General features: G+C 50.1%; 224 protein-coding genes, 1 tRNA gene, 1 other RNA gene and 2 pseudogenes (2 of these 228 cut by a window edge). 157 read left to right on the forward strand and 71 right to left on the reverse strand.

The annotated features are described in order from the left end of the window. Together QU597_RS10715 and QU597_RS10720 are read left to right on the forward strand one after the other, a co-directional pair. Positions 1 to 154, forward strand: the end of a protein-coding gene (locus tag QU597_RS10715; RefSeq protein ID WP_310832626.1) for a DL-endopeptidase inhibitor IseA family protein. Its footprint begins 308 nt before the window's first position; only the last 154 of its 462 coding nucleotides appear in the window; the start codon falls outside the window, past its left edge; its stop codon occupies positions 152 to 154. A gap of 34 nt (positions 155 to 188) precedes the next feature. Further along, positions 189 to 671: a DL-endopeptidase inhibitor IseA family protein gene (locus QU597_RS10720; protein WP_310832627.1), complete on the forward strand. Its 483-nt coding sequence runs from the start codon at positions 189 to 191 to the stop codon at positions 669 to 671. A gap of 69 nt (positions 672 to 740) precedes the next feature. Here QU597_RS10720 and QU597_RS10725 read toward each other — a convergent pair whose 3' ends face one another. The 6 genes from QU597_RS10725 to QU597_RS10750 all read right to left on the reverse strand — a co-directional run bounded on the left by QU597_RS10725 (position 741) and on the right by QU597_RS10750 (position 5,464). Beyond that, a complete protein-coding gene (locus QU597_RS10725; RefSeq protein ID WP_310832628.1) occupies positions 741 to 1,580 on the reverse strand; it encodes a hypothetical protein in 840 nt (279 codons plus the stop codon). Further along, positions 1,564 to 2,607, reverse strand: coding sequence for a M42 family metallopeptidase (locus QU597_RS10730; RefSeq protein WP_310832629.1), 1,044 nt, complete (start codon positions 2,605 to 2,607; stop codon positions 1,564 to 1,566). Before QU597_RS10730 ends, QU597_RS10725 begins: the two co-directional genes overlap by 17 nt. 44 nt (positions 2,608 to 2,651) lie before the next feature. Further along, the gene (locus QU597_RS10735) at positions 2,652 to 2,978 is read right to left on the reverse strand and encodes a LapA family protein (protein ID WP_310832630.1); all 327 of its coding nucleotides are present in this window, start codon (positions 2,976 to 2,978) and stop codon (positions 2,652 to 2,654) included. Between the two features lie 87 nt (positions 2,979 to 3,065). Continuing rightward, positions 3,066 to 4,856 (reverse strand): oligoendopeptidase F, encoded by a 1,791-nt coding sequence (gene pepF / locus QU597_RS10740; RefSeq protein ID WP_310832631.1) that lies wholly within the window; start codon positions 4,854 to 4,856, stop codon positions 3,066 to 3,068. 197 nt (positions 4,857 to 5,053) lie between these two features. Further along, entirely contained in the window at positions 5,054 to 5,224 is a 171-nt protein-coding gene (locus QU597_RS10745) for a hypothetical protein (RefSeq protein ID WP_206104253.1), read from the reverse strand. A gap of 6 nt (positions 5,225 to 5,230) precedes the next feature. After that, complete coding sequence (locus QU597_RS10750; protein WP_036702226.1) at positions 5,231 to 5,464, reverse strand: hypothetical protein; 234 nt, start codon at positions 5,462 to 5,464, stop codon at positions 5,231 to 5,233. Positions 5,465 to 5,636: 172 nt separating this feature from the next. On the opposite strand from QU597_RS10750, the gene QU597_RS10755 reads away from it, so the two are divergent. Continuing rightward, positions 5,637 to 5,834 (forward strand): cold shock domain-containing protein, encoded by a 198-nt coding sequence (locus QU597_RS10755; RefSeq protein ID WP_019911834.1) that lies wholly within the window; start codon positions 5,637 to 5,639, stop codon positions 5,832 to 5,834. Positions 5,835 to 6,017: 183 nt separating this feature from the next. Here the strand turns inward: QU597_RS10755 and QU597_RS10760 are convergent, their stop codons facing one another. Then, positions 6,018 to 7,283: an MFS transporter gene (locus tag QU597_RS10760; protein WP_310832633.1), complete on the reverse strand. Its 1,266-nt coding sequence runs from the start codon at positions 7,281 to 7,283 to the stop codon at positions 6,018 to 6,020. A 201-nt stretch (positions 7,284 to 7,484) separates the two neighbouring features. Between QU597_RS10760 and QU597_RS10765 the strand changes: the two genes are divergently transcribed. The 3 genes from QU597_RS10765 to QU597_RS10775 all read left to right on the forward strand — a co-directional run bounded on the left by QU597_RS10765 (position 7,485) and on the right by QU597_RS10775 (position 12,216). Beyond that, positions 7,485 to 8,567 (forward strand): tetraprenyl-beta-curcumene synthase family protein, encoded by a 1,083-nt coding sequence (locus tag QU597_RS10765; protein ID WP_054942022.1) that lies wholly within the window; start codon positions 7,485 to 7,487, stop codon positions 8,565 to 8,567. A 68-nt stretch (positions 8,568 to 8,635) separates the two neighbouring features. Continuing rightward, positions 8,636 to 9,607 (forward strand): 6-phosphofructokinase, encoded by a 972-nt coding sequence (gene pfkA / locus QU597_RS10770; protein WP_054940018.1) that lies wholly within the window; start codon positions 8,636 to 8,638, stop codon positions 9,605 to 9,607. A gap of 110 nt (positions 9,608 to 9,717) precedes the next feature. Further along, positions 9,718 to 12,216 carry a DsrE/DsrF/DrsH-like family protein gene (locus QU597_RS10775; protein ID WP_310832635.1) on the forward strand — a complete coding sequence of 833 codons (2,499 nt, stop codon included), beginning with the start codon at positions 9,718 to 9,720 and terminating at the stop codon, positions 12,214 to 12,216. Between the two features lie 96 nt (positions 12,217 to 12,312). Here QU597_RS10775 and QU597_RS10780 read toward each other — a convergent pair whose 3' ends face one another. From QU597_RS10780 to QU597_RS10795, 4 genes are all read right to left on the reverse strand, one after another. Beyond that, on the reverse strand, positions 12,313 to 13,683 hold the full coding sequence (locus QU597_RS10780) for an MATE family efflux transporter (protein WP_310832636.1): 1,371 nt from the start codon (positions 13,681 to 13,683) through the stop codon (positions 12,313 to 12,315). Between the two features lie 133 nt (positions 13,684 to 13,816). After that, positions 13,817 to 15,046 carry a putative glycoside hydrolase gene (locus tag QU597_RS10785; RefSeq protein WP_310832637.1) on the reverse strand — a complete coding sequence of 410 codons (1,230 nt, stop codon included), beginning with the start codon at positions 15,044 to 15,046 and terminating at the stop codon, positions 13,817 to 13,819. Positions 15,047 to 15,286: 240 nt separating this feature from the next. Continuing rightward, positions 15,287 to 15,475, reverse strand: a complete 189-nt coding sequence (locus QU597_RS10790; RefSeq protein ID WP_187388763.1) for a hypothetical protein — start codon at positions 15,473 to 15,475, stop codon at positions 15,287 to 15,289. 169 nt (positions 15,476 to 15,644) lie between these two features. Next, positions 15,645 to 16,478 carry a YitT family protein gene (locus tag QU597_RS10795; protein ID WP_369698842.1) on the reverse strand — a complete coding sequence of 278 codons (834 nt, stop codon included), beginning with the start codon at positions 16,476 to 16,478 and terminating at the stop codon, positions 15,645 to 15,647. A gap of 314 nt (positions 16,479 to 16,792) precedes the next feature. On the opposite strand from QU597_RS10795, the gene cshA reads away from it, so the two are divergent. Beyond that, on the forward strand, positions 16,793 to 18,442 hold the full coding sequence (gene cshA, locus QU597_RS10800; protein WP_310832638.1) for a degradosome RNA helicase CshA: 1,650 nt from the start codon (positions 16,793 to 16,795) through the stop codon (positions 18,440 to 18,442). A 102-nt stretch (positions 18,443 to 18,544) separates the two neighbouring features. Here cshA and QU597_RS10805 read toward each other — a convergent pair whose 3' ends face one another. Then, positions 18,545 to 18,643: a YjcZ family sporulation protein gene (locus tag QU597_RS10805; RefSeq protein ID WP_310832639.1), complete on the reverse strand. Its 99-nt coding sequence runs from the start codon at positions 18,641 to 18,643 to the stop codon at positions 18,545 to 18,547. Between the two features lie 178 nt (positions 18,644 to 18,821). On the opposite strand from QU597_RS10805, the gene QU597_RS10810 reads away from it, so the two are divergent. From QU597_RS10810 to QU597_RS10820, 3 genes are all read left to right on the forward strand, one after another. Further along, positions 18,822 to 19,673 carry a YesL family protein gene (locus tag QU597_RS10810; RefSeq protein ID WP_310832640.1) on the forward strand — a complete coding sequence of 284 codons (852 nt, stop codon included), beginning with the start codon at positions 18,822 to 18,824 and terminating at the stop codon, positions 19,671 to 19,673. A gap of 103 nt (positions 19,674 to 19,776) precedes the next feature. Beyond that, positions 19,777 to 19,969: non-coding RNA, 6S RNA (gene ssrS / locus QU597_RS10815), on the forward strand. Between the two features lie 206 nt (positions 19,970 to 20,175). Continuing rightward, on the forward strand, positions 20,176 to 20,565 hold the full coding sequence (locus QU597_RS10820) for a DUF1499 domain-containing protein (RefSeq protein ID WP_310832641.1): 390 nt from the start codon (positions 20,176 to 20,178) through the stop codon (positions 20,563 to 20,565). Positions 20,566 to 20,740: 175 nt separating this feature from the next. Here the strand turns inward: QU597_RS10820 and tpx are convergent, their stop codons facing one another. Then, the gene (tpx, locus tag QU597_RS10825) at positions 20,741 to 21,259 is read right to left on the reverse strand and encodes a thiol peroxidase (RefSeq protein WP_310832642.1); all 519 of its coding nucleotides are present in this window, start codon (positions 21,257 to 21,259) and stop codon (positions 20,741 to 20,743) included. 110 nt (positions 21,260 to 21,369) lie between these two features. Between tpx and QU597_RS10830 the strand changes: the two genes are divergently transcribed. Continuing rightward, a complete protein-coding gene (locus QU597_RS10830) occupies positions 21,370 to 21,996 on the forward strand; it encodes a rhomboid family intramembrane serine protease (protein ID WP_310832643.1) in 627 nt (208 codons plus the stop codon). A 14-nt stretch (positions 21,997 to 22,010) separates the two neighbouring features. Next, positions 22,011 to 22,925, forward strand: a complete 915-nt coding sequence (gene gltC, locus QU597_RS10835; RefSeq protein WP_310832644.1) for a glutamate biosynthesis transcriptional regulator GltC — start codon at positions 22,011 to 22,013, stop codon at positions 22,923 to 22,925. A 49-nt stretch (positions 22,926 to 22,974) separates the two neighbouring features. Here the strand turns inward: gltC and QU597_RS10840 are convergent, their stop codons facing one another. Next, entirely contained in the window at positions 22,975 to 23,649 is a 675-nt protein-coding gene (locus QU597_RS10840; RefSeq protein ID WP_310832645.1) for a zinc metallopeptidase, read from the reverse strand. Between the two features lie 34 nt (positions 23,650 to 23,683). Further along, positions 23,684 to 24,115: a MerR family transcriptional regulator gene (locus QU597_RS10845; protein ID WP_310832646.1), complete on the reverse strand. Its 432-nt coding sequence runs from the start codon at positions 24,113 to 24,115 to the stop codon at positions 23,684 to 23,686. Between the two features lie 668 nt (positions 24,116 to 24,783). On the opposite strand from QU597_RS10845, the gene QU597_RS10850 reads away from it, so the two are divergent. From QU597_RS10850 to QU597_RS10860, 3 genes are read left to right on the forward strand one after another with little or no spacing between them, the layout of a single operon-like run. Next, positions 24,784 to 26,178 (forward strand): ammonium transporter, encoded by a 1,395-nt coding sequence (locus tag QU597_RS10850; protein ID WP_310832647.1) that lies wholly within the window; start codon positions 24,784 to 24,786, stop codon positions 26,176 to 26,178. 40 nt (positions 26,179 to 26,218) lie between these two features. Continuing rightward, positions 26,219 to 27,292 carry a DUF294 nucleotidyltransferase-like domain-containing protein gene (locus tag QU597_RS10855; RefSeq protein ID WP_310833277.1) on the forward strand — a complete coding sequence of 358 codons (1,074 nt, stop codon included), beginning with the start codon at positions 26,219 to 26,221 and terminating at the stop codon, positions 27,290 to 27,292. Further along, on the forward strand, positions 27,289 to 28,038 hold the full coding sequence (locus tag QU597_RS10860) for an exonuclease domain-containing protein (RefSeq protein WP_206104271.1): 750 nt from the start codon (positions 27,289 to 27,291) through the stop codon (positions 28,036 to 28,038). Before QU597_RS10855 ends, QU597_RS10860 begins: the two co-directional genes overlap by 4 nt. Here QU597_RS10860 and QU597_RS10865 read toward each other — a convergent pair. Further along, complete coding sequence (locus QU597_RS10865) at positions 28,020 to 28,496, reverse strand: M67 family metallopeptidase (RefSeq protein ID WP_310832648.1); 477 nt, start codon at positions 28,494 to 28,496, stop codon at positions 28,020 to 28,022. The genes QU597_RS10860 and QU597_RS10865 overlap by 19 nt on opposite strands. 136 nt (positions 28,497 to 28,632) lie before the next feature. Between QU597_RS10865 and QU597_RS10870 the strand changes: the two genes are divergently transcribed. Next, positions 28,633 to 29,199 (forward strand): TlpA family protein disulfide reductase, encoded by a 567-nt coding sequence (locus QU597_RS10870; protein WP_310832649.1) that lies wholly within the window; start codon positions 28,633 to 28,635, stop codon positions 29,197 to 29,199. A gap of 94 nt (positions 29,200 to 29,293) precedes the next feature. Here QU597_RS10870 and cimA read toward each other — a convergent pair whose 3' ends face one another. After that, on the reverse strand, positions 29,294 to 30,913 hold the full coding sequence (gene cimA / locus QU597_RS10875) for a citramalate synthase (RefSeq protein WP_310832651.1): 1,620 nt from the start codon (positions 30,911 to 30,913) through the stop codon (positions 29,294 to 29,296). A gap of 225 nt (positions 30,914 to 31,138) precedes the next feature. On the opposite strand from cimA, the gene QU597_RS10880 reads away from it, so the two are divergent. From QU597_RS10880 to QU597_RS10890, 3 genes are all read left to right on the forward strand, one after another. Continuing rightward, on the forward strand, positions 31,139 to 32,431 hold the full coding sequence (locus QU597_RS10880; protein ID WP_310832652.1) for a DNA polymerase IV: 1,293 nt from the start codon (positions 31,139 to 31,141) through the stop codon (positions 32,429 to 32,431). A gap of 159 nt (positions 32,432 to 32,590) precedes the next feature. Next, complete coding sequence (locus QU597_RS10885; protein ID WP_054940037.1) at positions 32,591 to 32,833, forward strand: ferredoxin; 243 nt, start codon at positions 32,591 to 32,593, stop codon at positions 32,831 to 32,833. Between the two features lie 226 nt (positions 32,834 to 33,059). Next, entirely contained in the window at positions 33,060 to 34,502 is a 1,443-nt protein-coding gene (locus QU597_RS10890) for a L,D-transpeptidase (protein WP_310832653.1), read from the forward strand. Here the strand turns inward: QU597_RS10890 and QU597_RS10895 are convergent. Next, on the reverse strand, positions 34,499 to 34,636 hold the full coding sequence (locus tag QU597_RS10895) for a hypothetical protein (RefSeq protein ID WP_167347608.1): 138 nt from the start codon (positions 34,634 to 34,636) through the stop codon (positions 34,499 to 34,501). The two genes, QU597_RS10890 and QU597_RS10895, sit on opposite strands and share 4 nt — an antisense overlap. A gap of 211 nt (positions 34,637 to 34,847) precedes the next feature. Here QU597_RS10895 and QU597_RS10900 point away from each other — a divergent pair, with 211 nt between their 5' ends. From QU597_RS10900 to QU597_RS10925, 6 genes are all read left to right on the forward strand, one after another. After that, positions 34,848 to 35,942, forward strand: a complete 1,095-nt coding sequence (locus QU597_RS10900) for a quinone-dependent dihydroorotate dehydrogenase (RefSeq protein WP_310832654.1) — start codon at positions 34,848 to 34,850, stop codon at positions 35,940 to 35,942. Positions 35,943 to 35,970: 28 nt separating this feature from the next. Next, positions 35,971 to 36,783: a GTP diphosphokinase gene (gene yjbM, locus QU597_RS10905; RefSeq protein ID WP_310832655.1), complete on the forward strand. Its 813-nt coding sequence runs from the start codon at positions 35,971 to 35,973 to the stop codon at positions 36,781 to 36,783. Then, positions 36,749 to 37,225 carry a DUF309 domain-containing protein gene (locus QU597_RS10910; protein ID WP_310832656.1) on the forward strand — a complete coding sequence of 159 codons (477 nt, stop codon included), beginning with the start codon at positions 36,749 to 36,751 and terminating at the stop codon, positions 37,223 to 37,225. The genes yjbM and QU597_RS10910 overlap by 35 nt, the downstream gene beginning before the upstream one ends. Positions 37,226 to 37,324: 99 nt before the next feature. After that, positions 37,325 to 38,851, forward strand: a complete 1,527-nt coding sequence (locus QU597_RS10915; RefSeq protein ID WP_310832657.1) for an RsmB/NOP family class I SAM-dependent RNA methyltransferase — start codon at positions 37,325 to 37,327, stop codon at positions 38,849 to 38,851. 3 nt (positions 38,852 to 38,854) lie between these two features. Beyond that, entirely contained in the window at positions 38,855 to 39,634 is a 780-nt protein-coding gene (locus QU597_RS10920; protein WP_310832658.1) for a pseudouridine synthase, read from the forward strand. A gap of 131 nt (positions 39,635 to 39,765) precedes the next feature. Continuing rightward, positions 39,766 to 40,563 (forward strand): Cof-type HAD-IIB family hydrolase, encoded by a 798-nt coding sequence (locus QU597_RS10925; protein ID WP_310832659.1) that lies wholly within the window; start codon positions 39,766 to 39,768, stop codon positions 40,561 to 40,563. Between the two features lie 214 nt (positions 40,564 to 40,777). On the opposite strand, the gene QU597_RS10930 is transcribed toward QU597_RS10925, so the two are convergent. Both QU597_RS10930 and QU597_RS10935 read right to left on the reverse strand, forming a co-directional pair. Next, positions 40,778 to 40,867 (reverse strand): YjcZ family sporulation protein, encoded by a 90-nt coding sequence (locus QU597_RS10930; RefSeq protein ID WP_206104282.1) that lies wholly within the window; start codon positions 40,865 to 40,867, stop codon positions 40,778 to 40,780. Positions 40,868 to 40,991: 124 nt separating this feature from the next. Beyond that, complete coding sequence (locus tag QU597_RS10935; protein WP_310832660.1) at positions 40,992 to 42,371, reverse strand: RsmB/NOP family class I SAM-dependent RNA methyltransferase; 1,380 nt, start codon at positions 42,369 to 42,371, stop codon at positions 40,992 to 40,994. A gap of 184 nt (positions 42,372 to 42,555) precedes the next feature. Between QU597_RS10935 and QU597_RS10940 the strand changes: the two genes are divergently transcribed. The 3 genes from QU597_RS10940 to QU597_RS10950 are packed head-to-tail and all read left to right on the forward strand — an operon-like array spanning position 42,556 to position 48,597. Continuing rightward, positions 42,556 to 43,692: a glycosyltransferase family 4 protein gene (locus QU597_RS10940; protein WP_310832661.1), complete on the forward strand. Its 1,137-nt coding sequence runs from the start codon at positions 42,556 to 42,558 to the stop codon at positions 43,690 to 43,692. 4 nt (positions 43,693 to 43,696) lie between these two features. Continuing rightward, the gene (locus tag QU597_RS10945) at positions 43,697 to 45,175 is read left to right on the forward strand and encodes a metallophosphoesterase family protein (RefSeq protein ID WP_310832662.1); all 1,479 of its coding nucleotides are present in this window, start codon (positions 43,697 to 43,699) and stop codon (positions 45,173 to 45,175) included. After that, a complete protein-coding gene (locus QU597_RS10950; RefSeq protein WP_310832663.1) occupies positions 45,172 to 48,597 on the forward strand; it encodes an AAA family ATPase in 3,426 nt (1,141 codons plus the stop codon). Before QU597_RS10945 ends, QU597_RS10950 begins: the two co-directional genes overlap by 4 nt. Before the next feature lie 247 nt (positions 48,598 to 48,844). Here QU597_RS10950 and QU597_RS10955 read toward each other — a convergent pair whose 3' ends face one another. Continuing rightward, positions 48,845 to 49,213 (reverse strand): hypothetical protein, encoded by a 369-nt coding sequence (locus tag QU597_RS10955; RefSeq protein WP_310832664.1) that lies wholly within the window; start codon positions 49,211 to 49,213, stop codon positions 48,845 to 48,847. A 114-nt stretch (positions 49,214 to 49,327) separates the two neighbouring features. Next, positions 49,328 to 50,446: a YkvI family membrane protein gene (locus QU597_RS10960; protein WP_206104287.1), complete on the reverse strand. Its 1,119-nt coding sequence runs from the start codon at positions 50,444 to 50,446 to the stop codon at positions 49,328 to 49,330. A gap of 177 nt (positions 50,447 to 50,623) precedes the next feature. Between QU597_RS10960 and QU597_RS10965 the strand changes: the two genes are divergently transcribed. The 3 genes from QU597_RS10965 to QU597_RS10975 all read left to right on the forward strand — a co-directional run bounded on the left by QU597_RS10965 (position 50,624) and on the right by QU597_RS10975 (position 51,954). Then, on the forward strand, positions 50,624 to 51,196 hold the full coding sequence (locus QU597_RS10965; protein ID WP_054940048.1) for a xanthine phosphoribosyltransferase: 573 nt from the start codon (positions 50,624 to 50,626) through the stop codon (positions 51,194 to 51,196). A gap of 104 nt (positions 51,197 to 51,300) precedes the next feature. Further along, entirely contained in the window at positions 51,301 to 51,618 is a 318-nt protein-coding gene (locus QU597_RS10970; RefSeq protein ID WP_054940049.1) for a hypothetical protein, read from the forward strand. 117 nt (positions 51,619 to 51,735) lie between these two features. Beyond that, positions 51,736 to 51,954, forward strand: coding sequence for a hypothetical protein (locus QU597_RS10975; protein ID WP_310832666.1), 219 nt, complete (start codon positions 51,736 to 51,738; stop codon positions 51,952 to 51,954). Between the two features lie 81 nt (positions 51,955 to 52,035). On the opposite strand, the gene QU597_RS10980 is transcribed toward QU597_RS10975, so the two are convergent. Further along, positions 52,036 to 52,491 (reverse strand): YhjD family protein, encoded by a 456-nt coding sequence (locus QU597_RS10980; RefSeq protein WP_310832667.1) that lies wholly within the window; start codon positions 52,489 to 52,491, stop codon positions 52,036 to 52,038. A gap of 179 nt (positions 52,492 to 52,670) precedes the next feature. On the opposite strand from QU597_RS10980, the gene QU597_RS10985 reads away from it, so the two are divergent. After that, a tRNA-Leu gene (locus QU597_RS10985) sits at positions 52,671 to 52,754 on the forward strand. Positions 52,755 to 53,130: 376 nt separating this feature from the next. Here QU597_RS10985 and QU597_RS10990 read toward each other — a convergent pair. After that, the gene (locus QU597_RS10990; protein WP_310832668.1) at positions 53,131 to 54,015 is read right to left on the reverse strand and encodes an SDR family NAD(P)-dependent oxidoreductase; all 885 of its coding nucleotides are present in this window, start codon (positions 54,013 to 54,015) and stop codon (positions 53,131 to 53,133) included. Between the two features lie 143 nt (positions 54,016 to 54,158). Here QU597_RS10990 and QU597_RS10995 point away from each other — a divergent pair, with 143 nt between their 5' ends. From QU597_RS10995 to QU597_RS11030, 8 genes are all read left to right on the forward strand, one after another. Next, the gene (locus QU597_RS10995) at positions 54,159 to 54,617 is read left to right on the forward strand and encodes a MarR family winged helix-turn-helix transcriptional regulator (protein ID WP_310832669.1); all 459 of its coding nucleotides are present in this window, start codon (positions 54,159 to 54,161) and stop codon (positions 54,615 to 54,617) included. Between the two features lie 191 nt (positions 54,618 to 54,808). Then, positions 54,809 to 55,711 (forward strand): GNAT family N-acetyltransferase, encoded by a 903-nt coding sequence (locus QU597_RS11000; protein ID WP_310832670.1) that lies wholly within the window; start codon positions 54,809 to 54,811, stop codon positions 55,709 to 55,711. A 241-nt stretch (positions 55,712 to 55,952) separates the two neighbouring features. Next, a complete protein-coding gene (locus tag QU597_RS11005) occupies positions 55,953 to 57,563 on the forward strand; it encodes a response regulator (protein ID WP_310832671.1) in 1,611 nt (536 codons plus the stop codon). Positions 57,564 to 57,593: 30 nt separating this feature from the next. After that, positions 57,594 to 59,417: a sensor histidine kinase gene (locus tag QU597_RS11010; RefSeq protein WP_310832672.1), complete on the forward strand. Its 1,824-nt coding sequence runs from the start codon at positions 57,594 to 57,596 to the stop codon at positions 59,415 to 59,417. A 112-nt stretch (positions 59,418 to 59,529) separates the two neighbouring features. After that, a complete protein-coding gene (locus tag QU597_RS11015; RefSeq protein WP_370656241.1) occupies positions 59,530 to 60,495 on the forward strand; it encodes an ABC transporter permease in 966 nt (321 codons plus the stop codon). Positions 60,496 to 60,507: 12 nt separating this feature from the next. Continuing rightward, positions 60,508 to 61,389 (forward strand): carbohydrate ABC transporter permease, encoded by an 882-nt coding sequence (locus QU597_RS11020; protein WP_236328444.1) that lies wholly within the window; start codon positions 60,508 to 60,510, stop codon positions 61,387 to 61,389. Between the two features lie 33 nt (positions 61,390 to 61,422). Next, positions 61,423 to 62,982 (forward strand): extracellular solute-binding protein, encoded by a 1,560-nt coding sequence (locus QU597_RS11025; protein ID WP_310832673.1) that lies wholly within the window; start codon positions 61,423 to 61,425, stop codon positions 62,980 to 62,982. A gap of 273 nt (positions 62,983 to 63,255) precedes the next feature. Continuing rightward, positions 63,256 to 64,656: an FAD-dependent oxidoreductase gene (locus QU597_RS11030; RefSeq protein ID WP_310832674.1), complete on the forward strand. Its 1,401-nt coding sequence runs from the start codon at positions 63,256 to 63,258 to the stop codon at positions 64,654 to 64,656. On the opposite strand, the gene QU597_RS11035 is transcribed toward QU597_RS11030, so the two are convergent. Next, the gene (locus tag QU597_RS11035) at positions 64,650 to 65,504 is read right to left on the reverse strand and encodes a YihY/virulence factor BrkB family protein (protein ID WP_310832675.1); all 855 of its coding nucleotides are present in this window, start codon (positions 65,502 to 65,504) and stop codon (positions 64,650 to 64,652) included. The genes QU597_RS11030 and QU597_RS11035 overlap by 7 nt on opposite strands. 208 nt (positions 65,505 to 65,712) lie before the next feature. Between QU597_RS11035 and QU597_RS11040 the strand changes: the two genes are divergently transcribed. After that, positions 65,713 to 66,642, forward strand: coding sequence for a hypothetical protein (locus QU597_RS11040; protein WP_310832676.1), 930 nt, complete (start codon positions 65,713 to 65,715; stop codon positions 66,640 to 66,642). Between the two features lie 73 nt (positions 66,643 to 66,715). Here QU597_RS11040 and QU597_RS11045 read toward each other — a convergent pair whose 3' ends face one another. Then, complete coding sequence (locus QU597_RS11045; protein WP_206104299.1) at positions 66,716 to 67,570, reverse strand: SDR family NAD(P)-dependent oxidoreductase; 855 nt, start codon at positions 67,568 to 67,570, stop codon at positions 66,716 to 66,718. Positions 67,571 to 67,763: 193 nt separating this feature from the next. Between QU597_RS11045 and QU597_RS11050 the strand changes: the two genes are divergently transcribed. The 3 genes from QU597_RS11050 to QU597_RS11060 all read left to right on the forward strand — a co-directional run bounded on the left by QU597_RS11050 (position 67,764) and on the right by QU597_RS11060 (position 70,432). Further along, complete coding sequence (locus QU597_RS11050; RefSeq protein WP_232381093.1) at positions 67,764 to 68,210, forward strand: MerR family transcriptional regulator; 447 nt, start codon at positions 67,764 to 67,766, stop codon at positions 68,208 to 68,210. A gap of 109 nt (positions 68,211 to 68,319) precedes the next feature. Next, positions 68,320 to 69,414, forward strand: a complete 1,095-nt coding sequence (locus tag QU597_RS11055; RefSeq protein WP_310832677.1) for a glycerol dehydrogenase — start codon at positions 68,320 to 68,322, stop codon at positions 69,412 to 69,414. Between the two features lie 97 nt (positions 69,415 to 69,511). Further along, a complete protein-coding gene (locus tag QU597_RS11060) occupies positions 69,512 to 70,432 on the forward strand; it encodes a divergent polysaccharide deacetylase family protein (RefSeq protein ID WP_310832678.1) in 921 nt (306 codons plus the stop codon). Here QU597_RS11060 and QU597_RS11065 read toward each other — a convergent pair. Further along, the gene (locus tag QU597_RS11065; protein WP_232381095.1) at positions 70,419 to 71,177 is read right to left on the reverse strand and encodes an N-acetylmuramoyl-L-alanine amidase; all 759 of its coding nucleotides are present in this window, start codon (positions 71,175 to 71,177) and stop codon (positions 70,419 to 70,421) included. The genes QU597_RS11060 and QU597_RS11065 overlap by 14 nt on opposite strands. 161 nt (positions 71,178 to 71,338) lie before the next feature. On the opposite strand from QU597_RS11065, the gene QU597_RS11070 reads away from it, so the two are divergent. Continuing rightward, a complete protein-coding gene (locus tag QU597_RS11070) occupies positions 71,339 to 71,527 on the forward strand; it encodes a YqzE family protein (RefSeq protein WP_206104301.1) in 189 nt (62 codons plus the stop codon). Between the two features lie 119 nt (positions 71,528 to 71,646). On the opposite strand, the gene QU597_RS11075 is transcribed toward QU597_RS11070, so the two are convergent. The 3 genes from QU597_RS11075 to QU597_RS11085 all read right to left on the reverse strand — a co-directional run bounded on the left by QU597_RS11075 (position 71,647) and on the right by QU597_RS11085 (position 75,659). After that, on the reverse strand, positions 71,647 to 72,717 hold the full coding sequence (locus QU597_RS11075) for a hypothetical protein (RefSeq protein ID WP_310832680.1): 1,071 nt from the start codon (positions 72,715 to 72,717) through the stop codon (positions 71,647 to 71,649). A gap of 156 nt (positions 72,718 to 72,873) precedes the next feature. Beyond that, positions 72,874 to 73,923: a YqhG family protein gene (locus QU597_RS11080; RefSeq protein ID WP_310832681.1), complete on the reverse strand. Its 1,050-nt coding sequence runs from the start codon at positions 73,921 to 73,923 to the stop codon at positions 72,874 to 72,876. Then, positions 73,920 to 75,659 (reverse strand): DEAD/DEAH box helicase, encoded by a 1,740-nt coding sequence (locus QU597_RS11085; RefSeq protein ID WP_310832682.1) that lies wholly within the window; start codon positions 75,657 to 75,659, stop codon positions 73,920 to 73,922. Before QU597_RS11085 ends, QU597_RS11080 begins: the two co-directional genes overlap by 4 nt. 393 nt (positions 75,660 to 76,052) lie before the next feature. Between QU597_RS11085 and QU597_RS11090 the strand changes: the two genes are divergently transcribed. The 9 genes from QU597_RS11090 (at position 76,053) to QU597_RS11130 (ending at position 95,867) form a co-directional block, all read left to right on the forward strand. Further along, positions 76,053 to 78,689 carry an adenosylcobalamin-dependent ribonucleoside-diphosphate reductase gene (locus QU597_RS11090; RefSeq protein ID WP_310832683.1) on the forward strand — a complete coding sequence of 879 codons (2,637 nt, stop codon included), beginning with the start codon at positions 76,053 to 76,055 and terminating at the stop codon, positions 78,687 to 78,689. 241 nt (positions 78,690 to 78,930) lie between these two features. After that, complete coding sequence (locus tag QU597_RS11095; RefSeq protein ID WP_310832684.1) at positions 78,931 to 79,899, forward strand: LacI family DNA-binding transcriptional regulator; 969 nt, start codon at positions 78,931 to 78,933, stop codon at positions 79,897 to 79,899. 126 nt (positions 79,900 to 80,025) lie between these two features. Then, positions 80,026 to 80,994 (forward strand): ABC transporter permease, encoded by a 969-nt coding sequence (locus QU597_RS11100; protein ID WP_310832685.1) that lies wholly within the window; start codon positions 80,026 to 80,028, stop codon positions 80,992 to 80,994. A 13-nt stretch (positions 80,995 to 81,007) separates the two neighbouring features. Further along, positions 81,008 to 81,904: a carbohydrate ABC transporter permease gene (locus QU597_RS11105; protein ID WP_310832686.1), complete on the forward strand. Its 897-nt coding sequence runs from the start codon at positions 81,008 to 81,010 to the stop codon at positions 81,902 to 81,904. Positions 81,905 to 82,011: 107 nt separating this feature from the next. After that, complete coding sequence (locus tag QU597_RS11110) at positions 82,012 to 83,637, forward strand: ABC transporter substrate-binding protein (RefSeq protein WP_310832687.1); 1,626 nt, start codon at positions 82,012 to 82,014, stop codon at positions 83,635 to 83,637. A 28-nt stretch (positions 83,638 to 83,665) separates the two neighbouring features. Beyond that, positions 83,666 to 86,119, forward strand: coding sequence for a PfkB family carbohydrate kinase (locus tag QU597_RS11115; RefSeq protein ID WP_310832688.1), 2,454 nt, complete (start codon positions 83,666 to 83,668; stop codon positions 86,117 to 86,119). Then, entirely contained in the window at positions 86,116 to 88,395 is a 2,280-nt protein-coding gene (locus QU597_RS11120) for a GH32 C-terminal domain-containing protein (RefSeq protein WP_310832689.1), read from the forward strand. Before QU597_RS11115 ends, QU597_RS11120 begins: the two co-directional genes overlap by 4 nt. A 194-nt stretch (positions 88,396 to 88,589) precedes the next feature. Next, a complete protein-coding gene (locus QU597_RS11125) occupies positions 88,590 to 94,310 on the forward strand; it encodes an S-layer homology domain-containing protein (protein ID WP_310832690.1) in 5,721 nt (1,906 codons plus the stop codon). 135 nt (positions 94,311 to 94,445) lie between these two features. Then, on the forward strand, positions 94,446 to 95,867 hold the full coding sequence (locus QU597_RS11130; protein WP_310832691.1) for a GH32 C-terminal domain-containing protein: 1,422 nt from the start codon (positions 94,446 to 94,448) through the stop codon (positions 95,865 to 95,867). A gap of 51 nt (positions 95,868 to 95,918) precedes the next feature. Here QU597_RS11130 and QU597_RS11135 read toward each other — a convergent pair whose 3' ends face one another. Next, positions 95,919 to 96,287, reverse strand: a complete 369-nt coding sequence (locus QU597_RS11135) for a winged helix-turn-helix transcriptional regulator (RefSeq protein ID WP_310832692.1) — start codon at positions 96,285 to 96,287, stop codon at positions 95,919 to 95,921. Between the two features lie 479 nt (positions 96,288 to 96,766). Here QU597_RS11135 and QU597_RS11140 point away from each other — a divergent pair, with 479 nt between their 5' ends. The 16 genes from QU597_RS11140 to mnhG all read left to right on the forward strand — a co-directional run bounded on the left by QU597_RS11140 (position 96,767) and on the right by mnhG (position 112,700). After that, on the forward strand, positions 96,767 to 97,870 hold the full coding sequence (locus tag QU597_RS11140) for a Gfo/Idh/MocA family protein (RefSeq protein WP_310832693.1): 1,104 nt from the start codon (positions 96,767 to 96,769) through the stop codon (positions 97,868 to 97,870). A 237-nt stretch (positions 97,871 to 98,107) separates the two neighbouring features. Then, positions 98,108 to 99,616, forward strand: coding sequence for a spore germination protein (locus QU597_RS11145; RefSeq protein WP_310832694.1), 1,509 nt, complete (start codon positions 98,108 to 98,110; stop codon positions 99,614 to 99,616). Between the two features lie 24 nt (positions 99,617 to 99,640). Then, positions 99,641 to 100,900 carry a Ger(x)C family spore germination protein gene (locus QU597_RS11150; protein ID WP_310832695.1) on the forward strand — a complete coding sequence of 420 codons (1,260 nt, stop codon included), beginning with the start codon at positions 99,641 to 99,643 and terminating at the stop codon, positions 100,898 to 100,900. Further along, complete coding sequence (locus tag QU597_RS11155) at positions 100,901 to 101,995, forward strand: GerAB/ArcD/ProY family transporter (RefSeq protein ID WP_310832696.1); 1,095 nt, start codon at positions 100,901 to 100,903, stop codon at positions 101,993 to 101,995. A gap of 87 nt (positions 101,996 to 102,082) precedes the next feature. Continuing rightward, positions 102,083 to 103,354 carry an MFS transporter gene (locus tag QU597_RS11160; RefSeq protein WP_310832697.1) on the forward strand — a complete coding sequence of 424 codons (1,272 nt, stop codon included), beginning with the start codon at positions 102,083 to 102,085 and terminating at the stop codon, positions 103,352 to 103,354. A 71-nt stretch (positions 103,355 to 103,425) separates the two neighbouring features. Further along, complete coding sequence (locus tag QU597_RS11165) at positions 103,426 to 103,695, forward strand: metal-sensitive transcriptional regulator (protein ID WP_206104316.1); 270 nt, start codon at positions 103,426 to 103,428, stop codon at positions 103,693 to 103,695. A 234-nt stretch (positions 103,696 to 103,929) separates the two neighbouring features. Beyond that, entirely contained in the window at positions 103,930 to 104,247 is a 318-nt protein-coding gene (locus QU597_RS11170) for a rhodanese-like domain-containing protein (RefSeq protein WP_310832698.1), read from the forward strand. Between the two features lie 31 nt (positions 104,248 to 104,278). Continuing rightward, a complete protein-coding gene (locus tag QU597_RS11175; RefSeq protein WP_310832699.1) occupies positions 104,279 to 104,677 on the forward strand; it encodes a rhodanese-like domain-containing protein in 399 nt (132 codons plus the stop codon). A 275-nt stretch (positions 104,678 to 104,952) separates the two neighbouring features. Further along, entirely contained in the window at positions 104,953 to 106,044 is a 1,092-nt protein-coding gene (locus QU597_RS11180) for an LCP family protein (protein ID WP_310832700.1), read from the forward strand. Between the two features lie 202 nt (positions 106,045 to 106,246). Then, positions 106,247 to 106,879 (forward strand): universal stress protein, encoded by a 633-nt coding sequence (locus QU597_RS11185; RefSeq protein WP_310832701.1) that lies wholly within the window; start codon positions 106,247 to 106,249, stop codon positions 106,877 to 106,879. Positions 106,880 to 106,919: 40 nt separating this feature from the next. Next, the gene (locus tag QU597_RS11190) at positions 106,920 to 109,784 is read left to right on the forward strand and encodes a Na+/H+ antiporter subunit A (protein WP_310832702.1); all 2,865 of its coding nucleotides are present in this window, start codon (positions 106,920 to 106,922) and stop codon (positions 109,782 to 109,784) included. Continuing rightward, positions 109,772 to 110,104, forward strand: a complete 333-nt coding sequence (locus QU597_RS11195; protein ID WP_310832703.1) for a Na(+)/H(+) antiporter subunit C — start codon at positions 109,772 to 109,774, stop codon at positions 110,102 to 110,104. Before QU597_RS11190 ends, QU597_RS11195 begins: the two co-directional genes overlap by 13 nt. Beyond that, the gene (locus QU597_RS11200; RefSeq protein WP_310832704.1) at positions 110,101 to 111,576 is read left to right on the forward strand and encodes a Na+/H+ antiporter subunit D; all 1,476 of its coding nucleotides are present in this window, start codon (positions 110,101 to 110,103) and stop codon (positions 111,574 to 111,576) included. Before QU597_RS11195 ends, QU597_RS11200 begins: the two co-directional genes overlap by 4 nt. Before the next feature lie 5 nt (positions 111,577 to 111,581). After that, positions 111,582 to 112,058 carry a Na+/H+ antiporter subunit E gene (locus QU597_RS11205; RefSeq protein ID WP_310832705.1) on the forward strand — a complete coding sequence of 159 codons (477 nt, stop codon included), beginning with the start codon at positions 111,582 to 111,584 and terminating at the stop codon, positions 112,056 to 112,058. After that, positions 112,058 to 112,351: a Na(+)/H(+) antiporter subunit F1 gene (locus tag QU597_RS11210; protein WP_310832706.1), complete on the forward strand. Its 294-nt coding sequence runs from the start codon at positions 112,058 to 112,060 to the stop codon at positions 112,349 to 112,351. Before QU597_RS11205 ends, QU597_RS11210 begins: the two co-directional genes overlap by 1 nt. Beyond that, a complete protein-coding gene (gene mnhG / locus QU597_RS11215) occupies positions 112,341 to 112,700 on the forward strand; it encodes a monovalent cation/H(+) antiporter subunit G (protein ID WP_310832707.1) in 360 nt (119 codons plus the stop codon). The genes QU597_RS11210 and mnhG overlap by 11 nt, the downstream gene beginning before the upstream one ends. Positions 112,701 to 112,831: 131 nt before the next feature. Here mnhG and QU597_RS11220 read toward each other — a convergent pair whose 3' ends face one another. Together QU597_RS11220 and QU597_RS11225 are read right to left on the reverse strand one after the other, a co-directional pair. After that, positions 112,832 to 113,689 carry a sugar phosphate isomerase/epimerase family protein gene (locus QU597_RS11220; protein WP_310832708.1) on the reverse strand — a complete coding sequence of 286 codons (858 nt, stop codon included), beginning with the start codon at positions 113,687 to 113,689 and terminating at the stop codon, positions 112,832 to 112,834. A gap of 90 nt (positions 113,690 to 113,779) precedes the next feature. Further along, positions 113,780 to 114,337: a hypothetical protein gene (locus QU597_RS11225; protein WP_310832709.1), complete on the reverse strand. Its 558-nt coding sequence runs from the start codon at positions 114,335 to 114,337 to the stop codon at positions 113,780 to 113,782. A gap of 120 nt (positions 114,338 to 114,457) precedes the next feature. On the opposite strand from QU597_RS11225, the gene QU597_RS11230 reads away from it, so the two are divergent. Further along, positions 114,458 to 115,045, forward strand: coding sequence for a TetR/AcrR family transcriptional regulator (locus QU597_RS11230; RefSeq protein WP_310832710.1), 588 nt, complete (start codon positions 114,458 to 114,460; stop codon positions 115,043 to 115,045). A gap of 453 nt (positions 115,046 to 115,498) precedes the next feature. Here QU597_RS11230 and QU597_RS11235 read toward each other — a convergent pair whose 3' ends face one another. Continuing rightward, positions 115,499 to 117,235 carry an SGNH/GDSL hydrolase family protein gene (locus QU597_RS11235; protein WP_310832711.1) on the reverse strand — a complete coding sequence of 579 codons (1,737 nt, stop codon included), beginning with the start codon at positions 117,233 to 117,235 and terminating at the stop codon, positions 115,499 to 115,501. 282 nt (positions 117,236 to 117,517) lie between these two features. Here QU597_RS11235 and QU597_RS11240 point away from each other — a divergent pair, with 282 nt between their 5' ends. Continuing rightward, positions 117,518 to 120,358 carry a glycosyl hydrolase 115 family protein gene (locus QU597_RS11240; protein WP_310832712.1) on the forward strand — a complete coding sequence of 947 codons (2,841 nt, stop codon included), beginning with the start codon at positions 117,518 to 117,520 and terminating at the stop codon, positions 120,356 to 120,358. A gap of 58 nt (positions 120,359 to 120,416) precedes the next feature. Here QU597_RS11240 and QU597_RS11245 read toward each other — a convergent pair whose 3' ends face one another. The 3 genes from QU597_RS11245 to QU597_RS11255 all read right to left on the reverse strand — a co-directional run bounded on the left by QU597_RS11245 (position 120,417) and on the right by QU597_RS11255 (position 122,747). Next, entirely contained in the window at positions 120,417 to 121,196 is a 780-nt protein-coding gene (locus tag QU597_RS11245; RefSeq protein ID WP_310832713.1) for a helix-turn-helix transcriptional regulator, read from the reverse strand. Positions 121,197 to 121,312: 116 nt separating this feature from the next. Further along, on the reverse strand, positions 121,313 to 122,401 hold the full coding sequence (locus tag QU597_RS11250) for a low temperature requirement protein A (RefSeq protein ID WP_310833279.1): 1,089 nt from the start codon (positions 122,399 to 122,401) through the stop codon (positions 121,313 to 121,315). Positions 122,402 to 122,513: 112 nt separating this feature from the next. Continuing rightward, positions 122,514 to 122,747, reverse strand: a complete 234-nt coding sequence (locus tag QU597_RS11255) for a ferredoxin (RefSeq protein WP_310832714.1) — start codon at positions 122,745 to 122,747, stop codon at positions 122,514 to 122,516. A 215-nt stretch (positions 122,748 to 122,962) separates the two neighbouring features. Here QU597_RS11255 and QU597_RS11260 point away from each other — a divergent pair, with 215 nt between their 5' ends. Further along, positions 122,963 to 123,463: a GNAT family N-acetyltransferase gene (locus QU597_RS11260; protein ID WP_310832715.1), complete on the forward strand. Its 501-nt coding sequence runs from the start codon at positions 122,963 to 122,965 to the stop codon at positions 123,461 to 123,463. A 128-nt stretch (positions 123,464 to 123,591) separates the two neighbouring features. Continuing rightward, positions 123,592 to 124,500, forward strand: a complete 909-nt coding sequence (locus QU597_RS11265) for a hypothetical protein (protein WP_310832716.1) — start codon at positions 123,592 to 123,594, stop codon at positions 124,498 to 124,500. A gap of 105 nt (positions 124,501 to 124,605) precedes the next feature. Here QU597_RS11265 and thiD read toward each other — a convergent pair whose 3' ends face one another. After that, positions 124,606 to 125,418 (reverse strand): bifunctional hydroxymethylpyrimidine kinase/phosphomethylpyrimidine kinase, encoded by an 813-nt coding sequence (gene thiD / locus QU597_RS11270; protein ID WP_310832717.1) that lies wholly within the window; start codon positions 125,416 to 125,418, stop codon positions 124,606 to 124,608. Positions 125,419 to 125,665: 247 nt separating this feature from the next. Between thiD and QU597_RS11275 the strand changes: the two genes are divergently transcribed. Next, on the forward strand, positions 125,666 to 126,751 hold the full coding sequence (locus QU597_RS11275) for a glycosyltransferase (RefSeq protein WP_310833280.1): 1,086 nt from the start codon (positions 125,666 to 125,668) through the stop codon (positions 126,749 to 126,751). A 73-nt stretch (positions 126,752 to 126,824) separates the two neighbouring features. Here the strand turns inward: QU597_RS11275 and QU597_RS11280 are convergent, their stop codons facing one another. After that, entirely contained in the window at positions 126,825 to 127,595 is a 771-nt protein-coding gene (locus QU597_RS11280; protein WP_310832718.1) for an SGNH/GDSL hydrolase family protein, read from the reverse strand. A 173-nt stretch (positions 127,596 to 127,768) separates the two neighbouring features. Here QU597_RS11280 and QU597_RS11285 point away from each other — a divergent pair, with 173 nt between their 5' ends. The 4 genes from QU597_RS11285 to QU597_RS11300 all read left to right on the forward strand — a co-directional run bounded on the left by QU597_RS11285 (position 127,769) and on the right by QU597_RS11300 (position 130,322). Then, a complete protein-coding gene (locus QU597_RS11285) occupies positions 127,769 to 128,173 on the forward strand; it encodes a hypothetical protein (RefSeq protein ID WP_310832719.1) in 405 nt (134 codons plus the stop codon). A 4-nt stretch (positions 128,174 to 128,177) separates the two neighbouring features. Beyond that, a complete protein-coding gene (locus tag QU597_RS11290) occupies positions 128,178 to 128,579 on the forward strand; it encodes a hypothetical protein (protein ID WP_310832720.1) in 402 nt (133 codons plus the stop codon). A gap of 120 nt (positions 128,580 to 128,699) precedes the next feature. Continuing rightward, entirely contained in the window at positions 128,700 to 129,071 is a 372-nt protein-coding gene (locus tag QU597_RS11295; RefSeq protein WP_310832721.1) for a hypothetical protein, read from the forward strand. An 18-nt stretch (positions 129,072 to 129,089) separates the two neighbouring features. Continuing rightward, a complete protein-coding gene (locus QU597_RS11300) occupies positions 129,090 to 130,322 on the forward strand; it encodes a sialidase family protein (protein ID WP_310832722.1) in 1,233 nt (410 codons plus the stop codon). 93 nt (positions 130,323 to 130,415) lie between these two features. On the opposite strand, the gene QU597_RS11305 is transcribed toward QU597_RS11300, so the two are convergent. Then, the gene (locus QU597_RS11305) at positions 130,416 to 131,525 is read right to left on the reverse strand and encodes a glycosyltransferase family 4 protein (RefSeq protein WP_310832723.1); all 1,110 of its coding nucleotides are present in this window, start codon (positions 131,523 to 131,525) and stop codon (positions 130,416 to 130,418) included. 137 nt (positions 131,526 to 131,662) lie between these two features. On the opposite strand from QU597_RS11305, the gene QU597_RS11310 reads away from it, so the two are divergent. After that, on the forward strand, positions 131,663 to 132,169 hold the full coding sequence (locus QU597_RS11310; RefSeq protein ID WP_310832724.1) for a DinB family protein: 507 nt from the start codon (positions 131,663 to 131,665) through the stop codon (positions 132,167 to 132,169). A 15-nt stretch (positions 132,170 to 132,184) separates the two neighbouring features. Here QU597_RS11310 and QU597_RS11315 read toward each other — a convergent pair whose 3' ends face one another. Then, positions 132,185 to 133,024: a sugar phosphate isomerase/epimerase family protein gene (locus QU597_RS11315; RefSeq protein ID WP_310832725.1), complete on the reverse strand. Its 840-nt coding sequence runs from the start codon at positions 133,022 to 133,024 to the stop codon at positions 132,185 to 132,187. Positions 133,025 to 133,148: 124 nt separating this feature from the next. On the opposite strand from QU597_RS11315, the gene QU597_RS11320 reads away from it, so the two are divergent. Beyond that, the gene (locus QU597_RS11320; protein WP_310832726.1) at positions 133,149 to 133,526 is read left to right on the forward strand and encodes a YkvA family protein; all 378 of its coding nucleotides are present in this window, start codon (positions 133,149 to 133,151) and stop codon (positions 133,524 to 133,526) included. A gap of 26 nt (positions 133,527 to 133,552) precedes the next feature. Here QU597_RS11320 and QU597_RS11325 read toward each other — a convergent pair whose 3' ends face one another. After that, positions 133,553 to 133,945: a winged helix-turn-helix transcriptional regulator gene (locus tag QU597_RS11325; RefSeq protein ID WP_310832727.1), complete on the reverse strand. Its 393-nt coding sequence runs from the start codon at positions 133,943 to 133,945 to the stop codon at positions 133,553 to 133,555. A 147-nt stretch (positions 133,946 to 134,092) separates the two neighbouring features. On the opposite strand from QU597_RS11325, the gene QU597_RS11330 reads away from it, so the two are divergent. From QU597_RS11330 to QU597_RS11340, 3 genes are all read left to right on the forward strand, one after another. Next, a complete protein-coding gene (locus QU597_RS11330; protein ID WP_310832728.1) occupies positions 134,093 to 134,785 on the forward strand; it encodes an NAD(P)H-dependent oxidoreductase in 693 nt (230 codons plus the stop codon). Between the two features lie 215 nt (positions 134,786 to 135,000). Continuing rightward, positions 135,001 to 135,417 carry a CidA/LrgA family protein gene (locus QU597_RS11335; RefSeq protein WP_310832729.1) on the forward strand — a complete coding sequence of 139 codons (417 nt, stop codon included), beginning with the start codon at positions 135,001 to 135,003 and terminating at the stop codon, positions 135,415 to 135,417. After that, positions 135,414 to 136,103, forward strand: a complete 690-nt coding sequence (locus QU597_RS11340) for an LrgB family protein (protein ID WP_310832730.1) — start codon at positions 135,414 to 135,416, stop codon at positions 136,101 to 136,103. The genes QU597_RS11335 and QU597_RS11340 overlap by 4 nt, the downstream gene beginning before the upstream one ends. Positions 136,104 to 136,125: 22 nt before the next feature. Here the strand turns inward: QU597_RS11340 and arfA are convergent, their stop codons facing one another. After that, the gene (gene arfA, locus QU597_RS11345; RefSeq protein ID WP_370656261.1) at positions 136,126 to 137,634 is read right to left on the reverse strand and encodes an arabinosylfuranosidase ArfA; all 1,509 of its coding nucleotides are present in this window, start codon (positions 137,632 to 137,634) and stop codon (positions 136,126 to 136,128) included. Between the two features lie 150 nt (positions 137,635 to 137,784). On the opposite strand from arfA, the gene QU597_RS11350 reads away from it, so the two are divergent. From QU597_RS11350 to QU597_RS11385, 8 genes are all read left to right on the forward strand, one after another. Continuing rightward, positions 137,785 to 138,687, forward strand: a complete 903-nt coding sequence (locus tag QU597_RS11350) for an ArsR/SmtB family transcription factor (protein ID WP_310832731.1) — start codon at positions 137,785 to 137,787, stop codon at positions 138,685 to 138,687. A gap of 108 nt (positions 138,688 to 138,795) precedes the next feature. Then, on the forward strand, positions 138,796 to 138,969 hold the full coding sequence (locus QU597_RS11355) for a hypothetical protein (protein WP_167347609.1): 174 nt from the start codon (positions 138,796 to 138,798) through the stop codon (positions 138,967 to 138,969). Positions 138,970 to 139,155: 186 nt separating this feature from the next. After that, positions 139,156 to 139,341 (forward strand): hypothetical protein, encoded by a 186-nt coding sequence (locus QU597_RS11360; RefSeq protein WP_310832732.1) that lies wholly within the window; start codon positions 139,156 to 139,158, stop codon positions 139,339 to 139,341. A gap of 191 nt (positions 139,342 to 139,532) precedes the next feature. Then, a complete protein-coding gene (locus QU597_RS11365; RefSeq protein ID WP_310832733.1) occupies positions 139,533 to 140,090 on the forward strand; it encodes a putative ABC transporter permease in 558 nt (185 codons plus the stop codon). A gap of 167 nt (positions 140,091 to 140,257) precedes the next feature. Then, positions 140,258 to 140,698, forward strand: coding sequence for a DUF4362 domain-containing protein (locus tag QU597_RS11370; RefSeq protein WP_310832734.1), 441 nt, complete (start codon positions 140,258 to 140,260; stop codon positions 140,696 to 140,698). A gap of 52 nt (positions 140,699 to 140,750) precedes the next feature. Continuing rightward, positions 140,751 to 141,224 (forward strand): NUDIX domain-containing protein, encoded by a 474-nt coding sequence (locus tag QU597_RS11375; protein WP_310832735.1) that lies wholly within the window; start codon positions 140,751 to 140,753, stop codon positions 141,222 to 141,224. A 126-nt stretch (positions 141,225 to 141,350) separates the two neighbouring features. Next, positions 141,351 to 141,698, forward strand: a complete 348-nt coding sequence (locus QU597_RS11380) for a ribosomal maturation YjgA family protein (RefSeq protein WP_310832736.1) — start codon at positions 141,351 to 141,353, stop codon at positions 141,696 to 141,698. 76 nt (positions 141,699 to 141,774) lie between these two features. After that, positions 141,775 to 142,569, forward strand: a complete 795-nt coding sequence (locus QU597_RS11385) for a lipid II flippase Amj family protein (protein ID WP_310833282.1) — start codon at positions 141,775 to 141,777, stop codon at positions 142,567 to 142,569. 54 nt (positions 142,570 to 142,623) lie between these two features. On the opposite strand, the gene QU597_RS11390 is transcribed toward QU597_RS11385, so the two are convergent. Further along, complete coding sequence (locus QU597_RS11390; protein WP_310832737.1) at positions 142,624 to 143,406, reverse strand: hypothetical protein; 783 nt, start codon at positions 143,404 to 143,406, stop codon at positions 142,624 to 142,626. A gap of 325 nt (positions 143,407 to 143,731) precedes the next feature. Between QU597_RS11390 and QU597_RS11395 the strand changes: the two genes are divergently transcribed. The 3 genes from QU597_RS11395 to lepB all read left to right on the forward strand — a co-directional run bounded on the left by QU597_RS11395 (position 143,732) and on the right by lepB (position 145,635). After that, the gene (locus tag QU597_RS11395; protein WP_310832738.1) at positions 143,732 to 144,598 is read left to right on the forward strand and encodes an SDR family oxidoreductase; all 867 of its coding nucleotides are present in this window, start codon (positions 143,732 to 143,734) and stop codon (positions 144,596 to 144,598) included. 115 nt (positions 144,599 to 144,713) lie between these two features. Beyond that, complete coding sequence (locus tag QU597_RS11400) at positions 144,714 to 145,115, forward strand: DUF4265 domain-containing protein (RefSeq protein WP_310832739.1); 402 nt, start codon at positions 144,714 to 144,716, stop codon at positions 145,113 to 145,115. Between the two features lie 22 nt (positions 145,116 to 145,137). After that, on the forward strand, positions 145,138 to 145,635 hold the full coding sequence (lepB, locus tag QU597_RS11405) for a signal peptidase I (RefSeq protein WP_310832740.1): 498 nt from the start codon (positions 145,138 to 145,140) through the stop codon (positions 145,633 to 145,635). A 7-nt stretch (positions 145,636 to 145,642) separates the two neighbouring features. On the opposite strand, the gene QU597_RS11410 is transcribed toward lepB, so the two are convergent. Then, on the reverse strand, positions 145,643 to 145,948 hold the full coding sequence (locus QU597_RS11410) for a Dabb family protein (RefSeq protein WP_310832741.1): 306 nt from the start codon (positions 145,946 to 145,948) through the stop codon (positions 145,643 to 145,645). 296 nt (positions 145,949 to 146,244) lie between these two features. Here QU597_RS11410 and QU597_RS11415 point away from each other — a divergent pair, with 296 nt between their 5' ends. The 9 genes and pseudogenes from QU597_RS11415 to QU597_RS28760 all read left to right on the forward strand — a co-directional run. Beyond that, on the forward strand, positions 146,245 to 146,484 hold the full coding sequence (locus tag QU597_RS11415; RefSeq protein ID WP_310832742.1) for a hypothetical protein: 240 nt from the start codon (positions 146,245 to 146,247) through the stop codon (positions 146,482 to 146,484). A gap of 149 nt (positions 146,485 to 146,633) precedes the next feature. Beyond that, positions 146,634 to 147,662, forward strand: a complete 1,029-nt coding sequence (locus QU597_RS11420; RefSeq protein WP_310832743.1) for an HD-GYP domain-containing protein — start codon at positions 146,634 to 146,636, stop codon at positions 147,660 to 147,662. 176 nt (positions 147,663 to 147,838) lie between these two features. Beyond that, the gene (locus QU597_RS11425) at positions 147,839 to 148,576 is read left to right on the forward strand and encodes a GTP pyrophosphokinase (RefSeq protein ID WP_310832744.1); all 738 of its coding nucleotides are present in this window, start codon (positions 147,839 to 147,841) and stop codon (positions 148,574 to 148,576) included. A 61-nt stretch (positions 148,577 to 148,637) separates the two neighbouring features. Continuing rightward, positions 148,638 to 149,504: an HAD hydrolase family protein gene (locus QU597_RS11430; protein ID WP_310832745.1), complete on the forward strand. Its 867-nt coding sequence runs from the start codon at positions 148,638 to 148,640 to the stop codon at positions 149,502 to 149,504. Further along, positions 149,497 to 151,143, forward strand: a complete 1,647-nt coding sequence (locus tag QU597_RS11435) for a glycoside hydrolase family 9 protein (RefSeq protein WP_310832746.1) — start codon at positions 149,497 to 149,499, stop codon at positions 151,141 to 151,143. Before QU597_RS11430 ends, QU597_RS11435 begins: the two co-directional genes overlap by 8 nt. After that, positions 151,130 to 151,804, forward strand: a complete 675-nt coding sequence (locus tag QU597_RS11440; protein ID WP_310832747.1) for an HAD family hydrolase — start codon at positions 151,130 to 151,132, stop codon at positions 151,802 to 151,804. The genes QU597_RS11435 and QU597_RS11440 overlap by 14 nt, the downstream gene beginning before the upstream one ends. A 42-nt stretch (positions 151,805 to 151,846) precedes the next feature. Next, the gene (locus tag QU597_RS11445) at positions 151,847 to 152,395 is read left to right on the forward strand and encodes a YfiT family bacillithiol transferase (RefSeq protein WP_310832748.1); all 549 of its coding nucleotides are present in this window, start codon (positions 151,847 to 151,849) and stop codon (positions 152,393 to 152,395) included. 189 nt (positions 152,396 to 152,584) lie between these two features. Then, the gene (locus QU597_RS11450) at positions 152,585 to 154,177 is read left to right on the forward strand and encodes a sensor domain-containing diguanylate cyclase (protein WP_310832749.1); all 1,593 of its coding nucleotides are present in this window, start codon (positions 152,585 to 152,587) and stop codon (positions 154,175 to 154,177) included. A gap of 150 nt (positions 154,178 to 154,327) precedes the next feature. Next, positions 154,328 to 154,843: pseudogene (locus tag QU597_RS28760) on the forward strand (cupin domain-containing protein); the annotation flags it as partial. Between the two features lie 364 nt (positions 154,844 to 155,207). Here the strand turns inward: QU597_RS28760 and QU597_RS11460 are convergent. Next, complete coding sequence (locus QU597_RS11460) at positions 155,208 to 156,200, reverse strand: acrylyl-CoA reductase family protein (RefSeq protein ID WP_310832750.1); 993 nt, start codon at positions 156,198 to 156,200, stop codon at positions 155,208 to 155,210. Between the two features lie 155 nt (positions 156,201 to 156,355). Between QU597_RS11460 and QU597_RS11465 the strand changes: the two genes are divergently transcribed. The 6 genes from QU597_RS11465 to QU597_RS11490 all read left to right on the forward strand — a co-directional run bounded on the left by QU597_RS11465 (position 156,356) and on the right by QU597_RS11490 (position 160,628). Next, complete coding sequence (locus tag QU597_RS11465; RefSeq protein ID WP_310832751.1) at positions 156,356 to 156,952, forward strand: TetR/AcrR family transcriptional regulator; 597 nt, start codon at positions 156,356 to 156,358, stop codon at positions 156,950 to 156,952. 196 nt (positions 156,953 to 157,148) lie between these two features. Beyond that, complete coding sequence (locus QU597_RS11470) at positions 157,149 to 158,564, forward strand: NAD-dependent malic enzyme (RefSeq protein WP_310832752.1); 1,416 nt, start codon at positions 157,149 to 157,151, stop codon at positions 158,562 to 158,564. 39 nt (positions 158,565 to 158,603) lie between these two features. Further along, the gene (locus QU597_RS11475; RefSeq protein ID WP_310832753.1) at positions 158,604 to 159,149 is read left to right on the forward strand and encodes an ATP-binding protein; all 546 of its coding nucleotides are present in this window, start codon (positions 158,604 to 158,606) and stop codon (positions 159,147 to 159,149) included. Positions 159,150 to 159,153: 4 nt separating this feature from the next. Continuing rightward, positions 159,154 to 159,612, forward strand: a complete 459-nt coding sequence (locus tag QU597_RS11480; protein WP_310832754.1) for a hypothetical protein — start codon at positions 159,154 to 159,156, stop codon at positions 159,610 to 159,612. Further along, a complete protein-coding gene (locus QU597_RS11485) occupies positions 159,609 to 160,148 on the forward strand; it encodes a histidine phosphatase family protein (protein ID WP_310832755.1) in 540 nt (179 codons plus the stop codon). The genes QU597_RS11480 and QU597_RS11485 overlap by 4 nt, the downstream gene beginning before the upstream one ends. Positions 160,149 to 160,184: 36 nt before the next feature. Then, the gene (locus QU597_RS11490) at positions 160,185 to 160,628 is read left to right on the forward strand and encodes a GNAT family N-acetyltransferase (protein ID WP_310832756.1); all 444 of its coding nucleotides are present in this window, start codon (positions 160,185 to 160,187) and stop codon (positions 160,626 to 160,628) included. Between the two features lie 66 nt (positions 160,629 to 160,694). On the opposite strand, the gene QU597_RS11495 is transcribed toward QU597_RS11490, so the two are convergent. Genes QU597_RS11495 through QU597_RS11505 form a run of 3 tightly spaced genes read right to left on the reverse strand, consistent with a single transcriptional unit; the run spans position 160,695 to position 163,197 of the window. After that, positions 160,695 to 161,486 carry an ABC transporter permease gene (locus QU597_RS11495; RefSeq protein ID WP_310832757.1) on the reverse strand — a complete coding sequence of 264 codons (792 nt, stop codon included), beginning with the start codon at positions 161,484 to 161,486 and terminating at the stop codon, positions 160,695 to 160,697. A gap of 9 nt (positions 161,487 to 161,495) precedes the next feature. After that, a complete protein-coding gene (locus tag QU597_RS11500) occupies positions 161,496 to 162,326 on the reverse strand; it encodes an ABC transporter permease (protein ID WP_310832758.1) in 831 nt (276 codons plus the stop codon). 55 nt (positions 162,327 to 162,381) lie between these two features. Continuing rightward, the gene (locus QU597_RS11505) at positions 162,382 to 163,197 is read right to left on the reverse strand and encodes an ABC transporter ATP-binding protein (protein ID WP_310832759.1); all 816 of its coding nucleotides are present in this window, start codon (positions 163,195 to 163,197) and stop codon (positions 162,382 to 162,384) included. 361 nt (positions 163,198 to 163,558) lie between these two features. On the opposite strand from QU597_RS11505, the gene QU597_RS11510 reads away from it, so the two are divergent. After that, positions 163,559 to 164,035 (forward strand): GNAT family N-acetyltransferase, encoded by a 477-nt coding sequence (locus QU597_RS11510; protein WP_310832760.1) that lies wholly within the window; start codon positions 163,559 to 163,561, stop codon positions 164,033 to 164,035. 141 nt (positions 164,036 to 164,176) lie between these two features. Further along, on the forward strand, positions 164,177 to 164,668 hold the full coding sequence (locus QU597_RS11515) for a DinB family protein (protein WP_310833285.1): 492 nt from the start codon (positions 164,177 to 164,179) through the stop codon (positions 164,666 to 164,668). Between the two features lie 19 nt (positions 164,669 to 164,687). On the opposite strand, the gene QU597_RS11520 is transcribed toward QU597_RS11515, so the two are convergent. Beyond that, complete coding sequence (locus QU597_RS11520) at positions 164,688 to 166,364, reverse strand: ABC transporter substrate-binding protein (RefSeq protein ID WP_310832761.1); 1,677 nt, start codon at positions 166,362 to 166,364, stop codon at positions 164,688 to 164,690. Positions 166,365 to 166,477: 113 nt separating this feature from the next. On the opposite strand from QU597_RS11520, the gene QU597_RS11525 reads away from it, so the two are divergent. The 3 genes from QU597_RS11525 (at position 166,478) to QU597_RS11535 (ending at position 170,775) form a co-directional block, all read left to right on the forward strand. Then, the gene (locus QU597_RS11525; RefSeq protein ID WP_310832762.1) at positions 166,478 to 168,001 is read left to right on the forward strand and encodes a DUF4153 domain-containing protein; all 1,524 of its coding nucleotides are present in this window, start codon (positions 166,478 to 166,480) and stop codon (positions 167,999 to 168,001) included. 84 nt (positions 168,002 to 168,085) lie between these two features. Next, positions 168,086 to 168,784, forward strand: coding sequence for a Crp/Fnr family transcriptional regulator (locus QU597_RS11530; protein ID WP_310832763.1), 699 nt, complete (start codon positions 168,086 to 168,088; stop codon positions 168,782 to 168,784). Between the two features lie 293 nt (positions 168,785 to 169,077). Further along, positions 169,078 to 170,775: a methyl-accepting chemotaxis protein gene (locus QU597_RS11535; protein ID WP_310832764.1), complete on the forward strand. Its 1,698-nt coding sequence runs from the start codon at positions 169,078 to 169,080 to the stop codon at positions 170,773 to 170,775. A 43-nt stretch (positions 170,776 to 170,818) separates the two neighbouring features. Here QU597_RS11535 and QU597_RS11540 read toward each other — a convergent pair whose 3' ends face one another. After that, a complete protein-coding gene (locus tag QU597_RS11540) occupies positions 170,819 to 171,241 on the reverse strand; it encodes a hypothetical protein (RefSeq protein ID WP_310832765.1) in 423 nt (140 codons plus the stop codon). A 198-nt stretch (positions 171,242 to 171,439) separates the two neighbouring features. Between QU597_RS11540 and QU597_RS11545 the strand changes: the two genes are divergently transcribed. The 3 genes from QU597_RS11545 to cysK all read left to right on the forward strand — a co-directional run bounded on the left by QU597_RS11545 (position 171,440) and on the right by cysK (position 174,489). After that, the gene (locus QU597_RS11545; protein ID WP_310832766.1) at positions 171,440 to 172,360 is read left to right on the forward strand and encodes an AraC family transcriptional regulator; all 921 of its coding nucleotides are present in this window, start codon (positions 171,440 to 171,442) and stop codon (positions 172,358 to 172,360) included. Positions 172,361 to 172,531: 171 nt separating this feature from the next. After that, the gene (locus QU597_RS11550) at positions 172,532 to 173,404 is read left to right on the forward strand and encodes a DMT family transporter (RefSeq protein ID WP_310832767.1); all 873 of its coding nucleotides are present in this window, start codon (positions 172,532 to 172,534) and stop codon (positions 173,402 to 173,404) included. 164 nt (positions 173,405 to 173,568) lie between these two features. Further along, positions 173,569 to 174,489 (forward strand): cysteine synthase A, encoded by a 921-nt coding sequence (gene cysK / locus QU597_RS11555; protein WP_310832768.1) that lies wholly within the window; start codon positions 173,569 to 173,571, stop codon positions 174,487 to 174,489. Positions 174,490 to 174,535: 46 nt separating this feature from the next. On the opposite strand, the gene QU597_RS11560 is transcribed toward cysK, so the two are convergent. The 4 genes from QU597_RS11560 to QU597_RS11575 all read right to left on the reverse strand — a co-directional run bounded on the left by QU597_RS11560 (position 174,536) and on the right by QU597_RS11575 (position 177,807). Then, positions 174,536 to 175,030, reverse strand: coding sequence for a VanZ family protein (locus tag QU597_RS11560; RefSeq protein ID WP_310832769.1), 495 nt, complete (start codon positions 175,028 to 175,030; stop codon positions 174,536 to 174,538). A 23-nt stretch (positions 175,031 to 175,053) separates the two neighbouring features. Beyond that, positions 175,054 to 175,926 carry a M15 family metallopeptidase gene (locus QU597_RS11565; RefSeq protein ID WP_310832770.1) on the reverse strand — a complete coding sequence of 291 codons (873 nt, stop codon included), beginning with the start codon at positions 175,924 to 175,926 and terminating at the stop codon, positions 175,054 to 175,056. A gap of 98 nt (positions 175,927 to 176,024) precedes the next feature. Continuing rightward, positions 176,025 to 177,119 carry a HAMP domain-containing sensor histidine kinase gene (locus QU597_RS11570; RefSeq protein ID WP_310832771.1) on the reverse strand — a complete coding sequence of 365 codons (1,095 nt, stop codon included), beginning with the start codon at positions 177,117 to 177,119 and terminating at the stop codon, positions 176,025 to 176,027. Beyond that, positions 177,112 to 177,807, reverse strand: coding sequence for a response regulator transcription factor (locus QU597_RS11575; RefSeq protein WP_310832772.1), 696 nt, complete (start codon positions 177,805 to 177,807; stop codon positions 177,112 to 177,114). Before QU597_RS11575 ends, QU597_RS11570 begins: the two co-directional genes overlap by 8 nt. A 477-nt stretch (positions 177,808 to 178,284) precedes the next feature. Between QU597_RS11575 and QU597_RS11580 the strand changes: the two genes are divergently transcribed. The 10 genes from QU597_RS11580 (at position 178,285) to QU597_RS11625 (ending at position 184,486) form a co-directional block, all read left to right on the forward strand. Continuing rightward, positions 178,285 to 179,109 carry a sensor histidine kinase gene (locus QU597_RS11580; RefSeq protein ID WP_310832773.1) on the forward strand — a complete coding sequence of 275 codons (825 nt, stop codon included), beginning with the start codon at positions 178,285 to 178,287 and terminating at the stop codon, positions 179,107 to 179,109. Beyond that, positions 179,078 to 179,743: a response regulator gene (locus QU597_RS11585; protein ID WP_310832774.1), complete on the forward strand. Its 666-nt coding sequence runs from the start codon at positions 179,078 to 179,080 to the stop codon at positions 179,741 to 179,743. Before QU597_RS11580 ends, QU597_RS11585 begins: the two co-directional genes overlap by 32 nt. A 59-nt stretch (positions 179,744 to 179,802) precedes the next feature. Further along, complete coding sequence (locus tag QU597_RS11590; RefSeq protein WP_310832775.1) at positions 179,803 to 180,459, forward strand: YcnI family copper-binding membrane protein; 657 nt, start codon at positions 179,803 to 179,805, stop codon at positions 180,457 to 180,459. 265 nt (positions 180,460 to 180,724) lie between these two features. Beyond that, entirely contained in the window at positions 180,725 to 181,237 is a 513-nt protein-coding gene (locus tag QU597_RS11595) for a hypothetical protein (RefSeq protein WP_310832776.1), read from the forward strand. A 321-nt stretch (positions 181,238 to 181,558) separates the two neighbouring features. Further along, on the forward strand, positions 181,559 to 181,990 hold the full coding sequence (locus QU597_RS11600; RefSeq protein ID WP_310832777.1) for a hypothetical protein: 432 nt from the start codon (positions 181,559 to 181,561) through the stop codon (positions 181,988 to 181,990). Positions 181,991 to 182,148: 158 nt separating this feature from the next. Then, entirely contained in the window at positions 182,149 to 182,517 is a 369-nt protein-coding gene (locus QU597_RS11605; protein WP_310832778.1) for a hypothetical protein, read from the forward strand. Positions 182,518 to 182,733: 216 nt separating this feature from the next. Beyond that, on the forward strand, positions 182,734 to 183,162 hold the full coding sequence (locus QU597_RS11610) for a hypothetical protein (RefSeq protein WP_310832779.1): 429 nt from the start codon (positions 182,734 to 182,736) through the stop codon (positions 183,160 to 183,162). 36 nt (positions 183,163 to 183,198) lie between these two features. Further along, positions 183,199 to 183,570 carry a hypothetical protein gene (locus tag QU597_RS11615; protein ID WP_310832780.1) on the forward strand — a complete coding sequence of 124 codons (372 nt, stop codon included), beginning with the start codon at positions 183,199 to 183,201 and terminating at the stop codon, positions 183,568 to 183,570. A gap of 159 nt (positions 183,571 to 183,729) precedes the next feature. Continuing rightward, positions 183,730 to 184,077 carry a PIM8 family immunity protein gene (locus QU597_RS11620; protein WP_310832781.1) on the forward strand — a complete coding sequence of 116 codons (348 nt, stop codon included), beginning with the start codon at positions 183,730 to 183,732 and terminating at the stop codon, positions 184,075 to 184,077. Positions 184,078 to 184,183: 106 nt separating this feature from the next. Continuing rightward, positions 184,184 to 184,486 (forward strand): hypothetical protein, encoded by a 303-nt coding sequence (locus tag QU597_RS11625; RefSeq protein WP_310832782.1) that lies wholly within the window; start codon positions 184,184 to 184,186, stop codon positions 184,484 to 184,486. Positions 184,487 to 184,736: 250 nt separating this feature from the next. On the opposite strand, the gene QU597_RS11630 is transcribed toward QU597_RS11625, so the two are convergent. The 5 genes from QU597_RS11630 to QU597_RS11650 all read right to left on the reverse strand — a co-directional run bounded on the left by QU597_RS11630 (position 184,737) and on the right by QU597_RS11650 (position 189,757). Continuing rightward, the gene (locus tag QU597_RS11630) at positions 184,737 to 185,216 is read right to left on the reverse strand and encodes a VOC family protein (protein ID WP_310832783.1); all 480 of its coding nucleotides are present in this window, start codon (positions 185,214 to 185,216) and stop codon (positions 184,737 to 184,739) included. 56 nt (positions 185,217 to 185,272) lie between these two features. Beyond that, positions 185,273 to 185,626 (reverse strand): VOC family protein, encoded by a 354-nt coding sequence (locus QU597_RS11635; RefSeq protein ID WP_310832784.1) that lies wholly within the window; start codon positions 185,624 to 185,626, stop codon positions 185,273 to 185,275. Positions 185,627 to 186,568: 942 nt separating this feature from the next. Next, complete coding sequence (locus tag QU597_RS11640; RefSeq protein WP_310832785.1) at positions 186,569 to 188,284, reverse strand: CotH kinase family protein; 1,716 nt, start codon at positions 188,282 to 188,284, stop codon at positions 186,569 to 186,571. A gap of 17 nt (positions 188,285 to 188,301) precedes the next feature. Then, positions 188,302 to 189,042: a DUF4956 domain-containing protein gene (locus tag QU597_RS11645; protein ID WP_370656242.1), complete on the reverse strand. Its 741-nt coding sequence runs from the start codon at positions 189,040 to 189,042 to the stop codon at positions 188,302 to 188,304. Between the two features lies 1 nt (position 189,043). After that, on the reverse strand, positions 189,044 to 189,757 hold the full coding sequence (locus tag QU597_RS11650; protein ID WP_310832786.1) for a polyphosphate polymerase domain-containing protein: 714 nt from the start codon (positions 189,755 to 189,757) through the stop codon (positions 189,044 to 189,046). Positions 189,758 to 189,978: 221 nt separating this feature from the next. On the opposite strand from QU597_RS11650, the gene QU597_RS11655 reads away from it, so the two are divergent. Both QU597_RS11655 and QU597_RS11660 read left to right on the forward strand, forming a co-directional pair. Then, the gene (locus tag QU597_RS11655) at positions 189,979 to 191,229 is read left to right on the forward strand and encodes a purple acid phosphatase family protein (RefSeq protein ID WP_310832787.1); all 1,251 of its coding nucleotides are present in this window, start codon (positions 189,979 to 189,981) and stop codon (positions 191,227 to 191,229) included. 214 nt (positions 191,230 to 191,443) lie between these two features. Continuing rightward, a complete protein-coding gene (locus tag QU597_RS11660; RefSeq protein WP_441295346.1) occupies positions 191,444 to 194,800 on the forward strand; it encodes a X2-like carbohydrate binding domain-containing protein in 3,357 nt (1,118 codons plus the stop codon). A gap of 352 nt (positions 194,801 to 195,152) precedes the next feature. Here the strand turns inward: QU597_RS11660 and QU597_RS11665 are convergent, their stop codons facing one another. Continuing rightward, positions 195,153 to 195,893, reverse strand: coding sequence for an SDR family NAD(P)-dependent oxidoreductase (locus QU597_RS11665; RefSeq protein ID WP_310832788.1), 741 nt, complete (start codon positions 195,891 to 195,893; stop codon positions 195,153 to 195,155). Positions 195,894 to 196,022: 129 nt separating this feature from the next. On the opposite strand from QU597_RS11665, the gene QU597_RS11670 reads away from it, so the two are divergent. Next, positions 196,023 to 196,928: a LysR family transcriptional regulator gene (locus tag QU597_RS11670; RefSeq protein ID WP_310832789.1), complete on the forward strand. Its 906-nt coding sequence runs from the start codon at positions 196,023 to 196,025 to the stop codon at positions 196,926 to 196,928. 35 nt (positions 196,929 to 196,963) lie between these two features. Continuing rightward, entirely contained in the window at positions 196,964 to 197,656 is a 693-nt protein-coding gene (locus QU597_RS11675; protein ID WP_310832790.1) for a class I SAM-dependent methyltransferase, read from the forward strand. An 83-nt stretch (positions 197,657 to 197,739) separates the two neighbouring features. On the opposite strand, the gene QU597_RS11680 is transcribed toward QU597_RS11675, so the two are convergent. After that, the gene (locus QU597_RS11680) at positions 197,740 to 198,261 is read right to left on the reverse strand and encodes a hypothetical protein (protein ID WP_310832791.1); all 522 of its coding nucleotides are present in this window, start codon (positions 198,259 to 198,261) and stop codon (positions 197,740 to 197,742) included. A gap of 693 nt (positions 198,262 to 198,954) precedes the next feature. Between QU597_RS11680 and QU597_RS11685 the strand changes: the two genes are divergently transcribed. Further along, entirely contained in the window at positions 198,955 to 199,578 is a 624-nt protein-coding gene (locus tag QU597_RS11685) for a DUF8426 domain-containing protein (protein WP_310832792.1), read from the forward strand. Positions 199,579 to 199,755: 177 nt separating this feature from the next. Then, on the forward strand, positions 199,756 to 201,945 hold the full coding sequence (locus QU597_RS11690; protein ID WP_310832793.1) for an alpha-galactosidase: 2,190 nt from the start codon (positions 199,756 to 199,758) through the stop codon (positions 201,943 to 201,945). Positions 201,946 to 202,040: 95 nt separating this feature from the next. Here the strand turns inward: QU597_RS11690 and QU597_RS11695 are convergent, their stop codons facing one another. Continuing rightward, positions 202,041 to 202,658, reverse strand: coding sequence for a nitroreductase family protein (locus tag QU597_RS11695; RefSeq protein ID WP_310832794.1), 618 nt, complete (start codon positions 202,656 to 202,658; stop codon positions 202,041 to 202,043). A gap of 321 nt (positions 202,659 to 202,979) precedes the next feature. On the opposite strand from QU597_RS11695, the gene QU597_RS11700 reads away from it, so the two are divergent. The 16 genes from QU597_RS11700 (at position 202,980) to QU597_RS11775 (ending at position 216,846) form a co-directional block, all read left to right on the forward strand. Then, a complete protein-coding gene (locus QU597_RS11700) occupies positions 202,980 to 203,423 on the forward strand; it encodes a helical membrane plugin domain-containing protein (protein WP_310832795.1) in 444 nt (147 codons plus the stop codon). 44 nt (positions 203,424 to 203,467) lie between these two features. Next, positions 203,468 to 204,646, forward strand: a complete 1,179-nt coding sequence (locus QU597_RS11705) for an NAD(P)/FAD-dependent oxidoreductase (protein WP_310833288.1) — start codon at positions 203,468 to 203,470, stop codon at positions 204,644 to 204,646. A gap of 185 nt (positions 204,647 to 204,831) precedes the next feature. Further along, positions 204,832 to 205,584 (forward strand): alpha/beta fold hydrolase, encoded by a 753-nt coding sequence (locus tag QU597_RS11710; RefSeq protein ID WP_310832796.1) that lies wholly within the window; start codon positions 204,832 to 204,834, stop codon positions 205,582 to 205,584. 5 nt (positions 205,585 to 205,589) lie between these two features. Further along, positions 205,590 to 206,429: a DUF2785 domain-containing protein gene (locus tag QU597_RS11715; RefSeq protein ID WP_310832797.1), complete on the forward strand. Its 840-nt coding sequence runs from the start codon at positions 205,590 to 205,592 to the stop codon at positions 206,427 to 206,429. 110 nt (positions 206,430 to 206,539) lie between these two features. Beyond that, a complete protein-coding gene (locus QU597_RS11720) occupies positions 206,540 to 207,169 on the forward strand; it encodes an SGNH/GDSL hydrolase family protein (RefSeq protein WP_310832798.1) in 630 nt (209 codons plus the stop codon). A 240-nt stretch (positions 207,170 to 207,409) separates the two neighbouring features. Next, positions 207,410 to 208,162 carry a metallophosphoesterase family protein gene (locus QU597_RS11725; RefSeq protein WP_310832799.1) on the forward strand — a complete coding sequence of 251 codons (753 nt, stop codon included), beginning with the start codon at positions 207,410 to 207,412 and terminating at the stop codon, positions 208,160 to 208,162. Between the two features lie 91 nt (positions 208,163 to 208,253). After that, the gene (gene map / locus QU597_RS11730) at positions 208,254 to 209,000 is read left to right on the forward strand and encodes a type I methionyl aminopeptidase (RefSeq protein WP_310832800.1); all 747 of its coding nucleotides are present in this window, start codon (positions 208,254 to 208,256) and stop codon (positions 208,998 to 209,000) included. 229 nt (positions 209,001 to 209,229) lie between these two features. After that, on the forward strand, positions 209,230 to 209,550 hold the full coding sequence (locus QU597_RS11735) for a carboxymuconolactone decarboxylase family protein (protein WP_310832801.1): 321 nt from the start codon (positions 209,230 to 209,232) through the stop codon (positions 209,548 to 209,550). Between the two features lie 137 nt (positions 209,551 to 209,687). Further along, positions 209,688 to 210,476, forward strand: a complete 789-nt coding sequence (locus tag QU597_RS11740) for a hypothetical protein (RefSeq protein WP_310832802.1) — start codon at positions 209,688 to 209,690, stop codon at positions 210,474 to 210,476. Positions 210,477 to 210,540: 64 nt separating this feature from the next. Further along, complete coding sequence (locus QU597_RS11745) at positions 210,541 to 210,963, forward strand: Rrf2 family transcriptional regulator (RefSeq protein WP_054940158.1); 423 nt, start codon at positions 210,541 to 210,543, stop codon at positions 210,961 to 210,963. A 407-nt stretch (positions 210,964 to 211,370) separates the two neighbouring features. Then, positions 211,371 to 211,922, forward strand: coding sequence for a GNAT family N-acetyltransferase (locus tag QU597_RS11750; protein ID WP_370656243.1), 552 nt, complete (start codon positions 211,371 to 211,373; stop codon positions 211,920 to 211,922). A gap of 3 nt (positions 211,923 to 211,925) precedes the next feature. Continuing rightward, entirely contained in the window at positions 211,926 to 212,360 is a 435-nt protein-coding gene (locus QU597_RS11755) for a hypothetical protein (protein WP_310832804.1), read from the forward strand. A 202-nt stretch (positions 212,361 to 212,562) separates the two neighbouring features. Further along, on the forward strand, positions 212,563 to 213,435 hold the full coding sequence (locus QU597_RS11760) for a VOC family protein (protein ID WP_310832805.1): 873 nt from the start codon (positions 212,563 to 212,565) through the stop codon (positions 213,433 to 213,435). A 35-nt stretch (positions 213,436 to 213,470) separates the two neighbouring features. Continuing rightward, positions 213,471 to 214,106, forward strand: coding sequence for an NAD(P)-dependent oxidoreductase (locus QU597_RS11765; protein ID WP_310832806.1), 636 nt, complete (start codon positions 213,471 to 213,473; stop codon positions 214,104 to 214,106). Positions 214,107 to 214,288: 182 nt separating this feature from the next. Then, positions 214,289 to 216,316 carry a Na+/H+ antiporter gene (locus tag QU597_RS11770; RefSeq protein ID WP_310832807.1) on the forward strand — a complete coding sequence of 676 codons (2,028 nt, stop codon included), beginning with the start codon at positions 214,289 to 214,291 and terminating at the stop codon, positions 216,314 to 216,316. A 2-nt stretch (positions 216,317 to 216,318) separates the two neighbouring features. After that, the gene (locus QU597_RS11775) at positions 216,319 to 216,846 is read left to right on the forward strand and encodes a GNAT family N-acetyltransferase (protein WP_310832808.1); all 528 of its coding nucleotides are present in this window, start codon (positions 216,319 to 216,321) and stop codon (positions 216,844 to 216,846) included. Between the two features lie 135 nt (positions 216,847 to 216,981). Here the strand turns inward: QU597_RS11775 and QU597_RS11780 are convergent. From QU597_RS11780 to QU597_RS11795, 4 genes and pseudogenes are all read right to left on the reverse strand, one after another. After that, positions 216,982 to 217,403: pseudogene (locus QU597_RS11780) on the reverse strand (threonine/serine exporter family protein). A 30-nt stretch (positions 217,404 to 217,433) separates the two neighbouring features. Then, on the reverse strand, positions 217,434 to 218,201 hold the full coding sequence (locus QU597_RS11785) for a threonine/serine exporter family protein (protein ID WP_310832809.1): 768 nt from the start codon (positions 218,199 to 218,201) through the stop codon (positions 217,434 to 217,436). 211 nt (positions 218,202 to 218,412) lie between these two features. After that, positions 218,413 to 219,015 (reverse strand): YitT family protein, encoded by a 603-nt coding sequence (locus tag QU597_RS11790; RefSeq protein ID WP_310832810.1) that lies wholly within the window; start codon positions 219,013 to 219,015, stop codon positions 218,413 to 218,415. A gap of 117 nt (positions 219,016 to 219,132) precedes the next feature. Further along, on the reverse strand, positions 219,133 to 219,651 hold the full coding sequence (locus QU597_RS11795; protein WP_310832811.1) for a DUF3231 family protein: 519 nt from the start codon (positions 219,649 to 219,651) through the stop codon (positions 219,133 to 219,135). 182 nt (positions 219,652 to 219,833) lie between these two features. Here QU597_RS11795 and QU597_RS11800 point away from each other — a divergent pair, with 182 nt between their 5' ends. Continuing rightward, positions 219,834 to 220,055, forward strand: coding sequence for a hypothetical protein (locus QU597_RS11800; RefSeq protein ID WP_310832812.1), 222 nt, complete (start codon positions 219,834 to 219,836; stop codon positions 220,053 to 220,055). 105 nt (positions 220,056 to 220,160) lie between these two features. Here QU597_RS11800 and QU597_RS11805 read toward each other — a convergent pair whose 3' ends face one another. Then, positions 220,161 to 221,033 carry a helix-turn-helix transcriptional regulator gene (locus tag QU597_RS11805; protein ID WP_310832813.1) on the reverse strand — a complete coding sequence of 291 codons (873 nt, stop codon included), beginning with the start codon at positions 221,031 to 221,033 and terminating at the stop codon, positions 220,161 to 220,163. Positions 221,034 to 221,173: 140 nt separating this feature from the next. Between QU597_RS11805 and QU597_RS11810 the strand changes: the two genes are divergently transcribed. Then, a complete protein-coding gene (locus tag QU597_RS11810) occupies positions 221,174 to 223,126 on the forward strand; it encodes a glycoside hydrolase family 127 protein (RefSeq protein WP_310832814.1) in 1,953 nt (650 codons plus the stop codon). Between the two features lie 211 nt (positions 223,127 to 223,337). On the opposite strand, the gene QU597_RS11815 is transcribed toward QU597_RS11810, so the two are convergent. Together QU597_RS11815 and QU597_RS11820 are read right to left on the reverse strand one after the other, a co-directional pair. Continuing rightward, on the reverse strand, positions 223,338 to 225,773 hold the full coding sequence (locus tag QU597_RS11815) for a glycoside hydrolase family 94 protein (RefSeq protein WP_310832815.1): 2,436 nt from the start codon (positions 225,771 to 225,773) through the stop codon (positions 223,338 to 223,340). Between the two features lie 84 nt (positions 225,774 to 225,857). Then, positions 225,858 to 226,922 (reverse strand): LacI family DNA-binding transcriptional regulator, encoded by a 1,065-nt coding sequence (locus QU597_RS11820; RefSeq protein WP_310832816.1) that lies wholly within the window; start codon positions 226,920 to 226,922, stop codon positions 225,858 to 225,860. 472 nt (positions 226,923 to 227,394) lie between these two features. Here QU597_RS11820 and QU597_RS11825 point away from each other — a divergent pair, with 472 nt between their 5' ends. Both QU597_RS11825 and QU597_RS11830 read left to right on the forward strand, forming a co-directional pair. Then, positions 227,395 to 227,523, forward strand: a complete 129-nt coding sequence (locus tag QU597_RS11825) for a hypothetical protein (RefSeq protein ID WP_310832817.1) — start codon at positions 227,395 to 227,397, stop codon at positions 227,521 to 227,523. A 103-nt stretch (positions 227,524 to 227,626) separates the two neighbouring features. Further along, on the forward strand, positions 227,627 to 228,094 hold the full coding sequence (locus QU597_RS11830; protein WP_310832818.1) for a VOC family protein: 468 nt from the start codon (positions 227,627 to 227,629) through the stop codon (positions 228,092 to 228,094). On the opposite strand, the gene QU597_RS11835 is transcribed toward QU597_RS11830, so the two are convergent. Beyond that, a complete protein-coding gene (locus QU597_RS11835; RefSeq protein ID WP_310832819.1) occupies positions 228,084 to 228,497 on the reverse strand; it encodes an NUDIX hydrolase in 414 nt (137 codons plus the stop codon). The genes QU597_RS11830 and QU597_RS11835 overlap by 11 nt on opposite strands. A 168-nt stretch (positions 228,498 to 228,665) precedes the next feature. Between QU597_RS11835 and pxpB the strand changes: the two genes are divergently transcribed. The 3 genes in view from pxpB to QU597_RS11850 are tightly spaced (at most 51 nt apart) and all read left to right on the forward strand, a layout consistent with a single transcriptional unit that may run on beyond the window. Beyond that, positions 228,666 to 229,451 carry a 5-oxoprolinase subunit PxpB gene (pxpB, locus tag QU597_RS11840; protein WP_310832820.1) on the forward strand — a complete coding sequence of 262 codons (786 nt, stop codon included), beginning with the start codon at positions 228,666 to 228,668 and terminating at the stop codon, positions 229,449 to 229,451. Further along, the gene (locus QU597_RS11845) at positions 229,448 to 230,455 is read left to right on the forward strand and encodes a 5-oxoprolinase subunit C family protein (RefSeq protein WP_310832821.1); all 1,008 of its coding nucleotides are present in this window, start codon (positions 229,448 to 229,450) and stop codon (positions 230,453 to 230,455) included. The genes pxpB and QU597_RS11845 overlap by 4 nt, the downstream gene beginning before the upstream one ends. Before the next feature lie 51 nt (positions 230,456 to 230,506). Continuing rightward, positions 230,507 to 230,686: the 5' end (the start) of a LamB/YcsF family protein gene (locus QU597_RS11850; RefSeq protein ID WP_310832822.1), read on the forward strand. Its footprint extends 600 nt past the window's final position; the window shows 180 of its 780 coding nt (coding positions 1–180); it begins with the start codon at positions 230,507 to 230,509; the stop codon falls past the right edge of the window.

Raw genomic sequence — 230,686 nt, forward strand, 5'->3', positions numbered from 1 at the left:
TACAAGCAGAACAGACACGAGAATCAGAGTAACCGCCGCGTTGTCCATTGTTCCGGAGTCTGATGATGAGATTTTGATGGTCCGGTATGTTATCAGCAAGTCCGGTACGAGACTGATTATTCTAAATAGAAACCAGAAGGAAATGATGCCTTAATCCAGTTAATACATTATTCAGAGGGGGAGCGGCTATGGCACGAATAGCACAAACACCCGGCAAGCTAAAAGATTTGATAGATGCTGCGGAAGGTGTCTGGTTCGAGGTCTTTTATTCCGGGGACGGTAATAAAGCGATCACGGTCGGAGGAAACGAATATCATCTTTTGCCGCTTAGGTTCAGTACGAGGGTGAAGGTGATATCTTATTTCAGGCATTACTGGGGGATTGCCATGAGCAACAGGATGTTCTGCAATTTGCATACAATCAGGAGGAATAACAGGCTATACGTCATAGTAGGCGATCCTGGTATATTCACAACCATTCCCAGAAGAGTAAGGGTGACCAGCCGTACGGCAACCAGAATTAGAGTTACAGCTGTCCTATCCATGAGTGAGGATTACGATGAGGAAACTATGCTAGTTCAATACTTGATCGGCAAGTCCGGAACGGGGCTTCGCGTCCTGGACCGAAATAAGAAGGATGAGCGTTTTGCCAGATGCGGAATGTCAGGATAACATTCATATGAAAAAGAGAAGCAGAGTCAGCACGGGAATTCCGCTGATTCTGCTTCTTTTTGTAATCGTTCATTTGCCGCCCGCCACTGCAATCATCTGCTTGACCGGACGGGAGTCTCCGGTCAGGACTGCTTCGTCAGCATTCATCTGTGAGGAGCCGTCGCCGTCGAGGAAGATGCCCTCCCGTCCATTGCCTGGAACGGTTTGCAGCACAGCTGTACGGAACTCTTCAGCCGTACAGAGTGTTGGCGTGACGATCAGCCACAGCTTCCCGGTTTCGTCATAGACGAGTCCGGAGCGCATCCGCTGCTCGTCTGCGTAAGGTAGATGCTCGGCAGCGATGACAGCTGCCCACAGCCCGTCTTGCTGCAGGTTCATGCTGATGCCGCCCTGGGCCCAGTAATGGCTCCGGTCACTCACGGACAGCTCATCGCCTGAGGAAACGGTCTGCACCGTCAGCCTGCCGGTAGCACCGTCCCAGACCAGTGTGCCGCGTGCGTACTTGGCATTGAACCAGCCGGAGCCATAAGCGCCCTTGGCGCCATTCACCGGGGCATCATTCATGACCGCCACCGACAGGAGATCGGTTCCATAGAAGAAGCCGCCGTTAATGCCGTAAGCGGGAACCCTGCGCAAATCAGAACCTGCGGCCCTTAGATTGACGTTTTCCGGAGCGACTGCCATCATATGCAGCTGAACCTGACCGGGGCTTACCGCTTCGAGATACTCATAGTCATGCGGGAGGCCGCTGAAGGCCTCCCGCACTTGTTTCTCCGGCTTGTTCAGCAGAACTGCCGGTATCACGATCACCAGAACAAGCAGGACGAGCAGGGCGAAGCTAAGCGGCCATCGCTTGCGCGTACAAATCCGCCGCAATTTACCGCTTCCGGCTTCAGTTTGCACCGACATAGGCGGCGAGCAGCTTGGCCGTATTCAGTACGGCCTGCTTATGTGTGCGTTCCATGGAATGGGAGGCATGTACCCCCGGACCGATCAGTGCAGCACGGATGTTGTTGCCGCCGCGCAGCGCAGCGGAGGCATCTGAGCCGTACTGCGGATAGATGTCAACCGCAAAAGGAATCGCCAGGCTGTTCGCCAGATCGATCAAACGGCTGGTCATAGCATAGTCATAAGGGCCGGAGGAATCCTTGGCGCAGATGGAAACATCCGTTTCCTTGCAGCTCAGGTCATCCCCCATGGCGCCCATGTCTACAGCTATGAATTCGCTGATTTCGCCTGGAATCCATGCCGTACCGTGGCCGACCTCTTCGAAGTTGGAGATCAGGAGGGACAGATTGTGAAGCGGCTTCCAGCCTTCACGCTTGATGCTTTCCAGCAGGCCGAGCAGGGCGGCTACACTGGCTTTATCATCCAAATGGCGTGACTTTATAAAGCCGCTTGGTGTAATAACCGCGCGGGCGTCAAAGGAGATGAAATCACCGACTGCTATACCAAGCTTCAACACATCATCCTTGGTGGAGACAAGCTCGTCGATCCGGATTTCCATATTCTCCTCGGACCGTTTGAAGTCACGCGCATCAGCATAGACATGCACCGAGGGATGGCTGGTCAGAATGGTGCCGGTATAAGTCAGACCGCTGCGTGTATGAATGACGCAGTATTCATTTTCGATGCTGTTCATTGTAAATCCGCCGACAGAGGTCAGGCGCAGCGTACCGTTTGGCTTAATGGAGCGGACCATCGCACCCAGCGTGTCCACATGCGCACTAATGCCGATGGTGCGGGAGGGATCAAGCCCGGGCACGCTGAGAATGATGCCGCCTTTCTCGTTCCAGCTGAGCGGAACGTTCAGCGCAGCCGCTTCCTCGGCTACGAGCCGCATAACCTCAGCGGTGAAGCCGCTGGGGCTGGGGGTATCAAGCAGTTTTTTGAGAACGGATAGAATATAGTCTTCATTTGGCTGAATTGTAAGCAAGATTAAGCCCTCCAGTTCATGATTTAGAATAGGTGGTAAAGTACTTAGCGCTCCATGTTTGGCTCTTCAGCCAGCCTGCCATGCTGGGCATTAGGAGATAAGGGATCAAACGCGTTTCCCGCATCCCGCAGCTTGGACAGCTCTGCGTTCAGTACCTTAATTTGCTTCTGCAGCTTGTACTGGCGGAATATACCGTAGGAACCGACGATGACCCCGCCGATGACGGCGCAGCCCAAAATAACAAGAATAAGCGGGAGCTCGATCTGATCGAAGCCGAAATTCACCTGAACCGGATCTACGTTGATCACTGCGAATACAGCTGTAAGCAACGCAAAGATTAAACCTAAAATTAGCGACCATTGCAGTTTCATATGATATCCTCCCACTTTGACAGTGTAACAGTATAAATCCCCTGCCCGCGAGGGGCAAGGGATTACCTCAATCCTAAGCTGTATATTTTATTTGGTCAACTGTTCCATCTGCTCGATGACGCTCTCGAAGACACTCATTGCTTCGCGGATCGGTTCCGGAGAAGACATATCAACACCGGCTTTGGCCAGGATATTGATCGAATAATCACTGCCGCCGCTCTTCAGGAAGCCGAGGTAGCGGTCCACTGCCGGTTTGCCTTCCTCCAGAATCTGTTTGGAGAAGCTGGTTGCTGCGGAGAAGCCGGTAGCATATTTGTAAACATAGAAGCTGTTGTAGAAATGCGGGATCCGCGCCCACTCCATTTCGATATCCTTATCAACTACCATGTCCTTGCCGTAGTACTTCACATTAAGATCATAATAGATGGCCGACAGATCCTGCGGAGTCAGCGACTCGCCGTCTTCGGCACGCTGGTGGATAATCTTTTCGAACTCGGCGAACATCGTCTGACGGAATACCGTTGTACGGAACTGGTCAGCGTAGTAGGTCAACAGATACATTTTTTCTTTAGGATCGGTCGACTTGTTCAGCAGGTAATCCATCAACAGCGCTTCATTCGTTGTAGAAGCTACTTCGGCGAGGAAAATCGTGTACTGAGCATCACGGTACTTAAGCGCGTTATCCGAATAGTACGAATGCAGGGCGTGACCCATTTCATGCGCCAGTGTAAACATGCTGTTCAAGTTGTTGTTATGGTTCAGCAGCACATACGGGTGGGTGCCGTAGGCTCCCCAGCTGTATGCTCCGGTGCGTTTGTTCTCATTCTCGTAGACATCGATCCAGCCCTTGTCGTAGCCTTCCTGCAGCACACTGAGGTAGTCTTCTCCAAGCGGTTTCAGACCTTCTTTGGTGATTTTCTTCGCTTCTTCAAAGGTAATATCCAGCTTATATTCATCCACCAGCGGAGCGAACAGGTCATACATATGTAGTTCATCAACGCCAAGCAGCTTCTGGCGCAGCTTCATGTAACGGTGCATCAACGGCAGGCTCTCGTGAATGGTGTCTATCAGGTTGGTGTAGACTTCCTTGGGAATATTATCGCCGTAGAGCGACATTTCCAGCACGGACGGATACTTGCGGACCCGAGAGTAGAATACATTTTTGTTAACATTTGCGCTAAGAGTGGCGGCGATAGTGTTTTTTTGCTTGCCATAAGTCTCATAGACGGCTTTAAAAGCGTTCTTGCGCACTTCTCGGTCCGGACTCTCAAGGAACTGAATATAACTGCCGTGAGTCAATTCCACTTCCTTGCCTTCCTCATTTTTGATCTTGGGGAATTTGAGATCGGCGTTGTTCAGCATGCCAAAAATATTCTGCGGCGCCTGGGAGATGTTTCCTACCTGAGCGAGCAGCGCCTCCTCGGCTTTGGAGAGGACATGCGCCTTTTCACGCTTCATTTCTGTCAAGGTAAAGGTATAAGCGGAAAGGGCAGGGTCAGCGATGAACTGATCGAGCTTCTCCACAGGCAAAGCCAGAATTTCAGGAGTTACAAAAGAAAGAGCTTCACCAGCTTCGACACTCAGCTTTTTCGCTTTTTGCGTAAGCGCCTGATAGGTCGGTGCGGCGGTGTCCTCGTCCTGGCGCATATGTGCGTAAACATACAGGCGTTCAGTCAGCAGCGACAATTGGTCATCCAGCTCAAAGCAAGCTTTAAGCTCTTCCGGTGTATCCAGTTTGCCCTGGAAAGCGGCGGCTTTTTTAATCAGCTCTTTGACTTCGCTGTATTCAGAATCCCATTCCGCCTGCGATGCAAACATATCTTCAAGCTTCCAGCGGTTTTCGGCGGGCACTTCACTTCTCTTCAATAACTGTTCCATAGAAATCCTCCTTAAATGATGAGATGTAGCAGGCATATTATTCTGTGCTGCAGCGCTTGCGAAATCACCCGGAAGCAGGCACAGCGCTAATAGAAGCGATAGAGATTTGACGGTAAAGGACATGACCTGCGCCTCCTGGATCGTAAAGTCGGCTTAGTATGCCCTGCCAAATTCTGATGTATGAGCTTCTTAGAGAGTTATGCCAGCAAGCTATAAATAATGAAGATAAAAGCTAGAGCAATCAGAATTACAGCGGTTAGCGCCATGCCGCGCTTAAGGCGCGGCGGCACTTTTTCCTTGCCCATAATGAGCACGGCACCAAGACAGAGGACTACTATAACGAATATGACCAGACTCTCGTTATCCATGCCCCTCTATACCTGCTTGAAAGCTGCAATGATATTCTTGTATTCTTCTTCGTTATCTTTATAGGATTCTTTGTTAAACCGGTTATTGACCCATTGCATCATGGCCGGCCGGCTCATAAAAGTATGCGTTTCTTCTCCCCATTGATCGGAAATTTCCCGGAGGATAATGTAGCGACCCTGAACCTCAACGGTCATCATATTCCATTTGTCTGTTTTGTATATTTCATGTTTTTTGATCATTGTCATTACCACCCTGGCGATTTTTGGCTTTTGGGTCAATGATAACGCACCGGGTAAGTGAAAAGCAAATTAAATCATTAATAAAGGGAAATGATGGATTGCTTTGCAGTATTAGCTGGAGTATAATGTAAGCATACGCCATATATGGCGGTATTTTTAGGAGGTTGTTCATTTGAAAGGTACAGTAAAATGGTTTAACGCAGAAAAAGGTTATGGTTTCCTTCAAGTAGAAGGCGGCGAAGACGTATTCGTTCACTTCTCAGCTATTCAGGGCGACGGATTCAAGACTTTGGATGAAGGCCAAGCGGTTGAATTCGATATCACTGACGGTAACCGCGGTCCACAAGCAGCTAACGTAGTTAAATTATAAGAAACGGCTGGACAGATTATCTGTCAGCTGCAATATATATTTGATTTATGGCAGGCACTTGCAAGAGTGGTAACCAACAATTTACAGAGCACACAGTTCTTTCGGGAACTGTGTTTTTTTATGCTTAATAAGACCTGCGCCACCCTGTAAGGGCAGTGCAGGTCTTATTTTGCTTGCTATGAATTAGAGGGAAGGCTTCTCTGCAGGACCCGCTTCCTGGAGTGTCTTTTTCTTGAAATAACGGCTTGAAGATCCGCCGATATCCATCAGATGCTTAGCGAGAAAACCGATGAATGCGAGTACCGAAAAGCCCATAGCGACCAGATAGAAGACGCTCCGTCCGGAATCCTCATAGATAAGCCCTCCGAAGGTGCCGCTTAGCAGACCTGATACACTGGACCATACTACCGTGAAAATCGCCAGACCGGTCGCGCGGAGATGGTCGGGAATAATACGTGTAATATACCTGACAGCTGTTACATAAAAAATGCCAAACGAAATGCTGTGCATGGCCTGGATTGCAATAATGGCGCCGGGCACATCCGCAAGCGACATGAAGAGAAAGCGCAGACCATACATCAGACTGGCAAAAGCGAGCAGAGGAAGCTCCTTGAACCGTTCCCCGTATTTGCTAAGCAGGAAGAAGATTGGAATCTCGCTTAGTGCAGAAGCAAGCAGCGCCCAGCCGATAACCTCATCGCCGGCATTCATGCTCTTCAGACTAAGCGTAAGAAAGGCTTCATTCATCCGGTGGCCAAGTGCCAGCACAAAGACGCAGCTAAAGAACCACAGGACTTCTTTTTGCAGCAGAATTTCTTTAAGCCCGCCGCCCTTTGCGCTTATTTTGGCAGAACCCTTACTGTTGTCCGGTGCACCTTCGGTCCGCTTCACATCCTTCAGTCCGAGGGTGATGAAAAGTGCAGCTACTACGATTACAATACACACACCGATACTGTAAGAAGAGCCGAGTGCTCTCAGTACATATCCGATCGTAAGCGCAAAAAAGGAATATCCCAGCGAGCCAAACACACGAATCGCAATAAAGTTCCGCCCATGACGCTGTGCGATTTTGATGGCCATCGTGTCTGCGAGAGGAAAAACAGGGTAATAGAAGAAGTAGAAAAGGGTTAAAATAAGCATGACCATCCCAAAGTCCGTGGCTTTGGCCAGCATTATAGCGGTAACAAGCTGACCTGCAAGCAGAATAGCCATAATCTTTTTGATGGTTCCCAGCCGGTCGCTCATCATGCTCCAGAACAGATTGGACAGGATTGAGATCAGGGGTCCAAGGGAATACAAGAGGCCTACCTGAGGACTGCTAAAGCCGAGGTGGGTATAAAATAACGGGAAATAAGAAACTACCAGCACACTGGTGCCATAGAGCGTAAACATAAAGGAACGCAGCCAGTTTTGATCGCTATACTGCCCGCCGGTCCGTCCGGATTCCATGAAATTGCACTCCTTAAGGTTCAAATACGAGTAGTATAGCATAAAGGAAAGTCGCGATGTTTGTTAAAAGCTTGTTAAAATTGTCTATTTCTGAATCTTTCAACGTTTTGCGAAAGTGATTTTGTTGTTTGTACAAATACGCTCTGCATATTATAATAATGATGATTTGGATAAGGAGACAACAATGTGGAGGCACTGTCATTGAATGAATTTGAGCAAGGCCGTTACCTAAGCCCCAGAAGCCCGATAGGGCTTATGAGCAGGGTCTATAAGTACGTGCTGCCGGAAGTGCGGGAATGTCTTCACTTTTGGCGCCAAGATGCGGAAGGGATTCCCGATCCCGAACTCCGGAAACAAGCGCTTGCCAGCATTGAAACCAAACAGTTTCATTGTGAAGGCGGCGGTATTTATGCTGCCGGCAATTTGTCGATGAGACATATACTGATTCCGCTTATTGTCGCTTATCAAACGATCAGTGATTATCTGGACAATCTGTGTGACCGCAGTACCTCACTGGATCCGGCCGATTTCAGGCTGCTGCATCAATCAATGCTGGACGCCATTAATCCTAAGGCTGAACCCGTCAATTATTATGCATTGCGCAGTGAGCAGAATGACGGCGGATATCTTCACAGGCTTGTCCGTAAATGCCAGGAGATGACTGCGTGTTTACCAGGCTATGCTGCGGCAGCTGCGGAGATTCATGATCTTGCCGTGCTGTATACGGATTTGCAGGTGTACAAGCACATCCGCCCCGAACTCAGGGAAGCTGCCCTGAAGGAATGGTGGGCGGTGGAAGGAAAGCGTGCTCCGCATCTTCACTGGAATGAATTTGCTGCGGCAACCGGCTCTACACTGGGAGTGTTCATGCTTTTCCTGGCCTCTTGCGACCCCCGGCTAAGCACATCGAAAGCGGCTTCGATTCGTGCAGCGTACTTTCCGCATCTTTGCGGATTACACATCATGCTCGATTATCTGATTGATCAGGACGAAGACCGGGCCGGCGGAGACCTCAATTTCTGCAATTATTATGACAATACTGATACCATGCTGAATCGGATCGCTTCCATCGTGGAGTGGGCCCGCAAGGATGTCCAGAATTTACCTGAGACCTCAATGCATCGTATGGTCATCGAGGGGCTTCTGGCACTTTATTTATCCGATCCAAAAGTCAGCGAACAGCGGGAGGTTCGTTCGGTATCCAAGCGTTTAATGAGAAGAAGTCCGCTGACCAGATTGTTCTTCTTCGTCAACAGCCGCTGGATACGCAAACACATGTATTAAATGCTGTGAAGCGGCTATTCCATTTCCGGACCCCAAGCTTCACACAATTTTAAGGAGGAACTAACAGGATGGCAAATGTAAAAAGAATCGCAGTATTAACCAGCGGAGGAGACTCCCAGGGCATGAACGCGGCCGTTCGCGCGGTTGTGCGCAGTGCAATCTATTACGGTATTGAAGTATTCGGTATTCAACGCGGCTACCAAGGCCTTTTGAACCGTGATATTTTCCCGATGGATCTGCGCAGTGTTGGCGATATTATCCAGCGCGGAGGAACCATCCTGCAGTCTGCAAGATGTCTTGAATTCGTGAAACCGGAAGGACAGCAGAAAGGCGCGGATATCCTGAATGAAATGGGAATCGACGGCCTGGTAGTTATCGGCGGCGACGGCTCTTACAAGGGCGCTAACAAACTCAGCAAGCTCGGGATCAACACGATGGCTTTGCCGGGAACTATTGATAATGATATTTCTTTCACAGACTACACTATCGGCTTTGATACAGCTGTAGGTGTGGTTGTAGATGCAATCAATAAGCTTCGTGACACGATGTCCTCCCACGAACGTTCTTCCATAGTCGAAGTAATGGGACGTCACTGCGGAGATATCGCGCTGCATGCAGGACTGGCTTCCGGAGCGGAAACGATTCTGGTGCCGGAAATGCCTTACGATCTTAACGAAGTGGCAGACCGGATGAAGGACAATTTTGCCAGAGGCAAACGCCACAGTATCGTAATTGTTGCTGAAGGCGTAGGCAAAGGTGAAGATGTAGCGCAAGCCCTCAAAGACCGTCACTCGACACTTGATGCCCGGGTAACCGTTCTGGGTCACATCCAGCGCGGAGGTACACCAACTCCAGGAGACCGTAACCTGGCCAGCCGTTTGGGCGACTTCGCGGTACGCAAACTGATTGAAGGCGAATCAGATAAAGCTTGCGGAATCATAAAAGGCGAATTAACGCTTACTGATATCGATAAGGTTGTTAACACGAAGAAGGGCTTCGATACTGAATTGTACGAGCTGGCTTCCCGCTTGTCCCAATAGAATTCATTTTGAACCGCAGCCGCCTAGAAATAGGCGGTTTTTTACATTTGACAATATACCCCCACCGGTATACTATAAACCCCATAGGGTATATAACTAGGAGGGTGAACATGAACAGGAAAATTGTAATTATAGGTGGAGTAGCGGGAGGCGCTTCTGCTGCTGCAAGATTGCGCAGACTGAATGAGCAGGATGAGATTGTAATGTTTGAGCGTGGTGAGCATGTATCTTTTGCCAATTGCGGCCTGCCCTATTATATTGGGGAATCCATTAATTCCCGCGAGAAATTGTTTCTTCAGACGCCTGAGGGAATTAGAGCACGGTTTAACATCGATGTGAGAGTATTTCATGAAGTGACTGAGATTGTCCGTGACCAGAAGCTTGTCCGGTTCCGGAATGTGCTTACAGGTGAAGCAGGGGAAATCTTGTATGACATACTGATCCTGTCTCCGGGGGCCAGACCTGTAGTCCCGCCGATTCCAGGAATCGCCGAAGCCGGGAATTTGTTCACCTTAAGAAATATCCCGGATACTGACCGGATTAAAGCCTATGTTGACGATAAGCAGCCCAAGCATGCTACAGTTATCGGCGGTGGCTTTATCGGGCTGGAAATGGCGGAGAATCTGCGGGAGAGGGGGCTTGAGGTGACTCTGATTGACCGGGGGAGACAGCTCCTGAACCCGCTGGATCCGGAAATGGCACGGATCATTGAGGATCACTTTAAGCTGAATGGGGTAGAGCTCAGATTGAGTGAAGGTGTTGAAGCCATTGAGCAAGGGGGCCAATACTTGCGTTTATCCTCAGGCGGCGAGCTCAGAACCGATATGATTATCCTGGCAATCGGAGTAGCCCCGGAGAACGGATTGGCCAGGGATTGCGGCCTTGATCTTGGATTCGCCGGAGCAATTAAGGTAAATGCATCTCTGCAGACGAGTGATCCTCATATTTATGCTGTTGGTGATGCTATCGAGGTAAAGGACCGTAACCATGGTTTTGCCACTATGGTCTCACTGGCCTGGGGAGCAAACCGCCAAGGCCGGCTGGCAGCGGATCATATTAATGGCAGAGCAATCTCTTATGACGGGGCGTTAGGCAGTGCGATTATCAAGACGTTTGCACTAACTGCTGCGGTTACAGGTAATAACGAAAAGACGCTCAAATCGATTGGCGTTCCGTATGAGTCGATTCATATTCACCCGAATTCACATGCCGGTTATTACCCGGGAGCCACTCCAATTGCCATGAAGCTGTTGTTTAATCCGCATACAGGAGCAATCTATGGTGCTCAAGCTGTGGGGGCAGCAGGTGTAGACAAGCGGATTGATGTCATAGCGACCGCCATTCGCGGGAATCTGCTGGTGAACGAGCTGGCAGATATAGAACTGACATATGCTCCGCCATATTCTTCTGCCAAAGACCCTGTCAATATGGCCGGATATGTGGCTTCTAATGTGATGGATGGACTGGTCTCTCTTATGCAATGGCACGAGGTGGATAAGTTCACTGCCGGAGGCGGACTCTTAATTGATGTCAGAGACGCGGTAGAGCTGCTGGCCGGAAATATTCCCGGTTCCGTTAATATTCCGCTTTCGGAGCTGAGAGAGCGGCTGGACGAGATTCCCCGGGACCGGGAACTGGCTGTTTCCTGTCAGGTAGGCTTGAGAGGTTATATTGCTGCGAGAATGCTAACCCAGCATGGCTATAAGGTAAAGAATGTCGACGGAGGCTACAAAACATATTCTGTAATGGCAGCAGATAGCAGAGGGACTAATTCTGAGCCAACAGCTTCTGCGGAAACCGGAGTAGCAGCAGAAACAGAAGCAACGGACACTCTTACAGCTGGCGGTGGCAATGAGAATAATAGTGCAGGGAGTCAGCTTTTTCTGGATGCCTGCGGTTTGCAGTGCCCCGGTCCTATACGCAAAGTCTATGAGACTGTGAATTCCATGCAGGAGGGACAGCAGCTGGAGATAGAAGCGACTGATTTCGGGTTTGCCGCGGATATTAAGCAGTGGTGTCTTTCAACGAACAACACCCTGCAATCAGTTGATGTCTCCGCAGGCAAGGTGAAGGCGCTGCTCCGCAAAGGTTTAGGCCAACAAACTGGCGAAAAACCCTCCGCTCCGGCATCCGCTGACAAGGACGGTACGACGATGATCGTGTTTAGCGGTGATCTGGACAAAACGATTGCCTCATTTATCATTGCCTCCGGTGCAGCCGCTATGGGCAAGCAGGTTACGATGTTCTTTACTTTCTGGGGGCTAAATGTTTTGCGCAAGGGAGAGGCTTCAGCAGTGAAGAAAAAGGGGCTCGACAAGATGTTCGGAATGATGATGCCGCAAGGTACCCGAAAGCTGCCGTTATCCAGAATGAATATGGGCGGCTTAGGAGCCAGATTGATCCGTCATACGATGGGCCGTAAAAATGTGGATTCTCTTGAGGTGCTCATGCATGAGGCGCTGAAAGCCGGCGTTAAGCTGATTGCTTGTACAATGAGTATGGACATTATGGGAATCAAACAGGAAGAGTTGATCGCAGGGGTTGATTATGGCGGAGTAGCAAGCTATCTTGGAGCCGCCGGAGATTCCGGAGTTAATTTATTTATTTAAGCCGCTGACTTACAAACAAACCCGCTTTCCACAGTTCTTCAGGGTGGAGAGCAGGTTCGTTTTTATTAAGATAAGAATGAGAGCGCATATGTGTAATTATCCGGATATTGTATCAACGGACTGAACAGTAAAGCTCCGCTGAACCTTAACCAGCCGTGAGAGAAGCAGGATCGCTCCGATGGCCAGGCCGGTAATCAGTCCGACCCAGTAACCGTAAGCACCCATATCCGTATAGGTAGCCAGCAGATAGCCGGTAGGGAGTCCAATAACCCAGTATGCCGCGAAGCAGATGATAAACGCCGGATTGACATCCTTATACCCTCTGAGCACCCCTTGGGTAGGTGTTGCAATCGCATCGGAGATTTGGAAAAAGATTGCATAGATCAGGAAATGCTGAATGAGTGTAATCACCTCAGGTTCGTCCGAGTACAATCCCGCAACAGAATTGCCGGCGAACAGCAGGACCAGAGCTGTCAAAAGCGAAAGTGCCGCCGCAGAGCCGATACCCATGATGCTGTACTGGCGGGCATCCTTCAATCTGCCTGATCCGCTCTCAAAGCCGACGAGAATCGTTAGACTCATGCAAATACTCAGCGGAATCATGTACAGCGTGGACGCAAAGTTGATTGCCGCCTGATGGGCTGCGATCGTCACCGTATCGAAGCGGCTCATCAGCAGCGTCACCGCCGAGAATACAGCTGTCTCAAAAAAGATGGAAAAACCGATAGGTACGCCAATCTTAAGCAGCTCTTTAAAGCTGGATAACGATACGGAGTAGAACTTGCGGAACAGCTGCAGGCTCTTGAACGGTTCAAACCGGTAAATGAAGGTCAGGGCAATTCCAAAAATCACCCAGTAGGTAATCGCAGAGGCGACCCCTGCGCCTACACCGCCGAGCCGGGGAAAGCCGAAATTCCCGAAAATCAGTAAATAGTTCAGACCGACATTGACCGGAAGGGCGATTAAGGTAATCAGCATCGAGATGCGGGTCTGGCCCAGGGCATCGATACAGCTGCGCAGCACCGTATAGCCGAATAGCGGAATTATACCGAACGAAATCGCACAAAGGAACCGGAAAGCAATGTCACGTACCTGCGGCTCTAAATTCATGAAATTCAGCACCGGAGACAGAATCAGGCTGCCAATGGCCAGCACGAGAACAGAAATGAATAGGGAAAGCCACATGCCCTGGGTAACCTGGTAGGCCACATCTTTATTTTTTTTGCTGCCGAGCAGATGGGAGACGATGGGGGTAATACCCATCAGAATACCGCTAAGACCGGTTTGAATCGGAATCCACAGGCTGGTACCGATCGCAACACCGGCCAGATCATTGGTACCGAATTTACCGGACATGTTGGTGTCAAAGAAAGTAATGGCGGATAAAGCAATTTGTGTGATTAGAATCGGAAAAAGGATATGAAGAAACTGTCCAGCCTTTTGTTTGAGCGAATGCGTTTGTTTCATTGATAAATGCCTCGTTATCTATAATTTGAAATGATTTATATCCCCAGTAAAAGACCCGGCAGACGCCGGGTCCTTAATCCATAAATTGATTTGATAAATAGTTAAAATGAATACTGAATAATGGCTGTATGCTTTATTGTTCGTAATCTACACCTGAGGTATAACGGTTGTTTGCATTCCAGAGCAGGTATTCATCCACATTCTCATCCTTTAGGGCACGAATCTGGTCTTCAACCTGTTGTTTGCCGTATTTCACATAATGACCGCTTCCCAGCCAGCTGGCGGTAAAATCCTGAATCCAGGGCCGGATAACCGGTTTGTAGCTGCCCAGCGGGTCGAGCTTCTTATGTGTATCCACCATGGAGCCCTTGATCGTAGCATACGGGTCTTTATCCGGATCTTTTACATCAAACCAGCCAGTGGAATAGTGGCTTGGATACACCATCGGGCTGATTACATCCACATTCTTGGAGATCTTCACGAAATCCTGGCCGATTCCTTCCGCAGCGGGTACAGAAGCCGCATAGCCAAAAATATCAACGGATACTCTGACCCCAAGCGGAGCAAGCTCAGCTTTGGCATATTTGACGAAATCAGCAATAATCTCGACACGAGGTCTATTACTCTTCGTGTATTTCAGAGTATCCGCTCGTTTTTCGAAGCCCTCAGGGAAGCGTACATAGTCAAACTGAATTTCTTTGAAGCCGAGTTTGACCGCTTCCTTAGCGATGTCCACATTGTATTTCCATACCGCTTCATTATAAGGATTCACGAAACTGTCTCCGCCTTTGTTCTTCCAGACACTGCCGTCAGTATTTACAAAGGATAATTCCGGGTTTTTCTTAGCCAGCACCGAATCTTTGAACACAACGATCCGCGCGATCGGATAAACTTCATGTTTATTTAAGCGTGTCATAAGCTTGTTGATGTCGCCGATGAAGTTCTGGGGTTTGCCCATTTGCTGAAGCTCCGCGTTATCCGTTTTATATGTGATATATCCGGCATCGTCCTTGATATCGATGACCATGGAATTCAGCTCAGTCTTGTCAAGCAGGGCTAGCAGCTGTTCCATCCGTGAGCCGCCGGCACTGTAAGCTGTTACATAGATTCCTTTAACTTTTGGAGCCTCCGGCTGAGGGTCCGTCAGAATTGCGCTGTCCGCAGCTCCGGGCGTAGTGCTTGGAGAAGGAGCGGGTGATGAAGTGCCGCCTGTGGCGTTCTGTGTAGGTGATCCGGTGTGCTCTGCGGTGATGGGTGGATTGACAGCGGACTGCAGGGCGGCTGCCACATCGGTGTCGTGCCCGTTATGCTGGACACCGACACTCCCCAGAGCCATCATGAGTAATGCCCAGGTGATATTCATTGTGTTTTCTCTCCCTTTATGTACATTCCTTTAAAGTATAATGGAACGGCTGCTTCCAAAAAGAACAGACTTGTAACAATCCCTGTAATTTTTGGGTTCAGTAAAATTTACCGTTCCCTGTGTTTTTAAACGGGATGCACAGATTTTAAACCCTCATAATAAAAAGTAAATGCCGCTTAGAGCGGCACGGGGCCGGACTCAAAGCGGCAACTATAAAGACTTGCCATCAAGCGGTTTTGCTTATTGAAGATACGCAGGATTCTGATGCTCGCAAATGCTGTAATGGATGATATCCATGGCATCCGCCGGTTCCAGAATACTCAGACCGTCGCGCAGCACGATTACGGAATTCAGTTCGTTCTGCTTGAGAAAGGGCATCATGTCGGGATACCACCTCATGACGATTGCTGACAATTTTACCGTTTCCATTTCCACAAAAATCACCCTTTCCTTTTTCGAATGGTACTGAACTTTAAATTCAGGGTACATCCGTAAAACGAAGTGCCTGGAAAAAAGAGGGGTAAAGCACAATCTTCATGAAATTGTTAGGTCCTGCGTGAGTCTAATATATCACAATTTTAAAGTATGCGCATTTCTTTCAATTTGATCTTTTGCGGAAAGAACCCATTACACCGACCGTTTCCACGATATTCACAAAGGCCTGGGGATCACTTGTTTTGATGATACGTTTGAGCTCTGCGAGTTCGTAACGTGTTGTCACAGTCATTAGCATGTCCCGTTCAACATGCGAATAAGCACCTTCTGTTTTGATCTTGGTCACGCCACGCTGCAGCGGGAGAAGCTGCTCCAGCAGCTCTTCGGTCCGCGTTGTTACAATATATACAGTGACCTTGATATGGCTGACATGGATCAGGTCAACAACCTTGCCGCTGACATAAATAGAAATCATGGAGGCAAGCGCCAGGTTCCAGTTGTTGTCAAAATAAGCTGCGGCCAAAATGACGAGACCATTCAAACCGACCAGTACGCTCCCGATTGGAAAGTCGCGGTAACGGGTAATGATGGAACCAAGGATATCAAAACCGCCGGAGGATCCGCCCATACGGAAGGAGATACCCGCACCAACGCCTACAAGCACACCCCCGAAAACGGAAGCCAGCAGCATATCCGAAGCTACAGTCACAGTTGGAATCAGCGCCATCAGCCAGGTAGTACTAACTACGGACAGGATACTGAGGATAATGAATCTGCGTCCCAGCTGAAACCAGCCGGCTACCAGCAGCGGCACATTAAAGAGCAGATACATCAGACTGATGTTAAACGGGGTGAAATATCCCACTAACATAGCCAGTCCGGAAACCCCGCCGCTGAGCAGCCGGTGGGGTACCAAAAACAGATTAAAGCCGCATGCAATCATCGCAGAACCGAAGATGACGGCAAGGTAATTCCCGATTTGTCTTAGTCTTAACAAGCATGTTCACCTCTGACTTCTAATGTAAGTAATGAAAGAAAGGAATACACTGGTATTCCTAATTGGGTTTGTGATATAATGTATAGGATATTCTTGAGTAGAACGTTACAATGGTATTTTTGCATTGCTTCGGATGTGAAGCTACAATTGTTCAGGCCTTTAAAGACCTGATCTTAGGACATCTTTTCGTCCCAATACGCGTAAACCATGCAGAAATTACGGCATGATTGGACAGCCTATAAATGTGTTTACCGCTACTTAAGAATACAGACAAGCATGTGGAATGTCCACTGTATAGAAGGAGCATGAATAATTTGAAAACATTCGCAGAATTCGGCTTGGAGCCAAAAGTGCTACAAGCAATCACAGAGCTAGGATTTGAGGAAGCAACACCGATTCAGGAGCAGGCGATTCCAATCGCACTGACAGGAGCAGACATGATCGGTCAGGCCCAGACGGGTACTGGTAAAACAGCTGCTTTCGGTATTCCTCTTATTTCCAAAATCGCCCGTGAAGATGAAAAGATCCTGGCGCTTATTATGACGCCAACCCGTGAGCTGGCCATTCAGGTTGCAGAAGAAATCGGCAAACTGACCCGCTTCAAAGGACTTCGTTCGCTGGCAATTTACGGCGGACAGGATATCGGCCGTCAAATCCGCGGACTGAAGAAAAAACCGCAAATTATTATTGGTACTCCTGGCCGTTTGCTTGACCACATCAACCGCAAGACCATCCGTCTCGATGATGTTCAGACCATCGTGCTGGATGAAGCTGATGAAATGCTGGATATGGGCTTTATGGAAGATATCCAATCCATCCTCAAGCTTGTTCCGGAAGAACGTCAAACCATGCTGTTCTCAGCTACAATGCCTCCTAACATTCAACGCCTTGCCCAGCAGTTCCTGAAGAACCCGCAGCATGTTTCCGTAATTCCTAAGCAGATCAGTGCACCGCTGATCGATCAGGCTTACATTGAAGTGCCTGAGCGCCAGAAGTTTGAAGCACTAAGCCGTCTGATTGATATGGAATCCCCTGATCTGGCTATCGTCTTCGGCCGCACCAAGCGCCGGGTTGACGAACTTGCTGAAGGTTTGCAGAAACGCGGTTACTCTGCTGACGGATTGCATGGTGACTTGTCCCAGAACCAGCGTGATGCGGTAATGCGCAAGTTCCGCGATGGCAGCATCGACGTTCTGGTTGCGACTGACGTAGCAGCACGTGGACTCGACGTATCCGGCGTAACGCATGTTATCAACTTTGACCTTCCGCAGGATCCGGAAAGCTATGTACACCGTATCGGCCGTACCGGCCGCGCGGGTAAAGAAGGTACAGCCTGGTCCTTCGTGACACCTCGCGAAATGGATCACCTGCATCTGATTGAGCGTGTTACACGCCACCGGATCACCCGTAAACCACTGCCTACTATGGCTGAAGCTATTGAAGGTAAGCAACGCATTACGGCAGAACGCCTGCTGGCAATGGTTGAAGATGGAGAACTGAACGAATACAAGGGTATTGCAATTCAGCTCTTGGAACAATATGATTCTGTGCAGCTGCTCTCCGCAGCCATGAAGCTCCTTACCGGCGATACCAAGGATGCACAGGTTGAATTGACACCGGAAGATCCGATCCGTGCTAAACGCCGCGGCGGCAAGAATGATATCCGCAGCGGACGCAAGCCTAGCGGCGGCTATGGCGGTAACCGTACCGGCTCCGGAACCGGCAGCAGCGGCGGCTACCGCGGCAACCGTGACGGCGGCAGCAGTTATGGCGGCGGCTATAAAGGTAACCGTGACAGCAGCACCGGCGGAAGCACCCGCGGTGGTTACAGCAGCGGCTACGGCGGCAATAGCAGCACTGGCGGCTACAAAGGCAACCGTGATGGCAGCGCAGACCGCAAGCCGCAGGCACGTCCAAGCAGCACAAGCACACGTCCAGCTAAACGCGAAGATTACGATATCTAAGCAGCAGGCTTTGGCAATACAGAAGAAGACGAGAGACCGTTTAGCGGCTCTCGTCTTCTTTTTTTGTGCGGATATGAAGAGAAGTGTTAGAAGCTCCGGTTGTTAGACCACAAAAGTACGGGTGATGATTACGAGCAGAATGAACAATACGAGAATGGTGCCAGTAGAAGTCCAGAGGCCGTAGCCGACAGGTGAAGACATGAGGTCAACCTCCTTTAGAATAGGGTGGAATTTAAGGTTACGATCCTAATATATGGACGAATCGGACGGGATGATTAGACTCTAACCCAGATTCCTGGGATTGGGCGCTGGAAAAGTTCCGGGCAAAAAGGTATAGTTAAGATACGCAGTATGCGCGAGACAGACAGGAGGAAGGGAATTGGAGTTTAAGGGAGCTATGGGCGGTTTATACCGCATCACGGAATGGATTTCACGGATCGCTTTTAGTAATATTTTATGGGCGGTGTGTTCGGTTCCATTTCTGTTTATGGCAGTTATGAAAATGATTATGCTAGGTTCGGGTGCAGGTGGACCGAATGAACAGATTACACTGAACTGGACGCTGGGGATTCTGGCTCCGTTCACTGTGTTTCCTGCTACGGCAGCACTGTTCACAGTTGTACGCAAGTGGGTTATGGGGAATACGGATGTCAGCACGTTCCGTACTTTTTTTCAGGGGTACAAAGAGAATTATTTCAAGAGCATGCTTGGGGGACTCATCTATACCGTGCTGTTTGTTGTGATGTACGTCGATGTGACCGTATACATGACACAAATGGCCAACTTCAAGATCGTAGGGATCCTGATGCTGGTGCTGATGATTATTTTGTTCGTCTCCATGTTTAATTTCTTCTCCATTGTTGTTCATTATCAAATGACCTTCAAAGAAGTAGTGACTAACTCTGTACTGTTGACGATCGCCCGGCCGATCCGAGTGTTCTCTACACTAATCGGTGCAGCGGTGCTTGTTTATATAGGTCTGCGGTACCCGGTATTATACGCAATATGTATTCCTACCTTAATCGCTATGTTCGCCTTCTTCAACTTCTACGCCACGTATAACAAACTGCAGCTGCAGGTGGAGAAGAAGAAGCAGGAGGAGCTGGAAGCGCAAGAGGCTGCGGAAAGAGAAGCAGCGGAACGGCTCATGAACGACGATGACGATGATGAAGATGACGATGATGAAATGGACGATGTTAACGACACAGATAAAGAGTCTAAGCGGATTTAACATGTTCTAAACAATCTTCGGCAAAAGAGACGAGAATATTATTCCAGTGTTAATTAAAGCGCATACAGGTTTACTTTTTCGTCAAAACGCAATATAATAGTTATAAATCCTGCGATGTACGTTACGGTTGCTCGTTGTTTTGAACCAATGATAATGTCTTGGGAGACTTATTACGAAGCGCGGCTGAACAGCCCTGTCTATACGACTTGGGGAATTCAAAAACGACTTCTGCGGTCACCCACCTGCTATAGCAGGTTCAGAAGACACTGTAGCCGGACGGCATAAGCGGGTTTTCTACTGATTTTGACAAGGTGCCCTGTATCCCGCTTATCCGCGGGGACGGGGTACCTTTTTGTTTGTGGTTTTTTGCTTCTTTGAGAGGGTATGTGATGCTGCTCTTACTACATAGAAGGTCAGGAAAGTGAGCTATGCTCTTTTGTTCCTGGGATAAGAATGTTACACTGATAATAATGAACTTGGGATTTGAAGAGGGGGAAAAATTTTGTCGCTCAAAAGAACCTTGGTCGGTTTATTCCGCAGTCATGACGGAACAAGCGACCGTGCAAAAGACCCGGCCTTAAAGACGCGTTACTACAATCTTTCTAGAGACAAGGCGTGGGATGAAGTATCGTCTACGCTGAAGAAGGTTCCTGGTTTCAAGGTGCTTCATGAAGTGCAATCTGTAGGGGAGATTACCCTGGAGAAAAGAACGGCATTCGGCCGTACGCTGGATATTACCGTATCGGTCCTGAACACCTCGCCGGTGCGTTGTGGTGTGGATATGTACTCTGCCTCCAGAGGATCGCTTGGCGATCTGGGTGCCAATTACCGCGTCATTCAGCGTCTCTTCGAGTCGCTTGATAAGAAGCTGGGCAAATACAAGACCGAATAAGTTTAGACCGGACTTCATTGTTCAGAGATTGTATGCGGTTTCGGATAATGCTGAGACTGTACAAAAACAATAATAAATAAGGTTGCCTATAGCAAAAAGCGGGAGAAGGATGACCTTCTGCCGCTTTTTTTATAGATAACAGTATGGTTATGTGTCAAAATGAGCGCTGAGGTGATTACAGTAATTCCTTCACGGCAGCGATGGCAGCTTCATAATTCGGATGCTCGGCCATCTCACTCAGGTACTCCACGTAAGCTAGTTTGTCGTTTTTGTCGACGACGAAGATGGAGCGCATATCCAGGCGGAATTCCTTGATCAGCACGCCATAAGCTTGTCCGAATGCCGCTTCTTTGTGATCCGAGAGGGTAATAACCCGGTCAATGCCGGCAGCGCCGCACCAGCGGGCTTGGGCGAATGGCAGGTCCGTGCTGATGGTGAGGATGACCACATCGTCACCGAGCTCTGCAGCTTCGCTGTTGAAACGGCGGGTCTGGGCATCGCATACGCCTGTATCCAGGGAAGGTACAACACTGATCAGCTTAATTTTGCCGGCGTAATCACTGAGGGAGCTATCCTCCAGCAGGTTCTTGCTTACCACGAAATCCGGTGCGGCATCTCCGGCCTGCAGCTTAGGACCCACGAGAGTGATCGGGTTGCCTTTAAATGTGGCTACGCCTGTTCTTTCTTGCGTCATGTTCTTGTTTCCTCCTTGAATTGCATTATTGGATTGTTACTGCCAGAATAAATTATAATCTTTTTAGAAGGATAAAGTCCAACGGACAACATACATAAAGGATGGGTGCGATGATCTTTATACGTTATGAGAATTGGAAAAGCTATCTGCGGTATTATCCGGTAACGGTTATTCTGCTGTTGGCGAATGTACTGATGTTTGTCATTGTGTCACTGAACGGCGGTTCAACCAACCTGGATACACTTGTGAAGTTCGGAGCTGTTGTGGACAACGGCCCGGAGAAGGAAGAACTTTGGCGCTATTTTGCTGCGACCTTTTTGCATAACGGGTTTGCCCACTTGTTCTTTAACAGCTTCTCGCTGCTAGTATTTGCTCCTCCGCTGGAGCGCCTGCTGGGCTGGTGGCGGTATGCAATCCTCTATGTGATCGGCGGTTTTCTGGCTAATATTCTTTCGGTTGCACTGGGCGGCACGCCTGAACCGTACACGGCCACAGTTTCTGTCGGCGCTTCAGGGGCGATTTATGCTATCTATGGTGCGTTTTTATATATTGCCGCGATACAGCGGGGGATGATGGATGAAGGCTCGCGTAAAACACTCTACGGGCTGTTAGTCGTGGGGATTATAATGTCTTTTGCTACGCCGAATATTAATTGGATCGCCCATTTGGGCGGTTTGGTGGCCGGATTTTTCCTGTACGGTCTGATTATCCGTATTTTCAAAAGACGCAGAAGATAGGAGAGGGTGGGGAAGTGGAGCTAAGACAGCTGCAGTATTTTTTGAAGGTTGCCCAAAAAGAGCATGTCACCAGAGCGGCAGAAGAGCTGCATGTAGCCCAATCAGCGGTAAGCCGCCAGATTCATCAGCTGGAGCAGGAGCTTGGGGTGGACTTGTTTATGCAAAAGGGCCGAAATCTGCAGCTTACCCCCGTTGGGCAGCTTTTTTGTAAGCGGGTAGAGTCGCTGCTGAAGGATTTGGAGCGTTCGGTGGCTGAGGTGCATGAATTTTTGGATCCGGAGCTCGGTGAAATCCGTATCGGCTTTCCGCACAGCCTAGGCACTCATCTGATTCCTTCTATTGTAGCGGAATTCCGGCGCTTGTATCCTAATGTCAGATTCCGCTTCAAACAAGGGACTTACTCTTCTTTGATCAAAGATGTGATATCGGGCGAGGTAGATCTGGCGTTCATATCTCCTTTTCCGGAAAATGATGGTCATGTCGCCGGAGATATCGTGATGACCGAGGAGCTATTCGCGATTCTGCCGCAGCATCATCCGCTTGCTGGCGAAGCGGTAATCCGCCTGGAACAGCTGCGTGATGATAAATTCGTATTGTTTAGCCAAGGATATTCCTTAAGGCCAATCGTATGGCAAGCCTGTGTTCAGGCGGGGTTTAAACCGCAGATTGCCTTTGAGGGCGGAGAGACGGACACGATCCGCGGGCTGGTGGCTGCGGGAATGGGGGTAAGCCTGCTTCCGGAAACGGCACTGTATCAGACGAACCCGATGCAGCCGGCCCAGGTGAGGGTGGTGGAGCCGACGATAACCCGCACCGTGGGTATCATTCACCGCAGTGAAGGGAAGCTGCCGCTGGTAGCCAGATCCTTCCTTACGTTCCTGCTCACTTATTTCAAAGACAAAAACAATAATACCCCGGTAGGCTCGTAGCCTTCCGGGGTATTGTTTATTCCGTAATGCGCGAAAGCTGGAAATGAGCTTAGTCGCGGTTGCCAAGGAACATCATGATCAAGCGCAGAAGCTCAAGCAGCGATACCAAAGCTGCCGCAACATAAGTCAAGGCAGCTGCATTCAGCACCTTAGCCACACCGCGCTCTTCCTCGTTACGGATGAAGCCTTGTTCGACCATGACCTGGCGGGCGCGGCTGCTGGCGTTAAATTCAACCGGAAGTGTTACCAGCTGGAATGCTACAGCGGCGGAGAAGAAGATAATCCCCAGACCCACCAGATTCATGGAGCTAAACAGAAAACCTGCAAGCAGCATGAAAGGGGCTACGCCGGAAGCGAAATTAACGACCGGGAACATCCGGTGGCGGAGTGCCAGCATCGGATAATGTTCTTTATGCTGGATGGCATGACCGATCTCGTGGCAGGCCACGGAGACGGCCGCAATAGAGCTTTCGTAATAGACTGGCTCGGAGAGGCGGACAACCCGGTGGATCGGATCATAATGGTCGGATAATGTTCCGCGGACCGGTTCGATGGGAACGTCATACAGACCATTGGCATCGAGCATGCGCCGTGCTGCTTCATATCCGGTTAAACCGTTCATGTTGGCCACTTTAGCCCATTTATTAAAATTGCCCTTTACCCGGAACTGGGCCCACAACGAAAATAGAAATGCAATAATTACTAATAGATACATTAAAGCCATCTTTCATTCCTCCAAGTAATGTAAGTGAGTTAAGTTACATTGGCGGCCCCTGGGTCAGCAGAAGCCGGATCGCTTCCATGCAGGCAACACCTTGCGGAATCAGAGCGGCAAGTGCACGCTTGGCTTGTACTGGCTTTAAACCGCTGATCATCGGTTCCAGTGCTTTCACTTCACGTTCCAAACGCTGCATCTGAAGCTCCAGCAGGACAAGTTTGTCCGAAACATCAGTTTCAGGAGTAGCTGTATTCCATTTGTTCATCATGGATTTAATTTCTTCCAATGTATATTTCTCTTGCTTAAGTTGATTAATACGTTCCAAGGCGATTAAAGTTTCATGGCTGTACAGCCGGTAATTCTTCATGCTTCTTGATTCCGGAGCGATAAGCCCCAGTTTTGTATAGTAATCAATGGTTCGTTCACTAATATTAGCAGCCTTGGCAAGTTCTCCAATCCGGTATAGGATCATATCCCCATGCTATTTCACCTCGCTTGCGAATTCATTCAGCTCGAATGACAGCAATTATTTGACTAAATGCTTCTATATCAAATGATACCAAATGACGAACCGTACAGTCAAACGTCATACTTACTTTATGTATATGCAAAGCGGGGCGGATAGATTCTGCAGAGAGCATAGAGATACAAATTCTTTCAGGGTTCCGATGAACCCTGTGCGAGTTGGAGGGCGAAAGGGAAGGATGAAGCGTGTATAGGAAATGAATATAACATCTCATGTGATGTTCATAGATGGTAATCACTTTTTGACGGACTTGTCATCATGAAAAATGGTAGCTGTTGTTAATTTATATTGGTTTCTCACTTTATTAGAAAGAAAGGATTAGATTATTTAACATAGAGGAGCATGTTTAAGCCGAAGAGCTAATAAAAATACATTAAAGAAGGTGAAGTGATTGTATCCGTTTGCAGAGGAGTGGCCTATAGATTGGGCGAAAATCCTTCATTCATCAGCATTAATGTGTAAATATGGTCAAATAGTGTAGAATTCATCTTCGTTCTAAATAAATTAAATGCATTCAAAAAAATAGTCTTGTCAATTTACCTGACTTCTGATTATAATGACATTAAGAGTTTCACGCTTTGTTAGAAAATATAACATTGGGGAGTGGGGTTAAGATGAAGAAAAAGATGTTGATGATGTTTCTGGCCATGGTCACGCTGATGATCTACCCTGTCAGTGCCTTTGCTGCTGATGGACCGGCAACACCGGATTTACAGATCGGTCTGGATACGGCGTTTACGTTTCTGGCATTTATCTTAGTATTCTTTATGCAAGCTGGGTTTGCAATGCTTGAAGCCGGTTCGGTCCGGATGAAGAACGCCGGTCACGTTGCCGGTAAAACGGTACTGACACTGGCAATTGCTTGTTTATGTTTCTGGGCACTAGGCTTCGGTCTAGGCTTTGGTAACGGCAACAGCTTCTTCGGAACTACAGGCTTCTGGTACGGTGGGGATACACAAGCTGCATCCTTCGATAATGCCCTCGGATTCTCCGATGTAACCCTTAACGTTAAATTCCTGTTCCAAATGGCTTTTGCAGCAGTTTCCCTGGCTATCGTATCTGGTGGTATGGCTGAACGTGCTAAGCTGAGCGTATACATTATCTTCGGTATTCTGTTCTCTGTAGTTATCTATCCTGTCGTAGCTCACTGGGTATGGGGCGGCGGCTGGTTGGCGGAACTGAGCATGCAGGATTATGCAGGTTCCACAGTAGTCCATCTTACAGGTGCAACGGCAGCGGTTGTTGCTACAATCTTGCTTAAACCTCGTCTAGGCAAGTTCAACAAAGAAGGTAAACCGGTTATTATTCCAGGCCACAACCAAGTGTTCACCGTACTCGGTGTAATCATCCTCTGGTTTGGCTGGTTCGGATTTAACCCGGGTAGTGCTTTGTCCCCAATGGGCGGGTTCTTCGGACACGTAGCCCTGACAACTAACATTGCCGCGGCTGCTGGGGGGCTGGCTGCATTGATTGCTTCCTGGCTGTACTTTGGTAAGTCTGACATTCCGGCTATGCTGAACGGCGTACTGGCTGCGCTTGTTGCCATCACAGGTGCCTGTGCATATGTACAGCCTTGGGCAGCTATCATCATCGGTCTGGTTGCAGGTGCATTCACATTCATGACCTCGCAATGGCTGGAACGCGCTGGTCTTGATGATCCGATTTATGCATTCTCTGTACACGGTATTGCCGGGATGTGGGGCGCATTGTCCACTGGTCTCTTCGCAGATCCGGATCTGATTGAAAAAGGTGCACTAGTAGGTAAAGCTGGTCTGTTCTACGATGGCGGATTCCACCAGCTCGGCGTTCAGGCGCTTGGTGTAGCCGGTACCTTCGTTTTCGTGGCCGTTATGTCCTTTATCATTCTGTATGTAATCAAGCTGGTTATTGGCCTGCGTGTTACAGAAGAGGAAGAATTGATGGGGCTGGATATCAGTGAGCATGGTACTTACGGTTATCCTGAGCAAATGAAACTGATTGCAGAATCGGAATCCAAAACCCGAAAATAACTGATAACATTACTGACGGGGGGCGGACCGATTGGCTTCGATGGAATTGACAGAATGGAACGAAGATAAGCGATACTTGTCCATCGCAACGGCCGGTTCGCCGCAGGAACTTAAGCGCAGGCGCACGGCCTGCCAGCAAGTACTTCTGGAGCAGTTGAACGTTATTCCAATTGAGGAATGGATGTTCCGTGTCAACGCGATGCACGATATGATTGCTAAGACGGCGGTAAACATTTGTGAGGCGCAGATGAAGGAGGCGGGCTACGGCCTGCCTCCCTGCGCCTATTCCTTTATTGTATTTGGCAGCGCTGGCAGGCAGGAGGCTACGCTCTGGAGCGACCAGGATAACGGCCTGATTGTAGAAGGAGAACCGGATGACGATAAGAATGATTATTTCACCACTTTTGGCGGGATGTTGTCCGATGTCCTTGAAGAAGTGGGCTTTGAAAAATGTGAAGGAAAGGTAATGTGCTCAGAGCCGTTATGGAGCAAGACACTTCCGGAATGGAAAGTGCAGCTGAAGAGCTGGATGGGCCAGATGGAATGGGAACCGATAAGGTATCTAATTATCGCTTCTGATATGAGACATGTAGCGGGAAGTGCTGAACTGTCGGCTGAATGGAGGGAAGCCTTTCATGCCGGCTTTGTGGACAACGAGAAATTGAGTACTGCGGTTCTGCGCAATACCGTACGTCACAAAGCAACACTTAACCTGCTTGGACAGGTTCTCACAGAACGATTCGGTGATAATGCCGGGGGATTTGATATTAAATATGGTGTCTATATCCCGCTTGTCAATATTGTCAGACATTTAGCGCTATTGCACGGAATTGAGGATAGTTCTACGCTCAAAAGAATTGAAAAGCTTAGTGAACTGGACAAATACGAGCATCTTGAAAATATCCGGCGGGCTTTTTTGACGGCGTTGCGGATGCGGGTGAACACTCCTTTCGTTGAACGTGATGGTATGTTGTCGAGCAGTGACTATATTTCCGGCAATGCTTTGAAGAATAAGCAGCTCCTGTCCGAGCTGCGTGAAAGTCTGCTGCTGGTCAGACGCTTACACAGGGCTCTGCAGCGTCAGCTCCGGTCAGCGGAAAGGAGGCAGTCATGAAGGAGCCAAACAAAGGCGGAGGATTCTGGAATAATCTGAGGCAAGGCGGAATGCCCTCCGCCATTGCATCGATGAGAGGCGGGGAATCGGCACAGCAAACCGCACAGCAAATGGCCTTTATCCGATCACTCATGCGCGAGAAGCGGCGACCTGAAGTACTGCATACCCCGCTTTCCGAACTGGAGACGGTCATATTCGATCTGGAAACTACCGGGTTCTCCCATCAGCATGGCGATGAAATTATGTCCTTTGGAGCAATCCGAGTGGTCGGTGAAGAAATCAAAGAAGATGAGTGCTTTTACACACTCGTGAATTGCCAGACCTCGATACCGGACAATATTACCAGACTTACGGGAATTTCCGAGGAGATGACATCATCCGCGCCTTCATTGATCGACGGCCTTCATAATTTCATGTCGTTTGTAGGCCAGCGTGTGCTTGTGGCACATGGGAGTGCGCATGACAAAGCCTTTTTAAACGCTGCACTATGGAAAACTTCAAAGGTACAGCTTACCCACAGGGTACTGGACACGATGATGCTGGCCCGCTGGCTGGAGCCGCACCGCAGCAATTATACCTTGGATGAGCTGCTTGCGGTTCATGAAATCCCTATCGAAGGTCGGCATAACGCCTTGGAGGATGCTAAGATGACTGCCCGTTTATGGGTGTCCTATCTCCGGGAAATTTCGCAGAAACGCCAGGTGGAGACGCTGGGGGATCTTTATGCTTACTTGAGCAGAGCGTAGAGCTGGGTATGCAGTAATTGCTGGCTTAGGCTGCCGTCATTTCCACGCTGCCGGTCAATAATGAAACCATTTAGTACCGGAAGCTCAGAGTCATCTTTGCCGGGGGAGCCGATCAGATAAACGTTGAACTGCGGACCCAAGGAAGCCAGACCCTGCAGGTCGGCGGCGGATGGCCAGGGCGGTGAGTTTGGATGGGAATGGAACAGGCCTATGGGAGCCGGGTCGCTGTAAAGCCCTTTGACCCATTCCCGCGGGTCGGGAACAAATGCATGCAGCGGGTCAGGCGCTACGTTGCTCATCGGCACATAGCCGCTGATGAGCATGCCACCCGCTGCGGCAGTGCCCAGCAGTAATCCGCATGCTTCATGCGGAAAGCAGGTCAGCAAGTGCTTCCCCAGCATGAGCTGAACGGAGGAATCCAGCCTTATCGGCGGGGTTGTTCCCTGGTATGCTGTCAAGTATTTACCCCTCTCTCTTCATGGGATTCCGTCTTCGACGGGATCCTCTTTTTTTATTTTACAGATGGTTTGAAACTGCCTGCATTGAGGGTACAATAGGAGCAACCCATCCCATTGTAAAGGAACAGACATACTGATGAGAGCTGTTAATAAACGTAATCTAACGGTTGTGGCCCTGATTGTATTTCTGGTTGTGCTTGCAATAGAGCACCGCTTTAAGACGGAGCCGGAGGCGGTTCCTGTCATTCAGCAGCAGGCGTCTGCGTCCGCAAGCAGTGCAAGTGCGGGTCTGCCAGCGCCTGCGTTCTCTCTGGAGGACAGTACCGGGAATGTGTATAAAGTGGGCGGTCCCAGGCAGAAGGCGCTTATTGTGAACTTCTGGGCTTCGTGGTGCGAACCCTGCCAGCTGGAGGCACCTGAACTGAATAAAATGGCGCTTAAATATAAGGATGTTCTGGATATTTACGGAATCAACGTAACGAGCCAGGACTATAAGCCGAACGCGGAACGGTTCATCAGGAAATATATGCTCGCCTTTCCGGTGATGTTTGATAGTAAAGGTAAAGTGTTTGACAAATATCAAGGCCAGGTGTTTCCAACCAATGTGTTGATTGACAAAAATGGAGTCATTTCCGAGGTGATCCTTGGTGCTCTTACGGCCGAGGAATTGGAAAAGAAAATTATTGCGCTTACCGGCTCGTAAGAGTACGGGCATCTATGTAAAGCCCCTTTGCGGATAGGAGGTCCTGTCTGCAAAGGGGCTTTGTTTGTGCTATGCCTGTTAGGTGGAACGGTCACTAGTGATTAACTAATCCCTTAGGTTCGTTGCTGTTCTTTTGTTGATTTTCCAGTGAGATCTGACCAAGCAGAGCATAACGCATACTATCAACCAAGGCTTCCCAGCTCGCTTCGATCACGTTGCTGGATACCCCGACCGTGCTCCATGTATGATTGAAGTCTTTGGATTCAATCAAGACCCGTACCTTCGCGGCGGTCTGATCCTGCTCATCGAGTACCCGCACCTTATAGTCGGAGAGATGCATTTCATCGAGCTGAGGGAAATAGGTCTGCAGCGCTTTGCGCAATGCATTATCGAGTGCATTGACAGGTCCATTGCCTTCAGCGGCTGTATACAGACTGTCTCCGCCGACACGAAGTTTAACAAAGGCTTCGGAGACAACAGGCTGGCCGGCATTTTTTTCAACAAGCATTTTGAAGGATTCGAAAGTGAACAGCTCATTAAGTTCCCCGGTTGCTTCCCGCAGCAGCAGCTCAAGCGAGGCATCTGCACCTTCGAATTGGTACCCCTGATGTTCAAGGTCTTTGATCTTGTCAATGACCTTGCGAGCCTGCTCGCTGGTAGGATCGAGGCTTAGCCCCATATCCAGCGCTTTGGACAGGACATTACTCTGGCCAGCAAGCTCGGAGACTAGTACACGCTGTTTATTGCCGACCAATTCCGGTGCAATATGCTCGTAGGTGCGTGAATCACGCAGGATGGCTGAAACATGAATGCCCCCTTTATGGGCAAAAGCGGCGGTTCCGACGTATGGTTGATTCACCGGCATATTTACGTTGGCTACTTCACTGATATATCTGGCAGTGTTGGTCAGCTGCGGGAGTGAATCCCCAGGTATACACTGATAACCCATTTTAAGTTGAAGTGTTGGAATAATAGAGCATAAGTTGGCATTGCCGCAGCGTTCACCGTAGCCGTTAATAGTACCCTGCACCTGGCGGGCACCGGCACTAATTGCACTTAGTGTATTGGCAACTGCAAGTTCGCAGTCGTTATGGGTGTGGATGCCAAGTGGCGCGCCGGACAGTTGCCCCGACATTGCTGACACGATGTCATAAACTTCATTAGGGAGTGTGCCGCCGTTCGTATCGCACATCACGAGCCAGTCTGCTCCGGCTTCCCGGGCCTTGGCAAGCACAGCAGTGGCATACTCCGGATTGTTCTTGAAGCCGTCGAAGAAATGCTCGGCATCGAAGATGACCTCGAGACCTTTATGTTTGAGATAAGCAATGGAATCACCGATCATGGCAAGATTCTCTTCTAAGGTAGTCTGCAGTGCGGTATGCACATGAAAATCCCATGACTTTCCGACTAGAGTAGCCGCAGGCACTCCTGCGTCAATCATTCTTTGCAGATTCTCGTCATGCTCAGCAAGGGAGTTTTTGCGGCGAGTGCTGCCGAATGCGGTAATTTTGGCATTCAGGTACAGTTCCTTGACTCTTTTGAAAAACTCAATGTCTTTATTATTGCTCCCCGGGATGCCACCTTCAATATAATGCACACCCAGATCATCGAGTTTCTTAGCAATCTTCAGCTTGTCATCTGCCGACAGACTGATGCCCTCGCCTTGGGTGCCGTCGCGCAGTGTCGTATCGAAGATGGAAATGGACTTAGACATAAGAGTCCTCCTAAAAGTTTTGTGAGCATGGCTTCAAAGAACAGCATCGTGCAAAACTGGCTTCGAAAGCATACGTATAGGGTAAATAATTTTTATATTATAGCATTTTTACGCGGGAATGTAACAAAGAACTTTACAGGAGGCTGCTGCTTGGTTGACCTTCCGCCGGCGAAAGAGGTATGCTGAATTTAACAATGGAACCATGAAGATAAGAAGGTAGATATTGTGCAGAACGTGGATCAGTATTACCCGACGAGCGGCAGGGTCATTCTGCATGTGGATATGAACGCTTTTTACTGCTCTGTGCATGAGGCGGAAGATCCTGCTCAATATAAAGGCAAACCGACGGCAGTTGCAGGCAGTGTGGAGCTGCGCAGAGGGATTATCGTCACCTGTTCCTATGCGGCGCGGAAGTATGGAATCTCTACAGGTATGCAGGTACAGAAAGCGCTGCGGATTTATCCTTCATTAATTTTGATTAAACCGGACTTTAACCTGTACCGGAAGTACTCCAATGCATTTATGCAGATTGCGTATAGCTATACTCCGCTGCTTGAAGCAGTCTCGATTGATGAATGTTACCTGGACATCACCGGTTCCCGGCAGTTTGGTACTCCTCTGGAGATTGCTGAAGCCATACAGCGGCGGATTATGGAGGAGCTCGGGCTTCCCTGCTCCATTGGTATTGCCCCTAACAAGCTGCTGGCTAAGATCGCATCGGATCTGAAAAAGCCCAATGGTATCACCGTCCTGCGTCTGCGTGATGTGCCGGAGATTCTATGGAACAAGCCATGCGGGGAGATGTTCGGTATCGGCGGAAAAACGGCTGAGAAGCTGCGTAAACTAGGGATCTACACTATAGGCCAGCTGGCGGCAGCCGACGAGAAATTTCTGGTAGACCATTTCGGTGTCATGGGCTCCTGGCTGAAGCGGGCGGGAAACGGTATTGATCATGGCATAGTGAATCCGGAACGGGAACAGAGCAAGTCGATCGGCCATACGACGACGCTGCCGAGAGATGTGGTCGGGCTGGCTGAAGCCAGGCCGATTCTGCTCAACCTCAGCGACCAGGTGGCCCGCCGATTAAGGAAGCAAGGCTTGGTTGCTGCAGGAGTGCAGCTCACGATCCGTACACCTGATATGAAGACTATCACCCGATCCCGCCAGCTTGAGGCTCCCACCGAAAGCGCTGAAGATATCTACAAGGCGGTATGTGAGCAGTTTGCCCGCCACTGGAACAATGAGAAGCCTGTGCGGCTGCTGGGAGTAACGCTGCAAGGTCTTACGGCTAAAGAGGAGTCGGTGATCCAGCTGGATTTGTTTGATTATGAACGCCAGCCGAAAAAGGAATCCTTGAATAAGACTATGGACATGTTGCGTAATAAATTCGGTGAAAATGCCGTTCTCACCGCGGGGATGCTCAGTGACAGCCATTCCGCCCGCCTTCGCAATCATAAGGAGCGGGGCACCTCGCTGCAGAAGGACAATCTGCAGAGTGTAGATCCGGATCATGCCTGAATTCATTCAATCCGGGCATAGGGAAACAACCCGCAGATTATGCGGCAATTGTGTAAACGTGTTGAAAATTCATTGAAATTGTATTCTATTTATATTAATATGATTGAAATAACAGGCTGCTACTGCAGGCTGTATTGTTTAACGGGAGGCAGAGATAAAATGGCTAAGTACACTTGGGTCGAAAAAGACACTTGCATCGCTTGCGGTGCGTGTGGCGCAACGGCTCCTGATATTTTTGATTACGATGACGAAGGTTTGGCAGAAGTGATTTATGAGAATGACAGCAACCGGGGATGCACAGCGATTCCGGATGATCTGTTCGATGATCTTCAGGATTCGGCTGACGGATGCCCAACGGATTCCATTAAAATTGCGGATGCACCTTTCAACAAAGAAGGTTAATCTTCTAAGCGGTTAGTTCTTCACAGCATAAGGATCAGATATAAGGCCTATACTTATATTTGATCCTTATTTTAAAATAAACGGTACCCTCTCTTATAAAGACGGCAAAGCCGTTTCTTCTTGCATAAAGACATCCCTTCGCCGGCAAAAATTCGGCTGGGATGTCTTTTTTTGATGAACTGGCCGATATAAGTAATATATGAATCAATCACCCGCGGAGGCCCCGATGAAAAATTCGCAGCATCTTAAGGCATATGTCCAAATGCATCCTGATAACAAGATGGCATGGTACTTGCTTGGTAAGGAATACTATAAGAACGGCCAGCAGGGGAAAGCTAATTACTGCTTCAATCAGGCCGGAGAAGTATATGAGGCTTTTGAACACAGTAAGGTCCCTGCGGATATGCTGCGCGAATATGAGGATGGGCTGCTGAAAGTGGCGCATGAACGTCATCAGTCCAAGCTGAGGAAGCGCAGGATGCTGGTGGCTCTCGTAATGTTACTGTTATTGTTCCTGCCTCCGGCGGTATCACCCGAAGCAGACTCCGCCATCACTCTGGAATCCCTGCTGGATGATGGTGAGGACATTCCTGCACAGCTGGCTGCCGATGCCCAGGAGACGGTTACGGAGGAAGCGCAGAGTGATCAACCGCCAAAGCTGGCTTTTACAGCCCTTGCCGGAGATCCAGCCGCCTCTAGTCAAGCGTTTGCGGGTATTGTGCAGAGCAAGAGTCCGGTAATGACTGCCATTCTGGGGATGGAGCGTTCCGGGAAATGGCTGGTATGGAAAAAGAAGCTGCCGCTTACTGCAACTGTGGTGAAGAATGAAAACGGGCGAACCGTCTACCAATCCTATGATCAGGCCCGTTGTGAATGTCAGCCGCCGGACTCCGGGGAGCTGCAGAAGCAGGCGGCGCAGTGGCAGGAGCAGCAGGAGCAGTTAGCAGTATTATGGAGCGCAATGCGCGCTTATAAGAGCAGCAAAGGGAATCTGCCTCAATCACTAAAAGAGCTGACAGGTGCTTTTCCCGGCAATTGGCTTGGCGCGGCTACACCGCTGATGAAGGAGAAATTCGCGTCACTGCGTGCTTCGGCAGCTGATTCCTTGTCCAAACAGCCGGCGGGCGGAGCTGGCGGTGAATTGAATCAGGAAGCGCAAGCAGGAGCCGGAACTGGAGGCAGAGCTGGGGCAGCAGGAGACACGGCGCAGGAAATGCCTTTTTTCACCGGATCTCTTACTATTATTGTGGATAAACAAAATCACCGTCTGGCAGTTACCAGCGGCTCGGTTATTCTTCGGAACTATGCGGTAGGGCTGGGCGGCGATAAGACTCCTGAAGGTGCTTTTATAATTACGGATAAGGTGGTTAATCCGAATGGTCATGATAACGGGGAGTTTGGGAGCCGGGGCATGCAGCTCTCGGACAGCAATTATGCGATCCATGGCACCAATGAACCGGAAAGCATCGGCAAGGATGAGTCGCTGGGCTGTATCCGCATGAGCCGTAAGGATGTGGAGGAGTTATTCGCACTTGTACCCAGGGGAACGAAGGTGCAGATTAGTAAAGGGGTTTTGCCTGAGGAGCTGCTGGTTCCGGAGGACCGTTTCCCCTCTGGAGCACCTCGAAATCAGACCAACCCCAACAAAGTCTACCACTGGCTGAATTAATTGCCTGCTACAATAAATAGAACAATGATAAGAAGCACCAGCAAGACCAGACTTGCGCTAATCCACAGGATTGCTTTGCGGTTTACTTCTTCTTTCTTCTGTTGAAGTGTTGGAGGTTTACGTTTAGTTGACATAATTGCCATCCTTCTTTCTCTCTTGATCGGTGATTACCCTTACATTGTAATGGGTTTAGGAGAAAATTACTATACTCTCCACTTCAGCCCGGAAACTCCGCAACCCAAAAAACTTTTCTTTTCCCCCGGAAACGGATAAAATTAAGAAGAAAACTAACAGAAACGGGGAGTCGGAGGACGAATCGAGTGATCCCTTGAAGGAGCGAGAACGGTGCTGTATCGACATTTTGGCAAACCTATTTTCTTTAAAATGGACCCGGAGAAGGCACATCATCTCGTCATAGGCGGATTAAACAAATCGGCACTGGTTCCGGGCGGCAGTGCGGCCATGCGTTTGATGTATGGTGTCCCTGAAACCGCGGATATGGCAGTAGATCTGTTCGGCCTGCATTTCCCCACTCCGGTGGGACTGGCAGCGGGACTGGACAAAAATGCCGAGGCGGTGGGCGGCTTTTCGTCAATCGGCTTCGGATTTATGGAGGTTGGTACGGTAACCCCGAAAGGGCAGCCCGGCAATGACAGTCCGCGGTTGTTCCGTCTTCTTCCGGACGAAGCGCTCATTAACCGGATGGGCTTCAATAATGAAGGTGCGGAGGCTATGGCGGAACGGCTTAAGGTACAGGGGAAACGCAGGATACCGGTGGCGGTCAACATCGGGCGCAACAAAGCCACTCCGAATGAAACGGCGCATGAGGATTACCGCAAGTGTATCCGTACGCTATATCCGTACGGTGATTTTTTTGTGGTCAATATCAGCTCTCCGAATACACCGGATTTGCGCAGTCTTCAGCATGGAAGCGAGCTGTCAAAGCTGCTGGCCGAGGTCAAAGAAGAAATGGCCATCCAGCGGAACAAGAGCGGCATAGCTAAAAGCCTGCTGGTCAAGATTGCTCCGGACGTCAGCGACAGTGAACTGGAATTCATGGTACATACACTTTCGGAGGCGGGAGTAGATGGCGTTATTGCCACCAACACGACATTGAGCCGTGAAGGATTGACCAGTGAAAAAGCTGGAGAAACAGGAGGGCTAAGCGGCAAGCCGCTGAGAGACCGTTCTACAGATATTATCCGCAGTATTTACCGCCAGACCGGCGGGAAGCTGCCAATCATTGGCTCGGGCGGGATTTTTAGCAGCCAGGATGCTTATGACAAAATCCGGGCAGGTGCAAGCCTGGTTGAAATTTATACGGCTCTCATCTATGAAGGACCGGAGGTTAACCGCAGACTGCATGCCGGACTCAGGAAGCTGCTGCGGCGGGACGGATTCTCTCATATCCTAGAAGCGGTGGGCGCCGATCATCACTGAAGGATGAATGGACAGGAGGACGAAGGCGATGGACGGCAGGGACTGGGGAACTTTTTTGCTTCCATATGAACAGACTGTGGAGGAACTTAAGGTTAAATTTAAAACAATGCGCTCGGAGCTTAAGAAAAGAGAAGAATATACGCCGATTGAGTTCGTAACAGGACGTGTAAAACGGCTGTCCAGCATACTGGAGAAGGCCCAGCGGCTTAATGTGAAGATGGAGGATCTGGAAACGGGCATTGAAGATATCGCCGGCATACGGATTATGTGCCAGTTCGTTGAGGATATCCGTAGAGTGGCGGAATATATCCGTGCCCGTAAAGATCTTGAAGTGCTGTATGAGAAAGATTACATCACCAATTATAAGGAAAGCGGCTACCGCAGCTTCCATATGATTATTAAATATCCTGTGCAAACCGCTCTGGGACAAAAGATTGTACTTGCCGAAATTCAAATCCGTACACTCGCGATGAATTTCTGGGCTACGATTGAACATTCCCTGAACTATAAATACCGCGAAAGCCTGCCGGATGAAATGCGGATACGCCTGAAAACGGCTGCGGAGGCCGCGTCGATCCTGGATAGTGAAATGTCCAGTATCCGCGAAGAGATTCTGGAAGCACAAAAGACGTTCGAGGAAAATTCGAATATGACCACGCAGGTACTTAAGGCGATTCATCAATTGTATTTCTACCATTTGGTGAATGAGGCGATTGAAAGCCAGGAGCGGTTCAACGCGATCTGGCAGGCGCAGGATATGGAAGCCATGAAAGAACTGCTGGACCATGTGCGGGAGCTGCTCTCAAGTGCGAAGAAGGACAGTCTGCCGGATGGCCTATGAACCGCTGTACCTGGCTTATCTGGTCTACTTCAACCGTGACAGAGATTATTTTGAATGCCATGAGGTGCTTGAAGAGCTGTGGCTGGCCCAGGAACGCGATCCTTTGTATAAAGCCCTGCTGCAGGTAGCAGTCGGGCTGTATCATTTTCGGAATGGCAATGTACGCGGCGCTACGATTATGATGGACCGGGCACATGGTGCGCTAAGGACATATCCTGACGAAATACTTGGCATAGATCTTGCTAAGCTGGTACGGGAAGCGGGAATATATGCGGAGCAGTTGAATGCCTATGCAGCTCATCCTTTTCCGTATTACGATCTGACGATCGATATTATGGATCCGGCACTGGCTGAAGAAGTAAAGCTGGCTGCTGCCGGCATTACGCCGAATCAGCCCCAGCGGCGCGGGCCCAAGCGGCCGGACAAAGCGCATCGCAAATAAGATGACGCAATATCATTACACCATCAGGAGCACCCCTCAGGGGTGTTCCTTGAATTATTAATCTCTAAATTCAGGTAACACAAGCAGGAGGACGGCATCATGGCGGCACAACTGCCCAGCGCATTCACGGAACGGATGAAGGAACTGCTGGGGATGGAATATGAGCAATTTGCGGAAACGTATAAGGAAACACCTTATGCAGGGATCCGTGTCAACACACTAAAAATTACAGTCCAGGTGCTGCTGGAACGCTCGCCCTTTGAGCTTCAGCCCATTCCCTGGTGTCCCACGGGATTCTACACGGAGGATGGGGCAAGACCCGGCAAACATCCGTTTTACCACGCCGGGTTGTATTACATTCAGGAGCCGAGCGCCATGGCACCGGTTGAGCTGCTTAATGTACAGCCGGGCGACCGTGTACTCGATCTGTGTGCCGCTCCAGGCGGCAAATCCACGCAGATCGCAGCCAAGCTGCAGGGTCAAGGTCTTCTTGTCAGCAACGATCTTCATCCTGAGCGGACCAAGGCGCTGGCTAAGAATCTGGAGCTGTACGGCGTCAGAAACGGCATTGTGCTGAACGAGAGCCCGGAACGGATTGCTGCAGCTTTTCCGGGTTTTTTCGACCGGATTCTGATCGATGCCCCTTGCTCCGGCGAGGGCATGTTCCGCAAAGACGAAGATATGGTGAAGCAGTGGGAGCCGGGAACACCCCGGAAGTATGCCGATATGCAGCGGGATATACTGCGCTCGGCCGCGGAAGCATTAACCCCGGGCGGAACGATAGTCTATTCGACTTGCACCTTTGCTCCCGAGGAGAATGAGGGGTCCATTCTGGAGTTTCTCGCCAGCCATCCGCAGTTTACAGCGGTTCCGGCTGGTGGGACCGGCAGCTTCTCGCCGGGCCTCGGTGAATTGCCCGAGGCTGCGCGGCTGTGGCCGCATAAGGTCAAGGGCGAAGGCCATTTCATGGCGGTGCTCCGCCATGACGGAAGCACTGCTGCGCAGGGAGATGCCGGGAACGCGGACACCGCGCTCCCGGTTTCCGTGCACAGCAAGGGTGGTAAGCCCTCGCCGGCTGCCAAAACGGCAGGAGACAGAGGGGATGGCGGCCGCGGAGGCAAAGGCGGACGCGCTTCCGGCAAAGGCGGCGCGCCGAAGGGACGCGAGCCGCAGGGGTCCGGGGAAGAGGCTGCGCTCGCAGCCTATGCCGAGTTCTGCAGGGAGCAGCTCGGCTGGCAGCCGGATGGTCATCCGGTGATGTTCGGCGACCACCTGTACATCTCCCCGCTGCCAAAGGAAGCGCTGAATGGACTGAAGACAATCCGCCCGGGCTGGTATGTAGGCCATGTGCGCAGCGGCAGGTTTATACCCGGCCATCCGCTGGCTACTGCGCTGCAGCCGGCTGAGTGCTGCCGCAGCCTGTCTCTGTCCAGCGGGAACGGCGAGGCGGTGTCCTATCTAAAAGGCGAAACGCTGGCTATTCCTGAGCAGCGCCTGTCCGTGAAGCCCGGAAGTACAAGCAAGGGCTATGTACTTGTCTGTATCGACGGTTTCAGTGCCGGCTGGGCGAAATGGCAGGAAGGTATGCTTAAGAATGAATATCCCGCAGGCTGGAGGTGGACTTAAGGCATGAGCGCACCAGGAAATAAGAAACAACGGATTGATAAAGTGCTGTCCCATATGGGCATTGGCTCCCGCAGTGAAATCCGCAAACAGGCGAAGCAGGGACTAATCACTGTGAACGGTGCTGTGGTCAAAGACAGCGGTTTTCATGTGGACCCTTACAAAGACGAGATTGAGGTGGCCGGTGAACCGGTCCGCTACCGTGAATATGTGTATTTGATGATGAATAAGCCGCCGGGTGTCTTGTCTGCCACTGAAGACAAGCGGGACCGGACTGTGCTTGATTTACTGAAGCCGGAGCACGCGCAGTTCGAACCGTTTCCGGTCGGCAGGCTGGACAAGGATACCGTCGGACTGCTGCTGCTCACCAATGACGGCAAGCTTGCCCATGAGCTGCTCTCCCCGCGCAAGCATGTGCCGAAGACCTATGAGGCTACGGTTGAGGGAGAGGTGGATGCTGAAGATGTTGCGGCATTTGCCGCCGGAGTCGAGCTGGAGGACGGATACGTCACACTTCCCGCACAGTTAACGATTCTCAGCCGGGAACGCGGCACTAAGACGATCTCGCACATCTCTCTTACCATTACGGAAGGGAAATTCCATCAGGTGAAGCGGATGTTCATCGCTGTAGGCAAAAAGGTAACTTTTTTGAAGCGGGTATCGATGGGGGAATTAACGCTGGATGAAAGTCTGCCGCTGGGTGCCTGCCGGGAATTGACCGCTGCGGAACTGGCGCTGTTGACAGCAGCGGATGGAGCGGCAGATCTGACAGCGGAGTCCCGCTAGGCGATTTAATACAGGCTTAATTAAAGTGTAGTCTCTCGTTGACCGGACTTTGGTAAGCTTGCTTAATATATAGGCTGAAATAAGAACTAAACTTTTATAGCTGATAAACAGAGAGACAAGGATGGTGGGGTATGAAATACAAACTGATTGCATTAGACGTGGATGGGACACTGCTGAACGATGATCATCACTTAAGCGACGAGAATAAAGAAGCGATAGCCGAAGTTACACGGAAGGGCGGACAAATTGTATTATGTACGGGCCGCAGCCCGCAGAATTCAATTCCTTTTATGGAAGAGCTGGGATTGTCCGGGTATGTGCTTGGACACAACGGTGGAGCGACGGTATCGGTAAGTGACCGCAAAGTGCTTGATCAATACGGTATGGACGGACGCGGGCTGGACCCGTATATCGAATATTGCCGGACGCATAATATACATTTCGATGTCAGTACCGCCTTTGAGATGTATGTTGATAATGCGGATAATCTGACCAAGGAAGCTCATTTCATGTATGAGCATTTCCGGATCGTCCCCGCGTCTCTGCCTGCCTGGGAGGAATTCCGCGAACCGATTGTCAAATTCACTGTATTCACGCAAGCAGACATTTTGGATGAAGCAATGCGCGAATGGGGAACCTGGACCCAACAGTACAACCTTCAGCGCAGCGGAGAGTTTTTTGCTGATTTTATGCATCATGAAGCGTCTAAAGGCAATGCGCTGAAGAACCTTGCAGCGAGGCTCGGAATTCAGCGGGAAGAAGTGCTGTCTATCGGGAATTATTATAATGACATTTCCATGCTGACTTATGCGGGTCTGGGCATTGCAATGGAGAATTCACCGCTTGAAGTCAAAGCTGCTGCGGATGCGGTTACAGGTACGAATAACGAACATGGCGTGCGTGATGCATTATTAAAATATTGTCTGTAGCCCTCATTTGAAATCGAAGCAAAGCATAAACCGGTGCCGGACGGCGCTGTTTTATGCTTTTTTGTCATGTGCCGGATTGTTGCAAAAGGGGGATCAAACCGGTATTTGTTAAGGAGCGGCGCTGAAAGTAATCCACATGCAAAAAAGCGGCTGTTCCGCCCTGTTTAGGACGGTACGGCCGCTTGTTGTCACTGTTGCAGTGTCTCGGATGGAATTAGACAAACAACGAACGGGAAATGATGACTAGCAAAATGAAGAGTACCAAAATCGCACCGGTCGATGTGAAGCCTGGCATTGTACCCATGTCTGATTCCTCCCTTAACTCATGTCTGGTTCCCATTGCCGTGAACTTGGCTGCGGCATCCCTGGGATAATGACATCATATGCGAAGGAAGGTCTTGTGAACTGGTCAGCTGCCTAACCCGCCGTCAAGATGGGCTTTTTAGAATTCGGAGTCCTTTAGGCAGATGGTTCTTAAGCTGGCCGGAGCTGGCTTTGCCCCAGCTGACCGGCAGACCCTCTACCGTAACAAGCGTCCAGCCGTGCAGCTCTGTCGGAACCGGCAGGCTTTCGCCTCGCAGCCAGGCCTGAATATCCAGACTGTCCGCTGCCAAATCAAAGCTGCGTGCTGCCTGCTGAGGCTTCAGTGCCATTGCCAGGGCGTGAGCTGGTTCAATCCGGTTCTTCTTCAGGTGGGCAATATGCAGGCCGGCACGGGGGACCTTGAGGCCCTCAAGCAGGCCGGTATGCATACGTTCACTGAATGACTCCGGCAGTAAGTATAACGATTCACCGAACAGAAGGGGCACGCCCTGACCGGTAAATCCGGGAAGCTCGGCCGCGGCCCAGTTCATGAATTGCTGATAGGCATCCCGGACGGAGGACGTGAGCCGGGGGCCGCTTTTGCCCCGGTCGGCATTTCGTTTACTGCGGGGACTTCCGCTGTCGTCATTGTCTGCCTTACGCAGCAGTGCTACAAAATGCCCTTCGCCTTTTTCCAGATGCGGCCAGAGTCTTTTTTGCGTAATGAGTTCCATCTCGGGATAAGCCGCTGTAAACCGCGCAATGGTGTCCTCATTTTCTTGACGGTTGAATGTACAAGTCGAGTAGGCCATAGTACCGCCGGGCTTCAGCATGAGGTAGGCATCCTGTAAAATATCCCACTGCCTTTCTGCACACATCTTCACATGCTCAGGTGACCATTCGCTGACGGCGTCGGGATCTTTACGGAACATGCCTTCCCCCGAGCAGGGCGCGTCAAGCATTATCCGGTCGAAGACCTCCGGGAACCGCCGCGACAATTCCCCTGGATTGCTGCTTGTCACCAGTGCGTTGGAAATACCGAGCCGCTCGACGTTCTCAGCCAGAATTTTGGCCCGTTCGGGGTGTATCTCATTTGAGACAAGCAGTCCTTGTCCCTGCATCAAAGAAGCGAGATGTGTAGTTTTGCCGCCGGGCGCTGCGGCCAGATCAAGCACGGTTTCACCAGGGAGCGGAGCCAGCAGCTGGGCGGCGGACATTGCCGACGGTTCCTGAATATAATATAATCCGGCGGAATGATAAGGATGTCTGCCCGGCCGGGCTGGATCATCATAGTAATAGCCTGCGGGGCACCACGGAACCGGCGTCAGGTCAAACAGTGAAATTGCATGCGCAGAAGGGCCGCTGCCGGGAGCATATTTTAAAGTGTTGAACCGTAGCCCTTGAGTCCTCGGCATATTATAGCTGTGCAGAAAAGCGTCCGCCTCCTGCCCCAGCATCTCTTTCATGGCAGTGGTATAAGCGGCGGGCAGCCGTTCTTCGTTCATAAGTCATTCTCCTCTAGTTAATTTCAAAACAGGCTCAAGTGTTCTTATTCCTTGCTGTTTCAGGTGGATACCGATAAAATCAAGGTATGGGACCTAAGCGTGCCTGTAAATGTACATATATACAACTATATCATAATTGCCGGGTCTCACCGTAATCAGGGCAATCGAAAAGGGGATGTACCTTATGAATTTGCTGCAAGCGCTATTCTTCCCGCCGGAGCAGCCCGGTGGCGTATCTTCTATGATCCCTTATCTGCAGGAGCGGTTCCGTTCCAGCCGCTGGGATATGGATTTATTCTGGCTGCCCAAGCGAATTCGGGGCAAGGGACGCGAAGAGATTGTCTTTGAGACATTCGACTGGACATTGTACGGCGAAAGTCCGGTTGTGCAAAAATATATTCAGACCTACCGCGATTATATCTGGTGGACGAAGCTGCGGATGAACAAGCAGTATGATCTGATCCATGCCCATCATCCGATTGCCGGACTGGCGATGAAAAAAATCTATCCGGACATTCCCCTCATTCAAACGCTGCATTCCAGCTATGAACGCGAGCTGATTTTGAATGGTGTTATTGAAGAGGGTGGCGTGGAGCATCAGTTTCTGGTATCCATTTACCGCGAGCTGGAGCATGCCAGCGACCGTCTGATGACGGTATCACGCTCGTTCGCCGACTATTTAGCACCTTATATTGATCATCCTGATCACATCAGCATTATTCCTAACGGTTTTGATGAAAAAAGATTTAAACCGGTGCCGCATGACAACAGCATTCCGCAACTTGTGACAGTCACCCGCCTGGTACCGGCGAAAGGGATTGATACCTTATTTAAAGCCTGTGCAGAGCTGAAAAGCCGCGGCCATGAATATGTGCTGCATATTATCGGGGATGGACCTTCACGGGCTGAGCTGGAGCTGCTCGCGCAGGAGCTCGGAATTTATAATGAAACAATTTTTTACGGGTATACACTGCATCCGGAGGAGTTTATGCCGTTCTTTGATATCTTTGTACTGCCGTCACGCGCGGAAGCGTTCGGTTCGGTGTTTGCGGAAGCTGCGCTTAGCTGTCTTGCTCTGGTAGGCACGAATGTAGGCGGGATTCCGGAACAGATTGAGGACGGGGTGAACGGCCTGCTGGTGAACCCGGATGATCAGCTGGCGCTTGCGGATGCGCTGGAAAAGGTGATTACCGATCCGGGCTACCGCTATGAGCTGTCGAGATCTGCATGGGATAAAGCGAAGAGCCTTTATTCTCTGACCCGTGTCGCCAATGAGCTCAAGAAAACGTATTTGCAGTATCAGCCGGGAACGAAAGGGTGAGCAGATGATTCCTTTCCGTTTTCTGCATGCTGCGGATCTGCATCTGGACAGCCGGTTTACCGGACTTTCGCAGCTTCCTCAAGCCATACGCTCCTATTTACGGGAATCCACCTTCGCCGCCCTCGGGCGGCTTGTTGGCGTAGCTATTGAGGAGAAAGTTGATTTCGTTGTGATCAGCGGCGATGTATATGATGTTTCCGACGCATCACTGCAGGGCCAGCTGCGTTTTTATGAGGCACTGAGGGAACTGGGTGCCCACGGCATCCATGTCTATCTCATTCATGGCAATCATGATCCGCTCGATGGACCCCGCTTGCAAATGGAGCTGCCGGAGCATGTGACTGTGTTCGGTGCCGGAGAGCCAGGACAAGCTGTTGCCTGCCGCCGCAGCGATGGCAGAGAGGTTGCTGTAATCAGCGGCATTTCCTATCCCACGGCTAAGGTCACAGAGAATACGGCACTGCTGTTCAACCGCAAGCCGGGGAGTACCTTGTTTCATATCGCTTTACTCCACGGAAATGTGGATGGTGATCTGCAGCATGAAACCTATTCGCCGTGCAGCCGCAAGGATCTGATCGGACGCGGATTCGATTATTGGGCGCTGGGCCATATCCATAAACGCAGCATTCTGCACGAGAATCCTGTAATCGTCTATCCGGGCAATATCCAAGGGCGCAGCGTCAAGGAGACCGGTCCTAAAGGCTGCTATGTTGTTGAAGTGAATGAAGAAGGGTATGCGCAGCTCCGGTTCCGTGAACTCGATTCTGTCCGCTGGCAGGTGCGGGAGATTCCGATTGAAGGCCTGGCGGACGAAGCGGAATGGACACAGGCTGTGGAACAGGCGGTGGAAGATATCCGGGAAGAGCTTCCGCAGCTGATGTCTGTCGTGCGCTTCCGGCTCACCGGCAGGGGAAAGGTGCACCGGATACTTTCGGAAAAAGGAGCTGCAGCCGATCTGCTTACCGAGCTGCAGCGGCGGGAAACGGTCCGAGCCGAACGCAGGGAGTATGCCGGACTCGTCTGGACCGAAGGTTTCGCGGTGGAAACCGGCCTGGCGGTTGACCGGGAGCGATTGCTTCAGGAGGACAGCTTCCTCGGTGAAATGTTGCGGCACTCCAGACTTAGCGGACAATCTGCGGAAGGGCTGGATGATCTGCTCTCTGCTGCGCTGAAGCCGCTGATGGAGAACCGGGAGCTGCGCAGGCTGCTCGCCGGCACCGGGGAAGAAGAGAAGCTGGGGTGGCTGACCAGTGCTGCGGAGCTCGGTATTACCCTGCTTAGCGGCGTGGAGGACGAGCGCGGGGCAGCAGGACCACTATTCTCCAATGGAGCGGCTGCTGGCCGGCAGGAGGAAGTTACTATGCCGAGTGAATGGAATGAGGCGGGAGCAGGGCGTGAAGCTACAGTCCGTTATGGAATACCTGAAACGGATCAAGCGGTGGCTATGCAGCCTGGCCGGCAGGAGCGGGAGGCTGAAGAATGAGGATTGAGCAGTTGCAGATCGGCGGCTTTGGGCGCCTGCAGCAGCGGGAGATCGGGCTGCAGGAGGGGGTTACCGTCCTGTATGGGCGCAATGAAGCCGGCAAAAGCACGACGCTGCAGTTTATCCGGGCTATGCTGTTCGGAATCCCCAGCAGGGCTAATCCGGCGGAGAGATATGAGCCGGCACAGGGTGGGCAGCACGGGGGTGTGCTGACCGCTTACGACCGGGAAGGGGCGCGCTGGATGATCCGCCGTTACGCTGCGGGCGGAGAATTGCAGGGGCGGAGCGAAAAACTGAGCATTACCGTCAGCCATCCCGATGGCAGAACAGAAGAAGCAACACAGGAAGAGCTGGAGCGGCGGCTTTTGGGTGGGATCTCACGAAGTATGTTCCGCCAGCTGTTCGCCGTGACGCTTGACGAGCTGCAGGAGCTCGGCGCGCTGCAGTCCGAGGAGATGAGCAGCTATTTGTTCCATGCCGGTATGGGCGGGGGCGGGGAAATTATGCGGGCCGAGCGTAAGCTTATCCAGGATGCAGAGAAGCTGTATAAGCCGCGGGGCAAGGTACAAGAGGCTGCAAAGATCCTGCAGCAAATCGAGAAGCTGGAGCGCGAGATGGCAGAAAGCCGCTCTTTTCTGCCGAGATATAACGAGAATTTGGCCGCACTTGAATGGACGGAACAGAAATTGATGCAGCTGGAGGAATCCCGCACGGGAGCCGGCAACAGGCTGGCGCTGCTGCGCAAAGCTGCAGATATCCGTGAGCTGTGGCTGAAATGGCGTGAAGCCCGCCTCGAGCTTGCCGATCTGCCAGTGATCGAGTCTTTTCCGGATAACGGAATGGCCCGGTGGCAGGCGCTGGAGGGGGAGATCCGAAACGCAGAGAGTGCAGTGTACCGGCTTAAACGCCTGCAAGACGAGCTTGATGCTGAGCTTGCAGAGCATCCGCCGGACGAGCTGCTGGTTGCACAGGGTCCGGTGCTTGAGCAGCTCGACCGCCGCCGGTCCAGCTATGAGGACCGGCGGGCTGAACGCCAGCGGCTGGAAGCCGAGCTTGCCTCACAGCAGGCACATCTGGAGCGCATCCTGCGCAGCATTGATGCTGGCTGGGGCCTGGCGGAGCTTGCCGGATTCTCCGGCTCAGCAGCGGACCGTGAAGCTGCACGGCGCTTCGCTGCGGCATTTGCCGGCTACGACCGGCGGATGGAGGCCCGGGAGGCGGAGTGGCAAAGCCTCCGCTCCCGGATGGCCGCCGCTGCTGCCGCGCTGCAGGCGGCAGAACGCTCGCTTGCGCGCGAGCATGCAAGCGGCGCAGCTGACTTCGCGGGCCTCGCCACGCGCAGCCCGCGTGAGGTGCTGCAGCTGTGGGACGAGCTGCAGCAGGCCGCCGAGCGCTGGCGCGAAGCGCAGCTCGGCGCGGGTGCCGGTGCCGGACGCAGCCCCGGCACAGGAGACCGCCGGGCGGCACGCTACCGGCGGCTGCTTGCCGCAGGCGCAGCGCTCACGCTGCTGCTGCCGGCGGCGCTGCAGCTGACCGGCGCGGGGCCGGTCAGCGTCTGGTCCGCGCTCGGCCTGCTGGCCGCCGTGGACCTTGCCCTGTGGGCCGGCCTGCGCGCAGCCGGCCGGGCTTCGTCCCCGCCGGGAGCTGGCGGGGACATCGGGGCCGCCGCAGCCGAGATGCTGCGGCTGCGGGAGCTTTTACTCTCCGGCGCGGAGCCGGAGAGCGGACTGAGCCGGCCGGGACGCAGGCCGGCGGGCGGCACCAGCCCTGATGCCGGCGTGCTGGAGGCCGGGATGAAAGAGCTGCGCCGCCTGATGGAAGCGTGGAACGCTTGGCGGCAGCGGATGGACCGGCTGTCCGGCGAGCATGAGACCTGCCGGACAGAAGCAGAAGCGCTCGCCGGGCAGGAGCGCGCACTGGCCGAAGAGCTGAACCGTGCCGAGGCTGAGTTCACGGAGCTGGACGAACGATATGCTGAGTGGCTGCGTCAGCGCAGCCTGCCGGAGGGCTTGTCGCCGGAAGGCCTGCCGGATATTTTTGCACTGGTCGAGCAGGGCAACGACCTGCTTCGCCAGCATAGCAAGCTGACTCAGCGGCTCAAAGAGCTGGAGGCAGAATGCGGCGCATATGAGCAGGAAGCCTTGTTGCTGATGCAGCAGGTCGGAATGACAGCTGCCAGCCGTTCAACTGCCTCTAATCCAGGCAGATCAGCGAGCACAGCAGGTATTGTTCCAGCATCTATTCATCCGGACATTCCGTCGGATGCTGAGATAACCGATACTCTGACAGATTCAAATGGCATCCCTGCCATTCAGTCGCAAGAAACGCTGGAAGCTTTTATTATTCCAGTTATAGCTTTGAATACAGCAATCACCGGACAGGACAACCCCTATTTTAATTCGCTTGAAGGTGACAGCGATGCTGGAATTTCTGTATTCACGCTGCTCAGCTGGCTGGAGACCCGGAAGCGGGATTGGGATTTGTTGAAGCGTGAACTGCTGCGCCGGGAGGGCATCCATACCCGGATGACCGAGGTGCAGGTGGAACTTGCGGAGCATAGCCGGATCCTGGAGGATTTGAAGCAGCGCAGCAGCAGCCTGCTGCGAGAGGGAGGAGCCTTGGACGGTGAAGATTTTCTGCGGCGTTCGTCGGCGGTGCAGCTGCGGGTCGAACTGACGAAATCTATCCGTCAATGGGAGTTGGCGATGTTCGGCGGCTGGGAGGGCGGCGGGGCAGAACAGCTGCAGCAGCTTCTGGAGCATCATGATGCCTTGGCGCTGGAACAGGAACGGTCCGCCGCCGAGGATACGGCGGCTAACATTGAGGAAGAACGGAATACACTCCTGCAGCAGCGGGGCAAGCTGCTGCAAGAACGGGAATATTTGAAGGAACGCTGTATGCAGGATACCGTCAATCAGCAGCTGGAGGAACAGCGGACTGCGTTGCGGAGTCTGGCAGGGCAATATGCAGTAAACGCATTAGCTGCAGAATTGATCGGCCGGACAAGACGGATTTATGAGCAGGAGAAGCAACCGCAAGTGCTGCAGCTCGCCTCTGCCTACTTCGCGAAGCTGACGGAAGGGGAATACCGGCGGATTGTAATGACACTAGGGCATAAGGAGCTAAAAGCAGAGCATGTAACCTTAGGACTTATAGACAGCGGGCTGCTTAGCCGGGGTACAGCGGAACAGCTCTATCTCGCAATCCGGCTGGCTCTGGCCGGGACGATGACCCTTCAGAACAGCCTGCCTCTCCTCTTCGATGATCTGTTCGTCAATTTTGATGAACAACGTCTGTTTGCAGCATTGGCTCTGATTGGTGAGCTGTCGGCCGCCCGGCAAATCGTAATGATGACCTGCCACCGCCATGTAGCGGAAGCAGCTGCACGGATTCTTCCCGCTGCCGCAGTAATCACAGTATAAAGAGCAGGCATAGGCTGAGGGCTTCTCTAGGAACCGTTTCCCTGTCCATGAGACAGTGTTCAGTTCCAAGGCCCTCGCCTCCTGCTTTTTTACTGTTTCAGAAATTTTATTTTTAATCTGCTGTGGTTACTATGGCTATAAAGGTTGGAAGAGTGTTTATGTCTGCTGGACAAGGTTACTCATGAAAAATGAAAGAAGTCATTCTACAGAGCTGGAGCTGGAGTAGGAGTTGGAGCCGTAGCCGGAGTTAAAGCTGGAGCTGTGATGGCGGGCAAAGAATATCGGGAAACGGGGAAGACAAGCATCGAGAGTACTGTGCACCCCCCGAATCTGCCACCAGCAGGCAGAATGAGTGAATCAAAGGTATAAATCCCCCCGATTCTGCCGCTAGCAGGCAGATTGAGTAAATCAAAGGTATAAATCCCTTTGATTCTGCCGCCAGCAGGCAGATTGAGTAAATCAAAGGTATAAATCCCTCTGATTCTGCCGCCAGCAGGCAGATTGAGTAAATCAAAGGTATAAATCCCTCTGATTCTGCCGCCAGCAGGCAGATTGAGTGAATCAAAGGGATAAATCCCCCTGATTCTGCCGCCAGCAGGCAGATTGAATGAATCAAAGGTATAAATCCCTCTGATTCTGCCACAAGCGTGCAGACCGAGAAAATCAGAGGGATAAATCCCTCTGATTCACATCGGAGCTGGGCCCTTCCCGGGTGTAGGGGGAGGTTAAGTTATTTTCTGATCCGGATCGCTGGCTTTACAGCGACAATAGTGATTCCTTTACTTTCGGGGCTGGGGGGTTCGCCTGTACGCGGCGGCAGCGACGTTGGGGCCCGCAGTAGCATGATGACCCAGACCAGTGCCAGGGCACCGAAGATCGGGTAAAATACTCCAAGCAGCGAGCTGAAGCCGAATTGGCTGAACAAATAGCAGATCAGCATGAGCAGCGGCGTTACCAGGGTTGGTGCAATAGGAAGACGCTGTTTCAGCTGCACACTGACTCCATAAATATCGGCAACAAAGGTGCTGAAGATTTCCAGAAAGATCAGCAGGAGATAGATCAGCTGCACAATAGGGCCGAGACGGAAGGCGATGCTGCCCATGGGAACCTCAAACTGCAGGATGCCCGGCATCTGCGAGCTCATAGCAAAATGTGCAGCCAGCAGCATAAACCCAATTCCGAGCCCGCCAAGAACGCCGCCGCGCACCAGGGCTTGTTCATCATCCGTGTGCCGGGCCAGCGGAACAAGTACGGCTTGGGCCATTCCGAGGTTAAAGGCAGTATAGAGCAGCGGTGACATCCATGCGCCAAAGATGCTGCTGTCCGTCTGCAGGAATAGAAAACGCTCCGCACCGGGCAGCCCGAATGTATTAAAAATAATGATTAGCGACAGAGTAAGCATCAAAGGCACAACCAGACTGTTGATTTGTAAAATTCCGTTAATCCCGCGTTTCAGCAAAAAATAAGATCCAAGAATAGTAATCAGCAGTCCGGCCTGATAGGGAAGCCCCAGATGCTCCTGGAAAATGGCTCCAGCCCCTGCTAACATGATACTGTTCACCCCGATCAGAATGACCATCGTAAAGAGACTGATGCTGGCCCCTGCTTTTTCGCCAAACAGATGCCGGTTGAAATCCTCATACGAATCTGCCTCAATCCGCCGGGCGATGATCATCATCTTGGTACCCAGCCATATGAACAGCGCAGTCGATAACAGGATGGTCAGGAGTGCAAAGTGGCCGTACCGGGTGAAAAAACGGAGAATCTCCTGCCCGGTAGCAAAGCCGGCGCCTACGATGGTGCCGATATAAGTGAAAGCAATTTGCAGCGTGCGGACATGCGATTTCATAGCTACCCTCCTTTAGTAATCTAATTATAAAATGGGCAGCGCCCGCAGGATTGCCTTGTGCAGTCCGTATAGTACAGGTTATGATGATGAGCAGAAGGACATGACTTCCGCCTAATGAAATGAGCAATAAGGAAAGTGGAACGTCTGGAATTATAAAGGTAATGGAGGTACACAGTCATGGAAGTTTTGAAACAGCGGATTTTGCAGGAAGGGGTTGTCCTTTCGGATCAGGTGCTGAAGCTGGATGCTCTGCTTAACCACCAGGTTGATCCTATCCTTACGATGGAAATGGGACGGGAGTTTGCCGGGAGATTTGCGGATGCCGGTGTTACACGTGTGGTTACCGTGGAGTCCTCGGGTATTGCCGTGGCGTTTGCCACCGCATTGGAAATGAAAGTGCCGCTGGTGTTCGCACGCCGCAAAAAAACGCTGCTGGCCGATCCCGATGCGCTGTGTGAGCGGGTTCCGTCGTTCACCAAAGGAATCGTGACCGATATTATGCTGTCCCGCCAATATATCTCGGCAGATGATAAAGTTCTGTTTATCGATGATATTATCGCTAACGGTGATGCTGCGCGCGGACTTATCAAGATTATCCAGCGTTCCGGGGCTGAACTGGTCGGACTGGGTGTTGTCGTTGAGAAATGCTTCCAGGCAGGAGCACGTACAATTAGAGAGCAGGGCATCCGGCTTGAATCTCTTGTCCGCATCACTTCTCTTGAAGATGGTAAGGTTGTCTTTGGCGAATAACCCGTGACAATTAACAGAACATAGCCTATTTTTAAAACATCTTCTTTTCACCCTATAACTTTTCCTTTATAATAAGCATTAGACATAGGAGAGGAGGCGTCACAATGGGGAAAGAACCGGTGACAGAGCAATTTTTTATTGATAAACTAACCGAGGCCAAGGATCATTTCGAGCGTGCGCTGGATTGTAAACACACAGAGTTCGACGACCTGTATCCCTATATGATTGAACATCCTCAATTTTTCTGGTACAAACGTTATGTCGCATGGTCGGAACTTTTGACTATCACTAGTCTGTGTCAAGAGCTGGATTTCAACTGGAAAGAGAATTTCACAGAAAATCAGGTTGAGTATCTGGAACAACGTGTGATGTCCGCTAAAGTTCTTGATTTCTGGTTTGAGAAGAATGAAGCGCTGATATAGGAATTTGGTTAAGCAGGCAAGACCCAAATGAGCTCTCATTTGGGTCTTTTTTTGGATACAAGAGTGTTATCTATTTCAAAATGATACATGCTATAACAGAAGGGGGAATTCAAGCATATGATTAGCGATGAACAGCTGGATGCCTACCGCATTTCCGGCGAGAAAATACGTGTCATTCGAGACGCTCTGGAGAGCAATGATGTTAAGGGCATTATTCTGGCCTGGGATGATTCCCAGGTGATGGTGCGCCGTCCCAATAAACGTGTAGTGAAGCTGGACCGCAACTACATATTCCAGCCCTTCTCGGAACCGAGACAGGCTCTGGAAGAATTATAGGATCACCCGCGAATAACAGATGCAGCCCCCATCCAGTAGGACGGGGGCTGTCTGTTATGTTGTAAAGATTAGCCGTCAAAGTTAAATGGACAAAGCCATCTGTTCAACGCTTTCCGGTTTAGGCAGAACGGCGAGCTCAGGGTTCAGTCCCAGGTAAGCGCGCATGCGCTGCATCATCTCACTACGGAAGCCGGGCCATTGGATGTTGATCTCACCAGTGTAGCCCCGGCATATATATTGAGCTTCGACGCCGCGCTGATCCTGGCGGATAGTGGTGATCTTCAAGTTGCGGGAGCCCAGCTCACGGGTCACTTCCTGGAGCATCAGTGAGGTTTTCTTGGTCGCGCCCGACACCAGCTCCATGTAGAGCTGCGGAGTCTTGAACAGCCCGCTCTTACCAATGACCCGGCAATCACGTTCAAATACTTTATGAATAAACGTTAGCAGCAAGTAGCTTCTGACAAGGGACAATTCGTCTTTGGTTATATCTTCAGGAATAATTGGTGTGTTTAGTGTGGGTCTGTTGGTAGTCGCCATTATAAATCACCTCATTTATAGTATGCGAACCTTTGTTCTTATTATACCTCTAATTTATAATTAAAAGCAATAAATATCCAAAAATTAATGAAACAAAAGAAAAATAAAAAAAGGTTGACTCCAATTTCCCCACATGTTAAGATCTATCTTGTGGCCGCGAGAGCGAGTCAACATAATATGCGGTCGTGGCGGAATTGGCAGACGCGCACGGTTCAGGTCCGTGTGGTAGCAATATCGTGGAGGTTCGAGTCCTCTCGACCGCATCATGAATCAATAAAAGGCACGTATAATCACCCTTTCGGTGTTATACGTGCCTTTTTTGTATGTTTGAAATTAAACTGATTTCCTTCTGCTCCAATGATGATAGAACGTAGGGAATCAGCAGCATCCGTGGAAAGTCCGGCGCATATTCTGAGCCCATTGCACTTGAACTTCCCAAGGGATGAAATGTCTGCCGCGCGGGTAAGGCAGTGGTGTTGACATGGTTATACCGGGAGGCGCGTTCACTGTCCATAAAGCTTTGTACGCGGTTCTCAGTCGTCACTCCCGGCGGATTTTCATAACCAACGAAGGTTATGCTAGTTAGCGCTTTAACGACTTGTCAGCAATCATAGGCATCTGTACTCGTTCCTGACAAAATTAATGCGTGCTTTTCTCAAAGTGGAAAGGCTTCAACAAGTTTTCAGTAGCCTCCCATAATTTACGTTGCTGTGCTGCATCTCCGCCGGGATAGACAGGTTCAATAGGTTTGCCGGTACCCACATTGAAATATCCGCCTGTTAATTCCCCGTATTGCGGTTCCAGAATGAGGCGGGTGATGATTTCTGTTCCTCTATGCGGGTCGCCTATATGAAAGAGCTTTAAAAGACGTTCTATGACGGCTGCGAACCTAAGCTCACGTCCAAGACCGGTGACATTAAAGCCAGGATTTAGCGCATTTACAGTGATTCCGGTATCAGACCACTTACGGGCCAGCTCAGCAGTAAACATGATATTGAGCAATTTGGTCTTGCCATAGATTGCCGATGAGCCGCGGGCTGTAAAGGGAGTGGTATCGTTTAAATCCCCGGGCAGCTGTAAGCTTCCGTGATTACGCGAAGCTTCCGAGGCCACATTGACGACTCTGGCTTTGCCTGCGTTTCGCAGGGAGGGCTCTAAGGCACGGGTTAACAGCCAAGGCGCTAAGTAGTTAACTGCGATCATTTCTGCGAAGCCTTCCGGAGTAATACGCGGTTCAAAGGCATGGATACCTGCATTGTTCAATAAGACGTCGATGCTGAAATGGGCTGCTGTGATTTCTTGACCGATTCTGCTGACATCCTTCATTAACGAGAGATCGCCGTAAAAAAATTCAACTTGCGCCGCGGGACTGTGTTGTTCAATTTTGATTTTTGTGGCTTCAGCCCGCTCTTTGTTTCTGGCTGTCAGAACGAGCTGAAAGCCGCGTTTGGCGAGTTCTATTGCAGCAAGCTGTCCCAGGCCGCTGGTGGCTCCGGTTATGACTGCGGTAGGATTTGTAGACATGAGTTCAGTCTCCTTTGTGTGATACAATACGTTTTAACAGGAAATGAATATGATTGATATATGTCCACTATATTGATATGATTGATATATGTCAACTAAATTATGAATTCATTGTTGTTCCGTAGGAAAGAAAGGTGAGGAAATTGAAGAGAAATACTACCGGAGATGAACCAAGAGAGCAGCTTGAAATTGCATTAGGAGAGCAGCTGAATGCACTGCTCAGCGCCTCTCACGCCATAAATGTCAGGGCTGCGGCCCGGTTCGATGCATCCTTACAGCCTGCGGCATTTCATCTAATCCGCTGGCTGTACTCTTACGGGCCGGCCAGTGCTGCGGTGTTGGCGGATTCAACAGCAATGGACCGCAGCTCGGTCAGCCGTCTGATCAAACAATTGGAGTCTTTGGGTTATGTGCACAGAGAGGCCTCACCTGAGGATGGCCGGGCTATTCTTTTGTCATTGACAGAGCAAGGGCAGCAAATGACGGTTGAAGCGCTTAAAGAAAAGGGATCTTTGTTTTATGAGCGGATTGCCGGCTGGGAAGACAAGCAGCTGTATGAATTTATTGAACTGCTTAGAAAGTTTAACGGCTTGGAGAGTTAGCCGGAACTCTATTCGTCTCTATTCCGTTCCTTGTGCGTAATCAGGATCCGGCCGCGGCCCAGATGCGTATAGTCCATCCAGTTCAGCTATAGTCGGGAGATTCCATGCTCTGGTAAAATGATGAAGCGAATATCTTAGAGGGATTATGGTAATGGATTCAACTGTGTTTTATTCGGATAGGGGGAAGTCTGTTGATTATTGAAAAATTGGATGAGGTTCGAAAGGAAGAGTTCCTGAACTTCTGCCGGAAGCACCGGAATGAGCTGGATGATTCTTTTCTGTATGAGGAGGACCTTGCGGAGTATGAGCCTAATGCCGAGAACCCTACTTATATCGCGCTGAATCCGTATGGAGCAATCGCTGGAGCGGCTTCGCTTATTCTGGATGATTACAGCCGCAGAGGCCGGAAAGCCCGGTTCCGAATTCTGCATGCGGAAACGGACGATCCGGAAGTATACCGGGAGCTGCTGCAAGCGGTTCTTCAGTATACAGCAGGACTGGATAAGCTGAATATTTTTGTTCCGACGGTAAATACGGGAGATATGGATAAGCTGACAGCTGCGGGTTTTACAGTCGAGAGATATTCTTATCTCCTTGTTCGGGACGAGGAAGTGCTGCCTGAAACCTCAATTCCTGAAGGTTATGAGCTGCGGCCGTTTCAGCCAGGAGTCGATGAAGCCGTGTGGTGTGAGGTCAGAAATGCCGGCTTCGCCAAGCTTAAGGGGAGCGAGACGCCGGCGACTCCGGATATGGTGAGTTCCATGATTGCCGGAGCGGATTATATCGAGGGCGGAATGCTGCTGCTGTATCACGGCGGCAAGGCTGTCGGGATTGTGCGCGGGGCTGATGATGAGTACAATGATGCGCCGATTATGAACATTGGACCGGTGGCGCTCTTGCCTGAATATCAGGGAAAAGGACTCGGGAGGGTTCTGCTTAGAGCAGCGCTGCATCTCTCAAGAAACAAGGGCTATACCCGCAGCATCCTGTGTGTGAATGCGGAGAATGAACGGGCACAAGCGTTGTACACCGGTGAAGGCTTCAAGCAGGTGGAGGCAGCAGCCTGTTACAAATATGATTTGACGGTGCAGTAATGTTACTTGGCTGAACCGTTCGACTGGTGTCGAAAAAGGTGCGCTCCTTCAATTGGAGCGCACCTTTTTTTGTTAGCTTAAGTTTAGCTTGAGCCGTCTGTAGTACAGCCAGGTATCACGGCTTCACATACTTTACAATTTCTATAATTCCAAAAAAGCAGGAGAACTTCGTTCTGCGTAGAAAATTTTTACATAATGATATTTAATTTGGTTAATTTTTTGAATCGAAAGGAATATGCCTATGAAAACGCTGGTTATTGTGGACGATGAGCCGTCGGTTATAAACGGGCTGCGCACTTATGTGGATTGGGCCGGGCAGGGTATCGAGCTGATTGGGACGGCTGATGACGGGGATAAGGGGCTTGCGCTAATAAGTGAACTTAGGCCCGATATCGTGCTGACCGATGTGCAGATGCCGGCTATGGATGGGATCGCAATGGCGGCGGAGGTCCGTGCCCTGCTTCCGGACACCAAAATCGTGTTCATCAGCGGGCATAATGATGCCGAATATCTGCGGTCTGCACTGCAGATGCATGCGGCGGATTATATTTTTAAGCCGGTGAGCCGTAAAGAATTATCGGTGGTGATGGGCAAAGTGACAGCAGCGCTGGATGCGGAGCGGAGGGAGCGGCAGCTGGTGAAGGATATGCAGGTCAAGCTGACGCAGAGCATGCCGTTACTTCGTGAGAAATTTCTGCTGTCTGTAATCAGTGACAACATCCATCCGGAACGGGTTCATGACAAGCTGGCCTTTCTGGGGCTGCAGAGCCTTGCTGCGGATAGCTACATCATCATGGTCATTGTGATAGATGATGTACCGCAGGTGATGGATGTCCGCACCGAGCAGGATAAGCAGCTGTTATCGTATACAGTGCTGAATATTATTCAGGAGCTTATAGATGAACAAATGCGCGGAGTTACTTTTGAAAAAGAGCCGGGTGAGTATGTCGGTATTCTCCTGCCCGGTCAGCAGTTCTCGGAAGATGATCTGCTGCAGCTGGCGGAATTGATCCGGGATAACCTGAGGAAGTGGCTGAAGCTGAGTGTGACCATCGGTGTCGGTGAGGGGGTGAGCAGCCTATCTGAGCTGCCTGCTTCCTATAGGCAGGCCCGGGGAGCCGCTGACCAGAAATGGTACCTGGGTAAAAACCGTATTCTCACAATGGATAACATCGAATCCGCAGAGAACCTCCGCTACCGGTTTGAGCCGGAATGGGGAGAACGGGTGCTGACCTCGATCAAGTCGGGGGATAGCAGCCGCCTGCATATAGAGCTAGCTGAAATGTTCGGCCTGCTGGAGAAAAACCGCGGACAGGGCCCGCGTTATGCGCAGAACGTCAGTCTGCATCTGATTCTGCAATCCGGCCAGGTGCTGCTGGAGCTGAACGGGATGACGGCAGAGTGGGAGCAGCGGGAGCTGGCGGCCTGGAAAGCGGTGGCCCGGCAGGAGACAATGCAGGATCTGCTCATATTCACAGAGTCGTATTTGCAGCAGGTCTGTGAATTCGTGCAGTTGAAGCGGAGCGGTAAAGCGAGTGAGACAATTGCGCGGGTCCGCCGCCTGATCGAGGCGCGATATGCCGAGAATTTGACCGTGGCTGATATTGCAGCCGGGGTATATCTCAGTCCCACTTATGTCAGGCTGCTGTTCAAGCAGGAGACGGGAGAAACGCTGTTCGAGTACTTAACCAAGGTGAGGATCGAGAAGGCCAAGCAGCTGCTGGGTGACCCCCAGAACAAATTCTATGAGGTGTGTTTTGCGGTAGGCTATACCGATCCCAGCCACTTCAGCAAGCTGTTCAAAAAAATGACCGGCTTTACACCAAGCGCCTACCGGGAGCAGCACCATTAGATTCGTTTAGCGGAAGGGAAGGAGAGTATTATGCAGTTTGGCTGGAATTATCTGAAAGGCCTTCTCCAGGGGATACTGGCGGCACGAAAATGGCTGCTGGCATACATTCTGCTCATTCTGCTGCCTGTCTCTATCCTGCTGGCATCCTTTTATACGCGTTCCAACAGGATCCTGGAAGAGGAGGTCACCCGCACCATGCAGCTAACCTTGAAGCAGGCGGGGCTGAATTTAACCTATAAACTGGAACATATCCGTGACAGCAGCAACTCTGTTTTTATGAATCAGATCCTGTATGAGAATCTCCAGCGGAAAAGCAGCATCACTGACCAGCTCAAACAGATCAAGGAGCTGCGTAATCTGGCAGAGACCGCGAAGGAGAACGGGGATATTTTCCGGACGCGTTTTTTTGTAGACCCTTCCCGGCTATATGCAGGAGACAGAGTGAACTTATACCAGTTGAACGACATTAAACAATATCCATGGTACGCAGCTGTGATGGAAGCGGGCGGGGGGATGGTCTGGACCGGAGTATATCAGGAGAGCTATAGCGATATAGGGGTCAAAAAAATCTTTTCTGTAGCCCGAATGCTGCGCAATCCGCAGAATTATGAAGAGATCGTCGGCGTTCTGGTTATGGATGTTTCCGAAGAGCTGATCGGTGAGATTCTGTCGGAGCTGCATTTCTCGGATACCTATGCTCCTTATCTGCTGGACGGGGCCGGAAATGTTATCTATAGTTCCGTCGAAGCGGACGCTGGTCCGGCTTCGTCAGCCGCAATGCTGCCAGCGGAGCTGCTGGATACGATCCGGCACTCGGAGGAAGGCATTCAGCAGAGTAAGGACGGCCGCAAAGCTGTAAACGTAGTCTATACCACCATCGGTCCGTCCGGGTGGAAGCTGGTGGCCAGGGTAGCCCAGTCCGAAATTTCGCACCGGGCCACGGCGCTGAACCAGTTTACCAGTATAGCTACTCTCGCGGGGATCACCATTCTTTTTCTGGTCCTCTCTTTTGTCCTGCTGATGTTCATGACCCAAAGCATGCAGCACAGGGTGCAGATGATCCTGAAGATGATCCGCAAGGAAGGGATTGGATGGCTGGAAGAGCGCCGCTCGATGCCGGATGGCGATTTCCGGCTGCTGGAACGCAGCGTGGATCATCTGATTCATAAAGTCAACAATCTGATGGAGGAGTCGTATCAGGCCAAAATGCAGGAACGGGAGGCCCAGCTCCGGACGCTTCAGGCGCAGATAAATCCCCATTTTCTGTACAATGCCCTTGATATGATTAACTGGTCGGCCATCTCGCATGATGCGGAGGATACCAGCCAGATGATTGAAGCGCTGGCGCATTATTTCCGGCTCAGCCTCAATAAAGGGCGTGATAACGTCGGCATTAGCGATGAGCTGGAGCTCGCCAAAGTCTTTTTGGAGATTCAGCAGAACCGTTTTCCGTCTACCTTTACGTTCACCATTGAGGCCGGGCCGGGACTCGAGTCGTATATTATTCCCAAGCTTACCCTGCAGCCGCTGGTGGAGAATGCACTGCTTCACGGCATCCGCAAAACCAAAGATAAACAGGGGACGATCACCATTGCTGCCCGGCTGGATCAGGATACCGTTGTGCTCACCGTGTCTGATGACGGCATCGGTATGAGTCCTGAACAAGGGCAGCGTCTGCTGCGTGAGCCTTCCTCGGAGAAGCAAGACAACGGGTCGTCGGGCTCCTTCGGCCTCTACAATGTCAATGAGCGAATCCGTTATTTTGCCGGCAACCGCTACGGATTGTCCATCGATTCTGAACCCGGAAAAGGGACGGTCGTCACGGTAAGGATTAAAGCGGTTACATCAGAGTGAGACCACGCGGAATATACAGTCGCCAGAGACCAGAAATAATCGGATTACCACCTACAATACCACCTGGATGAACTCGTATAATCATCTCATAAACCAGGTGGAGGTGAGTAACTTGGGCACAGGTGTCACGGATTTGAAGCGGAAGAATAATGTCAAACGGGTCAGGACGAGTTCAGCAAGCAAGTGGAGGCTGGCCTGGAGAAACAGGGATTATTATGTGCTGCTCATTCCAGGACTCCTGTTTCTGCTGCTCTTCAAATATACACCGCTCTATGGTGTACTTATTGCGTTTCAGGATTTTAATATTTTTGAGGGTGTCAGAGGCAGTGAATGGGTCGGGCTTGAGCAATTTCATAAGCTGGTCCAATCGGAGGAATTTGGAAGGGTATTCATGAATACCCTGCTAATCAGTGTGTATAAAATTGTGCTGCTGTTTCCGTTCCCCATATTGATCGCACTGGTGCTGAACGAGGTCAGGCTGATGTTTTTTAAACGGACAATCCAAACGATCATTTATCTGCCGCATTTTCTTTCATGGGTGATCATCTCGGGGTTATTCGTGACCATTCTCTCGACCTCCGGGGGGCTGGTCAACAATATCATCCAGTCGCTGGGCGGTGAGCCCATCAGCTTTTTTGTCAGCAATGAGTACTTCCGCAGTCTGGTTGTGTTCACGGCGGGGTGGAAGGAAACGGGCTGGAATGCGATTGTGTTTATAGCCGCCATCGCCGGAATTGACCAGGAGCAATATGAAGCCGCTGCCATTGACGGGGCGGGCAGAATCCGCAGAATGCTGCATATTTCACTCCCGGGTATCCTCCCTACCGTTGTGCTGATGTTCATTCTCCGCCTCGGTTCGGTGCTGGATGCAGGGACAGAGCAGATTCTCACCATGTACAATCCGGTTGTCTATGAAACCGCCGATGTCATCGGAACCTTCGTGTATCGCATCGGCCTTGGCAAAATGGATTACAGTTTCAGTACCGCCGTGGGTCTGTTCAATTCGGTTGTCGGCTTTATCCTGATTATCTCAGGCAACTTTATCAGCCGGAAGCTGCTGAAGCGCGGTATCTGGTAGCGGGAAGGGAGAGTGGAAAGGTTGACGAAACGAACCAAGGGCGATTTGGTGCTGGACACGGCGGTTTATTTCTTCCTGATCCTCCTGGGTGTCATTATGCTACTGCCGCTGATCAACGTATTATCGAAGGCTGTCAGTGCAGAATGGGCAATCACCTCCGGTAAAGTTGGCATTCTGCCGGTAGGCTTCCAGCTGGATACGATGAAGGAGGTCATTTCCTCCTCAACGTTCATCAGGGCCTTCGGAGTTTCGGTAGGCGTTACTGTTGTCGGAACCATAATTTCCATCCTGATGACCGCACTTACCGCGTACCCGTTGTCCAAGCGCCTGCCGGGCATCCCCTTTATTATGGTGCTGTTCATTTTCACTATGCTTTTCAGCGGAGGGCTGATCCCCAACTATCTGCTGATGCGGCAGCTGCACCTGATCAACAATCTGTGGGTGCTGATTTTGCCGGGAATGATCAGTGTGTTCAATCTGCTGGTGATCAAGAGCTATTACGAAAGCCTGCCTGAAGCACTCGAAGAGTCGGCGCGGATCGACGGGGCCAAAACCTATACGATTCTGTTCCGCATTATCCTGCCGCTCAGCATGCCGGTCATCGCGACGATCGCCTTGTTCTATGCAGTTGGGTTCTGGAATGATTATTTTGGCCCGATGATCTATATCAATGATACGGCGCTTAAGACGCTGCAGCTCTACCTGCAGGACGTTGTGATGGATGCCAGCGCAGCGAATGCCGTGAACAAAAGTGTGGATGATCTCATGAACATGTCTCCCGAAGGAATCCGGGCAGCGACAGTTGTTGCTTCCACGGTGCCGATCCTGTTTGTGTATCCGTTCCTGCAGAAGTATTTCATTAAAGGTGTGCTGATCGGCTCCGTCAAAGGCTGAGCCTTGATCCATTATTTGAGGAGGGTTATACGTATGAAATATACAAAAGGCTGGTCTCTTCTGCTTTGCACCGGACTGCTGCTTACAGCCGTAGGCTGTGGCTCGTCAGGTAACAATGGGAACGGAAATAAGGAAGCTGCAGAGGCGACTAAGGCTCCGGCGAGTGCTGCCGCCACTACCGCACCAGCGGAAGACACAGCTAAACCTGAATTGAAATCGCTCAATTTGTGGTCGAAGGATGATTATAATACGTATCCGCTTGCCAAGGTCATCGAAGAGCAGACGGGGTACAAAGTGAAATATGAAATGCTGCCTGCCGACAAAGCGATGGATAAGCTGAACCTGCTGATTTCGTCCGGTGAACCCTATGATGTCATTACCATCTCCGGTGAAAAGGCCGTTTACACGGATTACGCCAAAATGGGGGCGCTGGTCGATTTGACCCCACTCATTGAAGAGTATGGCCCGAATATTAAGGCGTCCATCTCCGAAGCATCCTTCGATGCGGTGAAAGTGGACGGCAAAATCTTCGCCATCCCGAACAGCTCCTCGCAATTTGCAGGCGCCGACCTGATGATCCGCCAGGATTGGCTCGACAAGCTGGGCCTGAAAACACCTACCACCCTGGACGAATTCACAGAAGTATTGAAAGCGTTCAAGGAAAAGGATCCCGGCGGCAACGGCAGCAGCGGCGCTCCGATGTCGATTGACGGCGGCTTGGCTACGACAGCAAATATTACCGGCGCCTTCGGCATCGGCACCAGCTGGAATAAGCTTGACGGCAAGCTGGTACCGCCGCCGCTGCACCCGGGCTTCAAGGAATATCTTACGTATATGGCTGACCTGTATAAGCAGGGACTGCTCGATAAAGAGTTTGCCGTCAACAAGGATGCTACCCTGAAGGAGAAATTCACCAGCGGCAAAATCGGTGTCATTCAGCTGCCCTGGTATGATATTCCGAGTGTCGCCGATGCCTTGAACGCTAACTTCCCGGATGCCAAGTTTGTGTATCTTCCGGCCTTGAAGGGTAAAGACGGGCAAATGGGCCTGGGCATGAGCGGTGGCTTTGACCGCCTGACCTTTATACCGAAATCAGCCAAACATCCTGAGGATGCCATCAAATGGATTAATGCCAAGCTGGATAAAGACACCTTCAAACTGATCGCTATCGGGGAAGAAGGCAAACATCATACGTATAAAGACGGCATCTACAGCCCGATCCTGCCGCTGTTCACAGACGAACGGGGCAACGCCAGCAACTATCTTACCGGTATCGATGAGAAGCTCTATCCGATCTACTGGCAGGCCCGTGTCCAGAAGGATGCACGCTTGTTTGCAGGCTTCTCCTACCTGAACAATGAACTGCCTGCCGAAGCGCGGATTGCCGATCCGCTTGCACTAGCACCGTCTCTTCCTGAATATTCTAAGAACAACGCTTCACTGAATCAGATGATCAATGATTTTGCCGTAAAGGTGATTGTCGGTGAGGAATCTCCGGATGCCGTGGACGCTTTTGCCGATAAGTACAAAGCAGCCGGAGGGGAAGCCAGCTACAAAGAGGTTAACGACTGGTACGCGGCTAGCGGTAAATAAAAGAAAAAATATAAGATGAACTTGGGAACAAACATAAAGGTAACAGTAACGGAGGGGATTTTGGAACTGGAGGAGCGTTAGCGTCCGCCTGAAAGCTTTCCCCAGGAAAGCTCGCTTCGGAAGCATAGGCAGTCTACAGATTTCCACCACTAAGAGTGGTATTAATAAATGAAATCTGTAGACAACAGCGGCTGGAAGTCCAAATATCACCGCAGTTACGACTATACCAAATGTATAACGCCAAACTCGTCTTATATTGCAGGAGGAGATCAAATGAAAACCTACCGGATGCGGATCAGCGAGGTTCCGCTTCAGGATGATTGGGATGTCATTGTTGTCGGAGGCGGTCCGGCCGGTTGTACAGCAGCTGCCGCAGCCGCGCGGGAAGGTGCAAGAACGCTGCTGATTGAAGCGACGGGAAGTCTGGGCGGGATGGGTACCTCGGGGCTTGTGCCGGCCTGGTGTCCTTTCTCTGATATGGAGCAGATTATCTACAGAGGGCTGGCCATGAAAGTGTTCGAGGCGCTGAAGGCTCAGATGCCGCATGTGGCTAAGGACGCGATGGACTGGGTGCCGATTGAGCCCGAGAAGCTGAAGGTGATCTACGATGATCTGGTCCAGGAGGCAGGAGTGACCGTATTATTCAATACGCTGCTGGGCTCGGTGGAAACAGAGCCGGAGGGCAGAGTTACCACCCTGATTACGGCTAACAAAAGCGGACTCCAGGCACTCCAGGCCAAGGTTTACATTGATTGCACGGGCGATGCCGATGTGGCAGCATGGGCAGGGGCGGAATACCTCAAAGGTGATACGGCGACCGGTGACCTGATGCCGGCTACACACTGCTTCAATCTGGGCAATGTGGATGAATATGCTTATCTGAACGGTCCGCTGCTGCACAACAATAATAAGCAGAGTCCCATCTTCGATATCCTCCGGTCAGGCAAATATCCGCAGATTCCGGACTCGCATATCTGCAACAATATGATCGCGCCGCGCACGGTAGGTTTTAACGCCGGACATTTATGGGATGTGGATAATACGGATGCTTACTCGGTATCGGCTGCGCTGATGCAGGGCAGAAAGCTGGCGGCCGTCTACCGGGATGCGCTTGCGGAATTTATGCCGGCTTCCTTTGGCAGTGCTTTTGTCGCCAGTACAGGTTCACTTATGGGAGTACGGGAGACCCGGCGGATCACCGGTGACTATGTTCTTAGTGTCGATGATTATGTGAACCGCCGCAGCTTCGAGGATGAGATCTGCCGTAACAGTTACTTTATTGACATCCATGGAACGGAAAAAGAAGAGAAACAGGCCGGAGGCAAGCCAGAGGTGATTAAGCGGTATGGTCCAGGTGAATCCCATGGTATTCCCTACCGCTGTCTGACACCCCGCTCCCTGCAAAATGTACTGGTTGCCGGACGCTCCATCTCTTGTGTACGCGAGGTTCAGGGCAGTGTCCGGGTGATGCCGGTCTGCCTGGCTATGGGGGAAGCGGCGGGAATTGCAGCAGCGCTGGCAGCACAGCTTCCGGGTCATGATGTCCATACTGTCGATGTTAAGATCCTGCGAAGACGGCTGAAGGAAGAAGGAGCCTATCTGCCCGATCTGCCGGGAGTACAAGCCGGAGAGTCTGCAGATCAAACGAAAGATGGGGCAATCAAATATCATTGATGATTCGCGGTTGTATGAAGCTTGGTCCGGCGATTGCGCAGAATGGCATTGATCTCCCCGCCGGCCAGAATAATAATGGAGCTGATATACAGCCAGATCAGCAGGATCATCACCCCGCCGAGGCTTCCGTAGGTTTTGGTGAAATCGCTGAATTGGTTGACATACACAGAGAACAGCACGGAGGTGGCAATCCAGCCGATGGTGGAGAAGAATGCTCCCGGGATCACTTCCTTCAGCCGCAGTCTCCGGCTTGGAGCAATCCAGTACAGCAGGGTGAACACCACGAACATCACGAAGAGAGGAACGGCATATTGCAGCAGGTCCCAGAGCTTTTGCAGACCATAAGGCAGATCAGCCAGTAAAAATACCTGTGTCTTCAACCAGCTGCCGAGAACGAGCAGCAGAATGCTGAGCAGCACCACAAAGCCGATGAACAGGGTGGCGAGGAAGGCAATCCCCCTAACTTTCCAAAACACCCTGCTCTCATCAATATCATAGGCGCGGTTCAGCCCCTTGATGATCGCGTTGACACCTTTGGAAGCAGCCCACAGAGTAGCCAGCATCCCGAAGGACAGCAAGGCCTGGCTCCGCCCTTCGGAGACATCCTGCAGAATCTCTTCAATAATGGAGACGGCTTCCACCGGCATAATTTGCTCTAGCTGCTGGATTTTATCCTCCAGGGAAATATTGGCGTACCCGATGAGTGTCATAATAAAGATCAGAAACGGAAACAGGGAGAGAATAAGATAATAGGTTAATTGCGCACTAATCCCCTGTACATCATCATTTTTTATTTTTTGGAACAGTTCTTTTAGAAAAGAGTACACTCCGGCCGCCTTCTTCTTCATAATTCCCTCCTCAGCTTCCTCTATAATATGCACCAGCCTGTCTTTAATATTATCATTAACCTAAATTCAGCGGACTCTATAGTCTTCCAATATCCTGCAAATGTTTTTTCTGGGAAATGAAGGACCTCACAGCTTTTCTTCCCGCAATCCAGTTTAATACGGATATATGGAGATTTGTGAAGCCTATAACTGGAAAAGGGGAATGTTGATGAAGACGCTTGCACCCGCGGATTTAAAGGTTATCAAAAACTGGATGTACCGCAACGCCCGTCCGCTGGATCTGGCACGGTGGAAATTTCATTTCGAAGCCGGAGGTGTGGAGGCTGTGCTGGAAGCGCTGGCAGCTTACCAGAATGAGGACGGAGGCTTCGGACATGCGCTGGAGGCAGATGCCTGGAATCCGCATTCCTCGCCGATCCAGACAGCCACAGCCGTAGAGAGGCTGCTGGAGGTTCATTTTCAAGATAACAGCCACCCGGCCGTTCAAGGCATATTGAAGTATCTGGACAGTGGTGCCGAGATGGACGGGAACACGTGGATGAATGTAGTTGCCTCCTTTAACGATTATCCCCACGCGCCATGGTGGCATACAACCTCCAGCAGCACTGCCCGCAGCATCTTTAATCCGACGGCCATCCTGGCCGGCTTCATTCTGCGCTTTGCGGACAGGGACAGCAGGCTCTATGAACGAGGCTTGGGCATCGCCAAGGAACTGGAGGAGCTTTTTTTGCAGGATCCCCATATCGAAATGCATCCGCTGTTATGTGTAGTTAAACTGCTGGAGTGCATCGGCGAAGCCGGTGTGCGGGAACAGTTTGCTTACACTGAACTGAATGCTGCCGCCGGGAAGCGGATCACTGAGCTGCTGGAGCGGAATGCCTCGGATTGGAGCGGCTACAGCTGCAAGCCCTCGTTCTTCATCAAAACCCGGGAAAGCTTGGGCTTCACGGACAACGCAGTCTTGCTGAAGAAGGAACTGGATTATACGCTGGATATCAGAAATCAAGAGGGTGTATGGGATCTGACCTGGAGCTGGGATGGCTTTGAACAGGCGTTTGCTATCAGCGAGAACTGGTGGAAAGCAAGTATAGTGATTGAGAAACTGCTGTTTTTGCGCGCCTTCGGACGGCTAGGCTAAGGATTATCAGCAATAAATCAGCAAGCAGAGCAGTAGTCTCCCATTAATGGAGAATCGCTTCTCTGCTTTTTTGTTACCCTCGCACCGCTGCAAATTCACGCGCATAAATCTCCTGAATCTTATTCAGGACAGCCGGGCCCTGGTCGGCAAATTTAAGCTTGGATACCTCGTCCTTGATCAGGAAGACCCCGGGCTCATTCTTATGCTTGCCAAGCGCTGCATTGTACAGCAGTCCGGCACCGTAGCTCGGATGCGGGAAGAACATTTTAATAATCGGCCGCAGCCAGAAGGGAAGGCCGGATTTTTTGCCGCCGCGGATCGTATTGTTGCCTCCGGGGTCGGCGCTGCGGATCATGATTCCCTCATTCGCCAGCTGTGGAGCCATTTCTTTTGTCCATAGGGAAAGAGCCATTTTGGAAGTGGCATAGGGGCCAAAAAGCTTCTTGAACGCTGCCGGACGTTCCAGCTGGGCAGGGTCAAACTTCTTGAGGCTGAGCGTAGCATTGGAAGAGGTATTTATGACTGTTCTCAAAGAGCCCTTAAGCAGCAGCTCCTTCAGTTCCATGGTGATAATGTACGGGACAACGGCCTGCAGTTCGAAATGCATCTCACGCCCCTGTTTGGAATAGCTCAGCTCCGGGAAGCTGCCGCCGGCGTTGTTGAACAGCAGATCCAGACGCGGCTCGCCAAGCCTGATCTCATCTAAAGCAGTACGCAGACTGCCATAATCGGACAGGTCTGCTGTGTAAATCCGCAGCTGTCTGCTGCTTAGTGCAGCACGGATCTGATCATCATCAGCGGGAAAAGCGGAACGGATCAGAGCCGCGATCTGCCAGCCCTCGGCAAGCATCCGGCGGGTCAGCGCAAGGCCGATGCCGTTGTTAGCACCTGTGATCAGCGCGGTTTCAGGTTTAAGTTGTATAGTCATCTTAATCTCTCCTTATCTTTATTATCAAGACCAGATAGGCTGTGTGCTGTCGCTGCTTATCTGTGAATTGCGCTCATTGTATAACTTGGAGACGACTCCAAGTCAAGCGGTTGAAATGGCCGAAAAAGCAGCTTGACTTGGAGCTGACTCCAAGTTATACAATATAAATCATTAAGGAGCTGGAGGTGGCAAGATGAGTGAGGCAGGTGTGATGACTAGCGGGTACTCCATCAAAGCGGCATCAGAGCTTACAGGAATTAGCGAGGATACAATCCGGTATTATGAGAAGATTGGACTCCTGCCCCGGGCACAGCGGAAAGAAAACAGTCACCGGGTATACAGTGAGGGGGATGTTGAGCTGATGAAGCTGATATCTTGTCTGAAAAAGACGGGAATGCCGCTCGATGAGATGCGTCCGTATCTGAATCTGTCGCGTGAATCCAATCTGTCAGAATATCCTGAGCTGTATGACAAGATTCAGACCCACAAGCGGAATATCCTGGATCAGATTGCTTCTTTGCAGCAGATTGTGGATTTTATTGACACCAAGGTCAGCGAGGGCAGCTTTCGAGAGAAACAAAGGAATGAGGATTGTATTCTTACAGGGGATGTTAAACGCATGCCAGTCCGAAAAAAATAGAATTTGGTGAATCAAGCGCTCCAATCTGCCGGGATTGGGGCTTTTTTAATTGCCCGCTGCCGTTTTCTTGCTTACAATAAGTAGCGGTTGGAAAAAGGAGGAAATCAAGATGAGACAGATTACTTATTCCCCGTCCAAGTATATTCAGGGCGAAGGGGAGATTGCCAGGCTGGGCGTTTATTGCTCGCAGATGGGAGCCGGGGCGGCTTATGCCATTATAGACCCGTATATTCTCGGCGTATATGGTCAAGAGATCCGAAACAGCTTTGCAGAGGAGTTGCTGCCGCTGACAGAACGTGAATTCCAGGGTGAATGCAGTATGAACCAGGTGGAGCAAATTGTTGCCGGGCTCGAGCTTAACAGCGTAGGGGTCATACTGGGAATCGGCGGCGGCAAGACATTGGATACGGCCAAAGCCGTCAGCCATTATGCGAACCTGCCGTTGGTCCTCGTGCCAACGGTGGCTTCCACCGATGCCCCCTGTAGCGCCGTGTCGGTGTTGTACACCGAAGAGGGAGTCTTTGACCGTTACTTGTCTTTACGGCGGAGTCCGGATATCGTTATCGCAGATGTCGGGCTGATTGCAAAGGCACCGGCCAGATTGCTGGCGGCAGGCATGGGCGATGCCCTCTCCACCTTTTACGAAGCTAGAGCGTGCCGCAAGTCGGGGGCTATCACAGAGGCCGGGGGGACAAGCTCCATCGCTGCTTTCTCGCTTGCCCGGGCCTGCCTCGAGACGGTTCTATCGGAAGGGGCAGAGGCCCTGCGGGATGCCCGGCAAGGAATTGCTTCTGAGGCAGTTGCCCATATTGTCGAAGCGAATATTTACCTTAGCGGCATCGGGTTCGAAAGCGGCGGCCTTGCTGCAGCCCATGCTATCCACAACGGACTGACGCTGCTGGAAGAATGCCGTCATATCCTGCACGGGGAGAAGGTCGCCTTCGCGACCCTTGCACAGCTGATGCTGGAGCAGGCGCCGGAAGAGGAAATCTCTGCTGTGGTCAGCTTCTGCCGTGAGACAGGCCTTCCGGTGACCCTCGAACAAATGGGACTTTCCGGTATTGCACCTGAGAAGCTTATGGGTGCAGCGGCGGCCAGCTGTGCAGTGGACGGCCCAATGGGCAATATGCCGTTTACTGTTACCCCGCAGGATATATATGAAGCTATTGCTGCCGCTGACCGCCGGGGGCTGCAGGCTGTATAACGATTGTTAATTATTGCGTACCTTGCCGGTACATATTTACCCTTCGTGTTCCAAACAATGAGAACAATGGTTACAGAAGACGAGGGAGGCGTTTCTTTTGACAAAATATAAACCGGCATGGTTAGAATGCAGCAAGCGGCTATCCTTGACCGCGATTGTTATATTGATGACCGCACTGTTTCCGGGAGGTCAGTCAGTGATGGGTGCAGCTTCCGGGCAGCGTGAGGAAACTGCTCTGCACACTGCCGTGCTTACTGAGCCTGCCGGGGATAGCGAGGCAGCTGAAGTGAAGGAAAAGCCGGTGCACCCCGCCCGCAGCCGTGTAGCGATCATAGTCGATGACTTCGGCAATGGGATGCGGGGTACAGACGAGATGTTCACACTGCCGGTAAAGATTACAGCGGCCGTAATGCCGTTTCTGTCTACGACGGAGCAGGATGCACGGCGTGCTCATGAACGCGGCTACGATGTGCTGGTGCATCTGCCGATGGAACCGCGCCAAGGAAAGCCGGAGTGGCTCGGCCCTGGTGCCATTCTGACCCGCATGACAGATGCAGAGGTGCGTGAACGAGTAGAAGCCGCGCTGGATAATGTGCCTTATGCGGTTGGCATCAACAATCACATGGGCTCTAAAGTAACAGGTGATGAACGTGTGATGGGTATTGTACTGGCCGTATGCAAGGAGCGCGGACTGTTTTTTGTGGACAGCCACACGAATTACCGTTCAGTGGCGGGCAGAATGGCCCGGAAGCTCGGACTGCCGCCTGTAGAAAATCATATCTTCCTTGATGATGTTCACTCATCCGGCCATGTCATGAAGCAGATGCGTCTTGTAGAGCAGCGGGCAACAAACGAGAGATTTTGTGTGACTATCGGCCATGTCGGCATCCAGGGCAAAGAGACCGCAGCGGGTATCCGCAGCGGCATTGCCGCAATGAAGGCCAATGTGGATTTTGTCGGCATCTCAGAGCTGGTCAGAGAGGAATGGCAATGGAATAAGCAGCTTACACTTCCATAAGATAAGCGGCAATGCCGCCGGCAATTGCTTCGGCAATTTCCTCCTGGCCGTGTGGAGTGCAGAGCTTGCTGCGGTCCGCCGGACTGCTGATAAATCCCGCCTCAACGATAACCGTTGTGGCGGTTATTTTGTTGAGCAGATAGAAGGGCTTACCCGCTCTGGGGGCTGCATGAATATCATAAAGATGATTAAGCTGGTCCTGGATGGAGCGGGCAAGCAGAAAGCTTCTGCCTTCCTGGCGGTACAGCACCAGCGGCCCATGCTTAGACGGCGAAGGCGCCCAATTGATATGAATGCTGACGACGACATTCGCCGGAAGCATTTCAGCCAGCTCCTTGCGCTGGGCCAGATCCCGAAGATGACGGGAAGAGCTGCGCAGCCAGCGGTTCTCCTCGCTTGGCGCGTAATCTCCCGTCCGGTTCAGGATTGCATCAAACCCGTCGCTGCGGAGCAGGAGGAATAAACGCTTGGAGATAGCCAGCGTAATATCTTTTTCCAGGATGTCGCCATGGGATGTCCCGCCGTCAATTCCCCCGTGTCCGGCATCGATCAGAATGATCCGCTGATCATGGCCCAGCATTTGCTGCCTTTCCTCCTGCCGCCCGGATGGGGAAGCGGAGGGCTTCTGTACAAACTTTGCGGCATCGGCCTGTCCGGCCAGCAGAGCCAGTAGACCGGCAGAAGCCAGCAAAATGGACCATCTGCGCCATACAGGGCTTATTCTGAGGTAGCTCGTGTTTCTCAAGTTCATAACCTCCTTGCACAGTGTTGATCTTCGAATGGATACTTTGTTAGATTGTGCTGTTACAGGCAAGTCTATACGAATCACCGTTCTGCGGTTTAGACACAGCTAATCTGGAGCACACTATGGATATGAGATCCTTCGAAGAATAAGGAGGTGGCGATATGGCTTCGAGCGGCGATGATCTGGTAAAGTATATTACCGAGAAAGTAGTGGTCTATATGGAGGACCCGCGGGCCAGCCGGGCGCGCAGAAAAGCCGAGAAACAGCCATGGGCGGAAAAATGGTTCGGAATGCTGCCGCTGGGATTGTCGATCTGGCGGAGCAAGTGGAGTGATGGCAGCCGCAAGTAGCGGTGCAGTGGAATAAGATAATTCCACTTGTTTAGGTGAGTGTGCTGACATAACAAACAACCTTCCCGGCCGAATACACGGCCGGGAAGGTTGTTTGTTTTGATGGGGGTGCCTGGACATTACTTCAGCATGAAGTCAGCTGCCTGAACTATCGTGCCGGATGCAACATTCTGGGATTGCGGGAGCTTATGCAGCGTCCCGGTCTGCTGCAGCGCGGTAAGAGGAAGATAACGCCGTCCCTGCAAGCCGGAGGCGGCATATATAACTGCCTTCGTTTTGTTTGGACTCGCTTGAGCGGAGAGCTCCCAGCTCTGATAGCCAGTGATCATAAATGGCGCGCCTGTCGTATCATTTTTGCCGGCTGACTGAAAGGCCAGAGCTCCCCCGGTGCCAAGCAGGACCGCTACATTTTCCCCGTTCACCAGTTTGAGCTTGGGGCTGGCCAGCCACTGTAAATCAGCATACGGGTCATCCTGCCCGCCGCTCCGGAAAGCGCGCTTCGGAGTCCAGCTGTGCTCCACGCTGGTCACTGTACCCGCTGCAGGAAGAGTTCCATTCAGGACGGAATTGGCCTTGCTGAGACTCCAAGGCAGAATTTCCAGTGTTAAGGCGTTGATATAATAGGTTTGTTTATCGAGTGTTAATTTCCATACCGGCAGCATGGGAGCGTAGAACGCTGTTAACTCGGTTTTACCTGAATAGGTTGAAGGTATAAGTTCTTCCTGCACCAGAAACTGGCGCAGCTCTGTCATACTGTAAGGCAGTCCGGAAGTTCCGGCACCGTATTCACTGAGTAAATATCCGCCGTCTTGCGTAGCGGAGACGATTAAATAACCAATGCGCTGTTCCCCGTTCTTTACATTGACCAGCCAGCTGTGTGTGCCCGGGCCGAGCGGGTAAAATTCGGTTTTGGCATTTTTCCACTCTGTAAATGGAGCGGCTGCGGACAGCCTGCTGATGGTGAGTGCAGTGAAATCCTGAAGGGATTGTGGTGATGGAAGTGCCTTCAGAGTAAGTCCGGGCTGTAGCTCAAGAGAAACCGCCTGTGAAACGGTGATGCGGCTGCCCTGAGCCTCCGTAGCAGATGGAAAAGCGGAAGCGGTGGGGAGCAGGGTTAGCCCCAGACACAGAACGAGAAGAAGACGGCTGCGCCGTCTGGACACTGTCCTTGACCTTACGTTTGAGTTCATGAAAGTCAGTCACCTTTCTTTGTCCATATTCGTACGGGCTTGTCCTATATCCATTATTGTAGAGGACAAGCCCTGAAAAGGCTGTTGCTTGCTGTCGCGCTGCTGCTTTGGAGTTTCGCTGTTTTTTTGCCTGCTTTTAGCGGACCTAGTCGCATTCTATGTGCTGCGCAGGTGAAACAGACCATAGGTTACGGCAGAAACTGCAATTTTCGGCTCATATTGCCAGGCTGTCTCTTTGCGGCGGCGGTTGTACTGCTCCTCTATGGCTTGCTTTTTCTCTTCATCCGGCTCCTTCAGTAGCTCCTCGTAATAGATATCTACAATGCTCAGCTCCAGCCGCAGCCGTTCGCGGGCTTCCTCGGCCCAGGTATAGTCGAGCGCGGCCAGCTGTGAGGTCAGATAGCTCTCCAGTCTATCTGCTCCAGCGGCAACATTCATCTCATAGGGCTGGATATGAATGTTCTCCGGCAGACGCGGTGTCAGCTCCAGAGCGTTCAGTCTGGAACCGAAATCCTCAGCAATTTTCCCGGTAGCCAGCGATATGCCGATGAAATGCAGCTCTTCCCGCTTGAGATCACAGGTCATCTCCACCTTATAGCACACACCCAGCCAAGGCTCGTAAGCGGCCGAGAACAGAGTCGTCCGCTGTCTGCTGCCCGGGTCCTCGAACAACTGCAGACATTTGCCTTCTTCCTTGGCCGCAGCCCAAATTTGCCGCAGCCGCTTGCTTCCGTAGATAACATCCTCGCGGCGGATCATCCCCGGACCGATCCGCGGCAGCGCCGGGACAATGCCGAAGTACCGGGCAAGAATACTGTCCTGCGGATCGGTGGAAACACCGGGAGGTGCTCCGCTTGCTGCTGCTGCCGCGTTATCCGCTCCCGCTTCCATCTCTGTTCCGCCGGACGTCAGCGCTGCGCCAGCCGGGCGGTTCAAGCCTCCGGGCGGCCGTGAGGGAGGCGGCGTCTGTGCAGCGGCAGAGTCGTATTTCTCCGGATCGAACACGAAGGTAAACGACAAGGTCTCCGGGTCTACACCGGTGCGTTCAACAAACCCCCAATAGTAAGGCCGGTCGGTCAGCATCCGGTCAGCACGCGGCGAGAGCTTGACCGTTACATGCAGCGGCGATACTTCAATTAAGGAGCAATCAGTCGCTTCAAGATAATCCATTACCTGCTTGCGCACCTCTAGCGGACTAAGTGTCATGGCATGATTTCCTTCCGGGTTTCGTGGGACAGCTCGCTGAGCGATTCGCCGATATGGTCAAGACCGCTGCGCAGTTCTTCATCGCTTCTCGCTTCGAGCATGATTTTGTAGAGGCTTTTCTCCAGCGATTCCTTCTTTTCGAACCGCTCCAGAATCACATCGAGTCCGCCGATAACCATTTCGAACATGTTGATTTTTTCGTGGAGCAGGTGCAGGATATGCTCTTCAATCGTGCCTTCGGTGGACAGATTATAAATGACAACATCGTTTTGCTGGCCCAGCCGGTGAACCCGGCCGATCCGCTGCTCCACCCGCATCGGATTCCACGGCAGATCAAAGTTGATCATATGGTGGCAGAATTGCAGGTTAATTCCTTCGCCGCCGGCTTCCGTGGCAATCATGACCTGGGCCCGGCCGCGGAACAGATCCATCATCCAGTCTTTTTTGCCGCGGTTCATGCCGCCGGAATAGGACACGCACTGCAGGCCGTGCTCGCGGAAGTATTGCAGCAGATATTCCTGCGTGGCGCGGTATTCGGTGAAGACGATGACCTTTTCATTCATATCACGGATCAGCTCCATCGTTTTCTCCGCTTTCGTGTTCGTCTTGACAGTACGGATGCTCTGCAGGAGATCCATCATCCGTTCACGCTTCGGAGAATCGGCCGGAAGCTTCTTGATCAGATTGACCAGTGTTATGAAAACGGCATCTCGGCTGCTGCATACCTCACGCTGAAGTGTTACCAGGGAGAGCATGCTGCTGAGATTGCCGCCCGATTCCTGATATTGGTCTTTGACAAAAGCCGTTACTCCGTCATATAATGCCTTTTCCTCCGGTGAGAGCGTGAGCGGTATATTCCGGACTTTGCGCTTGGTGAAGGTCACCGGCCCCTCGCCCCGACGGTTGCGGATCATGACCTTGGAGAGCTCGCCGCGCAGCTGGACTTCATTCTTCGGCTGGCGTTTATCCACAACAAAGTTGGCGGCGAAATCGCCCTGGTTGCCGAGCTGTCCCGGCTTCAGCAGGGTGATCAGATTAAACAGCTCGCCGAGGTCATTTTGTACGGGAGTTGCGGTGAGCAGGAGACAGTATTTTTTACGGAGCTGCTGAACAAACTGATAGTTGGTCGATTTCTTGTTCTTCAGCTTGTGTGCTTCATCGATAATGAGCATGTCGAATTCAGAGCTGAGCAGCAGCTCCTTATGGGGATCGCGCTTGGCGGTGTCCATGGAGGCCACCACAATGTCATTGCCCCAGGAGTAAGATTTCTTCTGTGCGACTGCCGTGATGCCGAATTTCGTATTCAGCTCCCGGACCCATTGCAGCACGAGTGAGGCGGGTACCAGAATCAGCACCTTGCTTACAAGGCCCCGCACCAGATATTCCTTGAGGACGAGTCCTGCTTCAATGGTCTTACCCAAACCGACCTCATCCGCGAGAATCGCCCGGCCGGACATTTCAAACAGCACCTTATGGGCGGTATCGAGCTGATGAGGCAGCGGGGACAGTCCTGAAAGATGCTTCATACACTGCAGTTCGTCGAAGCTGGTGACAAGACCGGATTGTTCACCCTGTACGGCCAGGCGGGATAATCTCCAGTCCCCCCAGGGTCCGCCCTTGTCCAGTTTCGATTCCAGATCATGCAGCCAGTTTCGCTCAAAAGACAGAGGGACGGGCAGCAGCGGGGCGGGTGTGCTTCCCTCTTGCGGCAAGGAATTGCGGGATAATTGCGTCATGTTGCAGCCTCCTCCGGCGCGTTTTCATATAAGAAATGCGTAGAAGTAGTATGCGCGTAAAAGAGAGAATTCATAACTATATAAAGTATTCTTGTAGAGCAGACATGCTGATTTTAAGGTCTTTTTTTCGTGCCGAATCTGATAAAAAAGCGAGAAAAAGTGAGAAAAAGCGGCTCAATGCTGATTTTTCGCGATAAGGCTTCCTTTTTCGAAAAAGAACTTCGATACAATATGTGGTATAGTTGAAAAGCTGGTTCACACAATATATTGTTACAAAAGCTTGAAATTATTGTTTACGGAGGGCTTTTGGCGGTTATTTGATATTGACAAGAGGACTCCACCTTACTACTTGCAGCGGAAGATTTACATATTACACACCGGGAGGTTTTTCTATTGAGTACAGTGGAACGCAAGCAGCGCCTTGAAGGGCTAAGTGAGAAAATATTTTTGGACCGTTATGCCTGGAAGGATGCAGACAGCAACAATGCCAAGGTTGGCGATGTTGTGCTGGTTCTGACCAAAGATGATCCCAAATTTCCGACAAAGGAAGTCGGGGAGATTGTCGAGCGCAATGGCCGGATCGTTACCGTCAAGACGCGCAGCGGGGAACTGGTGAATTCGGATGTAGAAAAGCTGACGCTTAATATAGAGAAGACTCCGGAAGAAATGTGGGACCGTCTGGCCGCTGCCATGGCTTCTGTAGAGAAAACACCTGAACTGCAGGAAGAATGGACAGGCAGGTTCCGTTCGATTCTGGATGACTGGAAGCTTGTACCGGGCGGACGGATTGCTGCGGGTGCAGGGGCAAGTGAAGAACTGACCCTGTTCAACTGTTATGTTGTGCCTTCGCCAAAAGACAGCCGCGGCGGCATCATGCAGACCCTTTCGGAAATGACCGAAATTATGGCCCGCGGCGGCGGTGTGGGGATCAACCTGTCCTCGCTGCGTCCGCGCCGGGCAATTGTAAGAGGCGTCAACGGCTCGTCGAGCGGTTCTGTATCCTGGGGCGGATTGTTCAGCTATACCACCGGACTTATTGAGCAGGGCGGCAGCCGCCGCGGCGCATTGATGCTGATGATCAATGACTGGCATCCGGATGTTGTTGATTTCATCACCGTGAAGCAGACGATGGGCCAGGTGACCAATGCCAACCTGTCGGTATGCGTGAGCAATGCCTTCATGAAGGCAGTCAAAGAGGATCTGGACTGGGAGCTGGTCTTCCCGGATACAACGGACCCTGATTACGATACAATCTGGGACGGGGATCTGGATAAATGGAAAGCGGATGGCCGCGCGGTTATTCCTTACCGTACCGTCAGAGCGCGTGATGTCTGGCATACGATTATTGAATCAGCCTGGAAATCGGCTGAGCCGGGTGTAGTGTTCATGGAATACTACAATCAAATGTCCAACAGCTGGTATTTCAACCCGATTATCTGCACGAATCCGTGCGGTGAGCAGGGCCTTCCGGGCTGGGGCGTCTGCAATCTGTCTGCCGTCAACCTCTCCAAGTTCTACGATGCGGAGAATCATGATGTGGACTGGGCGGATCTGGCTACAACTACCCGCTATTCTGTACGTTTCCTGGATAATGTTATCGACAAGACGCCTTACCACTTCCCTGAGAATGAAGCGAACCAGAAGCTGGAACGCCGCGTAGGTCTGGGCACTATGGGTCTGGCCGAGCTGATGATCAAGCTGAACATCCGCTACGGCAGCCCGGAATCGCTGGAGTTCCTGGACAAGCTCTATGGCTTCATGGCGCGCGAAGCGTATCTGGCTTCGGCGGAAATCGCCGGCGAGAAGGGTTCCTTCCAGGCATTTGATGCTGAGAAATATCTGCAAAGCGGATTTATGCGTAATATTACCGAGGTCTATCCGGAAGTCGGTGAATCGATCCGCAAGCACGGCATGCGCAACGTTACCGTGATTACCCAGGCACCTACAGGCAGTACCGGTACAATGGTCGGCACTTCGACCGGTATCGAGCCGTACTTTGCCTTCAAATATTTCCGCCAGAGCCGTCTCGGCTATGACGAGCAGTTCGTGCCGATTGCCCAGGAGTGGCTGGAAGCCCATCCGGGTGAAGAGCTGCCTGAGTACTTCGTGACTTCCATGGATTTGTCGGCTAAAGACCATATCCGTGCACAGGCAGCCATTCAGCGCTGGGTGGACAGCTCCATCTCCAAAACAGCCAACTGCCCGTCCGACTTCACCGTCGAAGAGACAGCCGAGCTGTATGAAATGGCCTTCGATCTGGGCTGCAAAGGCGTAACGATCTACCGCGACGGCAGCCGAGATGTGCAGGTGCTGGAAACTGCGAAGAAGGAAGACAAGAAGGACACACCGGCGGCTGAACCGGCTGCCGAAGAAGCAGCTCCGGCCGCAGCAACAACCGCAGTAGCAGTAAGTCCTGCACCACAGGCTAATGTGGTGGATAAACAATACAAGAAACGCCCGCAGGTGCTGCGCGGCGCTACCTATAAGATCAATACGCCATTCGGCATGGCGTATATCACCATCAACGACCTGGACGGCATTCCGGCCGAAATCTTCCTGAATGTCGGCAAGGCCGGCTCCGACGTCTTCGCCATGGCGGAAGCCCTGGGCCGTGTCTGCTCGCTGTTCCTGCGTTACGGCGACCACGGCGAGAAGGTCGAGCTGCTGATTAAGCATCTCAAGGGCATCGGCGGCTCCGGCGCCATCGGCTTCGGCGCGAACCGCGTCGAGTCCATCGCCGATGCAGTAGCTAAGGCGCTGGAAACCCATGTGCAGAACAACGCACAGGATGACCATGTGGCCGCGCCAATCGCAGCCACGCTGGAGCTTGATTTCAATGAAGCGCTCAGCGCGGAGCTGAAATCAAGCAGCCCTGCTGCCGCTGTTACGAATGACGGTCATGGCGGCCATTCGGCGCATAGCCATTCGACCGCTTCCCGCGACCTCTGCCCATCCTGCGGCAGCGCCTCGCTGGTTAACATCGAAGGATGCAAGACCTGCAGTAATTGCGGGTATAGCCGGTGCGGTTGATAATAGGAACTTAGAATAAGTTCGTTCTCAAATATTCATAGTATGTAATACTGCGCAAACAGTCCCGGTGAGATTTATACATTCACCGGGATTGTTTGGCGTTTAATCCAACCAAGGAAGGTAATCGAAACCAACTGAATTAGCTATGAATTTAAAATATTGAAACGTTTCCAAATTAACTATTGAAACGTTTCCACTTTGGTGATATTATAATTTTCAGAAGAGAGTTCGGGGGTGTTAAATGACAAGCATTAAAGATGTAGCTAACTTAGCCGGCGTTGCAGTAGGAACCGTGTCCAGAGTCATTAACAACTCTGGCGCTGTAAAACCCAAGACACGCAGAAAAGTTGAAGAAGCCATACAAGAACTGAATTATTTTCCGAATGAAGTGGCCCGGAATTTCAAGATGCAGAAGTCCAAAATGGTAGCTCTGCTGCTTCCAAGCATCTGGAATCCATTCTTTTCTGAATTGGCTTATTATATCGAGGATGAATTGGATCTTGAAGGTTACAAGCTTATGCTTTGTAACAGCGGCGGTAAGCCTGAGAAGGAAATGTATTATTTGGATATGCTCCGGCAAAATAAAGTTGCTGGTATTGTCGGGATAACTTACAACGATATCGAGAATAATGTAAGTAATGATATTCCGATTGTAAGTATTGATAGACATTTCAACAAGAAGATCACCTGTGTAACCTCAGATAATTTTGAGGGAGGGCGGCTGGCTTTAAGGGAGCTTGTTAAGGCGGGAGCCCGGAAACCGGCTTTTATGGGAAGTGTCACTTCTGTATTTAGTGAAACCATGAACCGGAGAGAGGGTTTCATTCATGAGGCGGAAGCTTTGGGAGTCGATTATGTGGTCTATGAGAAACCCGACCCTATCGTGGATGATGAGGCCTATTTCAATGAGTTTCTTAATAAGTATGACGATGTGGATGGCATTTTTGCGATAACCGATATGTTAGCTGCCAATTATATTGAAAGAGCTAGGCGGCAGGGTATCCGTGTTCCCGAAGATGTAAAGGTCATCGGTTACGATGGCATTCAGGATAATCCATATTTTCATCCGATCTTATCAACGATCAGGCAGCCGGTGGAAGAGATGGCACGTATGACAATCAGACTGCTCTATAACAAGATCGAAGGCATACCCTTAGATAAGCAAGTGTATCGTATTCCTGTTCTTTTCAAGCAAGGTGAAACTACATGATCCCAATCTGGAACGGAAAACTTCAGCACATTGGATATTTGTAATATCAACTGAGGTTTTTCTTCACTAAATTGGAAACGTTTCAATCTAAATTGGAAACGTTTCAAAACGAATGATTACTTTTACATGAAAGGGAGAATAAACGTGAATTCAACAACTAGCGGGACGGATCATTCCATGATCCAACCAAAACGTAAAGCATGGAGCAGGTTCAAACGCGACTATGAGCTGTACCTTTTTTTACTGCCGATCATTATTCTTTACCTCGTATTCAAGTATTATCCGATGTACGGTGTACAAATTGCTTTCAAGGACTTTTCACCAAGTCAGGGGATCTGGGGAAGTGAATGGGTAGGCTTCCAGCACTTTATAGATTTTTTCAACACTTATAACTTCTGGACCATTATCACGAATACGCTCTCACTCAGTTTCCTTTCGTTGCTGTTTGGCTTCCCGGCCCCAATCATTATCGCCATTATGCTCAATCAGATGCTGGGTAAGTCCTACAAGAAATTTGTGCAGACAGTGATTTATGCACCGCATTTTATCTCTACGGTTGTACTCGTCGGCATGCTTAATGTTTTTTTGTCTCCAAACAGCGGTATCGTGAATCACGTCATCACCCTGTTCGGAGGAGATCCCATTCTGTTTCTGGCGGATGCTGGCTGGTTTCGTCCCCTGTATATACTGTCAGGCATCTGGCAGGAAACAGGCTTCGCCACCATTATCTACCTTGCTGCTCTTGCCGGGGTCAATCCCGAACTTCATGAAGCTGCAATTATGGATGGAGCGAGTAAGTGGAAGCGTGTGTGGTATGTGGATATTCCAAGCATTTTGCCGACGATCGTTATTCTGCTGATCCTCGCACTTGGTAACATTATGAGCATCGGCTTTGAGAAAGCGTTCCTGATGCAGAGCGATTTGAATTATGCCACCTCCAATATTATCCCGACCTATGTATATGAAATGGGGATTCAGAAGGCTCAATACAGCTTCTCTACGGCAGTTGGCCTATTCAATTCTTTCATCAATATTGTCCTGATTTTCACCGTTAACCGGATTGCCAAAAAAATGACAGAAACCAGTCTCTGGTAAGGAGGAGTACATTTTGAATTCATTATTGAAGCGTAAGAGTAGAGGAGACGCGTGGTTTGACATCATCAACTACACCATGTTGACCATCATTATGCTGCTCGTCTTATACCCGTTGTACTTTGTACTGGTTGCATCACTCAGTGATCCTAATTATATCTACTCAGGTGAAGTCTGGCTGTTTCCTAAAGGCTTTACGCTGGATGGTTATGAACGGATTTTTAGTGACTCATCCATCTGGATCGGTTATGGAAATTCAATTCTATACGCGACTCTGGGCACATTAATTGGAGTTGCCGTAACTGTATTTGCGGCCTATCCGTTAGCCCGTAAAGATCTGGCAGGGAAATCTGTGATTATGTGGTTTTTGCTGGTCACTATGTTCTTTAGCGGCGGGCTGATTCCGACCTATTTATTAATTAAGGATCTTCACATGCTGAATACGATCTGGGCCCTTGTCATTCCCGGAGCAGGCGGTGTATTCAATGTGATTATCGTGAGGACATTTTTCCAGTCATCCATACCGGATGAAATGTGGGAAGCGGCGTCCATAGACGGATGTTCCAATACCAGATTCTTTTGGAGTATCGTCCTGCCTTTATCCAAGTCCATTCTGGCGGTTATGGTGCTGTATCATGTTGTCGGCTTCTGGAATGGGTTCTTCGACGCTTTAATTTATCTGAACGACGAGAGCAAATATCCGCTGCAGCTGGTGCTTCGCAACATCCTTGTCCAGAATCAGGTCAACTCCGGCATGATGATCGATGTGGAATCTTATGCAGCCAAGATGCGGGTTACAGAACTGATCAAATACGGTGTCATCATGGTATCCAGTCTGCCGCTGCTTATCTTGTATCCTTTCCTGCAGAAGTATTTTGTTAAAGGCGTGATGATCGGCTCCATTAAGGGATGATACGGGCAGGGTCTTGAAAGGGGGTGATGTACAGGATCTGAGGAATAGTGAGGAAAAGCAATATATGATTTGCGTTTGTGGAACGAAATTAGGGGAGGTTATGTAGAATGAAATCATTATTCAAAGGTGCGGGAATTGTCATGCTGGCCGGAGCGTTTGCGCTTAGCGGATGCTCGGGTAATGGCAACAGTGCAAATAACCAGGCGGGAAGTCCGGATCAGGAAGCCAATTTCAACAAAACCGGTCTTCCGATTGTTAAAGAAGCAGTGTCCTTAAGAATGGTATCCCCGAAGGCTGCATTGGCACCGGAATTCTCAGAGATGGAAATTTTCAAACGGCTGGAAAAAGATACTAACGTAAAAATTAACTGGGAAAACATCCCTGACACCGATTATGCAGAAAAGAAAAACCTGCTGCTTGCGAGCGGTGATTTGCCTGATGCCTTTTATGCAGCCGGCTTCACTGATTACGAGTTAATCAATTATGGCAAGGATGGAACCATTATTCCGCTGGAGGACTTAATTGATCAATATGCGCCTAATTTGAAAGCGCTTCTTGACCGCCGGCCCGATATCAAATCCTCGATCACAGCACCGGATGGACACATCTACGGACTACCGTCCTGGGAAGAGAACAACCTCGGAACCAACCCCTTCTTCCACGTTATTAATAAAAGCTGGCTGGATAAGCTGGGGCTGAAGGTACCGCAAACACTGGATGAATACACGGAAGCACTACTTGCCTTTAAAACACAGGATCCGAATGGCAACGGGAAGCAGGATGAGATCCCGCTAAGCTTCATGCACATGCAGTGGTGTATGGATATTGCCGGACTATTCGGTGCTTTCGGCCTTCCGGATAATCTGGAGCACCGGGTCGTCCGTGACGGGAAAGTTATTTTTACCGCGACTCAGCCTGAATATAAGGAAGCTCTGAATTATTTCCATGAAAAATGGTACAAAACGGGTCTGATCGATCCGGAATCCTTCACCCAGGACGCAGCACAGTATCTGGCCAAGGGTAAAACAAACGATGAGACGCTAGGATCTTACGTCTGGTGGGAAGTTGAAGAAGTTGTAGGAACCGAGCGTGCCAAAGATTATGTTCTGCTGTCACCGCTGAAAGGACCGAATGGGGATCAAACGATTGGACGCGCCAATGGCGGCGGCCCGGGACGCGGATCCTTTGTGATTACCAAAGAGAACAGCAATCCGGAAATCACTATGCGTTGGATTGATCAGCAGTTTGAGCCTTACATGGCTGCCCAAATCCACTGGGGTCCGCTGGATATCGTGTATAAAAAGGATGAAAACGGAAAACTGGTAAATCTGCCGCTTCCTGATGGCGCATCTGCAGGTGAATTCCGTCAAAAGGTAGCACCGGGATCAGGCGCACCTGGCATCATTACTTTCGATGACTTCGGAAAAGTTGTAGATATGGAGCCTCGGGCCCAGCAGCGTGCCAAGGATTTGGAGCAATACTACAACCCTTATATGGAAAAGGAAAACTATCCGAATATCTTCTTTGAACCGGAGGAACTGGATAAAATCAACAAGATCGAGCCTGAGCTGATCAAGTATGTAAATACCCAAAGAGGAAGATTCATTGTGGATGGCGGTGCCGATGCGGAATGGGACAACTATCTGAAGACACTGGACAAAATGGGCTTGAAGGAACTTATGGAAATCTATCAAACCGGATTGGATCGCTATAACGCAAATCTGAAAAATTAAATAAATAGATGATAGGTGGGGAGAAACTGTGCTTGATGTTATCGCCATAGGAGAAGTATTGATAGACTTTACTCCAGCTGGTCGCACAGCAGGGGGGAATGAGCAATTTGAATGTAATCCAGGAGGGGCTCCGGCAAACGTGGCCGCAGCACTATCCCGGTTAGGAGCCAAATCTGCTCTCATAAGCAAGGTCGGAGAGGATCAATTCGGTTCCTTGCTGCACAACACCTTGTTAGGCAGTGGTGTGGATGTGTCGGAAGTTTCTTATACGAATGAAGCGAGTACAACACTGGCCTTTGTCCATCTGGATGATCAGGGAGACCGGTCGTTCAGCTTCTTCCGCAAGCCGGGAGCAGATACCTTCTTACACTCGAGGGATATCCCGCTTCACCGGATTGAAAGCTGCAAGGCTCTTCATTTTGGATCATTGTCCATGACCCATGAACCTGCCCGTACAGCAACCAAGACGGCAGTGCTTAAGGCTAAGGAATCAGGAGTTTTGCTCTCATTCGATCCTAATATCCGGTTTGCGTTATGGAAGAGCAAGGAAGAAGCCAGACAGAATATTTTTTGGGGCATGAATTATGCCGATATTCTGAAAATATCGGAAGAAGAGCTTTCTTTTATCACGGGGATCAGCGATGTTGAAAAGGGCTCCCTAGAGCTGCAGCAGCAATTTGATATCTCGTTAATTGTCGTCACTTTAGCAGATAAAGGCTGCTATTACCGCTTGGCTGGTCTGGATGGCTATGTGCCGGGGTTTAAGGTTAAGGCGATCGACACGACAGGAGCCGGGGATGCTTTTCTAGGCTGTCTGTTATACAAGATTCTGGAAAATGGGAGTTCTTTGCATGAACTAACTAGCCAGCAAATGATTAGTATGCTGACTTTTGCCAATGCCGGCGGAGCGTTAGTAACCACACGGAAGGGGGCTCTTGGGTCCATGCCGACGACAGATGAGATTATCCGGATGATAGAGTCCAATCAACAGAATAATGACGATCGTTTTAGACCGGGGTTTCATTTCTCACCCCCCGCTAACTGGGCTAATGATCCGAACGGATTAGTTTACTATGAGGGAAGCTATCATCTTTTCTATCAATACCATCCTTACAGTAATAAATGGGGCCCTATGCACTGGGGCCATGCTGTTAGTGAGGACCTGATTCACTGGGAGCACGTACCTATTGCTTTATTTCCGGATGAGCATGGAGCTATTTTTTCCGGCTGCTGTGTAGTGGACTGGAAGAATAGCAGCGGATTATTTGAAGATTCTCATGGACTCGTTGCGATCTTTACTCATGCGGATACCCATCCGGAGACAGGACAGCCGCGCCAGCGGCAGAGCCTGGCTTACAGCAGCGATAAAGGCCAGACCTGGCACAAGTATGACGGAAATCCGGTGCTCGCCGAGGAGGATCAGATTGACTTCCGGGACCCGAAGGTGTTCTGGCATGCGCAAAGTGAGCGTTGGATTATGGCTATTGTTGCTGGAGACCACGCCCGTTTCTATGCATCTCCTAATTTGCGTGAATGGACGCTTACCGGTGAATTCGGTAGAGGAGAGGGCTCCCATGACGGTGTGTGGGAATGCCCGGATCTGTTTGAGCTGCCGGTGGATAACACCGGGCGTACCAAATGGGTACTCATTATTAGTATTGGAGACAATCCAAACTGTCCGGAAGGATCACGAACGCAATATTTTATCGGGGAGTTCGACGGAAATAACTTCATTAATGACAACCCGGCCGATCATATCCTGTGGCTCGATTATGGCAGAGACAATTATGCGGGAGTTACCTGGTCGGATATCCCTGAGCAGGACGGACGCCGGGTGATCATCGGGTGGATGAGCAACTGGAAGTATGCCAACGAGACACCTACCGGTTCCTGGAGAGGTGCCATGACTCTGCCCCGCGTGTTGTCACTGACAAACCAGGGCGACGAGGGTGTGACACTAACCCAAATGCCTGTCCGGGAAATAGAGCAGCTGCGCCAAGAATCAGCTAACTGGAATGGAATCACAGTTACACCTGAGAACCCTTTTATTCAGAAAATGAACGAAGATCTGCTGGAAATCGAAGCCGATATTGATATCCGGCCCGGTGAAGAGGTTCATATTGGGCTGAAATCCTCCGGGCGGAGTGAGATTGTTATCGGGTACGACCCTGCTAAGGAGTGGCTGTTCATCGACCGTTCCAAATCGGGTGTGACTGATTTCCACCCTTCGTTCGCAAGCACACACGGTGCCAAAATGGTTTCGAAGAATGGAAAGATCAAGCTGCAGATCTGGCTGGATCGTAATGCGGTTGAAGTGTATGCCAACAATGGACTGGTTGCACTGACAGATCAAATTTTCCCTGATGCTTCAATTGATAAAGTTGAAGTAAGCACGCAATCCGGGCAAGTTGTATTGGATTCGCTGCAGATCCATACTCTTAAATCCATCCATATTCCGGATGGTGGGAGGAATGATGCATGAGCCACGTAAACGGCGATCAAGGCTTGATAATGCACTGGGCTTTTGATGAAGGCACAGGAGCAAGCGCTCTGGAGAGCGTATCTGAGGTCCGGGACGAGATACAGTCTGTATTTAATCAAGCAGAGTTTACCGAACGGTCCGGTCCGCAGTGGAGACAGGGGGTGACAGGAACCGGCCTCCTGTTCGATGGTTACTCGACTTCTATCGTCCATCAGGTCGAAGAAGAAGAGAAGAACGGCGGACTGAAATCTTTGTCAGCACTAAGTATCGGGGTATGGGTGGCTCCGCGCACCTATGACTTAGGTCATGAAGGCAAGCTGACAGCTATTGTGAACCGCCACAATATGGAGCATAAACAAGGTTATCTGCTTGGCATGTTCAGGCACGGTTCCTGGTCCTTCCAGGTTGGGCTGGAAGGAGGAAGCTGGAAGGAGCTTTGGTCACCGGAAGGCTATGAATTGCCAAAGAACGAATGGTCTTACGTGAATGCTGTATTTGATGGAAATCAGGGTGAAATCAAACTGTATCTGAACGGCAGTGAAGTTGCTTCTTGTGTCGTGCCCAGCGGTTCCCGTCTTGCTGAAGCATTTGGCACAGATCTGCTCATCGGCAAGAATAATCACAGCAGCCTGCTGGCTGGGGTCTTCAGCCTTCAGATGTTCAGCGGGATCATCGATGAGCTGAAGATTTATAACCGGGCCTTAAGTGCAGAGGAAGTGGCCGCTTCTTATCAGCATGTGCTGGATTCCGCACATGGAGGTCTTAGGCCGCAAGTGCCTTATGACGAGATCAGGCTGGACAGGACTCCTCTGCTTACCGATCGGCACAGACCGCAATACCATGTCAGCCCACCCGCTCATTGGATGAACGAGCCTCATGCGCCAATCTATTTTGACGGGCTGTATCATTTGTTCTACCAGCATAACCCGTTAGGGCCGTTCTTTTATCATATCCATTGGGGCCATTGGGTGAGTAAGGATCTGGTCCATTGGAGGGATCTTCCCGTAGCCCTAGCACCCGCTAAGGATCAGCTGGCACCGGACGGAATCTGGTCGGGCAGTGCGACTTATGATGCAGAGGGCTTGCCGGTCCTCTTCTTTACGGCGGGAAATGACAGTGCTTCACCGAATCAGAGTGTTGCGCTTGCCCGGAGTACTTATTCCCAGGATGGAGATCCGGATTTGGTTCAGTGGGTCAAACATCCGGAGCCGCTCATTGTACAGAAGCAGGGTATGGGCGCCTTCGGAGATTTTCGAGACCCTTTTGTCTGGAAGGATGATGACGGCTGGTATGCATTGGTCGGTTCGGGGATTGAAGGCGGTGGCGGAGCCGCATTAGCATTTGAATCACAGGATATGCTGAGCTGGACGTACAAAGGGTCATTCTTTGAAGCGGATATTCAACAGTTCCCTTATCTTGGGCCTATCTGGGAGCTCCCTGTATTTCTTCCTCTTGGCAGTGACAAGCAAGGTGTGAGCAAATACCTCCTGCTGGTCAGTCCTGTGGGAAAAGGCGCTGATGTCGAGGTGTTCTATTGGATCGGTCAGCTGGACAAGCACAATCTGTCCTTCCTCCCGGATCAGGAAGAACCGCAATTGATTGACGTTGGTGATTTTCATTTTACCGGTCCTAGCGGAATGGTGGATCCGAAGACGGGCAGAAATATCATCTTTACTATCGCGCAGGGTGACCGCACATCCGAGCTGGAATACCAATCGGGCTGGGCTCATAACGGCGGATTGCCGTTAAGTGTCTTCCTGAGGGAAGACGGACGGCTGGGAATCGAGCCGATTCAGGAGCTGCAATCGCTGCGCGGCACTAAACTGCTATCGATACGTGACAAGTCTTTGGCTGAGGCTAATCTATCGCTAATAGATGTTCGTGGTGACATGCTTGAGATTCAATTAGAACTGGAGCGGGGCAGTGCCCAACAACTCGGAATCAAAGTCCGGTGTACACCGGATGGAGAAGAAGAAACGCTGCTGTATTATGATTTTAAAGAACTAAAGCTCCTGGTCGACCGAACGAAAACTACACTGCATCCGGGTGAAAAGTGCAGTGGGGTCCAAGGCGGTAAGCTGGAGCTGCTAGGGGAGAATTTGAAGCTTCACATCTATTTGGACCGTTCCATGGTCGAAGCCTATGCCAACGGTTTGAAAAGCCTGACGACCCGGGTATATCCGAGCCGTAAGGATGCTTTGGGGCTGGAGATCTGGGGAGATGGCGAGCCGCTTATTAAATCTATGGAAATATGGAACATGCAGTCCATTTGGTAACAGAAGCGCTATGGCGCTTCTTGCCATTTGGCTCAGAATAAATGATTAAGAAGATTTACATTCCTCTGACTGAAAGCGCTTTATTTGGTTTCTCTCCTTTCATAATTCTTATCTTTTCGTCCTTGTACAAGGAGAGCATCGCGAAATTAGGTATCGTAGCGGCATGAATAAGAGATTATGAAGGAGGCTCTTGAATGAGAAAAGTTAAAGGAAGAAAACCCTGGATATCCAGAATGGTGATAGGGGTTATCGCTCTCCAGCTTGCTGTTCCCGGAATTCCGGCGGCTGCTGAGTCTGGTTCTAATGTTGGACAAGCGACACTTCCAAAAGTAAACATGGGATTGTCCGTAACGGACGCAGTCTATCAAATTCCTAAGGCTGATGCGGGATTGTCAGTTAACGATGCGGTCTACAAAATTGTGAATCCGGGATTTGAAACAGGAGACCTGACAGGCTGGACTGTTGTCAAAGGAAATGCCTTTGGTCCAAATAGCGTCTCAGATGAAGCCACATGGTGGGCGGAACAAATTCCGTATAATCAGGAAGGCACTTATCATTTAAACGGCTGGAAGTATGATGAGGCTGCAACAGGTGTGCTGCGTTCCAGTATCTTCGAGCTGGGCGGCAGCGGCTGGATCAGCTTCAAGCTTGGCGGTGCGAAAAACCCTAACAAGGTATATGCAAACATTGTGGAAGCTGATACGGGAAAAGTAATAGCCAGATACGGCAATAGCGCTTTTGCCGATGTTGGTTTTCCTAATCCCGCTCAGGGCATGCGGCTTGCTAATATGGTGCAGTATAAGGCAGATCTTTCCGGATATTTGGGCAAGAAGCTGTATGTAGAGATCGTAGATAACGCAACCTCAGATTGGGGATTGATTTTTGCGGACGCATTCTTTATGTACCATGAAACAGAGCCGACAGAGGGCATTGTTGCCACGGATATCAAGCCGGATTTCAAGCGTTACCAGATAGACAATCCAAGCTTTGAAACTGGGGATCTATCCGGGTGGACTGTAGTGGAAGGTGAAGCCTTTGGTCCAGACAGCGTGTCGGATGAAACCACCTGGTGGGCGGAACATATACCTTACAACCAGGAAGGCACTTATCATTTGAATGGCTGGAAATACGCCGAATCTGCGACAGGTGTGCTTCGTTCCAGCACCTTCGAGTTAGGGGGAACGGGCTGGATCACCTTCAGACTTGGCGGAGGTAAGCATACGGATCAAGCCTATGTGAGCGTCATTGATGCGGTTACGGGAAACTTGATTGCCAGATACGGCAACAGTGAATTTAGCGATTCCGGGTTTCCGGATCCGGCGCAGGGCTTGAGACTCGCGAATATGGAACAGTATAAGGCCGACTTGTCCAAGTATATCGGCAAGAAACTGTATCTGGAGATCGTCGATCATGCAGCCTCGGATTGGGGGCTGGTTTTTGCTGATGCCTTTAACACCTTCAATGAAATGGTGCCGGATGAAGGGGTTATGGCTGACAATATTATCCCGACCGAAATTACGAATCGCAGTTTTGAGACGGGAAACTTTGAGGGCTGGATGGTGGAGGGGGATGCTTTTCAAGTGACCGATGAAGCTGTGGCCGGCAAAGATGGCAGCTTTTATGCCAAGTCTTCCATGGAAGGGCAGGGCTCCATAACCTCCAGTGCCTTCACACTTCAAGGAAACGGAACGGTGAATTTTACTGTGCTGGATATCGTAAATCCGGAAGAGGCCTATGTGGCACTGTATGACGCCGGCACTGATGCGCTGCTTGAAAAGACCGGAGATGTCAGTGCGAATGAGCAAATTTCCTGGAATGTGTACGAGCATTATAATAAGAGACTTTATATCAAGGTTACTGATCAATCTGGACAGGCCCGGATTTCCGTTGACGCTTTTCAAGCTAATGCTACGGGGAACATCTTTTATATGAATTTTGATGAAGGCGCGGGAAAGAAGGCGCTTGAGGAAGTAAGCAATCTGGAACATGATGTGAACTATGTCTTTAATGATGCAAGATATATGGCTTCTAAGGATCCGAGATGGACTCCGCGCGGAGTCAAAGGCGGTGCCTTATTGTTCGACGGCTACTCGAATGATGTTGAGGTCAGTGCAAAGGATACTATTCCTGTAAGTGATGCGTTAACGATCGAAGCCTGGGTCGCCCCGCGCAGCTACGAATGGGGAGACGGAAACAAGCTGTCTGCGATTGTAAACCAGTCAGATCAGGATAAGGTGGAAGGCTTCGCGCTTGGCATGTACCGGCACGGCACCTGGTCGATGCAGGCTGGGATAGGCGGGCAGTGGATTCAGGTCTGGGTAAAGGATCATCCGCTTGAGAAATACAAGTGGAATTACGTGGCTGCAACGTTCGACAAAAAGGACGGAATGCTTAAGTTGTATCTGAACGGTCAGGAAGTAGCTTCCCAGGCAACTCCGCTCAACATTCCGATCACATCCTCTTCAGCAGATCTGCTGATCGGAAAAAACAATAAACCAGTAGAGCTCGCAGGCCTGTTCTCCTTCAATATGTTCAGCGGACTCATCGATGAGGTGAAACTGCAGAACAAAGCGCTTACGGGTTCGGAGATCCTTGCTGAATATGAAACTGTAAAGGCGCTTCACGGCGGTGCGGTTCCAGAAATTCCAAATGGCGATATTGATGAGGACCCCAGCGTTTTCGACGGTGATCAGCATCGTCCCCAGTACCATGCGATGCCTCCGCAAAACTGGATGAATGAAGCGCATGCGCCGATTTATTTTAACGGCCAATATCATTTGTTTTACCAGCATAATCCTCAAGGGCCATACTGGCATCAAATCCACTGGGGACATTGGGTGAGTGACGATATGGTGCACTGGGAAAATGTAAGGCCTGCGCTTGCACCCGAAGCCGGAACCCTGGACCCGGACGGCGCATGGTCAGGTAGCGCAGCATATGATCGTGACGGTAATCCTGTTCTGTTCTATACCGCCGGCAATGACTCCCTGTCACCGAACCAAAGAACAGGGCTGGCGACTCCGGCTGATTTGACTGATCCCCGCTTAGAGCAATGGGTGAAATATCCAGAGCCGGTAACGGAGCAGAACGGAAACGGCATCCATAACGAGTTTCGGGATCCATTCGTCTGGTACGACGAAGAAGTGGATAAATGGTATCAGCTAGTGACATCAGGACTGCCTGATTTCAGCAGCGGCACAGCGTTGGTATATGTATCTGATGATATGTACAACTGGGAGTATAAAGGGCCTTTATATGTTAGCGACAGAAGTTTTTATCCGGAGCTGGGTACGGTATGGGAGCTACCGGTATTATTACCCGTAGGCAAGGATAGTACAGGCAAGCAAAAGTATATCTTCATGATCAATCCACATGAAAAGCCGGAGCAGGTTCCGCCGGCAAATGATGTGCAAAGAGATGTTGAGGTGTTTTATTGGATTGGAACCTGGGATAGAGATCACTTCAAGTTTATACCTGATCAGGAGGCACCGTCCAAAATTGATGTGGGTGACGGCTATTTAACCGCAGAGAGCGGTATGGTCACACCTGACGGAAGAACGGTCGTTTACTCCATGGTACAGAATGTAAGAACGCCGCAGGCTGAATATCAGGCAGGATGGGCTCATAATCTGGCTCTGCCGGTTTCTCTGAGCCTGGATGAGCATAATGAACTGCGCATTGAGCCGATTCAGGAGCTGCAAAGTCTCCGGGGGACGAAGCTGGCTAATTTTACAGACAAGAACCTGCAGGCTGCCAATCAGCTGATCCAAAATGTCAAAGGCGATATGCTGGAGATTATCATGGAGATTGATCCGGGCGAAGCCCAGAAATTCGGTCTTAAGGTGCGGCGCTCCGATAACGGCCAGGAGGAAACACTGATTTATTATGACAAGACAAATGGAACCTTCAATGTGGACCGGACTAAGAGCAGCATTGATCCGGATGTGCGCGTGGACGGCATTCAAGGCGGATACGTGGATCTGGACGGAGAGAACCTGAAGCTGCATATTTTCCTGGACCGCTCGGTTGTCGAAGCCTTTGCCAATTATAAGAAAAAACTGACAACCCGTGTCTACGTGGGAAGATACGATTCCTTGGGCTTGCAGGTTTGGGCCGACAACGATATAACGGTCAAGTCGATGGAAGTATGGAATATGAATGCCATGACAGGTGAACCGGCTGCTCCGGTCGATGTGCCTGACAACTGGGACAATTCGGTGTATACCGATATTACGGATCTGCCTAATCATGATTTTGCTGCAGGAGACTTAACAGGCTGGATAACGGAAGGAGACGCCTTCCAGGATATCCATGTGACCGATGCCCAGTTTTTCTGGGAAACGATCTATTTCAATCCATCGCATAAAATTCCTGGCGGATATCATTTGTGGGGGTTCAATGAGGAAGCCGGCGGCGATAGTTTGACAGGAACGTTAAAATCACAGAATTTCGTCCTTGGCGGGAACGGAAAGATCAATTTCCTTGTCAGCGGAGGGCGGGATATAGATAAGCTGTATGTTGCACTGGTCCGGGCATCGGACGGAAAAGAGCTGTTTAAGGAGACCGCCACCAATTATGAGGAGTATCAACGGAAGATTTGGGATGCGTCGCAATATATCGGCGAAGAGCTTTACCTGAAGGTGGTTGATCAATCTACCGGCGGTTTCGGACACATTAACGTCGATGATTTCAATGTGCCGGTTAAGGTGCAGAGTCCGTCTAACCCAACCGGGCCGACTGATCCAACCGATCCAACCGATCCTTCCGGCCCGACTGATCCCACTACACCCGTCCCAACCAGTCCGCCGGGTAACGCTGTAATTCCTGGCAGTAAACCGGATAGTCAGAGCAGCTTATCGTTTGAAATGGCAGCGGGGCAGCGGCAGGTGCTGTTCCCGGTGACAACGGCGGCAAACGACGGAAAGAATGCCCTGAAGATTACACATAACGGGGCAGAGGTGGAAATTCCCGCAGAGGTATTGAAGGAACTGCAAGGGCTTATTTCCAAGGACGAGGTTGAGCATGCGAAAATCTCTTTTGAATTGGATACCTTACCCCCAGATCAGCTCAAAGAACTGCTTGAGCGTACCGGGCGCAAGAATACAGCGGGAATATCCGCTATCGGAGAAGCCTATGATTTCAAGCTGTCTATTGTAAAAGCCGATGGAACTATCCAGCAGCTTAAGACATTCTCCAAACCGGTAACAATCAGGCTGAGTACAATGGGGAATTCCCGCCAGGATCTGACGGGCATGTATTACATCGCCGAAGATGGCAGTCTGGAGTACATGGGCGGAACCTTTTCAAGCGATAAATGGACGGCGCATGTGAACCATTTCAGTACCTATGCCGTTCTTACCTATGACAAGTCGTTTGATGATGTCGATGCCTCTTATTGGGCCTATGACGTGATTAAAAGGATGGCTGCGAAGCAAATTGTGTTAGGTGTAAGTGAAACGGCATTCGCACCGAAGCAAAACGTGACAAGGGCTGAGTTTGCTGCCCTGATTACCCGTGCATTCGGAATAGAAGCTTCGAACCCGGTTGCATTCAAGGATGTTGATCCGACCAAAGGATACGCTGCTTCCATTGCCGCAGCGTACGAAGCAGGAATCGTAACCGGAAGAAGTATAGCTACCTTTGCACCGGAGGAAACGATAAGCCGGGAAGAAATGGCGGTTATGATCTATAAAGCGTACCTGTTTCATACACGACAGAATGCCGCCTCTGAAGAAATGAGTAATTTCAAAGATGCCGGCACTGTTAGCAGCTGGGCCGCTAATTCGATCGGTGCTGCACAGAAGCTTGGCTTAATCAGCGGCCGCGGAAATCAATTATTCATGCCGCATGAACAAGTAAACCGCGCAGAAAGTGCACAAATTATTTCGCTTTTGCTTGATAAAGTAAATAAATAACTGGTGAGGAGAAGGCCGGGAGCATGGCGGAGTAATCTTACGCCGTGGCTCCGGCTTTCTCTGCATCACTGTAAGCACGCTAAGCCAACGCAAAGCCAACGCAAAGCCAACGCAAAGCTAAAGGAGGAATGATTAATGAAGGAATTTTTTTATCGTCCGGAGAACGCATGGGTAGGGGATGTTATCCCCTATTATGAAGACGGGGAATTTAAACTCTTTTACCTGCATGGCTGGAGAGAGAATTACCGAGAGGGAATGGATCAAGGCTGGCATTTGCTTGGAACAGAGGATTTGGTGAATTTTAGGGAAGACGGGGCCTGCAGGATCGAAGGCGGGACCGGACATATTCTCAAAGTGGATGATGTCTATCATATGTTCTACTGTATTTTTCCTGAAGGCAAACAGTTCGCCTGCCATGCCATCAGCAAGGATCTGCGGTCATGGGAGCCAGTTCCAGAAGACACTTTTGGTCCGGATGGGGAAATTTATGAACTAGCTGACTGGCGTGATCCCTTTGTATTCTGGAATGAGGAAGAAGGGCAATACTGGATGCTGATTGCAGCCCTGAAAAAGGGGCCGACGAGCCGTAAAGGCTGTACCGGTCTGCTGTCGTCCAAAGACTTGAAGCAATGGGAATACAGGGAACCTTTATACGCACCAAACCTGCATGTAGGAGCACACGAGTGCCCGGACTTGTTCCGGATAGGAGACTGGTGGTATCTGGTCTATTCTTCTTATACGGGGCGTTTCGGCACCTTTTACCGGATGAGCCGTTCTTTGAACGGACCTTGGATGACTCCGCAGGAAGAAGCGTTTGACGGAAGGGCTTATTATGCGGCTAAGTCTGTATCCGACAGCCAGAAACGTTATTTATTCGGCTGGAATCCGACGAAAAATGACGATCTGTTCGGCTGGAACCCACCAAAGTCCACCGGCAAGGATTACGATACTTGGGACTGGGGCGGCAATCTGATTGTGCATGAAATCTTTCAGCGTCCGGATGGTACCCTTGGAGTAAAAGTACCCGAAACGGTTGACTCCGCCTTTGGTACACAGGTGCCCGCGACCTTTGAGGGAATCGTCGGAGACTGGTTAATTTCGGATAACTTGCTTCACTGTGAATCTCCTTATGCCTTCGCCGGTTGTATATCGCAGGAGGAACTGCCCGGATTGTGCAAGGTTTCTGCAGCCGTACGATTCTCCGGGGCGACCCAAGGGTTGGGTTTTATGCTTCGGGCTGAGGAAAGTCTGGATTTTGCCTATTACCTATCGCTGGAGCCCCAGCGCAGCCGGATCACCTTTCGTGGACCGGTTATGCAATCAGAAGAAGGAGGCAAAACCTTCCCATACGAGGTGGAGCTGGAACGCCCGTTACAGTTACTGCCGGAACAGGAATATGAGCTGAAGATATTCATTGATGGCACCATTTGCGAAATTTATATCGGCGGGGAGGTGGCGATGAGCGCCAGAATGTACGATATTCAGCATGGAAAGCTTGCCGTGTTTGTTAGCCAGGGTACTGCGGAGTTTAGCCGGGTTAAGATCGAAAGGGTATAAGAGAACTGTCCCATTTGCAGAGAAACCTGCTTATGGGATTTTGACTTTATTCTAACCTTCTTCGAATTTGGGTATATCACCGTATTCTTTACCGAAGTCCTCCATCTTTTCAAGGATGGGAAGTAATTTGATACCCTTGTCAGTTAACGAATACTCTACGCGCGGAGGAACTTCCGGGTATACTTCACGTTTAATGACCCCATCGTTCTCAAGCTCCCTAAGCTGATTGGTAAGCGAACCTTGTGATAACCCTCCAAGAAATTTTTTTATATCCGTATAACGGCGTGTTTCTCCTTTTAGAAACCATAAGATGAAATACTTCCAGCGTCCTGAAAGAACATTTTGGGTGAAGGCTATCGCATACATATCCTTTTTTTCATCCATAAATTCTTTGTCAAAGCCTTCGTTGCAAACCCTCATTGATATCACTCCTAGTCCGAGGGTACAAATAGTTGTACTATGTCCATTTATATTGCCCTCTTTGCAGTAGGACATAATGGCTTTATGATGTTGTCAACAAACCCAGAACTATTACGCATGTTCTTTTGGTTTTATATTTAGCAGTCTAATTAATATCATAACATAGAAAGTAGTTATTGCTTTCACAGGAAATTCAAGACTAAAACTTTCGATATTAGACGGGAAATCTTACTGTTCCTACACCTGAAGAAGCTAAAATCAGGAAAGAAATAAAGAACGTTTTGTCCTTGGAAGTGCGAAACAAGAGTTCAACATAAATTAGTATGGCACCTCAAAATCATAGTGATATAGTTTCGCCCTGCTAAATAACCTTCAAGGGATGAGGAATGAATGACAGATCAACTGGATTGTGATATTCGTCAGTCGTTAGATCGGATCTCCTCCTGCTTTTCAAAATTCAATAAATGGAGCTGGTATACATGAGTAAAAAAATACGAACCGGAATTATAGGCGGATCAATTAATAACGGATGGGCGAGAGGCACACATATTCCGGCTATTGAGCATCTGAATGAGTTTGAGCTTACGGCAGTTGGGACAAGTAATAGCGAGAGTGCGAAGAAGAGCGCAGAAGCTTTCCATGCAGATCACGGGTTTGATAATATGGAGGATTTGGCAGAGCATCCTGATGTGGACATGTTAGTGGTTAGTATTAACGTCAAGGAACATTATAATGCCGTTAAAGCTGTTGCTCCTGCGGGAAAACCGATATATTGTGAATGGCCACTTGGATCAAATACCGGCGAGGCGCTTGAAATGCAGGAGTGGGCGGCGTCCAGCCAGTTACCAAATGCAATTGGATTACAGGCCAGACAGGCCCCTGCCATCAATTATGTGAAAGATTTATTGGTTGAAGGCTATGTGGGAAAAGTCTTGTCAGCCAATTTAAAGGTAGCTTTGGATGGAATGGGAGGAGTGGCTGACAAAGCTACTGCGTACTTATTTGATCGGAAGATAGGCGGGAATTTGCTCACTATTGTAGGCGGACATAATCTGGATGCATTTACCTACATGCTTGGGGACTTTACTGAACTTTCTGCAGTTACGGCACAACAGTTTTCTGAAGTCGAACTGGCGGATATCCGCAAAGTTATAAAGAAGACGACGGATGATCAAATACTGATTACAGGAAAATTGACGAACGGTGCGGCAGCCAGCGTTCATATTCAAGGCGGAGTCAAACATCAGACAGGACTCAGACTTGAAATCTTTGGAGACAAGGGCACGATCGTGCTGAGTGCGCCTGCCTCGATTCAATTCGGATCACATAAATTACAGGGAGCAGGGCCTGAGGACCATGAATTGCAGGAATTAACTATTCCCGAATCATATTACTGGGTACCGGATTCCCTTAAAAATGACTCCGGATTTGTTCTGAATATCGCTCAGGCTTACCATAAGTTTGCCCGAGACATCCGTGAAGGAACATCCTTGGCACCAAGTTTCACAGATGCGGTCAAACTTCATCAGTTACTTGATGCAGTGGAGCATGCTGCACAAACTGGAGAACGGCAGTATTTATAACTGGACCATCTAAGATACACAAGTTCTATTAAAGTGATAATGACATGCATGAAGCTAAAAGGCTGCCGGGATTTTCTCGGCAGTCTTAGTTTTAAATCAGGAATAGTTTAGTTTTATTTTATTTATTACCACTTACGGCATCTGTAACGCGATAGGGGATCAAATCCATATAGGGTTTTATAGAACGATGCATAATTCCCTCATTTACAGCAAATACCAACATGAGGGGGATGCCGCATGGAACAGCAAACAACCAACAAACAGTTAGAACCAGAAATGCTGTATCCGGATCTTGCGTACAACATAGAACGGATGCAGCTGGAGTTCCTGAATTGTTCAGATATAATGTACCGGAATTGCAGCATCGGGGGACTAAACCGGGCGACACTCATTTATGTGGATGGGATGTGTGATGTCCAGGCCGTGGATGAATTTGTGCTGCAGCCGCTAATCGAGCATTTTCGCAGAAGCTCTATGGTGGATGAAGGCAGAGCTGCTGAGCTGAAAGAGATTTTTATTCCGACACTGAAAATTCGTATCGTATTTCAAACGAAGGAAGTCATCCAAGCGGTCCTGCGCGGTGAAACGGCAATATTCACGGAGGGCAATGCCTTTGTGATGCTGGCCGACCTGATCAAAATGGAGAAACGTGCGATAGAGGAAGCCACCTCGGAGAAGGTAGTCCGTGGTCCGCGGGATGCGTTCATGGAGACGCTGCGGACCAATACCTCCCTGCTCCGGCGGCGTCTCCGTTCCTCCAAGTTGAAGCTGGAAAGTATGACGCTGGGCAGCCTCACGGAAACGGATATTGTGATCGGCTACATGGAAGGCATTGTGAAGGAAAGTCTGGTCAAAGAAGTGAGAGCCCGTCTGCAGAAAATCCAAATCGACGGGATCATTCATTCCAGCAATATCGAAGAATTTATTGAGGATAATGTGTTCTCTCCGTTTCCGCAGATTCAGAATACGGAGCGGCCAGATGTGGCGGTCTCCAGTCTGCTTGAAGGCAAAGTCATTATTATCACGGACAATACGCCGTTTGTGCTCATTTTACCAATGACCTATTGGTCCGGACTGCAGGCTGTAGACGATTATTCGGACAGATTTATGTACGCTACCTTTGTGCGCTGGATCAGGTATACCTTCGTGCATATTTCACTCTTGCTGCCTTCTCTGTACGTGGCATTGACTACTTACCATCTGCAGGTGATCCCCACTTCACTAGTGGTCAGCATTGCCTCTGCCAGAGAAGGTGTTCCGCTTCCGGCAGTTATCGAGGCTCTAATTATGGAGTTTATTTTTGAGGGCCTGCGTGAAGCCGGAATCCGGCTGCCCCAGCAGGTTGGTCCTGCAGTCAGTATTGCCGGAGCACTTGTTATTGGACAAGCGGTAGTAGCAGCGGGAATCATATCCACACCAATGGTGATCATCGTTTCTCTGACGGGAGTCGCTTCTTTTGCTTTTCCTCTGTATAACCTGGGAACTGCCTACCGGATGCTCAGATTCCCTTTACTGGTCATAGCCGGAGTACTTGGTTTCTATGGTATTGTTTTATTTCTCATCGCGCTCTCGGTGCATATGGTAACGCTGAAGCCCTTTGGTGTGCCTTATATGGCACCTTATGCGCCCATGTCGACCGGCAATCTGAACGATGTGCTTGTACGTGCGCCTAAACCCAGGATGCGCAAACTGTTGCCTTGGCTGACCAATGGCAAGTCCGAACGGTTCCCCAAACGTACCAAATAACAGGCAAGAAAGGGATATGGGCGTATGTTCAAGAAACTAATAGTGATATTCGTCGCCTTGTCGCTTGTTCTCACCGGATGTTGGGATCGTCAGGAATTGAACGACCAGGCGATTATTCTGGGCTGGGGGATGGATCTCTTAGAGGATGGCCAATATCTGGCGACAGCCAATCTCGTGCTTCCGCTTGCCTCCAAAACGGGAGGGCAGCAAGGCGGGGAACAGGGGGGCCGTTCCGGCTTCATGACGGAGACTGCTTACGGCAAAAACAACAGGGATGCCGAACAGAATATGCAAAGAAAGCTATCGCGGGTGCTTTTCCCGGGGCACCGGCGGAATATCTTTATCGGGGAGAAGCTTGCGGAACACGGTGTTTTTTCGATCCTGGACGAGTATGGCAGAAGTCCGATGGTACGCCCGAGAGCGAATATTTTTGTCGTCAGGAAGGCAACTGCGCAGGAGGCGATGAGCCTGGCATATCAATTGGAGACCAATCCGGCGATTGCCGTGCAGAAAATTCAGGAGAAGAGCGGGGCACCGATCAGCCGGTCACTGCTGGACTTTTTTATCTCGGCCAACGGGACCGGCTGTGGAATTATGCCTGCGCTCACCATCTTGCCGCCGGAAGTGAAGATTGACAAAAAGAGTAAAAATGACAGCCCGCCGCAAACGACTCTCGGGATATACGGGGCTGCTGTTTTTAACGGTCAGCTGAAGCTGGCAGGGTACCTGAAATATGATGAATACTGGGTCAGACTATGGATTGCAAACAAGCTGGTATTCCGGACTTTCACTACTATCATCAATGCTGTGGATGCGGATAAACCAGGCGGGGCGGTAGAGGATGCCCTCTCAGGAGCAACCAGTGGCAAAACGGTGACTGTCAGTGTGGACAGCTTCAAGAGTGATATTACGCCCATATTCAGCGGAGCCCTGCCAAGGTTTCGAATCCTACTGGAAGGCAAGGGATACATTGAAGAGAATAACTCCCCGCTGAATCTCTCAAAGCCGGCAAATGTTAAGAAAGTAGAAGCCCGGATGAACCAATATCTTGAAGAGAAGATCAGAAGAGTCGTCACGAAAGTGCAAAAGGACTTCAAATGCGATATCTTTGGATTCGGAGATACGATTCACCACCGTCATCCTTACCGTTGGAAGAAGCTTGCTGCTGACTGGGAGACGATATTTCCGGACATCGATCTGGACATCACCGTAAAGCTAAATCTGACCGGAACGGGGCTTACAGGAGAATCCCTACTCCCGACGAGAGAAGGCGGTGAAGAGTAGATGAAGATCAACAACCGCCAGCTGTTCTGGATGATCTTGATGCTGGAGATCGGAATCAACCTGCTGATCACGATGACAGCGACGATTCAGAGTGCCAAGCAAGATTCATGGATCTCCTATATTCTGGCTGGGATCATGGGGCTGGTCATTACTTATGTTGCCGCCAAGCTCAGCTCTCGATATCCCCGGCAGACCTTGATAGAGTATAGCGTGGCGATTCTGGGGAAATGGGCCGGCAAGCTGATTGTGATCCCGTTTTTCCTCCAGTGGTTCTGGGTGATGAGCCTGATTCTGCGTGATGAGTTCCTGTTCATCCGGTTGAGTGTCCTCTATAAGACACCTGCCTGGGTGATCATCGGAACGATGATTGGAGTGGTGTTCTATACAGTGTACCATGGCGGGGTTGAAGCGATCGGCAGGGTCAGTGAGCTGTGGGGGCCTATCCTGATGGTTATTCTTGTACTCACCTTTGGCTTAACCGCCAATAATCTCAACTGGTCGATGCTCCTGCCCGTATATGCTGATACCGGACCCTGGCCTATTGTGGAAGGAGCGCTTGCGCCGGTGTCACTGCTGGGCGAAGCCGTCCTGCTCATGATGCTGTTCCCCTTCGTGGAGCATCCCGGCAAAGAAACACGAAAGGCGCTGCTGCTGGCTGTTGGCTTCTCCTCGGTACTTCTGCTTCTTGGTGTTCTGTGGGTCTTGATGACCTTCGGTCCTGAAGTAAGCGGGCGGCTGCAATTCCCTTTTTTTGAGATGGTTAAGCTTGTCTATCTGATGGAGTTTATTCAGAATATGGATATTTTTGTGATGGCTATTTGGCTGGTTTCTATCTTCGTTAAGTTGTCCATCGTCATGTTCATTACCAGCTACGGAGTCGCACAATGGGCCGGAAAGACCCGCAGCTGGAAAAAAATTCTCTGGGGCGTAGCTCCGGTAACGTTCATCCTCACTATGCTGGTTATTACTTTAAATCCTCCGGCCGGACTGCTGCTCAAAAGTGTCTGGATCCGCTATGTGCTTCCGGTGAATATGGTGGCGATTCCGTTGTTCCTATTGGCAGTCTCTTCTATAAAGGCGAAAGTGAAACAATAAATGATCTATGATTTAACAGCCCGTTAACATGCTTCATATGTTCGCGTGATATAACTGAAACAATTGGTTATAAGAGGAGAAGATTAGATGAAGCTGAGCAAAGAGGAGAAATCATGGATTCTGTATGACTGTGGCAATTCAGCGTATTCGATGGCCGTAACTACGGCGCTGCTGCCGATTATATTTGGCATGTTCAGTAATGTGGACAGCAGTATGGATTTGGGCTACTTTAATTCCATTGCCAGCATCATAGTGGCGGTTCTCAGCCCGATCTTAGGGACGATAGCGGATTATAAGGACCGGAAGAAGCGCTTCTTTATTTTTTTCGCTGCGGTCGGTGTGCTGGCTACGGCTTCACTGGCTTTTATCTCACCGGATAGCGGGCAATGGCAGCTGCTGATTGCTTTTTACATTCTGTCAGCGATCGGATTTGCCGGGTCCAATATCTTCTATGACTCCTTCCTGGTGGATATTACAAGTGATGAACAGATGGATAAGGTATCCACAAGAGGATTCGCGTTCGGATATATCTTCAGTGTCATTCCGTTCGGGATCAGCCTGCTGCTGATTTTTGTGATGGGGATGGACAAAGCCATTGGTTACCAGATCGGGTTCATGATTACCGCTCTCTGGTGGGGGCTCCTCACAGTGCCTATGATCAGGGATGTGAAGCAGAGATATTATATTGAGCCTGAACCTAAGCCGATTGCGAACAGCTTCAAAAGGCTGGCTGTCACTTTTATGAATATCCGCCAGCACAAAATCGTATTTGTGTTCCTGATCGCCTATTTCTTCTACATTGACGGGGTGGATACCATCATTAAGATGGTGGTGCCGTATGCCACTTCCGTGCTGGGCACGGACGCCCTCGATACCTTTACGCTGCTGGGGATTCTGCTCATTATCCAGATTATCGCGTTTCCGTGCGCGATCCTCTATGGCAACCTGGCTAAAACCTACTCTGCCCGGAAGATGATCATTGCCGGGATCTTCACCTACATCATCTCCTGTATCGCGGCTTTCTTCATCACCTCTGTGTGGCATGTTTTTATTCTCGGTGCGCTGATCGGATCGGCTCAAGGCGGAATTCAGGCACTCAGCCGGTCGTATTTTGCCAAGATTATTCCGAAGGAGAATTCCAACGAATTCTTCGGGTTTTATAATATTTTTGGCAAATTTGCGGCCATTCTCGGTCCTGCAGTGATGTCACTGACTACGACGCTTACAGGCGAAGCCAGCTTTAGCATTTTAGCGATTATCCCGCTGTTTCTGATTGGCTTCTTCATCTTTATCACTTTACCTAATGGGACCGACTATCGGATCGACGACGTTATGCGCACCAAAAGCCAGGACATTTAGCGTGTACTATCCCCTCTTTTGATCTATACTATACCTATACAGGTATAGTAACTAAGAGGAGATGAACAGATATGGAATACAGTTATCCCGATGAAATCAAAACACGTTTACGGAGAATTGAAGGACAGATTCGCGGCGTGCTGCGGTTAATGGATGAAGGAAAGTCCTGCAAGGAGGTCGTTGCACAGCTGTCTGCTGTCCGGAACGCCTCTGATAGAGCGCTAGCTCAAATCGTTGCGGAGAACCTCCAGCATTGTATTCTGGAAGAACAAGCTAACGGTAACTATGATCCCGGTAAAATGGTCAAAGAGGCCGTGGAGCTGCTTGTTAAAAGCAGATAAAAACGGAAGCTCCACCCATTCGGGTAAGAGCTTAATCCTACGAAGAACCCTGATCCTCAGGGTTCTTTTTTCATTCTCATTCTTATGGCAGCAGTGTTCCCCCGGCGACACCAACGAACGTTGCTAAACTAACCACAACACGCTATAATACCCATAGGGGTATACGTAATATGCAATATACATCCTCTCATTGAAAAACATCATTCAAATAATAACCCAAAGGAGCGAGTATATATGGCATTTCGAATTCCGAAAGCAGTTACACCTCAAGCACTATCTGAACAAATGAAGCAAGGCGAGTCACTGAATCTATTGGATGTCCGGGAGCCAGTGGAGTGGGCGGAGGGACATATAGAAGGTGCCAGACATATTCCGCTAAGCCAGTTAATGGAACGGTACGGAGAACTGGATCCTGCGCAGGAGGTTATCATTATGTGCCGTAGCGGAAGCCGCAGCGGTCTGGCATGTGAGCTTCTCCATGAAAAAGGATATAAAGTTGTGAATATGACGGGTGGGCTAAATGTATGGACCGGCAGACTGGTTCGGGATTGAGGATATTGTTCCATATAGAAAGGATATCTAAATGACAATCATGGCTTTGTTCAGTGGAATTCTTATCTTGTGGGTATGGATTCAGCTAATGCCCGTACGGGCACTTACCTATGTGGATCCTGAAGAATGGGATCTGTTAAGTGTACGTTGGTCAAACGCCAAAATACTCGATGTAAGAGATGCGAACGAATATTGGGAGGGGCATATTCCCGGATCGGTTAATATATCCGTTGGCCGGCTGCCTGTAGTGTGGAGGAATGATCTTTCCCCAGCGGATGAAGTGATCATTGTCTCGCGCAACTGGCTCCAAAGAGAGAAGGCGGCAAGGATTCTTGCAAGAAGGGGATTTCATCGATTATATGCGGTTAAAGGCTGTTATTTGCCGTTGAAACGAGGGGGAGAGCTTTATGAGCGCAAATGCAGTTATTAGTTTGGCCGTTCTTTTATTGTTCATGAGACCAAAGCAAACGCTATGGCCAATAATAGAAATCTCTAGTTAAATATCAGGATAAAAGTCAGATCACTTTGTTAGTGATTTGGCTTTTTTTGTTTTAGCTTTCACCGATGGCAGTGTAAGAGTTGTTAGTGGGTTAAATTGTAAAATAGAGTAAAAATATAGTAAGATTATCCCTATGTTATTAAATATACAATCCTCTTCATTCTATCTATTTTATTATTTCTAAAAAAGAAAGGTTCGTTCAGAAAATGAAAAAGAACAATGCAGCACAGCCATCATCATTACAGAGAACGGGTAAGAAAAAATCGAAAAAACAAAGTAACCGGAAAAAGAAGATAGGGCTGTCTATCCTAGCTTTTATTCTCGTTGCAGGTATATCGTCCTTTGTGTTTCGTAAGGAATTATTAATGTTCGGTTTCGACCACGTTGTTGCCCCGACAGTGGAAGGTACTCTTGAAAATTCTTACGTTCCGCTCAAAGATAACAACGATAAGATTACTGATGCTTCAACAAAACTCGATAAAAGTCCGCCATTCTCATTATTACTGCTTGGTACAGATCAGCGGCACAATGAGAATGGGCTGTCCGATTCGATTATATATACTGTGGTCCGGCCAAAAAATAATAAAGTCCTGTTCGTTTCAATTCCCCGGGATTCCTATACTAAAATTGTTGGGGCAGAGAATGTAAAGGGAGCAAGAAACAATACGAAAATAAATGCTGCGCATTCGTACGGAGGAGCTCAAATGAGTGTGGATACAGTAGAGGAATTGCTGGATGCACCGATAGACTACTACGCTACAATTAATTTTAACGGATTGGTGGAAGTAGTGGATGCGCTTGGAGGAGTGGAATTGCCGATTACGAAACTTATTGAGAATAAGAATCCGGCCCATGAGAAGCTTCGTGTTGAGCCTAACAAACCGATCTATTCAGGTAAAGAAGCCTTAATGTACGTACGATATCGTGAGGATTCGGACTTTAAGCGTACAGAGAGACAGCGGATATTCCTTAAGGCGGTCTTAGAACGAATGAAAAATATAAGCAATATCGCTAATATAAATCAGATTATGGGGCTCGCCAGCGACAATTTCAAAACCAATATGAGAGCTGATTTTATGCTGGATTTGGCGAAGAAGGTTATTTTTGAAAGCGGCACTCCGCTAATCACCAGCCACATGCTGCAGGGCACCGATAAACGCACAGATCAATGGTATTATATTCTGGATGAGGAAGATGTGCGGGATACCCATGAATTGATCGAAGTATGGCTTGATCCGGACACGGCGGCAAGTGAACTGATATCAGAGGATAGTGATAATGCCCTTCAGAATAATTGATCAAAGGGAGAATTTGAATTGTTTATACGGGGAATAATTATTTCAGTCACGATCTAGGCATTCACCCAGTAGCTTTACATTCTCCTTCGGTGACGATATAATTATTTTAATTGTATACGGAGTGAATAGGAGGAGCCTGCCAACAGCGGGCTCTTTTTGTGTATTTTTAATGGAAAAAATTTACTGATGCGGAGGCTTTGGGATGGAAATGAACAATGAGAGCATCATGGTGTGTGTGCATTATGGTCCTCACGGGCAGCGGTTGATTCAAAGAGGAAGCCAGCTGGCCAGACTGCAGCATGCCCCTTTGACTGTACTTACTGTGGATTCAGCCGGTGACAATGAGTATAACCGCGAGAAACAGCAATACCTTTCCGGTTGGGAGAATCAGACGAAGGAAGCCGGAGGACAATTTTTAAACCGCAAATGTAATGGAAGAAAAACGGTTGAGGTCATTGTGGAGACCGCCAGGGAAAAGAATATCACCCAGATTGTGATTGGGCAATCGAGTCAAACCCTCTGGCAGGAGATTACCCGTGGCAGCTTCATCAATGATTTGATGGAACAGCTCGGCCCTACCGATCTGCACATTGTGGCCGTTCAGCGGTATCCCGAGCTGCTGGAGCAGACGCATGAGCAGGGATTTACCGCTTATTTGGTCAAAGATGGCGGCCGTTACGTCCTCGCGGAAGAAGCTGCCGGAAGCAAACCGGTGAAGGGTGTGTTTTTCCGTGAGCTTGACACCGATTTTAATACCGGCCTGTTTAAAATCGTTGAAAACGGTGAGGCCCAGTACCTGAGAATTGTGCAAAATGAATGGGTTAAGCCGCGCTAAGGGGATATTATTCAAAATTTATAAAAGGGGGTGCTGATCCATGCTGCATGTCATTATCTTACTTCCGTTTTTGCTGGCTGTGCTGATGCTGATGATTAAACAAAACCTGCGCTTTCACATGGGCTGGATGATCATGCCTCTGCCGGCGGCTCTGTTCCTTTATTTCCTTACAAGGATTCCAATGATCCGGGCGGGTGACAATATCCTGGATAGCTTCACCTGGATGCCCTCCCTTGGAATCGATATCACCTTGATTCTTGACGGGCTCAGCCTGCTGTTTGTACTGTTGATCACCGGCGTCGGAGCGCTTGTCGTTCTCTATTCGATCTATTATCTTCAGAAGCACACAGAGGGGATCCGCCAGTTTTACATTTACCTGTTAATGTTCATGGGAGCGATGCTGGGGGTTGTCCTGTCGGATAATCTGATGGTGCTGTACGGGTTCTGGGAGCTCACCAGCATTTCCTCATTCCTGCTCATCGCTTTCTGGCACCGCCGGGAAAGATCCCGATATGGTGCAATGAAATCCATGCTGATTACGGTGTTCGGCGGTCTGGCGATGTTTGCCGGATTTAATCTGCTCTATGTAATGACCGGTACTTATAGTATCCGCGAAATTGTTGCACAGGCGGGGACCTTAACGGCAGACGCCATGTTTATTCCGGCCATGCTGCTCATTCTGCTGGGTGCCTTTACGAAATCCGCCCAATTTCCGTTCCACATCTGGCTGCCCGATGCGATGGAAGCGCCGACTCCGGTCAGTGCCTATCTCCATTCGGCCACGATGGTTAAAGCGGGGATCTATCTGGTAGCGCGGCTCACTCCGCTGTTTGCCGGGCAATCCGAATGGTTCTGGCTGGTTTCCCTGACAGGGTTGTTTACTTTGATCTACGGGTCATTCCAAGCTATCAGGCAAACCGATCTCAAAGCCCTGCTCGCATACTCGACCATCAGCCAGCTGGGCTTGATCATGTCTCTGCTGGGACTCGGCTCGGCAGCAGCCTTTTTTGCCGGTACAGGAGAAGCCGTCTTCTATATGATGGCTACCTCGGCAGCCCTCTTTCATCTCATCAATCATGCCGTTTTTAAAGGCAGTCTGTTTATGGTTGTGGGTATTATTGACCATGAGACCGGTACCCGGGATCTCCGTAAGCTTGGAGGATTGATGTCGGTCATGCCGGTCACCTTTTCGGTGGCAGTAATCGGAGCGTTCTCCATGGCTGGATTGCCGCCGTTCAGCGGATTCCTTAGCAAGGAAATGTTCTTCACTTCCGTATTGAATATCCGAGAATTTAATGTCTTGAGCTCAGGGTTCTGGATGCAGTTCTTTCCGGTGATTGCCTGGCTGGCGAGTGTATTTACCTTTGTATACAGCATGATTCTCGTCTTTAAGACCTTCGGCGGCAAGCTTCAGGAAGCCAAGCTGGATAAGGCTCCGCATGAAGCGCCGCTGGGACTTTTGCTGTCTCCGGTGATTCTCATTTCACTTGCTGTTGTTTTTGCCTTCTTCCCTGATCTGGTCTCCGTTCCGCTGATTGAACCGGCAATGGCTTCCATTCACAGCGGGCTGCTGGCCCCAGAGGCAACCTTCGGGGTATCCATTCATTTCTGGCATGGCTGGACACCAGAGATATTCATGACGCTTGGTGTTGTAGCTGCCGGTATACTACTATACAGAGGCTACAACCGGCTGTGGGTACTGGACCGTGAGGCAAGCGGGCGAAATCCACTTAACCGGATGTATGACGGATCGCTCCAGCTGCTGGAAAAGGGTTCGAGACGTTTGACCGATGCCTATATGACAGGCTCCAACCGTCATTATCTGCTGTACATTTTCAGCTTTTTGATTATCGCGCTGCTTGCTGTTCTGGTGAGAGAACCCGGTATAAGCCTTGGGATGGAGCACTATGCCCCATTGTCCTTCTATGAAGCTGTTGTTGTAGCCATCATGCTGCTGGCTGCCTTTGCTGTACCTTTTGCCAAATCACGGGTCAACGCGATCCTGTTCACCGGCGCTGTCGGCTACATGGTGACGCTGCTGTTTGTCCTTTTCCGGGCGCCCGATCTTGCGCTTACACAAATGATTATCGAGACGGTATCGGTCATTCTGTTCCTGCTCTGTTTCCGGTATCTGCCGAAGCTGAAGAAACAGAAGGAGCCGCTGCGCTTTAAGCTGCCTAACCTGGTAATAGCAATGGGGGTTGGGATTACGATGACATTCGTCGCTCTCGCCGCTATGGGCAGCAGTCCCTTCGAACCCATCTCCGAGTTTTTCTTAAAAGAAAGCTACAGCCAGGCTGGAGGGAAGAACGTTGTCAACGTCATCCTGGTAGATTTCCGCGGCTTTGATACCTTGTTTGAAATTATGGTGCTTGGCATCGCCTCACTAGCCATCTACGGACTGATCCATTTAAGAATGGAAGCAGATCTGCCGCAGCCGCAGCAAGATAAAGTCCGCTCAGTCTTGCCTCTGCGGAGCAATGATGTGATCCTGCAGACCATGTCAAAGGGGATCGTTCTTATTATTCTGATCTTCTCCCTATATCTGTTCTTTGCCGGACATCATCATCCGGGGGGTGGCTTTATCGGGGCATTGATGGCCTCAGCCGCACTTGTTCTAATGGCGATTGCCTTCGGTATGGATTGGGTCCGCAAAGCTCTTCCTGTAAATTACCGGCTGCTAACCGCAGTGGGGCTCATGATTGCCGTTCTTACCGCATCAGGATCTTTTGTGTTTGGAGCCCCTTTTTTAAGCCATGCTTTCGGTCATTTTCATCTGCCTGTCCTTGGGGATGTAGAGCTGGCGACTGCTGTGCTGTTTGATCTGGGTGTGTATTTGGCTGTGGTGGGTGTCACGATGAACATCATCTTATCGATTGGAGGGGATAAACAATGGAACTCGTAATGGCTGTTGCGGTGGGAATTCTATTTACTATAGGCGTCTATCTGATCCTGTCCAAAAGCCTGCTGCGCATTGTACTGGGAACCTCCCTGCTGACACATGGTGTGCATTTGCTGCTGATGACGATGGCCGGACTCAAAAAAGGCTCAGCCCCTGTCCTGGGTAAATCGGACTCTTATGTCGATCCGCTGCCGCAAGCGCTGATCCTCACCTCTATCGTGATCAGCTTTGGAGTCACTGCCTTCTACTTCGTACTCGCTTACCGTTCTTACCAGGCTCTGGGGACCGATGAGATCGACAGCATCAAGGAGGACAAAGAATGAGCAATCTACTGGTGCTGCCGATTCTGATTCCTCTATGTACAGCTGTTATTCTGATTTTCTTCAAAGAGAAGATACGGCTCCAGCGTGGTATCAGTGCTTTCAGCGGAGTGCTGAATATCCTGATTGCGGGGATTTTGGTAGCACGTGTTCACGCTGGGGGTATCCAAACCTTGCAGATGGGGGGCTGGGCTCCTCCCTATGGCATTGTCTTTGTAGGTGATATGTTTGCTGTGTTACTGGTTACGATGGCCTCGGTCGTCAGCTTTGCGATTTTGCTCTATTCCTTTCACAGTATAGGAGAGAAGCGGGAGCGGTTCTATTACTACACGTTCTTTCAATTTTTGCTGGTCGGGGTATACGGCTCCTTCCTTACCGGTGATATATTCAATTTGTTTGTTTTCTTTGAAGTGATGCTAATTTCTTCTTATGCACTGATTTCTATCGGAGGGACAAGGCTCCAGCTGCGGGAAACGTCAAAATATTTGCTTATAAACATCGTATCCTCGACACTGTTTGTTGCAGCGGTTGCTTATCTCTACGCGGCGGTTGGAACGCTTAACATGGCGCATCTGTCCCAGCGTATTTCGGAAGCAGGGCAGGGCGGCGTGCTGAATGTGATTGCGGTTCTGTTTTTAATTGTATTTTCCTTGAAGGCCGGGCTATTCCTGTTCTTCTGGCTGCCGGGATCGTACAGTGCACCTCCCGCTGCGGTCAGAGCATTGTTTGGCGCCCTGCTGACTAAAGTCGGGTTATATGCAATTATCCGCACGTTCACTCTGCTGTTTGTAAACGATCTGGGGTTCACCCAAAGCTGGATTGCCTGGATGGCGGCAGTAACGATGATTTTAGGCGGCTTGGGGGCAGTAGCTTACAAGGATATCCCCCGGATTCTGAACTACAACGTCATAATCAGCGTAGGGTTTGTGGCCTTTGGGCTTGCTGCAGGGACCAGGGATGCACTTGACGGAACGGTCTTCTATCTGCTGCACGATATGCTGGCGAAGGGACTAATGTTTATTCTGGGCGGAATGATTATCTCTGCTGCGGGAACCGACCGGTTGAACAGCATGGGGGGCATGATCAAGAAGTACCCGCTCATCGGCTGGATGTTCTTCATTCTGACCCTTGCCCTGGTGGGTATACCACCGCTCAGCGGTTTTGCCGGCAAGGTACTGATCATCCGCGGAGCTTTGGATACGGGTATGCTGACCTTGTCCCTCATTGGTCTTGGATCAAGCTTCCTGGTGCTGTATTCCTTGATTAAGGTGTTCAGACAGGCGTTCTGGGGAAATGAACCGGAGAACGATCAGCCTCAAGTGAACCTGAAATGGGCTTCGGCTGTAGCTGGCGGACTGCTTGTCCTCGTGATTGCCATGGGGATCGGAGCAGAGTTCGTATTTACCTATGTATCGCAGGCGGGTGAAGTTCTGGCCTCCCCCGTGCAATACATTGAAGCTGTAATGAAGGAGTAGAGGAGATGGCCATACAAATCCTGTTTAACCTGTTGATTGCCTTGCTGTGGATGCTGCTGAATACCAATAGCTCGGGTTCCAGCTTCATCGTGGGCTATGTGCTAGGTATAGCTATATTACTGATCCTGCGGAAATCCTGGACCCGGCCGTTCTATCTTAGACGCTTATGGGCCATGCTGAAGCTCCTGCTGATCTTTATCCGTGAGCTGGCCATCTCAAACTTTGTAGTGCTCGGACATATTCTTCGTCCAAAACTGGCTATACGTCCGGGAATATTTGCTTATGAAACTGCATTAACTTCAGCCTGGGAAGTCACCTTGTTATCCTGCCTGATCTGTCTGACGCCGGGTACGCTGACGCTTGATGTTTCGGGTGATGGCAAGACCCTGTATATTCATGCTATTGATATTGCAGATGCAGAGGAGCTGGCCGCGCAGATTAGAGGTACTTTCGAGCAGGCGATTATGGAGGTGACCCGCTGATGATCTCAGCCCTGTTAACCGCATCTTTGGTGATTCTGGCTCTGGCAATGCTGGCCTGCCTGTACCGGCTCCTGAAAGGGCCGACCCGCTCCGACCGGGTTGCCGCACTTGATACGATAGGCATTCATGTGCTGGCCATTATAGCAGTTGTCTCCATGCAGCTGAACACACAGGATTTCCTGGAGATCATATTGGTGATCGGTATTCTAACATTTATTGGAACAACAGCGCTGGCCAGATATATTGAACGGGGCGTTGTGGTCGAAGAAGGAGGGGACACCGATGGCAGGTGAGCTGATTAGTTCGATTCTGGTGTTGATAGGAGCCATTTTTTGCGGTCTGAGTGCCTTCGGCTTAGTCCGGCTGCCTGATGTATATCTTCGTTCGCATGCTGCAACCAAAAGTGCAACGCTTGGGGTGCTTTGTGTGCTGGGCGGGGGATTTGTGTACTTCTGGGTTGTGGATGGAACGGTCAGCTTCAAGCTGCTGCTCGCTATCGTATTTGTATTCATCACTTCACCGGTAGCAGGTCATTTGAACGGCCGGTCCGCCTACCGCTCAGGAATACCCTTATGGGAAGGCAGTGTTCAGGATGATTTGAAGCCTCTGGTGGAAGAGGGTCAAAAAATACCCGGGGAATAATAGGTACCGCAGAATAATTATAGATTAGAAGGGGAGGAGCTTTTGCAGGAAAGTATACTCCATGGAATATTGCGGGTAGAGGGATTGGCTTGCAGCCTGAATCAAGCCAATCATCCTCCGGGGAAGGTTCATTAGAATCTTTTTCCCAAAACATCAGTTCGGAGCGCAAGCAGCCATTCGGCAGATTGCTTCATATACGCCAGCTGATCTACTGCACCAAAATGTTCGATGGCGAAAGTGTCATCATAGCCGCTTTTCAGCAAATCCGTTACGATGTCCTTCATCGGGATACAGCCGCTGCCTACGGGGATTGCATACATGGCCCGGCCGTCTGTGGTCAGTTTAGGCGTCTCTCCGGCATGCACCTCAAACGTGCGGTCTTTGCAATGAACATATCCGATATACGGCTTACACGCGGTATATGCCTCCATGGCGTCTTCCCCGCTGTACAAAAAATTTCCGGTGTCAAAGGTGCAGGAGAGTTCCGCGATTTCCCGCACAAAAGACAGCAGCTGCGCGGTAGTTGCAAAAGGGGCCTCTAAAGCATCAAAATCCTCCATACCGACCGTGATTCCCAGCGGTTTCGCATAAGCACACATTGTAGTTACTGCGGTTTTCATGGCCTGTACACAATCCTGATATTCAATGGAAGCGGGATCCATTTCTCGTTCGTTCAAAAAGCCCGGGATCACCAGCACCCGTGAAGCACCGGCTCTATGAGCCATGGAGAGGAAAGAATGGATCTGCCGGTCTTTCACTTCCTCACTGTCTTCATGGCCGAAATCGAAGAAACCGTACATACAGCTTACCTGCAGGCCTGTTTTGTCGAGCAGCTCTTTGATCATTTCTTCCTCAGGCTCATAGCAGGCGGCATCTATCTCCACTGCATCGATCCCGTAGCTTTTTACCAGGGTACAGATTTCCTCCAGACTCCGGTCATTCTGTCCGGCAGCCTCCCGGATATGATCGTAAAAAACAGATAATTTCATCGTTGGTTGCTCCTTATAGAACGCTTTGGTGAGATTCATTCATGACTAATAGTAACGCTATTTAAGCGTTTTTACTACAAATCACTTGTACTATAAATCCCGGGTGACCGGATTCTTTGCTTTTCGCGGCCAGAGAAAATAAGAACCTGAGATGAGCAGATCAATGGCGACCACTACTGACCATATCGTGATGATGCTTAGCAGCGCCTCCGTTCGGGCAGGATCGTTAATCCAGGTGACGAGTCCATACAGAATTCCGGCTCCAAGCAGATAAGCGAGCACATGCTTCAGCCAGCTTTTGAAATAATGAACGGCATGTTCTTTTCCATAGCGCTTGATCGGCATCGGCCCCTGCTTAGTGACATAATACCGGAAGCGTTCGTCAGCCCAGCTGATCATGCTTTTGCCGAAGACAATGGACACTGAAATATAGATGGCTGCGAGTGCATGCGCTGTGGTGGCGGACGCGCCTTTTGCCAGATCCATACCCGCAATCACTAGCAGAATGAGGTCCAGCACCGGAGTCATAGCCAGGAAAAAGAGGCCCAGCTTCTTGCGTTTGAAGATGTAACGAGCCGTAAGTCCGGCGATAATGACCACCCAGAACAAAATTTCACAGGTGACAATTGCCCACGCTACCAGATTCATAATCCACCCCTGTAATCACATAATGTGTGTTAGACAAGTGAAATTATAGCAGCCGGATTTAAATAATACAACTGTATTATAAAATTGCACGCAGTGTTTCTCCTATGATACAATACGGCTATGCCAAAAATTGTAGATCATTCAGAGCGGAAATCGCATATTGCAGAGGCGACCTGGCGCGTCATTATGAATCAGGGGATGAAAGGAGCCACTGTACGTAACATTGCGCAGGAAGCAGGCGTGTCTCTGGGAGCCTTGCGCCATTATTTCACTACGCAGCAGGAGCTGCTTGCCTTTGCCATGAATCTTGTGAAGGAACGGGCCAATGCCAGAATTGAAGCCGTTATTAGTCTCGGCCTGCCGCCTAAAGAGCTGGTCACCAGAGCACTATTGGAGATGATTCCTTTAGACGAGAGTACCATGGCTGAAATGGAGGTATGGTTCGCGTTTATCTTTCATGTTAGGAATACGGAGGGGGAGCATAGCGGGTTGAACGACGGGGTCTACCCGGGTATATGCAATCTCGTTGACTATCTAGATGAGCAGGGCTTATTAAGACAGGGGCTGAATAAGGACAACGAAGCGGAGCGGCTGTATGCCCTGGTCGACGGTTTGGCCCTGCATGCCATGCTGGAGCCGAGGCGACTAGACAAGCAGCGGATTATCCGCGTGCTGAACAGCCATATGGATTCCATCTGCAGGGAATAGAGCGGAAGAGGGATCAGGACCCGAGGGCGAAATCAAAGGGATAAATCCCTTTGATTGGACTGAATCGGGGCAGCAGGGTGAAATCAAAGGGAAAAATCCCTTTGATTAGGCTGAACCGTAGCCGAAGGGTGAAATCAAAGGGAAAAATCCCTTTGTTTGGGCTGATTCGGGGCCGGAGGGCGAAAACAAAGGGAAAAATCCCTTTGATTAGGCTGAACCGTAGCCGAAGGGTGAAAACAAAGGGATAAATCCCTTTGATTGGACTGAATCGGGGCAGCAGGGCGAAATCAAAGGGATAAATCCCTTTGATTGGACTGATTCGGGGCCGAAGGGTGGAATCAAAGGGATAAATCCCTTTGATTCCCGGAAAAAGGTGTTCTTCGGCCATAAAACGGCCGGGAGGACACCTTTTTGCTTGGAAATAGGAGGGCCTGGTTACAAGACATCACCAAGTCAACAATACCCAAAGCCCAGTATCGTAAAGCACTTGTACTCATCCCCAGGGGCCATTGAAACTTCGATCGTATGCTCCCGGCTGCTCTCATTCTGATAAAGAATGACCGGATTGCAGTGTGTCCAGCTGTTCTCGTGCGGGTCCGCGGTGATCACCAGACCGCCGTCCACGTAAATATTTGCTTTACCGAATTCGGGGCTGCCGGAATCCTTGAAGATCAGAATCAGGATTCTGCTTGTTATCGTCAGCTTGAAGCCCGCAGGACCTGACGAGGCTGAATGCATCCAGTTATGCGGAAATTCCGCTGTACCGTAAGGATTGGCATCCATTTCTACCATCTGCAGCTCGGTATCCAGCTCCGTGAAACCGCCTATGTCAATCTTCGCAGCGTCCATTGGGGTGATCCGGTCCAGCAGTCGGATGCCAGTATAATCATTCCCGATCACCGGCGGCTGATCCAGACTAATATCACTGCTATCCATTTCTGCCTTATTGGTTTCGGAGAACAGATAAGTCAGGCAATCCGCCATAACCCGGTGGCCGTCATTGGTAGGATGATAGATATCATAGAAAAATTGCCGTTTCGAGATAATGTTCCCCTCCGCCTTGGTCAGCTTGAATTGTTCTGATACGGCGTCCTTTACACTGACCATCGGAAGATTATAGCGCAGTCCGACAGGGGAGAGCCGTTCCTGCAGGTTCCAGTCATTCACAAACACGCTGAACAGCAGAATGACAGCCGGCCGGTTGTCAGCAGACAGGATTTTCAGGCATAGGCTTTCGTAACAATTCCCCTTCGTTTCATCGCCTTCGTCGTTTACGGCAAATTCCACGATTACGATGTCCGGTTCCACGGAGCCCTCCCGGAGAATATCCCGGTCATAACGGATGACGCCGAGCTCGGACGGTGTGCCGCCTACTCCGGCTTTAACAAAATGGATATTCTCTCCACCGTCTTTACCGAACTGCTCCTTAAAGCCCAAATAGGATTGATAGGCATAACATTCCGTATGTATCGGTTTGGCTCCCGCGCCTTGCGTAATCGAACCTCCGATATAGGCAATCGTAACCTCCTCGCCCCGTACGGCTTTATCTATAGCAGACTTCAATCTTCGGTTGTTCCCGGAATGCATCAGGGACTTCGCGATCATCTCACGGTACTCGTCCGAGCCGAAATGAACCGGTGTTTCAGCTGTCAGCTCTGGTACAGAATAACCGTCATTCAGATAAAAAATTATGCTCGCCGTAGCCAGCTCGCCCGGATGATTGAATTCAAAAGCAAACTTGCCGGGAGCCTCATCATCTGCGGACCATACGAAGTCCTCCAGTTTTAGAATGACCTCTGTTCCATCGCCGGGGCAGGGAATCCGCAGACTGCTGCCAGTTATATACTTATTCGTCTTGCCCCAATTCTGCAGCAGAAAGGAGACCTCCGACTGCATGTTCTTCACTTTTACAGCCACACCGATACTGTGCACAAGCTTGCGGAAACCGCTCCAGCTTCTCAGCAGCTCAAGCATATGCTCATCCGTTACGCCGCCAATATACCTGGCCTTGTCCGTAAGATAGCTGCCTTCCAGATAAATCTCCTGAGAGGGTTTGCCTTCGGCCCGCGCTGTCGCCTCGATGCCTGTCTCGAACAGCACGTAGAACCCGTTTCTCCGCGTAATGGGATCCTTAGGGGCTTTGGGACCAGCGGCTGTATCACCTGCTATAGTGCTGTAATTGTCTTCCATCGTTCAAATCATCCTCGTTCGTTGATATTTTTTGAAGGCGCTTTCGAATCGTCCGAAGTGAATACTCTATTATTTATCTGCTGTCTGCGCCTAACAATGTCTACACTGTACCAGAAACACTCCGGGTCTGGAATCCTTAATCGTTCATTTCAGCCCCAAGATTACAATTTACCTCTGCTTATTACAAAAAGTATCTAGTTTACACATGGCCGCTGAAACCGCTTTACTTATATAATGTGCCTGAGTCTAGTCTTTGAAAAAAGGTACGGAGGGAAATTTCGAATGATACTTGTGAAGCAAGGCGAAGCCGCGAAGATATACCTGGACCCTACGGCAAAGGAGTATGACGGACTGCGAAGGGTGGCCGGGTCTTTTGCTAAAGATATAAATTTGGTGACCGGAGCCACACCTGAAATCATCACCCGGAAAGAGCAGCTTGGCAGCACTGCGGTTATTGCTGGAGCAGTCGGCGGTAATGACCTTATTGATACATTGATTGCGGCAGGTAAGCTGGACGTATCTTCCATACGTAATAAAAGGGAGTGTTACATCATTCAGCTGGTAGAACAGCCGGTTGACGGGGTGGATCAGGCGCTGGTTATAGCGGGAAGCGATAAACGGGGCACGATCTACGGCATTTATACGATTTCCGAACTGATCGGTGTCAGCCCATGGGTATACTTTGCGGACGTCCTCCCGGAGAAGAAACCGCTGCTGGAAATTCCCGATTATCTTCTGAACAGGACCTCCAAAGAGCCTTCTGTGAAATACAGAGGTATTTTCCTGAATGACGATTGGCCGTCTCTGGGCTCTTGGGTTACCGGGGCTTTTGGTGACTTCAATGAAGATTTCTACGACAAGGTATTCGAGCTGATCCTTAGATTGAAGGGGAACTACCTGTGGCCGGCCATGTGGAGCGCCGAATTCAGTTTGAACGGCAAGAGCCACCCGCTGGCGAACGCCAGGCATGCGGAAGAATACGGCATTGTTATGGGCACATCTCATCATGAGCCGTTGTTCCGGGCAGGCAGTGAATGGCAGAAGGTGTATGCGCAGTACGGGACAAGTAATCGGTGGGATTTTGCCCGGAACAGGCAGGCCATTACTGCTTTTTGGGAAGACGGAATCAGGCGCAATAAAGATTACTCCAACCTGATCACACTAGGGATGCGGGGAGAGAGCGATTCTGCACTGGAGGGCTCTGACCGGGAAAATATAGAGCTGCTGAAGGACATCATCCGCACGCAGAAAGAGCTTTTGAAGAAATATATTCTTGAACATGCGCCGCAAATTCTCGCAGTATATAAGGAAGTGGAGAAATACTGGTACGGTACTGACGAGGTTGAGGGGCTGAGAAAATGGGATGTGCTGAACGATGTGACGATTCTGCTGGCTGACGATAACTTTGGCAATCTCCGCAAAATCCCGGCGGGTGAAGAGCAGCAGCGCAGCGCCGGGTGGGGGATGTATTACCATTTTGACTATCACGGAGGTCCGCATTCCTATGAATGGCTGAATACCAGCCCGCTTGAAAAGACCTGGGAACAGATGTGTATGGCCTATGATTACGGCATCCGTGATGTATGGATCGTCAATGTTGGGGATTTGAAGCCGATGGAGCTGCCGATCTCTTATTTTTTGGACTTGGCCTATGACTTTGAGGCATGGGGCACAGGTGCAATCAACCGGACAGCGGAATATACCTTGCGTTGGACCCGGCAGCAGTTCGGGCATGTCGCAGACTCTGAGGCAATCTCCGGGATCGCGCAGGTACTCTCGGATTACACGAGAATGAATGGACGGCGCAAACCGGAAATTATAAGGCCATTCACCTTCAGCCTTGTCCATTATAATGAGGCCCAGAGAGTCCTGCAGCAGGCGGTCAGGCTTGAGGAAGCAGCCGGTAAATATGAGAAGCTCATTCCGGACAGCCACAAAGACTCGTATTATCAGCTCGTTTATTTCCCGGCGGCAGCTTCAGCCAATGTGGTCAAAATGCAGATTTACGCTGGACTTAGCCAGCTGTTCGCTGAGCGGGGCAGTGTCCTGGCCAATACCTATGCCGAACGGGTCAACGAAGCGATTGAGCGGGATAAGCAGCTGGAACAGGTCTATAATAACGGAATCACCGGAGGGAAATGGCGGGGGATGATGAGCTCCGCACATGTGGGTTATGTCAACTGGGACGCGGAAGGCTGGAGCTATCCCGAAGCCAAGACCATTGTACCAGTCAAAGGTTCACAGATGATTGTCAATGTTGAGGGAACAGAGCAAGGCTATAAGTCCGGTACAGCGAGTCTGCCGGAATTTACGAATCTGCGCAAAGAGCGCTGCGGAATTACGATCAGCAATGGCGGAGATACGGGATTTGCCTATGAGGCGGTCAGCAGCACGGAGTGGGTCAGGGTGGATAAGCCCAGCGGCTGGGTTAAAGAAGGTGAGACGATTGCTGTCTCTGTGGATTGGGAGAAAATAAAGGAGTCAGCAAGCGGTGAGATTACCATTACCGGTGCAGGAGGAACAGTCAAGGTGACTGCGGCAGCAAACTGGATTGACGTTCGGGAAGTGCCGCCGCTGACCTTCATTGAAACACACAACGTAATTTCTATCGAAGCGGAGCATGCGCTTAGCCGTGTATCGAAGTCCGGGGTGGAATGGAAGATCATTGAAAACTACGGGCGTACCTTATCTTCGGTGAAAATGTATCCGGACGGGGTGTCCTTTGAACTTCCGGAGCATGCTCCATATCTGGAATACTCGGTACTGGTGCAGCGGAACGGGGAGTACAGCCTGACTTCGTATCTTGCCCCGACGAATAATCTGTCATTGACCAGCGGACTGAAATATGCGGCAGGCTTTGATAACGGGACACCGGTTATTGCTGACGCTCTGCCGGCGGACTATGAGGGCGGCAATCATGATAATGCAGCCTGGTGCCAGGCCGTGATGGATAATATTCATACCATGACTACCCGCCATACCTTGACCAAAGGGATTCATACCCTCCGTTTCTACGGCTTGGATGCCGGTCTGGTCCTGCAAAAGCTGGTGCTGTCTGCTGTACCGCTCCCTTATTCGTACCTGGGCCCGGAGGAGAGCTTTTATACAGGACAGCCGGAGTAATAGAGTAGAGCTTCACGGTAGAAGAACATGAATGTCCGTGAGTGTCCCGGGCCTTACATTATCTCAGGACGGATGACGGCGGATAACCCTTGATACTTTTAAAGACATTGCTGAAATACGCGGCATCATGATAGCCGCAGTGCTCCGCTACTTCGGATACATTAAAGCCGCCTGCCGTCAGAATCATCTCGGCGTTGTTCACCCGTACCCGGTTGAGGAATTCTTTGCAGGTGGAGCCGGTGTTATGCTTGAACAGCTTGCCCAGGTACTCGGGATTCAGGCCAACCAAACCGGCAAGCTCATGTATGGTGACATCCTTTGCATAATGATCCATGATATAGGCCATTGCCTTTTGGATTCGGGGATCTACCAGCGGAGCCTGCTGATGGTGGGCGATACAGAGCAGACGGTATATAATCAGCTGGAAGATGGCCCGGGCTTTCATTCTGTAGAAGGGCTGTTTGTCCATCCAGACATGCGAGAATTCCCGGATATCCTCCAGGAGCTCTTTGGTCCTCCAGTTCTTGGTGACCGTCCCGAAAGGAAGCTGCACATGGTTGTCCGCACCTTCCCAGACAAAATTAAAGGCAAAGGAATGCATAGGCGCTTCCTTGAAGGTATGTGCTTGCCGAATACTGCCGGAAGGGGCATAGAGCATATCGCCTGCTTCCACGGTGAATTTCTCTCCGTTTATGTAGTAGTTGGATTTCCCTTCAACGATGAAGGTAAGATCATGGAAATCGATGGTGCTCCGGCCAATCTCCCAGTCCGGGAAGGATCTGCGGTCCACGAACAGAAAGACGTTTGGCACTAGTTGCTCATACTTGTGAATATCCATTCCAGCTGTGCCTCCTTCTGTTAAATCATAGCATCCCTCTTCCAATTTAAAAAGCCGCTGGCGGGGAATTCCCTTACCAGCGGCTGCTTGTGTTTATTGGTAAATACCCGTCTGGGTCATGTCGTGACCTTGGCATAAACCGCAAAGAACAGCGCCATTTCGCCCATCAGCAGCACATTGGATACGTGGAATACCCTATCCACAATGTATAAGCCGGCCAGAAGCGCAGCCAGGAGTGACAGTTGAAAGATTCCCAGCCGGTGCTGCTTGTGCCTGTAAACATGGAAAACCAGGGTAGTAGATGCAAAATAGAGTGCTACCGAGCCAAAGAACAGATTCACCATCAGCTCATAATGAAGCTTATTCAGGAATAGGAGCTGAATGGTTGCGGCGATTGTGCACAGAGACAGAAAAATGAACAGATGTCCGTAGATAATCGTCTGTCCCGCAGTCTGCACATGCTTGTCTACCTTCTTCTCCAGGTTGTCATAATACTGCCACCACATCGCAATAATCAGCACAAAGGCCAGCGCTGCAAATGTCACGGATTCCGGTGTCCAGGTGCTGGATTGCAGCACCGCGAGGATGCTGACTACAGATTCTCCGAGCAGGATCAGTGCGAACAGCGAGAAACGCTCCAACAGGTGATGCGTGTTCGTTGGGGTCTTCAACAGGATTTTTCTGCCGGTCAATGGCAGGAGAATGTCGAGGGCAATTCCGGCATATAGCACGGCATAACGCACCCATGAATCAAAGAACAGGGAGCAGGCGGAGATGGCCAGCCCAATCCAAAAACGTGTCCCGAAATAGCGGGCGGTGGCCCGCAAATGGCCTTGTTCCTTAGCGTGCGCGTAATGATACTGCACCGCGGTCATCGCCCGGAGTCCGATGTAGCCGATCAGAAATGAATAATACGTGTCATCGAAATCTACGGACAAACTTGCCGTCATAATCAGCACGAAAAATAATTGGATGATCAGAAAGATCCGGTGGGAGACACTATCCTGCCCAAAACGGTTTACAAACAGTGTCTGCCCCACCCAGGCCCACCAGATCGGGATGAAGATCAGTACGAATTTGCCCAGTGTCTCAATAGAGAGAGTCTCGTCCTCTACATGAAGCAGCACATGGCTTGCTTTGGACACGGCAGCGACAAACAGAAGGTCATAGAACAGCTCCAGCCAGGTTACTTTCTTTTCGGTTATTTGCACAGGGCCTCCTCTGCCATCCGGATAGGTTCATTCCGGCTTCCTTGGGTTTCCCCTATCATAAAGGCTTTCGCGGAGTCAGTGCAAGGCATTTGTACAGATGAATTCTTTATGCAAACGGTGATTCAGCAAGCTGGATGCATTGGGTAGGGCAGCTGTCAAAAGCCTCCTGCAGCTCTTCCTGCAGCTCTTCAGCAATGGCCGTAACACCGCGGTTGTTGTCACCTGCAAAAACCACGGTAGCGATTCCATCATCATCCAAATCAAAAATATCCGGAGCAGCTGAGTTACAGGCACCGCAGGCGATGCATTCTTCCTGATTAACACTGGCAAATAAGATCATGATTTGTTTCCTCCCTCTGGCCTTATATGAAGTAGTTAAATCCCCATATCTAGTGGCATGTATATGTAAACCAATGTTTTATATTCCAGTTATCCGGACGAAACCACAGTTTCGAAGGTTACTTTGTGACGTGCTGTTGACGAATTTACGCCAAGTGCTATAAATTAAGCACAGCACTCTTTACGGGAAGAGTTAAACAGGAGGATGAAGAATGAATGGCAAACGATAATAATGTAACCTATAAGCTTAGGTTGATGGAGAAACAGGATGCTCTTGAGATTGGCAAATGGAAATATGAGCCGCCGTACTCCCTATACAATTCGTCGGATGACCAGGAGAGCCTGGAAGAACTGCTGGACGGTTCTTATTACGCTGTAATCACACCCGAATACGGGCTGACCGGATTTTTCTGTTATGGAAGAAACGCACAAGTTCCGGGCGGACTGCAACAGGGCTTATATACAGGTGACAACGTACTTGACATTGGCCTCGGGCTAAAGCCGGAATACACGGGGGCCGGGCTGGGCAGGGGGTTCCTGCAGGCGGGGATTCAGTTCGCAGAAAGTGCTTTTGCTCCGGAGAAGTTCAGGCTGACCGTAGCTGCATTCAACCAAAGAGCCATTGCTTTATATAGCCATGCGGGATTTAGGACTCTGGGCAGTTTCATCAAAATAAATGGAGAGAGTCAGATGGAATTTCTGGTGATGGAACGATAGTGCAGCTGCCTTTACATAAAAGATAGTTTCCCAGGCCGGTGTCCGACTGGAGAATTGGAGTGGATGTCTGTTAGAATAGTAGTAGTTCGTAAGAAGTTGGCATCATACATACCAAAGGAGAAATTAATGTGAATGAGAAGCTGAAGCAGGCATATGAACGGTTAGGATTATCTGAAAACGTATCCAGAGAAGAGATAAATAAACGGTTTGACCTCCTGCTGAAACGGCGGCGCTCCAAATCCTCCGATGATGAAAGATCTGCGCCGGAGGAGGATTTTCAGGCCTTTAAGTTCATTCTGGATAGTCTGGACGAGCAGGAAATTAGTGAAGCGGAACAGCAGCGTCTGGCGAAATACGGCAAGCTCTCAGGTGCAGCGAGTAAGTGGGAACGTTTCATGCGCCTGTATAAAACCCATGTAATCGTCTCGGTGATCGTACTGATCGTGCTTGCGGTTGCGGGCAATGCCTTGTATAACAACTGGCAGCATAAAAAGTATTTGGCCTCGTTGCCGCCGCTTGATGCGTCGATCATGTTTATCGGCAATTTCGGGCTCAAGGATCCCGACGGAAAAAACGATGATCTGAATGAAGCAATTATTCAGCAGTATCCGGAGTGGAAACGGGTAGATGCGAGCATTTCTTATCTTCCAAGAACCGGCGAAGGTGCAGATTCGTTCGATATGAACTTTATGCAGAAAGCCGTGGTGGAGCTGGCCGCGAATCATCCGGATATTCTGATCCTCGATGAGGCTACTCTGGAATGGATCGGCGGACAGGATGGCTTCCAGGATATTAAGAGTATTGTTGAGAGCGGAAAAATCGCCAAAGACGATCCGCGACTGAAGTGGGGAAAGAATCCGGATACCGGACAGGAAGAGCTGTACGGTGTTGATATTACAGACTCACCGTTTGTTGCTGCGCTGCCGGTTAACCGCGGAGATGAGGATATGATCATCGGTGTGCTCGCCGACGACGAAGTGAAGGACAAGGCTATCGCCTTGATTGAGCATATTGCCGGAGAGAAAGCTGCAAAGTAAGTGTGATAAAAATGGATAAGAAATAAACAAACCGTGTCCCTGAATAAGGGTGCACGGTTTGTTTATTATGTGCATACAGGCTATTGCCTTGTACACAGGCTTGTCCTATTTCTCCAGACGGTAGCCGCCGTGGAATACAGGCCCGACATACTGGTTGAAGGCATATCCGCTGCGGATCGCTGCCGAGACGAAGTCTTTCGCTTTGGCCACTGCTTCATGCACTGACAATCCGTTCGCCAGTCCGCCTGTGATCGCGGCGGCGAAGGTGCAGCCTGCGCCATGGTTATAGGCCGGCTCGATTTTTGCGGTTTCCAGCACTGTAAAGTCTGAGCCGTCGAAGAAGACATCAATGGCCAGATCGCCACCCAGCGCCTTGCCTCCTTTGACAACCACATTTTGAGTTCCCAGTTCATGGATCAGCCGGGCAGCCTCTTTCATTTCATCCAGGGTAGTCAGCTTGCCCAGTCCGGAGAGAACACCGGCTTCGAATAAATTAGGAGTAGCTACCGTTGCGAGCGGCAGCAGCAAATCGCGGATCGCATTAGCACTCTCAGGGTTTAATACCTCATCTTCGCCTTTGCAGACCATAACAGGGTCAATAACTACGTTGGTCTGATGATTGTCTTTAATTGCTTTTTCTGCCACAAGCACGATATCCACACTGCCCAGCATGCCAGTCTTCATTGCATCGACAGGACCGCCGGCGAATATAGTCTTAAGCTGTTCAGCAACAATAGCAGCCTCAATCGGGTAGACGTTATGGTGCCAGCCGTTATCCGGGTCCATCGTAACGATAGTGGTTAATGCGCTGAAACCATACGTGCCGTATTCCTCAAACGTTTTTAAGTCAGCCTGGATTCCTGCGCCTCCGCTGGAGTCACTTCCGGCTATAGTTAGGGTTTTAATGATTTTTGACAAAGCGAACGTCCCCTTTTTGTATATAAATTATCCTGCTCTTCCTTGCAGAAACGGATACCGCCCCTATTAGGACGGCAACGCCATTTGTACTTGTTCTCCGATATTATAACAAATATCACTTCAGGAGTCGTCAAAAAGCCTATTGGAAGAACGGTATGGGTACGTACAGGGTTTCTATCCGCCGGCCTTGCATATCCATATAGGAGCATAAAGCTGTCGATAGCGATGAACCGGTCAGGAGGATATGATGATAGAAATCAGCCTTTGCATGATTGTCCGCAACGAAGAGAACAGCCTGCCCCGCTGTCTTGCCTCGGTTAAAGCCATTGCCGATGAGATCATTATAGTGGATACAGGCTCAACCGATGAGACTAAGGCCATCGCTGCATCCTTCGGGGCGATAATTTATGATTTCACTTGGATTGACGATTTCTCGGCCGCTCGGAACTTTGCCTTCAGCAAAGCCACCAGGGAGTATATTTTCTGGCTGGATGCGGATGATTACCTGATGGAGGTGGACCAGCAGCGGTTTATGGAGCTTAAGTGTTCCTTGCCCGAAGGTATAGACAGTGTCAATATGCAGTACAATTTGGCTTTTGACACGGCCGGGAATGTGACCGCTTCTTTACGCCGCAACCGTCTTGTCCGCCGCAGCTGCAATTTTACGTGGATAGGTCCGGTTCATGAATATCTTGAGGTGTATGGACCTTCACTTACCAGCAATGTTTGTATCTCCCATGAAAAAGACAAAGTGTTCACTGACCGCAATCTGCGGATCTATCAGAAACGGGCGGCAGAAGGAGAGAACTTTTCACCGCGGGATCAATTTTATTATGCTAATGAGCTGCGTGACCATGCGATGTACGGGGAAGCCGGCGATTATTATGAGCAGTTCCTGAATGGAGGGAAGGGCTGGATCGAGGATAACTATCAGGCCTGTCTGAGACTGTCTGAATGCAGGGAAAGGCTGGGGGACAAGGAAGCAGCATTCGCGGCCCTTTGTAGAACCCTGCAATATGACCGGCCCCGGCCGGAGTTCTGCTGCCTGCTCGGTGCCTGGCATTTGGAGAAAGGCCAGCTGCTCACGGCAGTCTACTGGTATGAGCTGGCGGTGAGCCTGCCCCCGGATAAGGCTTCAATGGGTGTGCGGAATGAGGCATACTCCACCTGGCTGCCCAATCTTCAGCTTGCGTTATGCTATGACCGCCTTGGCCAGCATGAGAAGGCAAATTCATATAATGAAACAGCCTTGCGGTATCACCCGGCTCATCCCAGCATGCTGTATAACCGTAATTATTTCCAAAACCTGCTTGGAGAGCGCTATACGACTTGAGCTCCTGGCCATAATGGGCACACAGCAAAAATCCTTGGATACACTAAGTGCATCCAAGGATTTATTGTTGGTGTTAATGGCCGGCGGCGTGTCCTGCGCTGTCCAGAAGCAGCTGGGGTTCGCTGTTGCGGATGAAATCAAGTACCTTGTCATAAATAATCCGGTGCCCTTCTTTATTCGGATGAATTCCGTCCAGGCAGATGAATTTGGTGAAGTCCGGCTGCTGGAGAAAAGCCCCCCGGACATCGATGATTTTGGTCTTTGTGGTCTCGGCAACTTTGATGATTGTAGAGTTGTATCTCTCCTGCCACCAGTAGATTTTGGTCACGCTGCCCAGAAATTTCAGGATAGTGACTTCCGATTCCGGTTTGTTTCCGCTGACCCATTTGAAATAACTGTCTGCATTAAGCGGAGGGAGACTCATAAGAATCGGCATCACCCCCTGGTTTTTCAGGAAGTCGATCATATCGAGGAGCATTCCTTCAAAAGCGGAGAAATCGGTCTTGGGATTATGCTCTGCCTCAGGATTGTTCACGATTTCCTCCCAGTAGAAGTCGCAGTCATTTCCGCCGTATTCGATCAGCACAACATCCGGCTTTTCCTTGAGCACATCCCGCTTCAGATTGGTGAAGCCCTTCATTAGGGTATTGCCGAATCTGGCGGTATTACGCATTGCCCCCTTCAGCTTGCCCTGAAGCAGCGAAACATAGTTGTCTTCAAGAATGACATATTTGCTTCGGGCTTCGTCATAGATGACCCCTTTCGAAATTGAGTCCCCGCTGACCATATATTTGAACTGTGCACTGGCACTATTATTCAATCCATTATCCAAGTCCTTATTCATCTTTGCGCCACACCTCCGGTATCCCTAGTGTACATAATACAAGTGTAATCCATACATGCTACGGTGCCTATGTATAGATGTCATGGGTTTTTGAGGTTCTTACGGTCCAGTCACTGGCATAACCATGCTCATATTCTATACAGTATAGAATCTTCCATAAGGAGGCGTCAGTTATGACCCAGGTTGTTGATTTCAGCAAAAGTTCAATATCCAGCTTCAGTCAATCGATTTCCATTCCGATCCTTGGGGCTCCTTCCAGCAATACGTTGACCCAATTCGGACTGGCAACAGCACAGGGCGGCAATGTGCTGCTCAATGCAACCGTCGGCGTCCAGACCACACTCGGAAATCCGGACCTGCTGTTTACGATTACACGTGGAAGCACCTCGGTTTTTACGACTCTTGCCAGTGCGCTGGACACCGGATTGTATGATCCGATCAGCTTTTCGTATGTCGACAGTAATGTACCAGCCGGTTATTTTGCTTACACATTGACCGTTTCGATTGTAAACTCCGCTATGCTGAATAGCGCAAATCTGGTGGGTCCTGTAGATTTTTCAGGACTGTCGTTGGTGTGACGCGATGAGACAACTTATAGATTTCGGTAAAAGTATTCCGTCGAGCTTCAGCCAGTCCGCTACGCTTCCTGTACAAAGTCTCCCCAACAGCACCATTCTGGGACAGTTCGGTTTAAATGTTGGCGCGAACGGTTCGGTATTGATTGAAGGCACGATTGGCCTGCAGAACAGTATGGCAAATTCATCGGATGTTATCTTTACGGTCGTCCGCAATGCGGTGGAGGTTTTTAGCCTGCGCTCCAGCGGACGGGATGCCGGTGATTTTGAAACTGTCCATTTCTCCTTTGCGGACAGCGGCATTGCTGCAGGTTATTACGGATACGCACTGACTGTGTCCGCAATCGGTGCGATGAATCAGCCGGTTATTGTTGGCCCGCTTATATTTTCAGGTTTGTCTATTCTGTAACTTTAGTCTGCTGCCGGAAAAGGTTCACCTCCGGCAGTTTTATTTTTCATCATCGGACAAAACCAAACAACATAAATATAAAGAATTAAAGGAGTTGAGAGAGAAGGGAGCTTGAACATTATGCCATTTACAACCGGATCGGTGTACAATCCGCCGGCCGGACTGAACCATATTGATCGTATCCGGGTCGCTTGCCTGAATGATTCGATTCTAGTGCCAATTAATATTAATTTGCAGATTTTTCATTTCCGCGGGAATTCGCTAACCCGGATTCCGGTAGGCGAGGCCTTATTCCAGGTTGATCCCCAGCAGCTTGTTGTCCAGACCTTTTCGGTAAATATTGCAGATTATTACGAAGTTCAGATCAACTTCTACAGTGCTGTTAATACCGTCATCAACGTGTTTGCATTGGACTCAGCAGGCAATTTGCTGGAGAGGATACTGCAGTCTGAACTTACATACATCGATCGGCTAACTATAATTTCTACTTGAACGGGGAGTGATACGAATTTGGCAAACGTCAATATTACTGCGGCACTGCCGGGCAATCATATCGAGCCTTCCATTGCAGTAAATACGCTGTCCCCGAATTTCTTGTGCGTGGTCGCGGTGGATGACAGCACAGGGACGGCTCTGACCGGATTCTACAGATCAACCGACGGGGGGCAGACCTGGTCGACGACGATTCTCCCGCAGGCTCCGGGGTATATGAGTGCAGAAGCGCCGACCATAGACTATACGTTTCCCAACACCTTTATCGTTGCGGTCCATTTTTTTAACGAGTTTGATGATGGTACGATTGCTACCTATACCTCATTTGATAATGGGGCTACCTTTAACCCGCCCGTCATAGTGCAGCAGGGTTTTGGTCTGTATATCCACAATGATGAACCCTTCCTGGCTGTGGACCGTTCGCCGTCCAGCCCGTACCGCGGAAATGCATATATTGGTTATACGCCTTTGTATGATCTTGCACAGAATGCAGCGATCTTCTTCCAGCGTTCCTTGGATCAGGGATTAACCTGGGAGCGGCCGCAGCGGATTTCCGATCCGCGGGGAGATCTTGAACGTGCGGCGCTGGTTGTGGGACTCGCGGGAGAAGTATATGTCGGTTATATTCAACTTGGGCCGGCACCGAAGTATGCACTAATCCGGGTATCCCAGGATGGAGGTGTTACCTTCAGTCCTCCGGTTTCACGCGGAGCTACATTAATTGCGAATACAGTTCCAGTGCCAAGTCCCCTGCCTGTGCCGAACTATGCTTTTCGCGTTCAGACGAACCTCAGCTTGGGTGCTGATATTTCAGCGGGACCGTTTGGCGGATTCGTATACGCAGTCTGGAATGATTTCCGGCTTGGCTATGCCGATATCTTCTTTTCACGGTCACCTGATGGTCTGCTCTGGTCTCAGCCGGTTAATATCACGGGAGCGCCCGCAGGCTCGCAGAATTTTTCGCCGTCGATCACGGTTTCACCGTCGAACGGGACGATTAGAGTCATTTATTATACAAACCGGATTGACGGTTTCCTGCTGGATGTATTTGTTGCAGAGTCGATCAACAGCGGCTTGTCTTTCACCAACCGGAGAGTGTCGGATGTGTCCACGAATCCCAATGGTACTTCGCCGACACCTGTTCCGCTAATCGGCGATTATATTACGGCTGCAACGATCTTCCCGAACACACTCGGAGCGGTCTGGAACGATACCCGATTAGGCAAGCAGGACGTTATTTTCGGGAATTGAAGAAGGAGGCCGGAATTCATCCGCCAACACGAAGCAGCAGCAAAACTCCGGTCAACCGGGGGATTTGCTGCTGCTTCATAATTATAGTGACGGTTACTTGCGGGTTGCCCGCAAACTGTCAGTCCGGCGGAGCATGGCCTGCGCAGATCTGGGCGGATCAATTAAGGGGATACCGTGCAAAAAATGGATAACCGTCCGTTCCATAATCCGGACACTGTTCTCCCAGGTCCAGCTGTTTGAATCAGCCTCTCCCTGTGAAGCCAGCCGGATTCGCAGCACATGATCCTGAACAAGCCTGATAATATCATCAGCCAGCCGGTTCTCATACCGGTAGGAAAGCAGGCAGTTTTCTTCATGTCTGGCATACTCCATATTGCCTCCGGAGTAGACAGTTACAAGTGCGGCTCCGCAGCGCATAGCTTCCAGTCCGGGCAAAGAGCCGCTGTCGAAAATACTGGAGCTGACAAAGATATCGGATCCGTTATAATGATAGCAGAGCTCTTCGTCATTCTGTGGGGTGAAGAAGCGGTATTTCCCGCTTGCTTTCAGCTTTTGTAAAGAATCCGAGCTGTAGAACTCGTCAGGCGGACTGATAAAATTAATATTCACATCCGGAAGATTCTGTTTAACAATGTCCAGCTGCCGGACCAGATAATCCTGTTCGCGGTGCCAGGAGAAACCGTTCTCGACTTTTCGGAGGATGGCGGTAATGTTCATCGGCTCCTGCAGCCTGTGGCGGATATGCCTGTTGCTGAAGCTGGAGCTGATGCCTACAGGTACAATGCTGCCCGTAATTCCATGGTTGAGGGCAATGATCTCCCGCTGCCATTCGGATAACACAATCAGTCTGGGAGTGGTATTGTAGGATGGGAAAGATACATTATTCTCCGGGAGGAACAACGGTTCATAACATAGAGAGAGGCGGACATGCATGCCTTTGCCATTAAGGCTTGCCGCTTCAGACACAGGCACAGTGGTGTAGAAATTGGAAACGATGATATCGCTCACCGGAAAATCAGATTCGCGAAGCACCGTGTGGTCGGTGCGGTGAACGGTGGAGTGAACCTCGTAAGAAATATCGCCCCCCGCCGGCATGACAATGACTACCTGATGACCCAGAGCGGTAAGACCATTGGTAAGCTCCACCAGCATCCGTTGCGCCCCGCCATGGCATAAGGTGAGAATGGGGAATGTGAACCTCATCGCTGATCGCTTCCCTTCTATATTAGCGCTGGAATGGCATTAATGCTTTTGTATACCATTTTATTCAGCAGATAGGGAAAAGTACCGGGGGAAGGTCATGCGTCTATTCTGAACAATGGGACAGGAGGAGGATTTAATTGAGTGAGATCATTACGGAGTGTATGAGAAGGCTGGATCAATCCTTGGGATATGTGGAGGCAGCGCTTGGCAGGCTGCCGGAAGATAAGCTGTGGCTTCGTCCCCGGCCGAAGATGAATGCCATCGGCAATCTCTGTCTCCATATCGCAGGAAGCGAACACCAGCATCTGGTGAGTGGAATCGGTAATTTGCCCACACGCAGGGATAGACCAGGTGAGATTCTGCAGTCAGGCGGGTATACGCGGGAAGAATTGCTGAGCTTACTGAGAATGGTGAGACAAGAAAGCTGGTCTGTCATCCGTAACCTGACTGCCGCGGATCTTGAGCGTGTGGTTACCATCACCTATCCTGAAGCTTCGGGCATGGAGGGCTACGACTGGAGCATCCAGAAAATTCTGATCGGTGCGGCGGAGCATTACGCATACCACACCGGTCAGATTGTGTATGCTGCAAAATGGCTGCAGGAGGAAGACGAGCATTTGTTGAACTGGAAGCATTATAACTAGTGCGTCACGGCCTATTTAGCTGCTGCGAAGGCTATGCAGCAGGGCGGCAGTCTCATTGAACACCGGAAGTGTGATTTCCTCCAGCGAGACATCAATCATCGGTTTATAGGTCTGAAGCTTGTTCAAAAAATCTGCGGTATGGAACAGCCCCCGGCCCGGTACGCCGTGACGGATTCTATCACCATCGTTGTAGATATCCTTCAAATGAGCCAGAATAATCCGGTCTCCGAACAGGTTGAAGGCGCTGTCCACAATTTCATCCTGCCTGTGAACGTCTTCACCGATCAGATTGCAGGGGTCGAACACGACTCCGATGGAGCTGGACGGCACTTCGTCCAGAATGCGCCGCATATGGGCCGGGGTGGCTAACGTGTGAGTGCTAACGCCTTCAATCCCTACAAATACACCCCATTTTTCCGCCTCCTCGGCCAATTCTTCCAGTGTAGCCTTGAAGGTCTGCCAGCCGATTTCTTCATATCGCTCTGGTGCAGAAGCCTGATAAGTGTTCAAGCCGCCGCTTTCGGTGGCTACCATGGGGGCCCCGAACTGCTTCGCATAACGCAGCTGCTCCTTGAAACGGTTAATCTCTGCCCTGCGTACAGCCGGATCGGGGTGGATGGGATCAATGTAGCAGCCCAGCACACCGATACGGATGCCGGCTTTGTCGAACTGCTCGCCGATATAATTAGCCAATCCTGGACTCAGCTTGCCCGGGGAAGTATCAATATCCTGAATAGCCTTGGTCAAGGCAAGCTGTACGAAATCAATATCATGGGCCTGCAGGGTTGAAGTCAGAGTATGCAGCGGCAGACAACCGGCGGTATGGGCCAAAGTTCCGAAGCGAATGAGAAACATCTCCTTTAGAATCGATAATTTCGTATTACCATTTATATTAATAACGCTTTCAACTTCTTGCAAGCGTAAAAGATTAGAGACAAGAGCGGCAGTATGGGGTAAATGCTAGTAGGAGGGATTCATAATGGAACTGGACAAAGCTAAGATTCCGGCAGAGCTTGCGGCAGGGGATTTGAAATACAGTGAAGCGAACGAGCAGCTGGTGAAAAAAAACTTCTGGCGCAAAACCAAAAAATTCGCCGGCAAAATTCCGTTTACCAAGGATGCAGTAGCGATGTATTACTGTGCTCTGGATGCCAAAACCCCGCTCTGGGCCAAGGGCATTGCCTTCGGCGCGCTCGCTTATTTCATCTCACCGCTCGACACCATTCCGGATGCCTTGCTCGGGCTTGGCCTTACGGATGATGCGGCAATCATTGCCGCAGCTGTGCGGGCCATTGCCGGACAGGTTACCGATGAACACCGGCAGAAGTCCGAGGAATTTTTTGACGATGGCAACTGATACAAAAAGAAGGTGCGGCTTAGTGCCTACACCCCTACATCTGCTTCATTCAACCCGCAGCTTTCCGAGGAAAGCTGTTTTGTTTTGTAAACTTCGCCCCAGTCCCGCATAAGCTTGATGATCGGTATCAGGGTTTTGCCGAATTCGGTCAATGAATATTCCACCTTCGGCGGAACCTGATGATAGACTTCCCGGTGCACCACACCGTCTTCTTCCAGTTCCCGAAGCTGGAGGGTCAGCATGCGCTGGGTAATCCCGGGGCAGATTCGCCGGAATTCATTAAACCGTTTCTTCTCATCCATCAGATGGTATAACAGCACACCCTTCCATTTCCCTCCGATAACGTCAAGTGTAAATTCTACAGGACAAGCAATTCCGCCTTCCGGACACTCGCCAAATCCGCCTTTTCTGTCACGCATGGAGCTTCACCTCAACAGTATCAATTTGTATACTACATAACAAAAATGTGCGTACTTCAAACTTTGATATATATACTTTATTATTATGCATGTGATCAAGACTGAGTCAAATAAAACTTTAACACGAATGGAAAGGGTGACCGGGATATGGGAACATTAAAAACTGAGGAAATCACTGCAGAGGTTAAAAAAGAAATACTGTCCGCCTTTGAATTCAGGCATGCCACTAAGGAATTTGACAGCAGCCGGAAGATCAGCGACGAGGATTTTCAGTTCATTCTGGAAACCGGGCGTCTGTCACCAAGCTCCTTCGGCTTTGAGCCCTGGAGGTTTGTCGTAGTGCAGAATCCGGAACTCCGCGAGAAGCTGCGTCTACATGCCTGGGGTGCGCAAAAGCAGCTGCCTACGGCCAGCCATTTTGTGCTGATCCTGTCCAGACAGCCTAAGGATCTGGCCGCCGACTCTTCCTTCATCGGAGGAATGATGCGGGATGTGCAGCAGCTGCCGCCTGCCGTCGCGGAAGGCAAACAGAAGGCCTTCGATACGTTCCTTAACGACGATTTCGGATTGAGGGGCAATGAGCGGGCTCAGTTCGAATGGGGAGCACGGCAGACCTATCTCGCCCTTGGCAATATGATGACCAGTGCAGCACTGATCGGTATCGATTCTTGCCCGATTGAAGGCTTCGACAAAGAGAAAATTGAGCAGACGCTGGAGGCGGAAGGGGTTTTGGATCGTGAGCATTTCGGAATTGCCTGCATGGCAGCATTCGGATACCGGATTCAGGAGCCGCGCGGCAAAACAAGACAAACAGCCGATCAGGTAATTCAATGGGTGTAATGTAGGCGGCAGCTGCAATTTTCGGGCTATATAAGAAGAAACCTCTCTATTGAAGCGGATACAGGTTAACTGCCGCTTACAGAGAGGTTTCTTTTTTGTGAAAATATTGAGAAGGTGCGAAAAACGATTGAAAATTTACTGAAAGGTCGCTAGGCTAAGAAGGTGAGCATTTTAGATGACGTTTTTCATTTCTAGATTGAAGGGATTCCTGCAACATGAAAATCATTCGTGTCATTGCCGAAGTCGGACTATTGTACGTGTTCTATTTGATAGGGGACTATCTGCAAAAGCTGCTTCATCTCCCGGTTCCCGGCAGTATCGTCGGGCTTCTGCTGCTTTTTGTACTGCTGCTGCTGCGAATTGTACCCGTAAAGCTGATTGAGAACGGCTCTTCCTTTATTCTTGCCTATCTTCCTATGTTTTTCATACCCGCAACCGCGGGAATTATGAATCATCTGGACATCTTCAGCGGCAGAGGGCTGCTGCTGATTGCCATTCTGGTGGTAAGCAGCGTGCTTACCATGGTAGTAACGGCCCATTCCAGCGAATGGATCGCCGGCTTGAGTGCAAGCCGCAGCAGCAGACGGCCCTATCGCGCCAGAGGGATTAGAGAGAAGGGAAAGGAAGCATGAGAATTTTGCTTGCTGCTGGGTTCGTTCTGTTCAATGTTGTGATTTATCTGATGATGGCCCTGCTTTACAAACGGTACCGTCTTCCCGTCCTTTTACCGGCACTGACTGCGACTTTTACGGTGGTTGTTCTGCTGCTAGGATTTCATATTTCCTATGACACTTATATGATTGGCGGACAGTGGATTAACCGTCTGCTGGGACCCGCTGTTGTGTCTCTAGCTTATCCGTTGTACAAACAGCGGAATGTACTCTGGGAGAATCTGCCGGCGGTACTAGGCGGAACAATAACAGGTCTGCTGGTAGGCATGCTGAGCGGGCTGCTGATGGCGGCCAGTCTCGGCTTCTCCAAAATCTATGTGCTCTCGATCCTGCCCAAATCAATTACGACTGCTGTGGCGATTCAAATTTCGGGCAACCTGGGCGGAGACTCATCTCTAACCTCAGTTTTTGTAATGATTGCCGGGTTCACCGGCGCTATTGGCGGTCCCTACATCATTAAACTGTTCAGAATCCGCAGCGAATCCGGAATCGGTATTGGGCTCGGAACGGCATCGCATGCACTTGGTACTGCCAAAGCGCTGGAATACGGCGAGCAGTCCGTCTCCATGAGCTCAGTTGCAATGACAGTATGTGCTATTGTCGGCTCTATCGTCGGTCCGCTCGTCGCCTGGATCATGTACCATTAACAGAATTGCCGGAGGTTATCTGCTAAGGGTTGACCCGCAAACGGATAACATTCCAGGAAGCTTTGGGCAGCAACGCGCTGACCCGCCCCCCTTCTGCTGAGGCATTTCCGCGATCATGCGGAAGTACGGTTCCCGGGTTCTGACGGGTGTTGGCTGCGTAAATATCCTCATGTTCCAGTACGGTATGCTGGAGCACAGTTGTTGCGCCGAAGCTGCGCAGATCCACAGCCAGCTCCAGGCCTTCGCTCAGATGACGGTTCACGGCAAATACCGTCACCTCACCCAGCTCTTCATTATAGACACTAACCGCTTCCAGGTAAGGAACGTCAGTGAAACTCTTAGAATCATATTTCGGACTGGTAATCAGAGGGTGTAGTACAGTTCCCCGGCCGTACACGGAAGCATGCATATAGGGGTAATAGGTTGTCTGTAGCCAGAGCGGACCGCCATTTTCGGTCATAATTGGTGCGATGACATTGATCAGCTGGGCGATGCAGGCCATCTTCACCCGGTCCGCATGCTTCAGCAGACTGATCAGACAGCAGCCAACGACCAGCGCGTCTTCCAATGTATATACATCCTCAAATTCCGGCGGTGCGATCTGCCACAGCTGTTCAGCGCGGCTCGTCCCCTGGGATTTCCATACGTTCCATTCATCAAGCGAGAGGTAGATTTTCTTCTTGCTTTTCTTTTTGGCCTTGATATAGTCACATGTAGCAGCTACACTGTCGATAAACTGGTCCAAATCCAGCGATTGGGCGAGAAAGTTTGGCGTATCGCCATCATTATTGTTGTAATAGGCGTGCAAGGACAGGTAGTCCACATTGTCATAGCTGAGATCCAGAACAGTTGCTTCCCATTCCGCGAAGGTGCTCATTCCCCTGCCTGAGCTGCCGCAGGCGACTAGCTCAATCGTAGGATCGACCCAACGCATCGCTTTGGCGGTTTCGTTCGCGAGTCTGCCGTATTCAACCGCTGTTTTGGCGCCAATCTGCCACGGACCATCCATCTCATTGCCGAGACACCAGGTCTTGAAGCCATGAGGCGTCTTATATCCGTGCGCAATCCGCATGTCGCTGTAGTAAGAGCCGGAAGGATGATTGCAATACTCGACCAGGTTTCTGGCCGCATCTATTCCCCGGGTTCCGAGATTTACCGCCATCATAACTTCTGAACCGACCAGTCTGGCCCAATCGGCAAATTCATTGGTGCCCACCTGATTGGTTTCTGTCGTCCACCAGGCGATTTCAAGAGAACGCTTTCGTTCTGCCTTGGGACCAACACCGTCTTCCCAATTATAGCCGGAGACAAAGTTGCCGCCCGGGTAACGGATGATCGGAACGTTAAGTGCACGTATAGCTTGTAGAGCATCTCCACGAAAGCCTTGCTCATCGGCTGTAGGATGTCCAGGTTCATAAATCCCGCCGTAAACAGCCCGCCCTAAGTGCTCGATAAACGAACCATATACCCTGGGGTCTACCTCAGCCAGCTTGAAATCCTTATCCACAATCATTGTCGACCGTATTGTCATCATCATATCGCTCCTTGTTGTAGAATTAATGAATTGATTAATTCGAAATTCTTTTTTATGATTACATAATACGTATTTAAAGATATTGTAGGCAATATAAATATTGAGGATTAATTAAATTGCTAATTCTGATAAGGCGGAGGGTTTAGGGTGTACTTAACAACTGATTCTGAATCTCTTAAGGTGTATGAAGCACTGGCCAGCGAGGTCCGTCTGAGGATTATCGACCTGCTGGGCACGGAGGAAATGCATATTAAAGAACTGGCATCGAAGCTGTACCTCAGCAGTGCCATTGTCAGCTCCCATGTTGCTAAACTGCAGAAAGCCGGCATTGTCAGCTCACAAATGAAAAGAATCGACGGAGGCACCTATAAATACTGCTCCCTGTCCGCCAATTTCCTGCAGATCAAGCTGTCCGGAACGAAGGGGATCGCCAGAAAAGTAGTGGAGGTATCCGTCCCCGTAGGCCATTATACAGATTTGCAGGCTTCACCTACCTGCGGGATTGCCACGACGGAGAAATTAATCGGATATTATGATGATCCGCGTTATTTTCTTGATCCGGAGCGGGTGGATGCTGGCATTCTATGGTTTGCCAAAGGGTATGCCGAATATAAAGTACCTAATTATCTGTTTATGGATCAGAAAGTCCAAGAGATTGAAATCTCGCTGGAGGTAGGCTCGGAGGCTCCTCATATCAATGAGAAATGGCCTTCTGATATCCTGTTTTCATTAAATGGACATGATCTGGGGAAATGGACCAGTCCCGGCGATTTTGGCGTAATGCGCGGACGCCTGACCCCGGCCTGGTGGAATTCCGATGTGAACCAATACGGTCTGCTGAAGGTGCTGCGGGTAAACCGGGGGGGGACCTACATTGACGGACAAAAGATTTCGGCGGTTACGCTGGATGATGTATGCTGGCAGCAGGATCAATGGACCTTCAGGCTTACAGCGGAGGACTCGACCCGAAGGCGTGGAGGACTGACGCTATTCGGCCGCGGCTTCGGAAATTATGAGCAGGATATTGTTTTTCGGGTGTATTATGAGTAGCGGGAGTAAGGCTGAACATCCTCCTGCAGAAAAAATGTTTGCGAAACAGTTCAACGGGTAACTATAACTAAGTGACCAAAAAACTGTTAAGCATGAGGAGGATTTCACATGACAGATCACATTCAGAACGAAGCGGATCTCCGCAATAAAGAGAACAAAGACGGCGACTCTCTGGCGGAACGCAAAAAAATGGAGAATGGCGTAGATATTGAGCCGGAAGCCGATGACTGGGTAGCCAAACCAGCGGAATCCGCTCATCCGGACCCGCTGCCGAAGAATTAAATAGGGTTAAGTCATACAGACTGTCCTGTGGGACGGTCTGTTTTTGTTGTGCGGGCTGTTAAGTATTGAGCAGAGTTTAGTTAATATTGTATAATCTACCTACGTACAACCATCTGTCTTCATTCTCCAGGATCATCGCAGATTTCCCAGGTTACTAAGCTATTGAACTTGCGGGGAGGTAATGAAATGCGTAGTCGGAACGAGAACGGCCGGTATAGGCATAAGCGAGGCGAGGCATTGGCCGGCAATTTCGAAAAGAAGTACGGATCGGATGTTGGTGTGCGCAGCGAGGTAAAGCTGGAGACGCTGAAAAGGCAAAGCGACAGCTCACCAATAACGCCGCTGCTCAAGGAACAGCAACATAAGGAGTGAACTCTAAGGTGTACCGCACTCAGTCTTTTAGCACAAAAAAATGTCCATGAAGCCACGATATTGGCTGCAGGGACATTTTTTTTTGATTCTTGGGATTACATAAATTGGCCTGCAGGATGGCATACTACCTCTCGGATGTACCTGATAACAATACTCGCAAATAGGGGGAGAATGGGATTAACATATTTCCGGTGCTGTCGCTGGATAGCCATACTGTAGTTATTATGTCGGGTCAATATTTTTTTTATTTTATGATCTACTCTTTCTTTGGCTGGGTGCTCGAGGGAGCATATAATCTCTATAGTCAGGGAAGTTTCCGCAAAGAGGGGTTTCTCAAAGGGCCGTTTAAGCCGATGTACGGCTTTGCTCCCCTATTGCTGCTGGCTGCCCAGATGCTGGAACTACCACTTCCGCTGTTTCTGGGGCTTGCCCTGATCATACCTTCGGCAGTTGAATATGCTAGCGGCTGGCTGCTGAAGTCAGCCTTCCATAAGCAGTGGTGGGATTATTCGTCAATGCCGTTTCAGCTTCATGGCCATATCTGTCTTAAATTTTCTTTATACTGGTGGGTACTGGCCACGGCTTGTATCTATCTTCTGCAGCCGTTGATGGAGCTGGTCTATCATCTTCTGGAGCCTGTTTGGGTACCGGGAATGCCGCTGATCATTATACTGTTCAGTGCTGATTTGCTATGGACCTTCTGGTCCCGGCGGCGCACCTTGAGAAGGCTGGAACTAGGAGAAGGCTGATACAAGACAAGATTATGCAAGACACAACACCAAGGGACATTTCTTAGCCGGCATGGCAAGGATGTCCCTATTTAGCATGATAACAAGGAAAAACGACCAGCTTTGTCAAATATAGTGAAGTAAACTAACGCAACATCAGCAGGAAGAGTTGTGAGAGGGTGGTGCAGTTGAAGATCGTTAAGGGTATTATTGTGGTCGAGACGCTGATTATCGGCGTTTTGCTGGGGTTGCTGCTGGCTGTCAGCCAGCCTGCTGCAAGAGATCAGCCGAATTTAATTACCCATTTTGACCAGACTGACCTGGATAGAGTCAAAGAAATGATTCACCGCTTTGAAGAAGGCCAGGGAGATAATCTGACATTCCTGCAATGGGGAATAGACAGCGGGCCGTTTATATATGACTTCTATAATGACGGACAGGTGCTGCACTTGATGGTAGACCAAACCAGGGATTACATGAGTGCAAACCCGGTAAAGACAGAATATGTCTGCAGAGCCATTGAGCTCACTGAGAGCGATGATTTCTATAAGGTTGAGCTGTCTGATTGCCGGAACTATCCCCCAGACCAGCGAATCCCGATGGTTTCCTTTCCCAAGGAGAACCTGTAATCTGTCCATAGATATAATCATATAATGAATGGAAAAGAGAGGGGAAGCGATCATGCCAATATCTGAATACTACCGCGGGCTGCGCAGCAAAGTGGGGACAGATCTGCTATTAGTGCCTTCTGTTGCGGCAGTCATACGTAATGAGGCAGGAGAGATCCTCTTTATACGTAAAGGCGGAGAATCACTCTGGGGAATGCCGGCAGGTGCAGTGGAGCCTGGGGAAACGCCGTCCAGAGCGGTCCGGCGCGAGGTTTTTGAGGAAACGGGACTCATGGTAACACCGGAGCGGATCATTGGCGTATTCGGCGGTGCAAAATATGCATACGAGTACAGTAATGGAGACCGTGTAGAGTATTCAGTTACTGTCTTTGAGTGCTCGATCGTTAAGGGTACGCCGAGAAGCATGGATGGGGAATGTGAGGAACTCAGGTTTTTCAGTGATAAAGAGCTTCCGCAGATTGCTATTCCCTTTCCGCCGGAGATATTCCGCCGGGAATCCGGTACAGTAAAAACGATTTTTGAATAAAACCTGCTGAAAGACCTCTGAATATACACTAGGCTGTTTAAGATTTAATATGAAGGGGGCAGAAGCATCAGACGATTACAGAGTGATAGTAATCTCATTACATACAGCTGTGCAGCACTGGTAACCATGGTTCTGGGTCTGAGCTCGAGAGCCTACTCAGAACATCTGCCGCGGTTTGTGGCAAGCCATCTGGGTGATGCGCTGTGGGCGGCGATGGTATACTTTGGTTTCCGGCTGCTGCTGGGCCGGCGCAAGCTGTACATCTCATTTGTATTGAGCCTTAGCTTCAGCTTCATGATCGAGTTCAGCCAGCTATATCAGGCAATATGGATTAATGAGGTGAGAGCAACAATCCTGGGCGGACTGATTCTGGGCAAAGGGTTTATCTGGGTGGACTTTATCCGCTATTCACTTGGGATTTCGGGCGCATACGTCCTTGACCGCTGCTGTCTCAGAAGAATACCGCCGGCATAATCAGCAAATTCAACCGTAAAGCCGGATTATTTTAATTCCATGTTGCCAGATTTGGAGATGAGATCCTGTAATGACCATGGTGAATAGCTTAATTGTGGTATGCCTGTTAACAATGATTATTAATACGGCTGAAACATTATCGTATTCGGTCCGCTATGCCGGGGTGAAGCTGAACAAGATCGCCATAGCTTTGTCTCTGACCGGAATTATTGTGCTTGTATCGAGAACAGCAAATATGATCCAGGCTCCGCTGACGGCAAAATTTGTTGACTATTCCAACAATGCAGACATAAGTTTTCCGCTCGGTAATTATTTACGGATTGTTATGCTGGCCTCTTCACTAGGCACATTAATCGCCATTGCGCTTTTCCCGACCTTTGTCGGCCTGTTTAGCAGAGTAATCTCCAAGCTGGAGGTGGAAGGCTCCCTTCCTAAGCTCCTGAGCAGCGTGACGGTAGAACAGCTTAAGAACACGCGCAAATATATCAAAAGACCCGGAATAAAGCTGCCCAGCTTCAGATATCTTGGAATTCCTAAGCGGTTTATCATCATGAATATCTTCGTTACCGGGTTCTATACCGTAGGGGTAATCTCTTCGCTGTATGCAGGGCATTTATCCCCCCATCTCCTGGCAACCGCTTCGAATGCCTCCGGTCTGATCAACGGACTGGCTACGATCGTGCTGACTATCTTTATTGATCCGCAGCTGGGAATTATTACTCACAAAGCCACAGAACAAGCAGAATACCGCGATCAGCTGGGTAAAATCTATGTGCTGCTGATGTTCTCCCGGTTTCTTGGAACATTGCTGGGCCAGCTTGTATTCATACCAGCAGCCCATTTCATCAGCTGGATGGTGCAGCTGATCTGATGAGGCCATCATTTAGTCGAAGCTTCAGCAGATGACGATGATCGCAGCAGGGATTCAATTCGGCAATTTGGTTTCGGCTAACCGGAGGGCAGCGGAAATCTTTTGTTCCAAGCTATTAATTTGGCTCAGCCAGGTACGGACTTCCCCCATTTTGGTACAAGAAAGCTTCATTGCTGCCGCTGCAGTGACCGCGTCTCCCGCCTTCACTGCGGCTTTATAGCGCTTGTCAGCCTCCGAACGTACATTCTGGATTTCACTGACCTGTTTATTACCGGCTGTTACCTGCTTTCTTAGGCCTGCGATGGGTGAGAGAGCATCTTTGGCCGGCTTATTTCTTGCTGCGGCGGCTGCCTTGGCTACGGTAAGCGCGGTATTCTTGCTTTTAATCTCCGCCCGTGCTGCCGTTACTGCTGGTTTCAATTTATTGCGCTGCAAATCCAGGGCTGTGACAGACTTGAGATTACCCGCTTTGAGCGCGGCGGCGGACTGTTTGCCCAGCGACGAATATTGCTCAAGCAGCGCGGCATGCTTCTTCTGCACCGCTGCCGCTTCTGTCTTGAGACGGCTCAGAAGCGCCTGATCTGTTGATTCAAGCCGGGCATTGATGGCAGCAAGATCACTGATGTTCTGCTTGCGGAGCGCCTGATTGCGCTTGCTCTCCGCCTTGACTGTTTCCTGCAGGCTGATGTAGCTGCTGTACAGTTCATTAATCTGGTCCAGCGCCTCATCCCAGCCGGAGGCTGCTGCGGCCTGGATGCTGTTCCCTGTGAGGAGCGCCAGAAGTACTAGTAAACCGGTAAATCTTCTGATACCATTGGTGATCACATGTTTAGCCATTTCAGTCAACTCCAGTCCTAATATTGTTATAGAGCGCAAAAAAGCACCCCCAAGAAAGGCATCAATGCCTGTCCTGCGAGGTGCTTCTCCCGCTCAACATGTGTAATTGTTATATACTATAGCTTGAGATTATTGGGAAGTCAAGGAATAAAGGAACATTAGTTCGTTTGATCAATTCTAAAAACTTCCAGATTATCATTTCCAAGGATTGCCAAATATATGTTACAATACTAGAAGGACTGTGAAATATATATCGGATACAACTACATAATGAGTAACTCCCGTATATTGAAATGGGATCATCAATGAGCCAAAGGAGGCGGATATGAATCAGATTCAAGATCTACCCTATGATCAAATAGCTCTTATTACTGGGACCTCCAGCGGCTTTGGATTGCTGACTGCGCTTACCTTGGCGGCAAGAGGATATCACGTGATTGCCACGATGCGTGATCTGGGCCGCAAAGAAGAGCTTATCCGTCATGCTGAGGAAGCTGATGTGCTCAATCGGATTCATCTGATGACGCTGGATGTCACAGATTCGGAGTCCATTGAATCGGCTGTTTCAGCAATTATGGACCGGTTTGGCAGAATTGACGTGCTGGTTAATAATGCAGGCTTTGCCGTCGGCGGGTTCGTAGAGGAAGTAAGTATGGAGGAATGGCGTCACCAGATGGATACGAACTTTTTCGGGCTGGTTGAGGTAACGAAGGCTGTACTTCCTGTGATGCGCCAGCAGCGCGGGGGGAGCATCATCAATGTCAGCAGTGTCAGCGGATTAATCGGCTTTCCCGGTTATGCACCCTATGCCGCGTCCAAGTATGCTGTGGAGGGCTTCAGCGAAAGTCTGCGCCAAGAATTGCTGCCCTTCGGTATCCGGGTCATTCTGGTCGAGCCCGGCTCCTTCCGCACGTCGATCTGGGGCAAAGGCATTGACGGAATCCGGACAAGTGAAGATTCACCGTACAACAAGCAGCTCACTGAGGTGCTTCGCTACTCCCGTCGGACCGCGGAAACTGCACCCGATCCCAGGCAGGTGGCTGAGCTGATCGGAAAGCTGGTCTTCATGCGTGCACCTAAGCTGCGTTACCCCATCGGCAAAGGCTCCAAGGTCCTGAGTATTGGCAAAGCGCTGCTGCCCTGGAAGACGCTGGAACGGTTCATTGCCAAATCCCTTTCGGGAATGAAATGACCACTCAGCGAAAGCTTAAGCTCTTTTACTGCACACGCAGATTCATTGCCAAATTTCATGAGTTTGCCTAAAATGAAGGTTGATGGATTTTGTATATGAAGAATTGAGGTGTGCTATGCCGGATACAGTAGGACTACATATCTGTTTTGATGAACAGGGGCGTGAGATTGAGGTGCTCGATGTGACTCCCGTGGCGCAGGATAAATACAGGATCGAGGAGACACCGATTTTCAATCCGTGCATTACACTGGGAGATATTATCCGGGTAACAGAGAAACAGGGCATTTCGTATTACGTGGAGACAGTGCAGAAATCCGCTTACCGGAGATATGCCTGGCTGCTCAGCAAAGAGGCGGCAGGTTCCCCGGAGATCAGGGAGATGAAGCAGCGGGTGAAGGAGAACGGCGGAAAATGGGAGCAGATCTTCGGCGGTTTGCTCGTTATCCACATGCCCAAAAATACCGTGATCGACACGGATGCGGAAATGTCGCGAATACTTGCAAAGTTCGAACTCTAAATATAGATAACCGAGGTGGCAAATGAAAAAATTTCTGAAGCAGTGGGTTCCAAGTATCGCAATTGGTATAATCCTGTCCTTATTTATCCGTTCTTATGTTGCTGAAGCAATGAGGGTTCCGACCGATTCCATGGTTCCTACGATAAAAGTGGATGACCGGCTGCTGGTAGAGAAGATGCTCTGGCTGACCACGCTGAAGCATGGCGATATCGTTGTGTTTAATCCGCCGGTCGCCGGTGATGAACAGAAGAAATATGTCAAACGTTTGATGGGCCTTCCGGGTGACACGATCGAAATTAAAGACGGTGCCTTATTCAGAAACGGTGAAAAAATCAATGAGCCTTATCTAAAAGAAACCATGAACTATACCTTTGGGCCGGTTACTGTTCCAGAGGATCACTATTTTTTCCTTGGCGACAACCGGAATATCAGCTATGATGCTCATTTGTGGGCGAATCCCTTTGTAGCCAAGGATAAGTTGATTGGTAAAGTAGTTGCCGATGTGAACGATCTTTTCTAGAACCGTATTAGCCTGTAACCGGGTAATCTACAACAACGACATTTTCGATTATTCCCTCTAGCATAGCCACAAACGCCTGGTGGGCCGGATGCGGCCCATATTGACGTAGGGCTTCCTGATCTGTAAAGGTCACGCGAAGCCCCAGCGTATATCCATGAATATTCCCCGTTTCCTCTGTCACATTTACTCCTGCCGTTAATCCGACAATCCCTGGTATCTGTTCCTTCAGCCTCAAAAGTGTCTGCACCAGCAGCTCTTCTGTTTGCGGTTCATAATTACTGTTGAATTTAAAGACAACCAGATGCTCGTACATAAGAATACCTCCTCAAAGTTACAGCTTAGCGTTCATTATACAATATAACTGAAACATGAAAGGATAAGACATGACAGATCCTGTCTATGTAACAAGAATCAAACCTCCGATAGCCCTTAGAACGATGCTAGGGGTGCTCGTAAGTATCATCATTCTTCTTCTATCTTTTTTTTAGGAGTCCAGGAAGTACTATCCGCCCACATGACACATGGTATTATATTCTGATCGTCTGTCTCATTTTCTCTACTTTGTTAGAGGTGTATTTGATATTGCTGGCGCTCCGGAAGGCAACTGAAATGAAGTGGAACAATGATACTTTGCAGATTCATAACCGCACGTTCTCTGCATCAGAGATCAAGTCTATCCATATTGATGGTCCTTTGGTAGGGATTTTGCCGGTGAATACTAGAATTGTCCCGCTCAGACTATGTTTCAGGTTCATGGATGACCGGACACAAGCGATACAGAGTCTTCATGCCTGGGCCGAAATGAATGGAGTCAGGCTGAAATACGGCAGATTTGTGAAATGGATGTAGTAATATTCGAAAAAGGCGGCTAAAGTAGGGATTCATTTGAACTACTCCGGGCAGTGAATGCGACTTTAACCATATTGTCACTATAAGGGCATTTGGCTATGATCAATTTACACAAGGAATATTATTTACTCAAGAAGGAGTGCTGCAATTTGAAAGTTCATGTCACAGATCTAAAACCCGGCGATTGTCTAATGACTGACACTTTCAATAGTGTGGGCTTGCATATATTGCCCAGCGGGACCATTGTCCAGCGTGAAGAAATCTCCCTGCTGATCCGGCAAAGAATAGAGTATGTAGCAATTGTAGCCCGCGAGCTGCCGCAAACCATTGAGGAGCAGAGCCATGGTCTCCATGATGATTTTGATCAGGTGATCATGAATTATGAATCGACTTTCCTGGAGGCTCTTTCGCAGGGCAGCTTTACACCAGACCTTGTAGATGCTACACTGCAGCCGCTGCTGGAAACATTAGATAAGCAAAAGGATGTTGTATCCCTGCTGCTTCTGCTGGACCGTGAGGATGTTGACACCTACCAGCATTCGCTGCAGGTTGGCCTGCTGTCTTATTATATTGCAACATGGCTTGGTTACTCCAAAGAGGAGCGCTATAAGATCAGCCGTGCCGGCTACCTGCACGATATTGGCAAAAGCCAGGTGTCATTGTCCATCTTAAATAATTCGGGATGGCTAAATGCTGCCGAGGAAGAAGAATTAAAGCGCCATACCGCTTACGGTTACGATATTATCCGGAGATCCATGAAGGATGAAGCTACGGCACTGGTTGCGCTGCAGCATCATGAATATGAGGATGGTTCGGGTTATCCGGCCAATCTCCGCAAAAATGATATTCATCCCTATACTGAAATAGTTACTGTCGCTGATATCTATATGAAGCTTACTACGTCCAGGCTGAACCGGCCGAAGCAGGGGCTTGTGTCCGTGCTGCGCCAGGTGCATGAAATGGGCTTTGGCAAGCTGAACGGAAATGTAGTGCAGGCTCTTACAGGGCATTTGCTGCCAGGCTTTGTTGGCAAGACGGTGCAGCTCAGTAACGGGGAAACGGGCACCATTGTAATGAACAACGCTCTGGATATCTTCAAGCCGCTGATTAAGGTGGATGAGGATTATAGGGATTTATCACGCGAGCGCAGTCTGACGGTTGATGAAGTTTTTATCTAGATCATCAGGTTGTCATATAAGCAGCAATTTTGTGTATAGGCTATCTTCACGGAGCAAGAGTGAACCGTGGAGATGGCCTTTTTACATTATGCTGAATTTGAATTCCCTCTGTGAAATGGGCTATGATTACATCAGAGCCGGCCTATTAAACGGCTGCAGGAAGAGGAGAAATGAATATGAATACGAGCAACCAGATAGAGAATTTCAAGCAGCTTAAATATGAACTTACCCGCTTTATGATGATCTATAAATTCGCCCTGGAAGAAATAGAGACGAAGATTGAAATTCTGAAACAGGAGTTTCAGATGCTCCATGACTATAGCCCAATTGAACATACGAAGTCCCGCATTAAATCTCCTGAGAGTATTATGAACAAAATGCTTCGCAAAAACAGCGAGCTCTCGCTGCCAGCCGTACGGTCCAGTATTAAGGATATTGCCGGACTCCGCATCACCTGCTCGTTTATTTCTGATATCTATCAAGTCAGCGAAATGCTGCAGAAGCAGGATGATCTGAAAGTGCTTCAGGTAAAGGATTACATCAAGAATCCGAAGCCAAACGGATATCAGAGCCTTCATTTGCTGGTCGAAGTGCCCGTGTTCCTGTCGGATTGCACAGAGATGGTGTGTGTAGAAGTTCAGATCCGCACTATTGCTATGGATTTCTGGGCCAGTCTTGAACATAAAATTTTCTATAAATACAGCCAGTCGGTTCCTGAGCATCTGACCCGTGAGCTGAAGAATGCAGCGCTCAAAGCTAATGAGCTGGATCTGCAGATGGAGCGTCTGCACCGTGAGATTAAAGAAATTAAAGATGCCCAGGCCGATGAGAAAGTGATGGAGTTCCAGCGGATCATGATTAACAATCAGCAGTTTAATCTGCCGGCTAACTTTATGAAGCTGCTGGGTGAATAATCATAGTCGAAACCTTCGGTCAGCGTATAGCATGTAATTATCACTGTAAGGGGGATGATTCATGGCAAGGCAGGCTTATATTACGGATCTCGATGGGACGCTGCTCACCTCAGAACAGAAGCTTACGGACTACACAATTCAAGTAATTACAGCAGCAATGGAGAAGGGGGCGGTTATCAGCTTCTCAACGGCCAGGGGCTTCATTAGTGCAGCCAGTGTAGTTTCGGAAATTGCCTGGAAGTATCCGCTTATTCTTTATAATGGCGCCCTCATTTATGACGGGATGTCCGGGAAGGTGATAGACGGATACTGGCTGGATCACTTTATTTCTAAGGAGATTATCAGCATCGGGCGGCAGCTTGGCGGGATGACCCCATTTTATTTCTCGCTGGATGAAAATGACCGTGAGAGGGTGCTTCATGAACCACTTAAACGCATGGGAGATGTTGTGTTCTTTAACAGCCGTCCGGGGGACGAGCGGTTTCGGGAGGTGGACAAGCTGGAATGCCCCGCAGAACACCGGACTTTGATTATCACTTATATCGGCCTGCTGGAAGAGCTTCAGCCTGTTCATCAGGCGGTGCAGCACAGATTCGGAGATAAGCTGCAAATCCACTTCATGAAGGACTTATACATAACAGATCACTATTTCCTGGAATTCAGCCATCCCCAAGGCAACAAAAGCGATGGACTCAAGTTGTGGGCGCAGCATATGGGGCTTGAACCGCAGGATATTACTGTATTCGGTGACCACTTGAATGATCTGGGACTGTTCGCTGCCGCCGGAACAAGGATTGCCGTACAGAACGCCCAGCCGGAGATTAAAGCATTGGCACATCAGGTCATCGCCTCAAACAACGAAGATGGTGTAGCCAGATTCTTGGAGAAAACTTTGATGTTCAAAAAGGAGCTGATACCAGGTGAGTGAGCAACAGGTTCGTGCAATTACAGTAGATCAGATCGGATATTCCACATACGGGAAGAAAATCGCCCTGTTTACCGGTACGGAACATTCATTCCGGGTTGTGAATTCAGAGACGGGAGCGGTAGTATTCAAGGGGGTATCTGCTGCCGCAGCAGACGATAAGGCCAGCGGTGCCAGAGTTCATGCTGCTGACTTCTCAGCGGTTACTGCTGCTGGACGGTATTTCCTTGAAGCTGGGGACGGGGCGGTTTCCGCAACTTTTGACATTGCCGATAAGCCTTATCAGGAGCTGCAGAAGGGATTGTTGAAAGCCTTTTATTATTACCGCTGCGGAGCCGAACTAAGCGGGGGGTATGCCGGACCTTGGGGACATGCTGCCTGCCATCTGGCAGAGGGAACCGTAATCGGTCAGCCTGAACTGAAGCTGGACAGCAGCGGAGGCTGGCATGATGCAGGGGATTACGGGAAATACTCCGGTCCGGGTGCCAAGGCTATCGCAGATTTGCTGCTGGCCTATGAGTTATATCCTGCTGCGTTTGCGGGTGATTTTACACTTCCGGAAAGTGATGGGAAGATGCCGGATGTGCTGCTGGAGTGTAAGGTAGAGCTGGATTTTTTGTTCAAAATGCAGGAAGCTGGGAGCGGCGGGGTCTATCATAAGCTGACCACGCTGAACTTTCCCGGTCTTGACGTTATGCCGGAGGATGATACGTCAGAACTGTTTTTCTCACCGGTATCCGCTGCTGCTACAGGAGACTTTGCCGGAGTAATGGCGATGGCAGCAAGGATCTATAAGCCATTTGATGAGTCCTATGCAGACCGGTGTCTTAAAGCAGCGGTTGCCGGCTGGCAGTGGCTGGAGCAGCATCCGGAGGAGCCGGGCTTTAAGAATCCGCCGCAAATTACAACCGGTGAATACGGGGATGCCGAAGATCATGACGAACGTTTCTGGGCAGCAGCTGAGCTGTACCGGACAACAGGCGAAGAAGTCTACCATAAGGCTGTCCAAGCGTTATCCAGGCTGCCATTTCCCAAATTCAGTCTGGGCTGGGCGGACATGGGCGGTTATGGTACACTAGCCTATCTGCTGAATGGTGAGGCACAAGGAGATGTGGCATTATACACCTCCCTTAAGGAAGGGTTACTTGCGGAAGCGGAGCAGCTTGTCCAGGTGAGCAATTTGGATGGATACCTCATTTCCCTGCGGGAAGAGGATTACATCTGGGGCAGCAATATGCTGGTGATGAACAACGCGATGCTGCTGCTGGCTGCGGAGCATTTCAGTGGAGAGGCCCGTTATGCCGATTGTGCACTGGACCATCTTCACTATCTGCTGGGCCGCAATGTGCTGGATATCAGCTATGTGACCGGTTTCGGTGACCGTCCGGTATTGCATCCGCATCACCGTCCGTCTGTAGGCGATCATGTGGAGGCACCAGTTCCCGGACTGGTGTCCGGCGGGCCTGACCGCGGATTGCATGATGAATATGTCCTGCAGCATTTGCAGGGTAAGCCTGCAGCGCAGTGTTTTGCCGACCATGAACTCAGCTACTCCACGAATGAGGTTACGATCTACTGGAATTCACCGGCTGTCCTGGTGGCGGCTCGGTTTAATACACGGGTGAACTATGGGACGATATAAAGTCATCAGCCTGGACATGTTTCAGACATTGGCAAATATTCAGGACCGCAGGGCATATGTATGGAAGCCTATTTTGCAGCAGGATTATAGTGAGGAACGGGCTTTGGCGCTTGGAAGCATGCTGCTGAGCAGCTATCATATGTTAGCTTCTGAGATACGAAATAATGGAGATTTTTGGACCAGTAAAGAAATCTACTCCCGCAGCTTTCAGCTGGTTTTCAAGCAGTATGGGGTGGACTTTGATTTCCTTCAAGCAGTGGAAATTCTGTTTGAACAGCACCGATTGTCCACGTTATATGAGGATACGGAGCGTTTTCTGCAGCGGATATGTGCTAAATACCAGGTCTGCATAGTCAGTGATACTGATGAGCTGATGCTGCCGAACTTTTATCAGAACTATCCGGTCACCTTGTTCACATCGGAAATGCACAAGTCCTACAAAAATGACAGCCGCAACATAATGTTCCAAGAGGTCATTACCCATTACGGCGTAGAACCTGGGCAGATTATCCATGTAGGAGACACAGCATCAGATGTGTTAGGTGCGGCAAGAGCGGGGATTACCGCCTGCTGGATCAACCGGGACAAAGCCGATTGGCAGCATGCGGTGAAGCCGGATTATACAGTAACAACCCTAGATGAGTTATATGAGCTTCTATAAGGCGGTTAAGCTGATAACTCCATTAAAAGGAGGACAAAGTAGATGAGCAGTTATGGTGAGGATGACATGGAGCACCTGAGTTACCCTATTGGAAGATTTGCAGCGAAGGAAAACCGGACGGCAGAAGAACGGAATCAGGATATTCAGATGATTGGCCGGCTCTCAGCTGGCTTAAGCGAAGCCGTGCGCCCGCTCACATCAGAGCAGTTAAACACCCCTTACCGTCCTGGCGGCTGGAGTGTGGCACAGGTTGTTCATCATCTTTCGGACACGAATATGTTCGCCTACCTTCGCTTTAAGCGGGGGCTTACGGAAGATGCACCGCAGATTTCAACCTACCGGCAGGACCTGTGGGCGGAACAGAGCGATTATCTGGAAGAGCCAATAGAGTCTTCACTCCGGCTGATGGAGCATCTGAACCCGCGGTTCATGACCTTGCTGGGTTCACTGAGTGAAGCTGATTTTGCCCGGATTTTTGTGAGTGCAGGCCTCGGGACGATGAGCCTGGATACAGCAATACAGAGATATATCTGGCATAACAGCCACCACATTGCACAGATCACCTCACTCATCAAGCGGAGTGGATGGTAATGTACGGACAAGAGCAAGCGGAGCAGGAGTCACTCCTGCCGCTTGCTCTTTTTCTTTTGCAGATGTATATAATCGTGTCTTGATCAGCCCCGTCATGCAAAAAATGGAATTAAATTCTGTATGTAGATTCTCTTTCTTTATCGTATATAATTATACCAAATGGGCACAGGTACATAAGGAGGTCGGATAATGCCTACACCAAAGAGAGCAGAAACCAAATCAAGAATGAAACTCAGCCTCACTTTGCTGCTAATGGCGCTGGTGACAATGGTGTTTCTATTGACAACTACGATTCTGCTCATTGGGTCATACCAATCTAAGAAGAAATCACTAATAGAGACAACGCTTAATTTGAATTATGCCAATGCGGAAAGAATGAGTAAAACGGTAGATTCGTTGTTCCGTTCAATGCGCAGCAGCCTGCTCTTCAGTGCGGATCAAATCGCCAGTATGGAGGCATCGCGGCCTGAAGATATAGATGCTTATCTTGATTTAATGCGCCACAGCAGCAACTACTTTAATTCCATTATTCTGGTTAACGAAAACGGATCGGTATTGAATAATTCACCGAAAACGCTGGGTATGGTGGGGAAGAGAATTAAATCGCCCCAGGTTCTGGAAGCTCTCCGGCTAAAGAACTCCTATCTGTCCTCACCGTATACATCGTCCACGACTGGCAGGATGCTTTTTTTCATGAGTGAACCACTGTATAACAAAGACAAACATTATCTTGGACAACTGGCGGGTACGGTCTATCTCCGGGATTACAATATCCTGAATATGATCTTCGGGAACAATAATATTGATGAATCCGGTTCGTATTATTATATTGTCAGTGCTGAGGGGCATGTGCTGTTCCATCCGGACGTAAGGCAATTAAATAAGGATATCAGCAGTAACGAGGTCGTCCAGAGGTTAAAGAGGGGTGAGAGCGGAAAAATGCAGGCGCTGAATACCAAAGGGGTATCCATGCTGGCCGGCTATTCGGCGGTTCCCGCCAATGACTGGGGAGTTGCCGTTGTATCGCCAGTTCATGTCATTCAGGAACAATTGCTGGCTCATTTACGCAAAATTCTGGCTTATACGGTCATTCCATTCGTTATTTTGCTGCTCAGTGTGTTCGTCCTTGCACACCGCTTAGCCAAGCCGTTCGTTGTTCTGGCCGACCTTGTGAACAGAATCGGCAAAGAAAATGTCGAGCTGCCGGAGCTCAAACCTCATTGGAACAGGGAAGTTGATCTGCTCACCAAAGCGGTAGTAATGGCCTGGACGGACATCCAGAAGCAGACTGATCAGCTGACCCAGGATGCGATGACCGATCTTCTGACCGGTCTTACAAACCGCAGAGCGCTGGATATCAGCATCAATCAGTGGATAGCCGCCCGGGTACCTTTTTCCGTAATCGTTCTGGATGTGGATAAGTTCAAATTCGTCAATGACACTTACGGTCATTTGGCTGGTGATGAGGTGCTTAAAAGCGTTGCTGAAATCCTTACTGCAAGCATCCGTCCCGGCGATATCTGCGCCCGTTACGGCGGTGAAGAATTTGTCCTGCTGCTTCCCCGGACGAAGCCAGATCATGCTTATACAGTGGCGGAAAGAATCCGTAAAACACTGGAAAAAAGTGAAGTTCCCCTACCGATCAAAGTGACTTCCTCGCAGGGAATTGCCCATTATCCCACACACGGACGTACCCGGGAAGAATTGCTTGGACACGCAGATGAAGCTTTATACTCCGCCAAACATACTGGAAGAAACCGGACAGTTATCGCGGGAGAGTAAGGAAATGGAGCATCTTCCCCGGGGAGGATGCTTTTTTGATGCGCCCCTTGAACCAAGAAAATTATCACCTGGACATAGGCGAATACATATCTTACTTCAGAACGAAAAAAATGGGCTCCGAAGAAAGGAAGGATTCGCGTGACTTTAAATATGGATTACACTTCCCCCAATACTCAATTCACCTTTGATCTGAACTGCAGCACCTTGTTTAAGAAGGATGACTGCAACTATATCAACGTTATGGGGATTAAAGAGCTGAATACGCTGGATAATACGTCGCTGCTTGATATTTTTCTCAGCAAATCAAATGTGGTCGAACCGCATTATCATCAAAATGCCGCTGAGCTGGTCTATTGCATCTCCGGTGAGGCAGTGGTTTCCTTAATTAATCCGTTCACGGGGGAACTGCTGCATTTTCCGATTACACCGGGCCAGGTGGCTAACGTGCCGCAGGGCTGGTGGCATTACGAAGTTGCAACGGTAGATTGTACACATCTGCTGGCTATTTTTAATGCTCCAACACCTCAGGTCATTCTTGGATCGGATATATTAAGCAAAACACCGGCCCGTGTACTGGCCCATACTTACTGTCTAAATGAGGCTATGCTGAAGGAGACACTGGCTCCGTTGAAACCTATGACGTTCATTGGCCCTCCGGCGGATTGCTGTGAACCGTCAAAGACAGCCGCCGAAAACGTAAAAGGAGCCATGATAGCTCCGGTGAATATGGCTCCAGTGAATATGGCTCCAGTGAACATGGCTCCGGTGAACATGGCTCCAGTGAATATGGCTCCGGTTATGGCTACAGCAAATATATCGCCATACATGTATCAGCCGGCTCCGCAGAGCTTCGGATTCCAGCCTATGAGTATTCACGGCTACTATGGTCAGCCTTATGTTCAGCAGCCCTACCGTCAGCAGCCGTATGCTCAAGACTATCCAGCCTATCCGAGCGCAGGAACAGAGAACGAGTAGGATCAGCTACTGTCAAAGAAAGCCTCCCGGGAACAATCCCGGGAGGCTTCTGCTTCTAGGACAGGCGGACAAGCACCCGGCCTCTAATATTTGAATTTAGAATATCTTCGAGTGCAGCAGGCAGACCGGCCAATGTGATCTCGCGGTCAACCAGTGCTTCGAGCACCTCCGGCTTTAGATCCGTTGCCATCCGCTGCCAGATGTCTTTGCGTTTCCCGGCAGGACAGGACACGGAATCAATACCCAGCAGGCTGACCCCACGCAGGATAAATGGCAGCACTGTTGTCGGAACTGCCGTGCCGGCGGTTAGACCGCTTGCAGCCACAGCGCCGCCGTATGCGATCTTGCTCAGCACAGCTGCCAGCGGACTGCCGCCTACAGAATCTACTGCTGCCTGCCAGAGCTGCTTGTCCAGCGGCTTCAGAGCACCAGTGCCTACATCCTCGCGGGAAATGACCTCATCTGCTCCTAAAACCTGCAGATACCCGGCTTCGTCTGTTCTGCCTGTGCTGGCAGTTACCTGGTATCCTAGTTTGGCCAGCATCGCTACTGCCGCACCGCCAACACCGCCTGTTGCTCCGGTGACGAGTACCTTGCCTTTATCCGGCGCAGCCCCGTGATCTTCCAGCGCTTGAATGGACAGCGCGGCGGTAAAGCCTGCTGTCCCGTAAATCATTGCTTCCCGCAGGCTAAGACCTTCCGGGAGGGGGAGAACCCAGTCGGCGGGAATTCTAGCATATTCACTAAAACCGCCAAAATGGGACACGCCAATACCATAACTGGTGGCGATGACGGACTGGCCTGCCTCAAACCGGCTGTCGGCCGAAGAGATTACTACCCCTGACAGATCTATGCCGGGGATAAAGGGATAATTCCGCACAATATTTCCATTCGGAATGCTGGCTAATCCGTCCTTATAGTTTACACTAGAGTAAGATACCTTGATCAGCACCTCACCTGCAGGCAATTCTTCCATTGCCACTGGCTTGACCTCTACTGAGAAAGTATCTGTCTTGTCTACAACCAAAGCCTGAAAAGTATTTGACATTTGATGTTCCGCTCCTCATCCGGACTGTATTTATAAGCCTGTTATATATTAATTATTCTGACCGGTCAACTTTTTTATTACCATGATATAATACACATCATATATGTTGAACTTAATCAATGATTGTTTTACATACCTACTATCATGGAGGTCCTATGGTACGTTACAAGAAGTCGGAAGAGAAACGCAAGCAAATTTTGTATGCCGCCTTTCATTCGCTCTCCGAACGCGGCTACGACGCAGTGACCCTGCAGACCATTGCCGATAATGCAGAGGTCAGCAAAGGGGTTGTCCATTATTATTTTGAGAATAAGGAAGCGGTTCTGATTGAACTGCTCGAATGGCTGACCGGCAAAATCTCTGCAAAGGAGCAAGCAGCGGTAGCAGTGCAGAATACGGCTACCGGCAAGCTGACCGCCTATATCAGCTCCGCCTTCCCCGGCCCGGACCAGAACCGTTCCTTTTACCGCGTCTATTTGGATTTCCTGGCGAGAGCCAGCCGCATCCCGGTCTACCGGGAGATTAACCAGCGATTCTATGACAGCTGCGCAAGTATCAGTACGGAGATCCTGAGTCTCGGACAGCAGGAAGGGATTTTCGCAAAGGACCTGTCCCCGGATACAACAGCACCCGTGATCCGTGCGATCATCGACGGCTGTCTGATCCAATGGTTGATGGCGGATAAGGACGAGCTGCACGGGTTGTATAAGGACTCCTGTTATGCGGCCATTATGAAGGTGCTCAGCGTGTGAAAGCTTGCGAATATCCAGAGAGAGGATAAATATTCCTGCGGAAATAGTTACAATTTTGCAGGCAATTATCTTTGTGAATATGTTAAATTATGGGTTGATATGGTGGTGATTCTCATTATGAAATCTCTACCATTATGTACATTGTGTGAACTGTAGTATAGTAGATATAGAAAATTTTGGTCTAGGAGGCCTGTCTATGTCTATCGCTACTACAATGATTATTCGCCTGGAAATCCGCAAATCGGTTGCTTCATTTGGTGATGTAGCTTCAGCGCTCGCAGCAGCGGGCGGGGATATTGTAGCTATCGACGTTATCCGTGCCGGGAAAGAGTTGACCATCCGCGACATTACTGTAAATGTACAGGATGCGGCTAACGAAGAGATCCTTACCGTGCTCTCAACCTTGCCGGGGATCAAGGTCATCAATGTATCGGACCGGACATTCCTTGCCCACATCGGCGGCAAAATTGAGATAACCCCTAAGATGCCGATCAAAAACCGTGAGGATCTGTCGCTGGTCTACACCCCTGGTGTGGCCCGTGTCTGTATGGCTATAGCGGAAGACCCCGGCAAAGCCTATTCCCTGACTATGAAAAGAAATACGGTAGCTGTTGTTACCGACGGAACGGCAGTACTCGGTCTCGGTGATATCGGCCCGGAGGCGGCAATGCCGGTTATGGAGGGTAAGGCCATGCTGTTCAAGCAGCTGGCAGACATTGATGCTTTCCCGCTCTGCCTGGACACGAAAGACCCGGAGCAAATCATCAGCATCGTGAAAGCGGTTTCCTCTGGCTTCGGCGGAATCAATCTGGAGGATATCAGTTCTCCGCGCTGCTTTGAGATTGAACGGCGGCTGGCTGCTGAGCTCGATATTCCCGTATTTCATGATGATCAGCATGGTACGGCCGTAGTCGCATTAGCCGGATTGCTGAATGCACTGAAAGTAGTAGGCAAGGAGCTTGCAGAATGCAGGATCGTTGTTGTAGGCATCGGTGCAGCCGGTGTGTCCATCTGCCGTCTGCTGCTTGCGGCGGGCGCCGTGACAATTTGCGCTGTTGACCGGGAGGGAATTCTTAACAGGGAACAGGTATACAGCAATGCAGAATGGCAGTGGCTGGCCGGAGCGACCAATCCGGAGGGGATTACAGGCGGCTTAACGGAGGCCATGCGCGGAGCGGATGTATTCATTGGGGTATCCGGTCCGGGTGTGCTGACCGTGGAGCAATTACGAAGCATGGCCAGTGATAACATCGTATTCGCGATGGCCAATCCGTCTCCGGAAATAGAGCCTGAGCTGGCGGAGCCTTATGTCCGTGTGCTGGCGACAGGCAGAAGTGATTATCCGAATCAGATCAATAATGTGCTGTGTTTTCCGGGGATTTTCCGCGGAGCACTGGATTGCAGGGCCAAGGCGGTTAATCTAGAGATGAAGCTGGCGGCAGCACGGGCCATTGCTTCGGTGGTTCACCACGACGAGTTGAATGAGCAATACATTATCCCGAGTATTTTTAACGAAAAAGTAGTCGAGCAGGTACGGCTGGCTGTAATCAAAGCTGCTGTCTCTACAGGTATGGCCCGCCGCATTCCACCGGATATCTCTGAGGAGGGCTAACCCCGCTGCGTGAAACGGGATACGGATCTGGAGGTATAGATGAAGAGCAGGATTCATATTATGGGTGCTTCGGGGGCAGGTACGAGCACGCTCGGGCATGCGCTGGCCGGACGGCTGCCGCATGTCCATCTGGACAGCGATGACTATTATTGGGAGCGGAAGTTTTCGAAGCCGAGTGATATCCGTGAGAGGCTTAGCAGGATTAAGTATGATCTGGAGCATCAGGAGCCATGGATTCTATCGGGGGCCGTTTGCGGCTGGGGAGACGGGCTGCGCTCATATTTTGATCTGGTCATCTTCTTGTGGATTCCCCCGGAGCTTAGGCTGGAGCGGCTGAGAGCCAGAGAATTCGCACGTTACGGCGAACATAGTCTGCCGGGCGGAAGCAGGTACGAGGATGTGCAGACATTTCTGGAGTGGGCCAGTTTATATGACTCAGCAGGGCCGGGGGTCAGAAGCCGGGCGCTCCACGAAGCCTGGATGATGGAGCTTCCGTGTCCGGTTCTGAGGCTGGAGGGTGATCAGTCCGTCGAAGAACGGATGGAGGCTGTGCTGAGCTATTTATCCTGCGGAAGAGAGGAGTAAAGGCATGAGGAAGATAGTACTAATGCGTACATTGCTGCTGTGCGGACTTATGCTCATACTGAATTCCGCCTGCAGCAACGGAACCCTTTATCATACTTATACTTTTTCCGGAGAGGGCAAGCACTGGTCAGCAATCTACAGTGAGACACTTACAGAGAAACCTGTCTACTCAGAAGGGAAAGCAACGCATTACCAGCCTTCCAGTGAGTATACCTTCCAGCTTGCCTACAAAGGGAAATCTGGGGATCTGAAAGAGATCAAAAAATTCACCTTCGGCTTTGATGCGGTTGGGCACGGGTCCAGTCAGACGATGGAAGGGCCTTTAAGGGTAGAAAGTCTTCGGATGCAGGGGACTGGCGGCGGATTGGTGGGCCGGGAGGAGTCAGTCATTAAGGTGAGTGTCGATTGGGACGGACAGAGTGAGCAGTTTGAACTGGTGACAGATGGGACTGAGCTCAAATGAGAATTGGTCTGGTCAGGCATTTTAAGGCAGAGCATGTCCCGGTGCGGGGCTGGATCACAGGTGAGCAGTTTAACAGCTGGGTAGCAGATTACGATGCAGCCGGCATCCGCCCGGCACAATTCATGGATGATGCACAGCATTGGGACTACTGCATATGCAGCGATTTGCCGAGAGCCGTACATACTGCCCGCCACATCTATTCAGGCGATATAGCACTAAGCGAGCAGGTAAGAGAAATTGGAGTGGCGGCAGTAAAGCTGTCCGGCTTCAAGCTTCCTGTAGTTTGTTGGCTGGTTATAGGGCGGCTGTTGTGGCTGGCTGGTCATCCCTCGCAGCCGGAGAGCCGGCGGGAAACTTTGCAGCGGATTAATACGGTTCTGGACAATTTGGAGGCTGAGCCGCACAGGACGAACGTGCTGATCGTAACCCACGGAGCATTCATGAAACAGCTGGAGCGGGAGCTGCAGCGCAGATCTTACATCGGACAACGGATGAAGCACCCGCGAAATGGACAGCTTTATGTATATGAGAAATAATTCAAACATGCAGGAAGCAGGAGGTATAGAGTACAGATGGTGTCTATTAAAGAAATTGAGGCAGACTCGCTCCCGGCCTTAAATGAGCTATATGGTGAATTGACGGGTACAATGGCGGATCTAAACAAACTTACCAATGCTTTTGCGGCAATCAAGGCAGACAGCCGGTACATATTATTAGGTGCTTATGTGGACGGGGAACTGCTCGGCTCCATCATGGGGATCATCTGCCAAGATCTCGTAGGAGATTGCCGGCCGTTTATGGTCGTTGAGAATGTTGTTGTCTCCGCGCGGGCCCGCCGCCAGGGTCTGGGCAAACAGCTTATGACCGCCATTGAAGGCATTGCCCATGAGCGGGATTGTTATTACATCATCCTGGTCTCCGGTGAGAAACGCAAGGAAGCCCATGTCTTCTATGAGAGGATGGGCTACCGGGATGAGAAGGTTGAGGGCTACCGCAAGCATCTGAGCTCACATTGAAGTATGTAATGGAGCCCATACTTAGCCGTGAAGTTCTACCAGGGAAGCTGATTCCGTTAACCGGAGTCAGCTTCCTGTGCTTTTGTAATGCCTCACGCCGATGCGCCAGACCAGCAGTGAGAGTCCCAGGAATACAGCTCCGGCGGGAAGCGAGAGGAAGCCCAGCCACTGCGGGTATTTCCAGCCGCATACTGTAGCCGCCGGATAGAAGCTGATGAACAGCATCGGGAGCACAAAGCTGAATACGGATTTCAGCGCCCGCGGCATATACGGCTCCGGACACCGGGTAATCTGGTAGCTGGCATTGGTCAGCAGATAAATCCAGTCGAGTCCTTTGATTGTGAAAAATGCCAGACCCGAGGTCAGCACGAATACTCCGCAATACATCAAGCAGCCTCCCGCCAGCGCCATCGCCAGAATTCCGAGCCTGCCGGGCGTCAGGGGGATGCCAAGCTCCCCAAGCGCCCAGCCTGCCGCACAGATTCCGGTGACAGGCCGGACCAGCCGGTGCAGATGGAATCTGGAGGCGGCAACCTGGACGAACAGGGAACGGGGTCGGAGCAGCAGCCGGTCGAAATCCCCGGAGCGCAGCAGATGCCACGGGAAATAGTCAAAGCCGCGGCAGAGGCTCTCAGCGAGTCCGAAGGAAGCCACTGCCAGCGAGTAAACCAGAATGATATGGGCAACGGTCCATTCGCCGATATTGCCAAAGCGGGAGAACAGCAGGACGGTGGCAATGGGGTCCGAGACTACAACGATCAGGACTTGAATCAGCATCAGCCACCAGCCCTTATACTCCATGCCGGACAGCAGATGCATCCGCAAATATTTGAAATAGATCTTACCTTCAGCGATCATTTGTTAGTCTCAACCTCCCTGGACGATAATACTGTTCAGTTTGCGTTTCATGATGAGCCGGCCGGCCGCAATGAAGAGCAGGCTCCAGATAAGCTGCAGGCCAATGCCGGGCAGTGCGGCGGTAGGAGCCATGCTCCCTATATACAGCTGTACCGGAATATCTGCAAACCCTCCAAATGGCTGAAGGTACAAGAAGGTCTGCATGAAATCAGGCCAGAGCCGCAGCGGAAGATAAGTACCGGACAAAATGCCGCTCACAAGTAAAAGCATATAGGTCGGCCCGTCCCCCCAGGTAATGTTCAACCGGATTGCGGTCACGAGCATGGCAAATGCCGAGCATAGCACAAACGCCATGACCACAGAGAGGATGAAACAGAACAGCGCGGTGAGTGAGGCCGGCCCGCCTAGTGCATATCCAACCGGCATTAGCAAACCGGCAAGCACGGTGGCCAGACTGCGGATCCACGAGGTGCCGAGCTTGCCGGCCGAGCTTTTGACGAACCAGTGAGTGTAAAGGTTCATGGGCCGGCACAGCTCGATACCAACGTCTCCATTGTTGATTTTGCCCATGATCTCGCTGTCGATGCTCATGCTCTGCAGCACAAACAGGCCTTGGGCCAGCCACACATAGGATATCGTCTGCGGAAGACTCAGCCCGTTATTGTTCCACGAGCCATTCTCGCTGTATGTATAGAACACGGTGAACAGCACACATTCCAGAAGCGCCCAGAATACCCCGACCACCGTGCCGGAGATTGCGGATACACGGTACTGCAGCCCTTCGGCCATCCTTATCCGGAAGAGGGAGCTGCAGGCCCGGCACGTATTTCTAAAATTCATTATTACACCTCCTGATAGATGAGCATATAGACATAGTCAATCCGCCAAAACCGGCTTAAGTCAGGGCTAAATCATTGTACATGGCGGCAATCATCGCGTCAGTGTTGACCTTCATGACCACTTCAGGCGCGTATTTCTCCTGCAGGCCCGAGAGCCTTCCGTCATAGAGCAGCTGGCCGTGCCCGATAACCATAACCCGCTCACATAGTGCCTCAATATCATCCATATCGTGCGTAGTCAGCAGCATCGTGACCCCATACTCGCGGTTCTCTTGCTTCAAAAAATTGCGCAGCGCCAGCTTGGATACTGCATCGAGTCCGATGGTCGGCTCATCCAGAAACAGAATTTTGGGCCGGTGCAGCAGTGCCGCCACCAGCTCACAACGCATCCGCTGTCCCAGCGACAGCTGTCTCACCGGCGTTCTTAAGAGCGCTTCCACACCGAGAGTTGCTGTTAACTCCGATAGCCTTATCCTATAATCTCCGGGAGGAATCGCATAAATATCCTTCAGCACGTCAAAAGAATCAGCCACCGGCACATCCCACCACAGCTGCGACCGCTGGCCGAAGACGACGCCGATTCTGGATACATGCTCTACGCGGTGCTTCCAGGGAACTTTGCCAAGGATGGTGCATTCGCCGCTGTCCGGTGTCAGGATGCCGCTCATGACTTTCACAGAAGTGGATTTGCCGGCACCATTCGGACCGATGTAACCCACCAGCTCGCCTTCGGCGATATCAAACCCGATACCGCCGAGCGCCTCCACTGTGGTTACATTCCGCATAAAGGCTCCCTTTAGCAGCCCCCATTTTCCTTCGGGCCGTTTGTACACTTTAAAGCTTTTGCGGATATCTCTGAGACTGATTTGCATTTTTACCGCCTCCTTCGTGCAGAAGATCATATCATCATAAGGGGAAGGGAATACAGCGGCACTAAGCATTCTCTAGATCCTTTGCTGCCAGCCCCAGGGGGGAAACCATTTATTTTCTTCGTTTTCCATAAAAATGCTTGCTATGTTGACATTTCCGTGCTATATTAATTTTATAGTTAACGCAAGGAAAACTGATGTTTTTTTACATATGTATCCCAAATATAACCTTTACGTACCGGTGATCAATTCACCGGTATTTTTGCGTTTTCTGACAATTGGATTACAAGTTGTAAGGTATCTATGGTACTATTTTCGTGACTGTATATTTTTGGAAGGAAGGCCGTATAGGGAGGAATACGGTATGATTACGCTTAGAAAAATCACGCTGGACAACCGGCGCGCCATATTTAACCTGCAGGTTTCAGAGGATCAGCACTCCTTCGTGGCATCCAACCTGTCCAGTGTAGCCTCGTGTTATGTCCTTGCCACCAACGGGGGACATCCGTTTCCGTTTGCTATCTATGCAGATGAACAACCGGTTGGTTTTGTAATGCTGACTTACGGTAACACCGGATACGAGCTCCCGTCCATTGCAGACGACAGCTATTGCATTCTGCGGCTGATGATTGATGAGCATTACCAGAACCGCGGCTACGGCCGGGAAGCTATGGAACGAATTCTGGAATTTATCCGTACCTTCCCGGCCGGGCCAGCAGAGTACTGCTGGATTCAATATGAGGCCGACAACCTGGTTGCAAAAAGGTTCTATGAAAGCTTCGGCTTCCGTGACAACGGTGAAATCTGCGATAATGAGCCGGTAACGGTATTACGGCTCTGAATTCCGGCAGAGATTCCATACCTGCGAATATGAACTTGCCGTAATGCAGTTTTATACTAATTTTTTACCACCGGTCCTGCAGCCGTGTGTGATACACTGGACACAATTATTCAATTAAATTTTAAACATTGGAGGCCCATGATGCAGACATTTTTTTGCTATAACTGGATGGTCCGGGAAGAATGGTATAAATGGTGTGAGGAGCTGAGTGAAGAGGAGCTGCTGCAGCCGCGGGTCGGCGGGGTTGGCGGGATTCTAAAGACGCTGTTTCATATCGCCGATGTGGAGTGGAGCTGGATCATGGTTATGCAGGGCAAACCGGATTTTCAGGAGGATTTTGCCGATTATAATACGCTGGAAAGGGTTAGGGCACTTGATGCGCGTTTCCGGCCGGAGGTGGAAGCGTTTGTCCTGGCGTGGAATGAGGGAATGGAACGGAATATTTTTAAGGATGTACGCCAGGACGGCTCGGAAGTAACCGATGGCTGGGGAGAGATTATGCGCCATGTCATCGCCCATGAGATCCATCATATCGGCCAGCTGTCAATCTGGGCCAGGGAGCTCGGCAAGGCGCCTATTTCGGCCAATCTGATTGGCCGCGGGCTGATGGACACCTTGCCGGGTAAGGAATAATCCTGAATAGTGCAGGGATTCACAATTCAGGTGGAAACCACAGGTGACGCAGGTCTACCCAGCCCTGGCTGTTAAAGGTAACCCCGCGGACAGAGGGCAGATAGGCTGTTTCCGCCGGCTTCTCATACAGGATATGCAGCTGATGCTCATGCCTCAGGCTGTCTTCTATCGCCTGGAAGCCTGCGGCGCGGGCCTTCGGATCCTGTTCGCGGGCAATGATCTGGAGCCGTCCTTCAATATCAGCCCGTGTTCGCGGCTCAATATGCTGCACCATCGTAGAATACAGGTCGAACAGTCTGAGCTGTTCATCCTGATCACGGAGCAGGGAGAAGACGATCAGATCAGCCAACAGTCGGACGGGGCCTTTGAATTCCTCAGGGGAGACGGATAATACATTGCATGAATATCCGCGGTGCGACAGCTTAACGGCAACGGCCTCGGCATCGCCGGCATACTGCGGGATGGTTGCGATTTGCAGTGCCGGCGTATCGGCATGGTGCTGCTTCGGCCCCTGCGCCGCGGCTCCTTCATGTAAACAGGAGAGTACATCTGCACGTAGCAGGGGATCGCTGAGCGGTCCTTTTTTTTTCGTATTGCAGGTGATGAATTTCCGCACAGACGATTCCGAATGTATCCGGCTCCAGACAGCTGAGCCTGCAGTGGCAGGGTTCGGGATGATATGAAACGGAGAGCTTGTCTCAGCCGCAGCCGAAGCGATGTCCCACGGGACATAGAGAATCTCCACCCGGTCGAGGTGAGCCCGTCCCTGGAAATAATATGGGAACACTTCCAGCGCGCACATATCCTCGTTCATCTCCACCAGCTTAAAGGGCCCGGTCCCCGCCGGTCTGCGCCCGAAGCTGCCGGCAGGTGTTGTCTCCAGATCACGCGGGACGATGGCGGCCCGGCTGGTGCAGAGGAAGGGAAGGAACAGCTCGTTCGGTTTCTTCAGCAGAAAGCGCACCGTAGTCGGGCTGAGCGCCTTGACTTCCCGGATCTCCTTGAAGATGTTGCTGTAAAGCATGCGCTGCGAAGTATTCATCATCCGCTCGAAGGAGTATACGACATCCTCAGCTGCTAATACCTTTCCGTGATGGAACAGTACATCCTTGCGTAAGTGAAAGGTCCAGACCGTCCGCTTCTCATCCGTATCCCAGGCATGGGCCAGTCCGGGTATGATCCTGCCTTCTCTGCCGCTGCGCGCCACCAGACCGTCAAATACGTGGCTGGAAACAAAGGATTCAGCCAGCAGGTTCATATACAGCGGATCCAGGTTGTGGAGGTGCTGCGTTACCGGAAGCCGCAAGGTATCAATCCGTCTATCACTGCGGATCTCGGAATGATGCCCGAAATAGGCCAGCAGCCAGCCCTGCAGTGTATCCTGCAGTGAGGAGGAGCGGGCATATCTGCGGATACCTTCAATAGTGCTGCGCATATCGCTGCTGCTGATTGCCTGCATCATGGACTGGAGCGCAATCTCTTCAGCACCCGCCAGGAACTTCAGCGAAGAACGCCGCCCGCGTCCCCGGCTTGGCGTCCAGCGGATCCAGCCCTGTTCAGCCAGCTTGTTAATCACATTTAGGGCATTCCGGTGAGTGCAACTCAGGGTATGCGCCAGCTCGTCCAGAGTAACCGCGGCTTCCTCCGCTCCTCCATGCTGCGAATGCAGCTTCAGAAATTGGCTGTGCAGCTTCACGGCAGGTAGCCTCCTTTTATAAAATAGGAAATGAACTTGGTTTTTTTTCTCTTTTTCTTCTTATTTTATCAGCTAGAATCAGGATATGAAAGTGATCAACTGGAGGGATTCCCATGGAAGAGAAAGGCCCTGCTAACCCGAAGACTGCGCTTCAGGCACTGGCTGCAGCCTTTATACTGGCAATTGTGCATCAATATTTGTTCTTTGGCCATAAGCCCGGTGTTTCATATCCCATCTTCGTGGCCCTGTTCTATGGCTTTATGCTCTACTATGCCAAAGATCGCCTGCGTCCGCCTACGTGGTTCAGCTATGTCTGGCTAGGTGCAATTTTCCTGCTGTCTATGACGTTTGTGCTGTTCTCAAACTGGTTTTTCATTGCACTGAACCTGCTGGTGCTTCCGGCGCTGATTCTGTTACATATGACTTATATGCTCAGCTACCGCAAGCCTTCCTGGAGCCGATTCAGCTTGATCGGTGCAGCGCTGGAGCATTTTTTTGCCCAGAGCCTGAGGCATTGGCCTACGGTATTTGCCGTTATCAAACAATCAAGCGGCCGCAGTATCCAGGGGGAACGCAAGCAGGTGATCATCAAGGTATTGATCGGACTAGCTTTTTCGTTTCCGCTTCTGCTGGTAGTGGTTTCCCTGCTCTCTTCGGCAGATGGTGTTTTCCATCAGGTGCTTAATCAATTTCCTGATCTGCTGGAGCGGATATCGTTCGATGAAGGCTTTGCCCGTACGCTGTGGAGTGCACTGCTGGGAATGGGGTTGTTCGGTTATCTCTGGGGTTTCGTTGCCCCCCAGCAGAATAAGGCGGCTCTCCAGCAGAAGGAAGGGAAGGCTGATGGCGATGGGGATGTTGAACCTATAAGCTTTACCCTTGATCCGGTCATCATCACGACGGTTCTGACCATGATAAATATTGTTTATGTACTGTTTGTTACGGTTCAATTCTCTTATCTGTTCGGTGCCTGGGATGGTATTCTGCCGAAGGACAGTACATATGCCGACTATGCCCGGAGCGGATTTTTTGAGCTGATGCTGGTGACGGCGATCAATTTTGCTATCCTGCTGCTGTCATTGCTTGCTCTCGGGAAGGCCAAAGCCAGGCTGCAAACCTTCATCCGCATGCTGCTCTATATTATGGTGCTGTGCTCGATAGTGATGCTGTATTCGGCCTATTCCCGCCTGGCACTATATGAAGAAGCCTACGGCTATACGCAGATCCGCTTTCTGGTCCATGCGTTTATGATCTTCCTTGCGCTGCTGCTGGTTCTGGCCTCAGTTCGGATAAGCCGGGCACAGTTTCCGCTGATGAAATGGTACATCGTGCTTGGCCTGTTCGCCTACGTGATCATGAATTATATCGGAATGGACCGGATCATCGCCGGCCAGAATATAGCCCGTTATGAGTCCAGCGGGAAGCTGGATACGCACTATCTGATGGAGTTGTCGTGGGAAGCTGTTCCGAAGCTGATTGCGTTCAGTAAACAGGAAAACGGCTTGCTCGACCAGAGCCTGCGGGAGAAAAGGTCTGAACCATCGCTAGACGCACAGGAATGGCCTTCCTTCAACATCTCTACATACCGGGGGCAGCAGGCGCTTGAGCGATATCTCGGAGCGCAGCAGACGCCTTAAGGGTACATTCTTCCTGAAGACAAAGGGTTGTGTTACAGTTAATACAATTGGACAGCGGTCCTTGTGTAGAAGGAGGAAGGTTGGATGCAGTCGATCATTGACCCGGAAGTAGTTCATAAGCTTGCCGAGCAAAATGGTCTCCGGGAGATGTTCAGCAGCGGTGTTATTGAGGCGATGGAGCTGCGAAGGTATGGTGACGGGGAGGCGGTCTGCTCGGTTGGTGACCGCCTGGAGAGCATGTTCATTCTCGTGCAGGGGAAGCTGAAAATTCATACGCTGCTGCCGAACGGGAAGTCTATGCTGGTGAGGTTCGCAAGGCCGATGTCAGTGATCGGGGATGTGGAGCTGCTCCGGCAGTATCCAGTCAAAAATGAAGTTGAATCTGTAGGCGATAGCCTGCTACTGGTGGCCGGTCGGAAGATGCTGCTGAAGGAGCTGGAGGAGAACACGGTGCTGCTGCGTTTTCTGATGGGGGAGCTAAGCCACAAGATGTATACGCTGGGCCAGACCTCTGCCCTGAATCTGCTCTATCCGGTGGAGAACCGGTTTGCCAGCTATCTGCTGTCCTTGTTCGAAGATAATGTCGGAGGCCAGCGGGTTGAGGAAATCCGCACCTCCAGCCTGACGGAGACCGCGGACCTGCTCGGAACAAGCTACCGCCATCTGAACCGGATTGTGCGGCGCTTCATCGAGGAAGGGATTATTGAACGGAAGCACGGCCGCCTGAGCGTGCTGAATAAAACCCGGCTAGCCCAGCTGGCTAACGGGAATTTATACGAATAGCTGATAATGGATTATGCAATGACCGTCGAGTCCGGCCTGGAGCCGCTCATGACGGTCTTTTTTTGCCGTTTTTTGGGCGAAGTATATTTTCAGCTAATGTTCAGCTTAAGCTTAAGGCTATTTAAGGTCCATTTAAGGCTAAGGCCGTAGGATAAAGCCAGAGGAAATGTTTAGCATTAGAACGGAAGCGGCAGGTCTGCTGCTGCTGAGAATGGAGGGCCGCACTGGGGTGTAAGGAATTCAATACATAACAACAGCATCACAGATTACATAAGAATGGGGAGAAAATAGTTATGTTCAAAGGAATCCGCGCAAGAATTTTAATGGGCTTCGCTGCAGTTATTCTCGTATTTATATCCGCTATAGCCGGCAATACATTTTTTCAGGGTAAAGCAACGATGCTGTCTGACCAGATCAACCGCAACTACAGCAAGCTGACGCTGGTGCAGGAGCTGACCGATAACATCCGTACGGCGGACGGGCTTGCCGCCAGATATGTGATGAGTAATACGGATGGAGACAGAACGACTTATCTGACCGCCTATGAGGCGGAGATTCCGGAAATCACAGCAGCCATCACGGTGCTCAAAAATGCCGGATTAAATGAAGCGGAGCTGGCAGGGATTACAGAGCTGGAAACCGGATGGAGCACTTATTTGACCACGCTGGAAAGTGCCTTCGCTCTGGCTAAGGAAGGGAATTTCCCGGCTGCGCAAAAAGAGTTCACCAACCTCTCGCTTGATTCAATCATAGACTCACAGCTGGTATTTGAGAATATGCTGAACGAAGAGATAGCGGCTGAGCAAAGCCAGGCGGAAGCGCACCGGGGTTCTGCATTGGGCATCAGCTTAGGGGTAACAGGCTTCTCTGTACTGCTGGCCGCGGTCATAGCACTGCTCCTCTCGCAGCGGATTCTGAAACCTATCCGTGATGTAAACGGGCAGCTAATGGAGATTGCAGACGGGGAAGCGGATCTGACCCGCAAGTTGACGGTCCGCAGCCAGGATGAGATTGGAGAGATGGCCCGTCACTTTAACCGGATGACGGATAATCTTGGCAGCATCATCGGGCAAGTCAGCCAGTCCGCGAACAGCCTGGCCGTATCTTCCTCCAAGCTTACCTTGGACAGCGGAATGACCGCAGCAACTACGGAACGGATTGCTGATATTATGGGCACTGTCGCTTCCGGTACGGATAAGCAGATGAATGATCTCCAGACCAACATGACGACCATTCTGGAGATGTCCGCCGCGATCCAGCAGATCGCTGCAAGTGTGCAGGATATTTCCGATGCATCCCTGCGTTCCGCAGATTACACCATTTCCGGCGATGAATCGCTGCAGGCAGCCTCCCGTCAGATGGCTTCCATCAACCGCTCGATTCAATCGCTGTCCCAGCAGGTGCTTGGGTTCGTGGAACGTTCACAGGAAATTGGCAGTATCGTGGACGTGATTAAAGGGATTGCTTCACAGACCAATATGCTGGCCCTGAACGCAACTATCGAAGCGGCGCGTGCCGGAGAGCAGGGCAGAGGGTTTGCTGTTGTTGCCGATCAGGTACGCAAGCTGGCAGAACAATCGGGTGAATCCGCCAGCCTTATTGCCGGAATGGCGGCCAGCATTCAGACCGATGCCGCGAGTGCGGTGAAAATGATGAAGAGCAGCATGAGCGAGGTAGAGGAGGGAACCGGAATTATTGAGCAGGCTGGCCGTTCCTTCGGTGAAATCCGCATTTCGATTGACACGCTGGCCGGGCAAGTACAAGAGGTATCGGGAGCGGTGGAGGAAATTACGGCAGCTACGGATGAGATTGTGGTCTCAATCCGCAACGTAACAGAGATCTCAGAAACAACCGCCTCCAATACACAGCATGTCTCCGCAGCTTCTCAGGAGCAGATGGCTTCGGTCGAACAAATCGCCTCCTCAGCAAGTAACCTTAGCACAATGGCGCAGGGTCTGCAGGGTCTGGTAGCAAGATTTAACGTAGCTTAGCAAAATAAAAGATAGAAAGACCCTGCCCGACGGCAGGGTCTTTCTATTGATCTCGTTTTCCCCGCAGATATTTCAGGTCTTTAATCAATCCTATGATAAGAAAAACAACCATCAGCATCAGAGTTATTGGCCCCGTAATTAAGACAAACCAGAAGATGGTCCCGCCGTTAAATGCTGAAAGGCAAAATAAAGAGAAAAGATGAATATTAAAGATCATTAACGGATAATTCAGCCAACGTAAATAGGCTATCCGTTTCAGGCTTAGGATACAAAAGAGAATATAGACGGCCAAGGGAGGCGTTGTCATTAAGAAATAGGGCAGGATTTGACCGTCTTCGGGCATGCTTGCTTCACTAAAAAAACCATGCCGGTTTCCATATGGCGTAGCTACGAAGAAAAAATAAGCAATAATCGCAACAGATGCCAGCAATACGTAAATATCCATATTTTTTCGCTTAGCCGTCATAAATCAGCCTCCAATACTTTAACATATTCGATGCACGGCCATAATGTCCTCTCAGACAAAGCTTTCAGCTAATATTGAAGAGGAGGGGTTCACACGTTGCATAAACCAGTAACTTCTTGCTATTCTGAGAAATAGTAACAGTTTGATCAACAGCTTTTATTCAGTATCCACAATATTATCGGGATTGAGGGAAACCAGGTGAACAATGATTACATGGCGCGTATTCAGGCTGTTCTTCAGTTTATCGAGGAGAATTTAGAACAGGATCTGACTCTGGATAGGCTCGCTGAGGTATCGAATTTTTCGAAGTTTCATTTTTCCAGAATCTTTTCGGCAGTCATACATAAAACGCCCATGATCTATCTTACGGAGAGACGTCTGCATCACGCGGTTACCTATCTGACTGCAACGAATAAAACGATGCTGGATATTTCATCGCTATGCGGCTTTACTTCCGTCTCCAGCTTCAATTCCTCATTCAAAAAGCGATATAAGACCACACCAAGCGCAATGAGAAGGTCCATGCAGGAACATAGCAACATTCCGTTAATCCCCGGCAATAATCAGGAAGATTTGTCCCTCTCGAAAAATTATGATTTGAGTAGCAAAAACAATAATAATTTTCTGAGGAGAGTGTGGGATATGAACATTGAGGTAAAAGAGCTTCCAGACTATCAGGTAGCATTTGCAAGGCACATTGGCAGCTATCTTGAAACGTATAAGGCTTGGGAAACACTCGGCAAGTGGGCGCAGGAGAACGTTATACCGCGGGAGCAATATTTTATCGGAATCTCTTTGGATGATCCAAGTGTAACCGACGAACAATTCTGCAGGTACGATGCTTGCATCACACTTCCGGAAGGATTCTCTGCAGAGAGCGGTTCGGGCATTGAGTTTAAAACGTTATCCGGCGGGCAATATGCCCTGTACAAGTTCTATGATACGATCGAAAAATTAGCGATTGCTTACCAAAGCGTGTACGGCGGATGGCTGCCTAACAGTGATTTTGAACCGGATGACCGACATGCGCTGGAGTTTTGTATGAATGATCCATATGCTGATCCTGAGGGCAAGGCGAAGGTTGATCTTTACATCCCGATAAAGCGTACCCTACCCTAATCTATCATTTACGTTTAGAATATAAGGAATTAATGTAATGGAAAGTGAGCTGAAACAGATGATGAAGTCACCATTATTTGAAAATGATGTACCAGTAGTTCTTCTTCCTTAACGGCGGAAAACTACAACTCCGTTAAGGACAGGGACTGTCTAATACACGGAGGGTGCAAAATGAAGAACACTTTAATCGGATCATTGTATTTATCGCTTGCGGCCAGTATTTGGGGCGGGATGTATGTTGTTGTGAAGCATGTGGTCGGCGTTGTGCCACCCCTTGAACTGGTATGGATTCGTTATGTCATTGCTATTACTGCGCTGCTGATCATCGGTTTGGTTACTAAACAGTCATGGCGTATAGATAAACGGGATATGCTCCTGATTTTCATGCTCGGACTGATTGGAAACACCCTTTCCATCCTAACCCAGGAAGCGGGTACTATGCTGTCAACAGCACAAATGGGTGCCATTATCACTTCAACGACACCTGCGTTTAGGGTGCTGTTTGCCCGAATTCTGCTTAAGGAAAAGCTAACGCTAAAAAAAGCAGTTTCTCTCTTGTTGGCAACGGTTGGAGTCGGCATTATTGTCGGAGCGGGCAGTTTTGATCCGTCGCTTCAGCTTGGGGGCGTATCTCTACTTATCGCAGCACTTACTTGGGCACTTATGTCTGTTCTTATTAAAAAAGTACCTGGGCACTATTCTCAAATTGTTGTAACGTTTTATACGATCCTTGTGGCCATTGTGTTACTTACACCTGTCACAATCAGCAGATTACCCGAACTTGATGTCGCGGCCATGATGCATCCCTCGATTTGGGGCGGATTATTGTACTTAGGCGTGATTTCGACAGCCTGCGGCTTTTTATTGTGGAACCGCGGACTGCAAATGCTCAAAGCTTCAAGCGGCGGATTATTTTTCTTTTTCCAGCCTGTTGTCGGGACTTTTTTAGGGTGGCTGTTACTTGGTGAGCAGATTGGTCTGACCTTTTGGATAGGTACAATCTTAATTTTTATAGGTGTACTATTAGTCATTGGTGAAGAGTAAGATCAATCGAACTGCGGCAGTCCAGGACTTGCTTTCTTGTCCATGGCTGCCGCTTTTTCCTTGAACCCTGAACCGCCGCTAGTCCTGCCAATCGACAAATGCCAGCCTTTAAGTCTACAATGGGGGATACAGCATGTATGGATAGTAATAAGGAGGACAACAGAATGAGATCCCTGGTAGTGAACAATATTACGGAACTGATCGGGAACACACCGGCAGTCCGGCTGAACCGGCTGGCGGGGCCGGATGACGCGGAAGTATATGTGAAGCTGGAAATGTTCAATCCCAGCGGCAGTGTTAAGGACCGGGCAGCGTATAATCTGATCCTCCAGGCGGAGCTGGACGGAAGACTTAAGCCCGGCGGAACGATTATCGAGCCGACGAGCGGCAATACGGGCATCGGCCTGGCGATGAACGCTGCAGCAAAGGGCTACAAGGCCATTCTAGTCATGCCGGATAATATGACGAAAGAACGGATCAATATCCTGAAAGCCTACGGCGCGGAAGTGGTGCTGACTCCTGCGGCAGAGCGGATGCCGGGAGCGATAGCTAAGGCACTGGAGCTGGGTGCGGGCATACCTGACAGCTTTATCCCGCAGCAGTTCGAGAACAAAGCCAATCCCGACATCCACCGCACGACGACAGCACCGGAAATTCTGGATCAGATGGAGGGACGGCTCGATGTATTCGTCGCCACTTCAGGAACAGGAGGTACGATTACCGGTACGGGAGAAGTGCTGCGCGGGCAGCTGCCGGATCTGCGGGTCGTAGTTGTGGAGCCGCAAGGATCGCCTGTACTCTCCGGCGGACAGCCAGGACCGCATAAGCTGGTCGGCACGAGTCCGGGCTTCATCCCGGCAATCCTCAATACTGAGGTGTATGAGGAAATTGTCCAGGTTGCCGATGAAGATGCCCTGGAGACAGTCCGGGCGCTGGCGAGCCAAGAGGGGATATTAATCGGCCCTTCAGGCGGTGCAGCGGTATGGACGGCGCTGCAGGAAGCGCGCCGGCTGGGCCCCGGCAAGCGGGTGCTGTGTATTGCTCCGGATACAGGGGAAAGGTATCTTAGTATGGGAATATATTAATTCTTTAATGGAAGCATCATTAGCCGTAAGACTGATCGGCCCTTCGTCACTTTTCTGTGACCGAAGGGCTTTTTCGCGTGCCCTTCCACAGCCTGAACAGGCCATAACCCAGCATGCCCCCGAAGGTATTCAGAATAAGATCATCCACATCAAAGGTTCCAATCGAGAATAGGCCTTGTGCACATTCCAGCAAGGCACTTAATCCAAAAGCCCGAAGGACCAGCCCGCGCCAGGAAAGGCTCCGGTTAAGAGACAGGAACGCTGTAAATAAACCGAACGGTATGAACAGCAGTATATTGCCGATAAAATTCAACAGCGTAGTAGCTGTAAGATGATGAAAGGTATTCAATATGGTAGCCAGCGGGACTAAATTGCCCATCTGCAGCTGACGCTCTATGGTGTCAGGACTCCGCTGAAGCTGATGCCAGAGGAAAGGGAAATCAATCGGGCTGAACTTGAACAGAATGATTTTGAACAAAATATAGATATATACTGCATACAAAGCCTGTAATCCGTACTGGCGAAATTTAAGCAGATTCATCGGGGTTCCCGCCTTCTTATATATTATTGATTGCTGTCATGATATACCGTTACAATCACTCCATCCATGTTGTTGCCCGAGACCTCATAGTGCCGGCCTGCGGGAATGGTGAACGGGGTGTTGCCGGTAACAGGAACGTAGCTGATTTGGTATTGCCTGCCATCTACTGCTGCTGTTATGATCTTCTCCTTTTTGAGAAACTCCAGATATTCCTCAATGGTTAGGTTCTTGTCACGCATAATGATGCTGTGCGGCAATCCGACATAGCGGAAATGCCAGGGTTCATATTGAATGCCGGTGATGTCTGTCTTATCCTGCGGATAACGTAAAATAAATCCGTAGTCCCAGGCATTCTCCTCAAGCCATTGCCCTTCGGGTGCATGGTTCATTTCCATCTGTGTAGATCCGATGTCCAGCGATAATCCAAGGTTATGTTCACTGTGGCCGGGGGGCAGAGCAACTTCAGCGCCTTTCTCCTCATAGAGCCGCTCCTGCTCCTCTTTGCCGCGGTAACCGCTGCTGATCAGAAAATGCGTAACACCTTGGCGTCCGGCGGCTTCTACCATGGCGGAGAACTTTTCCGCTACCTTCTGCGACAGCATGATTTTGTTGTTAAGCAGCCCGTATCCATCCGTCAGCTCGTGATGTTGGAACAGGTTAACGATGTCGGGGGTAACACCCGTCTTATGTACAGGATAATCCTTGTTGACCAGCAGCAGATTTCCCTGATAAATCTGATTTTTCGAAAGGACTGTTATATCAAAACCTCCGGATTCTCCAGTCATAGCGCGGACAGTTTCTGCTCCATGCGAATTATAGTTAACCTCCTTATTCTGATGGAGCGCCTCATAACCCACCAGCAAAAGGATGACAGCCCAAAAAACCCACTTCTTCATTTCGGTTTCCTCCTTATCTTCATGTCTAAAGAATAGAGGCAACCGTTTAAAAAGAAGTGGGGTAAAGTTAAAGTTTTTCTTAAATTCGCTTAGCAGAGTTATTGTGGCCGCGGCAGGCGGACTTCAAAGAGCGTACGGATAGGGTCGCTTTCCACTGTGATTGTACCGTTATGCTGCTCTACGATATTTTTGGCAATGAATAATCCGAGTCCGGTGCCGCCTTCAGGATGCTGCCGCGCCCGGTCACCGGTATAGAACATATCGAACAGATAAGGCAGATCCGGCTTTGGAATGCTGCCGCCGTAATTGATCACTTGAACGACCGCTTGCTCCCCCTCGGGGTAACTGCGGATGTCGACATATTGGCCATCTTTGCCGTACCGCACGGCATTGGTGAGCAGGTTCTCAAATACGCGTGCCAGCAGCTCGCCGTCACCTTCAATCTCCATCTGCGGCGTGATCTCCAGCCGGGCACGGAGCCCGTTGTTGTCCAGGAGCGGATAGAGCTCTTCGTTTAACTGGACCAGCAGCTCGCTCAGGTCAAGGAGACGCTTATCGAGGGTCAGCATGCCGTAATTCATCCGGGTGATTTCAAACAGCTCATCAATGAGCCTTTCCAGCCGCTGGGACTTGGTATAGGCAATCGAGGTATAATGCCTGATTTGTTCGGCGGATAACTCTCCGTCGTTCAGGACATAGTCGAGATAACCCAGCACAGACGTCAGCGGCGTACGCAGGTCATGAGCCAGATTCAGCACCAGCTGATCCTTGCTGTTCTCGGCGAAATCCCCGCGCTCTACCGCTTGCTGCAGCTTACCGCTGGCCAGATTCAAATCAGCGGCAATATCGCCAAACTCGTCGCTTGCGGAGATATCAATCCGGCTGTTGAAGTCCCCGTTAGCCAGCTGGCGGATATGCTGCGAAATCTCCCGGAAGTAGCGGGCGTAGGGCTTGGTGAAGAGGAAGAAGAACAGCAGTGCCAGCGGAATGAAAAAAATCAGGAAGAAATTCAGATCGCCGATATTGCCGATGATGTAGCGGAATCTGGCCAGAGAGTCCTCGGCCTTAACCTGAGAAACATAATATGTTTGCAAAACCTTATACAATGCATAAGTAAGCGTGCCGGAGCAGAGCATGCTCAGGACAAGCAGCAGGATCATGGTGAAGCGGAAGCTGCGGAACAGTTTAGCCATTGAATGTATACCCTACCCCCCAGATCGTTTTAATCCATTTATTTTTATTCTGCTCCTCACCAAGCTTTTTGCGCAGCGTGCGGATATGCACCATAACGGTATTCCCGCTCTCATAATAGGTTTCGCCCCAGACCTGCTGGAATAACTGCTCTGCGCTGAATACTTTCTTGGGGTAGCTTGCCAGCAGATAGAGAATATCGAACTCCTTGGGTGTCAGCTCCACGTTGTTCCCGAAGACAGTAACGGTCCGGCGGTCCGGATCAATCATCAGTCCCCCGGCTTCAAGCACCGCCTTTTGTTCGGCCTGCGGCTGATTAAGCTGCATAGAACGGCGCAGCTGCGCGTTCACCCGGGCGACCAGCTCCATGGGATTAAACGGCTTGGTCATATAATCGTCGGCTCCGATGACGAGGCCGGTGATTTTATCCAGGTCCGAGGTTTTGGCACTTAAAAAGATAATCGGCAGCCTGTGCTGCTCCCGGATCTGCCGGGTGACCTCATGCCCGTCCAGCCCGGGCATCATAATATCGAGCACCGCCAAATCGATATGCTGCGATTGGACCGCCTGAACGGCTGCTCTCCCGTCGGTAACCTTGACGGGATGATAGCCTTCTTTTTCCAGATGTAGTCCGACCAGATCGGCAATTTCGGCATCGTCATCGGCGATAAGAATCGTTATCCGTTTCATTTCATTTCCGCTCCTGTTAGAATTAACTAGATTTTGCACCTGTGCGGCGCTTTGCTCCTAGTGTACCTTATCGGAAGTTGTTTCGCGAACCGTAATCGTGAATAATAGGTACAGGCTGCTTTATTCGGCGATTGCTAAGAAATAGAGGCTGCACTATATAAATTGAACTTAGAAAATAAACATTTAGGAAGAAGTGACGGAGGGGGATTTTGGAACTGTATGAGCGGTAGCGTCCGCCTTTGTTCACAGATTTCAACCGCTACTAGCGGATCATATTAGGGAATCTCGATTTATGTAATCTGCCGGGTGAGAGAGTTACTTTTTAAATACTTAATTTTGTAACATTTATAGAAACAGCGTAGCCCGAAAGAGTCATGCCGGGGCTTAGCCGGAGATGGTAAGGTTAGAATCAGGATTTAGGAGGGGACAGCAACGTATACGAGAATCAAGCTGCTAATTCTGCTGCTTCCAACGCTTATGGTCGGCATCTGGGAATTTGTGCGCCACCAGTTTTTGATGCCTTATATTTCGATGGATATGGGAAACTATTTAACGCCTGCGCTTGTCTTTCTGTTCAGTATTGTACTGCTGCTGCCGCTGTTCCGGATCATGGAGCGGAATCAGCGGGAGCTTGAACGGGAGCGGGCAGCAACTGCTGCGATGGAAGCCCGCGAAGGCTTGGCCAAGGAGCTGCATGACGGGATGGCGCAGTCTCTGTTCCTGTTGTCGGTGCGGATAGACCGCCTGGAACAGAACCGGAAGAACGGCGGGATTAGCGCAGAGAGTGTGGATCAGATTAAAAAGACGGTCCATGAGGTGAACCGTTATGTACGTCAGGCGATTGCCAGTCTCAAGGTGCCAGTCACCGGCAAGGCGGAATACTCGCTGGAACGTTCAGTGAAGGAGCAGTTGTCGGCAATCGCCAGTGAGGTGATGATCGATGTCTCGCTGAATTGGAGCCTGCAGGAGGATGCATTAACGGCTGCTGAACAAGCCGAGCTGCTGGCCTGCATCCGTGAAGCGATTATCAACGTGCGCAAGCATACCCGGGCAGGCAAGGTTGCCATCTCTGGCCAGGGCGATCAGCGGCACTGGAGAGTGACCGTTGCGGATAACGGTGCGGGTATTATACATAGCGATCCTTTTGCGGTGAGCGGAAGCTACGGCCTTCAGATTATGAAGGAGCGTGCTGAGAGCATGGGCTGGCAGCTTGCCCTGAAATCCGCTGCCGGGGGGACGATAGTGGAACTAACGAAAGGGGGGGCTGCGGATGAACCGCTGCCGGGTACTGATCGTCGATGATCATGCGCATGCGCGTGAAGCAATGGGCGAGATTCTGTCGCTGGATGAACGTTTCGAAGTGATTGGGGCAGTAGGAAGCGGGGCCGAGGCGATGGTCTGGACCGGGCAATGGATGCCCGACCTTATTCTGATCGACATTGAAATGCCGGGAATGGACGGGCTGGAGACTACACGGCGGATCAAGCTGGAGTACCCTTATGTCAAGATCGTCATCGTCACCGTGTCGGATGAAATCTCTTATTTATTCGAGGCGCTGAAGCAGGGCGCACAGGGGTATTTGCTGAAGAACCTGGCTCCTTCGACCTGGATTGAATATCTGCTGGCGATTGTTAGTGAAGAGGTTCCGCTGAGCCGGGAGCTGGCTTTTCAGATTCTCAAGGAATTTGCAGTGACCTCCGTGAAGGAGGAGCGGGAAGCATTAACAGCGCGGGAGAAGGAAATACTGGGCTGTGTATCCTCTGGTTCCACGAATAGGGAAATCGGAGCAACCCTCGGCATCTCCGAGCACACGGTCAAAAACCACCTTAAAAACATCCTGCAAAAGCTACAGCTACAGAATCGGACGCAGCTGACACGGTATGCCCTGGAGCAGGGGCTGGCCTCACGGGAGCGGGATTTTCCGCGGAAGAGATAGAGGAGAAACATAGAGATGAACATTAATATCATTGAGAATTCAAAGAGGGGGAATTATTTTTGAATAAATTGCTTCGTAAACTAATGACTCTAGCTATGCCCTCAGCTGCTGTGCTGATGCTGTTCGCAGCGGTAGCCAGTGCGCATGTAACCGTTGCTCCGGCCGAGTCAACCACTGGAGCCTGGGAGACTTATACCCTTAAAGTGCCTTCGGAAAAAGACGCCGCCACTGTGCAGGTGGACCTGCGCATTCCGGAAGGAGCCGAGTTCAAGCAGTATGAAGCTGTGCCGGGCTGGAACGTGACTATTGACGGCAACAAAGTCAGCTGGACAGCGACGGGGGAAGGCATTCAGGCCGGCCAGTTCCAGCGCTTTTATTTTACAGCCCAGAACCCGGATACCGCAGGCGATATCGCCTGGGATGCCTACCAGCATTATGCGGACGGCAGTCTAGTGCAGTGGTCTGGTGAGGAAGGCACGGAATCCCCGCATTCCATTACAGCGATTGTAGAGGCAGCGGCAGGCAGTGACAGCCACTCGCATGGTTCGATGGATATGGGAAACGGCGATTCCATGAGTATGGATGAGCACAATGCGATCATGGAAAATGTGGACAAATCCACAGGTACCTCACCGCTTCTTTATATCACGCTGGGCATCTCTCTGCTGTCGTTTCTGCTGGCGGCGATAAGTCTGCTGCGGGGGAAGAAGGAGTAGGGCGGGGAGAAGTCGGAGTGAATTCTTATAATCTACGATAATGTGAGACTGCGGATGTGTCATCCTTTAGGGGGTGGCGCGGTCCGCAGTTTTTTGTTGTGTATGGAACTGGAATTGACTACATTAGAAATGTATGGGATACAGATTGTAAAATGGTACATATGGAGATTGTTCAAAGCTAAGCTCCCGGACGAGGTATACGATTTTAGACTGAATAAATAGATTTGACTCTTCCTGATGTAGGGGAACACTGAGGAGGCGGAATATGTTCAATAAGGCTAGTACAGTGATGAAAATTATTATTTCATTTACGTTGGTTGTGATTATAGTGCCTCTCTTACTAAACTTTATTCCGATCAGGTTGGCCATCGAACTCGATGATGCACAACAAAACTTAGGAATCGGAAGATATATTTGTATCACAGATTATAAGGAAAAGGTTGCTGTTGATACTGAATGGTTTGCACAAGCAGACAACAACTCCCATTTGGATAGGACATCTGCTGTGAGAGTATCTGGAGATAGCCCGGACAGATATTTATCTGAAAAAGAGTTTGGGAGCTTTGATTCAGAAAATACATTTCTATTAATAGGTAATATTGATCGTTTCGAAGAGGATAAGGGTGGGTATTTTTTGAATTCATATTTAAATGTTGATAAATGGAAAATTATATATCCGATTGAAAGGGAGTCCATTAGAAAATATTTCACGTCCAAAAGCTACCTCAACATCTATGATTTTGACTTGATGAAGATAATGAAAAACTTGTGGAGATAGAGATAGTACAAGTCAGGAGGAGAGATGAAAACATTATTAAGACCTATTGTTGGAACTAAACTACAATATTCTGCTGAACAAATTAAGTAGAGATAACCAAATGTAATCACAAGGAGAAAAAGATGGCCATACCGCCTAGCCTTCTTTATGTTCCAAGATGACAATAATGAGCATAAGGAAACTGAATTGCAAAAATTGTGGAAGCGGGTATGCAGACAAGGGGACTTAGCAGTATACCTGGAAATGTAGTGTATTTGAAGGAGGAGGATTTAAATATCAATATATTATCTGGATAATGTCTTTCAGGGACGAAGTAATGGCATGGATTTCTTGTTAGACGTTTTATACAGTTTTCAAGTTGGTGAAGACAAGTTGTATTTCGAATATGGCTATTCATACATCGTAGAATTTCCGTACAAGAATATCGTAAACTTCGAAGATGCTGTTCGGCGGATCTGGTTTTGTCCCTGTGACAAAGAAGAGGCAAAATCTTTAGTGGGTTTTGATTTCTTACATAACTGTATCGTTCTGAAAAACGACAGAGACATGGGATCATGCAAGTACAGACTTTTGGTTGTTGAGAGTCCAGAATCTGTTGAGTTAAAGGTTGCGGAGATTGAAGAAGGAAGCTTTCAGGAACTGCTAAAGAATAGTCTACAACCTTATCTGGAACAGGGAGTCAGAGTTCTGACAGAGCAAGTGTATATTGACATGATTGAGGGTTACATTGCGGGAGGCAGAGAGGATTTCTAAATGTACATGAAGTATGAAAAACCCGAAATTGTAGTTTGAAATTGTCTGACAACCGGTATGGCTATTGAAAGAAACGGGGGATAAAGCTGAAAAAGGCAGGGAGATTTAAAAGAACTCTACTCACTGTATCACTAGTTGTAGTGGCAACTCCAATTGTATTGAACTTTATTCCAATTAAGTTTGCTATACAACTTGATGAGGCGCAAAAAACGCTAAAAAAAGGAAGATATATCTGTGTTACAGAATCAAAATATGTACTTGATACGGGATGGAGTGCCAAAACAAGCATCAATACACATTTAGAGCGGGATCTTGCAGTGAGAGTATCTATGAATAGTCCAAATAAGTATTTATCTGATAAGGAGTTTGATTTTAAATGGTATGAGTTGGCAAATGAATTTCTATTATCCGGTCGAGTCGAACGTTATGAAGAAGATTCTAGTACCAATGTATTATATGCCGATCTAGAGGTAGACAAATGGAACATCATTTATCCGATAAAAAGAACAACATACAATATGGAGTAAGTAAGGCAGGAGAATACATATGAATATCTATGACGTTAATTTTGCAAGTGAACTCCAAAAAAATAAAGTTGTTTACGAGAAGAACACTACTTCTAGAAATAGCCTGTCAAAAGAAATCACTATCGAATTCTCCAATGAAGAGATAAAGTTGCGTATTGTAACAAATACAATTAGAAACACAAGAATCCTACCTTTATTGATCAGATAAATAAACAAATGAGTGTTGATGATCTAGATAAATGTATCTCTGTTAATAACCAAATTTATTTTCAAATTGAAACAATGTTAACGCATAAGCTAAATATTGCAAAAGTATTGGCTAATACTACAATCATTGATAATAGCAAATTTGATCAGTTAATTGAAAGTTATGATTATAGATGGGACAGCTTTCAGACGGTTTTGAATTTTATTAATACATATAAAGAGCATCCAAGTGAAGAAGATTTAACTTTATTTCTGTTAGGGACAACAGGGAAGTTACTAGCTGAATTTCTATCTGAACAAGGGTTAGTTGAATATTCTCGTGAAATGAACGGATATGCTGTAACCTTCAAAAACAGTCACATTGCAAGTGATTATTTTATTGAGGACTTAGTTACATTTATTAGCCAATTAGGCTTTGCAAGTGTGCCTTGGCCTTAGATTATATGTGAAATACCAGGATAAGGGAGAATAAGAATGAAGGTTCATTATTTAACCGATATATTCCAGGAAACAAATGATGGCTCGGATTTTTTGAGAGCGCTCATATTTGCTTTTGCGAGTAGTGAGGAATTTCTTTATTTGGAATATAATATCCACGAAAGTGACCCGATGTATTATTCACATAATGTTGAATTATTTATGAGCAAATTTAAACAACCGTGGTTTCGTCCGAAAAGTATTCACGAGTCCCTTAAGATAGAACCGAGTTTCCTAGTAGAAGCTATAGTTTTGTCAAAAAACAAAGACATTGACTCATGGAAGTTCAAACTTAGTGTAATTGAAAGCCCTGAGACCATTGATCTAAAGGTTACTGAAATTACGAAGGGTTTTTCAGGAACTGCTTGAAACCAGCTTAAAACCGTTCCTGGATCAGGGGGTCAAGGTTCTGACTGAGAAGATGTATGCTGAAAAGCTTAAAGAACAATTCTTGAGGTACGGTATTTATATCTCGTAGAAAATTGCAAAAAAATCATCAAACCCATAACTATTAAGGAGCCATTAAACTTGAACAAATACAACGATCTTATATCTGATTTTTATCAAATCCAAGAGGGTTTTGGTTATTTAACTTCCTTTCGTTTAACGAGAGGTACAGAGATAGAGGGATTGGAGGTTTCTTTACAAATTACTCTTTCTAAATCAACTTTTGATTACGATGAACAATTGTTAATAACTTTCACAGGTGTGCAGGATCTGACATTAGGACATTTAACGGGCTTATTTTGGCTAGCTTTCGATATCTCAGATATTTCTAAAGACCAGTTAGAGGGTATCAGATACAAGGTTGATGAATGTGAGGGAAATGTATTTAGTTTATATTGCAGTCAAATCACTTTTGAAGTCTTAGTGTAGTTAACAAACCTCATAAAAAGGGAAGTAGAAACTTTGAGCGGTATTAACCTAGAAGAGTTTAATAAATTTATTAAAGGGCTGAAACAAACGCTTTAAGGGAGGGCAAGTGCTCTTACTTACAGCATCTATTTCTTTTGAAAACTTACCTTTTAATATTAGTGTGAACATGAGGCCGGGCATAGATTTTGGAAATGGAATTACTTATTCGGGAGCATTAACTGCAACCAAAACAATAGAAAAGTTTATTATGAATGAATGGTACGAAGTGTATATCGAGATGTTTACAGTTGACGAGGAGGTATTTGGGTTAATAAGCGGATTTTTAAAAAAAAGATGCATCTTTAAAATGAAAGCAGGAAGTAGGGAAGTGGGCAGAGGAAGAGTAATTGATTATTTGTATTATCAATAATTTCAAAGGCTACATGCGAGTATAAACTCCGTAAGTTTACCATATTATGTCCCATCTAGTGCCGAGTGAAGCGTGCCGTCTTGTCTAATTAAGATTTATCTTCATCAACTCCGCATGACTTACCTCAAAGTGAACGCTTTGAAGGGCTTACTGCTCCTCATGCTTATGATTCCTAATAAATTAATGTAAACAGTGGGTAAGGAGCTCAATAGCAGATGGAACCGGAGTTTACCTGTGAAGAATTATACTTTCAGTTAATTGAATGATTTATTGCCCCTTCTACGTACTCCTTTGGCATGGCAGTTTTTTTAACTATCTCATCCAAAGAGAGACCTAGCTCATGAAGACGATTTACCACAATTTCCATTGTTTCGCCAATTGATATAACATGTTTATCGGGATCATAGAATGTAATCCCCCTCTGCCCCCAGGGTGCTTCTTGAATTTCATTAAGAAATTCAACCTCTATTTGTTTAAGCTCATTATATATTTCATCTAACTCTTCAGTTTCAAAATTTAAGTCCACACTATTTGATCCGTATATTACTTTGTTGGATCCTTTGTTGAAGTGTACTTCATCAAAATGTGATCTTAAATGAATTGCTAAGTTGCCCTCAAATGATACATTTACTCCGAAGTCATGTATAACTTTTTGTTTTAGTTTTTTTTCATAAAAGTCTCTTGAACGTTCAAGGTTCTCAACTAGAATTATAGGTCCGATAAATTTCATTTCTTTATCACCCTTTTTATGAAATTAAGTTAAATTGACACAATGGTACTTAATATTCATCGATTGTATCCCCCAAAACCCAGTTCATTTCCATCCAGATCTTTAATTGTAAATTTACGTGTTCCCCAAGGAGTGTCGAATAAAGGTTCAACAACGTCAACCTTGTCTTTTAGAGCTTCCCAGAGTTCATCAACATTTGCTACATCAAAGTTTAATCTGCCGTGCGAACGTTCACCTTTAACCTCCATTATTGCAAACTTTGCCCCTTCTTCTGATTTAAAATCATAATAGGTAGGAATATCATGGGGCCATCCGCCATCGTTTTCAAAACCAAGTATCTCTTCATACCAATTCAATGCCTTACCAATATCCGAAACGTTTACTCTTACATGATTAAGCCGTGTTTTCATTATGTATCACCTCTATAATAAATATCTTTATTATACTTGTTTATCCATTTATTTGCATACAAATCAGGCAAGGAAGTGTACACGAATTATGAGCCTTATTTGTTGGATCTGGGTGTGTCAGAAAATTCGCTAGGGTAGAAACACTGTATTGTAATTGGTTCATTTAAACTGATGAATTTCTACGGGATAAAATATATTAACAGAAAATTTAAGGCAGGGAGAGCCGGGAGAATACTGAATATTTTGGAATACTGCGGATTCGTCGTCCTATATGGGATGGAGGGGTCCGCAGTTTTTATTGAATATAGGGCTGGGATTTACTACATTAGAAATGTATGGGGTGCATATTGTAAATTGGCAAAAGAGCTATTAAATAAAAATGAATAACCTATCAATTGCTAGAAAGAAAATTGATGTTAAAGGTAATATCGACATTACTGACTTCAACTGGTACTTGGAAAGGGTATTGCCTGTTTTTTGAATTCAGGTTTGCAGGTAGAACGAATCAATTGTGATCAATTGTGATAAACATTTAGTATTGCGGAATCTGAATCGATATCTTCAGATTGCTGATCAGGAATATAGGGATATGCAGCTGGATGCTCACCATCTAGTGGGAAAACATCCACCTAATTCTTTCGTTTTCGCCTAAAATCAGAACATAGGTGGAAAACCTCCAGCTAATTTCCCTAAAAACGCTGATTGTAACTCGTAGTGAGAAATTAGTGGGAGGAAATCCCATTAGGTTCAGTCTGCGTCCCGTTTTGAGGAATTTAGATGGAGGAAATCCCACTGCTATTCCTTCGTCCCATCAAAGCAAATGTTCTTCATGTATTTCTCTAGTTCTGATGAAGAACTGACGGACCCTGTATATGCAGAGTGTTAGCTTTAATATGAAAAGCCTCAGACGGTCCTGCCGTCTGAGGCTTATTTGCATACTGTTTACAGCCGTTTCCGTTTGTAGAACGTAACGAACGCTGCGGCCAGCAGGAGTACGATAATCGCTACGCCGGTAGTGATGGCTTCGCTGGTGCTGCCTTGCTGCTGGGTGCCGCCTGGTGCGCCGCCGAAATCGCCGCCTCCCATGCCACCACCGCCAAAGCCGGGCATGCCACCGCCGCCCATGCCGCCACCGAAACCGCCCTCAGGGATGGCCGGTCCGCCCATGGCGCCCGGCGCTCCGCCGGGGCCGCCGTACTGGCCGGCCTGCCCCTGTATCGCCGCGCCATTGCCCTGCGCGGCCAGTCCGCCCCCGGCCGCTTGCCCCGCCGCCGGCGCCTGTCCCTGCATCGCCGCGCCGTTGCCGCCGCCCGGCGCTCCGCCGAAGGCGCCGCCACCACCCATGCCGCCGCCGAAGCCGCCACCGCTGCCGGAGCCGTCACCGCTGGAAGCGATGCTGCCGTCGAGCTGGCCGGAGACGCTGGTAGCCATCGTGGACATGAAGGTCTTCACGGCCTGCAGGCCGCTCTCGTATTGTTCGAACGTGTAGAAGGCGGAAGGATCTGCCTTCACATGGCTGGAGATCAGGGTATCCAGCTCGTCAATCCGGGTCTGGAAGGTGTCATCCTGCAGATAGCCGTCCAGCATCTTCTGGATAATCTCATGATATTTCGCTTTGTATTCCTCATTCGCCAGCAGCTTGGCTACCAGCGGACGTTCGGCGACTGCACCTTGAGTCGGCTCGTCGATCAGCACATCGGAGCTGCCCATCCCCCCGAAGGCCATATTATAATCCCATGGCAGGATTGAGAAAATACCGTCATCCTCGTACAGGTAATAGTTCTGTTTGTTGCTGCCGAGATAGCTATCCATATTGCCGGTTACAGCATTCAGGGCAATATAGCCGAGCGCGTCATCGACATTAATGTATTTCTCATAGTCGGTACCGTTGTTCAGCTCATCGAGCATGTCGACTACAATATCATCGCTCGATTTCTCTGACTTCATTTCAAGGCCGGTATAGAGCGAAGCATCGTCGCCGAGCCAGGTCAGATCACTGCCTTGTCCCGTCATCACCCCTTTATACAGCGCCCCATAAGAGTTGTCGAAGTTCCGCTCCAGATAGGCATCGCCGATCTGCTCTACCGCGAGGTAGAAGCCTTTTAGCTCACCGTTAACATAAATGTTGACGAAGGAGTATTTTGGCGTCGGTAGACCCATAGTTTCAGCAAGCTCGTAGGTCAGGAACTCCCGCATATACGAGGCATCGCTGTAATTATTGTTAAGATTGATCTTGGTAATACCGAACAGATTCTGGTTCACATACTCGTCAAAAGAGAGCTTGAAACTGTACCGGTCGGAATCGCTCATCTGCACGACACTGCGCAGGCTCAGGTTTCCTTTGGTTCGTACGCCCACATTGTCCATCTTGATCCCGTTATATTCAACGGAGGCCGTCTTGTATTCCTCGGCGCTGGCGTTGTCAAGCATACTTTGGAAATCGTCAGGGTCGATGGTGATTTTGACATCCACCACCTTGTCCTTCGGGAAGACCTCCGTATCCAGACTTTGTTCCTGAGTGGATACCGCTTTTTCCTGCATGTCCGTAGTGGCATTATTCTTGTCCGCAGAAGGAGTTGAAATCTGGCAACCCACGATAGCGATAACCAGCAGCAGGCTACAAAGAGTCAGCAGAACCTGCTTGCCTCTTGTTTTCATCTTGGCACCGCCTCTCCTCAGGATACATAATCTCCGCTATAGCTGATTAGCAGGGCATTTTTGACCCCGGTAATGTCAGAGACCGTATTGACGAACCCGCCTTCCTTATCGTCAAGACGCAGCTCAAGCGTCAGCTCGATATTGCCTTTGGTCACGGTTTTTTGCTTCACATTGTAGCGTTTGACAGATTTGTTCAGATGGCTGTGCACTTCACGCTCGCTGTCATCGCCTTCACAGTTCACGACGAGCAGATACGGGGTTTCCACAGAGGAACGTTTAATGAACAGGAACAGGATCAGACCGATAATGACCGAACCTATAATGGCAAGGGTGAAGAATCCTGCACCGGTAACAATCCCGGCAACAGCCGCCCAGAACAGGAAGATCAGATCAGTCGGATCTTTTATTGGCGTTCTGAACCGGACGATGGAGAGGGCGCCGACCATACCGAGTGACAGCACCAGATTGGAATTGATCGCGATGATGACGGTGGCAGTGATCATGGTCATGCCCATCAGCGAGACGTTGAAGCTTTTGGAATACAGCACTCCGCTGAACACACGTTTATACAATAAGTAGATGAAGAAGCCGATCAGAAAAGCGACTCCGAGGGTGATAAGTATTTTGGAAATGCTGATATCAGATACAAAGTTGTCGACGACTGAATTTTTTATCATATCCGTAAAAGTAGTTGTCGTCTCCGTGGACTGTGCCGCCGTAGTCGTTCCCGCAGCAGCCAGAGTAGCTAAAATGCTCATTTCAATAATCCTCCCAAGTGTTGGTTTTCAAAAATTTGCGGCAGATCACGTATTTCGACGCTAATTGTCTGTTCAAACCCTCGAGCTGGAGCGCTATCTTGATATAATCCGGTATATATTCGTCGAATTTGACTTCAAAAATAATGAAGTTCTCATCGAGCGCCCGGACAGGCTGGAGCACTCTGCTGAAAATATCCACTTCATGCAGACCGGTGCGCAGCTCCTTGTCAAAAGTGATCCGCACGTTGCCGTTGCGGCAGACGTAAGGCTCGCGTACATAATCGACGATCACTTTGGGCCGCAGCAGGTTGTGGCGCATCTGGTCGTACAATTCCATGAACAGCGGACTGCTTGGAACATTCAGTACCTCATAGTTGCCGTCCATAATCTGATCGTACATTTCCCGGGTTAGCGGCTCTTTGATTTTGGCGATGTAATCATCCATTTTGATTTTTTTCTCGAAGTGAATCACATTGTCCTGAATGTTGTAAATGCGGATCCGGTATTTGGCGCGTTCCCTAAGGCCTCCGAGTTTATCGGACAGGGCAGTATTGTTCATATCATCAAAATAAAGACTGCGGATATGGTATTCCCCGCTATCGTCGGCATTCTGGTCGGCATCCATTAAGCTGTGCAGGCGCTGGCGCAGAATCAGATACTGATGATAATTAATGAAAAACTTCAGTTCATGCCGGAACTGCAGCTTCGTACTCATTTCACACCTCTTTTCTCTCTCTAAGTAATTCTCGTCTCTCTGAACCCATCGTAAGGGACAGACCTTATGATTGTCTTAAATTCACCTGAACGTTAGCTGAACGTTTTAACACTGAGTTAACAAAAATGCGTTATTTCTGGTTGTTAAAGGAGTGAGATTTGACTTCCAGGCTTGCCGGAGGCTATCTTTGTTTACAAAGAAACGGGTTTAGGAGGGAAAGGATGAAAGACTTAAAGACTGTGCTCATCATCGGAATCATCATTGTGGTCTTAATTGTGGCTGCGGTAGCGCTGGAATGGCTGAAGTCCGGGCGGACTGCAGAGACCTTGTCTGCCGGTAAACCTTATGATGTGGTCACTACATTCAAAAGTGATACGGAGACCAGCCGTGCGTTCACCTGGTACACGGAAGACTCCGGCGCTGCCGGTTTACTGCAGGTGGTTAAAGGCGGGAAGGCCACTTTTGCCGAAGAGTCTGTAATCAAGGTAGAGGCTGATAATACTGTAATCAAGACAGATAAAGGCAGCAGAGGCGTACATAAGGCGGAGGTTAGCGGGCTTGAGGCAGATACACTCTATACTTACAGAGTGGGTACGGGCAATGAAGGGGAATGGAGTGCAGCGGCACAGTTTACGACAGCGGAGGCGGACAGCGATAGTGCAACGTTTATCAATGTAACTGATTCGCAGGGGGTAACGGCGGCCGATTTCGAAAGATGGGGCAAGACGCTGAATAAGGCGTTCCAGACCTTCCCGGCCGCACAGTTTATTGTGCATAATGGTGACTTAACGGAGACTCCGGAGGATTCGGCGGCCTGGGACAGCTTGTTTAGCAATGCGGAGCGCTGGGTTACAGGCATCCCGCTGATGCCGGTGACGGGCAATCATGATGAGATAGATGAGAAGGCGGCGGAGTTCACCTCCCATTTTAATTTGCCGGATAACGGGGCGAAAGGCTCGATCGCGGGGACCTCATATTCCTTCGACTATGGCCCGGTGCATGTGACAGTACTCAATACGGAGAGTAATCTGAAAAAACAGGCCGACTGGCTGGAAAAGGATCTGGCGGGTACGGATAAGCAGTGGAAAATCGTGGCGATGCACCGTCCGGCCTATGGCGGCAACACCTATAAGAAGGTGGAGGACTGGACAGTGATTTTTGATAAATATCAGGTCGATCTGGTCCTTCAGGGTCACAATCATGAATATTCCAGGTCTTATCCGCTGCTTGACGGTGCCATCGTACCCGAAGGAGAGAAGCCGGTAGGAGCGGCCAGGGGAACGGTCTATGTGGTTACGAACGCTTCCGGTTCAAAGTTTAATGAGAAAAAGGAGGACCAGTTCTACCATAAAGTCCATTTTCAGAATAACCAGCCGATGTTCGCCGGGATTACCGTCAGCGGCCGTACGCTCAGCTTTGAGGCATATGATATCGGCGGCAACAAGCTGGATGAGTTCATACTGACGCATTAGACAAAGGAGACTTTGCTGATTATCATTTAGCAGAGTCTTTTGTTTTACTAAAAATGTAATATTTAGTGTGAAAATGGTACGATATCTGACGACATATTTCCGAAAAGGTGAACCGTTTTCCCTCCCTATGAAAGCGGTTTTCGCTCTATAATGTAAGCGTTACCAAAATAAAGCATAGGAGGCTGGAATCGTGATTCGTAACCGTATCCGAAGAATGGGAATTGTTGTCCTGCTGGCCGCAATGTCAAGCACGTTATTTACTGCCTTTCCCGCGGTTACTCATGCTGCAGCAAGTGAAACGTACACCTGGAACAGTGTTGTTACCGGAGCTGGCGGAGGATTTGTGCCGGGAATCATTTTTAACCAGACTGAACCGAATCTGATCTATGCCCGAACGGATATCGGCGGCGCCTACCGCTGGAATCAGGCTTCTGGCAGCTGGACTTCCATCAGTGACGCCGTCGGCTGGGTAGACTGGAATAAGAATGGCGTGGATGCGCTGGCAACGGATCCCATCAATCCGGACAAGGTATATATGGCCACTGGAACGTACACCAACTCATGGGATGATAACGGCCAGATTATGCGTTCGAGCGACCGCGGAAACACCTGGCAGTCAACAGCACTTCCTTTCAAAGTCGGAGGCAATATGCCTGGGCGTTCGGCGGGTGAACGGCTCGTGATTGACCCTAACAAGAACAGTATCCTGTTTTTCGGGGCACGCAGCGGCAACGGCCTGTGGAAGAGTACAGATTCCGGGGTCACCTGGTCGAAAGTCAGTTCTTTTCCTAATGTGGGAACGTATATTCAGAACCCCACACTTGATTACGGCAACGATCTAATCGGCTTATCCTGGATTACCTTTGATAAAAGTACAGGAACACTGGGCAACGCCACCCAGACGATCTATGTCGGTGTAGCAGATACCGCAAGTAGTGTCTACCGCAGTACGGACGGAGGTGCAACCTGGGCGGCGGTTCCAGGACAGCCAACAGGATACCTGCCGCATCATGGCGTACTCTCTTCAACGGGCGATCTGTACATCACCTACAGCAATGGAGTTGGCCCGTATGACGGAAGTAAAGGTGAGGTCTGGAAGTTCAATACCACCAGCGGAGCCTGGACGAACATCAGCCCTTCCTCTGGAACCGACAACTGGTATGGCTTCGGAGGTTTGGCTGTGGATGCCCAGAATCCGAACACGGTTATGGTCTCCAGCCTGAATGCCTGGTGGCCGGACGAGGTGATCTTCCGCAGTACCAACGGCGGTGCAACCTGGAGCCGGATCTGGGATTGGGGCAATTATCCTGAGCGGACGTATAAATTCGCGATGAATATTACGGCTGCGCCATGGCTTGATCATGGAACAACTTCAACTTCCCTCGATCCTTCGCCGAAGCTGGGCTGGATGATGGGCGATCTGGAGATTGATCCGTTCAACTCGAACCGGATGATGTACGGAACGGGTGCTACCATTTACGGCACGAACAATCTGGGAGCATGGGATACAGGCGGGACTGTCAACATCTCAGTCATGGCTAAGGGTGTAGAGGAGACAGCGGTACTGGGCCTGATCAGTCCGCCTTCGGGTGCCCACCTGATTACCGCACTTGGCGATGTGTCCGGTTTCCGGTATGACGATGTAGCGGCAGCACCTGTTAAGTTCCAGACCAGCCCGTCCTGGGCAACCACGACCGGCATCGATTATGCGGAGTTAAGTCCGTCCTATATTGTCCGTGTAGGCGGTGCGGATAAAGAGAAGACACCAAGCATGAAGTCGATCGGGATCTCCAATGACGGGGGTACCAACTGGTATATGCCGAATGCCGAGCCGTCGAATGGAACGAAAACAACGGCCGGACAAGGCCAGGTCGCAGTATCGGCCAGCGGCAATTCGATCCTGTGGAGCACCTCGGATATCGGAGTCTATTATTCCAAAACCTCGGGCAATTCCTGGACGGCTAGCACCGGAGTACCTGCGGGAGCAAAGATTGCCTCAGACCGGGTGAATCCGAACAAGTTCTATGCCTTTTATGCAGGCACATTCTATGTCAGCACAGATGGCGGGGCTACCTTTACCGCTAGCGCGGCGACGGGCTTCCCGACCAATAATGTCGGCAGCCTGCAGCCGAACCAGGCCCAGATCAGCATCAAGGCGATGCCGGGTATTGAAGGCGATATCTGGTTTGCCGGCGGCAATACTGTGGAGAATAAATATGGCTTGTGGCATTCAACCAATTCAGGAGCCAGCTTCACTAAGCTGTCCAATGTGCAGGAAGCGGATCTGATCGGCTTCGGTAAAGCTGCTCCGGGCCAGAGCTATATGGCGCTGTACACCGTTGCCCAAATCGACGGCGTCAGAGGCGTTTTCCGCTCCGATGATGCCGGGGCGACCTGGGTACGGATTAATGACGACGCCCATCAGTATGCCAAAATCAACATGGCCATCACCGGAGACCCGCGGATTTACGGCAGGGTGTATCTTGGGACCAACGGCAGAGGCACACTTTATGCCGATCCGGTAAACCCGCCGGCTGCAGGCTCGGTGATTACACCGGTCAGCGCCAGCTTCGACAAGAAGACGGCGAACCAGGCGGACCTGGCGGTCACGATGACCCTGAACGGCAACACGCTCAGCTCGATCAAGAACGGTACGGCAACACTTGTTGCGGGAACAGATTACACAGTCAGCGGCAGCACGGTAACGATTAAGAAGGCATATCTGGCAGCGCAGGCGGTAGGAACGACAACGCTGACCTTCAGCTTCAGCGCCGGGGCATCACAGTCTCTGGCCGTTGCCGTCGTGGATACGACAACAGCAGCAAGCAATTCGGTGATTACACCGGTCAGCGCCAGCTTCGACAAGAAGACGGCGAACCAGGCGGATCTGGCTGTCACGATGACCCTGAACGGCAACACACTCAGCTCGATCAAGAACGGGACAGCAACACTTATTGCGGGAACAGATTACACAGTCAGCGGCAGCACGGTAACAATTAAGAAGGCATATCTGGCAGCGCAGGCGGTGGGAACGACAACGCTGACATTCAGCTTCAGCGCCGGGGCAGCACAGTCTCTGGCCGTTGCCGTCGTGGATACGACAACGGCAGCATCCGGCGTGCTAAAGGTCCAGATGTACAACAGCAGCACAGCGGCTGCGGCGAATACTTTGAGTCCGCGGATTAAACTGGTGAATACGGGCACTACTGCGGTATCCCTGGCCGATGTGAAGCTCAGATACTACTACACCATTGACGGAGAGCAGCCGCAAAGCTTCTTCTGCGACTGGTCGCAGGTTGGAAGCGCCAATGTAACCGGATCCTTTGTGAAGCTGACCCCCGCTAAGACCGGAGCCGACTACTATTTGGAGCTGGGGTTCACCAGCAGTGCCGGTTCCCTGGCAGCAGGGGCAAGCCTTGATATTCAGATGCGTGCTTCCAAAAGTGATTGGAGCAATTATACCCAGACCGGAGATTATTCCTTTAGTGCAGCAGGAACAAGTTATACTGACTGGGCTAATCTTCCGGCATATATCTCTGGCAGCCTGGTCTGGGGCAATGAACCCTCATAATCCAGCGCGGCAGGAAGCGGAACGCTGATTTTAAGCCCTAGGCTCACCTAAACGAGCAGCCTCATCCTTCACTTTGCAGTGGAAGATGAGGCTGTTTAAATTATAGTGGGAAAGTCTCCCGCTAATTCTTACGTTTTCGCCTAACATCTGAACTTTAGGTGGAATTTCTCCAGCTATTTTCCCAGGGAACGCTGATGTGGGTCTTTACGAGAGGAATTAGTTGGAGTAAATCCCATTGGAGTCTGTTTTTGTCCTGGTCTGGAGGAATTTAGGTTGAGGAATTCCCACTACTGTAACTCCGTACATAGAAGCGTTTATCCCATTAGTGAATACACAATAAAGTCTACTGCCGCTATAACGTCTGTCCGCTGTCCACCGTGATGATCTGCCCTGTCATGGCCTCCTGTGTAAGCGCAGCGCAGATGAACTGTGCGATATCCTCCGGTTCCGCAATCCGCTGCAGCAGCAGATTCGGTGCCAGACTGTGCATTTGTTCCTCCCGGCCTGCCCACCACCGGGTTGCGACTGCACCCGGAGCGACACAATTAACCCGGACATCGGGGGACAGGGCGCGGGCCAGCGATTTAGTAAGGCCGTGGACGGCTGCTTTGGAAACTGCGTAGGGCAGCGAAGAACCGTTGCCCGTATTCCCCGCAATGCTTCCGAGATTGACGATTGCCCCCTGTTTGCTCTGCTTCAGATAAGGGGCAGCTGCCCGGGCACAGTAGAACATTCCTTTGACGTTGACATCAAACAGCTCATCCCACACCTCCTCACCAGCAGCTTCCAGATCCGCAAGCGGAATATGTCTGGTGATGCTGGCGTTATTCACCAGCAGATCAAGGGCACCAAATGCTGAAATGATCTGCCGGACCATTGCCCGGACCTCGCTGTCTTTCGACACATCGGCCTGTACCGCAATGGCCTGTCCGCCTTGTTCTTTAATTAGCCGCACGGTTTCTTCGGCCTCAGCTGCGGAACGGGAATAATTCACGGCGACTGCTGCACCGCGATGGGCCAGCTCCAGGCTGACAGCCTTACCAATCCCAGTGCCTCCGCCGGTCACAAGTGCTGCTTTTCCTGCCAGTTCCATTTGTATCCTCTCCTCTATACACATAGCATTGTTCTAGATATAAACTATTTTAAAGAAAAGTCTTGATTCTGTATAATTGAATTAAATGAAGATCTGATTCAATAATATTGAATTGTAAGGGGGATGACGATGGAGCTCAAAACTTTAAAAACCTTCCAGACCATTGTAAATACCGGAAGCTTTAACCGGGCCGCGGAAGAACTAAACTATGCCCAGTCTACGATCACCATGCAAATCCAGAAGCTGGAGTCGGAGCTTGGGATGCCATTGCTTGAACGGGGGAAACAGCAGATCAGTTTAACTGAGGCCGGACGTCTCCTGTACGAACAAAGCCTGCGGATTGTAAAAGATATGGAGCTGCTTGAGAGCAGATTGGGTGAATTGACGGCGGGTGAGGCAGGGAATCTCCGGCTTGGAGCGACCGATCCTACGGCCAGTTACCGGCTGCCGGCTCTTTTGCGGGAGTTCATGACCATGCATCCCGGCATAGATATCTCAGTCGACATTGGCAGTACACCGGCGCTCACGGAGCGTCTGCTGAGGGGCGAACTGGACATGATCCTCTGCTCAGCTCCGGAGATGGGCAAGGGGCTGCATTATGAGCCGCTTTTTACGGAAATATTCGTGCTGCTCCTGCCGGAAGACCATCCGCTGGCCGCTGAACCGCAGGTTACAGCCAGTCAGCTCAGGGAGCATCGCCTGCTCATTACGGCCGCCGGCTGCCCGTACCGCAAGAAATTGGAAAGTGTGTTGCAGGAATCCGCAGGGCCGCCGCTGAATACTATGGAAATCGGCAGCATGAGTGCATTGAAATATTATGTGCAGAGCGGTTTAGGAATGGCATTGGTTCCGGAGTCAACGCTACAGCCTTTGCCGGCAGGTACCCTAGGAAAGAGGCTGCAGGACGGACCGGTGGACATGAGCTGCGGAATAGCCTGCAGAACTGCCGATTATCCCTTACAGCTGGCTGCTTTATGCCTGTACCAGTTTTTGAAAAGCAAGCTTGCCGCGCTGGGTAATAATGAACTTAGTTGAGATGAGCTGAGCAGAGAAAGGTGAGATGAGTGCAGATGAGTGGAGCCAAATTGGATTTAGAGCGGATTGTGTTCATTGGCCGGACGTTTGACGAGTATATGCGGATGTTTGATTTACAGCCGGATATGCTGCGCGGGCGGAGTATTCTTGATTGTCCTGCAGGAGCCTGCTCCTTCACTGCGGAAGCGAACCGGCACGGAGCCATGGCTATTGCGGCTGATATCGCCTACAGTTATTCGGCAGAAGCCCTTCAGGCTAAGGGACTCGCCGATATTGAGCATACATTGATTCAGCTTGATAGGGTACGCGATAATTTCAAGTGGGATGATTTCCAATCCATAGCGGGGCTGAAGCAGGCAAGAACGGAAGCGCTGACTGTGAGCACCGTAGACAGACTGGCCCATCAGGAGCGTTATGTAGCTGTAGAGCTGCCAGTACTGCCTTTTGAAGATCAGGCTTTTGATGTGACTTTATCCGCTCATTTTTTGTTCATGTACGGTGACAGGCTGGATGTTGATTTTCATCTCGAGACCCTCCGCGAACTGCTGCGTGTAACGAAGGCGGAGATCCGTATTTTCCCGCTGGTGGATCTGACTTGCCGGAGATATCCGCATTTAGATGAACTGATCCGCTTTGTTCAGAGCCAGGGCTGGAGCGCAGAAGAAGTACAGGTTCCTTATGAATTTCAAAAAGGTGCGGGCTCCATGCTGCATTTGAAGAGGGTATAGCCTTTTTTTGGAGCTGCGGAAAAAGAGATCCTATGCCCGTGACATATAGTCATTAGACATAGGATCTCCAGAGGCTAAATAGATCAGCGGGAAGAGCGGCGCTTCAACCGGAAGGTTCTTGCAATCTTCGGTACATCTTCATTAACCATGCGCTTCAGCAGGCGTATCGGCTTGCCGTATTTCCGGTAATCATAGTCGTCCTTGGATGGATTGAGGAACTCATCAGGAAGCTCCTCCGGGACCGTGTAGGCGAAAATTCGTCCCTGCCGGTAAGCCAGGAATATTATCGGAGATTCAGCATACCCTTCGTCATGCCACTGCTTCAAGCTCATTTTATAGACTAACAGACTTAGCGCATCTTCATATATCTTCCCTTTGTATTTAAACCTGAAAAATACGCCATATTCTGCATCCTTCAGCCGGCTGCTTCGTTTAACGGAGGTGTAGCATCTCCACCAGCGGGGAAGCTTCACGGTGAAGCCGTACCTGGGGTCACGGTATAAGAGTACACTCGTACGCTTCCTGGCGGCGCCAGATGGAGGCCTCTTCGCTGCCGTTTTTCTTGCTTGGTTTCTTCGGTTCAGCGTTATCACATCCTCACGCATCGTTATCGGACTCTAAGTCCTGGGCATAATAGTCAGGATATTCAACCATGGGATCATGTGATTGGACTGCTGCCCAGTGCTGATTGATGAGGTTACACTGGCGCTCCTATATGTATAAAAAAAGTGCTTGTAACACAGGTAAACCCCTACTATTGATTTGCATCAACAGCAGAGGTTTACGTTGTAAGCACTATACCCATGTTCTTCTCAGACTCCTTATCCTATCCTTTGTACTCAGCCGGGTAGAAATCGTCCGAGGCGGCAGTAAATTTGCCTATCCTGCACATTAAATCTTCTCTAATTCATCCTCTGGCCACGCTAGGATTGATGTTCAACATTTGAGCTTTAAGAAGCTCATACCAGTTCGTTCCGGGATGGATTGAAAGCTTTAGCGTCAGGATCAAAGATATAGTCTCAAGCTCAGGGATTACAGCGGCTAAGGATTGCTGCGGTGAGATTTTACCTGCCCGTCAGGCTTCCTTCCAGCGGTGTAAGGTTCCCTTGAGTTGATGTCTAAAGTATACCCTGCTTCTCACGGATAGTAAAAAGCCGTATGGTTGTAAAATAGGGCTATTATACAATAAACGCTAATGTAAGCGCTATTATTCTGGTGTGTTCTTAGTATTTTGAAAATAATTCACGGCGGATTGCTGCCAGGTTATCCTGTATAATTAACCGGAGAGGTGAGAAACAATGAAGCTGTTTCAAATGAAGACAACGCCCCTGGGTGTGGAGCGGACCCGGGAGTTTCTGGAGGATAATTATTTGTGCATCGGCTATCCCGGCACGGGAGATTTACAGCAGGCCGATCGTGAGGAGCTGCGGGTAAAACTGCTGCAGGCCGGGACTTGCGGGGAGCAGAACCTGGAAGAAGCGATAGAACACCTGTGGCTGTTTGTCCATGAAATGCAGGATGGGGACTATATTCTGATACCTGACGGGGATTGGGTGCACCTCGGTGATCTGGGAGACTATTTCTATAATGACACTTATGACAATGAGGAGGATGGCCGGTGTCACCGCCGGGGGGTAACCTGGCTGAAAAGCATGCCCCGGCGCTCAGTGAATTCCATTGCAGCGGAGCTGCTGGCGGAGGAAGCGCTGATTTCCCGATACCAGGGGACACTTCCATCGGCAAGGCTGGAGCTATGGATCGGGGATACGGAAGCAGATATAAGGAAGTCTGGCGGAAAACCGGCAGGTGTGGATGAGGACACTCTTGACTTGGCCGTGGCCGTCCTGAAGGAAGCACTTCACAGCGGGGATGCTGAACGGCGGGAACGGGCAGCGATTGCAATTTTGCAGTACGCGAGATGAATGCTTTTGCGGGGTGATTTTGAAGCGATTACAAGTTATAATGAACGAGATTGACAATTAATAAAAGTAGCGTCAAATAACAAAAAAATGCTAACAAAATTCAGCCTATTCTTCCGTTGCCGTTATATACGCGGAGAAGTTCAGGAAGCAAGGCTCACAACCCTTTAGGAGGCTTCAATGGGAATTCAATATTTTGCAGAAGAGCGTATATTTCATCTTCAGAGCAAGGCCACCAGCTATGTCATTCAACTGCTGCCCACCGGGGTGCCGGCGCATGTCTATTGGGGCAGGAAAATCCGTTCAACAGGCTTGTCAGCCATCCTTCAGCGGACAGAGCGCTGTTCTTTTTCGCCTAGTCCATATCCAGAAGACATGTCGATTTCTTATGACACAATCGCCCAGGAATATCCGTCTTACGGAGTAGGGGATTTCCGGCATCCGGCTTATCAGATTCAGGCGGAGAACGGGACTACAGCTTCCGAGGCAATCTATGATTCACACCGGATTTATCAGGGCAAGCCCATGCTGGAAGGTCTGCCGGCTACATATGTCCAGCAGGAGAATGAAGCAGAGACACTTGAACTTGAGCTGCTTGATCCGGTCGCCGGACTGCGGATTATTCTGAGCTACACCGTGTTCGAGGCATTGAATGCCATCACCCGGTCCGTTAAATTTGTGAACGAAGGCGGACAACAGCTGAAGCTGTTGCGCGGACTGAGCATGAGCGTCGACTTCCGCGACGCGGATTATGAGCTGCTGCATCTCTCCGGCTCCTGGGCACGTGAGCGCTATGTGGAACGCAGAGCACTTGCTTCCGGTATGCAGGGAATCGAGAGCCGCCGCGGGGCAAGCAGTCATGCGCATAACCCGTTTATCGCGTTGCTCGCGAAAGGCGCAGATGAGGAGCATGGGGATGTCTATGGCGTCAGCCTGGTATACAGCGGCAGCTTTACCGCCCAGGCTGAAGTGGATCCGTACCGGACGACCCGCTTATCCGTGGGGATAAATCCTTTTGATTTCAGCTGGCTGCTGGAGCAGGGCCAGTCGTTTCAAACGCCGGAAGCCGTGCTGGTCTTCTCGCCGGATGGCCTGGGTGCGATGTCGCGGACCTATCATAAGCTGTACCGGACCCGCTTAAGCCGCGGCAGCTTCCGTGACCGTACGCGTCCCGTGCTTGTCAACAACTGGGAAGCCACTTATTTCGATTTCACCGCGGACAAGATTGAAGATATTGCCCGTGCGGGAAGCGAGCTGGGCATGGAGCTGTTTGTCCTGGATGACGGCTGGTTCGGTCACCGCGACAATGACCGGAGTTCTCTTGGTGACTGGTTTGTGGACAAGAAGAAGCTGCCGCAGGGCCTGGAGGATTTGGCCCGCCGGGTTAATGAGCTGGACATGCAGTTTGGCCTCTGGTTCGAGCCGGAGATGATCTCACCGGACAGCGAGCTGTACCGCCAGCATCCGGACTGGTGCCTGCATGTGGAAGGCCGGCGCAGAACAGAAGCACGGATGCAGCTGGTACTCGATTTCTCCCGTGCAGATGTCTGCCAGGCGATTGGCGACCGGGTGGCGGATGTGCTGCGCAGCGCTCCGATTTCCTATGTGAAGTGGGATATGAACCGTAATATGACTGAGATCGGCTCGGCGCTGCTTCCGCAGGAGAGACAGCGGGAGACTGCGCACCGTTATATGCTTGGACTGTATGGTGTGCTTGAGCGGATCACAGCGGAATTTCCGGATGTGCTGTTCGAGAGCTGCTCGGGCGGCGGCGGACGTTTTGACCCGGGAATGCTTTATTACATGCCACAGACTTGGACAAGCGACAATACCGATGCCATCAGCCGGCTCAAAATCCAATATGGAACCAGTATCGTCTATCCGCTGAGCGCCATGGGCAGCCATGTATCGGCGGTGCCGAATCATCAGGTTCAGCGCAGCACTTCGCTTGAGCTGCGCGGCCATGTCGCGATGTCGGGCAATTTCGGCTATGAGCTCGATCTTACGAAGTTCACGGAGGATGAGAAGACGGCCGTTCAGGCACAGGTGGCGCTCTATAAAGAGCTGCGCAATCTTGTGCAGTTCGGGGAGCAGTACCGGCTGCTCAGCCCGTTTGAAGGTAATGAAACGGCGTGGCTGATCGCAGCTGAGGACAAATCTGAAGCCGTCGTGATGTACGCACGGACCCTTGCGGAGCCGAATGATGCGCTGCATTACCTGCGGCTGAAGGGGCTGGATCCCGAAGCGGATTATGAGTGGGTGGAGGGCGGAGGCGTATTCGGCGGAGATCATCTGATGTATGCCGGGTTGCCGCTGCCTGCACTGCATGGGGATTTCCAGAGCGTCCTGTGGCGCTTCCGCAGAGTGTAGAAGAGATTCCCTCAAGATTAACCAGGTATGATCACAAAAGAGCCTTCCGGCGTAATGCCGGAAGGCTCTTTTGCATAGAATATAGATGGTTTGGATCAGATGAAATCCACAAATTCATTGACTGGTTTGCGGTAGCCGCGGGGTCTGATCTTGCGCTTGTTATCCTTGCCGATGGTAATCATCAGGGCAGGGACGAAATTGTCCGGCACATTCAGTGTAGCATTGACCGCCGCAGGATCAAAACCGATCATCGGGCATGTATCCCAGCCCTTGTCTTTAGCAATCAGCATGAACTGCATGGCCGAAAGGGACGCGTTCCGGATCGCTTCGTCACGCTGGAACTGGTCATTTCCGCTATACGCATCGTTGATCGACTGGATGGTGCTGTCGTATTCTTCCTGGCTCATCGCCCCCAGCAGCTTGAGGCCGCTGTAAATTTCTGGCGCCTGCAGGTAAGCATTTTTGTCCCCGTATACAATAATTACAGCTGAAGCAGTGTGAACCTTGTACTGATTATAGGCATCCTTGTGCAGCTGTTCTTTAACAACCGGATTGGTAATTACCTTGTAATGCGCATGCTGCAGATTGTTGCTTGAGGGGGCAAGGCGGGCAAGGGAGAACATTTCCTCCAGCTCTGCCTTAGAAATCGTAACTCCTTCCACAAAATTCATGGCAGATCTCCGGGCTTGGACCAAATCTGAAAAAGTACTCATAAGTAATGCCTCCATTAGTTTATGTATTAGTTAATAAATATAAATAGCTAGTTTTTATTAATGAACTTACTAATAGTTACTTGCTAAAGATAGCACGGCATTAAGTGGTCGTCAATGATTTTGCACATGTCTTTAAAAAATATTTTGAAAAAAGAAGATAATTCGCAAAAACGACATTAAAGAAGTGATTTTTATCACAAAACAAGGATATACAGGCAAAAACTTTGTGACATAATTAACATTATGGGTGGTATAATAGGCACATTGAGTTTGTGGATTTTTTATTATGCAGTATTAAGCGAATACGGAGGAGAGGCTAATATGTCAGAAACTATCACTCAAACCCTGCCTAAAGAAGAACAAACAGCAGGTAAACCGGCTTATACCAAAGAGGATTTACTGGATCAGCTGCTCAAACCTGAGGTTCAGGAATCGCTCACACTGCTGGTGGAGGAACTGCCTAAGCTAACACAGCTGGTCGGAGTATTAACCAAATCGTTTGACTTCGTACAGGCGGTTGCCTCGGATGAGGTACTCAAAAATGATACTGTAGGTGCTATCAAGGAAATTGCCGAGCCGGTGGTGGATTCGGTTAAAAATATGGCTGCTACAGTTATCGAAGCAAAAGACCGTGCTAACGAAAGCACTGAAACGATCAGTCTTTTTGGAATGATGAAAATGGTCAAAGACCCGCAGGTCCAAAAGATGCTTCGTTTCCTGAATGCTTATCTTCAAGTCAGCGGCGAACGCAGCCCGCAGAAATAGAAACCCTAATTTCATAACACACAAGTAAGGACGGAGGATATATGATGTCAAAACATATCGTAATTCTAGGAGCAGGGTACGGCGGTTTATTGAGTGCATTGACTGTGCGCAAATATATGAGCAAAGCTGAAGCAAAGGTTACAGTGGTCAACCAGTATCCGACACACCAGATTATTACTGAACTTCACCGCCTGGCTGCAGGCAGTATCTCAGAGAAGGCTGTTGCCATGCCGCTGGCAAAGCTGTTTGCAGGTAAAGATATTGACCTCAAAATTGCTAAAGTTAAATCGTTCTCCGTTGACACCAAACAGATCGCTTTGTCTGACGGCACAGTTCTTTCCTATGATGCACTTGTTGTAGGTCTGGGCAGCACGACGGCATATTTCGGAATTCCGGGTCTGGAGAAATTCAGTATGGTGCTGAAATCAGCTGAAGATGCCAAAAACATTCATGCCCATATTGAAGCCCGGATCCGTGATTATGCCGCAACTAAAAATCCGGCTGATGCAACGATTCTGATCGGCGGAGGCGGCTTGACCGGCGTTGAGCTAGTAGGTGAAATTGCCGATGTGTTGCCTAAGCTTACCAGACGTTACGGGGTGGATCCGAAGGAAATCAAGCTTTTGCTAGTTGAGGCCGGCCCGAAAATTCTGCCGGTATTGCCGGATCATTTGATCCAGCGCGCTACATCAAGCCTTGAGGCCCGCGGTGTACAGTTCCTGACAGGTCTTGCTGTTACCAACGTTGAAGGCAACACGATTGATCTGAAGGATGGACAGAAGGTTGTTGCGAATACATTCGTCTGGACAGGTGGCGTTCAAGGCAATCCGCTGGTCGGCGAATCCGGTCTTGAGGTTAACCGCGGACGTGCGACCGTCAATGATTTCCTGCAATCCACTTCCCACAAAGATGTGTTCGTTGCCGGAGACAGCGCTGTTTACTTCGCGCCAGATGGCCGCCCTTACCCGCCAACCGCGCAAATCGCCTGGCAGATGGGCGAACTGATCGGCTATAACCTCTATGCCAGCCTGAACAACAAATCACTGGAAACCTTCAGCCCGGTTAATTCGGGTACGCTGGCCAGCCTGGGCCGTAAAGACGGTGTAGCAATTATCGGCGGCAACTCGACTCCGCTCAAAGGCCTGCCTGCAACGATGATGAAGGAAGCGAGCAACATCCGTTATCTGACCCATGTTAAAGGTTTGTTCAGTCTTGCCTACTAAGACTCCCTGATATCCGTAGCGGATCTCAGGTCATAAAGAACCCCTTCAATGCACCTGAAATACTCATGCCGTCATGAGGTATGGGAGCTTGAAGGGGTTTTTGTGTAATTTTACATAGTCAATTTTTGGAAATGGTTATAGACTGAATGAATCTGTATTGATAATACAGCCTCAGGGGGTTAAGGATGATAGAGGGCCGGAAGTCTGAATTGTTTTATAAATATTCCTGCAAAGGTTCTCCGACGGTTGTGTTTATCTCCGGATTAGGGGACGGGAGTGATTCCTGGGATGGGATTCAGCAGGAGATTGCCGGAATCGCCTCGACCTTTGCGTATGACCGGGCAGGTACCGGTAAAAGTCCGGCGGTAACTATTCCCTGTTCCTGCCGCGACTTGGTACTGGAGTTGCATGAGATGCTTGCTGAATTAGCTGTGCAACCGCCTTATATATTGGTGGGACATTCTTTTGGCGGATTAATTGCCAGACTTTATGCCGCTTATTATCCTCAGGATTCATCGGCGCTTGTGCTGGTCGATGCTGCTGCAGAGTATAAAGAAGTCGCTTTTGAAAAGATTCTGCCTGAGCAGCTCCTCCCCGGGAATAGGGCGTATCTTGAGAATCCTCTGCTGAACAGCGAGAAAATTGACAAGCGGCTAAGCTACCGGCAAATTGCCGAAGCTTCACTTGGAGAACCGGGCGGTATTCCGATATCGGTCATTACTAGAGGGCTGCCGGACAGGCAGGGGGCGGACTGGCCTGCCGAAGAAATACTTGAAGTCGAGCAGTTGCAGCAAACGGGATTTTTGCGGCTGTCTACAGATGGCAGACAGCGGTTTGCCCGGAGCAGCGGACATTATATTCACTTAAATGAACCGGAAATTGTTATTGAAGAAATCAGACAAATGGTTGAACTCACATCAGCCAGTTACAGGGAGTGAAATTTATGAGCGACAGAAGAGAAAGACTAATCCATGATCTGCAAAGAATTGAGAGCGAGGAGTACCGTCTTCGTGAAGGTGAAGCACATGACGATTTTATCCGCCGCATGCTTGAATATATCGGAGATCCGCAGCCTGAGCTGAGGGATGAGCTGATCTACCCGACTTTTTATAAGTGGATACTGGAGCAGCAGCTGTTTACCAATGATGAGCTGCGCAGCTTCCTGAAAGTCCTGCTTGATGAGCGGCATTTGTTCTATGGCATCGGCAAGACGGAAGATAAAAGCGTATTTACGCGGACATTCTCTGTACTTCCGGTAGCTCTGATCGTGCAGCGGCATATCAAGCGGCCGTTTCTCACTGCGGAAGAATTCCGCAGCTTGAAGGATGCTCTGCTCCGCTATTACCGGGAAGAGAAGGATCTGCGCGGATATGTGGAGGAAGGCGGGTGGGCCCACGCTGCGGCTCATGGTGCGGATGCGCTGGATGAACTGGTGCAATGCCCGGAGAGCAGTGAGGAGGTGCAGCTGGAAGTGCTGGAGGCTATCAAAGATATGCTGCAAAACCGAATGTGGCTGTTCGGCGAGGAAGAGGACGAGCGGATGGTTACGGTCGTGGATACGATGATCGTACAGGAACGCCTGAACTGGGATACTATCGCCCATTGGATCGGCAGCCTGAGTGACTGCGGGAATTGGCCGCCGGGCCGCAGCCAGCGCATCGCCCAGGTCAATAGTAAACACTTCCTGCGCAGCCTTTATTTCCGAAGAGGATGTCAGGACCGGAGTGAAGCCTTTGAACAGGTGCTTCTTACTGCAGAAGCTAGTTTGAATCGATTTTGTTAGGTGATTATTTCTCTGGTATACTAACTAAAATAGAAGATGTTATATTGATTTCTGTTTGATATAATAGGCATGTTTATACTATTAAGCAGTTTTATGGGAGGATTATGTAGATGGGACTCAAGGATAATGATGTAATTGTTTTCATCGGCGACAGCATCACAGACTGCGGGCGGAATTATGAAGACGCTTCATCGCTGGGTGTTGGTTATGCTCTGATGGTTGCTGCACACCTCGGGCTGCAGTATCCGGAGAAGAAGCTAACGTTTTTTAACCGGGGAATCAACGGCAACCGCGTTGTCGATTTGCAGAAGCGTTTTGACCGGGATTGCCTGGCCCTGAATCCAACCTGGGTCTCGATTTATATCGGGGTCAACGACACCTGGCGCTATATGGACTCCGGCCAGGAAACGACTGCCGCTGAGTTTGAAGCTGCTTACCGGGACCTGATTGAGCGTACTAAGAAATCCTCGGAGGCCAAGCTGGTGCTGATTGAGCCGTTCGTGCTGCCGGTGCCGGAGGACCGCAAGACATGGCGCCGGGATCTTGACCCGAAAATCCATGTTGTGCGTGAATTAGCGCGTGAATACGGTGCGCTGCTGGTACCGCTTGACGGCTTGTTCGCGGCCGCTTCGATGAAGGCAGAGCCTGCTTTCTGGGCAGGCGATGGCGTTCACCCTTCACCGGCAGGCCATGCCCTTATTGCTGATGCCTGGCTGAAGGCTGTAGGCGCGATTAATTAGTTCATATCATGCCTTCCGGTTTAAGACCGATCCGTTAATATGCTGCGGAACGGTCTTTTATATATTTCATTAAAGGTACATAGTGCTTTGCATTTTATTCTCCTTATAGACACTGGTATAATTGAAAGATACATATGGATTTGGAGGTGGAACCCATCAGGCGGTTTCTGCTGATCGCGCCTTTCTCAAAAAGTTCAATAAGCCGTGGACTGCCGGAAATAACTACGGATGGGGATGTGTATGTATAATGTTATTGCAGTAATTTCGGATATCCATAGCAACAGGCTTGCTCTTGAGGCAGTTCTGCAGGATTTAGAGAGCCGGAATGCAAACCTCATTGTGAATCTGGGCGACACACTGTTTGGTCCCATAGATCCGCTGGGTACAGCAGCGCTGCTGATGGAGCAGCCGGCAATTGTGAATATAATGGGCAACTGTGATGAAATTCTGCTGCAGGAAAGAAGCGAATCACTCTCCTATAAGCAAGTGAAGCCGCTGCTTAGTATTGCCCAGGAAGAATGGATTTCCTCCTTTCGGGGGACATGGAGCTATGAAGAGCTGCTGTTCTGTCATGGCACGCCCTGGAACAATGGCCGTTATCTGCTGGAGCAGGTTCAGCCGGACGGCACTGTGGTTTATAAGCAGCCGGAGGCGTTGGCAGCAGAGCTGCAGGGGATAGCGGAAAGAATCATTTTTTGCGGACACAGCCATGTATTTCAATCCATTGACTTACCGGGCGGGAAGAAGGCGGTCAATGCGGGAAGTGTTGGTTTGCCGGCCTATGAAGATGAAGAGCCTTATCCCCATGTGATGGAGTCAGGTACCCGCTTCGCCAGCTACTGTCTTTGCCGGAGAACCGGAGAACCGAACAACTGGGCTGTCCAGCATAGATTGGTGGAATATAACTGGGAGGCTGCTGCCGCAATGGCAGACAGTAAGGGGCGGCATGATTACGCGGTTGCCATCAGAAACGGCCGGATGAGCCGGGAATAGGCACTACTGCAATGTGCAAGGTATATAGTAAATCATAGATGCAGCTGGTGAAATCCGTCACGGATACCGGCGCGAGAGGGAAGTGAGCAGGGTGACGAGTGATACAGCAGAAGATTTGCAAGGTTTGAAAGAGGCGGGAAAAGTGGTCGGTTATACGATTGCCGAGATGAAACGCAAAGTAGTTCCCGGTATGACAACGGCAGAGCTTGATCAGGTGGGAGCAGAGATATTGGAGCATTTTGGCGCACAATCTGCTCCTAAAGTGACTTATAATTTTCCGGGCAGCACCTGTATCAGTATCAATGAAGAGGTGGCTCATGGCATTCCGGGTCCCAGAGTCATTCAGCCTGGAGATCTGATCAATATTGATGTTTCTGCCGTGTTGAACGGCTATTACGGGGATGCGGGGGTTTCTTTTCAGCTGCCTCCCTACGATGAGAAGCTTGTCCGCCTGTGCAGCAGTACCGAGGAGACGATGATGAATGTGATCAACCATCTCCGGGCAGGCATGAAAGTAAATGAAATCGGCCGGGTGATGGAAATGGAAGCACGCAAACGCGGCTACAAGGTAATCCGCAATCTCTGCAGCCACGGGATCGGTAAATCCCTGCATGAGAAGCCTTTCGAAATCCTGCCGTTCTATAATCCGCGGGAAGCTACGGTGCTTAAGGAAGGGCAGGTGATCACGGTCGAACCTTTCCTGTCAACAGGGGCGGATTTTGCGGAGCAGCAGAGCGACGGGTGGACCTTGAGTGTCAAAGGGGGCAGCCGGGTTGCCCAGTTTGAGCATACGATTATCGTGACAAAAGGCAAACCGATCATTCTGACAAGTGCATAGGCAGCTGTTCTCCATAGCTGTATCCTCAGACTTCATTTAAGTTAAAGGAGGCTGTTCCAAACTGCCATCACATGGCGATCAGGAACAGCCTATTTGTTTTAGGGCAGGATGGTACGGAAGGGCGGGATTATGCAAAATATTCCCTGTTTTGTGATGCGTTTAACCGAATTGCCGGCTTTTTTACGCTAGTGTAAAACTGTTACGTTTAAACAAACGGGAGGGATTGGATATGGAGAGTTCGCCGCAGGTCAGTAATTCGTTTATGACGTTTATGAAGGAAGCGCCAGAGCAGCAGCAGGCCTGGATGGAAGCAGTTCACAAGCTGGATGCCGCAAGCAGGCTTGATCCCAAGACGGAAGAGATTGCCTATATTGCCGTCTTAGCTGCGGTTCGGCTGGAGAGCGGCTTGCCGTTTCATGTGAAGCATGCCAAACAGCTTGGGGCTACGCGGGATGAGATTATTAGTGCGGTACTGCTGGGTCTTCCGGCAGCGGGCAATGTGGTGGTGCAGGCGCTGCCGGCTGCTTTGCAGGCTTACGATTCAGAGTAATGAACATCTGTATTGCCGCAGGGGAAAGGAGGAGTCCGGTGAAGATTGCCTTTATTCTTTTTGACGGGATGACATTTCTGGATTTCGCCGGTTTCTATGATGCAGTAGAGTGTACAAAGGAAAGGATGTCATGAGGCGTGAGCGGAAAAAAAGCGGTGGAAATACATTTTCAGGAGTGGATTGAGAACCGGGAGCATTGGCCGCTGCTGGAGGGTTATATGCATGACAACAGCGGGCTGCCCGGACCGCGGGCCAATCTGGAATTGGCTGCAGGCTTTGCACAGTATTTTGCGGATTCTAAGATATCGGATACAGCCTGGGCGCTGCTGTGTTCGTGGGTAGATGCTCCTGGTGAATTTCTGGTGTTCTGTGCAGTTCAGGCCTGCGGAGCCCACTACGCTTCTGCAGATGACCAGCGCCGCCTCCTCGTAGAGAGTGTGCTTAAAGCGGCGATGAATGATGCGGGGTGGCGGGTACGCGAGGCGGCTGCAATCGGTCTGCAAAGCATCGGGGAGTCCGATTTCAGACTTTTGACTCCATTGCTTAACGGCTGGAGAGAAGACGCTAATCTACTGGAACAACGGGCCTTTGTCGCCGCACTTGCCCACCCGCCGCTGCTCAAAAACCGTGACCATGTGCTATACGCTCTGGACCTGGCAGCCGGAATTACGGATGGTATCCTGCATGGAGCTGCGAAAGGATGCGATCCCGAGCATTTCCGGGTGTTGTCCAAAGGTCTGGAGTACAGTCTCAGCCTCTTTGCGGCCGCTGCACCGGAAGAAGGCTTTGCCCTCTTGAGCAGGCTGGCGGAGAGCGGTGATGCCCGGATGATGAGGATTGTGAAGAGTAACCTTGGCAAAACAAGGCTTAGCAAAAAGTACCCTGATCGGGTTCGTGAGCTGATGGCAGGATTGACAACTGTTTAAAATGTAACTATTATTGTTGCATCTACAGCTTTTTTTGTCTGAAGGCTCCAAAGGAGAGATACCCATGAATATCAGCACCCGGTTTGCGGTCGCTATTCATATTTTGACTTTAATCGACAGTAATAAGGAAGGCAAGAGTACCTCTGAGTGGATTGCCGGCAGTGTGAATACCAATCCGGTCGTCATCCGCAGGCTGACAGGGATGCTTCACAAAGCGGGCCTGGTGGATGTCCGTCCTGGTGTGGCCGGAGCAAAGCTAACACGCAGTGCTGCGGAAATTACGCTGCTACAGATTTATAAAGCTGTTAATGCCGTGGAGGATGACAGCTTGTTTGCGGTGCATGACCATCCCAATCCTGAGTGTCCTGTAGGTAAGAATATTGCAGGTGCCATTGTACCGGTTTTCTCGCTGGCCCAGAAAGCAATGGAAAATGTACTGCAGGAAGTTACTCTGGATCAGATCGTGAACCAGATTCCAGTGGCCTAGGTAAGTAATAAAGGGTGTTCATTCCGAATTTAAGAAAGCTTTCAGCAGGATTTTATCTGATTTTAAGGTTTGGGGAGTATAGTTAAGGCCTCCACCCCCAGTGGATACATTTTTAGTCGGATCCTGCCGTGCCTCGGTAGGATCCTTTTGTTGTTCACCGCAAGCGGAAGTGCAGAAGTAATCCATTCAGGCATGCGGCAAAATTCAGGAAAACTTTATGTCCTTTTCATCCGCTTTTAAGCTTCGGGCGTTATAGTAATCACATGACCCCCCCCTTATAATAGACTTTGGCCCTGCCGGACGACGGTAGGGCTACTTTTTTGCCATTCGAGCAGCTCCTTTACACAATATTCCAGTTAAATTAGACTTACACTTGGGACTATATGTTGTTATAAGGAGTGACTGTTTTGTTTTTATATGGTAACGGAGAAGTAAATGTCAGAAGTTTAGAGGCGGAGGATGCGGAGCTGCTGGTTAACTGGCTGTCAGATCCCTCCGTGCTGGAGTATTACGAAGGACGCGACCGACCGCATGACATGGATAGGGTACAGGAGCATTTTTATGGTGAAGACACAGAAGAAATAGGACGGGGCATTGTCCGGTACAATTCGCAGGATATCGGTTACGTCCAGTATTATCCGTTAGGTGACGCGGAGAGGGGGATTTATGGATATTCGGGATTTGCCGGCAGCATCTACGGTATGGACCAGTTTATCGGCGACCCTTTCTTTTGGAACCGGGGGATCGGATCGCAGCTGGTCAAAGAGACGGTACAGTACCTGATTGAGGTAAAGCAAGCCGGTAAAATTGTCATGGACCCGCAATGCTGGAATCAGCGGGCGCTGCATGTGTACGAGAAAAATGGTTTTATACGGAAACAACGGCTTCTAAGACATGAATGGCATGAAGGTGAACTAAGGGACTGTTGGCTGGTCGAACATGCAGGAAAAGGGGAATAGGGGATGCAGAAGAAAACAAATCAAATAACTATGCTGGCGTCGAGCTTGATTCTGGGCTTGTCACTTATCATTGGCTGTCTGATTCTTGGCAATGAAAGAGCCTCAAGCACGGAGAAGGAGATAGAAGCGCAGATTGCCCAGACCGAGACGGAGGCTAAGACACAGGCTGCATTGATGGAGCAGGCCCGGTCAAAGGATAAAGCGGTAATGACGCTTCAAGAAACGGCACAATTCCTGAATATGCAGGAGGCTCAGGTGCTGAACATCATCAAAGCAGAGAATGCGATCTTAAGCAACAACGGAGTATTTACGGGTGTCCGTCTGCCTTATTTTAAAATAGACGCAGAGTTTAAGTTCACCAAGACCGCAGTCCTGGAGTGGATTCAGGCTGTAACGGCCGAGAACCGGATCTATAGCGGAGACAGAATTATTAAATGAATTGGTTAAGAGAGTGATTGCTAATGTGAACCCCTGGCATTGATTGCGAAAGTAATTGACAAACTTTTAAACTGCTACTATACTAAAGTTAGTTAAGGTGTAACGGTAACAGTTACAAGTGAATGTTATTAGTAGCAGATGTTAAAACTAAGCCGCGATAACCGGGTTGATCGGAAGCGGCATACCTTCAGGAGGGGTTTATATGACAGCAACAGCGACTTTGCATGAGGATGTGCAAATTGGTCTTGTACAGATTAGAGTAAGCAATTTGGAGCGTTCACTCGCTTTTTATCAGAATGTGGTCGGATTTAAGGTGTTGCGCACGCAAGGACGCGTAGCGGAATTGACGGCAGACGGCCAGCAGGTGCTGCTCGTTTTACGGGAAATTGAGCATGCCCGGATGCAAACCCGTAAGGGAGCGGGGTTGTATCACTTTGCGATTCTCGTGCCGGACCGCCCGAGCCTGGGCCTGGTGCTGCGAAACCTGATCGACTCAGAGATTGAGGTCGGCCAGGGAGACCATCTTGTGAGTGAAGCACTCTATATTCAGGACCCCGATAATAACGGGATTGAGCTGTACCGCGACCGTCCGCGCGACTCATGGAAACGTGATGCTGAAGGAGACTATATCATGACTACCGACCCGGTAGATGTGGATGGTTTGCTGGCTGCTTCTGAAGGCTTAACCTGGAACGGCCTGCCTGCAGGCACCGTGATCGGGCATGTTCATTTTCATGTGGGTGATCTTGCCCAGGCCAAGAAATTTTATGTTGATGCGCTCGGCTTTGAGCCTACCACCCATTACGGGAATTCAGCACTGTTCATCTCCGCCGGCGGCTATCATCACCATATGGGGCTGAACATCTGGGCTGGTCAAGGCGCGCCTGCAACACCGGATAATGCACCGGGAATTGATTATTTCACCCTGCAGCTGCCGGATGGCCGGGAGGTTGCTGATGTGGCAGAACGGGTACGCAAGGCGGGGTATTCTGTGGCGGAAACAGCGGACGGAGTCACGCTTACAGATCCCTGGAACATCGGCATTAAGCTGATCACGATCCCGCAGAATAACTAACTATCGGTTTATTTAACTTTTAGGAGGGGCGTATCATGAAGATCGCAGTCATTGGAGCAAGCGGCAAAGCCGGAAGCGAAATCGTAAAGGAAGCGCTGAGCAGAGGTCATGAAGTAACAGCTATTGTGCGGGATGCCGCAAAGGCAGCGGAGAGTGGAGCGGCTGTGCTTGAAAAGGATGTTTTGGCTTTGACGGCAGAAGATTTAAAAGGATTTGAGGCCGTTGTTAATGCCTTCGGTGCACCGTTTGGGCAGGAGCATCTGCATGTAGAAGCCGGCAATGTGCTGATCGGGGCGCTAAAGGATAACCCGGATACGCGGCTAATCGTAGTCGGCGGAGCCGGAAGCCTGTTCGTGGACGAAGCCAAAACCATCAAGGTTGTAGAGACGCCTGGCTTCCCTGATTTTGTTAAGCCTACGGCGCTGAATCAGGGTAAAAATCTGGAGATTCTGCAGGGGACGGAAGGACTGAACTGGACCTTTGTCAGCCCGTCGGCTAATTTTGCCGTTGGCACAAGAACAGGATCATACACTAAGGGCAAGGATAATCTGCTGGTCAATTCCAAAGGCGAAAGCTATGTCAGTTACGCCGACTATGCCATCGCTATTGTCGATGAGATTGAACAGCCGCAGCATATGCGTGAACGTTTTACAGTGGTTTCAGAATCCTGATCCCAGCACGTTTATTTATACACTCCGTAATAGAGGGGGCAATGCCGGATGATACGGCTTGTCTCCTTTTGTTCTTTGTTCATGGAGATGATAGGCCTGGTAAACGTTTTGCTCTTCTTTTGCCGCAGCAGCGGGGTTTAGGATATAATAATAGAAAAAAATTGGATTGGAGTTGATGCAGCTTGGAGACTTTTCTTGCCGTGCTTTTACTGCTCGGGCTTATTGCGGCATCAAATATTGTGAACCGGTTTATTCCGTTTGTGCCGATTCCCCTGATCCAGATCGGGCTGGGTGTAATTGCCGCAATGGTCCCGACAGGAATACATATGTCCTTTGAACCTGAACTGTTTTTCGTCTTATTTATTGCACCGTTATTGTTTAATGACGGCAAACGGACACCGCGCGATGAGCTATGGAATCTGCGGGCGCCCATTCTGCTGCTGGCTCTGGGGCTGGTCTTCGTAACGGTATTTGTGGCCGGATATGCCATCCACTGGATGATCCCAGCGATTCCACTGGCGGCATCGTTTGCACTGGCGGCAATTCTCTCGCCTACCGATGCTGTTGCGGTCAGTTCGCTGGCGGGAAGGGTGCATCTGCCGGGCAGTATTCACCGGATACTGGAGGGCGAATCGCTGATGAATGACGCTTCCGGTCTGGTCGCCTTTAAATTTGCCATTGCCGCTGCGGTTACCGGAGTCTTCTCATTGCCCAAAGCAGCACTGAGCTTCGTCCTAATTGCCGCGGGGGGCTTGCTGCTCGGGGCACTGCTGTCCTTTCTGCTGATCCGGTTAAGCGTATTTCTGCGCAGGTTCGGCATGGAGGACGTCACCATGCACGTGCTGCTGCAGATCCTTACACCGTTCATCATCTATCTGATCAGTGAGGAGATCGGAGTATCCGGCATCCTGGCGGTCGTAGCCGGGGGTGTAGTCAATGCGATCGAAAAGGACCGTGCCGTCTCGCCGCAGTATAAGCTGCAGTTAGTGTCGGCCAGCACCTGGTCGGTGCTGCTGTTTATCCTCAACGGGATGGTATTCCTTATTCTCGGGGTGTCGGTTCCGGATGTCGTAGAGGTCATTTACCATGATCAAAGTCTTAATAACTTTATGGTAGCCGGCTATGTTCTGGTCATTACGATGCTGCTTATAGTGCTGCGCTTTCTCTGGATATACCTCTATTCAATCTTCGAAAGCCGCCGGCTGAAGGTGGTGCGGTCGCCGCTTAAATCACAGCTGATTACCTCCATTTCTGGTGTACGGGGAGCCGTTACATTAGCCGGAGCCTTTTCTATTCCTCTGACTTTGGGAGACGGTTCACTATTTCCCCAGCGTGATCTGATTATCGCGATTGCGGCAGGCGTTATCCTGATGTCGCTGCTGATTGCCAGTGTCCTGTTACCGCTTTTGGCAGAGGAAGAGGAGACTGCAGCTGTAGTTCTGAAGGAAGGCACGGGGAATCCGGAGCTGGCCGCAAGATCAGTAGTGATTGATGCGGGCATGACTATGCTCCGGAGCCTCGTCAGCGAGACGGGCACGGGCTCGGCACAGCCTGCTTTGCTTGAATTCACCGACAAAATCGACCGCCTCTGCGGTCTCAAAACCGAAAATGATCCTAAAGCGGAGCAGTTCCGCCGCTTAGGGATTGAAGCCCGGCTGAACGGCCTGGAGGCGGAGCGGACGGAACTGCGGCGGATGACGGAGAACGGCATGCTGCCGGCACCCGTCGCGGTGAAGATGGAAGAACTGCTGGATCATAAGGAGGCCGTCCTTTGCCGGCGGTTCGATACGCAGGTGAAATTCTCATTGACTGAGATTCAGCGTCTTCTCTCCGGGATATTCACCGGGCGGCTCAGCGGCAGTGAAGGCCGCCAGGCGATACAGAATGCGGAAGAGGCCCGAAAGGCTAAAATCGCGATGTGCCAGGCAGCGGTCACGGCTGTGAGCAGCGGGATCAATGAGACAAACCGCGAAGCTGCACAGCTGGTAATTGACAAATATGAGAAGATGGAGTCACGGCTTGAGCAAGGAGACGGATGGAGCAAAGAAGGAGTGATCGACGATCAGAATTTTGAGCTTAAGCTGAAGGCGATCCAGGAGCAGCGGGATACGGTACAGCAAATGTACCAGAACGGTGCGATCAATCTTAAAATCGCCGGCAAGCTGCGCCGGTTCGTCGACCAATTAGAGACATCAATCTGGGAGGATTAATTATGGGGGAAATCATTGCTGGCGGGCTGTCTTTTGAGGAGATCAAGGAAGAACATCTGGCTGAGGTGCTGGATATTTATAATTATTATGTGTTGAATACAACGGTTTCTTTCCATACCGAACCACAGACCTTGCCGGAAATGCGCAATTCCGTGCTAAGCGGCGACCCTCGGTTCAAATCCTATGCCATCCTGCAGGATGGCAGTTTGGAGGGTTATGTTCTTATAACCAGACATAAAAATAAGCAGGCGTATGACACCTCCGGTGAAATCAGTGTGTACCTGAAGCCGGGCAGCGGCGGGCGGGGACTCGGCGGACAAGCGCTGCGGTTTATTGAAGAGCGCGCTGCCGAGCTTAAGTTCCATGTACTGGTCGCTACGGTGTGTGCGGATAATGAGCCAAGCCGCCGCTTATTTACCAGACACGGTTATGAGCAGAGCGCGCTGTTCAAGGAAATCGGCCACAAATTCGGACAGTGGCTGGATATTGCCAGCTATCAGAAGATTATCGGCCAAACGTCCTCCAGCTAGAAGCTGCCGATAAGAAGCAGCAGAGTATAGCAAAGTCCGTCCGCCGCAAGGATGAAATTCCTTGCCGGCGGGCGGACTTTGCTGTGTTATCGGCCTGATTTATCTGACCTATGTAGGCTGTATGGTTTCGAATGCTTATGCTTTCTTCCGCCGGAATATTTGTCCGAGGACTTCACTAAGCACGAGACCTGTAGCGATGGCTCCGGATAGCAGCAGAGCCTGCACGGCAAACTGAATCGCCTGATTATTATCATTCTCCACGAACTTGCGCATCGCATCATACGCGAGTCCCCCGGGACAAGCGGAATAATCCCTCCGACGCTGAAGATAATGACCGGCATCTTGAAGGATCGGGCAAAGATTTGACTGATTACACCGACAACGACGGTGGCTAAGAAGGTGGCAATCACTGTATCCCACCGCTCATCAAGCTGCAAATACAGTATCCAGCCCACCATTCCGGCGAAACCGCATTGCAGAAGCGCACGCCCTGGCGCATTGAACAGAATGCAGAATGCGGCAGCGGCAATAAAGCTGGTTATCAATTGCAAAATCATGAAGGGTTGACCTCTTTCACTCCTTATATTTTAAAAAAGAGACAGCACAAGCCCGATCCCAGTTCCAATCGCAAAAGCGGTCAGGAAGGCATCGGCTCCCTTGGACAGGCCGGAGACCAGATGCCCGGCCATAAGATCACGGACGGCATTGGTAATGAGCAGACCCGGAACGAGCGGCATCACGGACCCGATAATAATCTTGTCCATCTCCTGGCCGATACCCGCTTTAACAGACAGGAAAGCAAGCAGGCCGATCAGGAACGAGGCGCTGAACTCCGCGAAGAATCTGATCTGGACAAGCCGGTGCAGGTAGGTTGCAGCGGCGAAGCCTAATGCGGACGCGAGGAGGGCCGGGAGGGCATCCCACAGGCTGCCCTTGAACATTACGGTGAAACATGCGCCGGTGAGGGCAGCTGCAGCGATCTGCAGCCAGGCCGGATAGGCGTGCGCGGCATCGTCAACAGCCCCAAGCCGCTCGCGGGCTTCGGCTGCTGTGAGCTGGCGCTCGCTGAGACGGCGGGAGATGTCGTTGACCTCCGACACCTTTTGCAGATCGGTTGTCCGTTCGGCGATCCGGAACAGCTTTACCGGCTCGGTTCTGTTCGTCGTAAACATAATAACCGTAGGGGTCACATAGCTGTGTGCTCCGGGAAAACCTAAGGCTGCTGCCATGCGGGACATGGTGTCCTCTACGCGATAGGTTTCCGCGCCGCTTTGCAGCATGATTTTACCTGCCAGCAGGCACAGGTCGATTATATCATGCGCGGAAGTATTGCTGTTATTGCTTGAGCTATCCAACTTCGTTCGATCCTCCCCTGGAGTGTTATATATCCGATTGTCGCCGCAATTTCACAAAAGATCAACCTCAATTGCTGTTATTTACGGAAATAATAAAAATTTATTGAAAGTTTTAACTAGATATTAACTTATTATTTCCAGTTTACGATATAAAAAAGGAGAAAATTTACAGGGGAAAGAGAGCTGACCGATAATCGTTAATATGCATCCGTTATTTCCATGTGTTGTCGGGTTTGGTTTCAAGGGTACATAATCCCGTCGCAACGCCCCCCGAAAAGATTGTCAGGATCGAATGGAAAAAGGTTTCTTTGGAGATGAGCAGACCGCCAGCCCCGATAATAACAATGTCCGTCAGAAAAATAATGACCCCAACATTCAACGGAACATACCGTTTCAGAAATTTAGCAAGCAGATCCGTCCCCCCTGTACTCGCCTTGAAACGCAGCATTAGCCCGAGCCCGCTGCCCATCAGAAAGCCGCCGATAATGGCGCTTGAGATTGAGCCTAGCTCAATGTAATAGAGAAAATAAAACTGGAGCGGCCCGAGCAGCTCGATCAGGAACGAGGAGATTACAAGCCCGAGAATGCTGTTATAAAAAATGTCCCGTTCCTTTACCCAGGCAAGCAGAAAAATGGGGAGGCTGCACACGATAATAGCCAGTCCGATTTTTGTACCGGTCAAATAATTGATAATTAGGGCAATGCCGATTATTCCGCCGTCCAGAATTTTGTAAGGGACAAGAAAAAAATTAGTTCCCGCTGCAATAAGCAGCCCCCCCAATAATATGACGGTGTACCGCAAAAATGGGCGCATATTCAACATCTCCAAAATGAGGCATGTCTTAATGAATATGCTTGGCCCTGGAAAAAAATAGCCGGAATGCAAAAAATCCTGCTTACGCAGGATTAGACGGGGTACATGTAGGGATCATTAGACCAACACAGGCTCCGGAGTCTTAAGCTGAAGCGGAGGCGGTACCAGCCAGCCTTTCTTTTTATTCATTTTGAGCACCTGCAGTCCCAGTGCGGCCATTTGCGCATGGAATTTCATGAACATTGCCCCGAGGTCTTCGCGGATCGAGGTTCCCATAGCCTGGCTGCATACCACGAGGCCTAAGGAAGCGGCGGCAGAAAGGGCAGCGGCAATTTCAGGATCAGAGAACCGTGCTCCGGCGGGGATATCCTCCAGCTTCACCGATGGGCGGTCCGGGAGTCCAGGAGGAGGTGTGATGCCGTGTGTTTTCAGCAGCTTGTCACATTCCTTGATCTCCCGGTGCACCTGATCGATGAAATTATCAATGACTTCTTTCAGATCCTGATCACCAGCATGATAATGAAAAGCCTGGAAAGTGGATAAGGACATTTTGGCCGATGCGGAACATTGCCACAGGTTGAAGATTTCCCCGTAGTGCAGCGGTTCATCTTTGGAATTTCCGGATAAAACACCCATAACTAGTACAACTCCTTCACAAATAAAGTTAGGAACGTGGAGTTAGGATGTCCGGCATAACCTGTTTTATACGGAGATATACTGTAAGTGCAACATTAAGGCTTGCCGAAGCAGATAAAAGAATATATATTAACAGTAAATGTTACGAATAATATATTGCTATCAAAGCAGGTGAACAGCGGATGGACTATACGTATAAAGTACTGGAGAGCGACTTGGACTTGCTGGCAGCCGCGCTGTCAGAGGTCCCGGTAGCGGTTGCCGTAAAAGAATATGAGGATGATATTCTGGAGGATGGCGGACGCATCAGAGAATATACACCAAATTCTGTTCGCATCCGCGGATTATCCTACAGCCGGGAGCTGTATGAATTTCGTGCCTATCCTGTACACATAGGAGAATAAGTGGTGTTCCATCAAGACCCCCAATTAGCCTTTATTGCTTCGGCAATTAAAGAAAGGCTGAGACGGGTTTTTTGATGTTTTCGCCTTGAGCAGCCGGTATGCGGATTATCGTGAATACCGCTTACGGTAACGCAGAGGGGAGATGCCGACCTTGCCTGTGAACCGCCGTGAGAAGTAGGCCGTGCTCTCAAACCCTGTGCGCTCCGCGACCGCAGAGACAGGAATTTCCGTCTTCAGCAGCAGCAGTTTGGCCTGCTCCAGCCGGTAATCTGTCAAGTACTCCATCGGTGTCAGCCCGTAGACGCGCTTCATGCAGCGGGCTAAATAGTTGTAATGGAAATGCAGTTCATCAGCGAGGACTGTATTGGTGAGCGCTTCCGCATAATGATTGCGGAGATATGCCTCCGTCTGCTCAGCAATCTCTACTGCATGGCTTCCTGCCGCATCCAGCTGCGCCAGATCCATCATGCGCAGCATCTCCTCGAAGATCCGCTGCTGCTGCCATACTGCGCTGGAGCGTCTGGCACGGTTCAGCTGCAGCAGCATTTCAGCCTGTCCGCTCCGTTCAAAGGGGTGCGGCAGCGGCCCGAACTGCGGCACCCTTATCGTATACGGAAACGTGAGGAACTGCCGGAAGTGCTCTTCCCGGCGGGCATAAACGGGGTCTCCCTCAGCAATCATCCATTCTCCGACGGTTTGAAAATGAATCCATGTGAAACTGGTTATTTCCTCACACGGCTTGACTGAGTAATGATAACGGTCCGGCAGGAGCAGCAGGCTGTGGCCGGCGGGCACAGCCCATTCCTTCTCCTCTTCACCGATATACAGGCAGCCCTGTTCAATAATAAGCAGGTCGAATTTACCCATAGCATTACGGTTAGGATGCTGGTCTCCAGGCTGATAGATGGTACGGTTGCACTCCAGAAAATAAGGAAATGGCGGTGCTGCCAGCTGAATATACGAAGAGGCGGATGGCATGGGCTTCTCCTTTCAGAATCGTATGTTCTATAGTGTGAAATAGTACAAAAACAGGGTTGCTTCTGATCCTGTTTTTTATTCATTTTACCCTCTATAATGGCAATTAGCGAGGGTGAATAATTTATGAAGGGAAGAGGGAAATGAACAAAATTACTGAGATGAGGCTGACGCAGCCGGGGAATATAACAATCAAAGATGAGTTCTGGGGATGCTATATCCGGCTGGTACAGGATGTCGTGATCCCGTATCAATATGAGGCGCTGCATGACCGTGTGCCGGAAGCTGAACCAAGCCATGCGATCGCCAATTTTGAAATTGCCGCCGGGAGAAGGGCCGGAGAATTTAAAGGCTGGGTGTTCCAGGACAGCGACGTGGCCAAATGGCTGGAGGCAGTCGGATACTCCCTTAAGCTGAAGCCGGATCCTGAGCTGGAGCGCCAGGCGGATGAGGTCATCGATCTGATTGGCGAGGCGCAGCAGGAGGACGGTTATCTGAATACTTATTTTACGGTTAAGGAACCGGGGAAACGCTGGACCAACCTTCAGGACTGCCATGAGCTGTATTGTGCCGGTCATTTCATCGAGGCTGCAGTGGCGTATTATGAAGCTACCGGCAAAGATAAGCTGCTGAATATCATGCGCAGGGTAGTTGATCACATTGATACTGTCTTTGGCCCGGAAGAGGGGAAACTCAAGGGATATGACGGGCACCAGGAAATTGAACTAGCACTCGTGAAGCTGCACCGGCTTACGGGGGATGAGAAGTATCTGAAGCTTAGCAGCTTCTTCATCGATCGGCGCGGACAGGAGCCGAACTTTCTGCGCCAGGAGTGGGAAAGCCGGGGGCGAATCACCCACTGGAGCGGTAAAACTGACCAGATCGATCTTGCCTATCTTCAGGCGCATCTTCCAGTCCGTGAGCAGAGTGCAGCTGTAGGACATTCCGTCCGTGCCGTCTATATGTATACAGCAATGGCGGATCTGGCGCTGCTTAACGGAGACGGGGCGCTGCGCGACGCTTGTGTGCAGTTGTGGAATAATATGACGGAGAAGCAAATGTATATCTCAGGAGGCATCGGCTCTACGCATCATGGTGAGGCATTCACCTTTGATTACGATCTGCCTAACGATACGATCTATGCAGAGACCTGTGCTTCTATCGGATTGATCTTTTTTGCCCAGCGGATGCTGAGACTTGCTCCCGAGGCCCGGTATGCAGACGTGATGGAGCGGGCGCTCTACAACAATGTGCTCGGCTCCATGGCCCAGGACGGCAAACATTATTTCTACGTAAACCCGCTGGAGGTATGGCCGCAGGCCTGCAGCTGCAATCCCGGCAAACATCATGTGAAACCGGAACGCCAGGGCTGGTTCGGCTGTGCCTGCTGTCCGCCTAATGTAGCGCGACTCCTGACTTCTCTGAATCAGTATATCTACACAGTACATGGTGACACCCTCTATACGAACCTGTATATCGGCAGCGAATCGAACTTCACGCTTGGCGGGACCGAAGTGGCTATCACCCTGGAGAGCTGTTTCCCGTGGGAGGGTAAGGTTTCGATGAAGGTGAATCCGGAACAACCCGGGAATTTCGGCATCGCGCTGCGTATCCCATCCTGGAGTGATGGGGCAGAGATCAGGGTGAATGGAGACGCAGTGAAAGTCACCGAGAGCCTGGAACTGGGCTATGCAGTTATCCGCAGAGAATGGAAGGAAGATGATGTGATTGAGCTGACCCTTCCGATGGAAGCGCACCGTGTCTATGCCCATCCGAACCTGCGGGCTGATGCCGGGAAGACAGCCATTCAGCGCGGTCCGCTGGTTTATTGCCTTGAAGGCGTAGACAATGGCGAGCCGCTGAGCTCTATTGCCTTAAGTAAATCCGGAGAGTTCACGGAAACCTTTGTTGAGGGGCTACTTGGCGGTGCTGTAGTGGTCAAAACAGCGGGCTATCGTGTAGATGAACAGAGCTGGGACGGCGGACTATACAGCAGAACGAAGGCTGCTGAGCAGCCGGCAGAAGTTACGGCCATCCCCTATTATCTGTGGGGTAACCGAGGCAGCGGTGAGATGAAGGTGTGGATAACGGAGTAATGCCTGCCCGAACTACTGGTTCATGCAGAGCAAGCAAGGCAAATGTGGTCTCGTTACCATTGACTGACATTAACTTATATTTACAGCTTCTTTGGCTTACAGGGTCAGGCAGCACAACAGCAAAACAACCCGGTTGTACCGCCTCAGCGGATATCCGGGTTGTTTGTTGCGGAATTATTAGCTAAGGCGTTAGTTACGCCCGTAGAGCTGCTTAACCAAGGACTACAACCACTTGGTGAACAGCACCATCACCCACTGGAGCAATGATGTTACCTTCAACAGCTGCGCCGTCAAGTGTCAGGCTGGCAACACCCTTGGACACATGGTTCGGGTTCTGGATAGAAATGACGTAAGTGTCTCCACGGAATACGCGGGTGATTTCAAATCCGTCCCACTCAGCAGGGATACAAGGATCTACTTTCAGACCGGCGAAATCAGCCTGGATACCGAGAATGGACTGTGTAATGGCTACGTAGTTCCAAGCAGCTGTACCAGTCAGCCAGGAGTTCTTAGCTTCACCATGACGTACGGCATCTTTACCAGCGATCATTTGCGAATACACGTAAGGCTCCATACGGTGTACTTCACTGATGTCTTCCAGATAAGCCGGAGCGATTTTTTTATAGATTTCGAACGCTCTGTCACCATGGCCGAGCACGGTTTCAGCAATCATGATCCATGGGTTGTTGTGGCAGAAAATACCGGCATTTTCTTTGTAGCCCGGAGGGTACGTAGAAATTTCACCCAGGTTCAGATAGTACTTGGAGTAAGGAGGCTGCTGCAATACGATACCGTAATCCGTATCCAGACGTTCCTGAACGGAAGTTAGTGCTCTTGCAGCTTCACCATTTTCAACACCGATACCTGCCATTACGCACATACCCTGCGGCTCGATGAAGATTTGGCCTTCTTCATTTTCCTTGCTGCCGATCTTGTCGCCGTAGTGGTCATAAGCGCGCAGGAACCAGTCGCCGTCGAAGCCGTGGGAGAGCGTGATGGCACTCATGTTCTCGATCTTCGCAACCGCATCTGCAGCGACGTCATCCAGTCCGCGCATGCGGCAGATTTCTGCATAGTCCGGTCCGACGAAGACGAACAGACCTGCGATGAATACGGATTCCGCTACGCCGCCTGCAATGTTCTCAGTTGTCTGGAACGATTCGCCCGGCTCGGTGGAGAAGCAGTTCAGGTTCAGACAGTCATTCCAGTCTGCGCGTCCGATGAGCGGCAGGCCGTGTGGTCCGAGGTTGTTCGTTACATGCTCGAAGGAACGTTTCAAGTGCTCGAATAGAGTAGCGGTGTTATTAGGGTCGCTGTCGAACGGAACCTGCTCATCGAGAATCGAATAATCTCCGGTTTCCTTAATGTAGGCAGCTGTTCCCGAGATCAGCCAAAGCGGATCATCATTGAAGCCGGAACCGACTTCGTTATTGCCTTTTTTGGTGAGCGGCTGGTACTGGTGATACGCGCTGCCGTCAGGGAACTGGGTAGCAGCGATATCGAGAATACGTTCTCTGGCACGCTCAGGAATCTGGTGTACGAAACCGAGCAAGTCCTGGTTGGAATCGCGGAAGCCCATACCGCGGCCAATCCCGGATTCGAAGTAGGAAGCGGAACGGGACATGTTGAAGGTGACCATACATTGGTATGGATTCCAGATGTTAACCATGCGGTTCAGCTTGTCGTCGCCGCTCTGGATCTGGTATTTGGACAGCAGGTTATCCCAGTGTGCAGCCAGGACAGCCAGAGCCGCGTCAACTTGAGCATCTGTAGCGAACTGTTCGATAACAGCCAGAGCCGGTTTTTTGTTGATGACATTCAGGGATTCCCATTTCTCATCTTCCGGGTTCTCGATGTAGCCGAGTACGAAGATGAAGCTTTGCTCTTCGCCTGGTTCCAGCGTGATTTCCAGAGCGTGGGAGCCGATTGGCGACCAGCCGGAAGCTACGGAGTTGGTGGCTTCACCGGCAGCTACTGCCTGCGGAGCGTCCAGACCATTGTACATACCCACGAAGGATTCGCGGTCGGTATCAAAGCCGGCGATTTCTTTATTTACTGAATAGAAAGCGTAGTGGTTTCTGCGCTCACGGTATTCAGTTTTGTGATAGATAACGGAATCCTTTACTTCAACTTCACCAGTGCTCAGGTTACGCTGGAAGTTAGTCATATCATCATTAGCATTCCACAGACAGAATTCAGCAAAAGAGAACAGCTTCACTGTCTTTTTCGCGGAGCCCGTGTTCTTCACAACAAGGCGGTGTACTTCAGCATTATGGCCCATCGGTACAAAAGCCAGCTGATTTACAGAGATACCATTGCGTTCGCCGGTAATGGAAGTATAACCCAGACCGTGGCGGCATTCGTAGAAATCAAGATCACGTTTAACCGGCATCCAGCCCGGGGTCCAGAAATCACCGTCGTCATACAGATAATAGTAGCGTCCGCCTGTATCCAGCGGAATATTGTTATACCGGTAACGGGTAAGTCTTCTCATGCGGGCATCGCGGTAGAAGGTGTAACCACCGGCAGTATTAGAGATAAGGCCGAAAAATTGCTCGTTGCCGAGGTAGTTGATCCATGGGTAAGGTGTTTTAGGAGTGTTAATTACATACTCTTTACGAGTGTCGTCAAAAGTTCCGAATTTCATTAGAGGAAAGTCTCCTTTCAATTGTGAACGCGCGTTTACGGTGGTGAGAAAAAATTCCCTCGGGGCAAAGGGAGTTTCTCGGGTTTATTGATTAGATGACTTCGGCGGCTGGCACGAATCTCTTTCGACCAGCCGGGCCGGAAAACTGATGGTGCTGAAGGTCGGTTGCCGGGAATCACACAGCTCGATAACTTTCTCTACAGCAGCCTTGGACATTTCGTAAATCGGCAGCCGCACGGAGGTCAGCTTCGGATTGATGCGGGCAGCCAGCTGCACATCATCGAATCCGGCAATGGACATGTCTTCCGGTACGGAGATTCCATGTTCGGTGAACGCTTCCATTGCGGAGATAGCCATGTCGTCATTGGAAGAGAAGAAGGCGGTAGGCAGCGGACTGCCGGTAGCCAGCAGCTTCTTAACCTCTTCATAAGCCGTTTCCTTCAGAAAGTCACCCTGCAGGATAAACCGCTCATCCATAGCCAGCCCGTGTCGTTTCAGCGTATCCTCGTAGGCCATGTACCGTTCCCGTCCGGAGTAGGTGTTCATTCGTCCGCAGATCATGCCGATTTCTTCATGGCCAAGGCTGATCAGATACTCAATCGCTTCGACCGTACCCTCATAATCCTTGGAGTTGACGATGGCCAGATGATTGCGGTCCAGGTGCTCCGACATGATCTCCGAAATATCATAATCAATCAGCACAAGCGGGGAGCCCATGCTCACCATTTCCCGCACGATATCAATATCCTTCTGGGTGCCGACGATAATGCCGCCGTCAATCCGTTTCTGCAGGAAGGCCTGCTTCACCTTCAGGAAATCATCGGGGGAATATACAGTGTGGATCAGCACATAACAGCCGCGGGCATTCGCCGTGTCGACTACGGCATCGACGAAAGGCGCGAAGTAATTGTTCTGATAGATCCGGGTCGTATTCTCCTTCTCGTTCATGCTGATGGCGAAAAGGCCGATCGTATCGGTCTTCTTGCCGGCCAGCGCCCTTGCAAAGCTGTTGGGCTCGTACTGGTGCTGTTCAATGACCTTCAGTACCTTGGCACGAGTCTCTTCAGGGACGTTGGAATAATTGTTGATCACGCGGGATACCGTGCTTCGGGACACCCCTGCGAGCTTGGCTATATCTTCGCTGCGCATATTGCCCCCTTTTCCAAACATAAGGATTAATAAGGTATAGGTTATAATCATCCTTATATTTCTTGCTGAAACTGTGCCGTCCGCTTAAGAACGGAGTAGCTGTTTCTAATTGTAAACGCGCGTTTATGAGCCTATTGTAAATGAAAACCCTTCAGAAATCAATTGTCTGAATGAAGAATTTTGCCTTGCGGGCGGAGCGGATCCGGGTTACTTGTAGAGCAGCAGTTAAATTTACGGGGTGGAAGGAAGGGCAGGGAACGTTAGTTAAACCAATCGATGCGGAAACAAGAGAAGCAGCGCTGCAATTAAGCGGCCCGTTTATAGTATCCAGAGGCCGGGTACATCATTTAGGCGGATTGCCCGGATTTTGTGCGGTTGCGGACGGGAGTGTCGCGGCGGCGGTTTATTACTGCTGATAACTTCCAATGACAATACGCGGGCGATCCGCTTTTATCAGAAAAGAGGATTTGACATGGTCGCCGTGCACCGGGAGGCGATAACCGAAGCCAGAAAGCTGAAGCCAGCTATTCCGCTGCTCGGGTATGACGGGATCCCGGTGCAGCACGAGGTCGAATTTGAGTATAGGCTGACACTTGTTTGAGATATCGTACCAATAAAATCAAGGCTTGATACGAGAACGTTTGTTTGCTATCGTGTAAGTGAATATTTACACATTGTTTTGAGAAGAAGGGGGATGATCTGACATGCATCTTGGATGTACCTACTTGATTGTCAAAGACATGAAGCGTTCGATTGCATTCTACGAGGCATTGCTGAATATAAAAGCGGATTCCCGGAATATTGAACGATGGGCGCAATTCACCTGCGGCAATACGCTCGCGCTATGGAACCCGGAGTACGATAAGGAACTGATCCGGGATAACAGCGACGTGTCCGCACATTTTAACGAGGAATACCTGAAATATAAACGCGAAAATATCACCAAATACGGCAACAATGTGATATTAAATTTCAATGTCACGAATCTGAATGCAGAGTATGAACGGGTGAGATCGCTTGAGCTAGGCACAATGACGGAAATCTTTTTTATCAATATCCTATGTCCCTATTACTGCTTCATGCTGGAAGATCCAGACGGGAATTTGATCGAGATTACCGGCGATTACCGTTTACCAGGAAGTGCGCCATTCGGGATCCCGTTTAGTGATTAAATTCAACTAGAAAGGAATCCTTTTGATTCACGCAATGCACAATCTGCTCCCTGATGCTATTCCAATTTACCTTACTGAGTGCCTCATCCATATTAAAATATCCTAGTTCAAAACTTTCACTGGATGTTCTAAATTCACCACCAATGCCTCGGGCCAAAAATAAATTGCTGATGACGGCTTCCTTCACATTTTGGAAGATACCGCAAAATCTTATGATTTCGATATCAATACCTGTTTCTTCTTTTGTTTCGCGTATTACGGCAGAAGTTATAGATTCGCCTTCTTCAACACGTCCCCCCGGAATTTCCCAGCCTCTTTTTGGTCCGTTGAGAAGTAAAATTCCATTGTCTTCGTTAAGTACAACAGCCGCTGCGACTACAATGTGCTTCGGTGACTGATTCATTATCAAACCATTCCTTTCTATATATTACATTCATTCCACAAACACTTCTGACTATCCTGCCTTTCAGGGAACAGCTTCTGTTGATTCTTCACTGAACGTCTGGCTCGCGTAATGCAAGCGGAAATACAGTATAATAAGCATAACTATGAATGACAAGGGGGCACTGGAATGGCTGAGACAACGGACGACAGTGAGTTTATGCCCCAAGCCCCCGTCAATCACGGGGCTGCCCGAATTGTTCCGCTCGGCGACTCGGCAGCTATTGTAATTCTTGGAGACTCCATTAGTCCGCAAATTCACAACCGGGTCAGGGCGCTATGTCGTTATCTGGAGCACCATCCGTTTACAGGCATGACGGAGCTGGTGCCTTCATTTACTTCGATAGCTGTCTATTATGATGGACTGGGAGTCCTTAAAGCGTATCAGGAATATATCCGTCTAGGCGAGGAGTGTTATCCGTTCCTGGTTGTAGCCGCACTGCTTGAGAAGATACTAAGTCTTGTAGAAAGTGAGCTTCCTCTACAGCCTAGAACGGTCAGAATTCCCGTATATTACGGCGGCGAAGCAGGTCCGGATCTGGAGTTTGTAGCCCGGCAAAATGACCTGTCCCCGCAGGAAGTGATCGGGATCCATTCCTCTGCCGAATATCTCGTATATATGCTGGGCTTTGCCCCGGGGTTCCCCTACCTCGGTGGTCTGCCTTCTTCAATCTCCACACCACGCAGATTATCGCCGAGAGTGGCCATTCCTGCAGGCTCGGTGGGCATTGCAGGTGATCAGGCTGGTGTCTATCCGCTGGAAACGCCGGGCGGCTGGCAGCTGATCGGCAGAACACCAATCTCCCTATTCAAACCGGAGGCAGTACCGCCTACACTGCTTCAGGCAGGAGATATTGTCAGGTTCTATCCGATTACCCGGCGTGAGTTCATAGAATGGGGGGAGGATACGCCATGAGCCTGCTGATTATGAAGCCGGGCCTGTTAACTACCGTCCAAGACCTCGGAAGGTACGGTTATCAGCAGTATGGCGTTATTGCCGGAGGTGCGATGGACAGCTATGCCCTGCGCATGGCCAATCTGCTGGTCGGCAATGATGAACGGGAGGCGGGGCTGGAAATGACGGTAACCGGACCCGAAATCACCTTCGCAGAGCCGTCTTTGATTTCCATTTGCGGCGGGGGATTATCACCGATGCTGGGTGAGTACCCGCTGCCGCTCTGGCGGACGGTCTATGCACCCAAGGGAGCCCGACTGCACTTCGGTCGACTGTCCGACGGCTGCCGCGCCTACCTTGCGGTTGCAGGAGGCATAGCGGTTCCGGTTCAGCTGAACAGCCGCTCGACCTACCTGCGCGCCGGAATCGGCGGCCATCAGGGCAGAACGTTGCGTTCTGGGGATGTATTGCCTATAGGAACTCCAACTCTCAGGGGGAACCTCTGGACCGAGATGCTGACCAGGGAACAGGGACCGGAGAGCTTGTCTGTGAGCCGCTGGTTTCCAGCCTATAGCCTGATCCCTTCATATCCGGAAACCCCTGTACTGCGAGTCATCGCGGGGGAAGAATTCCTCGCATTCAGTGAGGAGAGCCGCGAGCGGTTTCTCTCAGAGCTCTTTACGATCCTCCCTCAATCAGACCGGATGGGCTATCGGCTGTCTGGCAGCAGTCTGAGTCTGGTACGGGAGCAGAGCCTGATCTCGTCGGCAGTGACCTTTGGTACGGTTCAAGTCCCAGCCGGTGGCAATCCCATTATTCTGATGGCGGACCGGCAGACGACCGGCGGTTATCCGAAGCTGGCTCAGGTGATTACGGCCGATTTGCCGCTGCTGGCTCAAGCTAAGATCGGCAGCGCCGTCCGGTTCCGGCTGATCACGCTGCAGGAAGCGCAGAAGCAGCTACTGCAGCAGGAATTGGAACTGCGCCGGCTGCGCTTAGTCCTGGAACACTACCACAATGGTTAGATGCAGAAAGCGGATTATTTTAATTGTTAATACATACAGGAGGTTAAGCTGATGAAGGCTGTTGATTTAAACTGCGATCTAGGCGAAAGTTTCGGGGCTTACCGCTTGGGACGTGATGAGGAGATCCTGCCACTGATTACCTCAGCCAATATCGCCTGCGGATTTCATGCCGGTGATCCCGGGACCATGTCACGTACCGTTAAGCTGGCGCTAGAGCATCACGTGGCTGTA

It is taken from the genome of Paenibacillus pedocola (assembly GCF_031599675.1).
Lineage (GTDB): Bacteria > Bacillota > Bacilli > Paenibacillales > Paenibacillaceae > Paenibacillus_AQ > Paenibacillus_AQ pedocola.

Bases quoted from the DNA above. Each gene is read 5' to 3' on its own strand.
- QU597_RS10720 (WP_310832627.1), top strand. From the start codon at position 189: ATGGCACGAATAGCACAAACACCCGGCAAGCTAAAAGATTTGATAGAT.
- QU597_RS10725 (WP_310832628.1), bottom strand. From the start codon at position 1,580: ATGTCGGTGCAAACTGAAGCCGGAAGCGGTAAATTGCGGCGGATTTGT.
- QU597_RS10735 (WP_310832630.1), bottom strand. From the start codon at position 2,978: ATGAAACTGCAATGGTCGCTAATTTTAGGTTTAATCTTTGCGTTGCTT.
- pepF (WP_310832631.1), bottom strand. From the start codon at position 4,856: ATGGAACAGTTATTGAAGAGAAGTGAAGTGCCCGCCGAAAACCGCTGG.
- QU597_RS10745 (WP_206104253.1), bottom strand. From the start codon at position 5,224: ATGGATAACGAGAGTCTGGTCATATTCGTTATAGTAGTCCTCTGTCTT.
- QU597_RS10750 (WP_036702226.1), bottom strand. From the start codon at position 5,464: ATGATCAAAAAACATGAAATATACAAAACAGACAAATGGAATATGATG.
- QU597_RS10760 (WP_310832633.1), bottom strand. From the start codon at position 7,283: ATGGAATCCGGACGGACCGGCGGGCAGTATAGCGATCAAAACTGGCTG.
- pfkA (WP_054940018.1), top strand. From the start codon at position 8,636: ATGGCAAATGTAAAAAGAATCGCAGTATTAACCAGCGGAGGAGACTCC.
- QU597_RS10775 (WP_310832635.1), top strand. From the start codon at position 9,718: ATGAACAGGAAAATTGTAATTATAGGTGGAGTAGCGGGAGGCGCTTCT.
- QU597_RS10780 (WP_310832636.1), bottom strand. From the start codon at position 13,683: ATGAAACAAACGCATTCGCTCAAACAAAAGGCTGGACAGTTTCTTCAT.
- QU597_RS10785 (WP_310832637.1), bottom strand. From the start codon at position 15,046: ATGAATATCACCTGGGCATTACTCATGATGGCTCTGGGGAGTGTCGGT.
- QU597_RS10790 (WP_187388763.1), bottom strand. From the start codon at position 15,475: ATGGAAACGGTAAAATTGTCAGCAATCGTCATGAGGTGGTATCCCGAC.
- QU597_RS10805 (WP_310832639.1), bottom strand. From the start codon at position 18,643: ATGTCTTCACCTGTCGGCTACGGCCTCTGGACTTCTACTGGCACCATT.
- tpx (WP_310832642.1), bottom strand. From the start codon at position 21,259: ATGACGCAAGAAAGAACAGGCGTAGCCACATTTAAAGGCAACCCGATC.
- QU597_RS10830 (WP_310832643.1), top strand. From the start codon at position 21,370: ATGATCTTTATACGTTATGAGAATTGGAAAAGCTATCTGCGGTATTAT.
- QU597_RS10840 (WP_310832645.1), bottom strand. From the start codon at position 23,649: ATGGCTTTAATGTATCTATTAGTAATTATTGCATTTCTATTTTCGTTG.
- QU597_RS10845 (WP_310832646.1), bottom strand. From the start codon at position 24,115: ATGATCCTATACCGGATTGGAGAACTTGCCAAGGCTGCTAATATTAGT.
- QU597_RS10850 (WP_310832647.1), top strand. From the start codon at position 24,784: ATGAAGAAAAAGATGTTGATGATGTTTCTGGCCATGGTCACGCTGATG.
- QU597_RS10855 (WP_310833277.1), top strand. From the start codon at position 26,219: ATGGAATTGACAGAATGGAACGAAGATAAGCGATACTTGTCCATCGCA.
- QU597_RS10860 (WP_206104271.1), top strand. From the start codon at position 27,289: ATGAAGGAGCCAAACAAAGGCGGAGGATTCTGGAATAATCTGAGGCAA.
- QU597_RS10870 (WP_310832649.1), top strand. From the start codon at position 28,633: ATGAGAGCTGTTAATAAACGTAATCTAACGGTTGTGGCCCTGATTGTA.
- cimA (WP_310832651.1), bottom strand. From the start codon at position 30,913: ATGTCTAAGTCCATTTCCATCTTCGATACGACACTGCGCGACGGCACC.
- QU597_RS10885 (WP_054940037.1), top strand. From the start codon at position 32,591: ATGGCTAAGTACACTTGGGTCGAAAAAGACACTTGCATCGCTTGCGGT.
- QU597_RS10890 (WP_310832653.1), top strand. From the start codon at position 33,060: ATGAAAAATTCGCAGCATCTTAAGGCATATGTCCAAATGCATCCTGAT.
- QU597_RS10895 (WP_167347608.1), bottom strand. From the start codon at position 34,636: ATGTCAACTAAACGTAAACCTCCAACACTTCAACAGAAGAAAGAAGAA.
- yjbM (WP_310832655.1), top strand. From the start codon at position 35,971: ATGGACGGCAGGGACTGGGGAACTTTTTTGCTTCCATATGAACAGACT.
- QU597_RS10915 (WP_310832657.1), top strand. From the start codon at position 37,325: ATGGCGGCACAACTGCCCAGCGCATTCACGGAACGGATGAAGGAACTG.
- QU597_RS10920 (WP_310832658.1), top strand. From the start codon at position 38,855: ATGAGCGCACCAGGAAATAAGAAACAACGGATTGATAAAGTGCTGTCC.
- QU597_RS10925 (WP_310832659.1), top strand. From the start codon at position 39,766: ATGAAATACAAACTGATTGCATTAGACGTGGATGGGACACTGCTGAAC.
- QU597_RS10930 (WP_206104282.1), bottom strand. From the start codon at position 40,867: ATGGGTACAATGCCAGGCTTCACATCGACCGGTGCGATTTTGGTACTC.
- QU597_RS10935 (WP_310832660.1), bottom strand. From the start codon at position 42,371: ATGAACGAAGAACGGCTGCCCGCCGCTTATACCACTGCCATGAAAGAG.
- QU597_RS10940 (WP_310832661.1), top strand. From the start codon at position 42,556: ATGAATTTGCTGCAAGCGCTATTCTTCCCGCCGGAGCAGCCCGGTGGC.
- QU597_RS10945 (WP_310832662.1), top strand. From the start codon at position 43,697: ATGATTCCTTTCCGTTTTCTGCATGCTGCGGATCTGCATCTGGACAGC.
- QU597_RS10950 (WP_310832663.1), top strand. From the start codon at position 45,172: ATGAGGATTGAGCAGTTGCAGATCGGCGGCTTTGGGCGCCTGCAGCAG.
- QU597_RS10960 (WP_206104287.1), bottom strand. From the start codon at position 50,446: ATGAAATCGCATGTCCGCACGCTGCAAATTGCTTTCACTTATATCGGC.
- QU597_RS10965 (WP_054940048.1), top strand. From the start codon at position 50,624: ATGGAAGTTTTGAAACAGCGGATTTTGCAGGAAGGGGTTGTCCTTTCG.
- QU597_RS10970 (WP_054940049.1), top strand. From the start codon at position 51,301: ATGGGGAAAGAACCGGTGACAGAGCAATTTTTTATTGATAAACTAACC.
- QU597_RS10975 (WP_310832666.1), top strand. From the start codon at position 51,736: ATGATTAGCGATGAACAGCTGGATGCCTACCGCATTTCCGGCGAGAAA.
- QU597_RS10980 (WP_310832667.1), bottom strand. From the start codon at position 52,491: ATGGCGACTACCAACAGACCCACACTAAACACACCAATTATTCCTGAA.
- QU597_RS10990 (WP_310832668.1), bottom strand. From the start codon at position 54,015: ATGTCTACAAATCCTACCGCAGTCATAACCGGAGCCACCAGCGGCCTG.
- QU597_RS11005 (WP_310832671.1), top strand. From the start codon at position 55,953: ATGAAAACGCTGGTTATTGTGGACGATGAGCCGTCGGTTATAAACGGG.
- QU597_RS11010 (WP_310832672.1), top strand. From the start codon at position 57,594: ATGCAGTTTGGCTGGAATTATCTGAAAGGCCTTCTCCAGGGGATACTG.
- QU597_RS11025 (WP_310832673.1), top strand. From the start codon at position 61,423: ATGAAATATACAAAAGGCTGGTCTCTTCTGCTTTGCACCGGACTGCTG.
- QU597_RS11030 (WP_310832674.1), top strand. From the start codon at position 63,256: ATGAAAACCTACCGGATGCGGATCAGCGAGGTTCCGCTTCAGGATGAT.
- QU597_RS11035 (WP_310832675.1), bottom strand. From the start codon at position 65,504: ATGAAGAAGAAGGCGGCCGGAGTGTACTCTTTTCTAAAAGAACTGTTC.
- QU597_RS11040 (WP_310832676.1), top strand. From the start codon at position 65,713: ATGAAGACGCTTGCACCCGCGGATTTAAAGGTTATCAAAAACTGGATG.
- QU597_RS11045 (WP_206104299.1), bottom strand. From the start codon at position 67,570: ATGACTATACAACTTAAACCTGAAACCGCGCTGATCACAGGTGCTAAC.
- QU597_RS11050 (WP_232381093.1), top strand. From the start codon at position 67,764: ATGAGTGAGGCAGGTGTGATGACTAGCGGGTACTCCATCAAAGCGGCA.
- QU597_RS11055 (WP_310832677.1), top strand. From the start codon at position 68,320: ATGAGACAGATTACTTATTCCCCGTCCAAGTATATTCAGGGCGAAGGG.
- QU597_RS11070 (WP_206104301.1), top strand. From the start codon at position 71,339: ATGGCTTCGAGCGGCGATGATCTGGTAAAGTATATTACCGAGAAAGTA.
- QU597_RS11075 (WP_310832680.1), bottom strand. From the start codon at position 72,717: ATGAACTCAAACGTAAGGTCAAGGACAGTGTCCAGACGGCGCAGCCGT.
- QU597_RS11080 (WP_310832681.1), bottom strand. From the start codon at position 73,923: ATGACACTTAGTCCGCTAGAGGTGCGCAAGCAGGTAATGGATTATCTT.
- QU597_RS11085 (WP_310832682.1), bottom strand. From the start codon at position 75,659: ATGACGCAATTATCCCGCAATTCCTTGCCGCAAGAGGGAAGCACACCC.
- QU597_RS11095 (WP_310832684.1), top strand. From the start codon at position 78,931: ATGACAAGCATTAAAGATGTAGCTAACTTAGCCGGCGTTGCAGTAGGA.
- QU597_RS11100 (WP_310832685.1), top strand. From the start codon at position 80,026: ATGAAAGGGAGAATAAACGTGAATTCAACAACTAGCGGGACGGATCAT.
- QU597_RS11110 (WP_310832687.1), top strand. From the start codon at position 82,012: ATGAAATCATTATTCAAAGGTGCGGGAATTGTCATGCTGGCCGGAGCG.
- QU597_RS11120 (WP_310832689.1), top strand. From the start codon at position 86,116: ATGAGCCACGTAAACGGCGATCAAGGCTTGATAATGCACTGGGCTTTT.
- QU597_RS11125 (WP_310832690.1), top strand. From the start codon at position 88,590: ATGAGAAAAGTTAAAGGAAGAAAACCCTGGATATCCAGAATGGTGATA.
- QU597_RS11130 (WP_310832691.1), top strand. From the start codon at position 94,446: ATGAAGGAATTTTTTTATCGTCCGGAGAACGCATGGGTAGGGGATGTT.
- QU597_RS11135 (WP_310832692.1), bottom strand. From the start codon at position 96,287: ATGAGGGTTTGCAACGAAGGCTTTGACAAAGAATTTATGGATGAAAAA.
- QU597_RS11140 (WP_310832693.1), top strand. From the start codon at position 96,767: ATGAGTAAAAAAATACGAACCGGAATTATAGGCGGATCAATTAATAAC.
- QU597_RS11145 (WP_310832694.1), top strand. From the start codon at position 98,108: ATGGAACAGCAAACAACCAACAAACAGTTAGAACCAGAAATGCTGTAT.
- QU597_RS11150 (WP_310832695.1), top strand. From the start codon at position 99,641: ATGTTCAAGAAACTAATAGTGATATTCGTCGCCTTGTCGCTTGTTCTC.
- QU597_RS11155 (WP_310832696.1), top strand. From the start codon at position 100,901: ATGAAGATCAACAACCGCCAGCTGTTCTGGATGATCTTGATGCTGGAG.
- QU597_RS11160 (WP_310832697.1), top strand. From the start codon at position 102,083: ATGAAGCTGAGCAAAGAGGAGAAATCATGGATTCTGTATGACTGTGGC.
- QU597_RS11165 (WP_206104316.1), top strand. From the start codon at position 103,426: ATGGAATACAGTTATCCCGATGAAATCAAAACACGTTTACGGAGAATT.
- QU597_RS11170 (WP_310832698.1), top strand. From the start codon at position 103,930: ATGGCATTTCGAATTCCGAAAGCAGTTACACCTCAAGCACTATCTGAA.
- QU597_RS11175 (WP_310832699.1), top strand. From the start codon at position 104,279: ATGACAATCATGGCTTTGTTCAGTGGAATTCTTATCTTGTGGGTATGG.
- QU597_RS11180 (WP_310832700.1), top strand. From the start codon at position 104,953: ATGAAAAAGAACAATGCAGCACAGCCATCATCATTACAGAGAACGGGT.
- QU597_RS11185 (WP_310832701.1), top strand. From the start codon at position 106,247: ATGGAAATGAACAATGAGAGCATCATGGTGTGTGTGCATTATGGTCCT.
- QU597_RS11190 (WP_310832702.1), top strand. From the start codon at position 106,920: ATGCTGCATGTCATTATCTTACTTCCGTTTTTGCTGGCTGTGCTGATG.
- QU597_RS11195 (WP_310832703.1), top strand. From the start codon at position 109,772: ATGGAACTCGTAATGGCTGTTGCGGTGGGAATTCTATTTACTATAGGC.
- QU597_RS11200 (WP_310832704.1), top strand. From the start codon at position 110,101: ATGAGCAATCTACTGGTGCTGCCGATTCTGATTCCTCTATGTACAGCT.
- QU597_RS11205 (WP_310832705.1), top strand. From the start codon at position 111,582: ATGGCCATACAAATCCTGTTTAACCTGTTGATTGCCTTGCTGTGGATG.
- QU597_RS11210 (WP_310832706.1), top strand. From the start codon at position 112,058: ATGATCTCAGCCCTGTTAACCGCATCTTTGGTGATTCTGGCTCTGGCA.
- mnhG (WP_310832707.1), top strand. From the start codon at position 112,341: ATGGCAGGTGAGCTGATTAGTTCGATTCTGGTGTTGATAGGAGCCATT.
- QU597_RS11220 (WP_310832708.1), bottom strand. From the start codon at position 113,689: ATGAAATTATCTGTTTTTTACGATCATATCCGGGAGGCTGCCGGACAG.
- QU597_RS11225 (WP_310832709.1), bottom strand. From the start codon at position 114,337: ATGAATCTGGTAGCGTGGGCAATTGTCACCTGTGAAATTTTGTTCTGG.
- QU597_RS11230 (WP_310832710.1), top strand. From the start codon at position 114,458: ATGCCAAAAATTGTAGATCATTCAGAGCGGAAATCGCATATTGCAGAG.
- QU597_RS11235 (WP_310832711.1), bottom strand. From the start codon at position 117,235: ATGGAAGACAATTACAGCACTATAGCAGGTGATACAGCCGCTGGTCCC.
- QU597_RS11240 (WP_310832712.1), top strand. From the start codon at position 117,518: ATGATACTTGTGAAGCAAGGCGAAGCCGCGAAGATATACCTGGACCCT.
- QU597_RS11245 (WP_310832713.1), bottom strand. From the start codon at position 121,196: ATGGATATTCACAAGTATGAGCAACTAGTGCCAAACGTCTTTCTGTTC.
- QU597_RS11255 (WP_310832714.1), bottom strand. From the start codon at position 122,747: ATGATCTTATTTGCCAGTGTTAATCAGGAAGAATGCATCGCCTGCGGT.
- QU597_RS11260 (WP_310832715.1), top strand. From the start codon at position 122,963: ATGGCAAACGATAATAATGTAACCTATAAGCTTAGGTTGATGGAGAAA.
- QU597_RS11275 (WP_310833280.1), top strand. From the start codon at position 125,666: ATGATAGAAATCAGCCTTTGCATGATTGTCCGCAACGAAGAGAACAGC.
- QU597_RS11280 (WP_310832718.1), bottom strand. From the start codon at position 127,595: ATGAATAAGGACTTGGATAATGGATTGAATAATAGTGCCAGTGCACAG.
- QU597_RS11285 (WP_310832719.1), top strand. From the start codon at position 127,769: ATGACCCAGGTTGTTGATTTCAGCAAAAGTTCAATATCCAGCTTCAGT.
- QU597_RS11290 (WP_310832720.1), top strand. From the start codon at position 128,178: ATGAGACAACTTATAGATTTCGGTAAAAGTATTCCGTCGAGCTTCAGC.
- QU597_RS11295 (WP_310832721.1), top strand. From the start codon at position 128,700: ATGCCATTTACAACCGGATCGGTGTACAATCCGCCGGCCGGACTGAAC.
- QU597_RS11305 (WP_310832723.1), bottom strand. From the start codon at position 131,525: ATGAGGTTCACATTCCCCATTCTCACCTTATGCCATGGCGGGGCGCAA.
- QU597_RS11315 (WP_310832725.1), bottom strand. From the start codon at position 133,024: ATGTTTCTCATTCGCTTCGGAACTTTGGCCCATACCGCCGGTTGTCTG.
- QU597_RS11320 (WP_310832726.1), top strand. From the start codon at position 133,149: ATGGAACTGGACAAAGCTAAGATTCCGGCAGAGCTTGCGGCAGGGGAT.
- QU597_RS11325 (WP_310832727.1), bottom strand. From the start codon at position 133,945: ATGCGTGACAGAAAAGGCGGATTTGGCGAGTGTCCGGAAGGCGGAATT.
- QU597_RS11330 (WP_310832728.1), top strand. From the start codon at position 134,093: ATGGGAACATTAAAAACTGAGGAAATCACTGCAGAGGTTAAAAAAGAA.
- QU597_RS11335 (WP_310832729.1), top strand. From the start codon at position 135,001: ATGAAAATCATTCGTGTCATTGCCGAAGTCGGACTATTGTACGTGTTC.
- QU597_RS11340 (WP_310832730.1), top strand. From the start codon at position 135,414: ATGAGAATTTTGCTTGCTGCTGGGTTCGTTCTGTTCAATGTTGTGATT.
- arfA (WP_370656261.1), bottom strand. From the start codon at position 137,634: ATGACAATACGGTCGACAATGATTGTGGATAAGGATTTCAAGCTGGCT.
- QU597_RS11355 (WP_167347609.1), top strand. From the start codon at position 138,796: ATGACAGATCACATTCAGAACGAAGCGGATCTCCGCAATAAAGAGAAC.
- QU597_RS11360 (WP_310832732.1), top strand. From the start codon at position 139,156: ATGCGTAGTCGGAACGAGAACGGCCGGTATAGGCATAAGCGAGGCGAG.
- QU597_RS11375 (WP_310832735.1), top strand. From the start codon at position 140,751: ATGCCAATATCTGAATACTACCGCGGGCTGCGCAGCAAAGTGGGGACA.
- QU597_RS11380 (WP_310832736.1), top strand. From the start codon at position 141,351: ATGGTTCTGGGTCTGAGCTCGAGAGCCTACTCAGAACATCTGCCGCGG.
- QU597_RS11385 (WP_310833282.1), top strand. From the start codon at position 141,775: ATGGTGAATAGCTTAATTGTGGTATGCCTGTTAACAATGATTATTAAT.
- QU597_RS11390 (WP_310832737.1), bottom strand. From the start codon at position 143,406: ATGGCTAAACATGTGATCACCAATGGTATCAGAAGATTTACCGGTTTA.
- QU597_RS11395 (WP_310832738.1), top strand. From the start codon at position 143,732: ATGAATCAGATTCAAGATCTACCCTATGATCAAATAGCTCTTATTACT.
- QU597_RS11400 (WP_310832739.1), top strand. From the start codon at position 144,714: ATGCCGGATACAGTAGGACTACATATCTGTTTTGATGAACAGGGGCGT.
- lepB (WP_310832740.1), top strand. From the start codon at position 145,138: ATGAAAAAATTTCTGAAGCAGTGGGTTCCAAGTATCGCAATTGGTATA.
- QU597_RS11410 (WP_310832741.1), bottom strand. From the start codon at position 145,948: ATGTACGAGCATCTGGTTGTCTTTAAATTCAACAGTAATTATGAACCG.
- QU597_RS11415 (WP_310832742.1), top strand. From the start codon at position 146,245: ATGAAGTGGAACAATGATACTTTGCAGATTCATAACCGCACGTTCTCT.
- QU597_RS11425 (WP_310832744.1), top strand. From the start codon at position 147,839: ATGAATACGAGCAACCAGATAGAGAATTTCAAGCAGCTTAAATATGAA.
- QU597_RS11430 (WP_310832745.1), top strand. From the start codon at position 148,638: ATGGCAAGGCAGGCTTATATTACGGATCTCGATGGGACGCTGCTCACC.
- QU597_RS11440 (WP_310832747.1), top strand. From the start codon at position 151,130: ATGGGACGATATAAAGTCATCAGCCTGGACATGTTTCAGACATTGGCA.
- QU597_RS11445 (WP_310832748.1), top strand. From the start codon at position 151,847: ATGAGCAGTTATGGTGAGGATGACATGGAGCACCTGAGTTACCCTATT.
- QU597_RS11450 (WP_310832749.1), top strand. From the start codon at position 152,585: ATGCCTACACCAAAGAGAGCAGAAACCAAATCAAGAATGAAACTCAGC.
- QU597_RS11460 (WP_310832750.1), bottom strand. From the start codon at position 156,200: ATGTCAAATACTTTTCAGGCTTTGGTTGTAGACAAGACAGATACTTTC.
- QU597_RS11465 (WP_310832751.1), top strand. From the start codon at position 156,356: ATGGTACGTTACAAGAAGTCGGAAGAGAAACGCAAGCAAATTTTGTAT.
- QU597_RS11470 (WP_310832752.1), top strand. From the start codon at position 157,149: ATGTCTATCGCTACTACAATGATTATTCGCCTGGAAATCCGCAAATCG.
- QU597_RS11475 (WP_310832753.1), top strand. From the start codon at position 158,604: ATGAAGAGCAGGATTCATATTATGGGTGCTTCGGGGGCAGGTACGAGC.
- QU597_RS11480 (WP_310832754.1), top strand. From the start codon at position 159,154: ATGAGGAAGATAGTACTAATGCGTACATTGCTGCTGTGCGGACTTATG.
- QU597_RS11485 (WP_310832755.1), top strand. From the start codon at position 159,609: ATGAGAATTGGTCTGGTCAGGCATTTTAAGGCAGAGCATGTCCCGGTG.
- QU597_RS11490 (WP_310832756.1), top strand. From the start codon at position 160,185: ATGGTGTCTATTAAAGAAATTGAGGCAGACTCGCTCCCGGCCTTAAAT.
- QU597_RS11495 (WP_310832757.1), bottom strand. From the start codon at position 161,486: ATGATCGCTGAAGGTAAGATCTATTTCAAATATTTGCGGATGCATCTG.
- QU597_RS11500 (WP_310832758.1), bottom strand. From the start codon at position 162,326: ATGAATTTTAGAAATACGTGCCGGGCCTGCAGCTCCCTCTTCCGGATA.
- QU597_RS11505 (WP_310832759.1), bottom strand. From the start codon at position 163,197: ATGCAAATCAGTCTCAGAGATATCCGCAAAAGCTTTAAAGTGTACAAA.
- QU597_RS11510 (WP_310832760.1), top strand. From the start codon at position 163,559: ATGATTACGCTTAGAAAAATCACGCTGGACAACCGGCGCGCCATATTT.
- QU597_RS11515 (WP_310833285.1), top strand. From the start codon at position 164,177: ATGCAGACATTTTTTTGCTATAACTGGATGGTCCGGGAAGAATGGTAT.
- QU597_RS11525 (WP_310832762.1), top strand. From the start codon at position 166,478: ATGGAAGAGAAAGGCCCTGCTAACCCGAAGACTGCGCTTCAGGCACTG.
- QU597_RS11530 (WP_310832763.1), top strand. From the start codon at position 168,086: ATGCAGTCGATCATTGACCCGGAAGTAGTTCATAAGCTTGCCGAGCAA.
- QU597_RS11535 (WP_310832764.1), top strand. From the start codon at position 169,078: ATGTTCAAAGGAATCCGCGCAAGAATTTTAATGGGCTTCGCTGCAGTT.
- QU597_RS11540 (WP_310832765.1), bottom strand. From the start codon at position 171,241: ATGACGGCTAAGCGAAAAAATATGGATATTTACGTATTGCTGGCATCT.
- QU597_RS11550 (WP_310832767.1), top strand. From the start codon at position 172,532: ATGAAGAACACTTTAATCGGATCATTGTATTTATCGCTTGCGGCCAGT.
- cysK (WP_310832768.1), top strand. From the start codon at position 173,569: ATGAGATCCCTGGTAGTGAACAATATTACGGAACTGATCGGGAACACA.
- QU597_RS11560 (WP_310832769.1), bottom strand. From the start codon at position 175,030: ATGAATCTGCTTAAATTTCGCCAGTACGGATTACAGGCTTTGTATGCA.
- QU597_RS11565 (WP_310832770.1), bottom strand. From the start codon at position 175,926: ATGAAGAAGTGGGTTTTTTGGGCTGTCATCCTTTTGCTGGTGGGTTAT.
- QU597_RS11570 (WP_310832771.1), bottom strand. From the start codon at position 177,119: ATGGCTAAACTGTTCCGCAGCTTCCGCTTCACCATGATCCTGCTGCTT.
- QU597_RS11575 (WP_310832772.1), bottom strand. From the start codon at position 177,807: ATGAAACGGATAACGATTCTTATCGCCGATGACGATGCCGAAATTGCC.
- QU597_RS11580 (WP_310832773.1), top strand. From the start codon at position 178,285: ATGGTCGGCATCTGGGAATTTGTGCGCCACCAGTTTTTGATGCCTTAT.
- QU597_RS11585 (WP_310832774.1), top strand. From the start codon at position 179,078: ATGAACCGCTGCCGGGTACTGATCGTCGATGATCATGCGCATGCGCGT.
- QU597_RS11595 (WP_310832776.1), top strand. From the start codon at position 180,725: ATGTTCAATAAGGCTAGTACAGTGATGAAAATTATTATTTCATTTACG.
- QU597_RS11600 (WP_310832777.1), top strand. From the start codon at position 181,559: ATGGATTTCTTGTTAGACGTTTTATACAGTTTTCAAGTTGGTGAAGAC.
- QU597_RS11610 (WP_310832779.1), top strand. From the start codon at position 182,734: ATGAGTGTTGATGATCTAGATAAATGTATCTCTGTTAATAACCAAATT.
- QU597_RS11615 (WP_310832780.1), top strand. From the start codon at position 183,199: ATGAAGGTTCATTATTTAACCGATATATTCCAGGAAACAAATGATGGC.
- QU597_RS11630 (WP_310832783.1), bottom strand. From the start codon at position 185,216: ATGAAATTTATCGGACCTATAATTCTAGTTGAGAACCTTGAACGTTCA.
- QU597_RS11635 (WP_310832784.1), bottom strand. From the start codon at position 185,626: ATGAAAACACGGCTTAATCATGTAAGAGTAAACGTTTCGGATATTGGT.
- QU597_RS11640 (WP_310832785.1), bottom strand. From the start codon at position 188,284: ATGAAAACAAGAGGCAAGCAGGTTCTGCTGACTCTTTGTAGCCTGCTG.
- QU597_RS11645 (WP_370656242.1), bottom strand. From the start codon at position 189,042: ATGAGCATTTTAGCTACTCTGGCTGCTGCGGGAACGACTACGGCGGCA.
- QU597_RS11650 (WP_310832786.1), bottom strand. From the start codon at position 189,757: ATGAGTACGAAGCTGCAGTTCCGGCATGAACTGAAGTTTTTCATTAAT.
- QU597_RS11655 (WP_310832787.1), top strand. From the start codon at position 189,979: ATGAAAGACTTAAAGACTGTGCTCATCATCGGAATCATCATTGTGGTC.
- QU597_RS11660 (WP_441295346.1), top strand. From the start codon at position 191,444: ATGGGAATTGTTGTCCTGCTGGCCGCAATGTCAAGCACGTTATTTACT.
- QU597_RS11665 (WP_310832788.1), bottom strand. From the start codon at position 195,893: ATGGAACTGGCAGGAAAAGCAGCACTTGTGACCGGCGGAGGCACTGGG.
- QU597_RS11670 (WP_310832789.1), top strand. From the start codon at position 196,023: ATGGAGCTCAAAACTTTAAAAACCTTCCAGACCATTGTAAATACCGGA.
- QU597_RS11675 (WP_310832790.1), top strand. From the start codon at position 196,964: ATGAGTGGAGCCAAATTGGATTTAGAGCGGATTGTGTTCATTGGCCGG.
- QU597_RS11680 (WP_310832791.1), bottom strand. From the start codon at position 198,261: ATGCGTGAGGATGTGATAACGCTGAACCGAAGAAACCAAGCAAGAAAA.
- QU597_RS11685 (WP_310832792.1), top strand. From the start codon at position 198,955: ATGAAGCTGTTTCAAATGAAGACAACGCCCCTGGGTGTGGAGCGGACC.
- QU597_RS11690 (WP_310832793.1), top strand. From the start codon at position 199,756: ATGGGAATTCAATATTTTGCAGAAGAGCGTATATTTCATCTTCAGAGC.
- QU597_RS11695 (WP_310832794.1), bottom strand. From the start codon at position 202,658: ATGAGTACTTTTTCAGATTTGGTCCAAGCCCGGAGATCTGCCATGAAT.
- QU597_RS11700 (WP_310832795.1), top strand. From the start codon at position 202,980: ATGTCAGAAACTATCACTCAAACCCTGCCTAAAGAAGAACAAACAGCA.
- QU597_RS11705 (WP_310833288.1), top strand. From the start codon at position 203,468: ATGTCAAAACATATCGTAATTCTAGGAGCAGGGTACGGCGGTTTATTG.
- QU597_RS11710 (WP_310832796.1), top strand. From the start codon at position 204,832: ATGATAGAGGGCCGGAAGTCTGAATTGTTTTATAAATATTCCTGCAAA.
- QU597_RS11715 (WP_310832797.1), top strand. From the start codon at position 205,590: ATGAGCGACAGAAGAGAAAGACTAATCCATGATCTGCAAAGAATTGAG.
- QU597_RS11720 (WP_310832798.1), top strand. From the start codon at position 206,540: ATGGGACTCAAGGATAATGATGTAATTGTTTTCATCGGCGACAGCATC.
- QU597_RS11725 (WP_310832799.1), top strand. From the start codon at position 207,410: ATGTATAATGTTATTGCAGTAATTTCGGATATCCATAGCAACAGGCTT.
- QU597_RS11735 (WP_310832801.1), top strand. From the start codon at position 209,230: ATGGAGAGTTCGCCGCAGGTCAGTAATTCGTTTATGACGTTTATGAAG.
- QU597_RS11745 (WP_054940158.1), top strand. From the start codon at position 210,541: ATGAATATCAGCACCCGGTTTGCGGTCGCTATTCATATTTTGACTTTA.
- QU597_RS11755 (WP_310832804.1), top strand. From the start codon at position 211,926: ATGCAGAAGAAAACAAATCAAATAACTATGCTGGCGTCGAGCTTGATT.
- QU597_RS11760 (WP_310832805.1), top strand. From the start codon at position 212,563: ATGACAGCAACAGCGACTTTGCATGAGGATGTGCAAATTGGTCTTGTA.
- QU597_RS11765 (WP_310832806.1), top strand. From the start codon at position 213,471: ATGAAGATCGCAGTCATTGGAGCAAGCGGCAAAGCCGGAAGCGAAATC.
- QU597_RS11775 (WP_310832808.1), top strand. From the start codon at position 216,319: ATGGGGGAAATCATTGCTGGCGGGCTGTCTTTTGAGGAGATCAAGGAA.
- QU597_RS11790 (WP_310832810.1), bottom strand. From the start codon at position 219,015: ATGCGCCCATTTTTGCGGTACACCGTCATATTATTGGGGGGGCTGCTT.
- QU597_RS11795 (WP_310832811.1), bottom strand. From the start codon at position 219,651: ATGGGTGTTTTATCCGGAAATTCCAAAGATGAACCGCTGCACTACGGG.
- QU597_RS11800 (WP_310832812.1), top strand. From the start codon at position 219,834: ATGGACTATACGTATAAAGTACTGGAGAGCGACTTGGACTTGCTGGCA.
- QU597_RS11805 (WP_310832813.1), bottom strand. From the start codon at position 221,033: ATGCCATCCGCCTCTTCGTATATTCAGCTGGCAGCACCGCCATTTCCT.
- QU597_RS11810 (WP_310832814.1), top strand. From the start codon at position 221,174: ATGAACAAAATTACTGAGATGAGGCTGACGCAGCCGGGGAATATAACA.
- QU597_RS11815 (WP_310832815.1), bottom strand. From the start codon at position 225,773: ATGAAATTCGGAACTTTTGACGACACTCGTAAAGAGTATGTAATTAAC.
- QU597_RS11820 (WP_310832816.1), bottom strand. From the start codon at position 226,922: ATGCGCAGCGAAGATATAGCCAAGCTCGCAGGGGTGTCCCGAAGCACG.
- QU597_RS11825 (WP_310832817.1), top strand. From the start codon at position 227,395: ATGGTCGCCGTGCACCGGGAGGCGATAACCGAAGCCAGAAAGCTGAAG.
- QU597_RS11830 (WP_310832818.1), top strand. From the start codon at position 227,627: ATGCATCTTGGATGTACCTACTTGATTGTCAAAGACATGAAGCGTTCG.
- QU597_RS11835 (WP_310832819.1), bottom strand. From the start codon at position 228,497: ATGAATCAGTCACCGAAGCACATTGTAGTCGCAGCGGCTGTTGTACTT.
- pxpB (WP_310832820.1), top strand. From the start codon at position 228,666: ATGGCTGAGACAACGGACGACAGTGAGTTTATGCCCCAAGCCCCCGTC.
- QU597_RS11845 (WP_310832821.1), top strand. From the start codon at position 229,448: ATGAGCCTGCTGATTATGAAGCCGGGCCTGTTAACTACCGTCCAAGAC.